Below are 227,425 nucleotides of genomic sequence, written 5' to 3'. Positions count from 1 at the left end.
ATGCCGCGCTCGATCGCCTTGGCGCGCACCCGCGCGCGATCGATGCCGCGACCGTCGTCGCTGACGGTGATGACGATGCGGCCCGAGTGATGCGCCGCCGAGAGGGTGACTACGCCCTCCGCGGGCTTGCCCGCGGCGATCCGCTCCTCGGTCGTCTCCAGTCCGTGGTCGACCGCGTTGCGGATGAGGTGGGTCAGCGGCTCGCCGATCCGCTCGACCACGGTCTTGTCGACCTCGGTCATCTCGCCCTCGATGTCGAGCCGGACGCGCTTGCCTGTCTCACCCTCGAGCTCGCGGATGATGCGCGGCACGCGGCTGAACACCGTCTTCATCGGCTGGGCGCGGATCGCCATGGTCGACTCCTGGAGCTCGCGCGTCAGGTGATCGAGGTCGGTCAGCTCGGAGATCCCCGCCATATTGTTCTCGGACAGGCGCTGCGCCAGCATCGCCTGGGTGATCACCAGCTCGCCGACGAGATTGACGAGGCGGTCGAGCTTGTCGAGGTCGACGCGGATCGTCTGCGCCACCGCGGTGGGCGCGGGCGCGACGACGGAGGCGACCACCGGTGCGGGCGGCGCGGGCTTGGGCGCTGGTGCCGTTGCAGCGGGTGCCGCGCTGGCCGCGGGGGCGGGTGCGGGCGCGACCGTGGCGATCGGCGCCGCGGGAGCCGCGGCGATCGTGGGTGTGGGGCCGACCGGCTCGAGCTCCGGCTCGGCCACCGTGACGGGGGCGGGGGCGCCGCGCGCGAGCGTCACCGCGCAGCCGTCGGTGAACTCGAAGACCGAGCGTATGTCGTCCTCGTCGACGCTCGCCGGCACCGCGATCGTCCAGGCGAGATACGCCACTTCCGGGTCGATCGAGGCGAGCGGCGGCAGCGCCGACGTGTCGCACGACTGCACGCGCCCGCCCATGCGGACCAGCTCGCGCAGCAGCAGGAGCGGCTCACCGCCGTTGTCGAGCGCGTTGGGGGTGGGCTTGAAGGTGACCAGCCAGTCCTGCGGCCCCGCCGCGGCGCCAGCGGCAGCGTCCGCCGTCTCGGCCGCCGGAGCGACGTCGCCCAGCATCGCCATCAGGTCGTCGAAGTCGTCGCCGAGGCTGATCGGGGCGGGGGTGAAAGCGATCTCGTCCGCGCCGGCGGCCGGCGCGGCGGGCGCGGGAGCGGCGGCTTCCTCGCCGCTGGCGGCCGCGATCAGCCGCGCGAGCATCACCGCGTCGTCGGGCGACTCACCCGAGTCACGCGCCGCGGCGACATGGTCGGCGAGCATGTCGAAGGCGGCGACGATCAGGTTCGTCAGCGCGGGGGTGAGCGTCAGCGCACCGCTGCGGAGAAGATCGAGCAGCGTCTCATATTGATGGGTATAGGCCTGCAGCCGCTCATGCCCGAACGCACCCGCGCCGCCCTTGATCGAGTGGACCGCGCGGAAGATGCCGTTGATCGTCTCGGCGTCATACTGTTCGGACCGCAAGGCGGCGAACGCGCCCTCCATGCCGGCCAGGCCTTCCTCGCATTCCTGGAAGAAGATCTGCTGGATTGCGTCGAGATCCAAGACGTCTGCTCCTGTGAACCGGGCGGTGGCGCGCTTATGCGGCGGAGAGGTCGACCGCGGCGAGCGCGGCGGCGTCGGCGAAGGGGATGCTGACCGCGGTCAGCGCGAAAGGCTGCCCCTGCGCGATCGCGGCGGCGCGCGCGGCGATCAGCACCTGAAGGCAGGCCTGGCCGATCTGCTCCACCGCGCTGCCGTCCACCGCGAGCGGCTTGGCCTGCTCGACGAGCTTCTTGAGCGCGAGGCGCAGCGGTGGTGCGGCGGCGGTGTCGAGACGGGGAGGGAGCACGTACGCCATCGCGAGATCCTGATCATTCGAGCGGGCAGGCGATCGGAGCCGGTCGCTCGCCGCGGCGAGGAGCAGCCATCATCCCGTCCCATCCCCCACTATAGGCGCCTCGGACGTCCGGATCGTCCCCCGACGGTTCCGCCGCGCCAACATCCTCTTGGACGTGGCGTCCTAAAATGACGTTAATCACGGATGGGGCGAGAATGATTGCGTCGTTGCCGCAGAGATGGCACGCCGCCGGTCGATCGAGCGAGCGATCGGCGCGGTTAAGTGGATGGAAAGCACTTTCCGCCACTGCGGCCGCCGGCCCGCGGCGCCGTCGCTCCAGTGGATATACTTGCGAGTGTTTGAGAAAGCTCTTGATACCGATGGCGCAACGGGTGAGCTAAGGCGCCAGGCACGGGTGGCGCGCGCGATCGGCTCGCCCTTCGTCGCGGCGGTGCTCGAATCGAGCGCTCGCCAGCTGCAGCGCGCGCCGCTCACCGCGGCGGTGTTCGCGCACTGGGCGGGCGACCGCGCCGCCGCGGCGCTGGCGATGCGCTTCAACGCCGCGATCCACGCGCTCGCCCGGCGCGACACGCCAGCGCGGCTGGGGGCGCTGTATCGTGGCGAGCACGACGACGTCGACGGCGCGATCGCCGCGGCGCTCGCCGGGCATGATCGCTTCATCGCCGACTGGATCCAGCACGTGCCGCAGACCAACGAGGTCGGCCGCGCGGCAGCGATCCTCGCCGCGCTCAAGGTGGTGCGCACCTGCTTCGACCTGCCCGTCGCGCTGCTCGAGATCGGCGCGAGCGCGGGCCTCAACCTGAACCTGCACCGCTATGCCTATGACCTCGGTGGCGTCGCCGCGGGTGACCCGGACTCAGCCGTGCGGATCGCTCCGGACTGGGTCGGCCCCGCGCCACCGGACGCGCCGGTAGAGGTGATCGCCGCGCGCGGTGTCGACCTGGCACCGCTCGATCCGACCGATGCCGCGACGTGCGAGCGACTGATGGCCTTTGTCTTCGCCGACCAGCCGGCACGGTCGCGCCGGCTCGAGAGCGCGCTCGCGCTCGCGCGATGCTCCCCGCCGCTGGTCGACCGCGGCGACGCGGTCGCGTGGCTGCGCGACCGGCTCGCCGAGCCGGCGCCGGCGGGCCGCTGCCGCGCGATCGTCCATTCGATGGTGACGCAATATCTCGACCCGGCGGCGCGCGCGCGGCTCGACGCGACGGTCGCCGCGGCGGGCGCGGTGGCCACGTCGGAGCGGCCGCTGGTGCGAATAGGCTTCGAATGGACCGCGGATCGCGCTGCAGTTCTGCTCAAGATCACGAGCTATCCCGACGGGATCACGCGGGTCCTGGCCGAGTGCCACCCTTACGGCGCGGCGATCAGCTGGCGGGGTTGAAGCGATCGGTTAATCAGTTGCCCGCATGCATATTGCTGGTTTTCTGCGAAGATTATGTCGGGTCGGGCGAAGCGGGTAAGCTAATCTCGCACATGTCAGACGATCACGGCGCTCCTCTCACTATTCTTCTCCTGTCATCGCCGCCGCGCGGCCTCGCGCGGTGGCCTCCTAGGGGGAGAGAAGTTGGTGAACAATCTTCGTTTTCTACTCGTGATCACGGCGGCCTCGACCATGGCCGTGCCGGCGCTCGCCGAACCCGCCGAGCCGGCGACCGCCGAGGCCACGCGGCGCGCGCAGAGCGACAACTCGGTGGGCACGGGCGTGGCGCGCGCGCGCGACCCGCTCGACAGCGCGACGTCGACGAGCGTCCTGCACGACGAGGAGATCGAGCGTCTCGGCGCGCGCTCGTTGGCAGACCTGCTGCGGGTGATCCCCGGCCTGCGGGTCGAAGGCGCGGCGGGCGAGATCAACGCGAGCGTCAGCGTGCGCGGCCTGCCGATACCGGCGACCGGCTCCAAGTACATCCAGTTCCAGGAGGACGGGCTGCCGACGCTCGAGTTCGGCGATATCACGGGAGTGAGCGGCGACGCGCTGGCTCGACCCGACCTCATGCTGTCGCAGATCGAGGTGATCCGCGGTGGATCCGCCTCGACCTTCGCCTCCAACTCGCCCGGCGGCGTGATCAACCTGCGCTCGCGCACGGGCGAGGTCGACGGCGGCGCGGTCGCCCTCAGCAGCGGTCTCGACTATGATAACGCGCGGCTCGACTTCACCGACGGCGGTCATCTGAGCGACAGCGTACGATTCCAGCTCGGCGGGTTCTACCGGCAGGGACACGGCCTGCGCCGGACCGGCTACCAGGCCGCGCGCGGCGGGCAGTTCCGCTTCAATGTCACCAAGGAGTTCAACGGCGGTTATCTGAGACTCTACGGCAAGCACCTCGACGATCGAACGCCTTTCTACGACGCAGTGCCCTTCTTCATCAGCGGTACGGATGACCGCCCGCGGCTCACCCGCCCGCGCGGCTTCGATCCCCTGCACGACGCGACGAACTCGCGTTATCTCCGCAACGTGCTGATGCTCGATCGGACCAACCGGATCATCAGCCCCGATCTGGCCGACGGCCAGCATCTTCGCGAGGATCTCGCGCAACTCGAAGCGCAGCTGGATGTCGCCGGCTGGACCGTGCAGGAGCGCTTCCGCTACGCCCGCGTGAACGGATCACTGACGATCCCGTTCAACACCTTGTTCAGCGAGATCAACGACGCCGCGAGGCAAGTCGCGAGGGACGCGAACGCCACGATCGCGTACGTCGACGGCGACCGCGCCGGCGAGCGGATCCTGTCGAGCCGCGGCAATGCGCTCAACGGCAATGGGCTCACCGCCGCGCTGCCGATCGCGTTCATCCCGCTGCGCGACTATGGCGACGTGACCAACGAGGTGCGCGTCAGCCGCGTGTTCGACGTCGGCGGCGAGCTCACCACTACCGCGGGTCTCTATTCCGCGCGGCAGAAGATCAATCGCGACATCCTATGGACGACGCTCCTCAGCGACATACGCGGCCATGGACGATCGGCGCTGATCGACGTCTTCGGCAGCGACGGCGTGTCCGTGACCGACCATGGTGTCTACCGCTACTCGAACTTCTACTCGCCCAATGGCGGCAACGGCGGACTTCGTCGCTCGCTCGACACCGACAATGCCATCGATGCCCCTTTCGCCTCGCTCAACTACCGCGCCGGTAGGGTCTCGATCGGCGCGAGTGCGCGATATGACAACGGCGCCGTCTCAGGTCGGCTCTGGGGCGTCAGGGCGGGGTCGCAGAGTGGATCAAAAGTGCTAGACATCAACGGTGACGGTGCGATCTCGCGACCGGAGCAGAACGTGGACGTGACCGTCTTCGATCAGTCGCGCCCGGTCGACTATCGTTATCACTACGTCTCTTATTCATCCGGCATCACCTACCGCTTGGCCGAACCGTTGGCGTTGTTCGCGCGCTACAGCCGCGGCGGCCGCACCCCCGCCGACCGGCTCATGTTCCGGACCGAGAATGCGACCAACAAGGTCGCCACCTTGGGCGCCTCACCGGTGAACCCGGTGCGTCAGGCCGAGGCCGGGGTGAAGTACCGATCGGACCAGATCACGCTGAACCTGACGGGTTATTGGGCCACGGTCTACGACGCCAATTACGATCCTATCCGCGCCCGTCCGCTATCGCGCGACTATGAGGCGAAAGGGCTCGAGTTCGAGGGGGGGCTCCGGGCCGGCGTCTTCGATCTTCGGGCGGGAGCGACTTACACCAACGCCAGGATCAAGCACGATTATCTCGACCGCACGAACGAGGGACATCAACCGCGCGCCCAGCCCAAGCTACTGTTTCAAGCGTCGCCGGCGCTGGTGCTGCCGCGCTTCGCGCTGGGCGCGAGCTTTGTCGGGGCAACACGCAGCTACACGCAGGACGAGAATTGGCTGACGATACCGGGCTATGTCACGAGCAACGCCTTCGTCCAGTTCCGCGCGACCGATCGCCTGCGGCTGACCCTCGACGCGAACAACCTCTTCGATACCGTCGCACTGATGGGCATCGACACGCGCAGCCAGCCGCCGCTCGACAGCCAGGGCCCGGATAGTACGCCGCTGATCCGCGGGCGTCCGCTTACCGGACGCACCATCGCCGCGACGCTGAGAGCCGATTTTTAACCAATTTGGGTCATCCCTCGGCGGCGCGCGGGATGACCCATCGTTCACCCGATACAAGAGGGACAGCCGCGTGACGGATCGCCGCCGACGGGACGAAGGGACCGAATTATGATCTCGGGAATGAGCATTCCCCGCAAGCTGGCGATGTCGTTCTTCGTCATCATCGGTTTCGCCGCGGTGATGCTCGCGGTGTTCTTCACCAACGTCTGGATGATCCGCGACGCGACCGAGGGCAACAATCGCGCGCAGACGATCTATGCCAAGGCGCTGACGCTCGAGACCTCGCTGCTGCGCGAGAATAGCCAGCTCCGCGGCTATCTGGTGACCGGCGACAAGAGCTATCTTAAATCCTACGACGAGGCGCGCACCGAGTACGATCGCGCCGCCGCCGAACTCGGCCCGATGCTGACGGATCCGACCGAGCACCGCCTCTTCGAGACGGGGCGCGGCGAGGCGATGAAGTGGCGGCGCGACTGGAGCGACCGACTGGTCGCGATGGTCAAGGCGGGGAAGCGCGAGGCCGCGGAGCAGGTTGTGCGCGACGCCGGCAAGGCGGTGCTGACCAGCGCGGCGATCCTGCCGCTGCGCGACGTGCGCGACCGCGAGACCGAGGCGATGCAGCGCAACGCCGCGCGGCAGGAGAAGGCGCTCACCAGCGCGACCGTCGCGCTGATCGTCGGCGGGCTGCTGCTGATCGCGGTGGCGGCGACGCTGGCGGTGGTGCTGGGTCGCAGCATCGCGCGCCCAATCACCGCGCTGACCCGGCGCATGGCCGATCTCGCCAACGGCAAGCTCGACATCACGGTGCCGGCGGAGCGACGCGACGAGCTCGGCGACATGGCGCGGGCGGTCATCGTCTTCCGCGACGCGGCGCGCGCCAAACTCACCGCGGACACCGAGCGCGAGCAGGCGATGGCGGCGATCGGGGAGGGGCTGCGCCGTCTCGCCGACGCTGACCTGACCGTGCGGCTCACGGACGTGCCGCGCTCGTTCGAGCGGATCGCTCATGATTTCAACGGTGCGGTCGGCAAGCTCTCCGATCTTACCCAGAACGTCCGCGGTAGCGTCCATACGATCAAGCGCAACGCGGACGAGATCAGCCAGTCGGCGCGCGCGCTCTCGGGCCGCAGCGAGCAGCAGGCGGCGAGCCTGCGCGAGACCGCCGCCGCGATGGACGAGATAACCGCCACGGTGCGTACCGGCGCGACCAATGCCGCGAACGCCAACGATGCGATGGCCGACGCGCGGGTCGAGGCCGAGCAGGGCGGCGCCGTGGTGCGCAAATCGGTGCAGGCGATGAACGGTATCGATCAGGCGAGCCGCGAGATCGCCGACATCATCAGCGTGATCGACGGGATCGCCTTCCAGACGAACCTGCTCGCGCTGAACGCTGGGGTCGAGGCGGCGCGCGCGGGTGACGCGGGCAGAGGCTTCGCGGTGGTCGCCTCCGAGGTGCGCGCGCTCGCCCAGCGCTCGGCCGAGGCGGCCTCGGACGTCAAGTCGCGCATCCTCTCGGCGATCGAGCATGTCCAATCCGGGGTGGAGCTGGTCGACGCGACCGGCAAGGCGCTCGATCGGATCATCGACCGCGTCGTCAGCGTCAGCACGATCATGGGCACGATCGCGCGCTCCGCCGACGATCAGGCGCAGAGCCTCGGTCAGGTCAACATCGCGATCGGCGAGATGGACTCGGTGACGCAGCAGAATGCCGCGATGGTGGAGGAGTCGACCGCGGCGTCGCAGATGCTCGCGCACGAGGCCGAGCAATTGGCGAGCGCGGTCGCGATCTTCACGGTCGAGCAGGCCGCGCCCACGCCCGCGCCGCGGACCGGCCGCTCCACCCATGCGCCAGCGCCGGCGTCGCGCCAGCCGACGGTCGCGCGCGCCGCGCGCGGGCCGATCCGGCTGGTCGGCAAAAGCGCGACCGTGTCGAAGGAGGACGATTGGTCGTCGTTCTGACATTGGCCGCTCGTCGGGTAACGATCCGCGTCGCTGCGCTTCAATGACGCCGGTTCATGACCGCTGCCGCAGGACAATGGTCTCGGAGCGGCTGGCTGTAGAACTGGTCCTGCAGCGGGGGCGAGCCGCGTCCCCCGGTCGAAACGGGACGTTGGCCCGGCGGCATGAGTCGCGGGGCGGTCGCGATAGCGACCGCCTATTCGGCTGAAGATCGTGCGGCGGCCATGCACCGTTCGTGCGGCGTCGGTTCGGCACCGCCGATCACTCCCTCGCATCGGCGAGGTGACGCGATCCTCCTTCATGCCTCGCCTCCTCGCGACGCTCGATCGGCCGACGACCGCGGTCGGTAGGATGGGCGGGCGTGGGGAGGGGGAGAGGTAGGTCGAACGGTCTCGTCGAGCGCGCGGACGCCGCCTGGCACGCGCGGCACACGCGAGGTGCGGTTCCGGCGTCTGCCCGCGGCCCTTCGCCTGAACGGAGCATCAGGAGCGCGGCACCGGCTGGTGAGCGGTGAACGGGAGCGCCGCCGCCATCCTCGGGACGGACTGGCGGAGCGAGCGCGGCAGCTATGCCAGCCTTTCCAGTGTCAGATGGACACCAGGCGCGCGAGGCACCTGATGTCCGTGTCCGTGTCCGTTCGGTGCGGGAAGGACGATCGTGCGCCGGATCGGTCGACGCCGGATCAGAACTCCGACCAGTCGTCCTGTGCCACCGCGAGCGCGGTGCCGCTGGTGCCCGTCACGCTCCGCTGACGTGCGCCCCGCGCGATCTCGCGGCCCGCGCTCGCCGCGCGCGCCTGCAGCTCATGCACCGGCGACGGAGCGGGCACGAGCGCGGTGGCGGGAAGCGCGGACGACAGGCGGAAGCGCGCGACCTGCGCGGCGACCTGAGTCGCCTCGTCGGCGAGGCTGCGCGCCGCCGCGGTGGCTTCCTCGACCATCGCGGCGTTCTGCTGGGTCACCCCGTCCATCTCGCTCACCGCGGTGTTGATCTGCTGCAGCCCGGTGGCCTGGTGCTTGGCCGAGTTGGCGATCGTCGCCACCAGCGTGCTGATCTCGCCGATCCGGGCGATGATCCGCTCGAGCGCACTGCCCGTCGCGCTGACGAGGCCGACGCCGGCGTCGACCTGCTCGGTGGACGCCGTGATCTTGGCCTTGACGTCGCGCGCGGCGTCGGCCGAGCGTTGGGCGAGCGCGCGCACCTCGCTGGCCACCACCGCGAAGCCCTTGCCCGCATCACCCGCGCGCGCGGCCTCGACGCCGGCGTTGAGCGCCAGCAGGTTGGTCTGAAACGCGATGCCGTCGATCACGCTGATGATCTCGCTGATCTCGTTGGAGGCACGCTCGATCCCGCCCATCGCGTCGACCGCGCGGCGAACGACGCCGCCGGATTGCTCCGCCTCCTCGCGCGCACCAGTGACCGCGCGGTGGGCGCGGTCGGCCCCCTCGGCGGTCTCGCGTACGGTAGAGGTGATCTGCTCCATCGCCGCGGCGGTTTCCTCCAGGCTGGCAGCCTGCTGCTCGGTACGCTGCGAGAGTTCATCGGACGCGCTGCGGATGTCTGCCGCGCCATTGTCGATCCCCTGGCTGGCGGCGGTCACCGCGCCGAGCACGTCCGACATCGCCTCCACCGCACGGTTGTAGTCGAGGCGGAGCCGGTCGTAGTCGGCGTAGAAGGCGGTCTCGATCCGATAGGTGAGATCGTTTGCGGCGAGCCGCTGCAGGCCGGCGCCGAGCGAGGTGACGACGACGCGCTGCGCCGCGGCGGCTTCCGCCAGCGCTACGCCGTTGCGGCGGAACACGTCCATCGCCTTGGTCATCCGGCCGACGCAGTCGCGGTGTTCGGTGTGGCGGATCGCCGAGGTGAAGTCGCCCTGGGCAAGACCTTCCATGCGCACGACGGTGTCGACATACGGGTCGCATACCAGCTTCCGGGCGCCGAGCGTTACGATCACGACGGCCGCCAGCGCGGCGACCGCGAGGCCGAGACGCAGCGGATCGGTCGTCGACAACACCGTCGTCGCGACCGGCGCTGCGACCAGCGCCGTGTAGACGACCAGCAGCGCGGTGAATTTAGCTCGGATCGGCGCACTCGCCTTGAACCAGTGAAACATAGGACTTCCTTCCCACCTTCTCCGATCAGATCCGCGCAGCGGACCGCCTTAACCTGGCGACCGTATACGAAGAGGCGCTAAACTTGAGTAAATATTCCGGTCAGCTAGCCACGGTTCGATGGGATAACCTACCTAAGTTGTCGAAATCTGACACAATCCTTACCGGTGACCTGAAATGGTGAAGCGCGGCAGGGAAGGTCGCAGCTGCTCGCGCTTGGATGAGAAAGTCAGCGCTAACTTGATTAAAACTAAGAACAGCAGGGATTTAGGATAATTAACGCTGCAGAAGCTGCGCCAAGTCAGGAAGATAGCTTGAGCTGTCGGCAGGTGGCGCGCCCGGAGGGACTCGAACCCCCGACCAAGGAGGTAGAAGCTCCTTGCTCTATCCAGCTGAGCTACGGGCGCCCGCCGATCCGCCTAGCGCGGATTGAAGCGGGAAGGAATGGCCGGCATGATCGCGCGCATGGCCAAGCCTTCGCCTACCCCGCCGCCAACCGATGCCGCGCGCGTCGCCGCGGCGCATTTCCGCTACTATGATCTCGTCATGGCGGCCTTCGTCGCGATCCTGCTGCTGTCGAACGTGCTCGGCGCGGGCAAGGTCGCGCGCGTGGCGCTGCCCGGGATCGGCGACTGGCCGTTCGGCGCGGGCATCCTGTTCTTCCCGGTGAGCTATATCATCGGCGACGTGCTCACCGAGGTATATGGCTACGCGCACGCGCGACGAGTCATCTGGGTCGGCTTCAGCGCCACCGTCTTCATGGCGGTAATGGCCTGGGTAGTGGTGGCGCTGCCGCCGGCGCCCGACTGGGGCAATCAGGCGGCCTATGAGGCGGTGTTCGGCCAGGTGCCGCGGATCGTCTTCGCCAGCATGTGCGCCTTCTGGGCGGGCGAGTTCGTCAACTCCTACGTGCTGGCGCGGATGAAGGTGATGACCGAGGGGCGGCACCTGTGGATGCGTACGATCGGGTCGACGATCGCGGGGCAAGGGGTGGACAGCCTGATTTTCTACCCGCTCGCCTTCCTGGGGGCACCGGGCTGGACCCCGCACCTCGTCGTGGTGGTGCTGTTCACGCAATGGGCGCTCAAGACGGGCTGGGAGGCGGCGCTGACGCCCGTCACGTATCTGGTCGTCAGCTGGCTCAAGCGCGTCGAGGGCGTCGACGTCTACGACCGCGAGACAAACTTCACGCCGTTCCGCGCGCGGGTGTGAGCCCGGTCACGCTCCCGCGAGCGGCGCGGTTCAGGCGCCGACGGTCTCGAGCAGGCCTTCGAACAACCGACGGCCATCGTCGCCGCCGTGCGCCGGCTCGACGCGCCGTTCGGGGTGCGGCATCAGGCCCAGCACATTGCCCCGCGCGCTGAGCACGCCGGCGATGTCGCGCGCGCTGCCGTTGATCGGCTCGGCGTAGCGGAAAGCGACTCGGCCCTCTCCCTCGAGCCGGTCGAGCGTCTCCGCGTCGGCGACGTAATTGCCGTCGTGATGCGCCACGGGGAAGACCACCTGCTCACCCGCGGTATAGCGGCTGGTGAAGGCGCTCTGCGCGTTGTCCACCGTGAGGCTGACGTCGCGGCAGACGAAGTTGAGCCCGGCATTGCGCATCAGCGCGCCCGGCAGCAGCCCCGCCTCGGTCAGCACCTGAAAGCCGTTGCACACCCCCAGCACGGGCAGGCCGCGCTCGGCCCCGCTCGCCACCGCGCGCATGATCGGCGAGCGCGCCGCCATCGCGCCCGAGCGCAGATAATCGCCGTAAGAGAAGCCGCCGGGCACCGCGACCAGGCCCACGTCCTGGGGCAGATCAGTGTCGCGGTGCCACACCATCGCCGGCGCGCGCCCGGTCACCCGCTCGAGCGCGACCGCGATGTCGCGATCGCAGTTGGAGCCCGGGAAGACGATGACCGCGGTCTTCACGCGCGCTCGATCCGATAATTCTCGATCACGGTATTGGCGAGCAGCTGACGGCACATCGCCTCGACGTCCGCGTCGGCGGTACCGTCCGTGACATCCAGCTCGATCAGCTTGCCGACCCGAGCGCCGGCCACGCCCTGGAAGCCGAGCCCCGCGAGCGCGTGCTCGATCGCCTTGCCCTGGGGGTCGAGCACGCCGGGCTTGAGCGTGACATAGATGCGCAGTCTCATGGCTGCGCGCTATGCCGCGGCGCGCCGCGCGGGGCAACCTCCCACCGCGGCGCGGACGCGATCACTTGCCGCGCCGCTTGCGATGGCTCTCCATGTCGAGCACCGCGGTCTCGCCGCCCTCGGGGAACAGGCCGAGCCGGCGCGCCACCTCCTGATAGGCCTCGACCTCGCCGCCGAGATCGCGCCGGAAGCGATCCTTGTCGAGCTTCTCGTTCGACTCCATGTCCCACAGCCGGCAGCCGTCGGGGCTGATCTCGTCCGCCAGGATGATGCGGCTGTAATCATTGTCCCAGATGCGCCCGAACTCGAGCTTGAAGTCGACCAGCCGGATGCCGACCCCCGCGAACAGACCGCTGAGGAAGTCGTTCACGCGGATCGCGAGGTCGGCGATGTCGTGCATCTCGTCCTGGCTGGCCCAGCCGAAGGCGGCGATATGCTCGTCCGAGATCATCGGGTCGCCGAGCGCGTCGTCCTTATAATAATATTCGAGGATCGTGCGCGGCAGCTTGACGCCCTCCTCGATCCCGAGCCGCTTCGACAGCGAGCCCGCGGCGACGTTGCGCACCACCACCTCGATCGGGACGATCTCGACCTGGCGGATCAGCTGCTCGCGCATGTTGAGGCGGCGAATGAAATGCGTCGGCACGCCGATATGGTCGAGCAGCGTGAAGATGTGCTCGCTGATGCGGTTGTTGAGCACGCCCTTGCCGTTGATCGTGCCCTTCTTCTGGGCGTTGAAGGCGGTGGCGTCGTCCTTGAAATATTGGATCAGCGTGCCGGGCTCGGGACCCTCGTAGAGGATCTTCGCCTTGCCCTCGTAGATCTGCCGCCGCCGTGCCATCGCTCACCCTCGGAAAAGGAGCGCCCCGGCGGAGCAGGTCGCGCAGCCGGGGCGGTAATCATGCGGCCTATAGGGGAAGGGCGGGGTGGCTGCAAATCGACTCAGCGGGCGAAGGCGCGCGCGAGCAGCCGCTTGGTCTCGGCCCAGGCGGCGGACTCGGGCGCGACCAGCTCGACGTGTCCCGTCGCGGGCACGGTGTGGAGCGTCACGCGGTCCCCGGCCGCGTCGGCGCGCGCGACATAGTCTGTGGCGAGCCGATAGGGGATGATTCGGTCCTCGCGCCCGTTCACGAGATCCTGCGGCACAGCCAGCGGCAGGAGCCGCGGCACCGACGTGTCGGCATAGGGATCGGCGCGGCCGCCGCCGACCAGTCGCCCCACCACCTCGGTACCGCAGCCATTGTCGGGGCTGGCGGCGGTCGCTTCCAGGTCGGGCAGGCCGCCGAGGCTGATGACGTGCGCGATCGGCAGCGGGTCGGCCCGGCGCAGCGGGCTGGACGCGGGGAGGCGGGGGCGTCCCGCCAGCCACAGAGCGAGATGGCCGCCGGCGGAATGGCCGACCGCGACGATACGGTGCAGGTCGAGCCCCAGGGCCGGTCCCTCGGCGCGCAGCAGGTCGGTCGCCGCGGCGGCGTCGGCGAAGGTACCGGGATAGCCGCCGCCGGCGCGATCCACGCCGCGATAGTCGATGTTCCACACCGCATAGTTGGCGCGGCGCAGGTCGTCGGCGACCCAGTCCATCAGCCGCCGGTCGGCGATCCCGGTCTGCCAGCAGCCGCCGTGCACCATGAGCACGGTGCGATAGGGTCGCGCGCCGCGTGGCAGCCAAACGTCCACTTTCTGCACCGAGTCGCCGCCGTAGGCGAAGGTGTGATCGGGCGACGGGCGAGCGCGCGCGGTCAGGTCGGCCCAGGTCAGCGGTCGGTGCGGGGCGCTCGGTGCGATCATCGGGGGCGAGCATGACGCGAGCAGCAGCGCCGCGGCAAGCGTCGCGCGGGTCACGAGCGTGCCTCGCTCGGCGCGCGCCGGGGCTCCGGGTCGGGACGCCTGCCACGCTCGCGCCACAGTGCCGGCAGCGTGAGCAGTGCCACGCCCGCCACCGCGGCCACCGTTCGCACCCAGGCCGGGAAGGGGCCGTAGCGCTGGTCGACGTAGTAGACGCCGTACACGATCGCGACGTGCCAGACGTAGACGTAGAGCGAGTGGCGGCCGAGCAGGCGGAGGAAGGCGAGCGAGAACAGGCCGCGCACCGCGCCGGACATCTGCCGCACCCAATCGCGCGCATGCTGCGGCCCAGCGATCATCAGCCACGCCAGCCCGATCGCGACCGCCGCGAAGTTGACGAGATAGACCAGGCTGAAGTCGGCGCGCACCTCGAGCAGCTCGATCCGTCTGATCGCCGCGTCGGGCAGGATCCCGCGCGCGGTGAGCAGCCGGACGGGCAGGAAGAACAGACATATCGCCAGCGCGATCTTGGCCGCGCCGCTCCTGTCGGGACGCAACAGCCGATGCCAGTCGATCCGTCCGGAGGCGGTCAGCGCGCCCGCGATCATGCCGGAGAAGAACACGATCTGCCAGCCGAGCAGGTTGAAGCCGGCGCGCAGCCCCTGGCCGTCCGCGGCGGTGAACCAGCGCCCGAGCGGGTCGGTCAGCGCGTGCTGGAAGCCGAGCTGCCCGGCGAGCCAGAGCAGCCCCGAGACGGTCGCCACCAGCGCGACGCGCCCGTCGAGGCACAGCTTCAGCACCGGCGGCGCGACCAGCATGTACAAGACATATTGCGGCAGGATGTCCATCACGGTGGGCTGGAACACGAAGGTGGCGATCGCGAACAGCCGCAGCGGCTCGCCGGTGAGACTGGTGTGGCCGAGCCAATTGCCCCACAGTCGCGCCGCGTCGGGCAGCATCAACCGCGCGAGCAGCACCGCGATGACGATCCCCATCGCGTAGCGGTACAGCTCGAAGGCGCGTGCCCAGACCAGTCGGCTCGCCGCGGGCGCGCCGAGCCTGAGCATCTTGCGGCCGTACACCAGCCCGATCATCAGCCCGGACAGGAAGACGAAGCCCTGCGCGTCCTCGACATAGGCGAACTGATTGTGGTTGATCCGCTGCAACCACAGCTCGCCCTGAAAGACGAGGTGGTTGATCAGCATGAAGACGAGGAAGAAACCGCGCAGGCCGTCGATCATCCCGTAACGTGGCAAACAGCGGCTCCCGACCGTGGCGTATATGCGCGGCGGCTTGAGGCGCACCGGCACACCTCGTGTAGCGCACGCTTCCCGACGATCGATCCCGCCGCGCCTCCGCTCGTCCCGGAAAGCGCGGCGGTGATCGCTCAGCGCCCGCGTCGGGGCGCTGTGCGCCAAGGTGCGGCGAACCGCCGGCGCTGCAGCGCCGCGATTCCCGCCAGCAGTGATTCGATCGCCGTGTGGATACCACCCGACAGTGTCTCATGATGGCGGGCAAAGGCTTCGCTCTCGTAATCCATGTTCATGACCGTCCTCCATCGCTGGAGCCGTGTAGATGCCCCGCACGGTCGCGGCGCGCCAACAAAGAGCTGGCCCGGGCTGATAAGTCACGCTTATGCTCGGCGCATGCGCCAGCTCCCGCCGCTCGCCGCCGTCCGCGTGTTCGAGGCGGCGGCGCGTCACGAGAATTTCACCGTCGCGGCGGGCGAGTTGGGGATGACCCAGGCGGCGGTGAGCTATCAGATCCGCCTGCTCGAGCAGCGGCTCGGCGTACCGTTGTTCCGCCGCGCTCGACGCCGGGTGACGCTCACCGAGGCGGGGCGCCGCGCCGGTGCGCAGCTCGCCGCCGCGTTCGATTCGATCGACGCCGCTTTCGCCGTCCTGCGCGCCGAGGACGAGGCGGTGCTGACCGTCTCGGTCACCAACACCTTCGCCAACACCTGGCTGGCCTGGCGGCTCGGCGGCTTCCACCTCGCACACCCAACGACCGCGGTGCGGCTATGGACGAGCAACGCGCTGACCGACTTCGCCGCCGACGAGGTCGACGTCGCTATCCGCTCGGGACCAGGCGGCTGGCCGGGCCTCGCCCAACACGAACTGCTGCCGCTCGACTTCACGCCGATGTGCTCGCCCGGCTTCCTCGCCGGGCAGGGCGGCCGGCTGGAGCCCGTGGACCTGCTCCAGCTGCCGCTGATCAGCGCGCAGGACCCGTGGTGGGCGCAGTGGCTGCGCGAGGCCGGGCTCGACGTGGTCGAGGCACGGCGGACCGGGATGCGGCTCGACTCGCAGGCGCACGAGGGACACGCCGCGATCGCGGGGCAGGGTGTGGCGATGCTGACGCCCTTCTTCTGGCACAATGACCTCGTCGCCGGGCGACTGGTGCGACCGTTCGCGCAGCTCTCCTCGATGGGCGAGGCCTATTGGCTGGTCTACCCGGAGGCGCGCGCCAGGGTGCCCAAGATCAGGCGGTTCCGCGAGTGGCTGATCGAGGCGCTGGACCGCGACCGCGCCGCCGGTGGCGGCTGATCCGGCGCGGCATGAACGCGGAACGGTTGTGGAACGGGGTCGCGCGCTGCTAGCAGCCTGATCCATGGCGACCGCTCTCCCCCCGGACAACCCGCCCGTCGGCGTGCTCGATGCGCCCTTCGACAGCGCCTTGTCCGAACGCTACCTCGTCTACGCGCTGTCGACGATCACGGCGCGCTCGCTGCCCGACGTGCGCGACGGACTCAAGCCGGTGCACCGCCGGCTGCTCTGGGCGATGCGGCTGCTGCGGCTCGATCCAGCCTCGGGCTACAAGAAATGCGCGCGCGTCGTCGGCGACGTCATCGGTAAATACCACCCGCACGGCGACCAGTCGGTCTATGACGCGATGGTGCGGCTCGCGCAGGATTTCGCGCTGCGCTACCCGCTGGTCGACGGCCAGGGCAATTTCGGCAACATCGACGGCGATAATGCCGCGGCCTATCGCTACACCGAGGCGCGGCTGACCCAGGTCGCGATCGACCTGATGGACGGGCTCGACGAGGACGCCGCCGAGTTCCGCCCCACCTACAACGGGGAGGAGCAGGAGCCCGAGCTCTTCCCCGGGGCTTTCCCCAACCTGCTCGCCAACGGCGCGGCGGGGATCGCGGTCGGCATGGCGACCAGCGTGCCGCCGCACAACGCCGCCGAGCTGCTCGAGGCCGCGATCCTGCTGGTCGACAGGCCCGACGCGGACGATGCCGCGATCCTGCAGCATGTCAGCGGTCCCGACTTCCCGACCGGCGGCCTGCTGGTCGATTCGCCCGCGATCATCGCCGAGGCCTATGCCACCGGGCGCGGTGCCTTCCGCGTGCGCGCGCGCTGGGCGGTCGAGCGCGAGAAGGGCGGCGGCTGGACGATCGTCGTCAGCGAGATCCCGTACGGGGTTCAGAAGGGCAAGCTGATCGAGCAGATCGCCGCGCTGATCAACGATCGCAAGCTGCCGATCCTCGCCGACGTGCGCGACGAGAGCGACGCCGAGATCCGGCTGGTGCTGGAGCCGCGCAGCCGCACCGTCGACCCCCAGGTGCTGATGGACGGACTGTTCCGCCTCTCCGACCTGGAGATACGGATCCCGCTCAACCTCAACGTTCTCGACAAGGACCGCACGCCGCGCGTCATGTCGCTGCGCGAGGCGCTCACCGCCTGGGTCGAGCATCAGTTCGTGGTGCTGCGCCGGCGCACCGACCACCGGCTCGGCAAGATCGCCGATCGGCTCGAGCTGCTGGGCGGGTACATCATCGCCTTCCTCAACCTCGATCGCGTGATCGAGATCATCCGCACCGAGGACGAGCCCAAGGCGGTGATGATGGCGGAGTTCGAGCTCACCGATCGCCAGGCCGAGGCGATCCTCAACATGCGGCTGCGCTCGCTGCGCCGGCTGGAGGAGATGGAGCTGCGCCGCGAGCGCGACGCGCTGGAGAAGGAGCAGGAGTCGCTCAGCCTGCTGCTCGGCTCGGAGGCGCGACAGCGTACCCGGCTCAAGCGCGACTTCGCCAAGGTGCGCGACCGCTACGGCGCCGAGACCAAGCTGGGCGCGCGCCGCACCACGATCGAGGAGCAGGCCGCCGCGCGCGAGATCCCGCTCGAGGCGATGATCGAGCGCGAGCCGATCTCGGTGATCCTGTCCGAGCGCGGCTGGATCCGCGCGCTGAAGGGCCACGTCGATCTCTCCGCACCCGAGACGATGAAGTTCAAGGAAGGCGACGGTCCCGCCTTCGCCTTCCACGCGCATACCACGGACAAATTGCTGCTGGCGGCGGGCAACGGGCGGTTTTTCACGCTCGCGGCGGATAAGCTGCCGGGCGGCCGCGGCTTCGGCGAGCCGGTGCGCGCCTCGATCGATCTCGACGGCAGCGTGCCGATCGTGGCGCTGCTCCGCGCCGCCGCGGCCGAGCGGCTCCTGGTGGCGGCGAGCGACGGGCGCGGTTTCCTCGTGCCGAGCGCCGAGGTGATCGCGGAGACTCGCAAGGGGAAAACGGTCGTGACGCCGCGCCCGGGCGCTCGCCTGGTGGTAGTCTATCCGGTCGCGCCAGCGGACGATTACGTCGCGGTCATCGGTGACAATCGCAAGCTCGCGCTGTTCCCGATGGTCGACCTACCCGAGATGACGCGGGGGCAGGGCGTTCAGCTACAGCGCTACGGCGACGGTGGGCTCGCCGACGCGCGCACCTTGGTGTTCGCCGAGGGGCTCAGTTGGGCGATGGGCGGCGGCAGCGGGCGGGTGCGCACCGAGGTCGACCTATCGGCGTGGCGCACCGCGCGCGGCGCGGCCGGGCGCATGCCCCCGAACGGCTTCCCGCGTGACAATCGCTTCTGATCGCTGACGGCGGCGTGCGGCGGTGCGCTGACGAGCGCGTGATTCGTCCCATTCCGACACGCTGGTCGCCGGCAGCTTGATACAGCCGCCACGCCCGATCTGCTCTCTGTAAGCCGCTCTTAACCGTTGCGATCTACGACAGATCGTGATGGCAACGCGCTCTCCTTTGTTGGTGACGGCATCGACCGACTCGATCTCCGCCGTGCACGGCCGGGCCGCGGTCGCACCCGGGCTCGGGCTGTCCGCGGCGCACGGCTCGCTCGAGCTCGTGCCGATCCCGCTCGTGATCGCGCGACTGCGTGCCGGGCGGGTCGACTATGAGGATAGCAATCCGGCCTTCATGCGCGCGGGTTTGCAGCAGGAACGCGCGATCGACCCGCTGATCGCCTCCTTCCTGCGGACCGGCCACGATCAGGCCGAGATCAACTGGTCGACCGGCGAGACCGTCGAGCGGCGCCACTACCGCCTCAGCTTCGCGCTGATCCCCGACCGGCCCGAGCCCACCGCGGTGGTCTCCTTCGTCGACCAGACCGCCGAGGTACGCACCGAGGAGACGCTGCGCCGCGAGATGGCGACCGACAGTCTCACCGGCCTGCCCAACCGCGGCGGCTTCACCGACTCGCTCGAGGCGATGATCGAGGAGGGCGCCTCGCGCTGGGCGGTGCTGATGATCGACCTGGAGCGGTTCAGCCGCTTCAACGCCTGTCTCGGCTCGCTGACCGGCGACGAGCTGCTGATCACGGTGGCGCGCCGGATCAAGGGCGCGCTGCGCAGCCGCGACGTGCTGGCGCGCACCGGCGGCGACGAGTTCGGTGTGCTGCTCACGATCGACCAGGACGACGCCGAGGCCGACCATGTCGCGCGCCGCATCCGCGAGGCGCTGGCGACCCCGTTCCGGCTGAGCGACTTCGAGCTGCGCGTCTCCTGCGCGATCGGCATCGCCTTCGGCGACTCGGCCACCGACGATGCCGAGGACGTGATCCGCCACGCGCAGGTGGCGATGAAGCGCTCCAAGGCGACCAAGAGCGCCGAGGCCTATCAGACCCGCGCGCTCGACAGTGCGCGCGAGGAGTTCGCGATGGAGACCGCGCTTCGCCGCGCGATCGAGAACGAGCAGCTCCATCTCGTCTACCAGCCGATCCTGGATCTGACCTCGGGCAAGGTCAGCGGCTTCGAGGCACTGGCGCGCTGGACCGACGAGCAGGGCAGCAACGTGCCGCCGGTGCGATTCATCCCCGTGGCGGAGGAATCGGGGCTGATCATCCCGCTCGGCCGCTGGGCGGTCGATACCGCGATGCAGACGCTGGCGGGCTGGGACCGGCGCTGGGGCGGCGAGTGCGGCGCGTCGGTGGCGGTCAACGTCTCGCCGATCCAGCTCCAGCGCGACTCGCTCCCCGGCATGGTCGAGCGCGCGCTCGGCGCCGCGGGGTTGGGTGGCGGGCGGCTCAAGCTGGAGCTGACCGAGAGCGCGATCATCGCCGATCCCGATCGGATCGCGGGCGTGCTGATGGCGCTCAAGGAACTCGGCACCGTGATCGCGATGGACGATTTCGGCACCGGCTTCTCCAACCTGGCGTCGCTGCACACGCTGCCGATCGACCTGCTCAAGATCGATCGCAGCTTCGTCACCGGCATGCTGACCGACCGCGATCAGCTCGCGATCGTGCGCGCGATCCTCGGCCTGTCCAAAGCGCTGGGCATGGACACGGTGGCGGAGGGGATCGAGACGATCGAGCTCGGCCAGACGCTCGGCGCGCTCGGCTGCACCTTCGGCCAGGGCTATGCCTATGCCCGGCCGCTCGACTCCGACGCCGCCTACGATTTCCTGGTCGCGCGCAGCACCTGAGCGACTTCCTCGTCGGCGATCGCCTCCGCGCGCGCCGCGTCGGGGAAGTCCTCGGCGACCCAGCGATCCTCGACTCGCCTGAGCACGCGCGCCACCTCGGGTCCGCGCGTCAGCCCGCGCGTCACCAGCGCGCCGCCGCCGATCGGCAGGGCGGGGGGCGTCCAGTCTCTGAGCGGCGCGGGATCTCTCCCGGCGAGCAGCAGCCGGTCGAGCGCGCTCGCGGTGCCGACGCGGTAGCCGAGCGCGCGCACGCCTTCCTCGCCGACCCCAGCGCTCGCCTGCACCAGCCGCCTGCGATCGGCGTTGGAGAGCTTGAGTCGCGCGCCCACTCCCTCCGCGGCGCCCGGCGGGAGCAGCGCGGCGAGGCGGCGGATGGAGTCGGGTGCCACCGCGGCGGCACGCTCGCGCTCGGCCAGGGCAGCGAGCCGCGCCACGCCGTCGGCGTCGATCTCGGGCAGCACCGGGCGGAAGATGCCGCTATCGTGCATCAGCCGCACCACCGCCACCGCGCCGGGGGCGACGAGCAGCTTGAGCAGCTCGGCGGCGACTCGCTCGCGGCTCAGCGCCATCAGGTCGTTGGCGCGGTCGACACAGGCGGCGAGGCCCTCGGCGTCGATCGTCTCGCCGAAGCGCGCGTGGAAGCGGAAGAAGCGCAGGATACGGAGGTGATCCTCCGCGATGCGGCGGTGCGGGTCACCGATGAAGCGGACGCGCCGCGCCGCGAGATCGTCGAGCCCGCCGAAATAGTCGTGGACCGCGCCGCTGACCGGGTCGGCGTAGAGCGCGTTGATCGTGAAGTCGCGCCGCGCCGCGTCCTCGCGCCAGTCCTCGGCGAAGGCGACCACCGCGTGGCGCCCGTCGGTGGCGACGTCGCGGCGCAGCGTCGTCACCTCGACCACCGTTCCCTCGCTCACCGCGGTGACCGTACCATGCGCGATCCCGGTCGGCACCGCGCGGATACCCGCACCCTCGAGCCGACGCACCACCTCGACCGGCACGAAGGGCGTGGCGAGATCGATGTCGGCGACGTCGAGCCCGAGCAACGTGTCCCGCACCGCACCGCCGACGTAGCGTGCGCGACCGCCCGCGCCGTCGAGCGCGCGCTCCAGCGCGGCGAGGCCGGCGCGCGCGCGCCACGGCGCCTCCGGCAGCGTCACGCCGCCCATCGCAGCCGCCGCGACAGGTTGACGATCATGCCCGCGGTAGCGCCCCAGATGCGGTGCTCGCCCCACAGCAGCTCGACATAGGCGCGCTCGCGACCCTGGAAGGTCGCGGTGCGGGGACGGTGGTTCGCGGTGTCGAGCAGGAAGTCGAGCGGCACCTCGAACACCGCCGCCACCTCGGCCTCGCTCGCCACGAGCGGCAGGTCGGGCGGCACCACGCCGACGACGGGGGTGACGCAATAGCCCGTGCCGGTGCGATAACGGTCCGACGCCCCGATCACCTCGACCGCCTCGCGCGGCAGCGCGATCTCCTCCTCGGCCTCGCGCAGCGCGGCGGTGACGGCGTCCTCGCCGGGATCGAGTCGACCGCCGGGGAATGCCACCTGGCCGGCGTGGCGGCGCAGCGTCTCGGTGCGCTGCGTCAGGATCACGCCGGGGTGCGTGCGGTCGGTCACCGCGACCAGCACCGCCGCCTCGGTCAGCGCGGCACCACCCGAGAGGTCGCCGTCGTCGCCCGCGATGAGCGCGGTTGCCTCATCCGACACCAGAGCGGCGGCGAGTCGCTCGGCCAGCGTCATCGCGGCTCGAGCGGGAAGAAGGCGCCCGCGCTCCACACGCCGGGCGGCGAGTCGTCGCCCGTGAGCGCGCGCTCGGCGAGCTCGTAATAGAGCGGGCGCGCCACCAGCGCCTCCAGCCCGCCACGTACCAGCAGATAGGGGCGGGGGCCGTCGTCGCGCTCGACGAAGCGCAGCGGGTGGTCGGCCGAGGCGGTCACCACGTCGCCGGTGTTGAGTCTGAACGCCAGCACCGAGTCGCGGCCCTCGCCCTCGGCCTTGAGTTCGACCGCGACGAAGGGCGCATCCTCCACCGCGATGTCGAGCTTCTCGACCGGCGTGACGAGAACGTGGGCGCCGTCGGCCTCGCGGCGCAGGATGCGGCTGAACGCGCGCACCATCGCCGCGCGCGTGATCGGGCTGCCCTGGTGGTACCAGGTGCCGTCGCGGGCGATACGCATCTCGCTGTCGCCGCAGTGCGCCGGGTTCCACCGCTCGACCGGGGGCAGCTGATCGCTATCGGCCAGGCGCGCGATGTCGGCGACCGACAATGTGCTGAAATCGGGGGGGGGCGCCATCGGCATGCGCGCCAGTTAGGCCGCGCGGGCGCGGCGGTAAAGCGTCAGGCGGCGGCGGTGACTCGCGGCGCGATCTCGCCAGCCCCGCGCGGCACGCCATCTCCGCGCGCGAGCAGCCGGTGACGCTCCACCGGCCCGGGCAGCCGCCAGTGGGCCGTGGCCGCCGCGCTGAAGCCGAAGAAGCGGCCGTAATATTCCGGGTCGCCGATCAGCATCAGGTCGAGCCCGCGCGACTCGGCCGCGGCGAGCGCTGCCGCGGTGAGGCGGCGGCCGAGCCCACCCTGCTGCCGCTCGGGCGCGACCGCGACCGGGCCGACCAGCACCAGCGGCACCTCGTCGCCGTCGTCACCGATGAAGCGCACCGGCCAGCACTGGATGGTGCCGAGCAGCGTCCCGCTCTCCGTCAGGGCGAAACTCAGCTCGCCGAGCGGCGCGAGGCCGGCGCGCAGACGATAAGCGGTGCGGGCATGACGATCCGGGCCGAAGGCGCGGTCGAGCAGCGCCTCGACTTCCGCCGCCGCCACCGTCTCGATCGCCACCAGTTCGGCCACATCATGCTTCCCACGCGCCCGGCAGCGAGGCGGGGCGCGCGCGCTTTAGCGGGACCGTGCCCGAACGCAACCGCGATCGCCCCCGGATCGCCTCGGCCGCGCGATCGCCGCGCCGCGCTGGACATACTGGACGACCGCGTCCACCTGCGCCCGCTGGCATGAGCGGCCGCGGCGCGGCCGATCGCGGGAGCCCGATAATGGACGACGACACGCTGGAGCTGGAAGTGCACGACCTGGTCGTGCAGGTGCTCACCGGAATCTACTCGGAAGAGACGCACCTGCCGCAGCCGCTGCGGATATCGCTCAATGTGCTGCTCGACGCTCCCGCGCGCTATGCGCCCGACACGCCGCTGAGCGCCTCGAAGAATTACCTCGATCTACGCCACGCCGCCACCGACGCGCTCACCACCGCGGGTCACTTCACCCTGATCGAAGCGGTCGCCGACCATATCGCCGAGACCCTGTTCCTTCAGGACCGGCGGGTGCGCCGCGTCACCGTCAAGATCGTCAAGCTCGCCATCGCCGAGGCGGGCGAATCGATCGGTATCACCCTCGTGCGGCATCGCCGCTGATCGAGGTCGTGTTCGTCCCATTTCGGCACGGACCGAGCTGATCGATGACGTAACGATAGTCGGCCCGGGCCTGAGTCGAATCGTCGGGGCCGAGCGACGCAGTCGCCCGCTCGGGCAGCGTCGCGGGGAGCGCGCAGGCCAGCCGATACCAGAGCAACGTGTCCCGCCGGGGGGCAGCGGCGGCGTCGTCGATGATCTCGGTGAGCGCGACCGACCAGCGCGGCTGCTCCCCGGGGCGGCGCAGGATCGACAGCGCCGCGGGACGGTTGTCCTGCGTGGTCAGGAAGATCTGCGTCTCGCCCTCGCCCGGCAGCGCGCCCGGCACGTGGAACGCACTGCGGATGTCGGTGATGATCGGCGGCGCGTCGGGCGCGCTGGCCTCCCTGGCGATCTGGCGGGCGAGCGAGTCGACCGCCGGGCTCCAGTCGCGCTGTGCCCCGGGCGTGACGAGCTGAACCTGGTCGGGGCGACCCGCCACGGCGCGCGCGAAGGCGAGCACGCGCCGCTTCTTCAGGTTGGGCACGCGCCCACGCCAGTCCGGGCCAGCGTCGACCACCCAGCCGACCCGCTGCGGGATCGCGGCGGTGCCGCGCACCAGGGCGCCGACATCGGCCTCCACGTAGAAGCGCGTGTGCCCGGGCGCCAGACCGGCGGCCTCGTCGCCCTTGATCTTGGCGGCCGACCGGATCGTCGCGTCGATGATCAGCGGGCTCTGCACGACGAGGTCGGCGAGCGGGGCATAGTCGGGCGCCGGTGCGGCGGCGGGGGGCGGGGCGGCCTGGGCGGCGAGCGGCGACGGTGCCAACGATGGACACACGAGCATGATCGCGAGCAGCGCGAAGGGGGCTCGCCTCGGGGATCGAATCTGGCGTAGGATCATGCCCGCTGGGTACGTGAACCTGCCTGAACGATACAGAAATAATTCTGTCGCCGTTCATTTGTACGTTTGTTGCGCCCGACAAAGCGTTTGCGTCCCCAAAACGGGCGCGATAGGACTCGACCGTCTGTGGCCTGCCCGAGGGGAAGCTACGGAACGGTTAACAACCCAGGCCGGATCCGCTCCGGCCACCCAAGGGCCGCAGGATGAGGGAGTTTCGTTGCTGAATGGCCTATTCTGACCAGAAGATGAGCGGAGGTAAGATCGGCGCGCTGGTGATCGTCGCGCTGATCCACGTCGCTCTCGGCTATGCCTTCGTTACCGGCCTCGCGACAAATTTCGTCAAGAAGCAGGTTGAGAAGCTGAACACGTTCGACGTCGAGGAGCCACCGCCCCCGCCGCCGGACGAGCCGCCGCCCCCGCCGCCGGACACGCCGATGACGCCGCCGCCCGTGGTGTCGCCGCCGCCGATCGTGCAGAACCCGAACCCGCCGCCCGTGACGGTCGCGACGGTCCCGACCCCGCCGCCGGTCTATGTGCCGACGCCGACGGTCGCGCCCCCCGCGCCTCCGGCACCGCCTGCGCCGCCGGCGCCGGCGGTGAGCAAGGCAGCCGGTCTGAAGGGCAACCCGGGCCAGTTCTTCGGCGCCGACAATTACCCGCCCTCGGCGATCCGCGCCGGTGAGCAGGGGCGTGTCGTCGCCAAACTGACGGTGGGCACGGACGGTCGGGTGACCGACTGTACGGTGACGACGTCGAGCAATTCCTCGGCGCTCGATCAGGCGACCTGCCGTATTGCCAAGGCCCGCGTGCGTTTCTCGCCCGCGCAAGATGCTGCCGGCAACCCGATCGCGTCCAGCTACACCCTTCCGGTGCGCTGGGTGCTTCCGGAGAATTGATCCGCGTGAAGATGGCGGCGCGGACGCGTCTGCCGACAACATTTTGGCTTAAGGAAGACGAAGAATGATCATCAACATCCTCGCCGCGGGTGGGACCGCGGCAGCCGAGAACCAGTTCGGCCTGCAGCAGGCGCTCAAGGAAGGCGGCATCATCTCGCAGTCGGTGTTCACCATCCTGGTGATCATGTCGGTGGTGTCGTTCTACATCCTGTTCTCCAAGCTGTTCGAGCAGCAGAAGATCATCAACCAGGCCAAGCGCGTGCGCTCGAACTTCTGGACCAGCAACTCGCTGCGCGAGGGTTCGGCCAAGCTCGACAAGAACTCGGCCTACAAGCAGCTGGTCGACGACGGCCTGGCCGCGCAGGAGCAGCACTCGAAGCTGACCGATCCGATCGAGGCGCACGACTGGCTGCACGGTTCGCTGGCGCGCTCGGAAGCCGCGATCAACTCGAAGCTCGGCGGCGGTCTGGCGTTCCTGGCGACCGTGGGCGCGACGTCGCCGTTCATCGGTCTGTTCGGTACCGTGGTCGGCATCTACCGCGCGCTGATCAAGATCGGCGCGTCGGGCGACCCCTCGATCGACAAGGTCGCGGGTCCGGTCGGTGAGGCGCTCATCATGACCGCGCTCGGCCTCGTCGTCGCCGTGCCGGCGGTGCTGGCGTACAACTGGCTGCAGCGCCGCAACAAGTCGATCTCGGAGGACCTGTCGGCCTTCTCGAACGACGTGCTCGGCTTCCTCGCATCGAACGGCGCGGTCCGCCCGTCGATCGGCGCGACGACCGCCACCGCCAAGGCGCCGGTCAAGCCGACCGCGGCGACCACGACCGCCGGGCAGACCGGTGGCGTGCAGACCCGCCCGTAAGGCGAAGGGATAAGCGGGGCCGCCGGCTGCGGCGGCCTCGTCGATCACCTGCCGCCGCATCGACGTCGCGCCGAGCGGCTCGTCGCGGCGGAACGAGAGAATAGGATAGCCTGATGGCGATGAGCGTTGGCGGGGATTCCGCTGAAAAACCGATGTCGGACATCAACACGACGCCCCTCGTGGACGTCATGCTGGTGCTCCTCATCATCTTCCTGATCGCGGTGCCGGTCGCCATCCAGACGGTGAAGGGCATCAAGCTTCCCAACGTCCGGTTCGACCCGACCACGACCAAGCCAGAGAACGTCTCGCTGTCGGTCACCGCGACGGACGGCACCTGCAAGGTCTATTGGGGTGTCACCCCGGTGACCCACCAGGAGCTGCTCGATCGCGCGGTGGCGAAGCTGAAGGCCGAGATCGATCGGCAGGGCGGGCCGGGCAATCCGGACCTGGAGCTGCCCGAGGCGCACGTGCGCGCCGATGTCAACACCGATTGGCGCTGCGTCGCGGGAACGATCTACAACATGCAGATGGCCGGCTTCGCCAAGGTCGGGTTCATCTCGCAGCCGAAGAACGGCGACGCCGGCTGAGGCCAAGGGACAGGAGTAGCTGACATGGCAATGAGCGCAGGCCGCGATGACGGCGAGCCGATGATGGAGATGAACACGACGCCGTTGATCGACGTCATGCTCGTGCTCCTCATCATGTTCATCATCACCCTCCCGGTTCCGACCCACGCGGTGAAGGTCGACCTGCCGGTCAACGATCCGAAGGCGGTCAAGCCCCCGGTCGATCCGGTCAAGAACAAGATCGCGATCGACGCGGCGGGCAACGTGACCTGGAACGGTACCCCGGTCAACTCGACGGTGCTGCGCCAGTACCTCGACCAGTCGGCGGCGATGACCCCGGAGCCCGAGCTGCAGTTCCAGCCCGACCCGGCGACGCGCTACTCGGTGGTCGACCAGACGCTGGCCGACATCAAGCGCTCGAACATCACTAAGCTGGGCTTCGTCGGCAACGAGCAGTTCTACAAGGAATTCTGAGCCCCACGCCGGCTCGGTAGAAGGAGAGGGCGGTCCCGCGGGGCCGCCCTTTCCATTTGGCCTCCGCCCGCGGCCCCTGATCGGCAGCGGCGCGGGATCGTCGCTCGGGCCGAGCGACGCAACGGCACCAGCCCGCGCGTCCGCGCAGGCGCTGGATCGCCCAGGCGGAAGCGTTTCACCTGCTCGGTCATCATGCGCACTAAAGCGTCGAGTCGGCGCAGCGCGGCGGTCGCCTCCTGCACCATCGCGACATTGTCCTGCGCCGTGCCGTCCATCTGCGCGACGGTATCGTTTACCTGCTGCAGCCCGAGCGACTGCTCGCGCGCCGCGTGCGAGATCGACGCGACGAGCGCGGCGGCCTCGACGACGCGCGTCTTGACCCGCCCCAGCGCGCTACCCGCGTCGGTGACGAGCCCGACCCCGGTGTCGACCTGGCGGACGGAGGAGGTGATCCGTGCCTTGACCTCGCGTGCCGCCTCCGCCGAGCGCTGTGCCAGCGCGCGGACATCGCTCGCCACCACCGCGAAGCCGAGGCCCATCTCGCCCGCGCGCGGCTTCGATCCCGGCGTTGAGGGCGAGCAGGCTGGTCTGGAAGGCGAAGAAGTCGATGACGTTGATGATCTCGCCGACCTCGGCGGAGGAGCGCTCCAGCGCGATCATCGCCTCCGTGGCGCGGCGCACCGTCTCGTCCATCTGCTCGGCGTCGGCGCGGGCGTCCGCGACCATCGTGCTGGCGAGACCGGCGATGTCGGCGGTCTCCTGCACCGTCTGCGTGATCTCGTGCATGGCCGCCGCGGTGATGGCGAGCGAGGCGGCCTGTGCTTCGGTGCGGCGTGACAGGTCGTCCGAGGCGGCGCGGAGCGAGTCGGCGCTGGCGGCCATCCCGGCGGTGCTGCTGCGCACCATAGCGAGCGCCGCGCCTACCGCCGATATCGCGGTGTTGAGGTCGGTTCCGAGCTTCGCGAACTCGCCCGCCATGGTCTCGTTGACCCGCGCGCTCGACGCGCACCTCGACGTCTTCCGCATCGCTGCGCAAGGTACCGGTGCGTGCGGTGAGCGATTCGATCTCGGCGTCCGCGACCCTGGAGCCGACGCGCTCGGCGGGCCGGATCTCGCGGTGGAAGCGGCGCAGCGCGCCGGCCCGGTCACCGTACTGCGCCTGGCGTGCCACGCGCCGGAGCGCCTCGAGCACGCGGTCGGAGAGCGTGAAGCGCCTCGCGCGCGACGCGCTCGCCGGCGCGCAGGTCAGCCCGCATCGCGTGCGACCGGGCGGTGAACTTATGCAGGATCGTCGTCCGCTCGGACGCATCATCCTCGGTGATGAGGTTGAGCGCGTCGCGCTGGAGCGAGCGGCTGAGCGAGCGGATCTCGCTGAGCAGGACTACCCGGTCCTGAGTCGCGGCCGCCGCGGCGTTGACCGCGTGGCCCTGGTGCGCGGCGTACCACGTCAGCGCGGCGAGCAGCCACAGCAGCGCGAGCGCGCCGAGAGGCGGCATGAGGAGGCGGGCGGTGACGCTGCGTTTCAGCAGATTGTCTCTGGGTCGGCCAGGCGTCGTCGCGGCGGCGCCGCTCGGGCGGTGTGGGGATGAGCTGGGCGTCACGATCCGTTCCGTTCGACAGGCACATTCTCGCGCGACGGCTAGCTACAGAAGTAACGATGAGCAAATGTTCGTTCAGTACGTCGAGCAACGCGCCGTCACTCGCATTATCGATGGCTGCCAGCATCTTAGCTAATATTGCGCGATTAGCTTGCTGTTCGATGACGGAGCTATGTCGGCACATGGAACCTAGCCCACTGAATACTTGAAAAAACCGGACTCTAATGAGATGCGGTCGCGATGCTTCTCCCGCTTACCCAGATCTGCGATTTGCCGGTGGCGCGCCTGTCGCGGTCAGGCTGGTTGCGCGCCTGTCAGAAAAATGACATCCTACCGTCACAAAAACGTAATCTAGAGATTGCGTTGGGAGAGAGTGGGAGAGAGATCAATGCGCCTCTGTGGATGCGTAGCAGCCGTGCTGGCGACCGCGATCGCCGTCGTGCCAGCCGCGGCGAAGGACCGGGTTGGCTATCAGGCCATCTCTGCGGGAAGCCTGGCGCAGGCGGAGCAGACGATCGCCGCGGAACGGGTGATCTTTCCGGCCCGGCCCGAACTGATGCTGAACCTCGCCGCTGTCTATGCACGCACGGGCAGGCCGGCTCAGGCGCGGGCGCTCTACGGTCAAGTTCTCGACCAGACACCGGTCGCCATGGATCTGCCCGACGGGAACGTGCAATCGTCCCATGTGCTGGCGCAGCGCGGTCTGGCTCGGCTCGGGGCGACGGTCGCGTCGCGGTGAACGAGGGCGGCGAGGGCGTGCTTACCTAGGTCGGGTGAGACGAAGCGGCGGTCAACTCGTGACGTCAAGCCGATCGTCGCGTCTCTGCTCTGGGCGCGTACGAGGGCCGGCCGGCGAGGTTACAGTCGACAGACGAGGGGTGTGGCGAGCGGTCAGCCGTCCGTCGCGGACCCGCCCTCGGCCGTTCATCTACCGCGCATCGCCACGCGTCACAGCGGCACGTCCGTGTCCGCCAGCAACGCCGGGTCCGTCGTCGCTCCCGCGCTGACCAGCGCGCGCCCGCGCACGAAATCACGCGCGGCGTTGACGCAGTCCAGCGCGATCACGCGACCGCTCCGGCGATAGATCACGCTGAATCGCCGGCTCGACGGCACGCCGCGGACGATCGCCTCGTCGTGGCCGGCGGAGAGGCCGACGGTCTGGAGCCGCAGGTCATATTGGTTGGACCAGAACCACGGCACCGCGGCATAGGGCTCGCCGCTGCCGGTGACATGCTTGGCCACCGTCGCCGCCTGATCGGTCGCGTTCTGCACCGACTCGAGCCGCACCAGCGCGCCCCCGGCGTATATGTTGCGGTGCGCGGCGCAGTCGCCGATCGCATAGACGTCGGCCAGGCTGGTACGGCAGAGCGAATCGACCGTCACACCGTCGCCCCCCGCCGCGCCGGTGGCGAGCAGCGGCGCCACCGCCGGCACGAGGCCGATCCCCACGATCACCATCTCCGCGGCGATCTGCTCGCCGTCGGCGAGGCGCACGCCCGACGCGGCGCCCTGGCGCGCCACGATCGAGTCGACCTGCGCGCCGAGCCGCACGTCGACCCCGCGCGCGCGATGCTCGGCGGCGTAGAAGTCCGCCAGCGCCGCGCCGGCGACTCGCGCGAGCAATCTCTCGCGCGCCTCGATGACGGTGACGTGGCGACCGAGGGCGGTCAGTACGGCCGCGGCTTCCAGCCCGACATAGCCGCCGCCGACCACCGCGACGCGCTCGACGCGGGGCAACTCGGTCATCATCCGGTCGACGTCGGCGCGGCAGCGGACGGTGTGGACACCAGCGAGGTCATGGCCCTCGCAGACGAGCCGGCGCGCGCTGCCCCCCGCCGCCCAGATCAGCCGCGCGTAGCCGATCGCGCGTCCATCCGCGAGGGTCACGCGATGCGCCGCGGCGTCGACCGCGGTCACTGTCTGCCCCAGCAGCAAGGTCACGTCGCGCTCGCGCCAGAAGGCGGCGGGGCGGATCAGCATACGCTCGAACGCGCGCTCCCCGGCGAGATAGTCCTTGGAGAGCGGCGGACGCTCATAGGGCAGCTCGGGCTCGGCGCCGATCAGCGCGATGCTGCCGGTCAAACCGCGCTGGCGCAGCGTCGCCGCGACCGCCGCGCCGCCGTGGCCGGCGCCGACGATCACCACGTCATACTGCTCGCCCTCGTTCACGCACCACCTCCTCGATCGTCGCCGGCGTCCGGCATGCGCGATCGCGCGCGCGCGTGGCAAGCGTGCGTTGCGCCTGCGGCCACGCCGGTGCTAGCCGCGGCCGGTGACCTTGACTTCCCCATCGCCCGCGTCGACCCCGACGCGCACCCAGCGTCTCCGCGCCGCCACCGAGGTCGCGCATCGGCGGCTCGACGACGCGGTGATGGCGATCGACCCGTTCGGCGACCGGACGCGCTACGCGCGTCTGCTGGCGATCCATCGCGACTTCCACACGCTGGTCGCGCCGCTCTACGCCGCGCCGAGCCTCGCCGCGCTGATCCCCGATCTGGCCGAGCGGGCGCGACTGTCGGCGGTAGAGCAGGACGCCGCCGACCTTCATGTCACGCTCGCGCCGCCGCCGCCGCCCCGCTTCGCCGCCGACACGGCGCCGGATCGCGGCACCGCGCTCGGCTGGCTCTACGTCGCGGAAGGGTCGAGCCTCGGCGCCGCGATCCTGCTCAAGGCCGCGATGACGCTGGGGCTGGGACCCAGCTATGGGGCGCGCCATCTGGCCGGCCATGCCGAGGGGCGTGCGCGCCATTGGCGAAGCTTCACCGCCGCGGCGGACTCGGTGGCGCTGTCTGCCGACGAGGAGGAGCGCGCGGTGGCGGGCGCGCGCGAGGCCTTCGACACCGTCGCCGCGCTGGTGCGGCGCGACGCGGCGTAACGCACCGTTTCGTTTCGCCGCGCTTGCGAGCGCCCGCCCGCGCCGCCACCTCGGTCCGGTAGCGAGTCGGTGCCGGCGCGGGAGAAGCACATGAAGAAGATCGGTTTCCTGTCCTTCGGCCACTGGTCGCCGTCGGCACAGTCGGCGACGCGCTCGGCGAGCGACGTGCTGCTGCAGTCGATCGAGCTCGCCGAGGCGGCCGAGCAGCTCGGCGTGGACGGCGCTTATTACCGCGTGCACCATTTCGCGCGCCAGCTCGCCTCGCCGTTCCCGTTGCTCGCCGCGGTCGGAGCGCGCACCAAGCGGATCGAGATCGGCACCGGCGTGATCGACATGCGCTATGAGAACCCCTTCTACATGGCGGAGGACTCGAGCGCGGCCGATCTGATCGCGGGCGGCCGGCTCCAGCTCGGCATCAGCCGCGGCTCACCCGAGCAGGTGATCGAGGGCTGGCGCTACTTCGGCTATGCGCCGGGCGAGGGCGAGAGCGACGCCGACATGGGGCGGCGCCACGCCGAGGTCTATCTCGAGTTGCTCAAGGGCGAGGGGTTTGCTCAGCCCAACCCGCGGCCGATGTTCCCCAATCCGCCGGGGCTGCTGCGGCTCGAGCCGCACGCGGCGGGGCTCCGGCGGCGTATCTGGTGGGGCTCGGCCTCTGACTCGACTGCGATATGGGCGGCGCGGCAGGGGATGAACCTGCAGAGTTCGACGCTCAAGAAAGACGAGAGCGGGGAGCCGTTTCATCTCCAGCAGGCACGTCAGATCCGCGCCTATCGCGCGGCCTGGACCGAGGCGGGGCACGACTGGGCGCCGCGCGTCTCGGTGTCGCGCTCCATCTTCGCGCTCGTCGACGAACGTGACCGCGCCTATTTCGGCCAGGCCGGCGGCGACGATCAGGTCGGTGTGATCGACGCCATGCGCGCGGTGTTCGGCCGCTCCTACGCCGCCGAGCCGGACCGCCTGGTCGAGCAGCTGCGTGCCGACGAGGCGATCGCCGAGGCGGACACGCTGCTGCTCACCGTGCCCAACCAGCTCGGTGTAGACTATAACGCGCACGTGCTCGAGGCGATCATGACTCATGTCGCACCGGCGCTCGGCTGGCGCTGACCCGATCCGGCGCTGGGTCAGCGCCGCGGCGGCTTGACCCGCGCGGCGTGCCGGGGGATAGCCCCTGGGCCGACGTGGGAGAGACCGGGGCAGATCCGGCACCGAAGGAGCAACCGCCCCGGAAACTCTCAGGTAGAAGGACCCGCCGGCGCCAACATCTGGAGAGAGGCGCGGTGACGCGTCCGCCGACGGGATAGCGATCTCAGGCACAAGGGACAGAGGGGCATGGGGCCGCGACGAGCGGCCGGGGAGAGCGCGTGCCGACCGATCCCGAGATGGTACCGCTCGACCGCGGCGCGACGCGTCCGATCAGCGTGGCGGAGCTGTTCACGATCGGCGTCGGTCCGTCGAGCTCGCACACGGTCGGGCCGATGCGCGCCGCGCACGACTTCGCCGAGCGCGCGGTCGCGGGCGAGCGCGTCCCGGATCACGTCAGCTGTGCGCTGTACGGCTCGCTCGCGCTGACCGGGCGGGGCCATGCGACCGACACGGCGACGCTGCTCGGACTGGCTGGCTGGCTGCCCGAGCGGCTCGATCCCGACGCTGCCCCGACGATCGTCGCGGCGATACGCGAGACCAAGCAGCTGGCGCTCGGCGGCACCGGCGCGATCGGCTTCGACGTTGACGCCGATCTCGTCTTCCACCCGCGCACCTTCCTGCCGCAGCATCCCAATGGCATGCGCTTCGCCGCGACCTATGAGGACGGCACGGCGCTGGAGGAGACGTACTTCTCGATCGGCGGCGGGGCGATCCTGCGGCTCGGTGCCCCGTCAGCGGCGCACAATGTCGCGGTGGCGCACCCCTTCTCCTCTAGCGCCGAGCTGCTGGCGCGCTGTGAGGAGACCGGCCTCAGCATCGGCGCGCTGGTGCGCGCCAACGAGGAGGCGTGGCGCTCGCCCGCCGAGAGCGACTCCTTCCTCGACTCGGTGCGCGACGCGATGAGCGCCTGCATCGACCGCGGCATCGCGCAGGAGGGCGTGCTGCCCGGCGGCCTTCGCGTGCGGCGCCGCGCGCGCGCGCTACACGAGTCGCTGTCGCGATGCGGCCCCGAGCATCGCCCCGCCGCGGTGTTCGAGTGGGTCAGCCTCTGGGCGATCGCGGTCAACGAGGAGAATGCGGCGGGCGGCCGCGTCGTCACCGCGCCGACCAACGGCGCGGCGGGGGTGCTGCCCGCGGTGCTGCGCTTCTACGAGGTGCTGGTCCCGGGCGCCACGCGGGCGGGGGCACGTCACTTCCTCTACACCGCCGCGGCGATCGGCATGCTGTACAAGAAGCGCGCCTCGATCTCGGCGGCCGAGATGGGCTGCCAGGGTGAGGTCGGTGTGGCCTGCTCGATGGCGGCAGGTGCGCTCGCCGCAGTGCTGGGCGGTACCGACCGGCAAGTGGAGAATGCCGCCGAGATCGGGATGGAGCATAATCTCGGTCTCACCTGCGACCCGATCGCCGGGCTCGTCCAGATCCCCTGCATCGAGCGCAACACGATGGGCGCGGTGAAGGCGATCAACGCCGCCTATCTCGCGCTGCGCGGCGATGGCAGCCATGTCGTCAGTCTCGACGCGGTGATCGAGACGATGCGCCAGACCGGCGAGGACATGCGCAGCCAGTATAAGGAGACAAGCCTCGGCGGCCTCGCGGTCAACGTGGTGGAATGCTGAGTGGCCGGTCTGTCGCCAGCCTGGGGTAAACCAGTGGGTGAACCGTCCGACGGCGCGATCTCGCCGGCGGCGGAGAAGGTGGTCGGGGAGACAGGATTCGAACCTGCGACATCCTGCTCCCAAAGCAGGCGCGCTACCAGACTGCGCCACTCCCCGACGCGGGTGAAGGCCTAGCCGCCGCGGTTCGACGGCGCAAGCTCGGCCAGACAAGCGAAGGGGCACCCGCGGGTGCCCCTGGCCGATCCCGTCGCCGCGCCGGTTCCCGCGCTCAGCGCGTCGCCGGCTCGGCCGCGACGTTGCCGGCCGAGCCAGCGTCGTCGCCGAAGTTCGTCTCAGCGCCGGCCAGCATCGCCGCGGCACTGTCGTTGGCGGCAGCCTCGGCCATCGCCTCGAGATTGTCGGCGCGGCGCTCGAGCGCGTCGGCCATCATCTCGGCATTGTTCCCGATCGAGGCGGGTTCGGGGCTGCGGTCACACGCGGTGGCGCCGAGCGGCGCGACGGCGGCGAGCAGCGGAAGCAGCGAGCGCCTCATTATCCCGAACCCGACCCGGTCGATCACATGTTGTGCGCGGCGTCCTCACCGGCGTCGCGGACATTGTCGGCGGCCGAGTGGATGTTCTCGGCGACCGCCTCGGCATTGTCCTCGGCGAACGGGTTCGCGGTGGTGTTCGACACGTCGGCGACGTTGCTCGCGAGCGCGTCCATGTTGTCCGCCATCATGTCGGCGTTGTTCTCGACCGCGGCGGCCTCCGGCGACTTCGAGCAGGCGGCGACCGACATCAGCGACGCGGCGGCGGCGACGAGCAGGATCTTCTTCATCTGAATGCTCCCAAGCATCATAAACCATTCGCGGCCGACCCCAACGCCGTCGCGAACGCTCGCCATACCCTACCGCCGCGGGGGGTCAATAAGCAAAATTCATCTCTCCGAAAGGTTGCGACGAACGGTGGCGCCCGCCGCCGCCCTTCGCTCACGGCCGTGGTACCGGCCCGATCTCCTCGGGCGCGTCGGCGACGACCGCCAGCATCGTCGTCCAGGCAGCGACATTCTGGCGCAGCTGTTCCGGGTCGACCCGCTCGAGCGTGTCGTCGGGCGTGTGGTGCGTGTCGAAGTAGCGAAGCCCGGACTGGTTGAGGTCTACCCCGGCCACGCCGGTAGCGATCGTCGCGGCAATATCGGTGCCGTCGCCCGCCTTGCCCGCGCCGTGCACGATACCCAGCGGGGCGAGCGCGCTGGCGAGCCGATCGCCGACCGCGGCAGCGCTCTCCGGCAGCATCGTCTCGAAGCGCCACACGCGGTCGGCGCCGAAGTCGCTCTCCGCCGCGATGGCGTGGCGCTCCGTGCCGTGGCGTGCGGCATAAGCGGCGCCGCCGAGTCCGCCGACCTCCTCCGCGCCGAACCAGACGACGCGGATGGTGCGGCGCGGCCTATGGCCGCTGTCGAGGATGCGCTTGGCCGCGGCCGCGGTGATCGCCACCCCGCTGGCATCGTCGATCGCGCCGGTGGCGAGGTCCCAGCTGTCGAGATGACCGCCGACCAGCACCACGCCCGCGCTCGGGTCGGTCCCTGGCACCTCGGCGATGACGTTGCCCGACTGGCTCGGCCCGGGCGAGCGCGGGGTGAGCAGCAGGTGCATCCGGATCGGCTGGCCGCGCTTGGCCATGCGCTCGATCAGCGTGGCGTCGGGCACCGATAGCGCCGCGGCGGGGATCGGCCTCACGCCGTCGGGGAAGTCGGTGGTGCCGGTGTGCGGCAGCCGGTGCGTGTCGGTGCCGATCGAGCGGATCACGATCGCCGCCGCGCCCTTGCTCGCCGCCACGCCGGGGCCGTTGAAGCGCGCGACGCCGTTGGCGCCGTAGCCCGAGCCGTCCTGCGTCGGCTGCATGCTGTTGCCGACATAGGCGATCTTGCCCCTGAGCGAGCCAGCCGGCGCGGCGACCAGGTCGCCGTAGGTCGGGAACACGACCACCTCCGCGGTGATCCCCTTGGGCGGGGTCGCGGCGGAGTGGCCGAGCGCGACCAGCTTGAGCTTCTGCGGGAAAGGCGCGACGATCTCGGCCTCCTCCTCGCCGCGCAGCCACAAAGGCATGGTGAAGGGCTCGGCGCGCACGTTGCTGAAGCCGAGCGCGGTCAGCTTCTTCACCGCCCAGTCGCGCGCGCGCGCCTCGGCGTCGGTCGCCGCGAGCCGCTGGCCGATCTCGGTCGTCAGCCCCTCCACCAGCTGATAGGCGAGCTCGTCCTTCAGCGCGGCGTCGCGCAGCGCCGCCACCTCGGGGGCCACCGCCGCAGGAGCGTTCGGCACGGCATGCTGCGCCGCGGCGGGCGCCGCGAGCGCGAGGAGGGTGACGAGGGCGCTGGCGGCGAGCGCGGCGGGGCGAAGCGGGGAGCGGTTCATTCGAGCCGGCGTAATCAAGCGTTGCCAATTTGCCAACGCACGCCGGCGGGCTTACATGCCCGCCACCGATTTCCCGACGCACCCAGTCCATGGAGCAGCGCGCCAGATGGCCGTCCAGTACACCTATGTCATGAAGGGTCTGACCAAGACCTTCCCGGGCGCGAACAAGCCCGTGCTCAACAACATCCACCTGCAGTTCATCCCCTCGGCGAAGATCGCGATCATCGGCCCCAACGGCGCCGGCAAGTCGACGCTGATGAAGATCATGGCGGGAATGGACCCGGACTTCACCGGCGAGGCCTGGGCCGCCGAGGGCGTGCGCGTCGGCTATCTCGCGCAGGAGCCGCAGCTCGATCCCAGCAAGGACGTGATCGGCAACGTCAAGGACGGCGTCCGCCCCGTCGCGGACCTGGTCGATCGCTTCAACGCGATCTCGGCCGAGATGGGCGATCCCAAGGACGACACCGACTTCGACGCGCTGATGGAGGAGATGGGCGAGCTCCAGGGCAAGATCGACGCGGTCGACGGCTGGACGCTCGACAACCAGCTCGAGGTCGCGATGGAGGCGCTGCGCTGCCCGCCGGGCGACGCCGACGTCACCAAGCTGTCGGGTGGCGAGCGCCGCCGCGTCGCGCTCTGCCGGCTGCTGCTGGAGAAGCCCGACATCCTGCTGCTCGACGAGCCGACCAACCACCTCGACGCCGAGAGCGTGTCGTGGCTCGAGAACTTCCTCAAGGAATATGCGGGCAACGTCATCCTCGTCACCCACGATCGCTACTTCCTCGACAATGTCGTCAACTGGGTGCTCGAGCTCGATCGCGGGCGCTACTACACCTATGAGAGCAACTACTCCGGCTATCTCGAGAAGAAGGCCAAGCGGCTCGAGCAGGAGGAGCGCGAGGAGGCGGGCAAGCAGAAGGCGATCGCCGATGAGCTCGCCTGGATGCGCCAGACCCCCAAGGCGCGCCAGACCAAGAGCAAGGCGCGTATCCGCGCGTTCGACGAGCTGATGGCGAAGCAGGAAAATCGCGTCGCGGGCAAGGCGCAGATCCTGATCCAGCTGCCCGAGCGGCTCGGTGGCAAGGTGATCGAGGCCAAGGGGCTGACGAAGTCCTACGGTGACCGCCTGCTGTTCGAGAACCTCGACTTCATGCTGCCGCCGGGCGGCATCGTCGGCGTCATCGGCCCCAACGGCGCGGGCAAGTCGACCTTGTTCAAGCTGATCACCGGGCAGGAGCAGCCCGACGCCGGCTCGATCGAGGTCGGCTCGACGGTGAAGCTCGGCTATGTCGACCAGAGCCGCGATGATCTCGATCCCAACAAGAACGTCTGGCAGGAGATCTCGGACGAGCTCGAGGTGTTCCGCTTCGGCAAGCAGGAGCTGGGCACGCGCGCCTATGTCGGCGCGTTCAACTTCCGCGGGCCCGACCAGCAGAAGAAGGTCGGCCAGCTCTCGGGCGGTGAGCGCAACCGCGTCCACATGGCCAAGATGCTCAAGGAGGGCGGCAACGTCCTGCTGCTCGACGAGCCGACCAATGACCTCGACGTCGAGACGCTGCGCGCGCTCGAGGAGGCGCTGGAGACCTTCGCTGGCTGCGCGGTGGTGATCAGCCACGATCGCTTCTTCCTCGACCGCCTGTGCACGCACATCCTCGCCTTCGAGGGGAACAGCCACGTCGAGTGGTTCGAGGGCAATTACGAGAGCTACGAGGAGGACAAGCGCCGCCGCATGGGCGACGCCGCAGACCGCCCGACGCGGCTCGCGTACAAGAAGCTCACCCGCTGAGGAGAGGGCGGCGGCGCGGGCGCACGTGATCGTGCCCGCGCCGCCGCCCGTCCGGCGTCGCCGTGGTAATCGCTTCCCCTCGCGGCCCTGGCCGGGGTAGCTGCGCGGATGGATCGACCCAATTACATCACCCCCGCGGGCTATGCCGCGCTGCGCGCCGAGTACGACCAGCTCTTCGCCACCGAGCGCCCCGCGCTGGTCGAGACGATCGCCTGGGCCGCGGGCAACGGCGACCGCTCCGAGAACGGCGACTATATCTACGGCCGTAAGCGGCTGCGCGAGATCGACCGGCGGCTCGGCTGGCTGTCGAAGCGGATGAAGGTCGCCAAGGTGGTCGATCCGGCGCAGCAGCCTGATCGCACGCGCGTCTGGTTCGGCGCTACGGTCACCATCGTCGACGAGGATGGCAGGGAGCGGGTGCTCACGCTCGTCGGCGACGACGAGGCCGAGGCGGGCGCGGGACGGGTCGGCTGGAACGCGCCGCTGGCACGCGCGCTGCGAGGTGCGGGGGTGGGCGACCTGCGCCGCGTCCACCTGCCCGCGGGCGAGCGCGACTATGAGATCGTGGCGGTCTCCTATCCGCCCGGCTGAGGGACGGCGTCGTCAGGTCAAGAGAAAGAGAGTGACGACGGCGAGCGTGAACCCGCGTACCGAGAGCGCGCGACCATGACGACGAAGACGTGATCGAGGGGATGATCCCGGCGGCGTGGCGGAGCCCGGTAGCGGCGGCGGCGCGTTGGCGCGCGAGGTCGGCAGCGAGGCCGATCTCGGCCAGGTCGACGATCCCGACGGCAGCGTGCGACCGACCAAGCAGGACGAGATCGACGCGACCGTGGCCTATCGCAGCGATCACTGTGGTCGGCGAGCGAACTCAACCGGCTAATCGCGATCCGCTCATAACCGTTGACCTGCGTCGTTCCACCGCCGATGCAGCGGCATGCCCGCCGACGACCTCCCCACCCGCAACATCGCGCTGTTGATCGACGCCGACAACGCATCGTGGAACGCGCTCGACGCGGTGCTCACCGCGCTCGCCGAGTTCGGCAGCGTCAACGTCCGCCGTGTCTACGGCAACTGGGTCAAGGAGGCGCTCAAGGGCTGGCGCGACATGACCGTCAAGCACGGCATCGAGCCGCAGCAGCAGTTCGACCTCACGCGCGGCAAGAACGCCACCGACATGAAGATGACGATCGACGCGATGGACCTGCTCCACCGCGGCCGGGTCGACGCCTTCGGGATCATGTCGTCGGACAGTGACTTCATGCCGCTCGCCACGCGCATCCGGCAGGACGGGCTCGACGTCTACGGCTTCGGCAACGCCAACACGCCGGAGGGCTTTCGCAACGCGTGCACGCGCTTCATCGACGTCAACGCGCTGGTCGAGACGACCAAGCCCAAGCGCGCACGTCGGGTCGAGGTGCCGTTCGATCAGTCGGTGCCGCCCGCGATCGGCACGACCGTCGCCGCTCCCGCGCGCGCCGCGGGGACGGTCGATGATCCCGAGTTGCTTCACCTGCTCCACGACGCCTACGACTCGCTTAAGCCCGATAGGGACGGCTTCGTCGGCCTCTCCGCGCTCGGGCAGCGTGCCGCCAACCGCTCGAGCTTCGACGTGCGCAACTATGGCTACAAGCGGCTCTCGGACCTGGTCGACGCGATCCCGTCGATCGACGTCGATCGGCGCGAGAACCACGTCTACGTACGCTGGAAGGACTGAAGTTTTGACCCGACGCCTCGCTCCCCTGACCGCGCTCGCGCTGATCGCGGCGCCCGCGCTCGCGCAGGGGGTGCCCCACGCCGACCCGAAGCGGCTGTCCGACGACGTCCGCACGCTCGCCGCGCCCGACTTCGGCGGCCGCGCACCGGGGACGCCGGGCGAGAAGCGAACGCTCGACTGGCTGGTGGCACGCTTCAAGGCGCTGGGGCTCGCGCCGGCGGGGCCCGACGGCCAGTATCTCCAGCAGGTGCCGCTGATCCACACGCGCGTCGCGCCCGAGGCCACGATGCGCGTCGGCGACGTGACCCTCACGCAGGGCAAGGAGGTGGCGGTGACCAGCGTGCGGCCGGCGGCGGCGATCGCGATCACCGACTCGCCGCTGGTCTTCGTCGGCTATGGCGTGCGCGCGCCCGAGGCGCAGTGGGACGACTTCAAGGGCATGGACCTGCGCGGCAAGACCCTGGTCTTCCTCGTCAACGATCCCGACTTCGAGGCGCAGGCGGGCGACGACGCCAAGGGCCGCTTCGGCGACCGTCGGATGACCTATTACGGGCGCTGGACCTATAAGTTCGAGGAGGCCGCACGGCAGGGCGCCGCCGCCGCGCTGATCATCCATGACACGGCTGGGGCGGGCTACCCCTGGTCGACCGTCAACGCCTCGAACGGCGAGAATTACGACATCGTCCGAGGGGCGGACGACCCGCGCGTGCCGCTCCAGGGCTGGATCGAGCATGACGCCGCCGAGCGGCTGTTTGCCGCCGCCGGTCTCGACCTGGCCGCGCTGCGGGTGAAGGCGCGCTCGGCGTCGTTCCGCCCGGTCGCGATGGGCAAGAGCTTCTCCGTCGCCGCGACGGTGAAGGTGGAGCGCATCACCAGCGCCAACGTGCTCGCCAAGATCCCCGGCCGCACCCGCCCCGATGAGTCGGTGATGGTCGCGGCGCACTGGGACGCTTATGGCGACGGTCCGCCCGACGCGAGCGGGCGCACGCTGCGGCCGGGCGCCAACGACGACGCGCTCGGCACCGCGGGCGTGGTCGAGCTGGCCCGGCTGTTCAAGGCGGGGCCGACGCCCGAGCGCTCGCTCGTCTTCGCGTTATGGACCGGCGAGGAGCGCGGGCTGCTCGGGTCCGAATATTACGCGACGCACCCGACCATGCCGCTCGCCACCACCGCGGCGAACCTGACGCTCGACATCCTCCAGACCGCGGGACCGGCCAAGGACGTCGTGCTGGTCGGCCCCGGCCAATCGACGCTCGACCCGCTGCTCGCCGCGGCGGCGCGCGCGCAGGGGCGGACGATCACGCCCGAGACGTTCAGCGAGCGCGGCCTGTTCTACCGCGCCGACCATTTCTCGACGGTGCGGCGCGGCGTGCCCGCGCTGCTGCTGATGGCGCTCGGCGGGGCGCCCGACCTGGCGCAGGGCGGCCGAGTCGCGGGGCAGAAATGGCTCGACGATTACATGGCCTGCTACCACAAGACCTGCGACAGCTGGGACGCGGGCTGGGACCTGCGCGGCGCGGCGAGGGACGTCGACCTCTTCCACGATGTCGGGGCGCGGCTGGGCCGGTCCAGCGTCTGGCCGAGCTGGACCAGGGGCAGCGAGTTCGCCGCCACCCGTGACCGGAGCGCCGCCGAGCGGAAGTGAGCGGCACGCGCGATCGGACCCGCCGGCGGCGGGCCGGTGGCGCGGTCAGCCGCCGCGCCCGCGTCCCAGGTACCAGCTGAGATTGTTGGGCCCGCGGCTGCGCGCACGGGGCGGGTTCATCAGGTCGTACACCACGGCATTCTCGAGCACGCGCTGCACGTAGTTGCGCGTCTCGGAATAAGGAATGGCCTCGACCCAGTCGACCATGTCGACCGCGCCGGTGCGCGGGTCACCGTTGGCGCGGACCCATTTGTTCACGTTGCCCGGCCCGGCGTTATACGCCGCGATCGCCAGCGGATAGCTCCCGTACAGCCCGAAGATGCGCTGGAAATAGCTCGAGCCGAGCTGGATGTTGTAGCCCGTGTCGTCGACCAGCCGCCCGGCGTCATAGGACAGGCCGAGCTTACCCGCCTGCTCGCGCGCGGTGGCGGGCATCAGCTGCATCAGCCCGGCGGCGCCGACCGGGCTGCGCGCGGTGCGGTCGAACTGACTCTCCTGCCGCGCCACCGCGTGGATCATCGTCCACTGGTCCTCATAGCCGCCCGGCACCGCGACGGTGGGGAAGCCGTTCGCGCTATACTCGGTCAACCCGTTCTGCATCGCGCTGCGTCCCACCAGCACGCCGAGGTCAGGGCGGCGCAGCTGGCGCGACAGCTCGTCGGCGAGATAATGGTCGGTGTCGCCCTTCGCCACCGCCGCGATCTGCTTCACGAAGGCGGTCTGGTCCTGATACTGGCCGGTCTGGCCGAGGAACTGCGCGGCGCGGACGATCTCGCGCGCGTAGAAGGCCTGGCGCGCGGCGGGATCGATCGCTGGCGTGGGCGGCGCGGGCGGGGCGGTCAGACGACGCCCGAGGTGCTCGATCGCGAGCTGGCCGTAATATTGGTCGCGATAGCCAGCGGCGCGCTCGAACAGCGGCCCGGTGTCGGGCTGCTGCGCCTTCTCGGCGGCGCGCGCCGCCCAGTAGAAGCCCTTGGCGCGTGTCTGCGGCGCCTGGCTGGCACGGCCGTAACGCTCGAACATCGCACGAGCGTCGGCCGGGCGGTTGAGCCGGGTCGCGGCCTGGCCGGCGAGCCATGCCAGCGAGGTGTAATCGTCGCGCTCGCCATAGCCCTTGGTCGAGACATCGGTGCCCGGCGGATAGGCGTCGTCGATCTGGCGCGCGATGTCATAGGCGGTCTGCCACTGCCCGTCGGCCGCGGCGGCGCGCGCGTTGACCAGCAGCACCTCGTAGAATTTCTCGACATTGCCCGGCAGCGCCATGCCGCTGCGGGCCCGCGCCAGCCACGAGCGCGCGCTGGGCGAGGCGCCCGCGTTGCGCAGCCAGGTCGCTTTGTCCGCGATATAGCCCGGGTCGCGCGCGCCGATCGCGTCGTCGCTCGCCGCCAACGACGAGGCCTCGGGCGAGTCGCTGCGCAGCGCGAGCCGCGCGGTGAACAGCGGCCGCGCCGACGCGCTGGTGTAGGGCAGCACGCGCGCCGCCGCCGAGATATTTCCTTGCCACAGCAGAGCGTCCAGGCGGCGGTCGTGGTCGGCCGGCGTGAGCGCCGAGCCGAACTGGCCCAGCACCGCCGTCTCGTCCTGTGCCGAGAGCGACCCGAGCCGCCAAGCGGTGCGCGCCGCCTCCTGCGCCTGGGCGCTGGCGCCGGTGGCCATATAGGCGCGCGCGCAGGCCACCCAGCCGCCCGCGGTCAGCGGCGCCCAGCGGCGGCAGTAGGCCGCGACGCTGCCTGGCGCGACGTTCGGATCGGACGCCTTGCGCTCCACCGTGCGGCGCATCGCCGCCTCGCCGGGCCAGCCCGGGTGCGCGGTGAGGAAGCTGACATAGCTGTCGAACGGCAGCGCGTCGGTCTGCTGGAGGACCTTCCACTGTGCCAGCGGCTGCGCCATGCCGGGCATTGGCGCCGCCGGGGTAGGAACCGGGGCTGAGGCGCCCTGCGGCGCCGAGACGCTACCATATTGACCCGCCGCGAGGATCGCGGCGCCTGCTGCTGCTACGACGAAGATCAACGAACCTGCCTTCACTCTCTGACCGACGCGACCGGTGGACAGACTAGCGACCCTAGCCGTATCTGCGCTGAACGGCGCCCCCAATTCGGTCGCAGGAGCAAATTCACCTCATGTTCTCAGGTTCCATCCCCGCCCTGGTGACCCCGTTCGACCCGGCGGGCGGCTTCGACGAACGTGCCTATCGCGAGCTGATCGAGTGGCAGGTCGCCGAGGGCTCGTCCGCGCTCGTCCCCTGCGGCACCACCGGCGAGGCGGCGACGCTGACGCAGCAGGAGCAGTTCGCGATCGTACGCATCTGCGTCGACCAGGCGCGCGGGCGCGTCCCGGTGATCGCGGGCGCGGGCTCGAACGACACCCGGGTCGCCGCCGCCAACCTGCGCGCCGCCAGGGAGGCCGGCGCCGACGCGGCGCTGATGGTCCCTCCATATTACAACAGGCCCTCGCAGGAGGGCATCTTCCGCCATTTCGAGGCACTGGCGCAGGACACGCCGCTGCCGATCGTGCTGTACAACGTGCCCGCGCGCACCGTGACCGACATCCTGCCCGACACGCTGGTGCGGATCGTCACCGCCTTCCCGCGGGTGTTCGTCGCGGTGAAGGACGCCTCGGGCGTGCTCCAGCGCGTGTCGCAGCATCGCGCCGCGCTCGGGGCCGACTTCTGCCAGCTCTCGGGCAACGACGATCTCGCACTCGGCTATAATGCGACGGGTGGGGTGGGGTGTATCTCCGTCACCGCCAATGTCGCGCCGCGGCTCAGCGCCGATTTCCAAAGGGCCTGCGCCGCGCGCGACGCTGCGCGGGCGCTGGCGCTGCACGACCGGCTGTTCCCGCTCCACGTCGCTCTGTTCAGCGACGCGTCGCCGGGACCGGTGAAGTACGCGATGACTCGGGTACGGCCGGATTTCCCCGCCGGGCTGCGGCTGCCGATGACCTGGCCGAGCGAGGCGAGCCGGCAGGCGGTCGACGCCGCGCTGGCGCACGCCGCGCTATAACGCAGCGTGAAACGAGAGGAGCGGCGATGCTGGCATGGTGGCTCCTCCAGGTTGCAGTGGCGGGGCCGCTGTTGGCGCCGCCACCGCGCGCCGCGGCGCCGCGCTGCGCCGAGAACGCCCCCGGCGGCGAGGTGGTGGTCTGCGGACGCGGGCCGGAGCAGGCGGTTCCGCCTGCGCGCGCTCTCTGGGCGGTATGACGCGGACGCCGCCGCTCTGCCGAAAGCGGAGACGAGGGTGCTCGGCGGCCGCGCCAAGCTCGCCGCCGAGGCCGAGCAGGCGGGGGTCGGCGGCTTTGTCAGCAACCGCGGCATGGTGCGGCTCAAGATACCGCTGGGGCGGTGAGGCACGCCGCGGCGGGGGGCGGCGGCGCGCCGTGTATGATCCTCGCACGTCCCCCTTTGCCCTAGCGCGCGGCTGCGCCTACATCGCGCGCATGTCGCGTCCCAAGCCCGCCACCTTCGACAAGAAGAAGATCGTCGCCGAGAACCGCCGTGCGCGCTTCGATTACGCCATCGACACCACCTATGAGGCGGGGATCGTGCTCAGCGGCACCGAGGTGAAGAGCCTGCGCTTCGGCGAGGGATCGATCGCGGAGAGCTACGCCGAGGTGAAGGGCGACGAGGTCTGGCTGGTCAACTCGAACATCCCCGAGTTCAGTCACGGCAACCGTTTCAACCACGAGCCCAAGCGCCCGCGCAAGCTGCTGCTCCACGAGCGCGAGATCAACAAGCTGCACGGCGCCGTCGCGCGCGAGGGCATGACGCTCGTGCCGCTCACCGTCTATTTCAACGGCCAGGGCCGCGCCAAGGTCGAGCTCGCGCTCGCCAAGGGCCGCAAGGCGCACGACAAGCGTGAGCATATCAAAGAGCGCGAGTGGAAGCGCGAGGCCGGACGCGTGCTGCGCGAGCACAGCTGAATGTCGGCACGGCCGATCACCGCCTGGGACCGGATCGCGGCGTGGAGCCGCCGCAACCTGCCGACGCGCGAGTCGATGGAGCGCAGCCGGCTGCTCCGCCCCGTCGCGCACCGCGTGCTCGCGCCCGAGCTGTGGCGCTTCACGCGCCGCTCGGTGCCGCGCGGGGTGGCGCTGGGCATGGTCGCGGGGATCCTCTTCCCGGTGGCGCAGATCGCGATCGCCGCGCTGATCGCGCTGCCGTTCCGCGCCAACGTCCCCGTGGCGGCGCTGGTGACCTTCATCACCAATCCCTTCACCACGCCCTTCATCCTCTTCGCCGCCTATCAGATCGGCGCCTGGCTGCTGCGCTCCAACGCGCCCGCCGTGGCCCAGCCCGTGGCGGAGGCAGCGACGGGCTGGCTGCAATGGCTGTGGGACGCGGGGCCGCCGCTCGTGCTCGGGCTGCTGGTGCTGACCGCGCTCGCCGCGGTGCTCGGTTATGCGCTGGCAGCGCTCGGCTGGCGGCTGTGGATCGCGCGCAAGTGGCGGCATCGGCACGAGCATCGCCGATTTGGCGGCTGCCACTGAGCCCGTCGCGACGCTGGCGCCGCGTGCCGCGCGTAGTTAAGAGAACCCGCATCGCCGGGTGACAGACGAGAGGTGCCAAGTACATGCGTTTGATCCCGCGCGATCGACCCGTCGTGACGGCTGACGGACGACCGACCCGCCTCGTTCGCCTGGCGCGTGCCATGACGCCGCGGGAAGATGCGATGGGTGTGCTTCTCGGGCGAGAGCTCGCTGCGACGTCGGTAGCGATCGGGTGAGCGCGGCGCGATGATCCCGCTCGCCTCGCTCGACTCCCGCGGTTGGTGGCGCGGCCAGCGCGGCGCGCTCGTCATCGCGCTGTTCGCCGGCGCGCTCGCCGCGGTGTTGGTGCTGTGGCTGATCGGCGACATGGCGGTGGCGTGCGGCTTCGTGGCGACCGCCCTCGTCCTCGCCGGTGTCGCCGTGGCGGCGATGCGCCTGCGCGCATCCGAGGTGGCGGGGCCGACGGTCGAGCATGACTGGGAACTCGTTCGCTCGCTCGCCGAGTCGAGCGACGACGCGGTCGCGATCACCGATCGCGGTGGCAAATTGGTCTGCGCCAACGATCGCTACGAGCAGCTCTTCGGCGGTTTCCCGACGCCGCCCGCGCTGCCGCTGGTCGGCGACGGCGCCAGCCAGCTGGCGGTGGCCGGCCGCGCGGCGTGGCGCGACGGCGCCGCGCGCGCCTCGCTCCGCGGCGCGGCGGGGGCGATCGACGCGGTGATCGCGCGCACCGGTCAGCAGCAGGACTTCCTGATCTGGCGCTTCCTCGGTGCGGCGGCGCCGACCGGGCAGGTGGCGCGGCTGCTCGAGTCGATCGACGGTGGGCTCGGGCATCAGCTGGGCGCCGCAGGGGTGATGGCGGCGCTGATCACCGCCAACGGCCATGTCCTCTCCGCCAACGCGGTGCTGCGCACCCGCGCCACCGGCTCGCCCGACGGCACGATCGTCGACGAGGATCTGGCGCGCTTCCTGAGCGAGGACCCGGGCGGCACCGTCCGCTTCCTCGCCGAGGGCGTGAGCGCGACGTCGATGCGGCTGCTTCAGATCCCGCTCGGCGACGACAGCGACGCGCCGATCCTGGTCGCGCTGGTCGACGCGGACAGCGGCATCGCGGGCAGCGGCGCGGCGGAGGACCTCGAGGGCCTGCTGATGCTGATGCCGTTCGGCGTCGCGCTGGTCGATCGCGAGGGCCGGTTCACGCAGATGAACCGTGCCTTCGCGCGAGCCGCCAGCGTCGAGCCGGGCGCGACCCCGACCTACCCGGGCGATCTGGTCGTTCGCGAGGACAAGGCCGCGGTGGCGGACGCGATCCGGCGCGCCAGTGGCGGCGGCCGCCCGATGGATCTCGCGGTGCGTTTGAAGGACCATCCCGACGAGCCCGTGGCGCTCTCGATCGCCGCCGCGCGCGGGCTGGGCGACGCCGCGGTGCTGCTCAGCCTCAAGGACAATGGCGAGGAGAACCGCCTCAAGCGCGAGGTGGCGCAGGCGACCAAGATGCAGGCGGTGGGCCAGCTTGCCGGCGGCGTCGCGCACGACTTCAACAATATTCTCACCGCGATCATCGGCCACTGCGACCTCATGCTGATGCGCCATTCGCCCGGCGACAGCGACTATGACGACATTCAGCAGATCCGCGCCAACTCGAACCGCGCCGCCAGCCTGACGCGCCAGCTGCTCGCCTTCTCGCGCCAGCAGACGCTGCGCCCGCAGGTGCTGCAGCTGCCCGACGTCGTCTCGGAAGTGTCCAACCTGCTGCGCCGATTGATGGGCGAGACCGTGACGCTCGAGGTCAAGCACGGCCGCGATCTCGGCCCGGTGCGCGCCGACCCCGGTCAGCTCGAGCAGGTCGTCGTCAACCTCGCGGTCAACGCGCGCGACGCGATGCTGAGCAAAGGGTCGGGCGGCAAGCTGACGATCCAGACGCGCTCGGTGCCGATCGCCGAGATCCGCCGACGCGGCAGCGATATCGTGCCGATCGGCGACTATACCGCGCTGGACGTGTCCGACACCGGCACCGGCATCCCGCCCGAGGTGCTGCCCAAGATCTTCGAACCCTTCTTCACCACCAAGGACGTTGGCAAGGGCACTGGGCTGGGGCTCTCGACCGTCTACGGCATCGTCAAACAGTCGGGCGGGTTCATCTTCGCCGATTCCAAGCCGGGGCAGGGCGCCACCTTCACCATCTACCTGCCGGTCTACGCTGCCGCTGGGGCAGAGACGTCACCCGCTGCGGCTAGGCCGGCGCCGCGCCAGCGCACCGGCGACCTGTGGGGTAGCGGCACGATCCTGCTGGTCGAGGACGAGGACATGGTCCGCGCGGTGGCCGAGCGCGCGCTGGCGCGCCAGGGCTACACCGTCCTCGCCGCCGAGAACGGCGAGGCGGCGCTGGAGCTGATGCAGGGGGTCGATCGGCCGACGCTGGTGATCTCGGACGTGATGATGCCGGTGATGGACGGACCGACGCTGGCGCGCGAGCTGCGCCGGGCGCACCCGAACATTCCGATCCTGTTCATGTCGGGCTATGCCGAGGAGCAGCTGCGCCGCTCGATCGACCTCGACAATGTCGCATTCCTGCCCAAGCCCTTCTCTGTCCAGCAGCTCGCCGAGGCGACTCGCGACGCGCTGGTGGCGCAGGAGGCCCGCGGCGGATCATAACGGGTCCAACCATCTGTTGCGCCCGCGCGCGAGCACGCTATGGCTCGCGGCATGACGATGCGCGTGCTCCTGGTCGAAGACGAACCCCTCATCGCGATGATGCTCGAGGATTTCCTCGACGCGCTCGACAAGAGCCACGCCGGCACCGCCGACAGCGTGGAGGCCGCGCTGCCGCTGGTGGAGGCGGGCGGCTTCGACGCCGCGATCCTCGACGTCAACCTGCGCGGCGGTGAGAAGAGCTTCGTCATCGCCGACGCGTTGGCGGCGCGGGACATCCCGTTCGTCTTCGCCACCGGTGGCGGGGGCGACGAGATCGCACCCGAGCATCGCGCGCGCCCGCGCCTCGCCAAGCCGTTCACGATGGACAATGTCGAGAAGGCGCTCGCTGAGCTGGGGTGAGGGGTAGGAGGGGCACAAGCGGGGCGCGAGAGTTCATGCCTCTCTAACTTGCTCCCGTCGCTGCAACTTCACTCCCGTCCCCCCCGCGAAGGCGGGGATCCATAAGCGCTGACGTACCGGCTCAAGCGAGGACCTGCACGTCGGGATCCCCGCCTGCGCGGGGATGACGAGAGGAGGGGCATGCTCCGCGCGGTAAGACGGCAAAGAGGCAACCTCGGTAACCTCGCCAGCCACAACATACTTGCGTCAACGGCCTGTCCCGCGACATAGGCGTGCGCAGCATGACCCAGATCTTCGACAAATCCCGTCTGCCGAGCCGCCATGTGTCGGTCGGCCCCGAGCGCGCGCCGCATCGCAGCTATTACTATGCCATGGGCCTCGGCGAGGAGGAGATCGCGCGACCGTTCGTCGCGCTCGCCTCGGCGGGCAACGACAGCGCGCCCTGCAACACCACGCTCGACGCCCAGGCCGACGCGGCGCGGCGCGGCGTCGAGCAGAGCGGCGGCATGCCCCGTCGCTTCAATACGATCACCGTCACCGATGGCATCGCGATGGGGCACCAGGGGATGAAGGCCTCGCTGGTCAGCCGCGAGGTCATCGCCGACTCGGTCGAGCTGAGCGTCCGCGGTCACTGCTACGACGCGCTGGTCGGCTTCGCCGGCTGCGACAAGTCGCTGCCCGGCATGATGATGGCGATGCTGCGGCTCAACATCCCGTCGATCTTCGTCTATGGCGGGTCGATCCTGCCCGGCCGTTTCCACGACCGCGACGTCACGGTGGTCGACGTGTTCGAGGTGGTCGGCAAGTACGCCGCGGGCGCGTGCCCGCTGTCGGAGGTGCACGAGCTCGAGAAGGTCGCCTGCCCAGGGCACGGCGCGTGCGGGGGCCAGTTCACCGCCAACACCATGGCCTGTGTCGGCGAAGCGATCGGGCTCAGCCTGCCCAACAGCAACATGGTGCCCGCTCCCTACACCACGCGCGAGCAGATCGCGGTCGCCGCGGGCGCGCAGGTGATGGAGCTGGTGGCGCGCCAGCTGCGCCCGCGCGACATCTGCACGCGCGCCGCCTTCGTCAACGCCGCGCGGGTCGTCGCGGCGACCGGCGGCTCGACCAACGCCGCGCTCCATCTTCCCGCCATGGCGAACGAGGCGGGCATCGACTTCGACCTGTTCGACGTCGCCGAGGCGTTCAAGACGACGCCGTACATCGCCGACCTCAAGCCGGGCGGCAAATATGTCGCCAAGGACATGTACGAGGCCGGCGGCGTCTACATGCTGATGAAGACGATGCTGGCGGGCGGGCTGCTCGACGGCGACTGTCTCACGGTGACCGGCCGCACCCTGGGCGAGAACATCGACCAGGTGACGTGGAACCCCGAGCAGAAGGTGATCTACGACGTCCGCACCCCGATCACCCCGACCGGCGGCGTCGTCGGCCTGCGCGGCTCGCTCGCGCCCGACGGCGCGATCGTCAAGGTCGCAGGGATGCACCGTCTCCATTTCGAGGGGCCGGCGCGCTGCTTCGACTGCGAGGAGGATGCCTTCGCCGCGGTCGAGGCTCGCCGGATCGAAGAGGGCGAGGTCATCGTGATCCGCTACGAGGGCCCCAAGGGCGGCCCCGGCATGCGCGAGATGCTCTCGACGACCGCGGCGCTCTACGGTCTCGGCATGGGCGAGAAGGTCGCGCTGATCACCGACGGGCGGTTCTCGGGCGGCACGCGGGGCTTCTGCATCGGCCATGTCGGGCCCGAGGCCGCGGACGGCGGTCCGATCGCGCTGGTCGAGGACGGTGACTCGATCCGCATCGACGCCGAGGCGGGGACGATCGACCTGCTCGTCGACGACGCGGTGCTGGCGGAGCGTCGTGCGCGCTGGCAGGGGCGTGAGAACGCTTATGGGGCGGGTGCGCTGTGGCGCTACGCGCGGAACGTCGGTCCGGCATATCGGGGCGCCGTGACGCACCCCGGCGCCACGGCGGAGCGCCACGTATTCGCCGATATCTGAACGGGTTTCAGAGGGATGTTCTCTCCGGATCGATGCAGGCGCGAGGGAGCCGATCGGGCCGGGACCGGTGATCGCGCAGCACCAGCCGGTCCAGCGTAGGCGGGGCGGACGGCCGGACGGTCAGCGGAAGCGACACCACCCCGCTCGGGGCGTCCGCTCCCGAGAGGCGACCCGCCGCACACCCGCTTGCGACCACGCCCCCGTTCGATCTATGTTCCGGTGATGACCGATCTTCTTCCCGTCGTCCTGACCGCGCTCGCGCTCGGCGCGCTCGCCGGCTGGCTGCTGACCCGCGCTTCGGCCGAGCGGATGCGCGTCGAGCGCGACTCGCAGGCCGAGTTGTTCCGCCGCGCCATCGCCGATCTCGCGGCCGCGGAGGAGCGCGCACGCGCCGCCGAGCCGCTCCGCGCGGAGCTCACCCAGGCGCGCGACGAGCGTGAGGCGGCGCGGCTGGAGGTGGCGCGGCTCACCGCCGAGGGGCGCGCCGCCGAGCAGCGCATCGCCGATCTCAGGATCGCCGCCGACGAGCTCAGCGCGCGCTTCCGCGACGCCGCGCAGACCGCGCTGACCGACGCGCAAAAGGCCTTCCTCGAGCGCGCCGAGGCGCGGCTGCGCCAGTCCGAGGAGCAGGCGGGGCAGGGACTCAGGGCGCTGCTGCAGCCGGTCAACGACCGGCTCCAGCGCTACGAGGAGGGCGTCGCCAAGATCGAGGCCGAGCGGCGCGACGCCTTCGGCCAGCTCCACGGCCAGATCGAGGCGATGCGCGCCGGGCAGGAGCGCGTCTCGGGCGAGGCGGCCAAGCTGGTCAACGCTTTGCGCAACGCGCCCAAGGCGCGCGGGCGCTGGGGCGAGCAGCAGCTGCGCAACGTGCTAGAATCGTGCGGGCTGGCCGAGCATACCGACTTCCAGATGGAAGTCAGCGTCACGGGCGAGGACGGCGCGCGGCTGCGGCCTGACGCGATCGTCCGCGTTCCCGGCGGGAAGTCGCTGATCGTGGACGCCAAGGTCTCGCTCAACGCCTATCAGGACGCGTTCGGCGCGGTGGACGAGGCGGAGCGCCAGCTCGGGCTCGCCGCGCACGCCCAGTCGATGCGCGCGCATGTCAGCGCGCTCGGCGCCAAGGCCTATTGGACCCAGTTCGCCGACGCGCCCGAATATGTCGTGATGTTCGTGCCGGGCGAGCATTTTCTCTCCGCCGCGCTGGAGCATGATCCGACGCTGTGGGACTTCGCCTTCGACCGTCGCGTGCTGCTGGCGACGCCGACCAACCTCATCGCGATCGCGCGCACCGTCTCGGCGGTATGGCGGCAGGAGAAACTGGCGCGCGAGGCGCAGGAGATCGGCGCGCTCGGCAAGGAGCTCTACGCGCGCCTGGCGACCATGGGGACTCATGTGGCGCGGCTCGGCAAGAACCTTGACACCGCGATGGGGGCTTATAACAGCTTCGTGGGGAGCCTGGAGAGCCAGGTGCTGACCAGCGCCCGGCGCTTCGAGGCGCTCAACATCGACACGGGCAACAAGACGATCGATCCGCTGCCGGTCGGCGAGCAGGCGGCGCGACCGCTGACCAAGCTGGCGACGGGCGAGCCCGCGGCGCTGGTGAACGAGGCGTTCGAGGACGCGGCGGAATAGCGGCGCCGATGGAGCGTGAGACACCGTGCGCGCCCGCGCTGCTGCCGCCCGCGCTCGCCGAGGCGCTCGCGGGCTATCGCTGGGCGCGCGACACCGTCGGCGAATCGGGCGGGGCGGTCTACCATCTCCGCGGCGCGGCAGGCGCGCCGGACCTGTACCTCAAGCACGGCCGCGGCTCGGTCGCGGAGGATATCACCGACGAGATGACGCGGCTGGTATGGCTGGCGCCGCGCGTCGCGGTGCCGGCGCTGACCCACTTCACCCGCGACACCGACGCGGCCTGGCTCGTCACGCGCGCGCTCGACGGCGAGACCGCGTATCAGCTGCTGGAAACGGAGCCGGAACAGCGCGTCGCCGTGGTCGACGCACTCGCCAATTTCCTCCGTCGGCTACACGCGCTGCCGCCGGCGGATTGTCCCTTTACCGCCGACCATCGCCACCGACTGCGTCGCGCGCGCGCGCGGATCGACGCCGGACTGGTCGAAGGAGACGAGTTCGACGACGCGCGTCGCGGATGGAGCGCCGAGCAGGTCTGGGCGGCGCTGACGGCGTTGACCCCCTTCACCGCCGAGTCGGTGGTGACCCACGGCGATTATTCGCTCGACAACCTCCTGCTGCGCGACGGATCGGTACTGGGCTGCATCGACGTCGGCCGCGCCGGCATCGCCGACCGCTACCAGGACATCGCCATCCTCTGGAACTGCCTCGGTGAGTTCGGCGGCGCGCTGCAGGAACGCTTCCTCGATCGCTATGGCGCACGCCCGCTGGACCGGCGCCGTCTCGACTTCCACCTGATGTTGGACGAATTGTTCTGACGGGGACGCGAAGGCCCGCGACTGGTTGCGCCGAGCCTGTCCTACGGGCACGATCGACGGCTAGCGTGAGGACATGAGCTCGCTCGCGTGCGACCGCCACTTCTCAGGTCCGCCGCTGTCCGCCCCAGGCGGCCCAGCGCTCGCGCCGGGCACGTCCCCCTCCGGCATGCTCTCGACCGCAGCTGCCGCTCTCCGCGCCGCCGACTCAACATTCACCCCCGTCACGGATCGCGCCAGTGACTCAACATTCGCAACGTTCGCGCGCTTGGCCACGCCGTCTCCGTCACTTGCGATGCTGCGCCAGCACCTCATAGGCCATCACCGCGGTCGCCACCGCGGCGTTGAGGCTGTCCGCCTTGCCGAGCATCGGCAGCTTGACCAGGAGATCGCACTCGGCCTCATAGGCCTCAGGCAAACCCTGCGCCTCGTTGCCGGTGAGCAGGAAGGTCGGCGCCGCGTAGGTGGCGTCACGATAGCCGTGCGTGGTCTGCAGGCTCAGCCCGACGAGCTGCCCCGCGCCGCGGCGCAGCCACGCCAGGAACTCGCCCCAGGGCGCGCGCGCGATCGGTACGGTGAACAGCGCCCCCATGCTGGCGCGCACGGCCTCGGTGGAGAAGGGGTCGACGCACTCGTCGATCAGGATCAGACCGCCCGCACCCACCGCGTCGCCCGTGCGCAGGATCGTGCCGAGGTTGCCCGGATCGCGCAGCCGCTCCGCCACCAGCCAGACCGGCGCGGCGTGGCGGTCGAGCGCGGCGAGCGCGGTCTCGAACGTCTCGAACACGCCGACCACCGCCTGCGGATTGTCCTTGCCCGACAGCTTGGAGAGGATGTCGGGGATGGTCTCGATCGCCTCGCCGCCGCGCGCCTCGACCGCCTCGACCAGCGCGAGTACCAGCGGATGGCGCGCACTCGCGGCGGCGTAGAACAGGTACACCGGCACGCGCCCGGTCTCGCGCGCCTCGGTGAGGATGCGCAGCCCCTCGGCGAGGAACAGCCCTTCCTCGCGGCGGTGGCGCTTGTCGCGGAGCCCTTGCACGCGCTTGACGAGCGGGTTGGAATAAGCGGTGACCGTGCGGGGCATGAGCGGATGGCGGCGCGGACCTCAGTCCTCGCCGAACTTGCCCTCGACCAAAGCGCACATCGTCGCGACCACGTCCTCGGCGGCATCGCCCTCGGCGCTGATCGTGATCTGGTCGCCCTTGGCGGCGCCGAGCATCATCAGCCCCATGATCGAGGTGCCGACCACCTCCGAATCGCCCTTGGCGACCTTCACCGGCACGGGCAGGCCCGAGGCGAGCGTGACGAACTTGGCGCTGGCGCGCGCGTGGAGCCCGCGGCGGTTGGTCACCTCCACGGTGCGCGACACCGTCACGCCGCCGCCTCGCCGAGCACTTCCGACGCGACCGAGATGTATTTGCGCCCCGCCTCGCGCGCCGCGGCGACCGCGGCGGTGACGGTCATCGCCTTGCGCGCCGACTCGAGCCGGATCAGCATCGGCAGGTTGATCCCCGCGATCACCTCGATCCGCCCGCGCTCCATCAGCGAGATGGCCAGGTTGGACGGGGTGCCGCCGAACAGGTCGGTCAGCACGATCACGCCGCGCCCCGAGTCGACGTCGGCGATCGCACCGGCGATGTCGGCGCGGCGCGCCTCCATGTCATCGTCGGGCCCGATCGCGACCGTGCGCACCTGGCTCTGCGGTCCGACGACATGTTCCATCGCCGTCACGAACTCGTCCGCGAGGCGGCCGTGGGTGACGAGCACCAGACCGATCACGGGTCCGAGCATGGGCTTCGATACTTCGTTCATTGACGCGATGGTCGTCCTTCGAGCGCATCCTGCGGTGCCGCCGCCAGGTCACGATGCGTGATGGTGGGACAAAAGCCCGCCTCGCGCAACCGACGACCGACCCGCTCGGCGACATGCACCGAGCGGTGCTTGCCGCCGGTGCACCCGAAGGCAACGGTGACGTAGGGCTTACCCTCGGCGTGATAGCGCGGGACGAGCAGCAGGAGCAACTCCTCGATCCGGCCAACTGCCTCATCATAAGCCGGATCCGCCGCGACATAGGCGGCGACCTCCGGGTCCAGCCCGGTGTGCGGTCGCAGTTCGGGTACCCAGTGCGGGTTACGCAGGAAGCGCATGTCGAACACCAGGTCGACCCCCGCTGGCACGCCGCGCGCGAAGCCGAATGACTCGACCGTCAGTGTCGTGCCGACGGTGCCGTCGCGGCGGAAGGTGCGACGGATCTCCTGCGCCAGCTGATTGCTGGTCAGCCGGGTGGTGTCGATCAGCCGATTGGCGCGCGCGCGCAGCGGTTCGAGCAGGCGCCGCTCGAGTGCGATCCCCTCCACCGCCGGGCGGTCGTCGGCGAGCGGGTGGCGGCGTCGCGTCTCGGCGAAGCGGCGCGCCAGCTCGCCCTCCGAACAGTCGAGGAACAGCATGCCGACCTCCACGCCCGGCTCCTCGCGCAGCTGCTCGAAGCGGCGCAGCACCGCGGCGGGGTCGAAGTTGCGCGTGCGCGTGCCGAAGCCGAAGGCGAGCGGGCGCGGCGTCTCGCCGCTGTCGGGCGGCAGCGCGACGACACGGGCGAGCAGCGACAGCGGCACGCTGTCCACCGTCTCCCAGCCGAGGTCTTCCAGGGTCTTGAGCACGGTGGTCACGCCCGCGCCGGCCATGCCGGTGATCAGCAGCACCTCGGTCACGACGGCATCTCCTTCAGTCGTGCCAACGCCCATTCCACCTTGATCGGTGCCGAGGGCCAGCGCGGATCGATCACGATCTCGGGCAAGGCGACGCCGACGAGCTCGATCCAGCGCGGCTCGGGCATGCGCTCACCCTCCTCGCCGAGCGCGACCACCAGCGCGATCGGCGCGACGAGCCGGTACGGCCTGTCGACGATGCCGAGCCCGCGCACCTCCATCCGCCCCGCGATCGTCGCGGGCGATCCCGCCACCAGGTCGGCACCGTCGTGCACCAGCATCGTGTAGTCGTCCGCCACCAGCTCGGCGCCGCGATCGATCAGCCGCAGCGCCAGATCGGACTTGCCCGCGCCCGACGGCCCCGTGAGCAGCACCGCGCGCCCGCCGAGCGCGACCGCGGTGGCGTGGAGTGTCACCGGCGCGGTCACGCCGCCGCTTCCCGCTCGGCGAGCGGCAGCCGCACGACGAAGCGCGCGCCGCTCAGCCGGTCGTCCCGCGACTCGACGCCGATCTCGCCCTGGTGCGCGTCGACGATCGTGCGCGCGATCGCGAGGCCCAGGCCGCTATGCTCGCCGAAGCTCTCCTCCGCCGGACGCACCGAGTGGAAGCGCTGGAAGATCGACTCGCGCGCCGTCTCGGGCACGCCCGGGCCCTCGTCCTCGATCCGCACCTCCAGCATCGAGCGGTCGCGCCGCACCGCGACGCTGACGACGCCGTCATCGGGCGAGAAGGAGATGGCATTGTCGATCAGATTGGCGAAAACTCGCTCCAGCCGCGCGCCTTCGCCGAGCACGTGGAGCTCGCCTTGGTCGCGCGCGTCGAGCCACACGCGCACCCCGCGCGCCACCCCGCGCGCCTCGCGCTGCGCCACCATGGCGGCGAGCATGACCTCGACGTCGACTGGCTCGAAGGTCGCGCGGCTGAGCTGGGCGTCGAGCCGCGACGCGTCCGATATGTCGCCGATCAGCCGGTCGAGCCGGTGGACGTCGTCGCCGACGATGGCGAGCAGTTGCGCCTGCGCGGCGGGGTCGCGGACATGGCCGAGCGCGTCCACCGCGGAGCGGAGCGAGGCTAGGGGGTTCTTGAGCTCATGCGTGACGTCGGCGGCGAAGGCCTCGGTGGCGTCGATCCGCGCGCGCAGCGCGAGGCTCATGTCGCTGAGCGCGCGCGCGAGCATGCCGATCTCGTCGCGGCGTTCGGGCAGGCGCGGCACCACCACCTCGCGCGCGCGGCCGAGCCGCACCCGCACCGCGGCGCGCGCCAGCCGGCGAAGCGGCTCGACGATGGTGCGCGCGAGGAACAGCGACAGGCCGATCGAGATCGCCGCCACCACCAGCAGCACCACGCTGAGTCGGAAGCGCTCGAGCCGCACGCGCTCGGTGATGTCGCGCGCGTTGACCGCGGAGAGCAGCGCTCGGCCGCCGGGCAGCGGCGCGGCGGCGGTGATGACCGGGGTGCGATCGGGCGCACGCCATACCGTCACCGCGCCGGACGCACCGGCGAGCACCGCGCGCACGTCGGGCCAGCGTCGCCCGTCGGCGCGCTCGCGATAGCCCGGGGCGAGCGGGGCGCGCACGACGCGGTCGATCGCCGCGTCGAGGAAGCGCGCGCTGCGCTGGGCGATCGAGTCGTCGTCCGGATCGTCGAGGTGGAAGTTGGCGACGCCGAGCGTGCGCGAGTCGGCGCTCGCGGCGCCCGCGGCGTCATACAGCCGCAGTCGCGTGCCCGTGTCGGTGGCGAGTCGCGCCAGCAGCCAGTCTCGCCGCGTATCGGGGATGGCGGTGAGCGCCTCCGCCATCAGCCGCGCCTCGCGCGAGGCCTGCGCCGCGCGCTCGTCGAGGATGCGCGTGCGGAACGAGTCGAGGTAGAAGAAGCCGCCCGCCAGCAGGAGAAGCGCCAGGATGTTGACCGCGAGGATGCGCGGCGTGAGCGAGACCTTGCCGGACCAGGAGCGTGCCTGCTCGGCGGCGTCACTCCTCCGAAAAGCGGTAGCCGGCGCCATACAATGTCTCGATCGAGTCGAAGCCGGTGTCGACCTCGCGGAACTTGCGGCGGACGCGTTTGATATGGCTGTCGATGGTGCGGTCGTCGACGTAGATGTCGTCCTGATAGGCCGCGTCCATCAGCTGATTGCGCGTTTTCACGATGCCGGGGCGCTGCGCCAGCGTCTCGAGGATCAGGAACTCCGTGACGGTCAGCGTCACGTTCTGACCGTCCCAACTGACGCGGTGGCGTGCCGGGTCCATCACCAGCCGGCCGCGCTCGATCGGGCCCTGCGCGGCGGCATCTTCGCCGCCTGGTGTACCGCTGCCCTCGGTGCGGCGCAGGATGGCACGGATGCGCGCGATCAGCAGCCGCTGGCTGAACGGCTTGGCGATATAATCGTCCGCGCCCATCGCCAGCCCGAGCGCCTCGTCGAGTTCGTCGTCCTTGCTGGTGAGGAAGATGACCGGCACGCGGCTCTTCTCGCGCAGGCGTCGCAGCAGCTCCAGCCCGTCCATCCGCGGCATCTTGATGTCGAAGATCGCGAGATCGGGCGAGTTGTCGGTGAGCGCTTTGAGCGCCGCCTCGCTATCCGAATAGACCCGCGTGAGAAAGCCCTCGGCCTGCAGCGCGATCGACACCGAGGTGAGAATGTTGCGGTCGTCGTCGACCAGCGCGATCGTGGCCGTCATCGAGGGATCCGGGTCATAAGTTCGAGTGGGTAGTCCAAAGCGCGCGCGCGCTCAATGGCACGCGAAAGGCCGAGCCACTGTCATGTTTAACATGTTTGACGCGCGGCCAGCGTACGCGTAAAACATGTTTAGCACAGGCCGCGGCGCGAGGGCGCGGCGGCGAAGCAGAGGATGGACCATTGAGCGATCGCATTCCGGACGCCGGGCTTGAGGCGCAGGGTATCGAGACTCGCGCCACGCTCCACTGGAACCTGGTCACCGCGCGGCTGGTCGAATCCGCGGTGGCGCGCAACGAGGGCAAGCTCTCCGCCGACGGGCCGCTGGTGGTCGAGACCGGACAGCACACCGGCCGCTCGGCGCAGGACAAGTTCATCGTGCGCGACGCCGAGACCGAGGCGAGCGTGTGGTGGGGCAAGTCGAACAAGGCGATGACGCCCGATCAGTTCGCCGCGCTCAAGCAGGATTTCCTCACCGCCCTGCGCGCCAAGAGCGACCTGTTCGTGCAGGACCTGTACGGCGGCTCGCAGCCCGGCCATCGCGTCCGCGTCCGCGTGATCAACGAGCTGGCGTGGCACAACCTCTTCATCCGCACCATGCTGGTCCGCCCCGAGGAGCGTGAGCTCAAGGGCTTCGTGGCGGATTACACGATCATCGACCTGCCGAGCTTCCGCGCCGATCCGGCGCGCCACGGCTGCCGCAGCGAGACCGTGATCGCGGTCAACATGACCGAGAAGCTCGTGCTGATCGGTGGCACGCGCTACGCCGGCGAGATGAAGAAGTCGGTGTTCGGCATCCTCAACTATCTGCTGCCGCCGACCGGGGTGATGCCGATGCACTGCTCGGCGAACATGGGCGCGGACGGGCGCACGGCGGTGTTCTTCGGCCTGTCGGGCACGGGCAAGACGACGCTGTCGGCCGACCCCAAGCGCACGCTGATCGGCGACGACGAGCACGGCTGGTCCGACGACGCGGTCTTCAACTTCGAGGGCGGCTGCTACGCCAAGATGATTCGCCTCTCGCCCGAGGCCGAGCCCGAGATCTTCGCCACCACCAAGCGCTTCGGGACGGTGCTCGAGAATGTCGTGATGGACGAGGTGACGCGCCAGCTCGACCTGGACGACAACTCGCTCGCTGAGAACAGCCGCGGCGCCTATCCGATCGACTTCATCCCCAACACGTCCGAGCGCAACATGGGCGGGACGCCGCGCAGCATCGTGATGCTGACCGCTGACGCCTATGGCATCCTTCCGCCGATCGCCAAGCTGACCGCAGACCAGGCGATGTATCACTTCCTGTCCGGCTATACCGCGCGCGTCGCGGGCACCGAGATGGGCGTGACCGAACCCGACGCGACCTTCTCGACGTGTTTCGGCGCCCCCTTCATGCCGCGCCACCCGTCGGTCTATGGCAATCTGCTCAAGGAGCGGATCGCGCGCGGCGGAGTGGACTGCTGGCTGGTCAACACCGGCTGGACCGGCGGCAAGTACGGCGTCGGCCATCGCATGCCGATCAAGGCGACCCGCGCGCTGCTCGACGCGGCGCTCGACGGCAGCCTCAACCATGTCGAGTTCCGCACCGACCCCAACTTCGGGTTCAAGGTGCCGGTGGCGGTGCCGGGCGTGGACAGCGCGATCCTCGACCCGCGCGCGACCTGGGCGGACAAGGCCGCCTATGACGCCGCGGCGGCGCGGCTGGTCGATCTGTTCAACGACAATTTCGCGCAGTTCGCGGAGCACGTCGATCAGGGCGTGCGCGACGCCGCACCGAGGACGGTCGCGGTGACGTGAGATGGGTAGGAGGGTTTGTTCTCGCAAAGCCGCTAAGACGCGACGAGAAGAAGGCTGATCCGCGCGGAGGCGCGGAGAGCGCGCGCATGCCGCGCCAACGGCTCTCTACCTCGAATGAGGTGTCCACGACGCCGGCACCGAATAGCTTCCTCTCTGCGCCTCCGCGTGAACCAACCTTCTTCGCGCCTCATCGCCTTCGCGTGAACGATATTCCTTCTTAGATCGCCGGCGAGGGCCGGTGCCCGTCTGCAAGGTCGTCAAGGCCGAGCCGGGAGGATCATCCGATCGCACCGCGGGCTTCGCCGGGTAAAAAGCGACTTGGCGCATCATGTCGATCGCCACCAACGAGAAGCGCCGCCCGCGTCCTGTGATGCGGGCGGCACTCCGGTACCAGCCGATTGCCGAGATCAGCGCGGCTTGCGCTTCACCTTGGTCGTCGTCGTGGTCGCGCCCGGCGCAGCGGTCGAGGCGTCCGCGCTGGTACCCGGGGTCGACGCGCTCTCGGTGCCGGTCGCTGCAGTGGTGCCGGCGGCCATGTCGCCCGCGGTAGTCGACGACGAGGTCGTCGACGCCGCTCCCGCACTGCCGCCACCCGCCGCGGTCATCGCGGCCTTGAGCTGGGCCGCGGTCATGCCGAGCATGACGCCCTGCGGGCCGGGGCCGAAACCGCTGGTCGGCAGCACGACCGGACCGTCGGTGGTCGTCAGTGTCACGCCGCTGGCGTCGACCGACTTGATCGTGCCCACCTGCGCGCCGCCGGTGCCGTAGACCGTGGCGCCGGGAACGAGCTTGGACTTGAAGTCGGCCGACGCCTGCGCTTGCTGCTGGCCCGCTGCCGCCTCGAGCTGGGCCTTGGTCATCGCGAGAACCGGTCCCTGCGCGCCCTGGCCGAGCGAGGTCAGCGGGATCGCCGCCTTGACCGTGCCGGTGTTGACCACCGCGTTGCTGCCATCGGTGCTCTCGACGGTGCCGACGACCCCGCCCGAGGTATCATAGACGGTGGCACCGGTGGTGACCGCGGCCGCACCCGTGGCAGGCGCCTGGGCCGGCGCCGCCGCTTGCGCCAGCGCGACCCCGGGTAGGGCAGCGGCGGAAACGAGGGCGAAAACGGCGAAGTGCTTCACGAGAAACTCCTATGGTCGTTTGCGAAGAGGTAACGTCGCTGAAACGATCGCGTCACAACGAGGGTTCCGGTATATGGCCGACACGCCCTGCACCTGAGGTGAACCGCTCGTTCATCGAACAGTCGTTCCCTTCCTGTTCCTCGAATGCTAGGAACGAGCGATGGCGAAGATCAACAAGCGATATGTCTGCCAGGCGTGCGGCGCGGTGACTCACCGCTGGCAGGGGCAGTGCGCCGACTGCTCGGAGTGGAACACGCTGGTGGAAGAGGCACCGCTCTCGGCCACGCCGTTCCAGGCCAAGCATAACCTGCAGGGCGGGGGGCGAACGATCGCGCTGGTCGGGCTCGATGCCGAGGTAGCGCTGCCGCCGCGCACGCCGTTCGGAATCGCCGAACTCGATCGCGCGCTGGGCGGCGGGCTGGTGACGGGCTCGGCGACGCTGATCGGCGGCGACCCCGGCATCGGCAAGTCGACCCTGCTGCTCCAGGCGGCGGCGGCGCTGGCGCGGCGCGGCCACGACGTCGCCTATGTGTCGGGCGAGGAGGCGGCCGATCAGGTGCGCCTACGCGCGCGTCGGCTCGGGCTGGGTGACGCGCCGGTGAAGCTCGCCGCCGCCACCTCGACGCGCGACATTCTCACCACGCTGTCGCACGACCGCCCGCCCGCGCTGCTGGTGATCGACTCGATCCAGACGATGCACTCCGACCTGATCGAGGGTGCGCCCGGCACGGTCAGCCAGGTCCGTGCCAGCGCGCAGGAGTTGATCCGTTTCGCCAAGGAGCGCGGCACGGCGGTGGTGCTGGTCGGTCATGTCACCAAGGACGGCACGATCGCGGGGCCGCGCGTGCTGGAGCATATGGTCGACACGGTGCTGAGCTTCGAGGGCGAGCGGAGCCACCAGTATCGCATCCTGCGCAGCCTGAAGAACCGCTTCGGCGGTACCGACGAGATCGGCGTCTTCGCGATGGTGGCGGAAGGCCTCGAGGAAGTATCGAATCCCTCCGCGCTCTTCCTCACCCAGCGCGACGAGGGCGTGACCGGCGCGACCGTCTTCCCCGCGCTGGAGGGGACGCGACCGGTGCTGGTCGAGATCCAGGCGCTGGTGGTGCGGCTCGCCAGCGGGGCGACGCCGCGGCGCGCGGTGGTCGGCTGGGACTCGGGGCGGCTGGCGATGATCCTGGCGGTGCTGGAGGCGCGCTGCGGGCTCAGCTTCTCGACCTGCGAGGTCTATCTCAACGTCGCGGGTGGCTATCGCGTGCAGGACCCGGCGGCGGATCTCGCGGTCGCGGCCGCGCTGGTCTCGGCACTGAGCGAGCGGCCCGTCCCCGCCGACGCGGTGGCGTTCGGCGAGATCGCGCTATCGGGCGAGTTGCGCCCGGTCGCGCACGCGCCGCTGCGGCTCAAGGAGGCGGCCAAGCTGGGCTTCGAGCGCGCGCTGCTGCCCGACAGCGCGGCGGGGGCGGAGCGCGAGGCGATGCGGCGGTCGAGTTTCCGGACGCTCGGGCAGTTCGTCGATCACCTGTTGGGGAGAGGATGAGTCGCGGAGAGGGTGAGGCGACCAGATCGGAGAACCCAATCCTTCCCGCCGGCGGGGAGGGGACCGCGCCGCGAAGCGGCGCGGTGGAGGGGTTGCTCCACGCAGCGCAGCGCTGATGGACGCCCCCCTTCATTAGCCTGCGGCTGGTCTCCCTCCCGGTGCCGGGGAGGATCTGTGTGTAACGTCTGGTGCTATGTACTCACCGGTCTGGGCCGCCTCGTCGCGTTAGCCCCACGCGCCCTCACCGCAACTCGCGCTGGCCGCCGCCGCCGCCACGCCATATGGAGGCGCACATGGACTTGCAGGGGCTCGACATCGCCGTGCTCGCCGCGGTGGCGCTGACCGCGCTCGGCGGGGTGCGGCGTGGCTTCGTCGGCGAGGTGCTCGCGCTGTTCGCCTGGGTGGCGATGGTGTTCGCGCTCAAGATCTTCCACCTGCCGCTCGCGCGCGCTCTGTCCGGCACCGTCGGCAGCGCCTCGGGCGCGGCGGTGCTGGCCTTCGTGATCCTCACCGCCGGCACCTATTTCCTCAGCAAGATCGTGGTCAACGCGGTGGCGCGGCGCACCCGCACCTCGGTCCTCGGCCCGATCGACCGCGCGCTGGGTTTCGGTTTCGGTGCGCTGAAGGGTTTGATCCTGGCGAGCCTCGCCTATCTCCTGCTGATCCTCGTGCTCGACACGACGGGCGGCGGGCCGTCGCATCGGCCGGCGTGGCTGACGCGGGCGCGCACTTACCCGCTGCTCAGCGCGACGAGCGCGTCGATCGCCGATTTCGTCGACCGTCGCCGGCGCGGCGAGCCCGTCTTCGCGCCGCGCGTGCCCCCGCGCTCGGTCAGAGAGAATAGAGAGTCATGAGCCTCGACCTGTACACCCCCGAGATCAGCGCGCTCGCGATCGGCAACCCCTATCCCGAGCGGCTCGCCGACCCGGCGGGAACGGCCGAGAAGCGCTCGCCGATCTGCGGTAGCCGCGTGACCGTCGACGTCGCTCTCGACCGCGACGGGCGGGTGGCCGCGCTCGGCACCCAGGTACGCGCCTGCCTGCTCGGTCAGGCGTCGTCGACGCTGCTGGCGCGGCACGCCGTCGGCCGCACGCCCGAGGAGCTGGCGGCGGCGCGCGACTCGCTCACCGCCTGGCTCGCCGGCACCGGGAACGTGCCCGACTGGCCCGGCATCGGCATCTTCACGCCGGGGCTCAAGCTCACCGCGCGCCACCCGTCGATCCGGCTCGCCTTCGAGGCCGCGGCGGAGGCGGCCCAGCAGGCGCGCGCCGCGAGCAAGGTCGGCGCCTGATGGAGCATGCCGCCGACGGCTCGCTGGTCCGCGACGGCACGATCCTGCTCGGCGCGGGACTGGCCTTCGTGCTGCTGTTCCGCCGGCTCGGGCTGGGCGCGACGTTGGGCTTCCTCGTCGCCGGCGCGCTGGTCGGGCCGCAGCTGCTCGGTCTCGTCGGCGACGCCGAGACCAAGCTGGGCTTCGCCGAGCTCGGCATCACGCTGCTGCTGTTCATCGTCGGGCTTGAGCTGAGTCCGACGCGGCTGTGGCGGCTCAAGCAGGACATTCTCGGCCTCGGCGCTATCCAGGTCGTCGCCTGCGGCATCGCCATCGCCGCGATCCTCGCGCTCGCGGCCAAATTCTCGCTCGCTGCGGCACTCGCGGTGGGTATGCCGCTGGCGCTGTCGTCGACCGCGCAGGTGCTGCCGATGCTGCAGTCGTCGGGGCGGCTGCGCACGCCGTTCGGCGAGCGCGCTTTCTCGATCCTGCTGTTCCAGGACCTGTCGATCATCCCGATGATCACGATCATCGCCGCGATGAGCCGTAACCCCGAGGCGGCCGCGGGGCCGCCGGGCTGGCTGCTAGTCGTCTATACCGTGCTCGCGATCGCGGGGCTGGTCGCGGTCGGGCGCTTCGTGCTGCGCCCTTTGTTCCGCGGCATCGGCAATCTCGGCGAGCGCGAGATGTTCGTCTTCGCCGCTCTGTTCACCGTGATCGCCGCGGCTGCGCTGATGGAGTGGCTGGGCCTCTCCACCGCGCTCGGCGCCTTCGTGGCGGGCGTGATGCTGGCGGACAGCCCCTATCGCCATGAGCTGGAGACCGACGTCGAGCCGTTCCGCTCGATCCTCCTCGGGCTTTTCTTCCTCGCGGTCGGGATGATGCTCGACCTGCACGCCATCGCCGAGCGCCCCTTCTTCGTGGTCGCGATGGCGGTGGCGCTGATCGTCACCAAAGCGGGGATCATCACCGCGCTAGGGCTCGCCTTCCGCATGAAGTGGCGGCAGGCATTCGCGCTCGGGCTGCTGCTGAGCCAGGGCGGCGAGTTCGGCTTCGTTCTGCTCGCCCAGGCGCAGAACGCCTATCTCATCGCGCCCCAGGCAGCGAGCCTGTTCGGCGCGATCATCACGCTGTCGATGGCGACCACGCCGTTCCTGATGATGTTCACGCGTCGCTTCCGCGAGGAGCCGATCGTCGCCGACGGCGCGCGCGACGGTCCCAAGGCAGACGGCGCCAACGCGATCATCGTCGGCTACGGCCGGTTCGGTCAGACCGTCGGGCAGATGCTGATGATGCAGGACATACCGGTCACGCTGATCGACACCGATATCGAGATGATCGACATCGCGGAGGAGTTCGGCTCGAAGGTGTATTACGGCGACGGCACGCGGCTCGACCTGCTGCGTCAGGCGGGCGCGGCCGAGGCGGAGCTCCTCCTGTTCTGCATGGACGGCGACCAGCTCGACCTCGGCCAGCTCGAGGCGGTGCACGAGGCCTTCCCGAACGCCGCCATCTACGTGCGCACGTTCGACCGGCGCGCGCTGGTGCGGCTCAAGCCGGGGCCGGCGCGCGGGGTGGTGCGCGAGGTACTCGAGTCGGCGATCCGGATGGCGCGACTGGCGATGGAGGGTCTCGGCATCTCGCCTGCCGAGATCGACCGCGCCGAGCAGATGTACCGCGCCCGCGATCGCGAGCGGCTGCGTATCCAGATCGAGGCGGGTGACATCCGTGCGGCGCGCGCGCTGGTCGCGGAGCAGGCACCTTGGGGTGGAGGGCAGCGAGAGTGAACTGGCTGATAGTCCTGACCGCGCTGTCGGGCGCGTTGGCGGTAGGGGCGGGCGCGTTCGGCGCGCATGGCGCCAGTGGCGCGGCGGTGGAGTGGCTCAAGACCGGGAGCCACTATCAGCTGATCCACGCCGTCGCGGCCCTGGTCGCGCTGCGGCTGGAGGCGCGCGGGCCGGCGTGGCTCTTCCTCGCCGGCGGCGCGCTGTTCGCGGGGACCTTGTATCTGATGGCGCTCGGCCTCCCGCGCTGGCTCGGCGCGGTGACCCCGATCGGCGGCACGCTGCTGATCGCGGGGTGGCTGTGGCTCGCGTGGCTCGGAATGCGCGGGTAAGCCCGACCAGTATCGTTGAGCGCGTCGGGCTCCCGCGACCGCACGAGCCTAGCGGCGCGCGACTTCCGCTTGCGACCGCTGAGTTCCTCCGTGCACAGGAACACGAACCGGCGCTTAGCGCACCGGTGCCGCCTGCGCCGCCTCGGTCTCCCCACTCTGTGCGTCGCGCACCGAGGGGCGCAGCCGCGCTAGGCTGCACGCGCCCGCCACCAGCGCCAGCCCGGCCGAGACCAGCGGCGGCACCGCGCCCGCGCCGACCCCGAGCGCCAGCAGCGCCGCGACCAGGGTCGCGCCGGTCGTCTGACCGACCAGTCGTACCGTGCTGACCAACCCCCCCGCGGCGGCGGCGCGCGCTCGCGGGGCCGAGCCGATGATCAGCCGTGCGTTGGGCGGCAGGAAGGTGCCGAAACCCGAGCCGCACAGCGCCATGCGCCACGCCACGTCGAAATAGCTGGGATCAGCCGGCATCAACGCGATCAGCACCAGCGCGACGATCGAGATCGCCATGCCGATCCCGCCGAGCAGCCCCGCGGGCACCCGGTCGGAGAGCCAGCCGGTGAGCGGCGCGACGATCATGTTGGTCAGCGGCCAGGGGGCGATCGCGGCACCCACCTCCGCCGCGGTGAAGCCGAACTCGTGCGTGAGCCGGAACGGCGTCGACAGCAGCAGCGTCATCGAGGCGACGAAGGCGGTGAAGCCGCCGATCGTCGATAGCGCGATCACCGGTCGGCCCAGCAGGTCGACCGGCAGGATCGGGTTGGCGGTGACGCGCTCGCGCCGGACGTAGACGACGCCGATAGCGATCCCGAGCAGCACGATCGCGGCGGACACGACCGGGCTGTCGCCATGGACCGCGCTCTCCGCCCCGCCGATGACGAGGCCGAACATCGCCGCGCACATCGCCGCGCCGGGCCCGTCGAAATGGCGGTCACGCGGCGGCGCATCCGGCAGGGCGCGGCCGAGCAGCAGCGAGGCGAGCGCGAAAGGGATGGCGCTGGCGAACACCCAGGGCCAGGGCGCCACCGCGAGCACCAGCCCACCGATGGTCGGGGCCGCCGCGGCCGAGCTTGACACCACCACCGAGTTGATGCCGAGCCCGCGCCCCAGCTGCGCCGAAGGGTAGGTCTGGCGGATCAGCGCCGAAGCGACCGCCAGCGCGCCGGCCGCGCCGACCGCCTGCACCGCGCGCACCACCAGCAGGAAAGGCAGGCTCTTGGCGAAGAAGCAGAGCAGGGTCGCTCCGGTGAAGACGAGCTGGCCGAGCTGGTACATACGCTTCAGCCCGATGCGCTCGCCCAGCCCCGCGAAGGGGAGCAGCAGCATGACCAGCATCAGCTGGTAGACGGTGACGATGGCGACGACGGCCGAGGAACCCACGCCGAGATCCCGCGCGATCGTCGGCAGCGCGACGTTGGCGACACCGCCGTCGATAATCACCAGCGCGGTGCCGAAGGACAAAGCCGCGACCGCCGCGTAGCGGCGCGGTGCGGGCAGGCCATCGGTGCGGGCGGAGGCGGTTTCACTCGCGGGAAAGCGGCGGATCGGGTCAGCGATGGGCATCGTCGCAGGCGTGACTCGCCAGCGCACGGCTTGTTCCGCCGGGCGCACGGTCGCACAAGGTGCCGGACAAACACGGGCGCGGAGACGAGCATGACGGGAATGAGCCGGATCGGTCTGGGGTTGGCGTTCGCCGCGGCGCTTGCGGGCGCGCCAGCGCTCGCCCAGAGCAAGGCGATGACGGACGATCCCTACATCTGGCTCGAGGACAAGGACGGCGCCAGGGCGCTCGCCTGGGTCGAGGCGGAGAATAAGCGCACGCTGCCGCGGCTCGAGAGCGACCCGCGCTACCAGGCCTTCCACGCCGAGGCGCTGGCGATCGCCGCCGCCAAGGACCGTATCCCGATGCCCGGGCAGCTCATGGGCCGGATCGTCAACTTCTGGCGCGACGGGGATCACCCGCAGGGCATTCTGCGCTGGACCAGCGTCGAGGATTACGCTCGACCCGAGCCAAGCTGGCAGACGCTGCTCGATCTCGACGCGCTGAGCCGCGCCGAGTCGCGCAAATGGGTTTACAAGGGTCTGACCTGCCTGCAGCCCGAGGAGACGCGCTGCCTCGTCGCTCTGTCCGAGGGCGGCGAGGACGCGGTGACCTACCGCGAGTTCGACCTCGCCGCGGGCGGTTTCGTCGCGGGCGGCTTCGTGCTGCCGACCTCGAAACAGGGTGCGACGTGGATCGACCAAGACACGCTGATGGTCAGCCGCGACTGGGGCGCCGGAACGATGACCGCCTCGAGCTACCCCTTCGTGGTCAAGCTGCTCCGGCGCGGTCAGGCGCTCGACCAGGCGCAGGAGGTGTTCCGCGGCGAGCCCGGCGACCAGCTCGGGACCTATGCCAGCACGATCACCGACGGTGCCGGTCACCGCGCGGTGTTCATCGAACGCCGCCGCACCTTCTTCGGCGGTGACAAGGCCTTGTGGACGCCGCAGGGGATCCGCGCGCTCGACCTGCCGGGGCGCGCCTCGCCCGTCGGGATGATCGACGGGCGCGTCATCTTCGAGACCAGCGACCCCTGGGGCAAAGTGCCCGCGGGCGGCGTCGGGGCGGTCGCGCTGAGCGACCTGACGGCAGGGCGCACCACCCCGACTTTGGTGTTCGCGCCGACGGCGCGCCAGGCGGTCACCGGCGTCGACACCACGCGCCACCACCTGCTGCTGCAATATACCGACAACGTCCGCGGCCGGGTCGCGGTCTTCACGCGGGAGGGGGAGGGCTGGACATCTCGCCCGATCGCACTGCCCGACAACGCGAGTTTCGGCGTCGCCGGCACGTCGGATCGCAACGACCTCGCTTATCTCTCCACCACCGGCTTCCTGACCCCGACGACGCTGGCGCGCTTCGACGCGTCGAGCCCGGTGGCGCCGCAGCCGCTCAAGGCGCTGCCCGCCAAGTTCGACGCCGCCGGGCTCGTCGCCGAGCAGTTCGAGGCGACCTCGGGCGACGGCACCAAGGTGCCCTATTTCGTCGTCCATCGCCGCGACGCCAGGCGCGATGGCACCACGCCGACGATCATGACCGCCTACGGCGGGTTCGAGCTGCCGATGCTGCCGAGCTACATCGCCACAATCGGCAAATTGTGGCTCGAGCGTGGGGGCGCGTACGTGCTGGCCAATATTCGCGGCGGCGGCGAGTTCGGGCCGGCGTGGCACGACGCCGGGCGCAAGACGAAGCGACAGGTGATCTACGACGATTTCGCCGCCGTCGCGAAGGACCTGATCGCGCGGCGGCTGACCAGCCCGCGAAAGCTGGGCATCTACGGCGGGTCGAACGGCGGGCTGCTGATGGGGGTCGAGTTCAACCAGCATCCCGAGCTTTGGCAGGCAGTGACGATCCAGGTGCCGCTGCTCGACATGCTGCGCTACGAGCAGATCGCGGCGGGCGCCTCCTGGGTCGACGAATATGGCTCGGTCAGCGTACCCGCGGAGCGCGCCTTTCTCGCCACGATCTCGCCCTACCAGAACATCCGCAAGGGGGTGCGCTACCCTGAGCCGTACATCTGGACGACTACCAAGGATGACCGGGTCGGACCGCAGCACGCGCGCAAGTTCGCCGCGCGTCTCAAGGAATATGGTCTGCCTTACCTCTTCTACGAGGACACCGCGGGGGGGCATTCGGGCGACGCGGACATCGAGCAGGGCGCGCGGCTGCAGGCCTTGCAGATGACCTATTTCGCGCAGAAGCTGATGCCGCGCTGAGCCATTTCTCGTGCTATGGTGGGAACGTAGCCCAGCGCGCGAGGGTTCTTGCTGCAACGCAGCGCGATCGGCTAGGGGCGGCGTGATGAATGCTCAGACGATGAACAAGCCAAGCGCCGTACCCGATACTGTCCCGATCGTCTTCGAGGCGATCGTCAAGCAGCAGGCGATCGCCGCGACCTACAATCGTGGTGAAGTGACGCTGGCGCCGCACATTCTCTACACCAAGCACGGTGAGATCTATCTCGACGCGCTGACGCTCGAGCGCGACGGTCAGCCGCCCAAGGAGCCCAAGATCGGCGCGTTCAAGCTCGCCGGTCTGACCGGGCTGCGGATCACGCCGCGGCGGTTCAAGCCGAGCGAGCTGTTCGTGCCCGGCGAAGACCGATACGAGGGCGTGACGCTCCTCGCCGTGGAGGTCTGACCGGCTTGCCGGTCGATCGCTACGCTTCCTACGGCTTCAAGCGCCAGCGCGAGAGTGTCGCGCGGCGTTGGGGACGATGGGCGCTCGCGCTGTTCTACGCGCTGGGCGGAGTCGCGCATTTTGTCTTCACCGACGCTATGGCCGCCATCGTGCCGCCAGCGATCCCGCTGCCCGTCGCGGTGGTGGCGATCACCGGCGTGATCGAACTCGCCGGCGCGGCGATGCTGCTGCCGCGCGCCACGCGCCGCTTCGCGGGGTGGGGGCTCGCGGCCTATGCGCTCTGCGTCTGGCCGGCCAACATCTACCACGCGATGCTTGACCTCGGCAGCGATACCGGCCTGCCGATCTGGTACCACGCGCCGCGGCTGCTGCTTCAGCCGGTGATCATCTGGTGGGCGCTGTGGGGAAGCGGCGCGGTGGAGTTGCGCGAGTAGTGGCGGCTTCCTGACGTGCTCCGGCGCAGGCGGGGACCTGAGTGGAGAGGCCGTGGTGGTTCTCGCGCAGCATTATTCGACTGCGCTCCCGGCTAGCGCCGGGGTACGTACCTCATGGATGACGTGATCAGGCCTGCGATCTACGGAGCCAGCGCCTTCGCCAGCTCGTCCTTGCTCATCGACGAGCGACCCGGGATGTCGCGCCTCTTCGCCTCGGCGTAGAGGTCCGCCTTGGAGCGGTGGTCGCGATACGGCCGCGTCTTCGCCGCAACATCGTCGGGCTGGGCGGAGAATTGCTTGCCCTTCCGAGTGTCCGCGCGCTTCTTCGCGCTCGTGCGCGCGTAATCCCTGTCGGATAGCGCCTCGCGCGCTTTCTTCGGTAGATAGCGCTCGCCGCTCTCCTCGCTCTTCGCGCCCGACCCGGTGCCCCAATCCTCCTCGCTCCACTGGTGAAGCGAATTGTCCTCGTCCTTGCTGCCCTTATAGCCGCCGCCGCGCTTCTTATACTCGGCCACTGCCATCTGCGCCTTGCGCGCCGACCATTGGCCTTTCCTGCCTCCCTTCGCGCCGGTGGTAATCTCGCCCTTCACCGTCTCCCAGAGATCGGGATCGGTCTTCTCGGCGGTCTCGGACATGGCACACCTCCGCCGCGGACAACCCGGCCGCAACGGGAAAGTCTCAGCTGGCGCTGACGAAACTGTCCATCACGCGCTTGCGACCGGCCTGTTCGAAGTCGATCTCGAGCTTGTTGCCCTCGATCTCGGCGATCGCGCCATAGCCGAACTTCTGGTGGAACACGCGTTGCCCCACCGCCAGGTCGCCGCGGCCCTTGTTGCCGATGCTCACCGCCGAGGCGCGGCTCTCCACCACGCGGACCGGCTCGCGCGAGAAGGTGCGGCTGGTCCACTCGCCACCCGGCTTGCTCCCGCCGGGTGCCCCCGCCTGGGCGCCGAGCGTCCCCGCGGCGCGCTGCCAGCCCGGACCGCGCCCGGTGCCGCGCGCGACGTCGGCGAACGGATCGGCCCGCTCGCTCCAATTGGCGCGCCACAGGCTCTCGCCGCCCGACATGCTGGTCTCGCTCTCGACATGCGCCTCGGGCAGCTCGGCGACGAAGCGCGACGGCAGCGAGCTGGTCCATTGCCCGTAGATGCGGCGGTTGGCGGCGTGGAGGATGGTGGCGCGGCGGCGCGCGCGCGTGATCGCGACATAGGCGAGGCGGCGCTCCTCCTCGAGGCTGCGCGTGCCACCCTCGTCGAGCGCGCGCTGCGAGGGGAACAGCCCTTCCTCCCAGCCGGCGAGGAAGACGGTGTCGAACTCCAGCCCCTTGGCGGCGTGGATCGTCATGATCGTCACCTTGGGGTCCTCGCGCGTCGCGTCATTGTCCATGACGAGGCTGACATGCTCGAGGAAGGCGCCGAGCGTCTCGTACTCCTCCATCGCGCGCACCAGCTCGGTGAGGTTCTCGAGCCGCCCCGCCGCCTCGGCCGACTTCTCCGCCTGCCACATCGCGGTATAGCCGCTCTCGTCGAGGATCTGGCGCGCCAGCTCGGCGTGGGGCAGGTCGTTGGCCATGTCGCGCCAGCGCGAGACGTCGCCGACGAAGCGGCCGAGCGCCTTGCGCGCCTGCGGGGTGAGCTCGTCGCTGTCGAGGATGCGCGCCGCCGCGATCGACAGCGGCAGCCGCTCGACGCGGGCGAGCTGGTGGAGCTTGGCGATCGCCTTGTCGCCGAGGCCGCGCTTCGGCGTGTTGACGATCCGCTCGAAGGCGAGGTCGTCGGCGGGCTGGTGGACGGTGCGAAGATAGGCGAGCGCGTCGCGGATCTCGGCGCGCTCGTAGAAGCGGAAGCCGCCGACGATGCGATAGGGCAGGCCGATCGCGATGAACCGATCCTCGAACTCGCGCGTCTGGTGCTGGGCACGGACCAGGATCGCGACATGGTCGAGGCTGGTGCCGTCGCGCTGCGCCGCCTCGATCTCCTCGCCGACGCGGCGCGCCTCCTCGGGTCCGTCCCACACGCCGAGCACGCGCACCTTCTCGCCCGCGTCGAGCTCGGTCCACAGCTCCTTGCCGAGCCGCCCGCCGTTGTTGGCGATCACGCCCGAGGCGGCGGCGAGGATGTGCGGGGTGGAGCGGTAGTTCTGTTCGAGCCGGATCACCTTGGCGCCAGGGAAGTCCTTCTCGAACTTGAGGATGTTCTCCACCTGCGCGCCGCGCCACGAGTAGATCGACTGGTCGTCGTCGCCGACGCAGCAGATGTTGCGGCGGTCCTGCGCGAGCAGCCGCAGCCAGAGGTACTGGACCGAATTGGTGTCCTGGTACTCGTCCACCATGATGTAGCGGAAGCGCTGTTGATATTGCTCCAGCACCGAGCGCTCGCGCTTCAGGATCGTCAGCACGTGGAGCAGCAGGTCGCCGAAGTCGCAGGCGTTCACCGCCCGCAGCCGGTCCTGGTACTGCTGGTAGAGCTCGCCACCGCGGCCGTTGCCGTAGCGCTCGCTCTCGCCCGCGTCGATCTCGGACGGGGTGAGGCCCTTGTTCTTCCACTCGTCGATCAGCCCGGCGAGGCTGCGCGCCGGGAAGCGCTTCTCGTCGAGGTCGGCCGCGACGATCAGCTGCTTGAGCAGGCGCAGCTGGTCGTCGGTGTCGAGGATCGTGAAATTGCTCTGCAGCCCGACCAGCTCGGCGTGGCGTCGCAGCATCTTGGCGCCGATCGCGTGGAAGGTGCCGAGCCACGGCATGCCTTCCACCGCGTCGCCGACGAGGCGGCCGACGCGCTCGCGCATCTCGCGCGCGGCCTTGTTGGTGAAGGTGACGCTGAGGATCTCGGACGGGTACGCCTTGCGAGTCCACAGCAGGTGCGCCAGCCGCGCGGTGAGCGCCGCGGTCTTGCCCGTGCCGGCGCCCGCGAGCACGAGCACCGGCCCGTCGGTGGTGAGCACCGCATCGCGCTGCGGCGGGTTGAGCCCGGCGAGATAGGGCGGGTCCTGGAGGGCGTTGGCTGTCTCGGTCACCCTCGAACAGGTAGGGAACGTCGCGCGGCGGAGCAAGCTCGCGGCTTGCCAGGCACATGATCTCGTGGGAACATCCTGGCAACATCGAGCGAGTCGGGGAGCGAGGAAGACGGCGGAGCAGGCGACGATCGCGGGGGGATGCCACTGCGGCGCGATCCGCTACGAGGCCGAGGGCGCCCCCGAGCACCACGCTGTATGCCACCGCACCGACTGCCGCGGCTGGTCGGGCGCGCCGGAGACCTTTCAATCGTCCGAGCACGGCGAGCGGCAGTTCTGCGGCACGGGGCTGTTCTATCGCAATGCCGACGCGCTGCCCGGCCTGGTCGATGTCCAGTCCGGAACGCTCGACGACCCCGCGGCGCACGCACCGGGCGCGCAGATCATGGTCAAGGAGCGGCTCCCCTGGACCGCCGCGATGTCGGACCTGCCCGCGTTCGCGACTTTCCCTGGCGTGGACTGAGGCGGGTCGCCGACCGGAACGGAGGCGAGAAGCCGCGAACGAGTCACCGACGGGATACTTCGCCGATAGCCCTGTCACTGCCTCATCATGGGACATTAATCGTCATTAAAGTGTCATGTTCGAGGCGGAAGGCGGTGCCACCATGGCAACCACCGTCCTCGCGGCCAGCGAGTCGCCGCCGTCGCCCGTTCCCGCGCGACGATTCGACGCGCCGGTTCATCCCGGCGCTCGCCTGCTGTTCCTGCTGCTCGCAGTGGCGGGGCTGGCCTATGCCGGGGTCAGCATCGTCGTCGACACGCAGCAGGTCGGCGAGCAGCTCGCCGTCGGAGTCTTCCTGTTCCTCGGCCTGGCGCTGCTGATCGCGCTCGGGTTCGAGTTCGTCAACGGCTTCCACGACACCGCCAACGCGGTGGCCACCGTGATCTACACCAACTCGCTGCCCGCCAACCTGGCGGTGATCTGGTCGGGCTTCTTCAATTTCCTCGGTGTGCTGCTCTCCTCGGGCGCGGTGGCTTACTCGATCATCACGCTCCTGCCGGTCGACCTGATCCTCAACGTCGGCTCGGGCGCCGGCTTCGCGATGATCTTCGCGCTGCTTCTCGCCGCGATAATCTGGAACCTGGCGACCTGGTATGTCGGCCTGCCGAACAGCTCGAGCCACACGCTGATCGGCTCGGTGCTCGGGGTTGGGCTCGCGAACCAGTTGCTCACCTCAGGCGCGGGCGGCACCGCCGGCGTCGACTGGAGTCAGGCCACCAAGGTGTTGACCGGGCTGTGGATGGCACCGTTGATCGGCTTCACCGCCGCCGCGCTGTTGCTGCTGGTGCTGCGCCGTGTCGCGCGCTCGCCCGAGCTGATGCGCGCGCCCGAGGGCGACGCGCCGCCGCCGCTCGGCATCCGCGCGCTGCTGGTGTTCACCTGCACCGCGGTGTCGTTCAGCCACGGCTCGAACGACGGGCAGAAGGGCATGGGGCTGATCATGCTCATTCTGATCGGCTGCGCGCCGACCGCCTACGCGCTCAACCGCACGTTGCCCGCGAGCGAGACGCACGCCTTCCTCGCCAGCGCCACGGGCGCGAACGCGACGCTCACCCGCCATGGCGCCGCCGCGATACCGCTCGAGCGCGCGCGGCCGCTGCTCAAGGACGCGCTGGAGCAGCGCCGCGCGGTGTCGCCACAGGCCTATGGCGCGGTGGTGACGGTGTCGCATGACCTGGCGCAGCGCGTCGCGGGCTATGGCGCGCTCAGCAACGTCCCCGCGCAGGCCGCGCCCAACGTGCGCAACGACATGTACCTGGTGCTCGACGCGACACGGATGATCGTCGCCGACAAGACGTCGCGCCTGAGCGAGCGGGAGAAGGACTCGCTCGCCGATTATCAGAAGCGGCTCGAGCGCGGCACGCGCTTCATCCCCTTGTGGGTCAAGGTGGCGGTGGCGCTGGCGCTCGGGCTCGGCACGATGATCGGCTGGAAGCGGATCGTCGTCACCGTCGGCGAGAAGATCGGCAAGCAGCACATGACCTACGGCATGGGCGCCTCGGCCGAGCTGGTCGCGGCGGGGACGATCCTCGCGGCGGACCGCTTCGGGCTACCCGTATCGACGACGCATATCCTCTCCTCGGGCATCGCCGGCGCCTCGGTGGCGAGCGGGCAGGGATTGCAGCGGCGCACGCTGCTCCAGCTCGCCGCGGCGTGGCTACTGACGCTGCCGGTGGCAATGGCGCTGTCGGGCGCGCTCTTCTGCCTGCTGCGCGCGTTGGTGCGGACGGCGGGGCTATCGTGACGCGGGGGGCGGCGCCGTCGCCCTGACGCTTCCGCCCGAAAAGCCGGGGCGGCCCTCGCGAGCCGCCCCGTAGTCCAGGGAAAGATCGGACGAGGGGGAGTGTCCGACCATCACGGCGCCACACAGGGGGAGCGGCGCCGGCATGCTCGATGTAGCGCCGCAACGTTGCTGCTGTGTGTCGGTCGCAGAGCCTTTCGTGACCGTGCGGCAAACTTTTCTCGTTGACCCGGGGGCGACCCTCGCTCGATGACCGCCGCCATGTCAGCCTCCCCGCCCACGACCGCGTCCCACCGCCGCATCCTGCTCGCCAGCCTGGTCGGTACCTCGGTCGAGTTCTACGACTTCTACATCTACGCCACCGCGGCCTCTCTCGTGTTCGGGCCCTTGTTCTTCCCGACCGGCGATCCCGCGGTGGAGCTGCTCGCGGCCTATGGCAGCCTCGCGGTGGCCTTCTTCGCGCGGCCGATCGGCGCCTGGGCGTTCGGCCATTTCGGCGACCGCGTCGGGCGCAAGTCGACGCTGATCGCCAGCCTGCTGCTGATGGGCGGCTCGACCATGGCGATCGCCTTCCTGCCGACCTTCGCGCAAGCGGGCTATGTCGCGCCGCTGCTGCTGTGCCTGCTGCGTTTCGGCCAGGGCTTCGGGCTGGGCGGCGAGTGGGGCGGGGCGGCGCTGCTCGCGGTGGAGAACGCGCCGCCGCACCGTCGCGGCCGCTACGGCATGGTCCCGCAGCTCGGCGCGCCGGTCGGCTTCATCGCCGCCAACGGATTGTTCCTGCTGCTCGGGGCGACGATGGACCGCGGGGCCTTCATGGCCTGGGGCTGGCGGCTGCCCTTCCTCCTCTCCTCGGTGCTGATCGCCCTGGGGCTGTGGGTGCGGCTGACGATCGCGGAGACGCCCGCCTTCGCGGCGATGATCGAGGAAGGCCCGCCGCCCGCGGTACCGATCGGCGAGCTGCTGCGTCATCATTGGCGCGAAGCACTGGGCGGCACGCTCGGCGCGGTGGCGTGTTTCGCGGTCTATTACGTCGCGACCGCCTTCGCGCTCGGCTATGCGGTGACGCGCGGCTTCGACCGCCAGCTGTTCCTCGCGCTCCAGCTCGGCGCGATCCTGTTCATGGCGCTCGGGATCGCGCTGTCGGGCGAGTGGAGCGACCGGCGCTCGCCCGCGCACGTGCTGCGCTGGGGCTGCGTCGGCGCGGTGGTCGCCGGCTTCGCGCTGGTACCGGGGCTCGGCTCGGGCGCGCCGCTCGCGGTCTTCGCGACGCTCGCCTTCGCCTTGTTCGTCATGGGCTTCGTCTACGGCCCGCTCGGCGCCTGGCTGCCCGGGCTGTTCCCCGCGCGGGTGCGCTATACCGGGGTGAGCCTCGCCTTCAACATGGCAGGCATCATCGGCGGCGGGCTCACCCCGATCGCGGCGCAGACGCTGGCGCAGCGCGGCGGGCTCGCCCCCGTCGGCGTCTACCTCGCCGCCATGTCGCTGCTGAGCCTGGTCGCGCTCCTGGTCATGCGCCCGGCGCGCCACGTCGAGGCGGTGCCGATCGAGGGACCATGACGCGCGCTCAGGCGAGCCGCAGCAGCGTGACCTGGGCGCGGCCGTAGACCCGCTCCACCACCGCTTCGAACCCGGTCGCCGTCACCGGCTCGCCGCGCGCGGTCTCGACCGTGACCCAGGTGGCGGGGCCGATCCAGCCGAGCCGCGCGAGCTTGTCCGCCGCCACCGCGCCCGCGCCCGTGCCATAGGGCGGGTCCATCATCACGAGGTCGAGCGGCGCGGTCGCGGGGCCGAGCGCGAGCACCGAGCCCGCGCGCACGTCGGCGCCGGTCGCGCCCAGCTTGGCCACGTTGGCGCGCAGCGAGTCGAGCGCGGCCTTGTCCTGCTCGACGAACAGGCAGGAGCGCGCGCCGCGCGACAGCGCCTCCAGCCCGAGCGCGCCCGAGCCGGCGAAGAGATCCGCCACCGCGAGTCCCTCGAAGCTGCCGACGCGGCTCAGCAGCATCGAGAACAGCGCCTCGCGCGTGCGGTCGGCGGTGGGTCGCGTCGTCTCGCCCGCGGGGGCGACGAGCGCGCGGCCGCGCCAGCTGCCGGCGACGATCCTCATCGGCGCCCCTTGCGCGGTGGCCCCGAGCGCGGCTTGGGCTTGGCCCAGCCCGGCTGGCGCTTGGGCCGCTCGGGGCGGGTCGGCGGCGGGGTGTCCGCGCCGGCCGACACGCGCGGCGACGACGTGCCGGTACGCGATGGTGAGCGACGGGCGCGCTGATCGTCGTCGGTGCGCGGCGGGGCGCGGCGGGTGCGCGCGTCCTCGCCGGCGCGGGACGGCCGCTCGACCGGTGCGCCGGCGCGCGACGGGGCACGACGGGTTCGCTGGTCCTCGGCGGCGCGGACCGACCGCTCGGCCGGCGCGCCCGCGCGCGATGGAGCGCGGCGCGCGCGCTGGTCATCGTCGGTGCGGGCCGGGCGCTCGGCCGTGACGCCGCCGTCGCGCACGCGCGCGCGCTGGCCCGCGCCGGGGGGCTGCCGTGTCGGGCGCGTCGCGCCGGGCGGCGCCGGCCGTGCGCCCCGCGTGCTATCCGTGCGCTCACCGGGATGCGCGGAAGCTCGCGCCGGCCTCGCAGCAGCGGACCGCTCGCTCGTTCCCGCCATCGGTCGCGCCACCCGCGCGCCACGCGGAGCCTCGCCCGCGGATCCTGCCGCGCGCGTCCCCACTTCGCGCCCGGCGCGCTGGTCCCGCACCGTCACCGGCTCGACCGGCAGCCGCGTCGCCGCGGGCGAGCGCAGCGTCTGGCGGAAGCCCGCGAGATCGGCGGCGCGCACCTCGCCGACGCCGCCCACCGGCAGGTCGCCGAGCACGAACGGGCCGTAACGGGTGCGGATCAGCCGTCCGACGCGCAGTCCCAGATGCTCGAGCACGCGCCGCACCTCGCGGTTCTTGCCCTCGCGCAGCGTCATCTCGATCCACACGTTGGCGCCGGTGCGGCGCTCGAGATTGGCGTCGATCGCGCCGTAGCGCACGCCCTCGACCTCGACGCCGTGGATCAGCTCCTCGAGCTGCGCCTGGGTCACCGGGCCATAAGCGCGCGCCCGATAGCTGCGCTCGACGCCAGTGGCGGGGAGCTCGAGCTCGCGCTTGAACTCGCCGTCGGTCGTGAGCAGCAGCAGCCCCTCGGTGTTGAGGTCGAGCCGCCCCACCGGCACCACGCGCGGCAGGTCCTTGGGCAGGCGGTCGTAGATCGTCGGCCGGCCGCTGAAGTCGCGCTCGGTGGTCAGCACGCCGGCGGGCTTGTGGAACAGGAACAGCCGCGCCGGTGCGGGCGCCGCGACCGGCTCGCCGTCGACGGTGACGCCGTCGAGCGAGGCGAGCAGCGTCGCGGGCGTGTCGAGCACGACGCCGTCGCGCGCGACGCGCCCCTCGGCGATCATCCGCTCGATCTCGCGCCGCGAGGCGACACCGGCGCGCGCGAGCAGCTTGGCGATACGATGCTCGGCGCGTCGCTCCGCGGGCGCTTCGGGATGGGGGTCGACCATCGCGGCCGCTTAGCCGATCATCGCGCACTTAGCGGCATTTATTTGCACCCGCGCGGCCGCCCGCGCGTTGTGCCGGCGTAACGACGGTGAGGGCATATGGTCTTCGGACGCAAACAGCGGGTGTTCGAGCGGCTGCTCCTGGTCGAGGACGAGCCGCTGGTGGCGTTCGACGCCGAGCATCTGCTCACCGACCAGGGCTATAGCATCGTCGCGACGGTCGACCGCGTCGCCGACGCGCTGGCGGTGCTCGCCGCCGAGACGCCGGTCGACCTCGTGCTGGTCGATGTCACGCTCGCCGACGGCAGCGGCGTGGAGGTGGCGAGGGTCGCGCGCGCGCGCGGCGTCGCCGTACTGTTCGTCACCGGCGCCTGCCCCGACGAGGCGGCGACGCTGGCGACCGGCTTCCTCGCCAAGCCCTACGCGCAGCGTGACCTCCTCGGCGCGATCGTCGCGATCGAGCAGAGCGTCGCGGGCAAGCCGCCGCGGCGGCTGCCCGGGGGCTTCCAACTGTTCCATGGCGGCGGTGCCGCGACCGCCTGAGCGCGCGCGAATGTTGCGAATGTTGAGTCGCCGGCGCGGTTCGCGCGCGCGACTCAACATTGGCGTGGAGCGGAGATCCTGCGTGAGATCCCGCTTATAAGATCTTGCTCTGACTGTATTTTGCTGTCGCCCTCGTCTTCCCATTTGAGCTGAGGCGCGGCTGTCGGACGCCGCGAACGTTGAGTCATGTTGGAGTGAGGTCCGGGCGGCCGACGTCGACGCGACCGCATGATCCATGGCGAGAGGCGGCATCCGTCTCCTCTGCCACGAGGGGGCGGGTGTAGGACAGCATGGGCATGGGATTGGCTGCGACTCTGCTCGTCGGAAGGTGACGGCTCCGACTTCATGGCAATCGTTCACGCCAAGACGCGACGACGCGAAGAAGAAGGGTTGTTCGCGCAGAGACGCGGAGGGGTTCTGTCCATTCCGTATGTCGCGCGTCAGAAAAGGGCTCCGAGGATCGGAGCCGCTGCGCGGCGAGCCCGATCTCTCCGCGCCTTCGCGCCTCTGCGCGATGGTCCGTCCCGCCGCTGCGTCTTCGCGTGAACTCAAGCTCATGCGTCGCCTCCGCCCCGTCCACTACCCGCACCGCCCTGCCGCAAGCCCGCACGTACCGCGCCTTCCGCTCGCGGCGGCGATGGTCTAGCTCTCGCTGTCCGGCGCGCGCCGCGGCGGGGCAGAGGACGGAGCGGATCGAGTTGATGGCGACGCGCGCGGACGGCACGACCTGGCGGGACGGGATCAGGCCCTATGTCGAGCGGGGGCCGCTCGCCGCCTTCGCGCTCGGCGTGTCCTCGGGCTTCCCCTATGCCATGATCGCCGCCACGCTGACGACGCGGCTGGCGCAGGACGGAATCGACAAGAAGACCGTCACCGCCTTCAGCCTCGCCTTCCTCGCCTATAATCTCAAGTTCCTGTGGGCCTGGGTGGTCGATGGCGTGCGGCTGCCGGTGATCGGGCGGCTGGGCCAGCGGGTTTCGTGGCTGCTGTTCGCGGGCACGCTGGTGATCGCCGCGGTGGTGCATCTCGCCTTCGCCGACCCGCGGGCGAGCATCGCCGCGACCGCGGTCGCCGCGGTGCTCGTCGGTGTCGCGGGCGCTACCTATGATATCGTCATCGACGCCTATCGCATCGAGATCCTCGAGCCGCGCCAGCTCGGCGTCGGGTCGGGGATGAGCCAATATGGCTGGCGCATCGGCTCGGCCGGCGCGGCCTCGCTCGCGCTGATTATCGCCGCGCGCTACGGCTGGGCCGCGGCCTATTGCGCCTGCGCGACGCTGGCGCTGCCCGCGATGCTGGCGGCGCTGGTGGTGGGCGAGCCGCGACGCCACCGCGACCCCGTCCGCCGGCGCGGCATCGGGGAGGCGCTCGCGGCGACGTGGCAGCCGTTCACCGAATTCTTCCAGCGCCCGGGCGCGGCCGTGATCCTGCTGTTCATCCTGATCCACAAGATCGGCGACACGCTCGGCTCGCTGGTGCTGCGCCTGATGCTCGACTCGCTCGGCTTCAGCAACGACGAGATCGCCTTGTACGACGTGGGGGTCGGCTTCTGGGCCTTTCTCGTCGGCATCTTCATCGGCGGCTGGCTGTACGCGCGGCTCGGCATGAAGCGCTCGGTGCTGCTCAGCCTCGTGCTGATGGCGGTGTCCAACGTCAGCTTCGCGCTGCTCGCCGCGGCGGGGCACAGCAACGTCGGCCTCGCGGGCGCGATCCTGTTCGAGAACGTCGCCTCGGGGATCGGCGGGGTCACCGTGGTGGCCTATTTCTCGGCGTTGTGCGACCTGCGCTTCACCGCCGCGCAATATGCGCTGATCTCCGCCGCCTCGAGCATCGTCGGGCGCGTCGTCACCGGCACCACCGCGGGCGCGCTGGTGGAGCGGTTCGGCTATGTCGGCTTCTACTGGCTGACGGTCGCGGCCGCGCTGCCCGGCGTGCTGCTGTTCTTCTGGATGGGACGCTCGGGGCTGGTCGACCGCTCGGTCGGCAGCGCCGGCACCGAGGGGCCGGGTGACGCACGTGACGGGCGGAGCGGGTAGGGGCAATCGCGCGGACATGGCGCGTCGCTCCCCGTTCTGGCGTCATCCTGAACTCGCTTCAGGATCCACGATGCCGCGCACTCAGGTGCGGAGGCGCTCGCGGGACGGTGGAACCTGAAACGAGTTCCGGATGACGAAAAGGGGCAAGGGCAGTCCACCCTCACCCTCACAGCGACACCGGCCGCCCCTCGTCGGCGAAGGCCGCGGCGACCGCGGCGGCGCTGGCGAGCACGCCGTCGACGTGACGCTGGCCGAGCAGGTCCTGCAGCAGCAGCCGCGCGCTCTCCACCCGCGTCTCGACGCGCGCCAGGATCGACAGCAGCACCTGCTCCGAGGGAGTCATGCGCGCGCAGCAGCATGGCGCGATCGCGATCGGCGCGGCGGCATTGGCCGCCATGTCCGCCATCAGCGCGCGGATCAGCGTGAGCGGGCGCCGGAACGCCTCGCCGAAGGCGGTGAACAGCGCGTGCGCGGCGCGCGCGTCGGCGAGACCGTGCGCGCCCATCCGCCGCATCGCGAACAGGATGACGCGGGCGTTGCCGCACTCGGGCAAGGCATAGGGCAGGGCCTGGAGGGTGGCGGCGGCGGACAGCTCGGACATACGGGCGACTCCTCGATCGGCCCGCAGGGTCGTTCACGCGCTATTGATAGTCAATCGCAAACTTGCGAGTCAGTCGGGCAGCTCGTCGTTCGCGCTCAACACCTCACCGGCGAGATAGAGCGAGCCGAGCACCAGCACCGCGGCGGGCGCAGCGACGGCGTTCGCCACGGCGGCGACCGCCTCGGTGATCGATCCAGCGGTCGCCGCGGCGGGGACGCCCATCTCGCGCGCGAGGGCGGCGAGATCGGCCGGGTCATGGTGCGCGTGGCCCGGCACGGGCAGTGCGACGAACAGCCCGACGCGGTGCGCGATCGGCGCGAGCAGCCCGCGCGGGTCCTTGTTGGCGAGCATGCCGAGCACCACCGCGAGCGAGCGCGCCTCGCCCGCGCCGGCGACCCGGTCGAGCGCGGCGCCGAGCGCGCGCCCCGCCGACTCATTGTGGCCGCCGTCGAGCCACACCGGGGTGGCGCCGAGCGGCGCGGTGAGCCGCCCGGCGGCGAGGCGCTGCAGCCGCGCGGGCCAGCGCGCCCCACGCGCCGCCGCGGCGAGCGCCGCCTCGTCGAGCCCGAGCCGGTCCTGCGCGCGCAGCATCGCCGCGGCTAGCGCGAGATTGTGCGCCTGGTGCGCGCCGGGGAGCGCGGGGAGGGGGAGGGTGACGGTGCCGCGTCGATCGCTGAGCTCGACGGCGGAGTCGGTCACGCGATGCCGCCACGCCTCACCCTCGACGAGCAGGGGCGCCCCCGCGGCGGCGGCGGCGCGCGCCACGGGCGCGGCCGCCTCGGGCGGGTAACGCATCGTCACCAGCGGCGTGCCTGGCTTGGCGATCCCCGCTTTCTCCGCCGCGATCTGCGCGAGCGTGTCCCCGAGGAAGGCCTGGTGGTCGATCCCCAGCGCGGCGATCCCGCAGACGAGCGGCGCGGGGACCACGTTCGTGGCGTCGAGCCGGCCGCCGAGCCCGACCTCGATCACGCAGGCGTCGGCGGGCGTGCGCGCGAAGGCGAGGAAGGCGGCGGCGGTGGTCACCTCGAAGAAGCTCGCGCCGAGGTCGCCCGCCCGGTCGAGCACCTCCGCCAGCAGTGCGGCGAGCGCGTCGTCCGCGATCAGGCGGCCGGCGAGGCGGACGCGCTCGTTGAAGCGGACGAGGTGCGGGCTGGTGTAGGCGTGGACGCGGTGCCCCGCCGCCTCCAGCGCGGCGCGCAGATAGGCGCAGGTCGAGCCCTTGCCGTTCGTGCCCGCGACGTGGAACACCGGCGGCAGGTGACGCTGCGGGTCGCCCAGCCGCGCGAGCAGCCGCGTGATCCGCTCCAGCCCGAGCACGTCGGCGCCCGGCGAGAGCGCCCACAGCCGGTCGAGCTGCGCCTGGACGCGCGGGTCGGCGGAGACGGCGTGGTCGGCCATCGGCGGGGCGCGTCGCCTCAGGCGGCGCGGCGCTCGCCGCAGAGATAGCCGATCACGGTGGCGAGCCGGTCGCGCAGCTCGCGACGGTGAACCACCATGTCGATCAGCCCGTGCTCGAGGTAATATTCGCTGGTCTGGAAATCCTCGGGCAGCTTCTCGCGGATCGTGTTCTCGATCACGCGACGGCCGGTGAAGGCGAGCGTCGCCTTGGGCTCGGCGATCTGGACGTCGCCCAGCATCGCATAGGCCGCCATCACCCCGCCCGAGGTCGGGTCGGTCAGCACGACGATATAGGGCAGGCCGGCGTCGTGGAGCAGCTGGATCGCCACGGTGCTGCGCGGCATCTGCATCAGGCTGAGGATGCCCTCCTGCATGCGCGCGCCGCCGCTCGCGGTGAAGACGATGAACGGCGCGCGGTCCCTGATCGCGGCCTCGACGCCCTGGACGAACGCCTCGCCGACCGCCTGGCCCATCGAGCCGCCCATGAAGGCGAAGTCCTGCACGCCGATCACGACGCGCTGGCCGTGGATCGTGCCGCGCGCGTTGACGAAGGCGTCCTGCTCGCCGGTGCTGACGCGCGCCGCCTTGAGCCGGTCGGCGTAGCGCTTCGAGTCGCGAAACTTGAGCGGGTCCTCGGCGGCGCGCGGCGGCGCCAGCACCTCCGCGCTGCCCTCGTCGAGCAGATAGGCGAAGCGCTGCTTCGGCCCGATGCGCTCGTGGTGGTCGCAGTTCGGGCAGACGAACTGGTTCTCCTCCAGCTCCTTGGTGAACACCATCGTGCCGCAGCCCTTGCACTTGTGCCAGAGCGTGTCGGCGCCCTGCGTCTTGGCGCCGGGGACGAAGCCGCCGATCGCGTTGCGGACGTTGCTGAGCCAGCTCATGCGGTCATCTCTCTTGCCTCGGCGGTGGCCGCCACGGCCGCCGCGAGCGATTGGACATAGGCGGTGACGGGCGCCGCCGCGGCCGCGCCGTGCTGCGCGACGAGCTCGACGATCGCGGAGCCGACCACCACGCCGTCGGCGACGCGCGCGATCGCGCCGGCCTGTTCGGGGGTGCGCACGCCGAAGCCGACCGCGACGGGCAGGTCGGTCGCCGCCTTGAGCCTCGCCACCGCTTCCTCGATCGACGCCTGCACCGCCTGCTGCTTGCCGGTGATGCCCGCGACCGAGACGTAGTAGAGGAAGCCGTCCGCGCCCGCGAGCACCTCGCCGATCCGCTCGCCCACCGTCGTCGGCGTGGCGAGGCGGATCATCGCCACGCCCGCGTCGCGCAGCGCCGGGCCGAGCGCCTCGTCCTCCTCGGCGGGGATGTCGACGCAGATCACGCCGTCCACCCCGGCGTCGCGCGCCGCGGCGGCGAACCACGCGGGGCCGCGGCGCAGCATCGGGTTGGCATAGCCCATCAGTACGAGGGGCACGTGCGGGTGGCGCGCGCGGAAGCCGGTCGCGATCCGCAGGATGTCGGCGGTGCGCGTGCCCGCCGCGAGCGAGCGGATGTTCGCCGCCTGGATCGCGGGCCCGTCCGCCATCGGGTCGGTGAAGGGCATGCCCAGCTCGATCACGTCGGCGCCGCCCGCGACCAAAGCGTCGAGGATCGCGGGAGTAGCGCCCGCGTCGGGGTCACCCGCGGTGACGAAGCACACGAGCGCGGCACGGCCCTTGGCGAAGGCGTCGGACAGCCGCGTCACATGCTCACTCCCAGCGCCTCGGCGACGGTGAAGATGTCCTTGTCGCCGCGCCCGCACAGATTGGCGAGGATGATGCGGTCGGCCGGCATGTGCTTGGCGCGCTGCGCCACCGCGGCGATCGCGTGCGACGGCTCGAGCGCCGGGATGATGCCCTCGGTGCGGCACAGCAGCTGGAAGGCGTCGAGCGCCTCGCGGTCGGTCACCGCGGTATACTCGACGCGGCCGATGTCCTTGAGCCAGGCGTGCTCGGGGCCGATGCCGGGATAGTCGAGGCCGGCCGAGATCGAATGCGCCTCGGCGATCTGGCCGTCCTCGTCCTGGAGCAGATAGGTCTTGTTGCCGTGGAGCACGCCGGGGAAGCCGCCGGCGAGGCTGGCGGCATGCTTGGCCTCAAGCCCTTCGCCCGCCGCCTCGACGCCGAGCATCGCGACGTCATCGTCGAGGAAGGGATGGAACAGGCCGATCGCGTTCGACCCGCCGCCGATCGCGGCGACGAGCAGGTCGGGCAGGCGCCCCGTGCGGTCGAGCAACTGCGCGCGCGCCTCGCGCCCGATCACGCTCTGGAAGTCGCGCACCAGCTCGGGATAGGGGTGCGGGCCGGCGGCGGTGCCGATGATGTAGAAGGTGTCGTGAACGTTGGCGACCCAGTCGCGCAGCGCCTCGTTCATCGCGTCCTTGAGCGTGCGCGCGCCGCTCTCCACCGCGCGCACCTCGGCGCCGAGCAGCTTCATGCGGAAGACGTTGGGCTGCTGCCGCTCGACGTCCTTGGCGCCCATGTAGATCACGCAGGGCAGGCCGAAGCGCGCGCACACCGTGGCGGTGGCGACGCCGTGCTGGCCTGCGCCGGTCTCGGCGATGATCCGGGTCTTGCCCATGCGGATCGCGAGCAGGATCTGGCCGATGCAATTGTTGATCTTGTGCGCGCCGGTGTGATTGAGCTCGTCGCGCTTGAACCACACCTGCGCGCCCATGCCCGGCTCCGCGCTCAGGCGCAGCGTCTCGGTCAGCCGCTCGGCATAATAGAGCGGCGAGGGGCGGCCGACGTAATGTTCGAGCAGATCGTCGAACTGCGCCTTGAACGCCGGGTCCTCCTTGGCCGAGCGATAGGCGCGGTCGAGCTCGAGGATCAGCGGCATCAGCGTCTCGGCGACGTAGCGGCCGCCGTAATCGCCGAAATGGCCGCGCGTGTCGGGCTGCTGGCGCAGGCTGTTGGCGCGCGCCGCGGGATCGGGGGTGAGCGTGTCGGTCATAGTCGGGCGACCCGTTGCAGGAAGGCGGCGATCTTGTCCACGTCCTTGACGCCGGGCGCACGCTCGACGCCGGAGGAGACGTCGACCAGCCGCGCGCCGGTGCGCGCCGCCGCCTCGGCGACATTGTCCGCGTCGAGCCCACCCGACAGCGCCCAGGGCAGAGGGTGCCGCGCGCCGTCGAGCAGCCGCCAGTCGAAGCGCACGCCCATGCCACCGGGCAGCGCGGCGTCGTCGGGGGTCTTGGCGTCGTAGAGCAGCCGGTCGGCGGCGCCGGCATAGGCCGGGGCGGCGGCGAGGTCGGCGGCGGTTTTCACCGCGAGCGCGACCCAGGTCTCCACCGCCGCGGTGCGGCGCAGCGCGGCGGCGCGCGCCGGAGTCACCTTGTGGAGCTGGATCGCGTCGAGCCGCGCCGCCGCGACCGCCTCGGCGACGAGCGAGTCCGCCGGATCGACGAAGACGCCGACGCGGCGCGCGCGGTCCCCGGTGCGCGCGGCGAGCGCGGCGGCCCGGTCGAACGCGAGGTGGCGCGGCGAGGGCGGGAAGAAGACGAAGCCGACATGGCTCGCGCCGCCGGCGAGCGCGGCGTCGAGCGTGTGGGGCGTGGAGAGGCCGCAGATCTTGGCGGTGACGGGCATGGGGGACTCGGGTGGTGGAGGCGGCGACATAGGCGCGGCGAGGCGGGATTGCCACGTGGTGGCGGGAGACGAGACGACCGGGGCACGGTCGGCGAGGTTCTCGCGCCGGCGGCCCCCCGTCCAGGCCGTCGGCGCGGACGTTCCCACCCGTCCTCCCGAACTCGATCAACCGTCATCCCGGACTTGGTCCGGGATCCATGCCTCCGCGAGAGTAACGCCTGCAGAGAATGCGGCATGGTGGATCCCGGACCACGTCCGGGATGACGGCAGGAGTGGGCGAGGGCCGGTCCTACGCCAAGATAGCTGCGAGCCGCGCCACCGCGCCCCGGGAGTCCTACAGAGTCGCGGCGATCGCGCGCGCGGCGGCGTCGGGGTCGTCGGCCTGGGTGATCGGTCGGCCGATCACCAGGATCGAGGCGCCGTCGTCGGCGGCCTCGCGCGGCGTCACGACGCGCTTCTGGTCGCCGGCCGCGCCGTCCGCCGGCCGGACGCCGGGCACCACCAAGAAGCCGTCGGGCCACGCCGCCTTGGCCGCGCGCACCTCGGCGCCCGAGCAGACGATGCCGTCGAGCCCGGCCGCGCGCGCCAGCACGGCGAGGCGCAGCACGTGATCGTGCGCGCTGCCCCCGACGCCGGTGTCGGCGAGGTCGCGCTCGTCCAGGCTGGTCAGCATCGTCACCGCGACCACCTTGGTGTCGGGATGCGCCGCGGCCTTGGCGTCCTCCAGCATCGCGCGCCCGCCGGCCGCGTGCACGGTCAGCACCGCGGGGGCGAGCGGCGCGAGTGACTGCACTGCCTTGGCGACGGTGTTGGGGATGTCGTGGAGCTTGAGGTCGAGGAAGACGGGCAGGCCGACCTCCTCGAGCGCCCGCACCCCGGCGGGACCGTTGGCGCAGAAGAACTCGAGCCCGAGCTTGATCCCGCCGACATGATGGCGGACCTTGGCGGCGAGTGCCTGGGCGCGGGCGAGATCGGGCGTGTCGAGCGCGACATAGACGCGGCTGCTCATCACGCGACTCCCGGCGGCACGGCGGTGGGGATCGCGGCCGGGGGCGGCGGCGTGACCGGGACGACAAGGCCCGGCGCGGCCGGCTCGCCCGCGCGCGCGGCGGCGAGCGCGCGCTCGGTCTCGAGCGACCGTTCCGCGGCGGTGAGCCGCTGGCGCAGGCGAAAACGCAGCCAGCTCTGGTAGACCAGCGTCGGCACGAAGCCGAGCAGGAAGGTGGTGAGCAGCAGCAGCGGCAGGTTTACCTCCGCCACCAGGCCGCCGAACAGCTGGATCGAGACGTTGGTCCAGTTGCCGAAGGTGAACACCGCGGCGAGGAACGCCATCAGGCACCAGAACAGGAGCTTCAGGAACTGCATGGCGGCACGCTAGGCGGCGCGTCCGGAATTTACCAGTGCGCGGTGGCACACCGCGGCGGCGCGGAATGGGACTGATTCGGCTCGGAAGGGGGAGGGGGCATGGAAGGCGACGTGGGTACCCGCCGTATGGATGCCCTGGACGCTTCGGTGAAGCGCGCTTCCGCAAACGTCCAACGTCTCCGGCTCCCCTCGGTCATCCCCCGCGGAGGCGGGGATCCATACACACCGACGCCTCACCTTCTTGCCGCCACGTCGGCGCGTCTGGATCCGCGCCTTCGCGGGGATGACGAGAGAGGGCGGTGAGGACGATGGCGTGAGCAACATTCGGGGGCAGGAAACGCGCCCCTGCTCACCTGATCACCCCACCTCGCGCCGCAGCGCCGCGACCAGCCCGGGCGAGTGCGTCAGCCGCGCCTCCTCCTCGTCGAGGATGGCGCGGAACGCGGCGCGCTTGATCGCGGCGACGCGTCCCGCGCGCAGCCGCGTTGCCTCGGGCAGCGCGGAGACGGTGATGTCGATCATCCGCTCGGCGCCGTGCAGCCGCCCCCAGAGATAGTCGTTCTCCCGATAGGCGCGGCTGAAGAAGGCGCCGAAGCTGTTGAACTGAATGCCTTTCAGCGTCGCCGCCGCGCCACCCGAGCGGATCGAGCGGGCGTCGTCGGGGGAGACTCGATCGACCTTGATCGGGTCGAACTCGTCGAGCCCCTCGCCCTGGAGCAGCGGCAGCGTCGCCACGTCGACGAAGGGGAAGCCGAGATAGATGAGCAGCATCGGCCGCCGTATCTCGCGTGGGACCGCGGCCAGCGCGGCGGCTATGCGCGCGTCGGTGGCGGCGTCGCGTGCGGTGAGGTCGAGCGAGGCGGCGAAGGCGTCGAGTAGCGGCCCCGCGTCGTCGCGCAGCGCGCGCACCTCGCGCCGGAGCGCCGCGTGCGTGTCGGTGCGCTTGGCGGCGAGATAGTCGGTCAGCGAGGCGTAGATCGCGTCGCGCAGTGGCCGGAGCGCCGCGGCGCTCGCCTCAGGCTCCAGCTCGCCGAGCCGGCGCGCGAGCAGCCGCAGCCGCCGCACGCGAAAGTTGAGGTCGAAGGTGCGCAGGAAGGCGACCATCGCCTCGCTCGCGCCGCCGGCATGGACCGCGTCGGCGCCGAGCCCGCGCGCGGCGAGCGCGGCGTCGAGCCGCTGGCGCGTGCGGCTCCACCGCTGCGCTCCGGGCGCGCCGCCGACGGCGTGGAGCAGCGCGGCGATGAACTCGACCACGCCCGCCGCCTTGAGCTGGCCGTAGCCGACATAGCTGAAGCCGGCGCGCTCGCCCGCGGCCTCCTGCGCGCGGCGGCGCCATGCCACCAGCCGCGCGGGGGTCGGTCGGTCGAGGAAGAAGGTGCGCCCGAACAGCTCGTCGATCGCGGCGTCGACCTGCGGCCGGATCGCCTCGGTGATCGCGCGCATCCGCTCGATCCGTCGCGACCGCTCGGCGAGCGCCTCGAGATTGTCGCGGATGGGCTGCTGGCGCGGCAGCTCGCTGATCGCGCCGAGGATCGTCTGGAAGAAGCCGGGCGTCCCGGCGCCGCCCGCGCCGAGCGTCAGCTTGTGGCCGGGCGACGGGTCGACGTAGACGAAGCGACGATCGATCTCGCGCTTCGCCGGCCGCTCGCGCAGCGCGTCGATCGCGGGGCGAAACGGCGCGTTGGCGAGCACCGAGCCGTCGATCAGCACCGCCCGCTCGGCGGCGCGCGCGGCGACGTGGCGCGGCAGCACCCGCTCAAGGAAGTCGCGCCGGCCCGGCCAGCGCCGCCGCCGCGCGCGCAGGACCCGGTCCAGCTCGGCCACGGTGAAGGGCGGGAAGGCACCGGGGAAGCTCGAGGTCGCGCGCGCGGCGAAGGCGAGCTCGGGCACGGCGGCGAGCGTGTCGCGCGCGACGCCGTGATCGCTGAACGGCAGCACCAGCCGGTGCTCGGTCTCCATCACCTCGGGCGGCGAGTGGAGCCGGAGCCGCTCGGGATGGCCGCCGAAGTCGGTGACGGTGACGAACAGGTCGAGCGGCTGGCCCGGCGGCAGCAGCCGCGGCCCGCGCGGCGCCTCGGCCATCGCCTCGAAGGCGTCGACCAGCATATCGGTGAAGCCCTCGCCCGAGAAGGGCGGCTCGAACCAGCGCGAGCGCACGAAATGCGAGAGCTTGGCACGCACCTCGTCGCGGGTCGCCTCGTCGAGCGCCTCGAGCTGGTCGGCGCTGCGCCCCGCCGCCATCCAGGCGAGCGGCAGCGCCCAGACCTTGGAGAAGCGCGAGGCGGGCGCCGCCTCGGCGTCGATCAGCCGCTCGACGTCGGCGCCGTCGAGCCAGAGATCGGTGAGCGGGTCGAGCGACTGGCCGCTCGCGATCGCCTGCGCGAGGAACACGCCGTTGATCCCGCCCGCGCTGGCGCCCGCGACGATGTCGGGCAGCACGCGCACGCGCCATCCCGCGCTCGCCTCGATCTCGTCCAACAGCGCGCGATAGACGTGCGCGCTGGCGCCGTCGCAGGGCGTTCCGTCGTGCGCGGCCCGGCTGGCGCGGGCGAGATGCCACACTTCCTTGACGATGCCGTGCATGTACACCGCCAGGCTGATCCCGCCGTAGCAGACGAGCGCGAGCCGCAGCTCCTTCTCGCGCACGGCCGCCGCGCTCATGCGGCGACGATCTCGGCCCAGATCGGCAGGTGGTCCGACGCGATTCGCGACGCGGGCGACTGGTGGACGCCGCAGGCGGCGACCCGGAGCACGCGCGACACCATGATGCGGTCGAGCCGCGCGATCGGCCGGCGCGCGTGGAAGCTCGGCCCCGTCTCGGCGAAATGGAAGTCGCGCGCGAAGTCGCTGAGGCAGCCCGAGGCGCGGCTCCACTCGTTGAGGTCGCCCATCATCACCGTCGCCGGGCCGGGCGCGCGGTGCGCGGCGTGCTGGAGGATCGCCGCCGCCTGCCGCCGCCGCCAAAGCCCCGAGAGATCGAGGTGCATGCCGATCACGCGCACCGCCGCACCGCCTACGTCGACGTCGACGCTGACCGCGCCGCGCGGCTCGAGCGCGGGCAGGTGGAGCTGCTGGCAGTCGAGGATCGCCGCCGACTTGCGCACCAGCAGCGCGTTGCCGTGCCAGCCCATGCTGGTCGCGCGCATGCCCAGCCCGACCGAGCGCCAGTCGCTGTGCTCCTCGAGCAGGTGCGGGGTGAGCACCGCGGCGCGCTGGCCGAAGCGGCGGTCGGCTTCCTGCAGCGCCACCACGTCGGCGTCGATCTCGCGGAGGACCTGAAGGATCCGCTCGGGGTTGCGACGTCGGTCCGTGCCGATCGCCTTGCGGATGTTGTAGCTGGCGACCTTGAGCTTCATCGCACGCGTAACGAGTCGGCCCACCCCGCGGTTGCAGTCGCGGGTGCTGCTTAGCGGGACGGTAATCACCTGGCGCTACGATGTTCCCTGAGACAGCGGGTGGACGCGGGATGAAGCGAGGGATCAAGCTGGCGCTGGTGCCGGTGGCGGCAGTGCTGGTGATCGGGCTGGGCGCGGCCGGCGGCGTGGTGATGTCGCGTGACGGTGTCGCCGCGGCGGTCGAGTCGGACGTGCGCGCGGACGCGCCGCCGACGGTGCAGCCGGTGCAGTTCTACGCGTTCGATCCGCCGCTGACGGTCAACGTCAAGGATACCGGCGCGGTGGTCCAGGCGGGCGTGTCGGTGAGCACGCGCGACCCGGGCGTGCTCGACTCGCTGCGGCGCGACGATCCCGCGCTGCGCTCGGCGATGATCCTCGCGTTCGGTGAGGCCAGCGAGGCCGCCGACATGACCGACGCGGGCAAGCAGCAGCTGCTCCGCGCGATCACGGGCGCGGTCAACCGCCAGCTCGCCGCGGACGGCTATCACGGGCACGTCGACGCGGCCTATTTCACCGACTTCATCGTGCAGGGCGGTAGCGACGACCAGTGAGCTGGAAGCGACGCGTCGTGGAACGGCTCGGTGCTCCGCCGGTTCGTGACAGTTCGATGGCGCACATGGGTGCGCCGCGGGCGGCGCCGCGCGCCGCGACGAACCGGAGATTGAGGGTGAGCGCCAGAGTCTGCACCAGCGTGCCGCAGGTCGCCGCGCGCGACGGCGTGGTGGTGATCGAGTCGAGCTGCGGCCGCTCGTTCAACGTCAGCGCGGAGGTGGCGATGCAGATGAGCGAGCATCTCATCCGCAGTGCCGCGCGCGCGCGCGGGCAGCATCGCATGGCGGAGGAGCGCCCGGAGAGCGTGTAGCCGGCGCCACGCCGCAGCGCCCGCGCGGCCGCCGCCGCATCATCTCGCAAGCGCAATGTTCTCAATATGTTCTGTCCTACATCCCCGCCGCGCGCTATGTCCGAGCGCGTGGAAGGAGATGCCCGATGATCCTGCTCGACGCCCCGCTGATCACCGCGCTGGCCGCGGTGATCGGCAGCATGGCCGCGCTGGTCTGGTCCTGCCGCCGCCGGCCGTGACAACGATGATCGGCTGAGTCGCCCCGCTGCGCCGGCAGAGGCCGTGATCCTCAGCGTCATGATCGTATGAGACTAAGCTCCTGCGTCCGCGGGAGCACCTTCTCATCCATCATCTTTGCCTCAGCGGTCGTAGGCGCCGCGAATATGGCCGAGCCAGCCCGCATTGCCGAGCGGTTCCTCGCGCGGGCGAGCCGGCGCGCTCGGCTTGGCGACGAAGGTCTTGGAACGCGCCTCGTCAGGATCGATCGGTTGAGCGAAGCGGAGCCCGGCGGCACCCTGGTCGACCCATACCACCGTCGCGCCCACCGCGGCGAGCGAGCCTACCGTCACCAGAACGGTAGCGCCGCGCTGCAATCGCTCGGCCTGGTCGACCCGCACGCCCGTCGTCGAGAGGTCGCGCACGCGGTGGCGACTCGCGCCGCCGTGGCCGAAGCGCTCGATCAGCGCGCCCAGCATGACGCGATGTCGCTCGGCGCGCGGCTGAAGCTCGCGCGCGGGCGAGTCGCTGCTGACCGGGCCGCTCACCTCAGATGTCCTCGTAGCCGTCGTCGGGCGCCCCGCCCGACAGCAGCACGATCACCGCGCGCGGCAGACGCTGCTCGAAGCGGATCCCCGCCTCGCCGTCGTCGCACCATGCCACCGTGCCGACCAGAGTCTCGAGCTCGCCGATGCGCAGCCACACCCGCTGCGCCGCCTTGAGCGCGACACCGCGCAGCCGGCAGCCGCGGTTGGAGACGTCGACGACCTGGACCGACTCGCTCTCGCCCAGGAACAGGCGCAGGCTTCCCGCGAGCGCGGTCGGCACGCGCAGCTCGCGGCGGTTGTCGCTCCACGAGGCCGCCTCCAGCCACACGTCATCGCCGCCTGCGCCCACTTGCTCCACGTCCCGTCCACTTGCCGCACGATGATCCGCTTATCGCTCAATAGGCTTAACAGGCCGTAACACGCGCGGGCGACGGGGCTGGCCTTTTCGGCCCGGCGCAGTAGGAGCGGGGAATGTCCGACATGCGCACTCCCGCCGCCGGCCAGCGGCGCTGGACCGCGCGGCGCTATCGCGCGCTGCTCCGCGCCCAGGGGCCGCGCTCGGTGCGCTTCCGCACGCGGCTGGCGATCCTGACCGGCGCGGTCGCGATCGGCGTCGCCGCCACGCTGTTCGCGCTCGCCGCCGACGCCGCGGGCGGATTGTTCGCGCATTATGCGCATCGCTACCGCTACCTCCCGCTGCTCACCACGCCGCTGCTGTTCGCGATGCTGGTGTGGCTGACGCGGCGCTGGGTGCCGCTCGCGCGCGGGTCGGGCATTCCCCAGGTGATCGTCGCGCAGCAGGACCCGGAGCGCGCCACCGGCTCGCTCGTCTCGCTGCGCACCGTCACCGCCAAGGCGGCGCTGACGCTCGCGGCGGTGCTCGGCGGCGCCTCGGTCGGGCGCGAGGGGCCCACGGTGCAGATCGCCGCGGCGGTGATGGGGCTGAGCCACCGGCTGCTGCGCGTGCCGCTGCGCGGCGCGGTGCTGATCGCGGGCGGCGCGGCGGGCGTGGCGGCGGCCTTCAACACGCCGCTCGCCGGACTGCTGTTCGCGATCGAGGAGCTCGCCTCGGCCTATGAGCAGCGCGTGACGCTGCTGGTGATCGCGGCGATCGTGATCGCTGGCATGGTCGCCCAGTCGGTGCAGGGCGACTACGTCTATTTCGGCGTGATCGGGGCGCATCTCACGCTCGGCCCGGCGCTGCTGGCGGTGCCGGTCGCGGGGATCGCGGGCGGGCTGAGCGGCGGGCTGTTCGCGCGGCTGATGCTCGCGCTCGCCACCGGCCGCAGCCGTCTGACGATCTGGTCGAAGCAGCGCCCGGTCGCCTTCGCGGCGCTCTGCGGCGTGGTGGTCGGCGGCCTCGGTGTGGCCACCGGGCTGACCTGGGGCACCGGCTATGACGCGGCGCGCGCGATGATCGTCGGGGTCGACGCGCCTTTGTGGTTCGGCCCCGCCAAGTTCCTGGCGACGCTGGCGACCGCGGTGGCGGGGCTGCCCGGCGGCATCTTCGCGCCGTCGCTGGCGGTGGGGGCCGGGCTGGGCAACCTGCTGCGCCCGCTCTTCCCGGACGAGCCCGCCTCGGCGATCGTGATCCTCGGCATGGTCGGCTATTTCGCCGGTGTGGTGCGCGCGCCGCTGACCGCGGTGATCATCCTCTCCGAGACGACCGCGAGCCGCGGGCTGATGCTGCCGATGTTCGCCGCCGCCTTCCTCGCCGACGGGGCGAGCAGCCTGGTGTGTCGCGAGAAGCTGTACCACGGGCTGGCGCGCACCTTCGCACGGCCCTGAAGCTCACCTGGTCTCTGCTCAGCCGCCGACAGCGGCGCGCCCGCGCTCGGACAGGCTGCGCAGCGTGATCGACCAGCGCGTCGCCGCCATCGCGGCGATGCTGTGCTCCCACTCGTACCGCGCCTCGCCGGCGAGATGGTAGAGCCCGCGCGACGGCAGCGGCGCGCTGCGGCGCTCGAACCGCTCGCCGACGCGGCGACGGAAGCGCATCGCCGCGGGAGCGCCGAGCGAGACGCCGACGACGTGGTCGAAGTGTGGGCGATCGCGATGCCAGCCGATGCCCGCGCCGGGATCGTAGCGGATCAGCAGCGCCTGCTCGAGCGTGCCCGGCGCGAGGCCGATCGCCGCCTCGGCACGGTCGCGCACCGCCGCGAGCCATGGCGGCAGCGGGTCGGTGCGCGCCAAAGCGGCGCGATCGAAATCATAATGAATGCCGAAGCTGTGCGTCAGCCGCTTGCCGAGCCAGCCCTGGAAGCGGAACGGCGCGAGCGCGAGCGAGTCGATCCGCTCGACCAGGGCGCGCTCCTCGTCCGCGCCGATGAAGGCGGCGACGCTGCGCAGGCCGGGGAGCAGCGGCAGGTCGAAGAGATCGTCCATCGGGCTCTCACATAAGCGAGAGGCCGCCCCTCGCGGGACGGCCTCTCCATTGTCGGCCGGGGCCGGCAATATGTCAGGCGGCGGCATGCCCCGCAGAAGCGATCATGCCCGCGCCCTGTGCCGTAACCGGCTTGTGACAATGAGACATTCGATCACCTCCTTCCCGTTGTTGACGATGACGCGAAGATGGTTGTTTTTCCTAGGCTTTCAAGTGGCGATCGATCACCACTCGATCCCGATCTTGCCGAAATGCCCGGCCGACTGCTGGAAGCGGAAGGCGTCGGGCAGCCGTTCGAGCGGGAAGCGGCGGTCGATCACCGGGCGGATGCCCGTGGCCTCGATCGCGCGGACGAACTCCTGCTGCTGGCGGCGCGAGCCGACGATCAGCCCTTGCAGCCGCGCCTGCTTGCCCATCAGCGCCGCGGTCGGCACGTCGCCGGTCACCCCCGCGACCGTGCCGATCAGCGCGATCTGCCCGCCGACGCGCACCGCCTCGATCGACTGGGTCAGCGTGCCCGCGCCGCCGAGTTCGAGCACGTGGTCGACCCCGCCGCCGCTCCAGTCGCGCACCGCGCGGCCCCAGTCCTGCACCTCGCGATAGTTGACGACATGGTCGGCGCCGAGGTCGCGTGCGCGCTCCAGCTTCTCGCCCGAGGAGGACGTGACGATCGCGGTCGCGCCCATCGCCTTGGCGATCTGAAGCCCCCAGATCGCGACGCCGCCGGTACCGAGCAGCAGCACCGTGTCGCCCGCCCTGAGCGCGCCCTCGCCGACCAAAGCGCGCCAGGCGGTGAGCCCCGCGGTCGTGATCGTCGCCGCTTCGACCGCGTCATAGCCCTTGGGTGCGCGCGTGAAGGCGGTGGCGGGTCGCACGACGGCCTCGGTGGCGTGGCCGTCGATGCCGTCGCCGGGCGTGCGGCGGAAGTCCCCGATGGTCGGCGCGCCGTCCTGCCAGTCGGGGAAGAAACAGGAGACGACCGCGTCGCCCACCTCGAGCTCCGTGACGCCCTCGCCGACCGCCTCGACCGTGCCGGCGCCGTCCGCGAGCGCGACCACCCGGTCGCCCGCGGCCATGCCGCCGGTGACGACGCCGAGGTCGTGATAGTTGAGCGAGCTGCCGTGCAGCGCGACGCGGATCTCGCCGCGGCCGGGCGCGCCGGGGTCGGCGCGCTCGGTGAAGCCGAGCGAGTCGAGGGTGGGCGGGGCGCCGATCGTCATGGCCTTCATGTCAGGTCCTTCATGCTTCGCTTGTCGGATGAGCGGGCGGCGATGTCGTGTCGCCGCGCGCGGGTTCAAGCACCGCCGCGCGTGCCTTCGAGGGTCGTTACGCTGAGGCGGGCACGCCCTGCGCCGCGGGGAGCGCGACGATGTCGGACGATTCCGCCCACAGGTTGAGGCCGCCGTCACGCGCGACCGAGTCGATCCGCGCCAACTCGTCCTCGGCGAAGTCGAGCCGCTTCACCGCGTCGAGCGAGTCGTCGAGCTGCGCGAGGGTGCGCGCCCCGATCAGCGCCGAGCTGACGCGCGGGTCGCGCAGCACCCAGGCGATCGCCATCTGCGCCAGCGTCTGGCCGCGGGCGGAGGCGATCGCGTTCAGGTCGCGGATCGCGGCGAGATTCTGCTCGCTCAGCAGCGACTGGCCGAGCGAGCCGCCGCGCGTGGCGCGCGCGCCCTCGGGCACGCCGTGCAGATATTTGTCGGTGAGCATACCCTGCGCCAGCGGCGAGAAAGCGATGCAGCCGGTGCCGAGCGACTCCAGCGTGTCGAGCAGGCCGCGCTCGATCCAGCGGTTGAGGATCGAGTAGCTCGGCTGGTGGATGAACAGCGGCACCTTCTCCTCGGCCAGGATCGCCGCGGCGCGCGCGGTCAGGCCGGGCTCGTAGGAGGAAATCCCGACGTACAGCGCTTTGCCCTGGCGGTGCAGCTGCACCAGCGCGCCCATCGTCTCCTCCAGCGGCGTGGTCGGGTCGACCCGGTGCGAGTAGAAGATGTCGACATAGTCGAGCCCCATGCGGCGCAGGCTCTGGTCGCAGCTGGCGATGAGATATTTGCGCGACGAGCCGATGTCGCCGTACGGCCCGGGCCACATGTCCCACCCCGCCTTGGTGGAGACGATCAGCTCGTCGCGGTGCGCGGCGAAGTCGGTCGCGAGCACGCGGCCGAACGCCTCCTCCGCGGAGCCGTAGGGCGGCCCGTAATTGTTCGCGAGGTCGAAGTGGGTGACGCCGCGGTCGAAGGCGCGGCGCAGGATCGCGCGGCCGGTCTCGAACACGTCGCTGCCGCCGAAATTCTGCCACAGGCCGAGGCTGACCGCGGGCAGCCGCAGCCCGCTACGGCCGACGCGGCGATACGGCATGCGCCCATCATAGCGTTTCAAATCAGCGGTATAAAGGGCGGGGTAGGGCATGCGGGGCTCCGTGACGACCGGGTAACGGCGCCCCTAACGCCCGTGGCGGCGGGACGGGTTCCGCCGCCCCCCGCTCGTCACAGCCTGCCGCGCACGCCGAAGAAGAAGGCACGGCCGGAATATTCGTAGAAGTTCGGCACGTTGCGCAGGTCGTTGAAGCGCTTGACCGCCTGGCCGAGCAGGTTCGAGCCCTGCGCGTAGACGGTGAGGTGGCTGCTCAGGTCATAGGACAGGGTCGCCGAGACCTCGTGATAGGGATCCTCCTTCACCGGCAGGTAGGCGAGGTTGCCCGACTGCGCGTAGGTGAAGCGCGACTGGAAGCTGTACGACACCTGCGCGCCGATCCCGTGGTTCTCGTAGAACAACTTGCCGTTGGCGGAGAAGGGGATCGCGCCGGGCAGGTCGGTGGTGACGTCGCCCGACGTGGCGCGCGAGCGATTGTAGGTGAGGTTCGCCTGCACGCCGAAGCCGTTGTCGAGGAAATACTGCCCGCCGACCTCGACTCCGTAGACGTCGGCGCTGTCGCCGTTGCGCACCTGATATTCGACGAAGTTGAAATCCTGCTGCTGGTTGCCCGGCTGCGCGGTCGGCGTGACCACCACGTCGACCGGCACGGTCGAGACGAAGTTGGTGATGTGCTTGTAGAAGGCCGCCGCGGTCAGCGCGAGGCGGTTGGACGGGTAATATTCCAGCGACAGGTCGAGCTGGTTGGCCTCGGTCGGCTTCAGGTTCGGATTACCCGCGTCGTAGATGATATAGGTGCCCGACTGCGCCGAGGTGGCGTCCTTGGCGGGCGACAGCTCGGCGAAGGTCGGGCGCGAGATCGCCTGCGACGCCGCGAGCCGAACGCGCAGCCCGTCGGTCAGGTCATAGGCGAAGTTGGCGGCGGGGAGCAGCCGCAGATAGTCGCCGCCGCCCGTGATCGGCTCGACCGGGTTGAACGCCACCGCATTGTCCTGCGTGCCCGCGCGCGGGATGATCGTCGCGATCGAGGCGCCGTAGCCGACCGAGGACACCTTGGTCGCGACCAGCCGCCCGCCCACGTCGGCGCGCCAGCGCTCGCCGGCGAGGTTGAACTGGACATAGCCCGCCCAGGTGCGCTCGCGGATCCGGTAGGAGGCGGGCAGGTCGTCCTGGATGACCTGGGTCGAGTAGCCGGCGGGGTAGGGCGAGAGCGCGCAGCCCGGGATCGTCGCGCCGCTCGGGTCGAGGCAGCTGTTGGGATTGAGCACCGCGGGGTTGTTGTCCGCGCGCGGCAGCGCGGCGAGATAGGTGTCGATGTCGAAGGTCGGGAAGTTGCGCGGGAAGTTGCCGGGCAGCTTGTCGAGGATATTGGCCTGCCCGGGGCGCACCACGTCGGCGCCGATCTGGCCGAAGGTGAACGGATAGCCGCAATAATTGCACGACGTGGTGTATTGGTTGTCGACGGTGGTGACGTTCTTGCGGCGGTCGGTCCAGGCGGCGCCGAAGCTGATCGCCTTGAACGCGCCGTTGTCGACGCGATACTCGCCGTCGACCTTCGCGCTCTTGATCTCGTCCGCGACGTCCTGGCCCTGGATGCCGATGTAATGCGCGCGATAGTCGTCGTTGGTGGCCTGATCGATCGTGCGTCCGCCGGGCAGCGTGATGGCGAGGTCGGGCAGGCCGTTGTCGCGCGTCGCGAAGGTCGCGGCGGCGCCGGGGACGCCCGCGACGACGAAGCGGTTGCGACCGCCGGTCGTGTTGGTCGCCTTGCCGTAATAGCCGTCGAAGGCGAGCTTGAGCTGGTCGACCGGTCGCCAGTCGATGCGGCCGCCGATCTGATAGGTCTGGCTCTGCCGCGGCTCGTCGGTGGTCAGCACCTCGGAGACGAGGTCGTTGATCGCGAAGCCGGTGACCACGTTGTTGCGGTCGACCGAGATCGACGCCGGGTCCCAGCGCGGCGCACCGTCGTCGCCCAGCGGGTTGAGATAGTTGGACGAGCGGTAATTGTGCTGGGTGACGTCGAAATGGCTGTAGACGCCGTCGATGGTCAGCTCGAAGCGGCTCGACGGCTTCCACTGGAAGGCGCCCGCCGCGCCGATCCGCTCGCGCTCGCCGGTGACATAGCCGACGCTGTAGTAATCGGGCCAGATATAGGCCGGGCCGGCGGTGTTCGGATCGACCTTGCCGTCGCGGTTGAAGTCGATGCCATAGCCCGCCTCGGTCCCGTCGGTGATCGAATATTCGCCGAGATTGTCGGTGCGGAACTTGTACTTGTTGTAGCTGGCGCCGACCAGCAGCCCCATCGTGTCGTCGGCGAAGGTGGTGCTGACGACGCCGCTGGCCTTGTAGCCGCCCTTGTCGACCAGGTCGTTATACTGGCCCTCGAGCGCGGCCGAGGCGTGAAAGCCGGGGCGGTCGAGCGGGCGCGCGGTGCGCAGGTCGACGTTGCCGCCGATGCTGCCTTCCAGCTCGGAGGCGCGCACCGCCTTCTTCACCTCGGCGCCCGAGATGATCTCCGAGGGCAGCACGTCGAACTGGAACGAGCGATCCGTGCCATCGGTTGGCAGGATGCGGCCGTTGAGCGTGGTGATCGCGAAGTTCGAGCCGAGCCCGCGTACGGTGATGTCGCGTCCCTCGCCGCGCCCGTCGCGTCCGACCGTCACGCCGGGGATGTTGGCGAGCGCCTCGGCGACGTTGCGGTTGGGAAACTTGCCGAGCTCCTCGGAGGAGATGGCGTCGACGATGGTGTCGGCGTTGCGCTTCGCCTGGATCGAGCGGAGCAGGCTGCCGCGGACGCCGCGCACGACGATGTCGCCGCTCGACGTGGCGGGACCGTCGGGCTGCCCGGTCTCGCCGGGCTGCTGCGACGGGTCGGACAGCACCGCCTGCGGGTCGGGCGAGGCGGTGGAGGACCGTTGCGTGCCGTCGACCGGGGCGGTGGCGTCCTGCGCCGCAGCCTGGCCGCCGATGAGCAGGGCGGCCAGGCTCGCGCCGGCCAGGATCTTGCCGCGCCCGTGCTGCAGCTGCGTCATCGCCACTCTCCCTCTTCCCCGCACCCGGTGCGAAACGTTGCGACTTGCTATCGTGAGCGTAGCAATACTGTCAAATAGAAAAGAAACGAAACCTAGTGGGAGCATTGTAGCCGCCGGTCACGGCTGGTAAGCCGGTACGTGAACGGGAGGATGCGATGTCCACGGTACGGGACACCAGCGGCAGACGGCAGCAGATCAGCGCGATGGTGCGCGAGCGCGGCAGCGTGCAGGTAGCGCCGCTCGCCGAGCGTTTCGGCGTGTCGATGCAGACGATCCGCAAAGACCTGCACTTCCTCGCGAAACGCGGTGTGGCCGAGCGCTCCTACGGCGGCGCGATCGTCGCCGACGCGGTGAACGTGATCGCCGAACCCGCGGTGGAAGCGAAACGCGCGGCGCACGTCGACGAGAAAGCGCGGATCGGCGCGATGGCGGCGGCGATGGTGCGGCCGGGCGAGTCGGTGGTGCTCGATTCGGGCACGACGACGCTGCAGATCGCGCACCATCTGCCCGACGACGAGGAGATCACCGTCCTCACCAACGACCTCGACATCCTGTGCGCGCTGGCGCGCAAGGAGCGGATCCGCGTGGTGATGCTGGGCGGCGCGCTGCGCCGGCGCAACCGCGCCTTCTACGGCGCGCAGACCGAGGCGGCGCTCGACGACCTGCACGTCGACAAGCTCTTCCTCGGCGTCGACGGCTTCGATCTCGAGCGCGGCATCACCACGCATTACGAGCCCGAGGCGATGCTCAACCGCAAGATGGTGCGCGCGGCGCGGCAGGTGATCGCGGTGACCGACCAGTCGAAGTTCGGCCGCGTCTGTCTCCATCGCATCCTCAACATCGCCGAGATCGACGACCTCGTCACCGATGCCAAAGCCCCCGAGGGGCTGCCCGCCGCGGCCGAGCGGCTGGGGTTCCGCCTGCACGTGGCGTGAGAGGCGCCGCCATCGTTCACCATGCCAACCACCCCGGTGGACGCCGGGGTGGAGTCAGGTGAAGGCGGCGGCGCTCACTAGGGCCTTCTCACCTGGGCGCTGGCTTCGCCGGGGTGGCGGGCTGGCAGGAACATTCGTGCCTCTACCCCGCCACCTCATCCCGCCAGATGGAAGAAGCGCCGCGCGTTGCCCCAGTAGATCTTGTCGATCACCGCACGCGGCAGGTTGAGCCCCTTGGCGTCGGCGCGGATCGCCTCGACGCGCTGCGGCAGCGGCGTCGCGAGATAGCGCCAGTCGGCGCGCCAGACGCGATCGGCCTCCTTGGGGAAGTCGCCGGTGGCGGGCGGGTTCTGCGCGCGCGCGGCGGGATCGGGCGGGCTGTCGGTGAGGTCGGTGCCGTAGAGGATGCGGTCCTGGTATTTGATGAAGAAGGCGCGCACCTTGGCCAGGTCAGCGTTCGACTGAACCTGGAGGTTGGACAGGCGCGCGGCGAGGTCGACGACGGTGTTGGGATAGCGGTCGAAGAAGCGCGCCAGCTCGTCGACGCTCCACTCCAGGCTGGCCATGTGCGCACCGTCGAACGCCAGTCTCGGGTGCCGCGCGACGAAGCGGTCGCGCGCCGCCATCAGCGTCTCGTAGCTCGGCTCCTCCGGGTGGAGGTACATGTAATATTCCGGGTGCGCCTTGAAATAGTCGCGGTCGTTGTCGGTCGTCATCTGGTCGAGCGGGAGCCAGCAATTCTTGGGCTCGGCCTGATGCGCGATCAGCGGGATGTGGCGCTGCTCGAGGTGCGCCATCACGCCGTCGAACCGCGGATCGTCGAGGAAGACGCGCTTGCCGCTCGCGTCCTTGGCGACCATCCCGATGTTCTTCCACACCTTCACCGCGATCGCGCCGCGCGCGAACGCCTGGTCGAGCTGCGCGATCGTCCGCTCGGTCCAGCCCGGCGTGCCGAAGCCCATCATCGAGAAGGTGGTGGCGTGGCGGAAGTCCGCCGGATCGGCGGCGCGCATCGCACGCGCGATCCGCGCCTGATCCGCGAGCGCCGGGAAATCGGGATAGTCGACGTTGATCGACAGCACCTGGAACCGGTCGCGCTTCGCCAAGGCGAGGAACCGCGGATCCTCGACATTGGCATGGAAATGCGAGTCGAACTTGGGCACGCGCGCGAAATCGGCCTCGGTATAATGCGCGGCGGACGTCGTCGCGGTCGCCATCAGCAGGGCTGCGAGCAGGCTCATCGTCTCTCTCCCATTCGCGCGTAACGAAAGAAAACGCGCCTTGATGTTGCGATTTTCGTTTGCGCGTCCCCCTAGGTTGGTGCAAGCTCTTTCTCACTGGCCGTCGAGCCGCACAGGAGAGAGTCAGCGATGCCGTTCACCGCCACGCGCCGATCGTTGCTCGGCCGCCTGCTCGTCGGCGGTGCGGCGGTGGCGCTGCCCGATCTCGGCGGCGCGGTCTGGGCGGCCGCACCCGCGGGCGTGCGGCTGAGCGACGGCGCGCTGACGATCGACTACGATCGGGCGATGCGCGCCATGGTCTCCTACCGCGGCCAGGCGATCACGCCGCGCGCGCAGCCCGAGGCGCTGTTCCTCGCCGGCGCGACGCCGCTCGGCAGCTTCCTGTTGCTCGACCATCGCGAGGAGCCCGTCGCGGGCGCGCACGGCAAGGCGCGGCGCCACCTGCTGCGCGCCACCGCGGGCGGGCGGATCGAGCAGCAGATCGCGGTGACCTTCCTCGACGCCTATCCCGGCCTCGCGCTCTACGAGGTGAGCTACCGCAACACCGGCGCGGCGCCGCTCGCGGTCGCCGGCTGGCGAGTCGCGACGCACGATCTCGCCGCGCATGCGGACGGCGCCTGGACCTTCGCGGGTGCGTCCTATCCCGACCGGCGCGACTGGGTGCAGAAGGTCGCGCCCGGGTTCGAGCAGCGCAACTTCATGGGGATGAACGCCTCTGACTATGGCGGCGGCACGCCCGTGGCCGTGGTGTGGCGGCGCGACGTCGGGCTCGCGGTGGGTCATCTCGAGACCAGCCCGCGCCAGGTCGCGCTGCCGGTCGCGGCGCAGCCCGGCGCCACCCGGATCGGGCTGAGCGGCGACCAGCCCGCGCTGCTCGCGCCGGGCGCGACCCTCACGCTGCCGACTGCCTTCCTGATGGCGCATACCGGCGACCATTTCCGCCCGCTCGACGCCTATCGCCGGCTGATGGCCGAGCGCGGCGTGGCGGCGCCCGCGATCCCCGAGTCGAGCTACGGGCCGATCTGGTGCGCCTGGGGCTATGAGCGCGACTTCACGCTCGACCAGGTCTACGGCACGCTGCCCAAGGCCAAGGCGCTCGGCTTCGAATGGGCGGTGCTCGACGACGGCTGGCAGACCGCGGAGGGCGACTGGAAGCTCAACCCCGACAAATTCCCGCGCGGCGACGCCGACATGCGCGCCTTCACCGATCGCATCAAGGCGGACGGCATGCGCCCGCGGCTGTGGCTCGCGCCGCTCGCGGTCGATCCCGGCACCGACCTGCTGCGCGACCATCCCGACATGCTGCTGCTCGACCGTGACGGCTCGGCGCAGAACGTCAGCTTCTGGAACGCCTTCACGCTCTGCCCGGCGTATCAGCCGACGGTCGACTATTTCCGCACTTTGGTGCGCCGGATCATCACCGACTGGGGCTATGACGGGCTCAAGCTCGACGGCCAGCATCTCAACGGCGTCGCGCCCTGCTACAATCCCGCGCATCACCACGCGCGTCCCGAGGAATCGAGCGAGAAGCTGCAGGATTTCTGGAAGGCGATCCACGACGAGGCGGTCGCCGCCAATCCCGACGCCGTGCTCGAACTGTGCCCGTGCGGCGACAGCTTCGCCTTCCACAACCTGCCCGCGACCAACAACACGCCCGCCTCCGACCCGCTGTCGTCCTGGCAGATCCGGCTCAAGGGCAAGACCTTCAAGGCGCTGATGGGTCCGTCCGCACCCTATTCGGGCGACCATGTCGAGCTCAGCGACGGCGGCGACGATTTCGCCTCGGCCTATGGCATCGGCGCGATCCCCTCGACCAAGTTCACCTGGCCGAGGGATACGTCCAAGCCGATGGAGAAACTGCCGCCGGGCGGCTTCGTGCTGACCCCCGCCAAGGAAGCGCTGTGGGGCAAATGGGTCGCATTGTACCGCGAGCATATGCTGCCCAAGGGCCGCTATCTCGGCGGGCTGTACGACATCGGCTTCGACAAGCCCGAGGCGCACGCGATCGAGAAGGACGGCGTGCTCCATTATGCTTTCTACGCCGATCGCTGGTCCGGCCCGATCGCGCTGCGCGGGCTGGGCGAGGGGAGTTACGCGCTCGTCGACGGCTTCACCGGCCGCTCGCTCGGCACCGCCTCGCGCGCGAAGCCGACGCTCGCGGCGACGTTCGAGCGCGCTCTGCTGGTGCGCGCCACCCCGGTCGCGCGGGGCGCGGCATGAGCGGGGGAGCGCCGGCGGGGCGCGGCTGGCTGGTCAACGCGCTCGTCACCGTGGTGCTGTGGGGCGTATGGGGCGCCTTCTCGGGCCTGTCGCCGCAGCGCGGCTTCCCCGAGACGTTGGTCTATGTCGTCTGGGCGCTGACGATGGTGCCGCCGGCTCTGGTGGTGCTGAAGCAGGCGGGCTGGCGGCTCGACCGCTCGCGGCGCGCGATCGGCTACGGGCTGGCGGTCGGGCTGCTCGGCGCGGGCGGGCAGATGCTGCTGTTCTACGCGGTGGCGCGCGGGCCCGCCTATCTGATCTTCCCGATCATCTCGCTGTCGCCGGTGGTGACGATCGCGCTGTCGTTCCTGCTGATGGGCGAGCGCACCGGCAGACTCGGCGCCTTCGGCATCCTGCTCGCGCTGCTGGCGCTGCCCACCTTCGACTTCGCACCGGGTGCGGGCGGGGCGGGGGCGTCGGGGGCGTGGCTGCTGCCCGCGGTGGCGGTGATGCTGTGCTGGGGCGTCCAGGCCTATTTCATGAAGGCGGCGAACCACGTCACCTCGGCCGAGAGCATCTTCGTCTACATGACCCTATCCGGACTCGCGCTCGCGCCGGTGGCCTGGGCGATGACCGATTGGGGAACGGGCGGGGGGCGCCCGATCAACTGGGGGCTCGACGGGCCCGGGCTGGCCGCCGCGATCCAGTTGCTCAACGCGATCGGCGCGCTGACCTTGGTATTCGCCTTCCGCTACGGCAAGGCGATCATCGTCGCGCCGCTCGCCAACGCCGGCGCGCCGCTGGCTACCGCGCTGATCTCGCTCGCGGTGCTTCACGTGGTGCCGGGGCCGCTCAAGACGCTCGGGATCGTGCTCGCGCTCACCGCCTCGCTGCTGCTCGCGATCGAGCCCGACGCCGCCGATCCGGACGCCGAAGGCGAGCCCGCACCCGCCGCTATATAGTTTCGCTAAGTTTCGCTTTCTTGTGTTCTGCTGCGCCTGGCGTTATGCCGGCCGCGTAAAGGGAGACGCACGTGCAGATACTTCTCGACCTGGTGAACCGGCATAAGGCGGGGGAACGCGTCGGCGTCACCTCGGTCTGCTCGGCGCACCCGCTGGTGATCGAGGCCGCGCTGCGCCACGCGCTGGCGCACGGCGCGCCGTTCGCGTTGGTGGAAGCGACCTCCAACCAGGTGAACCAGGACGGCGGCTATACCGGGATGGTCCCGGCCGATTTCCGCGCCTTCGTCGAGCGCATCGCCGGCCGCGTCGCCTATCCGCTCGAGCGGCTGGTGCTCGGCGGCGACCATCTCGGCCCCAACGCCTGGACCGCGCTGCCCGCGGCCGAGGCGATGGACAAGGCCGCGGTGATGGTCGCCGATTACGTCCGCGCCGGTTTCGCCAAGATCCACCTCGACTGTTCGATGAGCTGCGCCGACGACCCCGTGCCGCTGCCCGAGCGGACGATCGCGGAGCGCGCCGCGCGCCTGTGCCGCGCCGCGGAGGACGCTTTCGCCGGCGACCCCGCGACCGCCCCGGTCTATATCATCGGCACCGAGGTGCCTGTGCCCGGCGGCGCCGCCGAGGACCTCGACGAGCTGGCGGTGACCGACCCTGCGGCGGCGATCGCCACCGTCGACATGCACCGCGACCTGTTCCGCGCCGCGGGGCTCGCCGACGCCTGGGAGCGCGTGATCGCCACCGTCGTCCAGCCCGGGGTCGAGTTCGACCATGACAAGGTGGTCGACTATCGCCCCGAGCGCGCGGTGGCGCTGAGCCGCGCGATCGAGCCCGTGCCGCACCTCGTCTACGAGGCGCATTCGACCGATTACCAGACCGCGGCGGCGCTCGCCGCGCTGGTGGAGGACCATTTCGCCATCCTCAAGGTCGGCCCCGGCGTCACCTTCGCGCTGCGCGAGGCGCTATGGGCGCTCGACGCGATCGAGCGCGAGACGGTCGCCGAGGGTGCGCGCGCGAACCTGCGCGCGGTCACGCTCGACCGGCTGCGCGCCGAGCCGAAGAACTGGGCGAGATATTATCACGCCACCGGTGCGGCGCTCGACCTGCAGCTGCAGTACAGCCTGTCGGACCGCATCCGCTATTATTGGCCCGACGCGACGATCGCGGCGGCGCAGGAACGGCTGTTCGCCAACCTGCGCGAGACCCCGCCGCCGCTGCCGCTGCTCAGCCAGTATCTGCCCGCGGCCTATGCCGCGGTGCGCGCCGGCCGCGCCGGCCTCGACCCCGCCGAGCTGGTGATGGCGCAGATCGGCGCCACGCTCGACGCCTATCACGGAGCCTGCTTTCCCCATGACTGACACGCTGATCGCCGCCCCCGCCGCGGAGCCCGGCGGTACCTCCTGGACACGCCGCGAGATCGCGCAACAGCCCGCGACGCTGCGCGCCACCCAGCAGCTGCTGCATGACGCGCGCACCGAGATCGAGGCGTTCCTCGCCCCGCTGCTCGCGCGCCCGGACCTGCGCATCGTGCTGACCGGCGCGGGCACCTCGGCCTTCATCGGCGAGTGCCTCGCGCCCTGGCTGTCGCGCACGCTCGGCCGCTCGGTCGAGGCGATCGCCACGACCGACATCGTCGGCGCGCCCGATCTGCATCTGCGCGCGGACGCGCCGACGCTGCTGGTGTCGTTCGGCCGCTCGGGCAGCAGCCCCGAGAGCGTCGCCGCGGTCGAGCTGGTCGACCGGCGGGTCGTCGAGGCGCACCATCTGATCGTGACGTGCAACGCCGAGGGCGAGCTGGCGCGGCGCGGCGGTTCTCGCGCGCACGTGATCGTGCTGCCCGAGGCGACGCACGACCGCAGCTTCGCGATGACGTCGAGCTTCACCGCGATGACGCTCGCGGCACTGTCCGCGCTCGGCGGCATCGCCGCGTTGGACGCGCGGATCGAGGCGATCGCGGCGGGCGTCGAGGACATGCTGGCGCGCGCCGAGCCGGTCGCCGCGGCGCTGGCGGCGCGCGGGTTCGACCGTGTCGTCTATCTCGGCAGCGGCGTGTTCACCGGGCTGGCGCGCGAGGCCGCGCTCAAGCTGATGGAGCTGAGCGACGGCGCGGTCGTCACCGCCTTCGACAGCGCGCTCGGCTTCCGCCACGGCCCCAAGACGATCATCACCGATCGCACGCTGGCGGTAGTGTTCGTCGCCAACGACCCGCTGACGCGCCGCTACGACCTCGACATCGTCGCCGAGCTGCGTGCCGACGCGCGGGCGGGCGAGGTGGCGGTGATCTCGGCGCGCGCGGAGGAGGTCGCCACGATCGCGCTCGCCGGGATGGAGAACGCGCCCGACGCCGACCTGCTCTTCCCCTATATCGTGCCGGCGCAGTTGTTCGCGCTGCACGTCTCGCTCGCGCTCGGGCTCACGCCCGACCAGCCCAACGCGAGCGGCACCGTCAACCGCGTGGTGCAGGGCGTGCGGATCCACGCCGAGGCATGAGCGCGGGCTTCTACCTCGGCGTCGACGGCGGCGGGACCAAGACCGAGTTCGTCTGCATCGACGCCGCGGGCGCGGTGATCGCGCGCGCGGTGACGGGCACGACCTACCATCTCGAGGTCGGTGAGGGGGAGGCGGTGCGGCGCATCGCCGAGGGGGTGAGTTCGGTCTGCACCCAGATCGGCGCCGCGCCCGCGCACCTCGCCCACGTCTTCCTCGGGCTGCCCGCTTATGGCGAGGACAGCGCGGTCGACCCGCGGCTCGACGCCGCGGTGCGCGACCTGCTCGGCCACGCGCGATACCGATGCGGCAACGACATGGTGTGCGGCTGGGCGGGGTCGCTGGCGTGCGCCGACGGGATCAACGTCGTCGCGGGCACGGGCTCGATCGCCTATGGCGAGCGCGGCGGCCGCGGCGCGCGCGCGGGCGGCTGGGGCGAGGTGTTCGGCGACGAGGGCTCGGCCTATTGGATCGCGCGAGAGGGCCTCGCCGCTTTCTCGCGGATGAGCGACGGCCGCGCCGCGGTCGGCCCGCTGCACGGGCTGCTGCGCGAGGCGCTCGCACTCGACGATGACCTCGCGCTGTGTGAGCGCGTGATGGGGCCGCGCGGCATGGCGCGCGGCGAGCTCGCGGCGCTCGCCACGATCGTGTCCCGCGCCGCCGAGGAGGGGGACGAGGCCGCACGCGCGATCCTGGCCGCCGCCGCCGCCGAGCTGGTGCTGCTCGCGACCGCGTTGCGCGTGCGGCTCGGCTTCGATCCGGCGGAGCGCGTGGCGGTGTCCTGGTCGGGCGGCGTGCTCGCCAACGTGTCCGCGGTGCGTTACGCCTTCGCGACGGGGCTGAAGGCGGCGGGTTGCACGGCGGTCGAGCCGCTCCACGCACCCGGCTACGGCGCGGCGCTGTACGCGCGGCATCTGGCGCAACGGTAGCGCCTCAGTGCTATGCCCCACCTGTCGCGGCGCTCGTGCGCACGTAGGAGCGCGGTGCCAAGGCCCCGGCGTCCCCGGCCCTAGGCTCCGGCGTTCGCCGGAGCACGGCGGAGCCAGCCGCTGTCCTCCCCGGCCTTCTCTCGCGCCGGAGAGACAATCTATGATGTGGCGAACAGCGAGGTCCCGCCCGATGCGCCTGCCGATCCTGTCTCTCGCCGCGCTCGCGCTCGTGCTTGCCGGCCCAGCCGCGGCCGCGCCGGACCCGCTCGCCCCGACCGGGCGCTGGTCGGCGCCCGAGCACGCCGCGGCGCGTACCCCGCCGATGGGGTGGAGCTCGTGGAACGCCTTCCGCACCGAGGTGGACGAGGAGAAAGTGCTCGGCGCGGCGCAGAAGCTGGTCGACAGCGGACTGGCCAAGCTCGGCTATCGCTACGTCAACGTCGACGACGGCTGGTGGCTCAAGCGCCGTACCAGCGACGGGCGGCTGATGATCCGCACGCGCATCTTCCCCTCCGCCGCGGTCGCGGGGGGCGACAGCAGCTTCCGTCCCTTCACCGACCGGCTCCACGCCATGGGTCTCAAGGCGGGGCTGTACAGCGACATCGGCCGCAACGCCTGCTCGCAGGCCTATGACCTGCACTCGCCCAACCTGCCCGAGGGGACGGCGGCGGAGCGCGAGATCGGGCTGTACGGCCATGTCGACGAGGACGTGGCGCTCTACTTCCGCGACTGGGGGTTCGACTATCTGAAGGTCGACGCCTGCGGGATCAACGTCTACGCGCCCGGTGCGCCGGTGGTGGTGCAGAATGGCTATCGCCCCTTCCCGCCGCTGATCGACCAGGCCTCGATCAACCGCACCGACGTGGCGCAGGTGCGCTCGCTCTACGCCGCGGTCGCCGCGGCGATCGCGCGCTACCGGCCGGACGGCGACTCGATCCTCGCGCTGTGCACATGGGGCAGCGCCGACGTGCGCCGCTGGGGCAAGGAGGTCGGCCAGATGTGGCGCACCAGCCAGGACATCACGCCGCACTGGACGCGCATGCTCCACTCCTTCGACAGCGCGTCGACGCGCGCGCTCTATGCCAAGCCGGGGGCCTGGAACGATCCCGACATGCTGTTCATCGGCCAGGGCGATTTCGACGCGCAGCACCTCACCGAGGCGCGCACGCATTTCGCGCTATGGGCGATCATCAACGCGCCTCTGTTCATCGGCTATGACCTGCGCCACGCGCCCGACAGTCTGTTGAAGATCTGGGGCAATGCCGACATCGTGCGAGTCAACCAGGACCCGGGCGGCCACCAGGGCGTGATCGCCTACGCCTCGGACGACGTGCAGACGATCGTGAAGACGCTGAGCAACGGCCACAAGGCAGTCGTGCTGCTCAACCGCGGGATGGCTCCGGCGGAGATGGACCTCACCGCGGCGCAGCTCAAGCTCGCGCCCGACTCGCCGATCACGCTGCGCGACCTGTGGAGCGGTCGAACGCTCGCGCCCTTCACCGGCGAGACGAGGTTCACGCTGGCGCCGCGCGAGAGCCGCGTCTTCGAGGTGAGCGGCACGCGGCGGCTACGCGACGGCCTGTACCTCTCCGAGGTGCCCGGCGACGTCAACGTCGCGGTCGACGGCGTCGTCGCGCCCGAGCCCGACCCGGTGGTGCACCGGATGATGGGACAGTGGAGCGGGACGCGCGACACCGGCGAGCGCCCGGCCTACGCCGGCTGGGGCGGCGCGCGGGCCGATGCCACGCCGTACGACCAGACGCTGCAGGTCGCGGGTCGCAGCTATGACACCGGTATCGGCCTGCTGGCGAACTCGAGGCTCGAGGTGCGCGCGCGCGGCGCCGCGCGGTTCGAGGCGCTGGTCGGGGTCGACGATTCGACCCGTGACACGCGCGACGCCGCCGAGTTCCTGATCTATGGCGACGGCCGGTTGCTCGCGCGGTCGGGCGCGATGCGCTTCGGCGCGGCGGCGCATCGGCTGAGCGCGGACCTGCGCGACGTGCGCGTGATCGAGCTGGTGACTCGCCGGGTCGGGCACGCCACCGACCTGCCGCTGGTCACCACCTGGGCGGAGGCGGCGCTGCGCGGGCGACCGGCCTCGTGACAGCGCCCTCGCGCTGGTCTGGCGGCGAACAGGTTCCCGGCATGATCGCGCTCGCCACGACGCATTCCGCCGCTATGATCCTCTGAAAACGGGGGAGAGGTGGGATGGACCAGCGCGATGCCGCGCTCGAGCTTCTGGCAGAGCATCCGCGCTATCGGCGTCTGGTACGGCGGCGCGGCCGGCTCGCGCTGTCGCTGACCGCGCTCATGCTGGTCGGTTATCTCGGCTACGTCCTGCTGGTGGCGTTCGACAAGCCGCTGCTCGCGCGCTCGCTCGCGGGCGGCGCGACCTCGTGGGGCATACCGATCGGACTCGGCGTGATCCTGCTCGCGATCGCGCTGACCGGCATCTACGTGTACCGCGCCAACCGCGAGTTCGACGCCGAGGTCGCCGCGATCGTCGCCGAGGCGCGGCGATGAGCGCGACGGGCGGCGGCCCGGGCTGGCCCGCGCTGGCGATGTTCGGCTGCTTCGTGCTGCTGACGCTCGCGATCACCCGCTGGGCGGCGCGGCGGACACGCACCGCGGCCGATTTCTACGCCGCCGGCGGGGGCATCACCGGCTTCCAGAACGGTCTGGCGATCGCGGGCGACTTCATGTCGGCGGCGTCGTTCCTCGGCATCTCGGCGCAGATCTTCGCGGACGGTTATGACGGGCTGATCTACTCGATCGGCTTCCTCGTCGGCTGGCCGATCGTGCTGTTTCTGATGGCCGAGCGGCTGCGCAACCTGGGCCGCTTCACCTTCGCCGACGTCGCCTCCTTCCGCTTCGCGCAGGCGCCGGTGCGCACGCTGGCGGCGCTGTCGACGCTGCTGGTCGTGCTGTTCTACCTGATCGCGCAGATGGTCGGGGCAGGGCAGCTGATCCGCCTGCTGTTCGGCCTGCGTTACCCCTATGCGGTCGCGATCGTCGGCGTGATGATGACGCTGTACGTGCTCTTCGGCGGCATGCTCGCGACCACCTGGGTGCAGATCGTCAAGGCGGTGCTGCTGCTCGGAGCGGCGAGCTTCATGGCGGCGGCGGTGCTGTGGCAGTTCGGCTCACCCGAGGCATTGTTCGCGCGTGCGGTGCAGGTCAAGGCCGCCGCCGCCGCGGCCAAGGGCGCCGCGCCAGCCGAGGCGCTCACCGCCGGGCGCGCGATCATGGGGCCGGGAGGCTTCATCAAGGACCCGGTCTCGGCGCTCTCGCTCGGGCTCGCGCTGATGTTCGGAACCGCCGGGCTGCCACACATCCTCATGCGCTTCTTCACGGTGCCCGACGCGCGCGCGGCGCGCACCTCGGTGCTGTGGGCGACGGGGTGGATCGGCTATTTCTACCTGCTGACCTTCGTGATCGGCTTCGGCGCGATCGTGCTTGTCGGCACCGACCCGCGCTACCTCGACTCCGCGGGCGCGCTGCGCGGCGGCGGCAACATGGCGGCGGTCCACCTCGCGCACGCGATCGGCGGCGACCTGTTCCTCGGCTTCGTCTCGGCGGTGGCGTTCGCGACCATCCTCGCGGTCGTCGCGGGGCTGACGCTGTCGGGTGCGTCGGCGGTCAGCCACGACCTCTACGCCAGCGTTTTCCGCCGCGGGCGCGCCGACCCCGCGGCGGAGCTACGCGTCTCGCGCGCGACCGTGGTGCTGCTCGCGCTGGTCGCGATCGCGCTCGGGATCCTGTTCGAGAAGCAGAACGTCGCCTTCATGGTGAGCCTGGCCTTCGCGATGGCGGCCTCGGCCAATTTCCCGGTGCTGCTGCTCTCCTTGCTGTGGCGCGGCTGCACCACGCGCGGCGTGGTCGCGGGCGGGGCGGTGGGGCTGGTGCTCGCGCTGGGGCTGACGATCCTGTCGCCCGCGATCTGGGTGACGGTGCTGGGTCACGACGCCGCGATCTTCCCGTACGGCTCGCCCGCGCTCTTCTCGATGCCCGCGGCCTTCGCGACGATCTGGCTGGTCTCGCGGCTCGATCATAGCGGCCGGGCGGCGGTGGACCGTGCCGGCTATCTCGCCCAGCGGGTCCGGTCCGAGACCGGGATCGGCGCGGCGGGCGCGAGCGGCCACTGATCCGACCCGGAGCGGCGGCAAAGAATCTTTACATAGCGTTAACCACCTCTGGTCAGATCATCGTTTCTGCGGCACGGTCCGTCGCGTGGTGCGCCATGTCGGCGACGCGGGAGACGGAAGATGAAGAGGGAATGGACCCTGGCGTTGGGCGCGCTGGGGCTGATCGCGGCGCAACCGGCGAGCGCCGACCGGAGCACCGCGCAGTTCACGTCGGTGACGGTGTTCGGCGACAGTCTGGTCGACGCCGGCAACCTCTATATCGCCAACGGCGGGACCCGCCCCGACCCGAGCCAGGGCTATTTCCAGAACCGCTTCACCGACGGCTTCGACTATCCCGATCTGATCTCGCTCAAGCTCTTCGGCACGCCGACCAAGCCCTCGCTCGCGGGCGGCAGCAACTACGCCTTCGGCGGCGCGCGCGTGGTCAACACCGGCGACGCCATCCCCGATCTCGGCGCGCAGCTCAGCACCTTCGCCGCCTCGGGCAAGCCGGTCGACCCCAACGGCCTCTACATCCTCAACTTCGGCGGTAACGACGTGTTCGGCGCCGAGGGTGTGTTCGGTCCGGTGGGCGCGATCGGCGACTATCCCGACGTGAGCAGCTACCTCCAGGCGGCGGCCAACCAATATGTCGCCGGGATCAAGGCGCTCAACGATCGCGGCGCGCGCAACATCCTGTTCACCGATTTCCCCAACGCCGTCGACCCACTGACCATCGAGGCCAACGGCTACCTGCGCACCGCGCTGAGCGGCTTGAGCGTCAGCGCCGGGACCGACCTGTATTTCTACAGTCTCAGCGAGTTCAACCTGCGCGTGCTGCAGCACCCCGACCAGTTCGGGCTACCGCCGCTGCGCGCCGACACCAGCTGCATCGCGGCGGGGGCGCAGGCGAGCGGCTGCCAGGGCTTCTTCTCCTTCGACGGCGTCCACGTCACCGGCGCGGTGCAGGCCGCGGGCTTCCGCGACATGGACCAGCGCTTCGGCCTGACCAGCGCGGTGCCGGAGCCGACGACCTGGTCGATGCTGATCCTCGGCTTCGGCCTGATCGGCGCGGCGCTGCGGCTCGGCCGGCGGCGCCGCATCGCCGCGGTGGCCTGACGACCGTTCTCGTGTCGGGTAGCGCCTCGTCACCGCGGCGCGCCCGGCACAGTCCGGCTCACCGGGGAGCGCCCCCCGGGCCGCGCCGCGACGACGCTGGCGTGGCGCGCGAGCCAGTACCAACGACCACGGACCCGCTGGTAGACGTTGGTGTAGTGTCGTCGTAGCGGGACGGTGCCGTAGGTCCGCCCCAGCTCGCTCGCCGCCGACGCTCACGCGCTCGCTCGAACGCCTCCGCGCCGATCCGGCCGTCGCGCATCATCGCGAGGAACTCCTCGCGCGAGAGGACACGCCCGGTCGGGGCGTTGATCGTCAGCTCGGGTGCGGACAGCGCCGCCACCCGCGCGACGTCGGCGCGCGCGACCATGTCCTTCTGCGCCCGGTCGAGCCGAGCGAGCGCCGCCTCCGCGTCGCGCGGGATCGCGGGTGCGACCGCGGCGGCGAGGGAGAGGGGGCCAGCGATGACGGTCGCGGCGACGAAGGACAGGCGCATCGCTGATCTCCGGCAGACGCGGAGAGTATCGGCCCGAGCGCGACGCGACACCATCGGCACCTTGGGTCGCCGTTGGCGCATCGGGATGAGCCGGGCTGATCGCGGCGTCGCCCGCACCGCGCCCGATCGGGCCGGCAGCGAGGGGGGACTCGATGGCGTGGAAAGACGGTTGTCAGCGCGCGTCCTCGCGACCGCTCCGCCCGCGAAAGCTGTACGGCGAGCGCGATACCGCTCCCGGGCAACGCTCAGAAAAGACCGTCGTCCTCGTCATCGGCGACGGGCGCGGCCAGCACCGCGTCCATCCCGGGCAGCTGGTAGGACGCGTGGATCTGCCGCTCGCCCGCCATCGTGTAGAGACGTGCGATCGCTGGCAGTACCTCCCGCAACGATGACTCATCCGCCGCGGTCAGCGCCGCGTCCTCGCCCGCCCGGGCGGTCAGCGCCGCCGCGAGCGCCGCCATCGTGTCGGACAAGGCCAGTTCGGCGGCGAGCTCCGAGGCCGTGGTGCGCACGACCTCGACCAGGCGCGCCGCCTCGTCACCGCCGGCGCGGACGACCTGCTCCGTGCGATGGCACGCCTGGCGGATGACGCCGAGCGCGCCGCCCAGCATCTCGCCGATGTCGCACGTTCCCGCTCCGCGGAGCGAGAGCGTCCCCTCGGCATCGGCGAGCCGCCCGATCGTCCGCGCGACCTGATCCGTCGTGGTGCCGAGGTCGCGTGCATAGGCGTCGACCTCCTGCGCGACGACCGCGACGGCGCGACCGACCGCGCCGTGGCGCCGGCAGAGCAGGCGCGTGTTGGTCGCGATATCCTGCACGTCGGTGCGGATCCTTCGCAGCGACCCGACCCGGTGCGTCAGATCGGAGACGGTCGTGGCGACCAGGGTCGTCATACGCTGCGCCTGATGCTGCGCGGATTGGAGCTGGAAGATGATCCGGTCCATCTCGGAGACGCTGTCGTCGAGGCGCGACAGGAAGCCGCGACCATCATCGCCGGCCTGTTCGCCGATCAGCTCGAGCAGCGCATGCGCGTCGGGCACGAGGGCGACGAGCGAGCCGACCAGCGCGCGTGTCTCCCGCTCGAAGCTCGCGACGATGGCGTCGAGCTGCGCCGCGAGCAGCCGGTCGACATACGCCGCGGCGCCGGCGCCGCAGCCGTGCGACTCGACGATGTGCAGCGACGAGACGACGTGCTCGAGTCGCTGCCGCGTGCTGTCGCCGACCTGCAGCGCGCCGAGCACGACGCCGACTTTCGCCTGGATGCTGCGCGCGATGGCGGCGACGCGGTGCGCCAGTGACGCGACACCGCGCAGATGGTCATCGAGCCGCGCCGCGTCCGCCGCCAATCGCTCCGGCACCGCGGGCACTGCCTTCGCGCACTCGGCCGCGAGCAGCCGGTCGACCTGCTGGACGCGCGACAGACCGGCCTCCAGCTCCTTGAGCGTGGCGATCAACCCCGAGAGCAGCGCCTCGCCCGAGGCGAGCTTGCCGTTCATGCCGTCGACGAAGCCGACGAACTGGGCCTCGCCCGAGGCGGCGATCTTGATGTTCATGCCGTAGATGCCGAGCACGCGCAGCGAGCGGTGCATGTCGAGTACCTGCTGACGCAGCACGGCCGCGATCGCCGCGATCGTTCGTACTTCGGTCGATCGCTCGCCCAGCTCGGTCGGCAGCGCCGTGATGCGCGCCGCGATCGCGGCGAGGTCGCGTGCCGCGGCGCCGGCGCGTTCCTCACCGAGCGCCTCCACCACCGTGTCGAGCCCGGCGATGATCCGGTCGACCAACGCGATCGCGTCGGCAAGGACCGTGCCCGCGCGCAGGAAGCGCGTGTCGAGCTCGGCCGCGAGCCGCGCCAAGTCCCGGCGGATCGGGCATTCCACCGGCTCGATCCCGGCGGTGTCGATCATCTCGTACAGCATCGGCGCCTTGTCCTTATCGTGCCGCAGCGGCGACCATTTCCTGGGGGATCGCGCCGAGCGCGACGACGTGATCGGCGGCGCCGCGCGCGATCGCTTCCTTGGGCATGCCGAAGACGATCGAGGTCGCCTCGTCCTGCGCGATCGTGCGCGCGCCGGCCTGCTTCATCTCGAGCAAACCGCGCGCGCCGTCGTCGCCCATGCCGGTCATGATCACGCCCAACGCATTGGCGCCGGCATGGCGCGCCGCCGATCGGAACAGCACGTCGACCGAGGGACGGTGGCGCGAGACCAAAGGTCCGTCACGCACCGCGACGACGTAGCGCGCTCCCTGCCGTTCCAGCAGCGTGTGGCGCAGCCCGCCGGGAGCGATCAGGACGCGGCCGCGCATCACCGTGTCGCCGTCCTCCGCTTCCTTGACGTCGACTGCGCACAGGCCGTCGAGCCGCTTGGCGAGGCTTCTGGTGAAGCGCTCGGGCATATGCTGGACCACGACGATGCCGGGCGAGTCGGCGGGCAGCGCGGTCAATACCTCGCGCAGCGCCTCGGTGCCGCCGGTGGAGGCGCCGATACAGATCACCATCTCGGTCGTGCGGCTCATCGCGCGGCCGCTGGGCGGCGGCAGCACGGCGTCCGCGGTGAGCCGCCGCTGCGGCGGGGCGGCGCGGTTGGGGCGGCGCCCGAGCCGTGCCTGTGCCGCGCCCTTCACCGTCTCGCAGATGTGCCGATGCGCCTCGGCGAGATGGTCGGCGACGCCGACGCGCGGTTTGAGGATGACGTCGACCGCGCCCGCCTCGAGCGCCTGGAGCAGCGTCTCCGATCCGTCCTCGACCAGCGACGAGCACATGACCACGGGCGTCGGGCATTGCGCCATCATCCGCCGCAGGAAGGTGATACCGTCCATGCGCGGCATCTCGACGTCCAGGGTGATGACGTCGGGCACCTCGGCCTGGATGTAGCGCGCCGCCGCGAACGGGTCGGCGGCGGCGGCGATCACCTCGATCTGCGGATCGGCGGAGAGGATCGCGGTCATCGCCTGGCGCACGCTGGCGCTGTCGTCGATGATGAGCACGCGCACGGGCTTGATCGGCATGTCAGTCGCGCCGGAACACGGTGGTGGCGACCGCGGTGACGGGCAGGTCGAGCCCGGCGATCGACTCGGAATGGCCGAGAAACAGGTGACCGCCCGGCCGCAGGCACGCGATCAACCGCCGCACGACCCGCTCCTGCGTCGGCCGATCGAAGTAGATCAGCACGTTGCGGCAGAAGATGAGATCCATCGGCGCACCCACGTGGTAGCGCTCGTCCATCAGGTTGAGTCGCGCGAAGCCGATCGCCGCGCGGAGCGCGGGCGCCATCCGCACCTCCGCGCGTCCCGCCGCGGCGGCGCGCATGACGTAGCGCTGCTGCAACATGGCGGGCACCGGATCGATCGCCGCCGCCGGGAACACGCCGCGTCGCGCCACCTCGAGCATCTCGGTGTCGAGGTCGGTGGCGAGCAGCTCGTACTCGGGTCCGCCGCGATCGCGCGCGAAGGCGTCGAGCAGCATCGCCAGCGTGTAGGGCTCGGCGCCGCTCGAGCAGGCGGCACTCCAGGCGCGCAGGCGGCGCTGTCCGGTCTCGACCAGCGCGGGCAGGATCGTGTCGGTCAGGTAGGTGAAATGCGCGGCCTCGCGGAAGAAGTCGGTCTTGTTGGTCGTCACCGCGTTGATCAGATGTTCGGCCTCGCCCGCCAGGTTGCCGTCATCGAACAGCCAGTCGCAGTAAGCGGCGAGACGATCATGCCCGGTCGCGCGCACCCGGCGACGCAGCCGCCCGGCGAGCATCACCGCCTTGGTCGACGGCATCTTGATCCCCGACACCTGGGTCACATAGGCGGCGATGCGCGCGAAGTCGCCCGCGCTCAGCCGTTCTTCCGCCTCGAGCTCGAGCGGATAAGGCCCGTTCCCGCACGTTCGGCGGATCGGCCCGGGGCTGGTCGTGGCGGACAGCGCCATCGTCGATGCTCTCTCCTATGCTTGGTGCCGCGCCGATGCGGGCGCGTCGCGGATCGTCGTCAGGCGGCGAGATCGGCGCGCCGCGGCACGCGCGCGTCGAGCGCCTGCTCCATCCCGGCGAGGATGCCGGCGAGATCGAGCAGGCCGACCAACCCCGCGTCGCGGCGCAGCACCCCGACGACGTGGCACGATCGCCACGCCGTGCCGGTATCCGGCACCGGCTCGACCGCCGCGCGCGACCAGCCGCAGACGTCGGCGACCCGATCGACGATCAGTCCGATCGCGAGCGGCCGCGTCGCGCCGGTCTCCGCCTCGACCACGATGACGCGCGTCGCCGGCGTCGGGCCGACCGGGTCGAGCCCGAGGCAGCGGCGGAAATCGACCATCGGCACCGACTCGCCGCGCACGTCGCACAGGCCGATCAGCCAGTCCGGCGCGGCGGGGATGCGAAAGCCGGGGCGATGGTCGAGGATCTCGCGGACGACCCCGACCGGCAGCGCGAAAAGCTCGTCGGCGATGCCGAAGACGATCGTCTGCAGCGGGCCGGAAAGCGTCGCACCCGCGCCGCTCATGCCACGCGGCCGAACTCGACGTCCTCGGCATCTGGACCGCCGCTGGTGAGGTCGAGCGCGAAGCCGCGGACCCGCGCCTTCTGGTCCTGCACCGACCCGGGCTTGGGTCGCGACGGCCTGGCCGACACGGCCGGCTTCGGGCGGTGCGCGGCCGCGGTACCCGTCGACCGGCGCGTCGGTGCGACGGCCCGCTCGTCGTCGATGCGGAAGAAGCCCATGCTCTGCTGCAATTCCTCGGCCTGCTGCGCGAGCGACTCGGACGTCGAGGAGATCTGCTCGGAGGCCGACGCATTCTGCTGCGTCACTTCGTCGAGCTGCTGGATCGCCTGGTTGATCTGCGCGGCGCCGATATCCTGTTCGCGGCAGGCCGCGCTGATCTCGGCGACCAGCTCGGCGGTGCGGCGGATGTCGGGCACCAGCCGCGTGAGCATGTCGCCCGCCTCGGTCGCGGCACCGACGGTATCGGACGACATGCCGCTGATCTCCAGCGCCGCGGCCTGGCTGCGCTCGGCGAGCTTGCGGACCTCGGCGGCGACCACCGCGAAGCCCTTGCCATGATCACCGGCGCGCGCCGCCTCGACCGCCGCGTTGAGCGCGAGCAGGTCGGTCTGGCGCGCGATCTCCTGGACGATGCCGATCTTCTCGGCGATCGTGCGCATCGCCGCGACCGCCTTCAGCACGGCGGCACCGCTGCGCTCGGCCTCGGTCGACGACTGGCGCGCGATCTTCTCGGTCTGCGCGGCATTGTCGGCGTTCTGTTTGATGTTGGCGGCCATCTGCTCCATCGAGGCGGAGGCTTCCTCGGCCGCGGCGGCCTGCTCGGTCGCGCCCTGGCTGACCTGATCGGCCGCCGACGACAATTGCTGGCTGCCCGAGGAGACGCTCGCCGCCGCGGCGGTGGCGTCGCCGACCACGGCGCGCAGGCGAGTCACCATCGCGAGCTGGGCCTGGCCGAGCTTGTCCTTGTCCGAAAGCGGCGCGTGCTCGACGGTGAGGTCGCCCTTCGCGATCGTGTCGGCCAATGCCGCCATCGCGTTGAGGTTGCGCATCATCACCGTCAGCACGCGGCCGACGTCGCTGCTCAGCCCGCCGTAGTCGCGCTCCAGCGTCTTGCTCAGGTCACCGATCGAGACCGCTGACACGACGGTCGAGACGTCCTGGAACGCCGCCTCCACCGCCTGCGCGCTGCCCATCATGCGCCCGACCTCGTCCTTGCGCTCGGTGACCAGCGGCGTGGCGAGTCTGGCGAGCAGCTCGGCGACACGGTCGATCGGCCGCGCGATCGTGGCGGTCATGCCGAAGCCGACGGCGAGGACGACGAGCACCACCAGGCCCATGCCGATGAAGATCGCCTGGTCGATCGTCGCGAACGCTTCCGCCTGCGCCGCCTGGCGCTGCGTCATCAGCCGGTTCTCCTCGTCGGTCACCGCGAGGATCTGCGCCCGCAACGCGTCGAACAGCTCCTTGCCCGCGCCGCTGGTCTCGATCTGCCGCGCCGCCGCGACGGTGCGCGGATCGGCCATCAGGCCGATCGCCCGCTCGGCCACCCGGCCGCGCCACTCGTCCATCGACGCCTTGATCTTCTGCAGCCGCTCCTGCTGCGCGGGATTGTCGGCGGTGAGCCGGCGCGCCGTCTCCCACGCGGTGGCGAAGTCGCTCGCGCCCTTGCGATAGGGATCGAGGAACTTGCCGTCGCCGGACAACAGGAAGCCGCGGTAGCCGGTCTCCTGATTGACGGCATTCTCCTTGATGCCGCTGGCCGCGTCGAGCACCGCGAAGGTGTGCACGTTCATCGCGGTCGCGGCCTTGAGGCCCTGCGCCCTGCTATAGATGATGGTGTTGGCGCCGATCGCGCAGATCAGCAGGATCGAGAAGCAGATGATCAGCTTCTTGGGTATCGACAGGTTGGTAAACGCGTTCATGGCAGCCCCCCTTCGGGACGTGATGACAGTGGCGGTAGACGCTCAGCGGAGCGGGGCGAAGATCGCCGCGAGATCGGGCAGCACGACGATCTGATCGCGATGCTGGACCAGGCCGCTGACGTGCTCGCGGCGCCAGCGCAGGCCGATCACCGGAGGCGGCTCGCGGCTGGCGGCGGACAGGATCGTGACCTCGTTGACCGTGTCGGCGCGCAGCCCGATCAGCTCGGTGGCATCGTCGCCGAGCGCCTGCTCGATGACGATGATGCGGCTGTCGCGCGTCGGCGGTGCGGGCGCCATGCCGAAGGCGGTGCGCAGATCGGCGAGCGGGATGACGCGGCCGCGGTAATTGATGACGTGGCCGACCAGCGGGTCGGCGCCCGGCACCGCCGTCTCGGGCAGCAGGTCGATGATCTCCTGCACCATCGCGGCGGGGATGGCGAGAGTCTCGCCGCCGAGCCCGAACGACAGGACCTCGAGGTCGCCGGCAACATTCCCGGTTAGAGAAGCGGAGTCGGTCATGATCTATCCGGCGGCGCGCAGCCGCTCCTCCCGTGGCCGAGCGGCATCGACGAGATCGCCGATGTCGAGGATGAGCGCGACGTTGCCGTCGCCGAGGATCGTCGCGCCAGAGAAGGAGCCGATATCGCGGTGCAGCATCGACATCGACTTGATGACGGTCTGGTGATTGCCGATGATCTGGTCGACGACGAGGCCGACGCGCTCGGTGCCGATGGAGACGACGACGATCTTCTGAAAGGGATCGGGCCGCGTGCCGGTCGCGAACAGCTCCCGCAGCCGCAGGAACGGCACCAGTCGGTCGCGCAGCGTGATCAGGCTGCGGCCCTCGGATTGGCGGTCCTGCTCCGGACTGAGTTCCACGCACTCCTCGATCGCGGCGAGCGGCAGGACGTAGCGACTGTCGCCGACGCGGACGAGCAGCCCATCGATGATCGCCAGTGTCAGCGGGATGCGCAGCGTGATCTCCGAACCCTCGCCGTCGACCGAGGCGACGTCGATCGTCCCGCGCAGCGTCTCGATCGTGCGCTTGACCACGTCCATGCCGACGCCGCGCCCCGAGAGATTGGTGACCTGCGCCGCGGTGGAGAAGCCCGGCGCGAAGATCAGCGCGAGCAATTCGGCGTCGCTCAGCACCTGCCCCGGCTGAACCAGGCCGTTGGCCTCCGCCTTGGCGCGGACGCGCGCGCGGTCGATGCCGCGGCCGTCGTCGCGGATCGTGATCACGACCTGGCCGCCGGCCTGGTGCGCCGAGAGACGAACCATCCCCGTCTCGTTCTTGCCGGCGGCACGGCGGTCCGCGGCGCCCTCCAGTCCATGGTCGCAGCTGTTGCGAATGATGTGGACAAGCGGGTCGAACAGCCGCTCGATCACAGACTTGTCGATCTCGGTCGACTCGCCCTCTGTGACCAGGTCGATCGCCTTGCCGGTGTCGCGTGCGAGATCGTGGACGAGGCGGCGGAAGCGGCCGAACAGACTCGCCACCGGGACCATGCGGAGCCCCATCATCGTGTCGCGCAGCTCGCCCGAGAGCCGTTCGACCTCCTCCGCCACGGAGCGCAGCGCGACGCCGCCGTCCTGATGCGCCAGCTGTGACAGGCGACTCTGCGCGATGACGAGCTCGCCGACCCGGTCCATGAGGACGTCGAGCCGCTCGGCGGGGACGCGGACGCTCTCCCCGACGGCGCGCGCGGCCGGCGGCGCCTCGGCGAGGCCCTGATCCGCGACCGCGGCGTCGGTCGCGGCCGCGGGCGGCGACGAGACGGGCTGGACGAGCGGCGAGTCCGCCGCGGCGATCGGATCGAGCCGCAGTTCCATGTCGTCCATGACGAAGAGGAAGACGTCCTCGATCGCCTCGCGGCTGATATCGCCGCGCAGCGTGACGTCCCAGCTGATATGGCAGTCGAGCGGGTCGAGTTCGCTGAGCGGCGGCACGCCGTCGGCACGCGCGATCACCGTGCAGTCGCCGAGCGCGCGCAGCTCGTCGAGCAGAGTCAGCGGATTGGTGCCGTTGCGCATGGCATCGACGGGTAGGCGAAGGAACAGCTGCCATCCCGCCAGCGCCGAGGCCGGCGCGGTCGCTGCGGGCGAGATCCCGTCGCGAGTGGCGCTGGCCAGTGCCCCGGCGAGCCGCTGCAGGATCGCCTCGCCGTCCGCGCTCGGGGCGGTGCCGTCGACCAGCGCGCGCATATGGTCGCGCGCCGACAGGATCACCGCGACGAGTTCGGCGGTCGCGGGGACGTCGCCCTTGCGCACGCGGTCGAACGCGCTCTCGCAGTGGTGGGTGAAGGCGGCGAGCGCGTCGAAGCCGAACATCGCGCCCGAGCCCTTGAGCGTGTGCAGCCCGCGGAACACCGCGTCGACGAGCGCCATGTCGTCCAGTCGATCGCCGAGGTCGAGCAGACCCTGCTCGACCTGGTCGAGCAGGTCGGCCGCCTCGACGCGAAAGACCGATGCCGGATCCTCGCTCACCGGCCCAGGACCTTGCGCGCCACCTTGACGAGCTGATCGGGATTGAACGGCTTGACCAGCCAGCCGGTGGCGCCGGCTGCCTTGGCCTGCGCCTTCACGTCGGCGTCGGATTCGGTGCTGAGGAAGATGATCGGCACGCCCGCCTGCGCGGGCTGCGCGCGCAGCGCGCGGATCATGCTCAGCCCGTCCATGTTGGGCATGTTGAGATCGGTGACGATCAGGTCGAAGCGCGACGCCTCCGCCATGGCCAGCCCGTCCGCGCCGTCGCATGCCTCGGTCACCGCATAGCCCGCGCCGGTCAGTGCGATACGGATCGCCATGCGCAGGCTGGCGCTATCGTCGACGGTGAGAATGGACGCGCTCATCGCGGTAATGCTCCATGAGACCAGAATTCGATGTCGGCAGGTGTCGCCGCGGTCATGAAGCCCGCCCGATCTAGCAACGCCGCGATCGCGGGCGCAGCGGACGTGGCAAGCGAGAGTAAGCGACCGCCGCGCGCCGCCTCTCGGCGGGCTGACTCAAGTAATTGAAGAAGACTCAGATCGGCACTTGTCACGGCGGCGAGGTCGATCGTCACGGCGGCATGCTCCGCGATGGCAGTTGTGAGAACGTCGAGGATCGCGGCGATGTCGGAGATAGAAGCGTCCCGGCCTATCATTATCGGTAACGGTGACATCGACAGGTGCCTCGGACTGAGCGCTCGTGTAATTCAGCTGACCCGGCGTGCATCTTGCTTCGGCAGGATGCCCAGGTGACGACGATTGTTATCACCCTGAACGCTTTCTAAGATCCTAATTTATGTTGTGTTAAGCACCTTTTCGGATACCGTCTCCGATTTCAGCGCCGCTGAAAGTAATATAGGGCAACTATCGAGCCTCGACGCCTGCTGACCGTGCGACCATCCGGCCCGACTGCCGAGTCCACGTCGATCCAGAAGATGCGTGATGATCGAGTCGGCGGCGGTCGCTCTCTCCTGCGGCTCGTCCGGGAGGACGCTTATGGTGCATGGTGGTCGGCGGTTACCGGCCAGACCCGCCACTCGCGAGGAGCGAAGGTGTCCGGCGGCATCGCCGCGTCACACGATCAGGTATCGGAGGCCGGCGCCGGCAGCACCCATCGTGAGGATCGCGCCGGCACGCTCGCGACGACCGGCTCGTTCCGTCATGATCGGCTTCGTCGCCGGGACGGTCTAGCGCCGCCTCTCAACCGGGCAGGGGGGAACCCTTTTCGTCGCTCGCCCGGGTCACGTAGAAGATCAGGCGCGGTGAGGCCGTATCCGCGCGGACCGACGCGGTGGCAGGATTGTAGGAGAGCCGCGCCGGCCAATCGCGCGTGATCGCCATGGCCTGTTCGTCGGGGGTACGCGCCCCCGTGCGATCCGGCGCGAGGGTCTCCACCCGGCACAGGAACGCCGCGCAGGTGGCGCTGCCGCCCGGCCCGAGGCGCGAGCGCAGCTCCGCCTCCGCGCCTGGTGCCCAGGCCGGATCTCGCGCCTGCCCGGCGAGAAGGTCGGCGAGCGCGGCACGGTCGCGTGGCGACGCGCCGGTCTCGTCCGTGGCGGCGGCGGGCCGGGTCGGCAGCGTGGGAGCGGAGGCGGGCGGCGCGACCAGCCGGGCGGTGCCCACCGGCCCGGCGGCGCCGACCACGCGCACCCCATCGCTCGGCGGCGGGGAGGCGGGAGCGCGAGTGAGCGCGACATAGCTGAGAGCGAGCAGCGCAGTACCCACCGCGCCCAGCCCGGCGAGCCGTCTCATAGGCGATCCTTCGACCGTGAGGGGGGCCGCCGCGGACGCGCCGGCCCCGCGCTGTCACTTGTAATAGGCCTTCTTGAGATTGGCCGAGAAGTTCGCGTCCTTGAACGGCACGTCCGCCTTACCGAAATCGGTGTCGTTGAGAGCCTTGCGCGCGGCGTCGGTGAGATCGCTCCAGGTCACCGCGGGCTGGGTGCCGCCCTTGGTCGAGGTGTCGGTGACCGAGTGATCGAGCGGGGCCGGATCCTGCTGGTAGGCCACCAGCGGGTGGTCGCCGTCGAGATGCGGATCGGTCTTTTTCTCATACTTGCCATGCGCCGAGTAGCTGACGGCCAGGATCTTGGCGTCGTTCGAGCAGCTCGACAGCCACACGACGACGTCCTCCCAATCGTGGCGGTGGCCGTTGTTGGCCGGACCGTCGGCGTTCTGATCCTTGGGGAAGTACCAGGAATACATCACCGCGCAGTCGTGGTTGTATCGATCGGCACGGATGTAGACCTGGCCGCTGCTCTTGCTGCAGCTGCCGCTCTCCGTGCCCTCCGGCTTCAGCCCGCCGCTGGTGTTACCGGCTGAGTCAACCGCGGGGAATGGGACGCAGCCCGTGAAGACCTTGAGATAGGGTTGGAAGGTCTTGTAATAACCCTTGGCGGAGTCGGGGAAGCCGACGACCTTGTCGTGGTCGATCGTGGCCGCGTGGGCCGTCATCGACAGGCCGGCGAGCGCGAGGATCGCGCCGCGCGAGGCCGTTCTCAGGGTGGCGAATGTCATGATGGTGTCCTTCTCGTCAGGGTGGAAGAGGGCGGCGGTGCGTAGGGCACCGGCGCGGGCCGTCGCGGCGTCGACACCGCTACCGAGGCCGCCGCTCGCTCGGTCGGTGGTGATCGACGGACGTGTCCTCGCCGCCGCGGCCACGGTCGCACCGAACACGCCTGTTCCGGCGGGTCGATCTAAGAGGGGCGGCGAGCGTCAGCGCGTGCCGGTGCGCTCGGCGGTCTGGCAGCACCGGACGCCGTGGCACGGTCGGGCGAAAGAGCTAGGCCATGGTCCGCCTCATCCGGTGAGATCATGTTCGCGTTCGGCAAGGAAGAGCGGCGACATCATCCGGTGGGGACAGGTTTTCTTCTTAGGATTGCGTGATGGGAGCGGGTCAACTTCATGACATTCCCTGGCGTATCGCGCGCTACCGCTGATCCGGCGGCGCAGAGACTGTCGTCGCGCCCACGCGCCGGGCGCGTGGATCGAGCCACAATGCTCCGTCACGCGCCACCGGCGTCAGGTCGAACAGCTCGCCGATCTGCGCGGCGCTGCGTTCCGGTGCGTCGAGCCGGAAGCGTCCGCCCACGAATGCACCAGCCAGGCGAGGATCGCCGAGCCGGATCGGTCGCGACGAATAGCGGCTGAGTCGGGCCAGCGCGACGTCGAGCCGCAGCGCCCCGGCCTCGAGCCAGTCGCTCTCCCAGTCGGCGCCGTGCGGCACGTCGCCGCGGCCGAGCGACACGCCGCCGGCGCGGACGGTCGCGCGCTCCCCGGCGGCCAGCGCGACGGCTGTCCTGCCCGGCACCGTCAGTCGCACCTGGCCGCCGAAGATCTGCACGCTCGTGCTCTCCGCGGCGCGATCGATCGAGAAATCCGTGCCAAGCGCGGTCACGCTGGCATCGGGGGTCGCCACGGTGAACGGGCGCGAGACGTCATGCCGTACCTGGAAACGCGCCGCGCCGCGCGTGAGATCGAGCGCGCGCCCAGCCGCGACGAGCGCGACTGTCACGCGCGAGTTGGCGTCGAGGGTCATCATCGACCCGTCGGGCAGGCGGATGCGACGCCGTTCGCCGACGCCGCTCTTGTAGACCTGGCGCTCGACCGTCGATGTCGGCCCGGCGACGAATCGCCACCCGAGCGGCAGGGCGATGGCGAGCGCCGCCGTCGCGGCGCGGCGCGCGCGACCGTATGCGCGCGTCGCCACGGCCGCGGTGCGCGCGGGAGCGAGGCGCCTGGCGGCTCGGGTGGCCGCGCGGCCACTTCGGCGAGGGCGACGTCGTCGAGGAGGCGCCGCATCGCGCCGAACGCGGCGGCATGCGCGGCATTCTCGGCCAGCCACGCGGCGAGCGCGGTGCGCTCGGCCGGGGTCAGCTCGCCGAGCCGGTCCGCCCAGCCGGCGGCGACAGCGAGGAGGTGCGCACGCGCGTCAGTCACGCGCCCCATCCCCCGGCACGACGCGCTGACCGGCCGTCATCGTCGACGCAGCCGGCCAGGTCGACCATCGCCCGCACCAGATGCTTCTTGACCGCCTCCAGGCTGAGGCCCAGGTCGCCGGCGATCTCGCTGCGTGACAGTCCATCGATGTGGCGCTTCACGAAAACGGCGCGGCGCAGCGGCGGGAGCGCGGCGAGCGCGCGTTCGAACCGGGCGAAGCGCTGGCGGTAATCGAGCAGCTCGTCCGGCAGCGGCAGGTCGCAGGCGAGTTCGGCGTCGACCGGCTCGTGGACGGTGTGCGCGCGCTGCGCCTGACCGTAGATGACCGAATCGGCCACGCGGAAGGCATAGGCGACCGGTTGCTCGATCCGCTGCCGGCCTTCCTGTTCGATCACGCGCACCACCGTTTCCTGCACCACGTCGCGGGCCTGATCGGGGTCGCGCAAGCGCCGCCGGACGTAGGCCAGGAGGCGCGGCTGCGCGGCGGCCAGGACGGTGCCGACGTCGCTCATCGCGGCGCGGGATCGGCGGAGCGGCCGGTCATCCCAGCGAGGTAGAGCGAGCGCCGCGGCGCGCGGGGACCCATCGCCGCTCGCTCGGCCTCACAGCGTCACGCGGACGCCGGCGAGCAGTGTCGTGCCCGAACGGGTGACCACGTACAGCCGCTTGGTGCTGTTGGAATATTGCTTCTCGCGCTGGTCGGTCAGGTTGACGCCGTTGACGGTCAGCTGGAGGTGCCGGGTGAGCGTGACATGCGCCGAGGCGTCGAGGTAGATCGTCCCCTCGAAGCCGGTCACGTCCTGATCGGGGCCGAGCGGGGTCAGCACCGGCGACGCGCTGAAGATGTAGCCGCTGCGGTAGTTGGCGGAGACGCGCGCGTCGAACGCTCCCCCCTGGTAATAGAGGGTGGCGTTGGCGTTGTACTTGCTCAGCCCTTCCAGGGTCGTGGTGATGCCGCCGGGATAGATCCGGGCGTAATCCAGCCTCGAGGCGACGTAGGCGAGGTTGAGCGCGGTGCCGAGCCGGTCGAGCGGGGCGGGGAGGAAGCTGAGATCGGCCTGCCCCGAGAGTTCGAGACCCGCCAGGTTGGTGCTGGCGAGATTGACCGGTCGCGAGAAGCTGCTGATCACGGTGGTGCCGGTCACGCCGGGGTACAGGGTGTCGGGCAGGCCGGTCCGGCCGTAGGGCACGTTGCTGACGGTCTGCGTAGAGAGGAAGCCATCGAGCGACTTGTAGAAAGCCGCGGCGGCGACATAGCCGAACGGCCCGAAATAATATTCGGCGGAGAGGTCGATGCCGTTCGACCGATACGGTCGCAGCCCCGGGTTGCCGATCGCGACGGTGATGTCGCCGTTGTCGGCGCTGACCGTGCCGTTGACCGCCAGCGCGCCGAGCGCGGGCCGGTTGATGGTGCGCGCGGCCGAGAAGCGGAGCAGCGCGCCGCGATCGAGCTCGAGGATCAGATTGGCCGCCGGCAGGACGCCCTGGTCTTGACCGCGCACCGTCACCGGGCCGACGTTCGCCTCGCCGCGTGAGGTGACGTCGGTGTGATAGTAGCGCAGGCCGAGATTGCCGCGGAACGGCAGCGCACCGATCAGGTGGCTCCAGTCATATTGCGCGAAGCCCGCTCCGGTGCGCTCCTCGACCGAGAAGACGCCGCGTGGGACGGTCAGATACTGGCGACGATCGATGCCGAGCTGGGCGAGCATCTTGGGAAAGTCGACGATCGACCAGCGCTGGCCGGGATAGCCGCCGTAGACCGTCGCATAACCCTCGACCCTGGCGCTCCGCTTGCCCGAGCGGAAGGCGCCGGTGAGGATGTCGTCCTGTTCGGCGTAGCGCCCGCCGTTGGCGAAGCGGCGCCACTCGCCGCCGAGGCTGACCGTGTCCTCGGGCGAGAGCGTGTACTCCAGCCGACCCTTGGCATCGTCGAGCCCGGTATGCTGGAAGGTCTCGTTCACGTAGAGGCGCTTGGCATGCCAGAAGCCGGCGTCCGCCGGATCGAACCGGTACGTGTTGGTCAGCGAGTAGGGGCCGCCGCGATAGTCCGAGATGACTCCCCCGAACCCCTCCAGCGTGAACTTGTCGTTGGTCGGCATGTCGTAGCGCGAGCGCTCGACGCCGCCGGTCCAGCAGAGCGTCAGCCCGTCCGCGACCGACGCGTCGCCGCTCAGCACCAGCTGCGTGAAGACGTTCGCGGTGGTCTGCAGCCGGGTCTCGGTCGCTGCCTTGCCGCCGCTGACGTCGAGATAGACCACCTCGTCGCGCGCGTTCCACCGCAGCGCGTTGACGCGCGCGTTGGGGTAGGTGACGCCGGCGAAGGTCTCGCCGCCGCCGAGCCAGGTCGAACTGCCCCCACCGCGCGAGGCCAGATGGGTCTCGAACCGGTCGCCCGTGAAGCGGCCGTAGAGCGCATCGAGCGTCACATGCGCGCTCGTCGCCGGATCCCACTGCATTGAAGCGGTGAGGCCGAGCCGCTCCTGCGTGCTGTCCCACACCGACAAGCGGTTCCCGCGCGCGAACAGCAGGTTGCCCGAGTTGACCTTGGCCTGTTCGATCGCGGTCAGCGCGGAGAGGTCACTGCCATTCGCCTTGTTATGGCGCCAGCGGTAGGTGTCGAGGCCCTGCTCGCGCGTCTGGCGGCGGCTGTACGCGCCGGACACGAGCAGCCCGACATCCCCCCAGCGCCGCGAGACCAACCCGGTCAGCCGCGGCTGGAGATCGCGCGTCAGCGTGTTCGTGCCCGCCTGGGCGGACAGCGCGACCTTGTTCTCCTTGTAGTCGAACGGCCGCGCGGTGAAGAGCTCGACGGTGCCTGCGATGCCGCCCTCCGACTGCTGCGCCTGGTAGGACTTCTCGACATCGACATGCTCGAAGAGCTCGGCCGCGAAGAGGTTGAAGTCGAACGCGCGATCGCGTGTCGCCTGGCCGCGGCTGTCCTGCGGAGAATCGACGTTGCCGAGCACTTCCATGCCGTTGAGCTGGACTCGGGTAAGGTCGGGGCCGAGCCCGCGCAGGCTGATGCGGCGGCCCTCGCCGGCCTCGCGGTTGATCGCGACGCCGGGCAGGCGTTGCAGCGCCTCGGCGAGGTTGAGGTCGGGGAAAGCGGCGATGTCGGAGGCGGCGATCGTCTCCTTGATGATTGTCGCGGCGCGCTTGGCGTCACGGGCGGTGGCGAGGCTGGAGCGATAGCCGGTGACGACGATGTCCCCGGCCGCGTCGGCCCTGCCGCCCTCGGATGGCGCCTGCTGCGCGACCGCCGGTTGCGCGAGAAGCGCGAGCGCGGTGGTGGCAAGCCAGCTGTGGCGTGCGATCGTCATGGTTCGTCCCCCTTCGTCGACAGTCGTGCGGGGGGAGGGCGATCCCCTAGGGGCGGGGACAAAGATTTTCATGAAGATTTTGCGACAGGATGGAAGAAGAACCGGCGCCCAGAAGATGTATCGGGCGCAAGTGCTATGATGAAGGGGTTGAACGGGCCGCGGATGCGTCGCGGATCGTCCTGCCATCATCTTGAATTCGCTTGAGGTAGTCATGCGAACGATAATATACGCTGCCACCGTTGTGGCGCTGATCGTCCCCGCCTCGGCTCAGGTCCCGACGGCGGGCTATCTCGACGCCGACGCGCGGCCCGACCTCACCGTGATCCTGCCGGGGCCGCCTGCCGCCGGATCGCCGCGGGCGCGCGCCGACGCCGCGGTGTTCCGCGAGAGTCGGGCGCTGGCGGGTGGCGCACGCTGGCGGACGGCGAGCGAGGACGTGTCGTCGGACCTGCCGCAGCGCTTCGCCGCGGCGCTCGGCGGCCGGCTCGACCTCTCCGCGCTGCCCGCGACGCGGCGGCTGCTCGACCGGCTGGGGGCGGATCGGTCGGCGCTGATCGGCGCGGCCAAGGCGCATTGGCGATCGCCGCGCCCCTTCGTCGGCAGCGCCGCGCCGATCTGCGAGCCGCGCCGGGCCGATCTCGTCAGCAACGGCGACTATCCCTCGGGCCATGCCGCACACGGCTGGAGCTTCGCGCTGGTGATGGCGGAACTGCTACCCGACCGCGCCGGCGCGATCCTGGCGCGCGGGCGCGCCTATGGCGACAGCCGCTGGATCTGCGGCTCGCACTCGACCAGCGCGGTGGAGGGCGGCTTTCTCGCGGCGGCCGCGATCGTGGCGGCGGAACATGGCGCGCCCGCCTTCCGCGCCGACCTGGAGTCGGCGCGCGCTGAGCTCGCACGCTGGCGCACCTCGCTCAGAAGCGCCAGCTGAGCCCGCCCTCGACGATCCTGCCCTGTTGCGCGCGCACGACCACGATCGACGACGCCGCGGCCTGGATCTCGCCGCCGACCGCGTCGCCCTGCATCACCGCGATCGCGTCGAACAGGTTGGTGGCGCGCAGCCGCAGCGTCACCCCGTCGCGCAGCGTCCGGGCCGCGCCGAGATCGACGATGGCGGCGCCGGGGAGCGTCCAGCTGATTGGCATCGTCGGCGTATCGCCGCCCCATCAGCATGACGTCGGCGTCGAGACGGACCGGGGTCGCCGGCAGCGCGGCCGCCGCGCTCGCCTGCGCCATGACCTGCGGCACGCGGCGTGGCCGTCGTCCGCTCAGGTCAGGCAGGCGCGATCGACCCGACACGGCCGTCGCCGGCGGATAGTCGACCAACCGCGGATCCTGCGCCGTGACGGTGGTCCGCAGCGTGACGTCGCGCGCGAGTTCGAGCTGGCCGGCGAGCTCCACGCCCAGCGTGCGCGCCGCGGCGTCGTGATGGCCGACGCGAAGCCCGCCGGTGGTGGGATCTAGCGACAGATCCTCCAGCGCGATCTGGCGGAAGCGACTGGCGAACACCGTCGCGTCCAGCGCCACGCCGCGCGCGCGCGCCACCATGCCAAGCTCGCCCTGGTCGGCGCGGAGTGTCCGCGTCTCGGCGTCACCGGCGAGACGGAACACGCCCGGATCAGGCAGCCGGATCGCGCGGGTGGCGCGCGCGAACAGGTCGACTCGCGCGGCGGCCCGCCACCGCAGTGCCAAGGTCGCCGGCACCCCGCCGCGGCCCAGACGGTGCCGTTCGCGCCGGCCCGAGGGAAGGACAAGCGCGTCGTCCGCGAGCGTCGCCGCGTCGCCCGCGTCGGCGGTGAGCGGCCGCTCGCTGCGCCCCGCGATGCTGGCCCGCTCGCGCCGGATGCCCCAGTCGATCCGCCAGCCCGACGCGACCGCCCATTCGTCGGCGAGGTAGAGCGCGCCCATCCGCTGATCGGCCGCGATCTGCTCGAAGGTGGTGCCGCGGCTGACAAAGCCTTCGTCGGTCAGTGCGCCCCTCACGCGCCCGGCGCGGTCGAGCGCGACGAGGTCGAGCGGCCCGCCGCGGCCCCGCGCCTCGACCAGCGCGCGCGTCACCGCTTGGCGGAAGTCCCAATGGTAGCGCGTGGCATAGAGGCCGATGGTGAGGTCGTGGCGGCCGGCCAGCGCGAGGGGGGCGTCATAGACCCCCTCGGCGATCGTCTCGCGCAGGCGCGTGTCCGCCGCTACCGGGTTGAGCGTCTCCACCAGCGTGGCGGGCGCGACGTCGCCGCCGCCGTTCGTCCGGCAAACCGCCGCGTCGCTGACGTTTGCGGAGGCGCGTGCGAGGCGCGGCAGCGCGGCAGCGGCCGCGGCGCGCGCGGTCACCGGCGGCCCCGAGGAGGACAAAGCGTAGCGCGCGGTCACCGAACGGCGGTGGCGCGCGCGCAGCGTCAGCGTGGCGGCGGCGAGCGGCAGCGTCAGGATCGTCGTCGCCGCGGCGAGCCGGTTATGGTCGTTGCGCGCCATGGGCCGCGCGCCGAGCGCGGCGAGGCGCACCGAGCGCAGGTCCGGTCCGAACCAGCTGTCGCGGCGCGGATCGAACCCCGGCAGCGCGGCGAGCCGGCCACCAACGGTCGCGATCATCGGCGAGGAGGAGATGTTGAGCGTGTCGTCGTCGAGCCGACGCACTCCCAGCATCCACTGCCCGTGCGAGCCGATAAGGTGGTCCGCTCGTATCCGCGCCTGGCAGCCGCCGAGCGTCGCGGCGATGCGGCGCACGCTCGGGTCGCGCACCGCCATGCCGCTGGCCAGCACGCGCCAGCCGCCGATCGCGCGCCCCGCGTAGGCGTCGAGCCGCGCGCGGCCGCGATCGTCCGCGGTGGCGCGCAGCGCGGCGGTGGCGCGGGCGGCGGCGGCACGGGTACGCAGGTTGAGGACCCCGCCCGGCGCGTTGCTGGCGAAGATAGCGGCCGGCCCGCCGCGGACATAATCGACGCGATCGTATGACAGGTCGGGGCGGACGAACTGGTCGACGTCGGTCCACGGCAGGGTGTCGTGCTGCACCGGCAGCCCGTCTTCCTGCACCGCGATCGCCTGATAGCCGTCGAGCGGGATGCCGCGGACGCGGATCGTGTTGGCGGCGGTCCCGGCCGACCGGTCCGCCCAGACGCCCGGCAGCGTCGCGAGCACGTCGCGCGATCCCACTTCCGCGTCCCGTGACGATGATGTCCGGGGGAAGGACGATGGCCGGCGCGATCGGTCCGTCCGCGCCAGCGGGCTGCTCCGGCTGGTCGCGGACGACGATGCCGCGCTCGACCAGCCGACAGGAAAGATGGGCCGGCGCGCACCAGCGCGCGAGCGCATGCGAGAGCCGCATCCTGCCCCGCAGCGCGCCCCGCCGCGGCCGACCGAGATCGTCGGATCTGCCGGCCAGCGCGCGCTCCGTCTGCCGCGCGAGCTGGTCGAGACCGAGGCCGACACCCGCGCCGCGCAGATCGATCGAGATCAGCGGGTCGTCTCCCGCGAGCAGCAGGAGGGTCAGCGCGGCGGCGATCACCGCGACCGCCGCGCCGCGGCGTCACCCGTCCGCTCTGCCGTGCGCACCGCGATCGATCCCGACGAGCGGAGGAATGTACCGCCGCGCTCATCATAGGCGACGTCTGTCGCGCCGGGACGGATCGTCGAGCGCGCGGCGGATGACGACGACCCGGAACGGCGTCCCCTCTCAGTGGGGCGAGGCGCGCCGCCTCGCGGTCCAGCCCAAGGTAGGCGGCGGGGGTGGGCGGAGGCAGCGCGGCACGGCGCGCGACGACGCGTCCGTCACCGGTGGCGTCGAATCAGCCTGCCCGTTCGAGGTCAACACATCGACGCCTGGACGCCGTTCACGGGATTGACGCCGGGGTCGGACGTGTCGCGGTTATCGCGCACCATCATCGCCGCGATCTCGTGGATCGTGTCGGCAGGGGCGAAATGCGCCGAGATCAGGGGCTGGTAGCGGTAGGCGATCTCGACGAACATGGCCGGGTTGCCCGGCGCCGCGACGATACGCGCGTTCCCCGGCCCCATGCCGTTGACGTCGTTGTTGCCCTTTCCGGCGCCCTGGCGGCCGTAGCTCGACTGGTAATGCAGGGCGCCATAGCAGCGCTGCCAGTGCAGATATTGACCGTGTGGCGGGTCTGCGTCGACCTCGAGACTGGTCAGCATCACGCGCCCGTTCTGCGCCAGCGCCAACGCCCCGCTCTGTAGGCCCGCTCCTTGGAAGAGGTCGTTGATCTGTTTCTCGTCGATCTGCGTCTGGATCGAATTCTGCGTGCCGATCCGGGCCGCGTTGTCCGATACCTGCAGCGCCAGCTGGCTGACCTGCTGCGCGACGATGCAGTAATTGACGTACTCGAACATCCACAACGTGACGATGAGCAGCAGCGGCAGGCATAGCGCGAACTCGAGGAGGGCGATGCCGCGGACATCGCGCCTCAGCTTGTTCGCGAGGATGGCAGCGATCATCATGGGCATGTCCCCGTCGGCGGATCGGCCTGTTGGTCGTTCGGCTGATTGCGGATCAGCGTCTTTGCCGTGAGGAGCGTCCGCGGTGTGGCGGCGAGCAAGGTGGTCAGACCGAGCCGTTTGTAGCTGACCGTCGCGATGAGAAGAACGACGTCGCGGGCGTTTCCTCGGCCATAGACCGAGCCGTCGAGATCCCATTTGCCGTTGCGGTTGCTGTCGACGAAGGCTTCGCCATTGTCGCAGCGGCCGTCATGATTGGCGTCGTTATATTCCTCGGCCGGATCAGCCACGTTCCGGTAATCGTGGTAGCTCTTCGAGGCCAGCGTCACATCGGCGCCGGGAATGATCTGGTGAACCGCGTCCGTGACGCTGGCGGAGATCGCGTCCTGACGGGCCGCGGCGCTCGCGCCTTCGAGGCTGATGTCGCGGGCGGCTTTCTGAAGCGCTCCGGTCAGCGCCGATCGCACGTACATCGTGTGGCCGATCTCGAGGCCGCCGAGGAGCAGCAGGATCAGCAGCGGCGCGACCAGGGCGAACTCGATCATCGCCGAGCCGCGCGTCGAACCCAGGAGTCGGACGGACAGCGGCGCTCTCATCGCGTGAGCCTCAGCTGCGCGATCTTGGACGCGATCTCGGCGAAGGTCTCGTTGAGCTGCTGGCTGTTGTTCGCCTGGAAGGCGCGCCCCTGCGAGGCACAGTCGCGCAGCAGCGGGGTCAAGGTCGTGCCGAAGGCGATGACCCACACGGTGATCCCCTTCTGGTTCTTCGCGACCGAGCAGTAGCGCTGCAGCCGGTCCTCGACGATCGTGTCCTGCTGGGCGTTGGTGGGGAGCGAGCCCGTGTCGGTGCGGCGACGATCCAGCGCGGAGAGGCCGTAGGCGTCATAGTCCTGGATGCGCGTCTCGGTGTCGCCGTCGGTCATGAAGATGATGTTGCGCGCGATCGAGCTGCCGTCGGGCGCCGAGCTGTTCTCGCCCGCGAACAGCCCTTCCTTCGAGATGAGGCGCAGGCCCCAGAGGAAGCCGATGTCATGATAGGTCTGCCCGCGCGTGACGAGTGCATCGAGGTAGGTCTTCACGGCTGCCGCCGTGAGGCCGGCCTCCTTGCTCTGCAGCTTGCGGGCGGCACTTGGGCATGCGGCTCGGTTGTTGATGTAGCTGGAGCCGGAGAGCTGTGGATAGCCGCTGGTCGTGTTGACGGCCGCGGTGTTCCAGCCGGATGGTGCACTTGCGTTAAGGTTCGAGACCTGCCTGGCGAACACGAGCGCCGGCAGCACCGGACGCCATTGCGTGTCCGGGTTCCCGGGGGTCGGCACCGCGTCGACGTCCATGTCCCAGGCCGTACCCGCCTCGTTGGCGCGCAGTGTCTTGCGCTCCTCGATGCAGGCGTTCGACGCCGTCCAGGAGACCTTCTGGTCGCTCCCCGTGGTATTCGAGCCCGACGGCGCATTGACGTTGGCCATGGCGACGTTGTTGGCCCCGGCCATGAGGCCGCTGGCCGCCGTGCCTTTGAACGCGGCGACGGAGTAGCTGACTGGCCGGTACCAGAAATAATTCCTGGTCGAGTAGATCGGCTGCCCCTTGTTCGGATTGTCGCTGACCGTCTCTGTGTATTTCTGGTCGGTAGTGTCATAGTGCCGTTTCGTGATCACGCACTCGCCGTTACTATTGGTGGTCGCGGAGTAAGTGTCGCCGCCATAGGTCCGATAACTGGTGAGCGAGCGCGGCACGGCATTGGCATCGGGCGTCCAGCCATCATTGCGCGTGTTCGTCGACTTGTCAGTATTTGCCGGCGCGAGGCAATTCTCCGGGTCGCCATAGCTCGTCGTCGTCGTCAATGGAGCGGCAGGCAACCAGCCCGTATTACTGCTGGTGGTCGCGCCCTGCTTGCCCGTTTCCACCTGCTCCTGACGGTCGAACTGCCGCGACTGGTAGGTCCAGTCGTCCACCATCCAGTCGCGCTTCAGCAGCATGCCGACGTTGACGGTGTTCGAATAGGGCACGAAGCCATAGCGCACCTGCGTGCCCGCGATCTTCGCCTGTTCCAGCGTGTTGTAGAAGTTGAGCACGGCGCTGCGCAGGGCGATGATGCGGTTGGTGGAGTCGCCCGAATTCGTCAGGGTCATCGACCCGGTCGTGTCCAGCACGAACATGACGTCGGTGTTCGGCAGCTGGAGCTGCGCGTCGCACTTGGCGCTGAGCGCGATCTGGCGGAAGCCGAAGATCCGCATCAGCGACATCGGCACCGAGGTCGACGCCGTCCCGTGGACCACGACGTTGCTGTCGACGGTCGGCGCCGGGAAAAGGGTGTTCTCCGAACCATAGCGGCCCGGCGAGAAGTTCGCGTTGAAATAGGCGAGGGCGGTCGAGTAGGTCGTCGGCGTGACGTTGGTGCCCTGCATCGACTTTCGGAACGCGAGAACGCCCGCGTCGCACCCTTGCTGCATCCTGGTCTTGACCAGGTAGATCCGGCTGAGATCCAGCGCACCGCCACCCATGCCTAGCAGCAGCATGATGCTGAGCGCCGACAGGATCATCACGTTCCCGCGTTGGCTGCGGGCGAGACGACTCGTCAATTCAATCAGAAACCGCGGCATATGCCCCCCGAACCGCCAAGATCCCTGTCCTGGGTTCATGGGGCCGGGTAACCCAAATCATTTAAGCGAGTCTGACTTCCACGGATGTTCCTACAACTTTGGTCGAAGCGATCGTCGATGCGGGCTGCTCTCCCTCGCTGCCCACATGCCACAGGCGCTCGCCGGGCAGCCTTGTCCCGTGCCTCGCTCGTCGTCTGCCGCGCGTGGCGGCGCTCTTCACCATCGCCGCCCAGGCGGAACGGCCGGCGCTGATGGATATGCTGGCGACGACGGGGTCGCGCCTCGGCGATCCAGCAGTTGGCGCGCCTGCGGCTCGATCGACACGCGCGGCTCAGGCCGCTCAGTCTGGCCGAGGACGACAATATCGAGCGCCCGCTCAGTTTGGAGATCATCGGCGATCTCGGCAGCAGGTAGAGATAGAGGCCGAGGGCGTCGCTGAGCTTGTACGCCGTCGCGCGGCGCCGCTCGGCGGCACGCGAGATCCGTCATTGTCGGGTACCCCCGGGCCGTCGCGGACTGAACCCCCAACCACCGCCTCGAGCATCGCTGTCGATGGCGTGGGGACGCGCGCGGCTAGGACCGCGAACTCGCGGTCAGCTCCCGGACTTGTGACCCCGAACAGCGTCACGACGGATACGAGGGGAAAGAGGCGTGGTGCCGGTTGCAGGGATCGAACCCGCGACCTTCGGTTTACAAAACCGCTGCTCTACCAGCTGAGCTAAACCGGCGCGGCGCCCCTCATGCTTCAGTCGACGCCGAAGGTCCAGCCCTCCGTCCGCGCCACCGCCGCGGTGAGCGCCCGCGGACGCCACAGCGCGACGTCGTCGACCCGCGCGCGCAACCAGGCGGCGGCGAGGATCGCGTCGGTGGCATGGTCGTCGTAGCGCTTCAGCGGCGCGTGCGCGGCGCTGCCGAGCACCGCCAGCGCGGCGTCGAGCGCGGCCGCGTCGCGCAGCTTGCTTCGGCCCTTGCGCAGCCCCGCGGCGCGCGCGGCGATCGCGGTGTAGATCTCCACCACCAACGCGCCCGCCGGCGGAACGGCGTCGAACGGCCATATCGCGACACGGCCGTCGAGGTGGTGCAGCAGCCGCATGCCGGCGAAGCTCGCCTTGGCGACCTGGGCCGCCCCGATGGCGTCATAGACGGTGGACGGCTTGGTGCTGCCGTCATGCGCCATCTCACAGGCGCGCCAGTGGAGGAAGTCGCGCTTGGGGCCATCGGCAGCGCCGAGATAGAAATGGCGCCCCCGTCGCGCCTCGAGGAAGGAGGCGGCGCCGAGGTCCTCGTCCGCGCTGGCGGCGTCGACGTAGCGCCACAGCGCGCGCGCGTCGCGCGTCTCGGTCTCGCCGGGCAGATGCGCGCCGCGCGCGACGAAAGGCGCGGAGAAGCTGAAGTCGAAGCCCACCAGCATGGCGCGGTCGCGGCGCGCGACGAGCCAGTCGAGCACCTCCTCGCGCGACCAGTCGCGACCCGAGGGCGCGACGAGCACGGGCGCGTCGCCGCCGGGGCCGCAGCGCGCCACCGCGATGCCGCGATGGCGGCGCCCGCGCGCGCCCGACCAGTCGATCGCGGTGAACTCGGTGAAGCGGCCGGGCGGCGGCGCGCTCACCGCGCCGCGATCACGTCCGCGGTGAAGCGCGCGACGTCGAAGCGCGCGCCGGTCGGGTCCTCGCCGCGGCGGACCACCACCAGTCGCTCGGACGGCACCACCATGACATATTGACCGCGATTGCCCTGCGCCGAGTAACTGCCCGTGGGCAGCCCCTGACGCGGGCCGAACAGCCAGATCGAGGCGCCATAGCCCTCGTCGCGCTCGGGCTGGGGCAGGCGCGGTGTCGTCATGTAGCGCATCCAGCCGGCGGGCAGCAGGCGCCGCCCCTGCCACACGCCGTCCTGCAGCCAGAACTGGCCGAGCCGGGCGAGGTCGCGCGCGGTGGTCCACACCGCACTGGAGAGCAGGTAATTGCCCTGCCAGTCGCTCTCGACCACCGTGTGTCGCATGCCGAGCGGCCCGAGCAGCCGCCCCGGCAGCGCGCGATAGCGTGCCTCGCCGAGCGACGCGCGCAGCGCCCGCACCGCGAGCAGGATATCGTTGTTGGCGTAGCGGAAATGCGTGCCCGGGCGCGAGGACAGCGGCCAGCCGGTGGCCTGCTCGGTCACCGCGGTGCCGCCGAAATAGAGCGCGTCGGTGCGGTTGCCGGCGGTGTCGCTGTGCAGCCCCGAGCTCATCCGCAGCAGCTGGTCGAGCGTGATCCGCGCGCGCGGGTCGCCGGCGCGGCGCCACTCCGGCACGGTCGCGGGGCGCCGCGGGTCGATGCCGCTCATCCCGACCAACGTACCCGTGATGCTCTTCGCCACCGACCAGGTACGATTGGGGACATAGGGGCCGAAGCCGTCGCGGTAGCGCTCGGCGATGACCTGGCCGTCGCGCAGCACGACGACGCCCAGCGTCTCGGTGCCGCGCCCGTAGGCGCCGTCGAACGCGCGCGCCACCGCGCCGGCCAGCGCGGGGGCGGGGCGGGGGGCGATGCCGGCGTCGCCGAGCGGCCAGCGCCGCGGGTCGGGACCGGGCGCAGGCGACCGGCCGGCGGCGGGTGCGCGCGCGATCGCCTCGGCAGCGATCGGCGCGAGCGTGCAGCCAGCGCCCGCCGCCCAGCTGACGTGGCGCGGCGGCTGGGCGGGATCGAAGGCGACGCTCACCGTCCGCCCGGGTCGGTCGACCCGCGCCGCCAGCGTTGGCACGATCGCATCATATTCCGGATAGATGCCGCGCAGCTCCAGCGCCTCGACCTGGCGCTCGCTGCGTCCCGCGGTGAACAGCCCGTCGCACAGGTTATAGGCCTTGTACCCCGCCGCGATCGCGCGCGCGTAGCGCTGATGGTCGTCGTAGCGCACCGACTGCGGCGACTGCGCCGTGGCAGGGAGGGCGAGCAGGGCGAAGGGGAGGAGCTTAGTCGCGGTGCGCATGCCGCCGCTCATCCCACCAGGCGAGCCGCTCGGCAACGCGCTTCTCATAGCCGCGGTCGGTCGGCGCGTAGAAGCGCTGCGGCGGCAGCTCGTCGGGCCAGTAGTTCGCGCCCGAGAACCCGCCCTCGCTGTCGTGGTCATATTCGTAGTTCGCGCCATAGCCGATCTGCTTCATCAGCTTGGTCGGCGCGTTGAGGATGTTGGCGGGGGGCATCAGCGAGCCGGTCTCGCGCGCCGTCTTCCACGCCGCCTTCTGCGCGGCATAGACCGCGTTCGATTTCGGCGCGGTGGCGAGATAGACGCAGGCCTGCGCGATCGCCAGTTCGCCCTCGGGTGACCCGAGAAAGTCATAGGCCTCCTTGGCGGCGAGGCATTGCGCCAGCGCCTGCGGGTCGGCCAGCCCGATATCCTCGACAGCAGCGCGGGTCAGCCGGCGCAGCAGGTAGAGCGGCTCCTCGCCCGCGGTGAGCATCCGCGCGAGGTAGTAGAGCGCGGCCTGCGGGTCCGAGCCGCGAATCGCCTTATGCAGCGCGCTGATGAGGTTGTAATGCCCCTCCCGGTCCTTGTCGTAGACCGCCACGCGGCGCTGGAGGAAGCTCGACAGGCCGGCGGGGTCGAGCGGGGTGGGCAGGGCGACCGAGAAGAGCGTCTCCACCTGGTTGAGCAGGAAGCGCCCGTCGCCGTCGGCGCTCGCCACCAGCGCGTCGCGCGCGGCCCCGTCGAGCGGGAGGGGGCGGCCGACCTCGGTCTCGGCGCGCGCGATCAGTTGCTCGAGCGCGGCGCGGTCCAGCCGGTGGAGGATCAGCACCTGCGCGCGGCTGAGCAGCGCGGCGTTGAGCTCGAACGACGGGTTCTCGGTGGTGGCGCCGACCAGCGTCACGGTGCCGTCCTCGACATAGGGCAGGAAGCCGTCCTGCTGCGCGCGGTTGAAGCGGTGGATCTCGTCGACGAAGAGCAAGGTGCGCTTGCCCAGCCGGGCATGGTCGCGCGCCTCGGCGAAGGCCTTCTTGAGGTCGGCGACGCCGGAGAAGACCGCCGAGATCGCGACGAAGCGCAGCCCCACTGCCTGGGCGAGCAGCCGCGCGATCGTGGTCTTGCCGGTGCCGGGCGGCCCCCACAGGATCATCGACGAGAGCCGTCCCGCCGCGACCATCCGCCCGATCGCGCCCTCGGCACCGGTGAGATGGTCCTGCCCGACGACCTCGGCGAGCGCGCGCGGGCGCAGCCGGTCGGCGAGCGGCGCGTCGGCGGTCGCGGGTGGTTCGGGAGGAGCGGCCGGGTCGAGCCCGGCGAACAGGTCGGCCATCGCGCCGATGTAGGCATATGCGGCAAGAACGCCATCTCGCCTTCTTACGATATATCGCAGGACATCTTGACGGGAGTGGCGAACGATATATCTTGAGCGCATCGTAGAAAGGAGTCGATGATGTTCGGACATATGGATGGACACGGCCGCCACGGCGGCATGGGGCGCGGCTGCGGGCCGCGCGGCGGTCGCGGCGGCGGCTGGGAGCGGGTCGCGGCGGAGTTCGCGACGCGCTGGGACGAGGCGGCACGCGGGGGCGGCGGGCGTCGGCGGATGTTCGACGGCGCCGAGCTGCGGCTGGTGCTGCTCAAGCTGATCGCGGACGAGCCGCGCCACGGCTACGAGCTGATCAAGGCGATCGAGGACCTCACCGGCGGCGCCTATGCGCCCAGCCCGGGCGTGGTCTATCCCGCGCTGTCGATGCTGGCCGAGATGGAGCAGATCGAGGAGCAGGCGAGCGAGGGCGCGCGCAAGCGCTTCGCCGCGACCGACGGGGGGCGTGCCCATCTCGCCGAGAAGGCGGCGGAGGTGGCGACGCTGCTCGAGCGGCTCGCCGGGCTCGGCGCCGAGCGCTCCCGTGGCGACCACGCCCCGGTGCGGCGCGCGCTCCACAACCTGCGCCACGCGGTGCAGAACCGGCTGCACGGCGCGGCCGACGAGGAGGAGATGTTCCAGGTCGCCGCGCTGATCGACGCGCTGGCGCAGACGATCGAGCGGCGGAAATGAGCGTCTCGGTCGCGCGCGTGCCGACGCACTCGGCCAGCCGCTATCTCCAGCAGCTCGCCAAACACTGGAGCCACAAGATGACGGTGCGATACTCCGAGGAGGAGGGCGAGATCGACTTTCCCAGCGGCGCGCGCCTGGCGATGCGCGCCGACAGCGAGACGCTCGACGTGCTGCTCACCGTGCCCGAGGGCGAGGACGTGGCGCGGATGCGCGAGGTGGTGTCGAGCCATCTCGACCGTTTCGCCTTCCGCGAGGCGCCGCTCACTTTCGACTGGCGCGAGGGGTGAGGCGGGGGCGACAGCCAGCTTAGTCACGGGACACTGACGGTTCTTATCACCGATATGGCCTTGTACCCCGGCAAAGGCCGGGGCCCAGTCGGGGGACGCTGGTGGCTCTCACTCCGGCCTTCCCAGCTGGGCCCCGGCCTTCGCCGGGGCGCAGTCAGCTTGGAGGGCGTCGCGCGAAGATAGTCGACCACCCGGGACCGCCTCACCGCCTCGCGAGCAGCTCGCGGTATACGTCGAGCACCGCCTCGTTGGCGGTGTCCCAGCGGAAGCTCTTGGCGCGCTCGTGCGCGGCCGCGCCCATCGCGTGGCGGCGTGCCGGATCGCGCGCCAGTGTCGCGATCGCGGCGGCATAGCCCTCGACGTCCTGCGGCGTCACCAGCAGCCCGGTGACGCCGTCATCGAGCAGGTCGACCGCGCCGGTCGCGCGCGCGGCCACCACCGGCACGCCCGCGGCCATCGCCTCCGACGTCACCTGGCCCCAGGTCTCGGTCACGCTCGGGTTGAACAGCAGGTCCATCGACGCGACCGCGCGGCCGAGGTCGTCGCCGCTCTGGAAGCCGGCGAAGGCGGCCTGGGGCACGCGCTCGGCGAACCAGTCGCGCGCGGGGCCCTTGCCGACGATCAGCACGCGGTGCCGGATCCCCATGACATCGAGCCGCGCGAGCACGTCGGCGAAGACGCCGAGCCCCTTCTCCAGCACCAGCCGCCCGAGGAAGCCGATCGCCAGCTCGTCGTCGGCGATGCCCAGCGCGCGCCGCCACGCCAGGTCGCGCGCGGACGGGTGAAAACGGCGATGGTTGACGCCGCGCCCCCAGAGCGAGACCGGCGTGGTCACGCCGAGCCCGCGGATCACCTCCGCCATCGACGGCGTCGGCACCAGCACGCGATCGGCGCGGTCGTAGAAGCGGCGCAGGATCCATTTGATCGCGGGCTGCACCGCGGCGAGCCCGTAATATTCGAAATAGGTCTCGAAGCGCGTGTGCACCGCCGACACCACCGGGATGCGGTGCCGCCGCGCCCAGGTCACCGCGGCATGGCCGAGGAACTCGGGCGAGGAGACATGGACGATATTGGGCGCGAACGCCTCCAGGTCGCGGCGCGGGCGCGCGGGCAGGCCGCGCCCGAGCTTATACTCGCCGCGGCCGCCCGGCATCGGGATCGCGGGCACGTCGACCACGGTGCCGCGCGCCTCGAACGCCGGGGTGGGCGTGGTCGGCGAGTAGACGCGCACCGCCGCGCCGCGGTCGAGCAGGTGGCCGACCAGCAGGTTCTGCGCCTGGTTGGCACCGTCGCGGACGTAATTGTAGTTGCCGCTGAAGAAGGCGACGCGCGGCGACGGCGTGCTGCCCTGGACGGAAGGGGTGGCGGGAGACGGGCTCATCGCGCGCCCGCTAGCCCGTTTCTGCGGCGAAATCGCGGCTGATCGTCATCGCGGGTCAGGCCGGATCGATCTCGTCGCTGCGCCGCAGCCGACGGATGCGCGGCTCGCGGTCGAGCATCGCGACCCGGCGGATCGTCTGACGCAGCTCGTCGCGCTTGTCATGGATCGAGGCGATCACCGGGCCCATGGCGACTCCGAGGTCGACCAGCACCGCCTCCGACAGTTGGAGCGAGCTCTCCAGCGTCTCGGGCACCGCGTCGGTGACGCCGGCCTTGTACAGCTCGGCGGCGTGGACCGTGTCGCGCGCGCGCGCGATGATCGGCAGCGCGGGGTAGCTCTCGCGCAGCCGGCGCGCGAGGCGGACGGTGAGCACGGGATCGTCCATCGTCAGGATCAGCGCGCGTGCGTTGGCGAGGTCGAGCCGGTCGAGCAGCTCGGCGCGCGACACGTCGCCGAACACCACCGGGTAACCGGCGGCGCGCGCCTCCGCGACTGAGTCGATGTCGGCCTCGACCGCGACATAGGCCTGCTGGTGGCGCGCCAGCATGTCGGCGACGAGCTGGCCGACGCGACCGAAGCCGAACACCACCGCGCGCGTGCCCTGCTCGGCCGACACCACCTCGGGCAGCGGATCGCGTCGCTCGATGCGGCGCGACACGGTGCGGCCCAGCTTGGCGAGGAGCGGCGTGATCGTCAGCCCGATCGCGGTGACCGTCTGCCAGAAGGCCGCGGTGGAGCCGAGGATCAGTTGTGCCTGCGCCGCGGTGGCGAGCACGATCAGCGTCGTCTCGGACGGGCTGCCCATCAGCAGGCCCGTCTCGGCCGCGATCCCGCGGCGCGCGTTGGCGACGCGGAGCAGCAGATAGGTCACCACCGACTTGGCGGCCACCACCCCGACCACCGCGGCGAGCAGCGATGCCCAATTGGCCAGGATCAGCTTGAGATCGAGGCTCATCCCCACCGTGATCAGGAACACGCCCAGGGCGAGCCCCTTGAACGGCGCGGTCATCACCTCGACCTCGCTGTGGTATTCGGTCTCCGCGATCAGCAGCCCGGCGAGCAGCGCGCCGACGATCGGCGACAGCCCCGCCGCGGTGGTGGCGACGCTGGCGACGATCACCACCAGCAGCGAGGCGGCGAGGAACAGCTCGGGGCTCTTGGTGCGCGCCGCCTGCGCGAACAGCCGCGGCAGCACCAGCCGGCCCCCGACATACATCGCCACCACGGTGAGCGCGCCGCGCAGCGCCACGCCCGCGATGCCGACCCAGCCGGCCGCCCCCGCGGTCGGCGCCATCGCGCCGAGCGCGAAGATGATCGGCACCAGCGCCAGGTCCTGGAACAGCAGGATGGCGAAGGCGCCGCGCCCGACCGGGCTCGAGGTGCCGACCAGTGGCAGCACCAGCGCGGTGCTCGACAGCGCGAGTGCCAGCCCGAGCCCCGCCGAGCCGCTCCAGTCCTGGCCCAGATAGTGAAGCGTCACCCCGATCAGCAGCGACGAGCCGAGAAGCTGCATCGACCCCGTGCCGAAGACGAGCTGGCGCATCGCCCAGAGGCGTCGGAAGGAGAGCTCGAGCCCGATCGAGAAGAGCAGCAGCACGATGCCGAACTCGGCGAAGGGCTCGATCGCGTCGGGGTCGGAGATGGTGACATAATAGAGCCAGGTCGCGCGCGGCACGAGCGCGCCGAGCCCGGCGGGGCCGACGAGCAGGCCGACGAGGATGAACCCGATCACGGGGCTGATGCGGAAGCGAGCGAACGCCGGGATGACGAGCCCCGCCGCGCCGAGGATCACGAGCGCGTCGCTGAAGCCTTCATTCTGAAGTCCGATTGCCATCATGGGGTTGTAGGCGGGATCGGTCGCGCTTGTCGCGCGGCGAGGGGAGAAAAAGTCGTTCGGGGCGCGTCATCATTGGTTCGCGAGCCCTGATCAAGCGTCCGATGACGCCTGTGAACGGGCGGGACGCTTCATCCCGGCCCTACGTCGTCCCCGCAGAGGCGGGGATCCACACGCGTTGACGATGCGGCTCCATCGACGACCTGCGCGTCTGGAGTCCCGCCGTCGCGTGAATGACGGAGGAAGGGGGTGTCCGCGCTTCACAGCAGGCGCGTGGCTCCGCCACCTTCTCGCGTCGATCACACCCCGATCCGCGCCCGCGCCGCGTCATATTCGCGCGCGATCCGCTCGACCCGCTCCGCCACCGGCTCGACCCGGTCGACCGCGCCGATACCCTGGCCCGAGCCCCAGATGTCGCGCCACGCCTTGGCCTTGGCACCACCCTCGTTACCCGCGGCCGACCCGAAGTCCATCGTGCGATAGTCGCCCCTCGGCAGGTCGTCGGGGTCGAGCCCGGCCGCGGTGATCGAGCCGCGCAGGTAATTGCCGTGCACTCCCGTGAACAGGTCGGTGTAGACGATGTCGGCCGCGGCGCCGGCTACGATGCCCTGCTTGTAGCGCGCGTCGGCGCGCGCCTCCTCGGTGGCGATGAAGGCCGAGCCGATATAAGCGAGGTCCGCGCCCATCGCCTGCGCCGCCAGCACCGCGTCGCCGGTCGCGATCGCGCCCGACAGCGCCAGCGGACCGTCGAACCAGGCGCGGATCTCCTGCACCAGCGCGAAGGGCGAGAGCGTTCCCGCGTGACCGCCCGCGCCAGCGGCGACCGCGATCAGCCCGTCCGCGCCTTTCTCGATCGCCTTGCGCGCGTAGCGGTCGTCGATCACGTCGTGCAGCGTGATGCCGCCCCAGGCATGGACCGCGCGGTTGAGGTCCTCGCGCGCGCCGAGCGAGGTGATCGTGATCGGCACCTGCCACTTGGCGCACATTTCTAGGTCGCGCTCGAGCCGGTCGTTCGAGCGATGGACGATCTGGTTGACCGCGAACGGCCCCGCCGGCCGGTCGGGATGCGCGCGATTATGCGCCGCCAGCTCCTCGGTGACCTGGTGAAGCCACTCGTCGAGCAGCGACTCGGGACGCGCGTTGAGCGCGGGGAAGGACCCGACGATCCCCGCCTTGCACTGCGCGATGACCAGCTCCGGCCCCGATATAATGAACATCGGCGAGCCGATGATCGGCAGCCGGAGGCGGGACAGGAGCGGCGGGATCGACATGATCGGGCTTATGTGGAGGCGCCCCGGCGCTGGCAAGGCTGACGCCACGTCAATCGATCGACGGCGCGCCGATCCGCTCCAGCGTCGCCGCGGCAGTGTGCGCGTTCTCGACGTAATGCGCCGCGGAGAGGCGCAGTGCCGCCACCGCGGCGTCGTCGAGCTCGCGCACCGCGCGCGCGGGGCTGCCGATGATCAGGCTCCGCGGCGGGAAGACCTTGCCCTCGGTCACCAGCGCGCCCGCGCCGACGAGGCAGTCGTCGCCGATCACGGCGCGGTTGAGCACGATCGCGCCCATGCCGATCAGCACGCGCTCGCCGAGCGTGCAGCCGTGCAGGATCGCGCGATGGCCGATCGTGCAGTCGGCACCGATCGTCAGCGGCACGCCGGGATCGGAGTGGAGCGTGCAGCCCTCCTGCACGTTGCTGCGCGGGCCGATCGCGATCTCCGTGTTGTCGCCGCGGATCGTCGCGCCGAACCACACCCCGACGTCTTCGCCCAGTCGCACCGCGCCGATCACGTCGGCGCTGGGCGCGACCCAGGCCCGCGCGGCGAGCGTCGGCTGCTGTCCCTTGAAGGCATAGAGCGGCATCGTTCGTGTCTCCTGTCGCTGCTGTCCCGCGGCGGGAAGCCCGCGCGGCACGGGGAACATGGCCTCAAAAGTAAATATCGCGTTAAAGCATAGTCATGGATCGCAGACTCGTCCTCACCAATGAAGGTGCCCGCCACCCTTTCCGTCGGTCGCTGCCGCCGCCCCCGCGGCTCGTCGCTGCGTCGCGGTCGCGCACGTATGAGGACGCGAAGCTGTTCATGCTGAGCTTCTCGGCCTTCTTCACCTGCTTCTATACGCTGATCGCCTAGGCGCGGGGCGCGAACGCCGCCTCGCGGCGCGGCGTGGCGCGCGCTCTCGCCCGCTCGCTTCAGCACTCGCGCTGCCTCGGCCTACACTGCCGTCATCCTGAACTCGTTCCAGGATCCACCGTCCCGCGAGCGCCGCACCTGCCGGGTCATCGGCACGGTGGGTCCTGCGACCAGCTCAGGATTGTCTCTCGGGATAGCGAGGATGGGCGGGTAGATGCCTAACGAAGCGCCTGTGCCGGAGCGTGACTCTCATACAGGCGGTGCGACCGCGGCGGCCCGCGCCAGCCGCGCCTCCACCAGCGCGATCGCCTTGGCGACCGCCGCCTCGACCGAGAGGAAGCTGGTGTCGAGTTGCGCCGCGTCGATCGCGGGCACCAGCGGGGCCGTCGCGCGCGCGCTGTCGCGATCGTCGCGCGAGCGGATATCGGCGAGCACCTGATCGTAACTGGTGTCGTCGCCGCGCCCGCGCAGCTCGGCATGGCGGCGCTGCGCTCGGATCGTCGGCGTGGCGCGGATGAAGAGCTTCGCTTCGGCGTCGGGGGCGATCACCGTGCCGATGTCGCGCCCGTCGAGCACCGCGCCGCCGGGCTGGTGCGCGAACCTCTTCTGCCGCTGCAGCAGCGCCGCGCGCACCAGCGGATGCGCCGAGGCGATCGAGGCGATCTGGCCGGTCGAGTCGTCGCGCAGCGCCGGGTCGGCGAGCAATGTCTCGTCGAAGCCGCAGGCGGCGACCGCGTCGGCCTCGATCGCGGGATCCAGCTCGAGCCGGATCGCGGTCAGCGCCACCGCGCGGTACAGCAGCCCGGTGTCGAGATGGGGAAGGTGATAGTGGCGCGCCAGCGCGCGCGCGATCGTGCCCTTGCCCGAGGCCGCGGGACCGTCCACCGCGATGATCAAACCGTCTCTCCGGAAAGCTCTGCGAGCTGCTGATAGAAGGCGGGATAGCTCGTCGCCACGGGGCTTGCATCGTCGAGCGTGATCGCGGTCCGCGCGTGCAGCGCGGCGACCGTCATGCTCATCGCGATGCGATGGTCGAGCTGGGTCGCCACGGTAGCGCCCCCGGCGATCGGCTCGCCGCCGCTGCCGTGGACGGTGAGGCCGTCCTCGTGTTCCTCGGTCGTCACGCCGTTGGCCTCGAGCGCGGCGCGCATCGCGGCGATCCGGTCGCTCTCCTTGACGCGCAACTCCTCGGCGCCGCGCGCGACGGTGGCACCCGACGCGAAGGCGGCGGCGACGAACAGCGCCGGATACTCGTCGATCATCGACGGGGCGAGATCGGGGGGCACCTCGATCCCGCGCAGCGCTGCGTGGCGCACGCGCAGGTCGGCGACGGGCTCGCCGCCGACAGTGCGCGCGTCGAGCTCCTCGATGTCGGCGCCCATCATGCGCAGCGCGGTGACCAGCCCGGCGCGGGTGGGATTGAGCCCGACATTCTCGATCACCACCTCGCTGCCCGGCACCACCGAGGCGGCGACCATCCAGAAGGCCGCGGACGAGGGGTCCCCGGGCACGACGATCGACTGCGGGCGCAGCTCGGCCTCGCCTTCGAGTGCGATGACGCGGCCGCGCGGACCCTGCTCGACCGTCAGCCGCGCGCCGAAGCCGGCGAGCATGCGCTCGCTGTGGTCGCGCGTCGGCACCGGCTCGATCACGCGCGTGATGCCCGGCGTGTTGAGCGCGGCGAGCAGCACCGCCGACTTCACCTGTGCCGAGGCGACCGGCAGCTCATAGTCGATCGGCACCGCGGCGACGAGGCCGCGTACGGTCAGCGGCAGCCGCCCGCCGGGCGCCGCGGTGATATCGGCGCCCATCTGCGCGAGTGGCGTGATCACGCGTCCCATCGGTCGCCCCGACAGTGAGGCATCGCCCACGAAGGTGGCGCTGATCGCGTGGCTCGCTACCAGCCCCATCAGCAGCCGCGTCGACGTGCCCGAATTGCCCATGTCGAGCGCCTGCGCGGGCTGGAGCAGTCCGCCGACACCGACGCCGTGTACGCGCCACACCGCATCGTCGCCGCGCGTGATCGTCGCCCCCATCGCGCGCATCGCCGCGGCGGTGGCGAGCACGTCCTCGCCCTCGAGCAGCCCCTCGATCCGGCTCTCGCCGACCGCCAGCGCCGACAGCATCAGCGAGCGGTGGCTGATCGACTTGTCGCCGGGCACGCGGATACGGCCGGAGAGCCGCGCAGGCGCGCGGATCACGCGCGGTTCGGGGGAGGTGTGGAAAGAATGCGCCATCGTGGGCGGTGCTTGCCAGCCGGCTTGTGCTATGGCAAGGCGCGCCCCACTTCGACGGCTACCCATCGTCGATCCACCCATCCGAAAGGCTTTGCACGGCATGATCAAGCCGGAATGGGGCACGAAGCGTACGTGCCCGAAATGCGCGACGCGTTTCTACGACCTCGAGAAGGACGACCCCGTCACCTGCATCAACTGCGGTCACGCGTGGGAGCCCGAGCCGATCCTCAAGTCCAAGCAGCCGATGCCGTTCGAGCAGGCCAAGCCGGACAAGCAGGAGCCCGACCGCGATCTCGCCGGTGACGACGAGGATCTGGAGACGAACGAGGACGAGGAGCCCTCGCCCGACGACGAGGTCGATCTCGGCGGCGACGACGATCTCGGCGTCGAGACCAGCAGCGACGAGGACGAGAACAACTAAGTTCGAAAAAAATGCGAGGCAGGCGGCGCAGGCCGCTTGCCAAGCCAGCAGCCCCCGGCTAGGAGGCTGCCTCCCGGGACGGAATGGGGCCGTAGCTCAGCTGGGAGAGCGTCGCAATGGCATTGCGAAGGTCAGGGGTTCGATCCCCCTCGGCTCCACCATTCCCTCGTCCCGCCGCCCGTGCGATCGCCGTCGGGCATCACCCCCGCTATGATCCTTGCGCCGCGCCACTGCGCCGACCGCTTACCAGTCGAGCCTACTAGGCCGCTGGTACTTCAAGCTCATTTCGGTCTCCCTCAGTGCCACCTAGGTGGGTGGTCCGGCTCTTTTCGGCCGTGCTGAAGGATGAGGCGAGCGTGGCGGCCAAGAAGATCGACCGGGCATATCTCCTGCGCCGCTCTGAGGAGCATCTGGTCCGTGCCGCTCGCGCGAGCGACGATTCCGCGCGCGTGCTGCACCAGCGCTTCGCCGACCTGTATCGCGCGCGTGCCAACGGGGAACGGCTGGTACAACAGGACTAGTCGTCCAGCGCAAAGTTACCAGGAACGCCCTAATCTGCGATAGGTTTAGCTTCCGAACCGGATGCATGTCGTGTCCGGGGGGGAGGGTCGCTCGTGCGCCACGTCGTCGATCGGAACAGCGTCACCCCATTGCCATGTCCGTCGTCGCGTGCCTGGTCTCTCCCGCTCAGCACGGTCGCGGCAGCGTATCGCCGCGGCGGCTGCGATCCCGCCCGCCGCACTGCCGTTGAGCCGCTTCCCCGCGATCGGCGTCGTGCGGGCGGGATCGATCATGTGACGGTCGTCCGCTGGGGCGAGCGCCGGCGCCCGTCGCGGCGCCTGGCAGCGACCCGCGCCGGCATCTGAAAGGAGAATGAAGATGAACAAGCATGAGCTTCACGGCGGTGCGCGCTACGTCGGCGGCAAGGTGGAGAAGGCGATCGGCGACACGGTCGACAGCCGCGACTGGCAGGTCAGCGGCGTCAAGGATCAGTTTGCCGGCGGAGCCGAGAATCTGTTCGGTCGCGCCCAGTCGATCGCCGAGGACGTCGCCGACGCCACGCCCGGCCTGATCGAGGAGGCCCGCGAGAAGGCCGGCGACGTCGCCGCGAGCGCTGCCGACGCCGCCAGGCGCGGTGCGCACGAGGCACGCGTCGCGGTGCGCGGCGGCGACGAGCGCCTGCTGTGGGCAGCGGTCGCAGCGCTCGGCGGCTTCGCGCTCGGTTGGCTCGCCAACGACCAGCGCGGCTGACGCGGGAGGGCGCGTGTCACCGCCGCTGACATCGCTGCGTGAGACCGCCGATCTGCGCCACCTGCGGCAGATCATCGCCGGGCTCGACGAGGGCGTGATCCTGATCGATCCCGACGAGACCCTGTTGTGGGCCAACGCCGCGGCGCTGGCGATGCACGGGGTCGAGCGGCTCGAGGAGCTCGGCGACACGGTGGACGCCTATCGGGCGCGCTTCCAATTGCGCTACCGCAACAACCACCGGCTCGAGGCGGACGATTACCCCGTCGAGCGCGTGGTGGCGGGCGACTCCTTCTCCGAGGTGGTCGTTGAGGTCACCGTCGCGGGCGAGAAGGAGCCGCGCTGGGTTCACCAGGTACGAAGCCTCGTGCTCAACGACGGCGACGACGACGCGCCAGCGTGCGTGGTGCTGGTGATCCAGGATGTCACCGCGCGCTACGAGGCGGAGGATCGGTTCGAGCAGTCGTTCAACGCCAACCCCGCGCCGGCGGTGATCTGCCGGCTCGCCGACCTGCGCTTCGTCAAGGTCAACCAGGGCTTCATCGAGATGACCGGCCACGCGCGCGACCAGGTGCTGTGCAAGACCGTCTACGACATCGACGTGCTGCGCGGCGCGGACCGCCGCGACCTCGCCAAGGAGCGGCTCGCCGAGGGGCGCACGATCCCGCAGATGGAGGCCGAGCTCGATCTGCCGGGCGGTGGCACCAAGCTGGTGATCGTCGCCGGCCAGCCGATCGACATGGGCGACCAGCCCTGCATGCTGTTCACCTTCGCCGACCTCGAGCCGCGGCGGAAGGCGGAGTCGCAGCTGCGCCACAGCGAGGAGCGCTTCACCCGCACTTTCCAGATGGCGCCGGTGCCGATGGCGATCGGGGCGCGCGACGGCCATCTGCTATGCGAGGTCAACGCCAGCTTCACCGCGCTGACCGGCTATGCCGCGACCGAGATCATCGGCCGCTCGCTCGCCGAGGCGGGCCTATGGTCGAGCGACGCGGTGCGCGCCGACATCGAGGCCGCGATCGAGGACGGGCGCGACCTGCGCGCGCACGAGGCGCGCATCACCGCCAAGGACGGCGGCGCGATCGACTGCCTCGTCTCCACCGAGGCGATCACGCTCGGTGACGACGCCTGCCTGCTCTGGGCCTTCCAGGACATCACGCAGCGCAAGGCGACCGAGCTCGAGCTGGTCGAGGCGATCGAGGCGGTGATGAAGGACACCAGCTGGTTCAGCCGCTCGATCATGGACAAACTGGCGCGGCTGCGCGCGCCCCAGCCCGACATGGGCGGGGCGGGGATCGACGATCTTACCGCGCGCGAGCGCGAGGTGCTGGCGCTGATCTGCCGCGGGCTCGACGACAAGTCGATCGCGCGCGCGCTGGGTGTCTCGGGCAACACCGTGCGCAACCATGTCGCGCGGATCTACGCCAAGATCGGCGTCAACCGCCGTACCGCCGCGGCCGCCTGGGCGCGCGCGCGCGGTTTCGAGAGCGAGGCGGTCGCGGTCGGACCGCGGGAGGTGCCAGCATGACGAAGGATCCCGACCGGCGCGCGGCGGCGGACCGTCGCCGCGCCAAGGGAGCGGCGCGGACGGCGATCGGCAAGTTGATCGGCGACGATGCCGCGGTGCGCGAGGGCCGCGCGCAGCAGGAAGAGGCGGGGCGCACGCCCGACCCCGCCCGGATATCGAAAGAACAGGAGTGACTATGGCGACGAATGTGACGGGCGGCTACGCGCCGCTGGACGAGGTGGCGTTCGCGCGCGCGGGCAAGCGCGTGTCGTGGGGCGCGATCTTCGCGGGTGTGGTGCTGGCGGTGGCGGTGCAGCTGCTGCTCGGCATCCTCGGCACCGGCATCGGCCTGTCGATGGTTGATCCGGTCGCGGGCACGACCCCGGGCGCGACCGGCTTCGGCATCGGCGCCGGGCTGTACTGGCTGATCACCACCGTCGTCGCGCTCGGCGCGGGCGGCTATGCCGCGGCGCGGCTGTCGGGCGTGACCGACCGGTTCGACGCGCTCGTCCACGGGCTGGTGGTCTGGAGCGTGACGCTGATCCTGACGCTGTATCTGCTCACCTCGGCGGTGGGCGGCATCATCGGCGGCGCGTTCCGCACCGTCGGCACGGTCGCCGGCGCTGCAGGCTCGACCGTCGGGGCGGCGGCACCGCGCGCGGCGCAGATCGCGGGCTTCGACCAGGATGACGCGCGTGACGAGGCCTCGGCCTATCTCGCCGACGCGCCGAGCGACCCGGCGCAGATGACGCCGGAGCAGGCGCAGAAGGAGATCGCCAAGCAGCTTCCCGCGCTGGCACGTGGCGGCACCGATGGCGCACGCGCCGAGGGCCGCATCATCGACATCGTCGCGGCGCAGCGCAAGGTCAGCCGCGTCGAGGCGCAGGCGCAGGTGACCCGCGCCAAGCAGGATTTCGTCAAGGCGAAGAACGACGCGGTGCAGACCGCCAAGTCCGCCACCGACGCCGCCGCAGGTGCCGCCGCGAGCACCTCGTTCATCCTCGTGCTCGCGCTGCTCGCCGGCGCCGGCGCGGCCGCGTTCGGCGCGACGGCGGCGACCCGCCGCCGCCTGCGCTGATCACCGGCGGCGGGCCATCGTATCGGGGCCGTCGCCACCATTCACTGGAAGGAGCCTCACATGACCAGGAAGATTGGCCTAGGCATCGGCCTCGGCGCGCTGCTCGCGCTCACCGCCTGCAATACCGTCCACGGGGCGGGCAAGGACCTTGAGTCGGCGGGCAACGCCGTGTCCGACGCGTCGGGGACCAGCAAGAAGAAGTGATCGCCGCTCCCCTGCGCGGCGGGGCCGGCCGGATCGGGTCGTCAGGCGCGATCCGGCCGCTTTCGTCTTACCTGGGGTGACACAGTCGCTTCCCGCCGCGGCATCGCTGAGCCAAAGACGGCGCGGCGACTCGTGGCGTCTGGAGGAGCGGGCGGTTGATCAACGAACATACGATCCGCGACGTCGTCATCCTCGGCGGCGGCACCGCGGGCTGGATGGCGGCGGCGGCCTTGTCGCGCTTCCTCGACAACGGCGTCACGCGAGTCACGCTGATCGAGTCTGAGGAGATCGGCACCGTCGGCGTCGGCGAGGCGACGATCCCGCCGCTAGTAACCTTCAACCAGATGCTCGGGATCGACGAGGACGCGTTCCTACGCGCCACCGGCGGCACGTTCAAGCTCGGCATCGAGTTCGTCGACTGGGGCGCGCTGGGGGAGCGTTATCTTCACCCGTTCGGCGCGCACGGCCGCGACCTCCAGGGCGTCCACTTCCACCAGCTCTGGCTCCGCGCGGCGCGGCGCGCGCGTGATGCCGGCGGCACCGTGCCGGATATCACCGACTGGGCGGTCAGCGGCGTCGCCGCCCGCGCCGGTCGCTTCGCTCGCCCGCCGATCGACGCGCCCGCACCGCTGCGCGATCTACGCTACGCTTTCCACTTCGACGCGGCCCGCTACGCCGCCTTCCTGCGTCGCTACGCGGAGGCGGCAGGCGCGACTCGGATCGAGGGGCGCGTCGTCTCGGTCCGACGCGATCCGGCGAGCGGGCGGGTGGCCGCGCTCCGCCTCGCCGATGGGCGCGAGGTGGCGGGCGAGCTGTTCGTCGACTGTTCGGGCTTTCGCGGGCTGCTGATCGAGGAGACGCTCGCCACCGGCTACGAGGATTGGCGCCACTGGCTGCCGTGCGACCGCGCCGTGGCCGTGCCCTGCGCGCTGCCGGGCGATCCGGAGCCGTACACGCGTGCCACCGCGCGTCCGTTCGGCTGGCAGTGGCGCATCCCGCTGCAGCACCGGCTCGGTAACGGCTATGTTTACGCGAGCCGCTACCTCGACGACGACGATGCGCAGGCGGCGCTGCTCGGCGCGATCGAGGGCGAGCCGCAGGCGGCGCCGCGTCGTCTCTCCTTCGTCGCCGGGCGGCGGACCTTGGCGTGGAACGCCAATGTCGTGTCGCTCGGTCTCGCGAGCGGCTTCGTCGAGCCGCTCGAATCGACCTCGATCCACCTCGTCCAGGCCGGGATCGCCAAGCTGATCGCGCTCTTCCCCGACCGTCGCTTCGATCCCGACGAGCGCGACGAGTATAACCGCCACATGCGCGACCTGTACGAGGACGTGCGTGACTTCATCATCCTCCACTACAAGGCGACGCGGCGCGACGACACGCCGTTCTGGGACGCGGTGCGGACGATGGACGTGCCCGAGACGCTGCGGCGCCGGATGGCCTTGTTCGCGGGCAAGGGGCGGATCTTCCGCGACACCGCCGAGCTGTTCACCACCGCGAGCTGGGTCGCGGTCGGGCTCGGCCAGGGATCGATGCCGGCCGACTACGAACCCGCGGTCGATGCGCTCGACGAGACCAAGGTCGCGACGGCGCTGCGTCAGATGCACGCCGCGTGCGCCGCGGCGGTAGCGACGCTGCCGACCCACGCGGACTATCTGCGCCGGTCGGGGCTCATCGCGGGGGCGGAGTGAGGCTGGCGGCGCCTCCATCGTCTTCGTGGCTACGCGCGGGTTGTGAGGACACAAAGGGCTTCTACAATGGATGACGCTCGCAGAAGGTTCATGGGCCCGTCACCCATCAACCGCCTCATCCCCTCACTCCAGCAGTGTCAGCGGCAGGCGCGGCGCGACCACCTCGCGCAGCACGAAGCCGGACTCCATCTGCGTCACGCCCGGTAGCCGCGACAGCTCCTCGCGGTGGATCCGTGCGAAGTCGCCGAGGTCGCGCGCGCGCACCGTCACCAGATAGTCGTAGCTGCCCGACATCAGGTCGCAGCGTACCACCGACGGGCTCGCCGCGATCGCCTGTTCGAACGAGTCGAGCACGTCCTTGCGCTGGCTCTCCAGAGTCACCTTGATATGGACGATCGTCGCGCAGCCCAGCTTGGCGAGGTTGAGCCGCGCGGCGTAGCCGGTGATCACGCCGGCCTCCTCGAGCGCGCGCTGGCGCCGCGCCACGGCCGTGGCGGAGCGGCCGATCGCCTCGGCGAGCGTGAAGGCGGTCGCGCGCGCGTTGCCCAGCAGCAGCGCGATCAGGCGACGGTCGATTCGGTCGAGAGCGGTGAATTCCTGCGCCATATTCCCGCTTAGCGCATGAACCCGGTGGAAAGTCACGCGTCGGCCCGCCGGTTCGCGCGGACTCGGCGCCGTGTCGGCGCTATCCTGCGCGCAGGATAGAGGAGCCCGGAACATGCGCGTCGGCGTACCCAAGGAGATCAAGAACCACGAGTATCGCGTCGGCCTCACGCCTGGCGCGGTGCGCGAATATGTCGCGCGCGGCCATGAGGTGATGGTGCAGGCCGGTGCCGGCGCGGGCATCGCCGCCGACGACCAGGCGTATCGCGCCGCCGGCGCCGCGATCGTCGACACCGCCGAGGAGGTGTTCGCCACCGCGCAGATGATCGTCAAGGTCAAGGAGCCGCAGCCGAGCGAGTGGGTGCAACTGCGCGACGATCAGATCCTCTTCACCTATCTCCACCTCGCGCCCGATCCCGAGCAGACCAGGGGGCTGATGGCCTCGGGCGTCACCGCGGTGGCCTATGAGACGGTGACCGATCAGCGCGGCCACCTGCCGTTGCTCGCGCCGATGAGCGAGGTCGCGGGCCGGCTGTCGATCGAGGCGGCGGGCACCGCGCTCAAGGCGGTCAACGGCGGGCGCGGCGTGCTGATCGGCGGCGTACCGGGCGTGCAGCCGGCGCGGATCGTCGTGCTCGGCGGCGGCGTGGTGGGCACCCATGCCGCGCGCATGGCGGTCGGCCTCGGCGCCGAGGTCACCGTGATCGACCGCTCGATCCCGCGGCTGCGCGAGCTCGACGAATTGTTCGGCGGCCGCGTGCGCACGCGCGTGTCCACGCTGGAGGCGATCGAGCACGAGGTCGCCGAGGCCGACGCGGTGATCGGCGCGGTGCTGATCCCGGGCGCGTCGGCGCCCAAGCTGGTGACCCGCCCGATGCTCGCGCTGATGAGACCGCGCGCGGTGCTGGTCGACGTGGCGATCGACCAGGGCGGGTGTTTCGAGACCAGCCACCCGACCACCCACGCCGAGCCGACCTATGAGGTCGACGGTGTGATCCATTATTGCGTCGCCAACATGCCGGGCGCGGTGCCGCTCACCTCGAGCCACGCGCTCAACAACGCGACGCTGCCCTATGGCCTGGCGCTGGCCGACAGCGGCTATGCCGCGGCCGAGGCCGATGCCGGGCTGATGGAGGGTGTCAACGTGCGCGGCGGGCGGATCGTCAACCGTGTCGTGGCGGAGGCGCTCGGCCAGGTGTGACTGGAGGCGCCGCGCCCTCGCGCCCCGAAGGCGCGGTGCTCCGCTCATCACCTTACCGGGTCGACACATCGCTGCGGCGTTGCAACAAAGGCCGAGGTCGCCTGTTTCGCTACGCATGCGAAACCTCTCCCGACGCGACCTGATCAGCACGGCCGGCGGTGCTTCGTTGCTCTCCAGCCTGAGCTGGGCGGTGCCCGGCCTCACCCAGAGCGGGGGAGGGGAGACACCCTTCTCTTGGCCATGGCTCCAGCAGCGCGCCGCCGCGCTGGCGAAGCGCCCGTATCAGCCGCCGCGCGAGAGCGCCGCGGCCAAGGCGCTCGACTTCGACGCGGTCGGCACCATCCGCTTCAAGCCCGACCGCACCCTCGCCGGCGGAATCCGGCTGTTCCCACTCGGCAACGGCGCGGTCACCCCGGTCGCGATCAACCTCGTCGAGAACGGTCGCGCGCGCCCGATCGTGTTCTCGCCGGACCTGTTCGAGGGCGGGAAGGTCTCGCCGCCGCCGGGCTTCGCGGGCTTCCGCGCGATGGAGACAGGGCGCGAGAGCGACTGGCTCGCCTTCCTCGGCGCGTCCTATTTCCGCAGCGCCGGTTCACAGGACCAATATGGCCTTTCGGCGCGCGGCATCGCGGTCGACACCGGTCTGGCGCGCGAGCAATTCCCCAATTTCACCGAGTTCTGGATCGAGCGCGCTGGCGACCAGAGCTTCACCATCTACGCGCTGATGGACGGCGAGAGCCTGACCGGGGCCTATCGCTTCGTCAGCCGCCATCCCCGGGCGGTGGTGCAGGACGTCTCATCGGTGCTGTTCCTGCGCCGCGCGGTCGAGCGGCTCGGCATCGCGCCAGTGACGAGCATGTTCTGGTATGACGACCGCACTCGCCGAGGCGCGACCGACTGGCGCCCCGAGATCCACGACTCGGACGGGCTCGCGCTGATCAGCCGCGAGGGCGAGCGCATATGGCGTCCGCTGCGCAACCCGCCGCAGCCTGCCACCGACAGTTTCGCCGCCGACGACGTGCGCGGCTTCGGGCTGCTCCAGCGCGACCGCACCTTCGACCATTATCAGGACGACGGTGCCTTCTACGACAAGCGACCCAATCTCTGGGTCGAGCCGCGTGGATCGTGGGGGCAGGGGCGGGTGATGCTCTACGCCTTCCCCACCGACAGCGAGACGGTCGACAATGTCGTCGCCTTCTGGACACCGTCGTCGCCGGTGCGCGGCGGTCAGCGGCTCCAGTTCGACTATCGCCTGACCTGGACCTCGGACGACCCTAGCCTGGACCGCGCCGCGCACGCCATCGACGTCTGGGTCGGGGCCGCGGGTCGGCCCGGCCTCCCGGCACTGGCGGGGGCGAGCAAGCTCGTGGCCGACTTCACCGGGGACTCGCTCGCCGGCCTCGACCGCGACAGCAAGGTCACCGCCGAGATCGGCGTCGCCCGCGGCACCTTGCTGAGCAGCGCGGTCTATCCCGTGGTCGGCCAGCGCAACCGCTGGCGAGTCACCGCCGACATCCGCCCCGCCGCGACGGGCGGCAACGCCGGTCCGGTCGATGTGCGGCTGTATCTCAAGCGCGGCGAGGCGGCGCTGAGCGAGACGTTGCTCGTGCCGATCTACCCGGCGTGAGCGACTTGCCCTCGCGGCTGCCCCCCGAGGCTCCGCTCGCGATGCCCGAGCAGCGCTTCGACGGGCCGCCGCCCGTGCCCTCCGCGCCCCCGCCGATCGTGGGCGCGATCGGCTCGACGACCGACGTGTTCGCGCGCCGCGCCATCCTGGTGCTGCTGACGCTGGTGCTGGCGCTGTTCGCGTCCACCTCGCTCAAGGAATCAGTGTTGAGCGACGGCATCGGCGTGACCGACGCGATGCTGCTCGTGATCTTCTTCCCGCTGTTCGCGCTGCTCGCGTTCGGCTTCATCAACGCGACGGTCGGCTATGTCGTCCTGACGACCGGGCTTCATCCCGGCTTTCGCCCGGTGCCGCGCTGGTCCGAGCCCTTGCAGGGGCGCACCGCGGTGCTGATGCCCGTCCACAACGAGGATGTCGCCGACGTGTTCGGCCGGCTCGCGCATATGGCGGACGCGCTCGAACGCGCCGGCGCGGCGGGATCGTTCGATTTCTTCGTGCTGAGCGACTCCGCGGCGGCCAATGAGGCGGAGGAACTCGCCGCCTGGGAGATCCTGGCGCACCGCAGCGCCAGCGCGATCTACTATCGTCGGCGCACCGAGAACGTCGGGCGCAAGCCCGGCAACATCGCCGAGTGGCTGCGGCGATTCGGTGCCAGCTACGATTATATGCTGATGCTCGACGCCGACAGTCTGATGGGCGGCGAGACGATCCTCGGCATGGCGCAGATCATGGACCGTCGCCCGTCGGTCGGGCTGCTCCAGACCGTGCCCCAGGTGATCGGCGCGCGGACGTTGTTCCAGCGCTGGATGCAGTTCGCCAGCCGTATCTACGGCCCGATCGCGACCGCGGGTTTAGTGTGGTGGTCCGGTCCCGAGGCGACCTTCTGGGGCCATAATGCGCTCATCCGGGTGCGCGCCTTCGCCGAGAGCTGCGGCCTGCCGGTGCTGCGCGGTCAGCCGCCGTTCGGCGGCACGATCATGAGCCACGACGTCGTCGAGGCGGCGCTGCTGCGGCGGCACGGCTGGCGCGTCCACATGGTGATGACCGAGGACACGTTCGAGGAATATCCACCGACGATGATCGACGCCGCGGTACGCGACCGGCGCTGGGCGCAGGGCAACCTCCAGCATCTCGCGCTGCTCCATGCCTCCGGCTTCCACTGGATCAACCGCCTGCAACTGCTGCTCGGCGCGGCGGGCTATCTCGCCTCGCCGCTGTGGCTGCTGCTGATCACGGTGAGTGTGGTGCAGGCGGTGCGCGGTGAGCGGGGGCTGATGTCGGGCGACTCGACCGGCACGGTGCTGTTCGTCACGCTCGCTCTGCTGTTCGGGCCCAAGCTGCTCGGCGTGCTCCACGCGGTCGCTGACGTGCGGCTGCGACGATCGATGGGCGGGACCGGCGCGATCCTGCGCTCGGTCGCGCTCGACGTGCCCCTCTCGACGCTTGCCGCGCCTACGATCGCACTGACACAGACGATCGACTTGATCGGCATCGCGCGTCAGCGTCGCGCCGAGTGGCAGCCGCAGAACCGCCACGGCCACTCGCTCGCCATGGCGGCGATCCTGCCGCGCTATCGCTGGCACCTCGGGCTGGGTCTGCTGCTGCTCGCACTGACGCCGCTGATGCCGCTCACCGCGCTGTGGCTGGCGCCGGTCACCCTCGGGCTGCTGCTATCGCCGCTGATCGTGCAATGGACCGCGAGCGAGCGCTGGGGTCGGCGCGCCGCGGCCGGGCGGCTGTTCCTCACGGACGTCGGCGTGCCCGAACCGCATCCGCTGCCGATCGTCGAGGGAGCGGCCGGTCGGGGCGCCTGAGCGGGCCACGAAAAAGGGGAGCGCCCGAACCGGGCACTCCCCTTCCTCGTCACGACGAATGGGCTAGCTCAGTTGCTATCCGAATCGTCGTTGCCGTTGTCGGCGATGATGATGATGCCCGCCACGACCGCCGCGGCAGCCACGGCCGCCACGATCAGCCCGCCACCCGCGATCGCCTTGCTGTCCTTCGACGTCGCCGCACCCGCGCGCGCCGACTTAGCGACCGAGAGGCTGGCGGCGGGGTTCGCCGGCGCCGCGACCGCGGGAGCGACCGCGAGAGAGGCGGCAGCGGCCGCGACCAAATACTTACCAAGCTTCATTATAAATCTCCCCGGAAAGAGTGGATCGTTTTCCACGCCGCAGGTCGGATGGCAATTCAGAACTGACCCAAAAAGCGACCGGTCGATAGCGATCAGGTGCGGCGTCCTGAAGCAAGCATGGGCGCGCGATGCAGATCACTCCTTGGCGGTGCCGGGCTCGGCCATGTTGCGGTGCATGTGCGCGGTTATCTCAGCGGGAAGGACATGGGCCGCGGCCGCCTGAAGCTTGTTTTTCCAGCCAGACACGATCGAGTGCTTGCCCGCCATCAGCGCGTCCCAACCGTCACGCGCTACCTTGGCCGGATCGGACTTGCTGCCCGAGGTGCCGACGTCAGTGTCCATCATGTCGGCGCGGTCGAAGAATTCGGTGTCGACCGGTCCGGGCATGAGTGTGGTGAGAGTCACACCCTCGTGATCCTTGAGCTCGTCGCGCAGCGCGTCGGTGAAATGGTCCACGAACGCCTTGGTGCCGTTGTACACCGCCTGGAAGCTGCCGGGGATGAAACCGGCGATCGATCCGGTCACCAGCACCTTGCCGTCACCCCGTGCGACCATCTGCTGCAGCACCTTCTGAAGCAGATAAGTGGTACCGGTGATGTTGGTGTCGACGACCCGCTTCCAGTCGGCGACGTCCTGATCGAGGAAGGCGCGGCCGAGCCCCACGCCCGCGTTGGCGCAGAGCAGGTCGACCGGCCGCCCGCCCGCGGCGGCGAGCAGCTGCTCGACGCCGTCGATCGTGGCGAGGTCGGCCTCGATCGAGCTGACCCGCGTGCCGAACTGCTCGAAGTCGGCCGCGGCGGCGTCGATCAGCGGCTCGTCGGCGACGACCAGGATGTCATAACCGTTCTGTGCTGCCAGCGTGGCGAGCTCGAAGCCGATGCCCGTGGAGGCGCCCGTGATGATCGCGAATTTGTCCGCCATGCGTCTCTCTCCTCAGTCCAGACCGGGCTTGAGCACGATCTTGGTGACCTCATTCTGTTGGTCGTGGAACATCTTGTAGCCCTCGGGCCCGTCGCTCAGCGGCATCCGGTGCGAGATCAGGAACTCGGTGTCGATCTTGTCCTCCAGGATCGCCTGGAGCAGCGCGGGCATGTAATGCTGGACGTGGGTCTGGCCGGTCTTGAGCGTCAGCCCTTTCTCCATGAAGGCGCCGAGCGGCCATTTGTCGACGAAGCCGCCGTACACCGCCGGCATCGACACCCGACCGCCCTTCCGACAGGCGATGATCGCCTGGCGGTTGGCATGGGCGCGATCGGTGCCGAGGAAGGTCGACGCCTTGATCTGATCGAGCACGTTGTCGACGAAGAAGCCGTGCGCCTCGAGCCCGACCGAGTCGATCACCGCGTCGGGGCCGATCCCGCCGGTCATCACCATCAATGCCTCGTAGACCGCGCTCTCCTCGAAGTTGATCGTCTCCGCGCCGAACCGCTTGGCGAGCGCGAGACGGTTCGGGAAGTGATCGATCGCGATCACGCGCTCGGCGCCCATCAGGAAGGCCGATTGTACCGCGAACAGGCCGACCGGGCCGCAGCCCCAGACCGCGACGGTGTCGCCCGGCTCGATGTCGGCATTCTCGGCGGCCATCCAGCCGGTGGGGAGGATGTCCGAGAGGAACAGCACCTTGTCATCCTCGACGCCGTCGGGGATGACGATCGGGCCGACGTCGCTGAACGGCACGCGGACATATTCGGCCTGGCCGCCGGCATAGCCGCCGGTCATGTGGCTGTAGCCGAACAGCCCCGCCATCGGCTGGCCGTACAACTCCTGGGCGATATCCTGGTTGTCGGCGGGCAGGCCGTTGTCGCAGGCCGAGTACTGATGCTTCGAGCAATGGTAGCAGCTGCCGCACGAGATGGTGAAGGGCACCACCACGCGCTGTCCCTTCTTGAGCGTCGACTTGGGGCCGACTTCGACCACCTCGCCCATGAACTCGTGGCCGAGTATGTCGCCCGACTGCATCGTCGGGATATAGCCGTCGTAGAGGTGGAGGTCCGAGCCGCAGATCGCGGTGGAAGTCACCTTGATGACGCAGTCGCGCGGGTTCACGATACCGGGATCGTCGACCGTGTCGACGCGGACGTCATGCTTGCCATGCCAGGCGATCGCCTTCACAGCCCCATCTCCTCATATTGCCGACGGTTCATCGCGGGGGTTGCGATCTCCCCGGTCTCGAGCAACTGCTTGAGCCGGCGCAGGTCGCGGCGCGCCTGGATCGCGGGTTCGCGCTGGAACATCTTGGCGATCACCTTGCCGATCACGCCGCCCGGCGGGTCGTAGAGGATCGTTGCGACGATCACGGTACCGCGCGCACCGGCGTCGTGGAACTCGACTTGACCCGAGTTGGGCACGTCCGCGCCATCCCCGCTGGTCCAGGCAAGGAGGCGGTTCTCCTCCTCCGCCGTGAGCCGCGCGTCCCACTCGACGGTGCCGCCCGCGGGCGCCTTCACGACCCAGTGCGAGCGCTGCCGGTCGAAAACGTCGACCCGCTCGACGTTCTCCATGAAGCTGGGGAAGTTGGCGAAGTCGCGGAAGTAGGCGAACACCTCCGCGACGGGGCGGTTGATCGTCACCGCGCGCGCGGTGATCTGCGTGCCGCTCGCCTCGGGGATCGACGACTTGGCACGCTCGACCGCGTCGCGCTGCTTCGAGGTGGCGAGGGGGGCATCGTCGGTCTGCTGGTGCAGCAGCTGGTCGGCCATCACGCGCTCCTTCGTGTCTGCTGCCCCATCAAGCGCGCGCTATCGCGATACGTTCCTCATCGAAATCAACAGCTTGATTCAGCTTAACAAGCTTGTCTCACGGATTACCCTTGCCGCCATGCGCCCCCACGGCGGTGCCGGTGGAGAAGCTGGTACCGTCCTCCGCGAGCGCGACGTAGAGCGGCGCGAGCTCGGCGGGCTGGCCGGCGCGGCCCATCGGCGTGTCCTGGCCGAACTTGCCCATCGTGCCGGGCAGCTGGCCGCCGGCGACCTGGAGCGGGGTCCAGATCGGGCCGGGCGCCACCATGTTGACGCGAATGCCCTTCTTGGCGAGCTGCTTGGCCAGACCCTTCGTGAAGATGAGGATCGCGCCCTTGGTCGAGGCATAGTCCAGCAGCTCCTCGCCGGGATCGTAGCTGTTGACCGAGCCGGTGTTGATGATCACCGAGCCCGGCGGCATCGACGGGATCGCGGCGCGGGCGATGCGGAACATCGCGAAGATGTTGGTCTCGAACGTGCGCACCATCTGCTCGTCGCTGATCTCGGCGATGTCCGGCTTGCTCTGCTGATAGGCGGCGTTGTTGACGAGCAGGTCGAGCCCGCCGAGCCCGCGCACCGCGTCGGCGACCAGCTTGGTGCAGGCGCGCTCGGTCCGGATGTCGGCGGGGAGCAGCACCGCCTTGCGTCCGGCCTGCTCGATCAGCGTCTTGACCTCCTGCGCGTCGGGCTCCTCGCTGGGATAATAGTTGATCGCGACGTCGGCGCCTTCGCGCGCGAACGCGATCGCGGCGGCGCGGCCGATCCCGCTGTCGCCGCCGGTGAGCAAGGCCTTGCGCCCGGCGAGCCGGCCCGAGCCGCGATAGCTGGTCTCGCCGCTGTCGGGACGCGGGTTCATCCTGGACTGGAGCGCGGGCCAGGGCTGGCGCTGCTCGGGGAAGGGCTGGCTGGTGTATCTGCTGCGCGGGTCGCTCAGCTTGGCCGGGCCGGACGGCTGCGCCGACCCGTCCTGTGCGGCCGCGCCGGTGGCGGTGAAGGCGAGGCCGGCGGCGGCGCCGCCCAGGATGGTGCGGCGCGTCGTGCCCTGATCGTCCATGTCGCTGGTCTCCGAGAGGTCTCCGTGGCGAACGGGTGAGCAGCGCGGAGGTTCAGTGCGTCGGGTCGTAGGGACGCGTGGGTGGTGCGAATGTCGAGTCACGGGCGAGATCGGTGGGGCGAACGTTGAGAGGCCGGTGACAAGGGATCAGTGACTTGGCCGGCGCGGCCGCGGCGAATGTTGCGAATGTTGAGCCGCTGGCGCGTGTCGGTGCGGGTCGCCTCTCTGCGTGGCGATATCGACCATGTCAAAGCGCGCGCCGGGATGGCGCTCGCCCAGCCAAGTAGCACAGCCGTAAGATCCTCCCCGCATGGCGGGGAGGGAACCGGCCGCAGGCTGGTGGAGGGGGGCTTCCTCAGGCGCGGTGCTTCGCGGCGAGCCCCCTCCACCACGCCCTTCGAGCGCGGTCTCCCCCCGCCACGCGGAGAGGATCTAGGCCCTCCTCACGGTCCGTTCGCCGCCAGTTCCGCCAGCCACGCCTTGGCGGTGCCATCCGACGGCGCGCGCCAGTCGCCGCGAGGCGACAAAGCGCCGCCCGCCGACACTTTCGGCCCGTTAGGGATCGCCGAACGCTTGAACTGGCTCGTCTGGAAGAAGCGCACGAGGAAGCGCTCGAGCCACAGCCGCACCGTGTCGAGGTCATATGCGGTGCGCGCCGCCTCGGGATAGCCGATCGGCCAGCGCCCCTGCTCCAGGTCGCGCCAGGCGTGCCACGCGAGGAACGCGATCTTCGACGGCGCCAGCCCGTGGCGGATCACGTAATGCGCGAAGAAGTCGTTGAGCGCATAGGGGCCGATCTTGCTCTCGGTGCTCTGCAGCGCCTCGCCCGGCACCAGTTCGGGCGAGATCTCCTGCGACAGGATGGCGTCGAGCACCGCGTTGGTCGGTGCGTCATATTGCCCGGTCGCGATCGCCCAGCGGATCAGGAACTGGATCAGCGTCTTGGGTACACCGGCGTTGACCGCATAATGGCTCATCTGGTCGCCGACACCGTACGTGCACCAGCCCAGCGCCAGCTCGCTGAGGTCGCCGGTGCCGACCACCAGGCCGTCGCGCTGATTGGCGATGCGGAAAAGGTAATCAGTGCGCAGCCCCGCCTGGACGTTCTCGAAGGTGACGTCATATACCGGCTCGCCGCGGCCGAAGGGATGGCCCATGTCCGCGAGCATGCGCGTCGCGGCGGGGCGGATGTCGATCTCCTCGGCGGTGATGCCGAGCGCGTCCATCAGTTTCCAGGCGTTGCTTTTGGTGCCCTCGCTGGTAGCGAAGCCGGGCAGGGTGATGCCGAGGATGTCGGTGCGCGGCCGTCCGAGCCGCTCGAGCGCCTTGGCCGCGACGATCAGCGCGTGCGTGCTGTCGAGCCCGCCAGACACGCCGATCACCAGCCGGCTGGCATTGGCCGCGACGAGCCGCTTGGCGACGCCCTCGACCTGGATGTTGAACGCCTCGTAGCAATCCTCGTCGAGCTTGGCGGGATCGTTGGGCGCGAAGGGAAAGCGGCGCAGATCGCGCTCCAGCCCGACGTCGGCGAAGTCGGGTCGGTGCGCGAAGCCGATCCGGCGGAAGCGCGTCTCGGGATGGCCGAGCAAAGCGGCGCTGTCGTTGAACGTGCCGTAGCGCAGCCGCTCCTGCGCGAGCCGCTCGAGGTCGACGTCGGCGACCACCAGCTCGGGCTCGTGCGCGAAGCGGGTCGACTCCGCGAGCAGCTCGCCGAGCTCGTGCACCGTGCCCTGTCCGTCCCAGGCGAGGTCGGTGGTGCTCTCGCCCGGTCCCGCGGCGGAATAGACATAGGCGCAGATCGCGCGCGCCGACTGCGACGCCGAGAGCATCATCCGCTCGCGCGACTTGCCGATCACCACGTTCGAGGCGGAGAGATTGGCGCACACCAGCGCGCCGGCCAGCGCCCCCAGCGTCGAGGGCGGGGTGGGGGACCAGTAATCCTCGCAGATCTCGGCGTGGAACACGAAGCGCCGCAGGTCGTCCGCGGCGAAGATGAGGTCGCTGCCGAACGGTACGTCCTCGTCGCCGAGGCGGATCGTCAGCCCGGTCAGCCCAGCGCCGCTGGCGAACCAGCGCTTCTCGTAATATTCGCGGTAATTGGGGAGGAAGGTCTTGGGCACGACCCCGAGCATCCGGCCGCGCGCGATCGCCAGCGCACAATTGTAGAGCCGGCCCTCCCGCTCGAGCGCGGCGCCGACGAGCAGCACGGGGCGCAGCTCGGCCGAGGCTGCCACCACCGACGTGACCGCCGCGCGGGTCGCGCGCTGCGACGCCGACTGGAGATGCAGGTCGTCGATCGCGTAGCTGCTGAGGTTGAGCTCGGGGAAGACGACGAGGTCGACCGCCCCCGCGTCCGCGCGTCGCGCCAGCGCGATCGTCGCCTCGGCGTTGAAGGCGGGGTCGCCGACGCTGGCAGGCGGGGTGGCCGCGGCGACGCGCAGCAGGCCGTGGTGGTGGATCGAGCGGAAGGCCGGGTTCATGCCCATGGCCTAGCCGCCCGCGCGCGACGCCACCACCCGGCGCATCTTAACTTCTCTCAGTCGCCGCACCGCGCTAGGCTGATGGACGCGATGAACCAACCGCTAACCTCGGCGAGCGATCCGACCTTGTTGTTCGCGCACGGCGGCGAGATGGGCCAGCGGATCCTGGCGCATGATTGGTCGGCCTCGCCGCTCGGCCCGATCGCCGGCTGGCCCGCCGAGCTGCGCAACGCGCTGGCGCTGGCGCTGCCCGCGCGAGTCGAGATCGTGCTGTTCTGGGGCCCCGACCATGTCGCGCTCTACAACGACGCCTATGCTCCGACGATCGGCGCCAAACACCCGCACGCGCTGGGCCAGCCCGGCCGCCTGGCGTGGAGCGAGCTGTGGGACGATCTCGAGCCGCTGCTCGCGCACGTGCGAAGCACCGGCGAGACCTTCGCCGCCAAGGACCGCCCCTTCTACATCGAGCGCGGCGCGCAGGGCGAGACGGTCTATTTCGACGTGAGCTACTCCCCGGTGCCGCTGGCGGACGGCAGCGTCGGCGGTGTGCTGTGCATCGTCTCGGAGACCACGGCGCGGGTGCGTGCCGCGCGCGCGATGGCGGAGGACCGCGAGCGGCTGCGCGAGATGTTCGACCAGGCGCCCGGCTTCATCGCGGTGCTCCGCCAGCCCGGGCATGTCATCGAGCTCGCCAACGCGTCGTACCGGCGGCTGTTCGGCGGGCGCGACGTGGTCGGGCGCCCACTCGCCGAGGCGGTCCCCGAGGTGACCCAGCAGGGGCTGCTCGAGAGACTCGACGAAGTGGTGGCGACGGGCGCGCCCTATCGCGGCAGCGACGTGGCGCTGCTGCTGCCGCGTGACGGCGGCAAGGCGGAGGAACGGCGGCTCGACTTCATACTCCAGCCGATCACCGACTCGAGCGGCGCGGTGACCGCGGTGTTCGTCGAGGGGATCGACGTCACCGGACGGCACCGCGCCGAGCGCGCGCTGGCGCTGAGCCGCGATTCGCTCGAGCTCGCCACTGAGGCGGGCGAGATCGGCACCTGGAACTATGATCTCGCGACCGACCGGTTCACCTGCTCGCCGCGGACCTGGGCCATGTTCGGCATCAGCCCCGGCCCGGCGCAGGCGCTCGCCGAGTTCGGCGAGCTGCTTCATCCCGAGGACCGGCCGCAAACGCGCGAGGCCTTCCTCGCCGCGATCGATCCGGCGCGGCGCGAGCGCTACGACATAGAGTATCGCACGCGCCCCGCCGCGGACGGCTCGTTCCGCTGGCTCGCGGTGCGCGGGCGCGGGCTGTTCGAGGGCGACCGTTGCGTGCGCGCGATCGGCACCGTGATCGACATCACCGCGCGCAAGCGTGAGGCCGACGCGCTGCGCGAGAGCGAGGCGCGCTTCCGCATGCTCGCGGACAGCTTGCCCGCGCTGGTGTGGCTGACCGACGCCGAGCTCAACCTCACCTTCGCCAGCGAGGGCTTCCGCACGATCCTCGGCGTCGCGCCCGAGGCAGTGGTGACAGGCGGCTGGCTCTCGCTGCTGCCGAGCGAGCTGCGCGCGGCGGCGGCGCGGCGGCTGGTCGAGCGGCAGCGCGCGCGCGACCCGCTGAGCGGCGACTATCGCCTGCTCACCCGCGCGGGCGGCGAGCGTTGGGTCCATGCCGAGGCGCGCCCGCGCTTTCTCGAGGGCACCTTCCTCGGCTATGTCGGCTGCGCGATCGACGTCACCGAGGCGCATCTCGCCGGCGAGCGACTCGAGGCGCGGGTCGAGGAGCGCACCGCCGAGCTCACCCGCCAGATCGCCGAGCGCGAGAGGGTGGAGGAGACGCTCCACCAGCTCCAGCGGCTCGAGGCGATCGGCCAACTCACCTCGGGCGTGGCGCATGACTTCAACAACCTGCTCACCGTGGTGCTCGGCAACGTCGAGATGGTATCGCGCGCCGCGGCGCGCGGGCCGCTGACGCCGCGCGCGCTCGAGCAGCTCGACCATGTCCGCGCCGCGGCCGAGCGCGGCGCGACGCTGACTGCGCAGCTGCTCGCCTTCTCGCGCCGGCAGCGGCTCGAGGCCAAGGTGGTCGACCTCAACGCCGCGGTGACGGGGCTGGTGCCGCTGCTCGAGAGTACGCTGGGGCGGTCGATCGCGATCGAGGCGGCGGTGTGCGGCCAGCCCTGGCCGGCGATGGTCGACCCGACCCAGCTCGAGCTGATCCTGCTCAACCTCGCGATCAACGCGCGCGACGCCATGCCGGGGGGCGGGACGCTGCGGGTGAGCACCGCCAACGTCGCGCTCGGCGCGCCGGTGCGGCCGGAGGAGCCGTCCGCGGGCGATTACGTCCGGGTCGCGGTGAGCGACACCGGGACTGGCATGACGCCCGACGTGCTGGCACGCGCGTTCGAGCCCTTCTTCACTACCAAGGAGGTGGGCAAGGGCTCGGGGCTGGGGCTGGCGCAGGTGTTCGGCTTCGCCAAGCAATCGGGCGGCGGGGTGCGGATCGACACGCGGCCGGGCGAGGGCACGCGCGTCTCGGTCTACCTGCCGCGCGCCGCTGTGGCACCGAGCGAGGCGCCGGTAGGCGAGCCGCGCGACGGTGGCGGCTCGGTGGCAGGACGGCGCGTGCTGGTGCTCGACGACGAGGATCGCGTGCGCGAGATCACCGCCGACGCGCTGCGCGACGCCGGCTGCGGCGTGGTCGAGGCGGCGGACGGCGCCGCCGCGCTCGAAGCGCTCGACGCCGATCCCGCGATCGAGGCGGTGGTGGCCGACGTGGCGATGCCGCTGATGACGGGGGTCGAGTTCGCGCGCCGCGCGCGCCAGCGCCGTCCGGGGCTGCCGGTGCTGTTCGTCACCGGCTATGCCGACGCCGACGACCTCGCCGACGTGCCCGCGCCGCAGGTGATCCGCAAACCGCACACGCGCGCCCAGCTCGTCGAGCGCCTCGCCGCGCTGCTCGCGCCCGCCGAGCTGTCCCAAGGCTGACTGGCCGGTTCAGCGATGGTTCTATCATGCCGCGCTAGACCATGCGCATGATGGGGCCGGCTGGTGCGCCGGTGAGTGAGAGTGAAGGCCATGATCAAGGCGTTGGTGATGGGACTGCTGGCGAGCGCCGGGCTGGTGCCGGCGGCGTCGGCGCAGCAGGGCACGCTGCGCGACGCGATGCGCGCGCGGATGCAGACGCGGGTCGAGGCGCGCGGTGAGGCGCCGCGCGGCCCCGGGCCCCAGGCACCCGCGCCGCGCGCCGAGTGGAACCGGCCCGACCGTCCCGAGCATGTCGACACCGGCGGCTGGGCGCGACGCGAGCCCGGCACCGGCGGCCGCGGCGGCGACCGCGCCGGCTGGGCCGCGCCGGCCGCGCCCGTTCCGGCACCGGCGCCGCGTCCCGACGCGCGGCCGGGCGGCTGGGGCTATGGCGCTGCGCCAGCGGTGCGCGGTGACGCCGACCGTTCGCGGGCCGAGTGGCGCAGCGGGCGCGACCGCTCGCCCGGCTGGGACCGCCGCGACGACGCGCGCACCCGCGCCGACGGCGACTGGCGCAGCGCGCGCCGCGACGGCGGCTGGGAGCGGCGCGACCGCGACGACGGCGCCTGGCAGCGGCGCGATCCTGGCCACTACGCCTGGGGCAATGGCTCTAACGGGGGCTACAACGGAGGCTCAAACGGGGGCTGGGGCGGCCGCGACGACCGCGCGCGCTGGGACCGCGACTGGCGGCGCGACCAGCGCTACGACTGGAGCGGCTATCGCAGCAGCAACCGCTATGCCTATCGCCTGCCGCGCTATTACGCGCCTTATGGCTGGGGCGGGGGCTACACGCGCTTCGGCATCGGCGTGCGGATCGCGCCGACCTTGTTCGCGCGCAGCTACTGGATCGACGATCCCTACGCCTATCGTCTCCCCGACGCCTACGGGCCTTACCGCTGGGTGCGCTATTACGACGACGCGCTACTGGTCGAACTCGACAGCGGGCGGGTGGTAGACGTTATCTACGACATCTTCTGGTGAGCCCGGCGAGGGGGCGGGGTGGCTTGCGCGCCGCCCCGCGCCGCGCGATGGAGCCGGCATGGCCCTGACGACCCTCCCCCCGGGCGGCCCCTCGGTAGCGCGCGCCGCGATCGGCGCGGCGGTGGCCGCCAAGCTCGACGCCGATCCCAGGATGCAGCGCCTGCCGAGCGACCGCGTCGCAGCGTGGCGCTGTCTCGATTTCCTCGACCAGGCCTGGTGCGACTGGCTGATCCAGGTCATCGACTCGAACCGCCGCCCGTCCTCGCTGCTGAGCGACCGCGGTGACCCCAACAACCGCACCAGCGAGAGCTGCGACATGGACCGGTTCGCCGACGGCATCCGCCAGGTGGACGGGTCGATCGCCGCGCTGCTCGGCATCGCTGCGGAATATGGCGAGACGATGCAGGGGCAGCGCTACGCGCCCGGCCAGCTGTTTCGCACGCATCACGACTATTTTCACGAGGGCGAGAGCTACTGGCCGCGCATGCGCGAGAATGGCGGGCAGCGCACCTTCACCGCGATGATCTATCTGAACGAGGTGGAGGAGGGCGGGGCGACCTGGTTTCCGCAGGGCGGGCTGCGCGTGGCACCGCGACGCGGCATGCTGCTCGCCTGGGACAATATGAATCCCGACGGCAGCCCGAATACCGCCACGCTGCACGAGGGCATGGCCGTCGTCGAGGGCACCAAATATGTCGTCACCAAGTGGTTCCGCGAGGAGCCCTGGGGACGCGCCGCGCGCGCCGCGGCAGCGTCGACGGGCGCGCCCGCCTCTGCTAAAGGGTGACATGCTCCAGGCCAGCCCCGGTTTCTCGCTCACCACCCGCCCGCGCGCGATCGCGCGCTGGCTCTACTGTGTCGCCGCGCTGATCGTCGCGATGGTGGTGGTCGGCGGCATCACGCGGCTGACCGAATCGGGGCTGTCGATCACCGAGTGGAAGCCGATCTCGGGCGTGATCCCGCCGCTCACCACCGCGCAGTGGCAGGCCGAGTTCGCCGATTACCAGCGCATCCCCGAATATCAGCAGCTCAACCGCGGCATGACGCTCGACGGCTTCAAGGCGATCTTCTTCTGGGAATATGCCCACCGGCTGCTCGGTCGCGTGATCGGGCTGGCCTTCGCGCTGCCGTTGCTGTGGTTCGCGGTGAGGCGACAGGTGCCGCGCGGTCACGGCTGGCGGCTGGGCGCGCTGCTCGCGCTCGGCGGGCTGCAGGGCGCGATCGGCTGGTGGATGGTCGCCTCGGGCCTGTCGGTCCGCACCGACGTCAGCCACGTGCGACTCGCGGTGCATCTCGGCACCGCTCTGTTCATCCTCGCAGGGATCGTGTGGACCGCGCGCGACCTCGCCGCGCTCGCCGGCAACCCGCTGGCGCATCCGGCGCCGCTGCGCGCGCTGCCCGCGCTGACGCTCGCGCTGCTCGCGGTCCAGATCGTCTTCGGTGCGTTCACCGCGGGGCTCGACGCCGGCTATGCCTTCGCGAGCTGGCCGCTGATGGGCGACTCGCTCTTCCCCGCGGGCACGCCGATGGTCACGCCGGCGTGGCGCAACGCGGTCGACAACCCGATCGTGGTGCAGTTCATCCATCGCTGGTTCGCCTTCGTCGCGGCGGCGGGGCTGCTGCTGCTGGCGCACCGGGCGCGACAGGCACGCGCTTACCGCGCCGCGGCGGCGGTGGCGGTGCTGGTGGCGACGCAGGTCGCGCTCGGCATCGCGACGTTGCTCAGCGGCGTGGACCTGCCGATCGCGGTGGCGCATCAGGCCAACGCCGCGCTGCTGCTGATCAGCGCGGTCGTGGCGGCGCACGCGGTGGGCCGCAATCGCGCCTGATCGAGCTCCGGGTATTCTGTTACCCGTCGACAAATCCGCGGAAACCTTGACTTCGTGAGCTCATGGCGGCAATGCACCGCCATCGACGCGCAGGCCCGGCGGGGCGGCGCGTCTTTTCTATTCGAACGCGAACAGAGGTCACAGGCACCATGAAGGCGCTGATGAAGACCACCAAGGCGGCCAAGCCGCATGAGGTGGAGAAGAAGTGGCACATCGTCGACGCCGAGGGCCTGGTGGTCGGTCGTGCCGCGGTGGTGATCGCCAACGTGCTGCGCGGCAAGCACAAGACCAGCTTCACCCCGCACGTGGACTGCGGTGACAACGTCATCGTGATCAACGCCGACAAGGTGCGCTTCACCGGCAACAAGCTGACCGACAAGGTCTATTACAAGCACACCGGCTATGCCGGCGGGATCAAGGGCATCACGCCCGCCAAGGTGCTCGAGGGCCGCTTCCCCGAGCGCGTGCTCGAGAAGGCCGTCGAGCGGATGATCCCGCGCGGGCCGCTGGGCCGCCAGCAGATGCGCAACCTGCGCATCTACAAGGGCACCGAGCACCCGCACGAGGCGCAGAGCCCCGCGGTGCTCGACATCGCCGGCATGAACCGCAAGAACAAGGTGGGCGCATAATGACCGACAACCGCCAGTCCCTCTCCGACCTCGGCGCCGCACTCCAGGAGCAGCGCGAGACCCAGCAGGAGGGCGCCGACGCCTCCGCCGAAGCCTATCTCGCCGGCAACATCGAGGAGCCGGTACAGCGCGCCCCGCTGCGTGCGCAGGAGATCGACAAGCAGGGCCGTGCCTATGCCACCGGTCGCCGTAAGGACGCGGTCGCGCGCGTGTGGCTCAAGCCGGGTTCGGGCAAGATCACGATCAACGGTCGTGACCAGGAGATCTATTTCGCGCGCCCGACGCTGCGTCTCGTCATCAACCAGGTGTTCGGCATCACCGAGCGCGAGGGTCAGTATGACGTGGTCTGCACCGTCAAGGGCGGCGGGCTCTCGGGCCAGGCCGGTGCCGTGAAGCACGGCATCAGCCAGGCGATCACCAAGTATGAGCCAGTGCTGCGCGCGCCGGTGAAGGCGGCGGGCTTCCTCACCCGCGACAGCCGCGTCGTCGAGCGCAAGAAGTACGGCCGCGCGAAGGCGCGTCGCAGCTTCCAGTTCTCGAAGCGCTAAGCGGCGGCGTGGTGTGGTGCTCCTGCGCACGCAGGAGCCCAGAGCCACGAGCACCGGCCTTCGTCGCCCTGGGTTCCTGCGTGCGCAGGAACACGGAGCGACAGAGGGGACCCAGAAAGGGCGGTCCGGCGACGGGCCGCCCTTTCCTCATCGGGCGCATGTCATATCCATAACAGCCGCGTGACAGAACGCGTCACCGATCCGTCGTCAAGCTGACACGCAACAAGTGGAGAGAGGTCAGACATCACCGTCGCCCGATTGCGGGTCAAACGAAGGTAATGCGCTGACATGACAGCAGTGATGACGACGGCCGGGGTCGCCCAGGCCTATGATCGCTGGGCCCCGATCTACGATCTCGTGTTCGGGCCCGTCTTCCGCCAGGGCCGCGCCAGCGCGATCCGCGCCGCCGACCGGATCGGCGGCCGCATCCTCGAGGTGGGGGTCGGGACCGGCATCTCGCTGCCGGGCTATGCGCGCACCAGCCGGGTGACCGGCATCGACATCTCCGAGGACATGCTCGACAAGGCGCGCGCGCGCGTCCGCCGGCAGAACCTCCGCAACGTCGACGCGATCCGCGTCGGCGACGCCGAGGCGCTCGACTTCGAGGATCAGTCCTTCGACGTGGTGGTGGCGCAATATGTGGTCAGCGCGGTGGCCAACCCGGGGCGCGCGCTCGACGAGTTCGCACGCGTCTGCCGTCCGGGCGGCGAGATCATCATCACCACGCGCGTCGGCGCCGAGAAGGGCGTGCGCGGCACGATCGAGAAGACACTGATGCCGGTGACCAGCCGGCTCGGCTTCCGCACCGACTTCCCCTTCGCGCTCTATGCCGACTGGATCGCGGGGCGCGACGACGTCGCGCTGATCGAACGCCGCGAGATCCCGCCGCTCGGGCACTTCTCGCTGGTGCGCATCGCCAAGCTCGACCGGGAGGACCAGTGATGCCGACGATCCGCAAGCTCCGCTTCGAGGACGATCAGGGCAATCCCGGCTTCCGTGCGCAGCTCAAGGAGCAGCGCTGGGACGATCATCGCTTCTACCATCACAATCTGGTCAACCAGAGCCTGCACTTCGTCAGCGCGTGCACCTTCCTGGTGGCCTATGCTCTGTTGTTCGTCGACGCGGCCCTCGCGAGTCTGCTCGCCTGGGGCGTCGCGATGACGAGCCGCCAGGCCGGGCATTTCTTCTTCGAGCCCAAGGACTATGACCACGAGAACGGGGTCAGCCACGCGTACAAGGAAGAGGTCAAGGTCGGCTATAATCTCACGCGCAAGTACGTGCTGATGGGGTTATGGCTCGCGATCCCGCTGGTGCTCGCGCTCGAGCCGACCTTGTTCGGGCTGTTTGAGCGGCCCGGGGGACTGCTCGACTTCTTGCGCCACGTCGGTTTCGGCTGGCTATGCTTCGGCGTGGCCGCGATCCTGTTCCGCGTGACCCAGCTGTGGATCGAGCGCGACCTCGAGACCGGTATCGTCTGGGCGACCAAGATCGTCACCGATCCGTTCAGCGACTTCCGCCTCTACCGCACCGCGCCCGCGCGGCTGCTCAAGGGCGAGCGCAGCGAGGATCATCACGCCGCGGCGTGAGGCGAGAACGGAGGCGCCTTCCTCGCCTCCAGCATGATCCCCGGCGAAAGCCGGGGTCCAGTCGGGACGGTCGTCGTGAGGATCACTGCCGTCTCCCACCTGGGCCCCGGCTCTCGCCGGGGAACAAGTGAGGTAAGCGATCTACCCGCGCATCCTCGCCCGCAGCGACTCAGCGAGCGCCATCCGCCGCAGCTGCTTGTCGCTGACCGCGGGGCCGCTCCACCAGCCGTCCGCCTGCATCGCGCGCGCGGCGGCGACGAAGCGGCGGACGATCTCGTCGAACAGCGCCTCGTCCATGTCGAGGCTGAAGATCAGCCGCCCGGTGCCGACCCAGCTCAGCGCCAGCCCCTCGGCGCGGAGGTAATATTGCAGCATCCAATTGTAGCGCGACGCCCGCGTGTAGAGCACGGTCCAGATCGTCGAGAGGTTGGCAACCGCGACCGGCAGGTCCTCGGCGGCCAGGGCGGCGTTGAGCTGCGCCGCGCGCGCGTCCCATCGCGCGTCGAGCCCGTCGTACAGCGCCTGCACCGGGCGGGTCTCGAGCCGGCGCAGGAACGAGTCCATCGCCGCCATCACATAGGGATGCGCGTTGAAGGTGCCGCGCGCGAAGCAGATGTCGACCGGCCGGTCGTCGCGCCAGCGCTTCATCAGCGCGGCGCGTCCGGTGAGCACGCCGACCGGCAGCCCGCCGCCCAGCGTCTTGCCCCAGGTGATCAGGTCGGGCTCGACCCCGACGCGGCGCAGCAGGCTGCCCGGCGCGAGCCGGAATCCGACGAATACCTCGTCCGCGATCAGTACGATGCCGTTGGCGCGGCAGGTCTCGGCGAGGCGGTGGAGCCAGCGCGCATAGCCGTCGAGGTCGGCCCCGCCGCGGCGCGCGCTGTCGACCAGCTGGCTGTCCGACGGCGCGCCCGCGTTGGGATGGAGCGCCTGGAGCGGATTAACCAGCACGCAGGCAATGTCCTTGCGCGTGGCGAGCACGCGCAGCGTCTCGCCGCTCATCTCGGCGAGCGTCAGCGTGTGGTCGGCCGGGACGGGGTTGCCGATACCGGGCTGCACGTCGCCCCACCAGCCGTGATAGGCGCCGGCGAAGCGCACCAGCCGGCGCTTGCCGGTGTGATAGCGCGCCAGCCGCACCGCCTGCATCACCGCCTCGGTGCCCGACATATGGAACGACACCTCGTCGTGCCCCGACAGGGCGCGCAGCCGGCGAACATTGTCGGCCACGACCGGGTGATAGGCGCCGAGCAGCGCGCCGAGCGGCTCGGCGGCGGCGACCGCCTCGCGCAGCGTCTCCTTGTAGAAGTCGTTGCCGAACAGGTTGACGCCGTAGGAGCCGGCGCAGTCGATGAGCCGGTTGCCGTCGAGGTCGATCAGCCATGCGCCTTCCGTTCGCTCGACGAAGGCGCCGGTCGGCAGCTTGGCGCGTACCACCTCGGCGAAAGGGAAGGGAACGCGGTAGCGGCCCGTGAACCGCAGGTCGGACAGGCCGTTGCGGGTCTCGGCGGTGAGCGCGAGCGTCTTGGGGAAGCGCGCGGCATAGAGCTCGCTCAGCCGGCGGAAGCCGTCGCGGCGCCGCGCCGCGACCGCGTCGTCGCAGCGGTCGGCGCGGAAGAAACGCTCCTCCGGGTGGCTGTAATAAGGGATCTGTGCCGCCACGCGCTTGGCCATGCGGACGTGCCCGCCGAGCGAGGGATGTTTGGCGCGCGACAGGCGCAGCCGCTCGCGCCCCTTGCTGACCGCGAACAGGGTGGTGGCGACCGCGCCGGCCACCGCGACGAACGTCTTCTTCTCCATGCCTCCCCACAGACCCTCACGATGACGCAGGTGTGACAATGCGCTCGGCTTTCCTCCGCCTGCTGCTGCAGGAGGACCTCAACTTCCTGCTGACCAACCGCATCCCGCGACGCTGGGCGACCGGGCTGGTCGGGCGCATCGCCGCGGCGGAGCACCCGCTGGTGGCGCGGCCCGCGCTCGCGGCGTGGCGCTTCTTCTCCGACGTCGACCTCTCCGACGCCGCCACCACCGAGTTCCGCTCGCTGCGCGACGGCTTCGTCCGCCGGCTGCGACCCGGCGCGCGCGCCTATGACCGCGATCCCGCGACGCTGGCGAGCCCGTGCGACGCGATCCTCGGCGCGCACGGCCGGATCGAGGGGGACCGGGTCTATCAGGTGAAGGGCTTTCCCTACCGGCTGGGCGAGCTGGTCCCCGATCCCGCGCTGGTCGAGCGCTTTCGCGACGGCTGGTATCTGACGCTGCGGCTCACCGCGGCGATGTACCACCGCTTCCACGCGCCCGCCGACCTGACGGTGGAAGGGGTCACGTATCTCTCGGGCGACTGCTGGAACGTCAACCCGATCGCGCTCAAGCGGGTGGAGCAGCTGTTCTGCCGCAACGAGCGCGCGGTGATCGAGGCGAGCGCGGGCGGGCGGCCGCTGCTGCTCGTGCCCGTCGCGGCGATCCTGGTGGCGAGCATCCGGCTCGGCTTCCTCGACGTCGAGACGGTGCTGCGCGAGCAGGGCAGCGCACGCGCGGCCTGCGACGCGCGCCTCGGGAAGGGCGAGGAGATGGGATGGTTCGAGCATGGCTCGACGATCCTGCTGTTCCTTCCGCCCGCGGCGCGGCTGCGCGACGGGCTGCGGCTCGGCGACACGATCCGCGCGGGGCAGGTGCTGGCGGATTGGTGAGGAGAAAGGGGAGAAGTTGCGCCTTCGGTCTTTCCTCCTGGCGTCATCCTTAGCTCGTCTCAGGGTCCACGGTGCCGCGCACTCAGAGGCCGACGCGTGCGCGGCCCGTTGGACCCTGAAACGAGTTCAGGATGACGGCCAGAGGGGCAAGCGGGAGAAGGAGAAGAGCCGCGCTCGTCCGCCCTCGCACCGCTCACCCCACCCGATCCGCCACCAGCGCGTCGACCACCGACGGGTCCGCCAGCGTCGAGGTGTCGCCCAGCGCGCCGAGGTCGTTCTCCGCGATCTTGCGGAGGATGCGGCGCATGATCTTGCCCGAGCGCGTCTTGGGTAGCCCCGGTGCGAACTGGAGCGCGTCGGGGGTCGCGATCGGCCCGATCTCGTCGCGGACCCACTGCCGCAGCGCCGCGCGCAGCTCGTCGGAGGGCTGCTCGCCCGCGTTGAGCGTGACGAAGGCGTAGATGCCCTGGCCCTTCACCTCGTGCGGCATGCCCACCACCGCCGCCTCGGCGACGCTGGCATGCGCCACCAGCGCGCTCTCCACCTCGGCGGTGCCCATGCGATGGCCGCTGACGTTGATGACGTCGTCAACGCGGCCCGTGATCCAGTAATAATCGTCCGCGTCGCGGCGGCAGCCGTCGCCGGTGAAATACTTGCCGGGATAGGTCGTGAAATAAGTCTGGAAGAAGCGCTCATGGTCGTTCCACACCGTGCGCATCTGCCCCGGCCAGCTGTCGACCAGGCAGAGGTTCCCCTCGGTCGCGCCCTCGAGCACTTTGCCCTCGGCGTCGACGATCTGCGGCTGGACGCCGGGCAGCGGCGTGGTCGCCGATCCGGGCTTCAGGTCGGTGGCGTAGGGCAGCGGCGAGATCAGGATGCCGCCGGTCTCGGTCTGCCACCACGTGTCCACCACCGGGCAGCGCGAGTCGCCGACGACGCGATAGTACCAGTTCCACGCCTCGGGGTTGATCGGCTCGCCGACACTGCCGAGCAGCCGCAGCGAGGCGCGGCTGTGGCGAGTCACCCACTGGTCGCCCTCGCGCATCAGCGCGCGGATCGCGGTCGGCGCGGTGTAGAGGATGTTGACCCCGAGCCGGTCGACCGTCTCCCATAGCCGGCCGTGGTCGGGGTAGTTGGGTACGCCGTCGAACATCACCGTCGTGGCGCCGTTGGCGAGCGGGCCGTAGACGACATAGCTGTGGCCGGTGACCCAGCCGATGTCGGCGGTGCACCAGAATATCTCGCCGTCGCGATAATCGAAGACCTCCCTGAAGGTCTTGGCGACCCAGACGAGATAGCCGCCGGTGGTGTGGAGCACACCCTTGGGCTTGCCGGTCGAGCCCGAGGTATAGAGGATGAAGAGCGGGTCCTCGGCGCCCATCGGCTCGGGCGCGCACTCGGCGTCGACTCCCTCCAGCGCGTCGTGGAGCCAGACGTCGCGGTCCGCGGTCATCGCCACGTCCGCGCCGGTGCGGCGGATCACCAGCACCTTCTCGACGCCGGGGCAGTGCGCCACCGCCTTGTCGACGTTCGCCTTGAGCGGGATGCGCTTGCCGCCGCGGCAGCCCTCGTCGGCGGTGATGACGATCCGGGAGTCGCAGTCCTGAATGCGGTTGGCGAGGCTGTCGGGCGAGAAGCCGCCGAACACGATCGAGTGGATCGCGCCGACCCGCGTGCAGGCCAGCATCGCCGCGGCCGCCTCGGCAATCATCGGCAGGTAGAGCGTCACGCGGTCGCCGCGACGCACGCCGAGCGACTTGAGCACGTTGGCGAAGCGGCACATGTCGCGGTGCAACTCGCGATAGGTCAGCGTGCGGGTCTCGCCGGGCTCGTCGCCCTCCCACACGATCGCGACCTGATCGCCGCGGGTGGCGAGGTGGCGGTCGACGCAATTGACCGAGACGTTGAGCTCGCCGTCGGCGTACCAGCGGATGCGGAAGTCGGCCTCGTCGAACGACGTGTCCTTTACCTGGGTGAAGGGTGTGATCCAGTCGACCCGCCGCGCCTCGTCGCGCCAATAGCCTTCGGGATCGGCGACCGAGCGGCGATAGGCCTCCTCATAGCCGGCGCGGTCGATGCTGTCGGGCAGGCCCGCCGGCGCGGGGTGACACGTCTCGCTCATCGCTCCTACTCTCTCCTCGATCCTTGTCGTCGCCGCGCTGGCCTCAGCCCTCGGGCGGCACCGGCGGTGCCTCGTCGCCCAGGTTGAGCCCGTGGCGCATCAGCATCGGCACGTTGGCGACCGCGAACAGCATCGTCACCGGGATGACCACCCAGACCTTGTAGATCGCCCACAGGTCCCAGCCGCGCTGCGCGCCGTACAGCGACGCGGCGCCGCGCCACACCGCCTCGTTGGCGAACGCCATGGCGAAGAAGAACCACACCCAGTTGAGCGTCAGCCGGTGCCAGCCGCGCTCGCTCAGCCCGGGGTAGCTCGACCCCATCAGCTGCTGGAGCAGCGGGCGCCCGGTCGCCGCGCCGAAGCCCAGGGTCGCGGCGAGCAACGCGTAGACGATCGTCGGCTTGGTCTGGATGAAGCGTGGGTCGCGGAAGTACATCGTCAGCCCGCCGAACACGATCACCAGCCCGGCCGAGATCAGCAGCATCGGCGGCACGCGCCCGAGCTTCGCCTTGGCGATCACCAGCGCGACCACGCTCGCCAGCACGAAGGCGGCGGTCGCCACGATCACGCGCGCGAGCAGCAGCGCCTCGACCCGCCCGAGGTCCGACAAGGCCGGCGTGGCCGCCGCGACGAGCCGCCGCGCGCTCTCGCCGGGCAGCAGGAAGTTGACCGCGAAGAACACCGCCAGCGGCCCGTAATCGACCAGCGCGCGCGCGCCCGCGGACTCCTTCGGCGTCGCGCTCACTTGCGCGGCCCCGTGTCGACCCCAGCGATGATGCGGCTGAGCTCGCGCGCGTCGAACGGGCGGAGATCGTCCATCTGCTCGCCGACGCCGATGGCGTGGATCGGCAGGCCGTAGCGCTCCGCCGCCGCCACCAGCACGCCGCCGCGCGCGGTGCCGTCGAGCTTGGTCATGACGAGCCCGGTGACCCCCGCCACCTCCTTGAACACCTCGATCTGGTTGAGGGCGTTCTGCCCGGTGGTGGCGTCGAGCACCAGCAGCACGTCGTGCGGCGCGGCGGGGTTGAGCCGGCCGAGCACGCGACGGATCTTGGCGAGCTCGTCCATCAGCTCGCGCTTGTTCTGGAGCCGGCCGGCGGTGTCGACGATCAGCACGTCGGTGCCGATCTCGGTGGCCTTCTTCACCGCGTCCCACACGATCCCGGCGGCGTCGCCGCCCTCGGGACCGGTGACGATCGGCACGCCGATCCGCTCGGCCCAGGTGCGCAGCTGGCCAATCGCGGCGGCGCGGAACGTGTCGCCCGCGGCGAGCATCACGTGATAGTCCTGCTCGAGGAACAGATGCGCCAGCTTGGCGATCGTGGTGGTCTTGCCCGAGCCGTTGACGCCGATCACCAGCACCACCTGCGGGCGCGGGAAGGCGTCGATGCCGAGCGGCCTGGCGACCTGCGCCAGCACCTTCTCGACCTCCTCGGCGACGACGAGGCGGATGCCGAGCTCCTCCATGTTGCGCTCGAACGTGCCCTCGGCGAGGCGCGCGCGGACCCGCCCCGCGGTCTCCGGGCCGAGGTCTGAGCCGATCAGCGCTTCCTCGACCTCGTCGAGCGTCTGCTCCTCGAGGCGCGCGCCGCCGAGGCCGGCGAGGTTGCCGACCAGCCGGTCGGAGGTGCGGCGGAAGCCGCCCAGCAGCTTGTCATGCCAGCTCGTGCTCATGCGATGGTTCCGGTGAGATGGTCGGGCGCGGCGGCGACGATCGTGACGTCGCGCACGCTGCCGATGGGGAGGGGGGAGGCGAGGCGGACCTCGCTGAAATCGGGGGCATGGCCGCGGTCGCCGGGGCGCTCGACCAACACGCGCTGCACCGTGCCGACCTGGCGCGCGAGGCGGCACGCGAGCCGCGCCGCCGAGGCGGCGCGCAGCGTCGCGGCACGGGCGCGCGCGACCTCGGGCTCGACCTGCGGCATGCGGGCGGCGGGCGTCCCCGCGCGCGGCGAATAGGGAAAGACGTGCGCGTGGGTGATGTCGGCCTGCTCGACCAGCGCGAGCGTGTTGGCGAACATCGCCTCGTCCTCGGTCGGGAAGCCCGCGATCAGGTCCGCGCCGATCGCCAGTTCGGGGCGCGCCGCGCGCAGCCGCTCGATCACCGCGAGCGCCTCGGCGCGGCGGTGGCGCCGGCGCATGCGCCTGAGGATCAGGTCATCGCCCGCCTGGAGCGAGAGGTGGACGTGCGGCATCACGCGCGGCTCCTGGGTGAGCAGCGCGAACAGCGGGTCGTCGATCACGTGCGGGTCGAGCGAGGAGAGGCGAACCCGCTCCAGCCCGGGCACGCCGGCGAGCAGCCGCTTGACCAGCGCGGCGAGGCCGGCGCCGCGGTCGTCGTAGCTCGCGAGGTCGACGCCGCTCAGCACCACCTCGCGCTGCCCCGCCTCGACCAGCGCCGCGACGCGCGGGACGATCTCGGCGATCGCGTCGCTGCGGCTCGCGCCGCGACCCTGCGGGATCGCGCAGAAGGTGCAGGCATGGTCGCAGCCGTTCTGCACGCCGACGAAGGCGCGGGTCTGCGCGCGCGGCCGCGGCGCGTTGCCGCGCGGGCTCCCCCAGCTGGCGGGCAGCAGCTTGGCGGCGTTCGGGACGAGGCGGTCGACCTCGGGCATCGCGGCGAAGCCGGCGCGGTCCATCTCGGCGGCGCAGCCGGTGACCACCAGCTCGGTGTGCGGCAGGCGGCGCCGCAGCCGGCGCACCGCAACGCGCGTGTCGCGCATCGCCTGGTTGGTCACACCGCAGCCGTTCACCACCGCCACGCCCGCGCCGGCGAGCTGGCGGATCGCCTCGCTCTCGGCGATATTGAGGCGGCAGCCGAGCGTCACGACCTCGGGCTGGGGAACGACGGACATGGCGCGCGATCTAGGGGGCGGCGCGGGGGAAGTCGACCCTGTGAAAAGGGGCATGCAGCAACGGAGCGCGGCTGACCTTCTCACGCGCGTGATCCCGAACCCGTCGGATGAGAGGAGGGCGCGTTTCACGATGACGCGGCGCGCGCCGTCGCCCTGCGGTCACCCGCCGCGGCGGAGCTTGTCCAACTTCTTCAGCAACATGCCTCGCTTCAGCCGCGAGATATGGTCGATGAACAGCACGCCGTTGAGATGGTCGATCTCGTGCTGCATGCAGGTCGACATCAGCCCCTCGAACTCGGCCTCGTGGCGCTCGCCCGCGGTGTCACGCCAGGTGACGCGGCAGCGCTCCGGGCGGGTCACCTCGGCATATTGCTCGGGGATCGACAGGCAGCCCTCGTTGTAGCTCGACTGCTCCTCGCTGATCCAGCTGATCTCGGGGTTGATGAAGGCCTGGGGCGCGCGCGCGGCCTCGGGCGGCTCGCCCTCCTCGAGCTCGCGCTCCTGCAGGTCGATCACGACGATCCGCTGCAGGATGCCGACCTGGATCGCGGCCAGTCCGATGCCGCGCGCGTCGTACATCGTGTCGAACATGTCGGCGACGATGCCCCGCACCTCGTCGTTGACCTCGGCGACGGGCACGCAGGTCTCGCGCAGCCGCGCGTCGGGTACCTCTACGATCGGAAGAATGGCCATGCGCGCGAGCTAGGGGCACGCCGGAGAGGCGTCAAGCGAGCGCGGTCACGCCACCGGGCGGCGCGCGCGCAGCGCCTGCGCCAGCGTACCCTCGTCGAGATAGTCGAGCTCGCCGCCGACCGGCAGGCCGTGCGCCAGCTGGGTGAGCCGTACCGGGAAGCGCTCCAGCCGCTCGGCGAGATAGTGCGCGGTGGTCTGGCCTTCCAGCGTCGCGTTCATCGCCAGCACCACCTCGTCCACCCCGCCACCCGCGACACGCGCGAGCAGCGGCTCGACCGCGAGATCCTCGGGTCGCACCCCCTCCAGCGCGGAGAGCCGGCCGCCGAGCACGTGGAAGCGCCCCGGGAACAGCCGCGAGCGCTCCAGCGCCCAGAGATCGGCGACGTCCTCGACGACGCAGAGCGAGCGGTCGTCGCGGCGCGGGTCGGCGCAGATCGCGCACGGGTCGGTGGTGTCGACGTTGCCGCAAATCGAGCAGGTCGACAGCCGCTCCTCCACCGCGACCAGCGCCGAGCGCAGCGGCACCAGCGCGCCCTCGCGCTTCTTGACGAGGTGCAGCACCGCGCGCCGCGCCGAGCGCGGGCCGAAACCGGGGAGCCGCGCCAGCGCGTTGGTCAGCGCCTCGATCTCGGGGGATGCCATGCGGAACAGATAGGGGGTTGCGTCGCGCCGCGCCAGCGTGTCGAGAGCTGGCGCCATGCGGATCATCTTCATGGGAACCCCCGAGTTCGCGGCGCCGACGCTCGACGCGCTGGTGGCCGCGGGGCACGACGTCGCCGCGGTCTACTGCCAGCCGCCGCGCCCCGGCGGTCGGCGCGGGCGCGAGCTGGTGCCGACACCGGTGCAGCGCCGCGCCGAGGCGCTCGGGCTGGAGGTCCACACGCCGGTGACGCTGCGCGACGCGGGCGCACAGGCGGCCTTCGCGGCACGGGACGTCGACGTCGCGGTGGTCGCGGCGTACGGCCTCATACTGCCGCGCGCGGTGCTCGACGCGCCGCGGTTCGGCTGCCTCAACGTCCACGGCTCGCTGCTGCCGCGCTGGCGCGGCGCCGCGCCGGTGCAGCGCGCCATCCTCGCCGGCGACGCCGAGACGGGCGTCGGCATCATGCAGATGGAGGCGGGGCTCGATACTGGCCCGGTGCGGCTGGAGGGGCGGACGTCGTGCGCGGGCAAGAGCGCGGGGCAGCTCACCGCCGAGCTCGCCGGGATGGGCGCGCGGCTGATGGTGCAGGTGCTGGCCGATCCCGATGGCTATCCGCCGCGCGCGCAGCCCGAGGACGGCGTCACCTACGCGGCCAAGATCAGCAAGGAGGAGGCGCGGCTCGACTTCACCGCCGCGGCCGCACAGGTCGAACGCCAGGTCCTCGCCTTCGACCCAGCGCCGGGCGCCTTCGTCGAGCATGCCGGCGAGCGGATCAAGGTGCGCGCGGCGCGCGCGGAAGCCGGTTCGGGCGCACCCGGCGAGGTGCTCGACGACGCGCTGCTGGTGGCGTGCGGCAGCGGCGCGATCCGGCTGCTGCGGGTGCAGCGCGCCGGGCGCGGCGAGATGGACGCGGGCGAGCTGTTGCGCGGCTTCGCGCTGCCGCCGGGCACGATCCTGTGACCCGCTTCGCGCTGACCGTCGAGTTCGACGGGCGGCCGTTCATGGGCTGGCAGCGTCAGGCACACGGGCCGAGCGTGCAGCAGGCGATCGAGGAGGCGGCGCACGCGGTCACGGGCGAGACGGTGGTCGCGCACGCCGCCGGCCGCACCGACGCGGGCGTCCACGCCACCGCGATGCGCGCTCACCTCGACGTCGCCAAGCCGCTCGCCGCTTTCCGACTCGGCGAGGCGCTCAACGCGCGGCTGCGACCCGCGCCCGTGGCGATCACCGCGTGCGAGGTCGTCGCGGACGACTGGCACGCGCGCTTCTCCTGTCTCGGTCGCGCTTATACCTACCGGATCGTCAACCGCCGCGCGCCGCTGACGCTGGAGCGCGGCCTCGCCTGGCAGGTGACACAGCCGCTCGACGCGACGGCGATGCACGCGGCGGCGCAGCAGCTCGTCGGCCAGCACGATTTCACCACCTTCCGCTCGGCGCACTGCCAGTCGGCCAGCCCGATCAAGACGCTCGACTCGATCGCGGTGACGCGCGACGGCGACCGGCTCGCGGTCGAGGTCGCGGCGCGCTCGTTCCTCCACCACCAGGTGCGCTCGATGGTCGGCTGCCTCGCGCTGGTCGGGCTCGGGCGGTGGCGCGCGGACGACCTGGGCGACGCGCTGCGCGCCGCCGATCGCGCGCGGCTCGGGCTCAACGCGCCGCCGGACGGGCTATACTTCGTGGACGCGCGCTACCCGGCGTGAGGCGCCGAGCCCGTGGACCCGGCTAGCCGGAGACATACGCTATCTGCCTGCCGCCCGCCGTCATCCCTGCGAAGGCGGGGTCCAAACACTCTGACGTCAGCGATCAGCCGACAGCATCCGTCTCGATCCCCGCCTCCGCGGGGGGATGACGGGGGGCTTCACGGTCACGCCGCGGTTCACCCCCCGCGCGACAGTCGCGCCGCGAGCTCGACATGCGTCGACCAGCGGAACTGCCCCACAGGCTGAACCCAGTCGAGCCGGTATCCTGCCTCCACCATCTCCTTAGCATCACGAGCCAAGCTGCTAGGATTGCACGAGATATACGCCACTACTGGCACCTTGCTCGCGGCCAGCTGCGCGGCCTGCTCGCGCGCGCCGGCGCGGGGCGGGTCGAGCACCACCGCGTCGAAGCGGTCGAGCTCGGTCGCGGTGAGCGGGCGCCGGTACAGGTCGCGGTGCTCGGTGAAGACCGGTCGCCCGGCGCGACCCGCCGCCGCCTTCAGCGCCAGCAGCGCGTCACGAACGCCCTCGGCCGCGTAGACGCGCGCGGGCAGCGCCAGCGCGAAGGTGCCGAGCCCGGCGAACAGGTCCGCCAGCGTCCGCGGCACACCCACTGCCTCGCGCATGGCCGCGACCAGCGCCGCCTCGCCCTCGCGCGTCGCCTGGAGGAAGGCGCCGGGCGGCAGCGGCACCGCGACCGCGCCGAGCGTCACCGTGACCGGCTCCGGTTCCCAACGCGTCTCCGCGCCGAGACCGTCGTCGAAGGCGACACGCGCGACGCCATGCGCCTGGGCGAAGGCGGTGATCGAGTCGTGATGCTGCAGTCCCTCGGGCGCGACACCGGTGACGAGCACGTCGGGGCCTTGGTCCGCGAGCGCGAGATGGACGTCGAGGCGTCGCTTCGCCCTGAACGAGACCAGCAGCTTCTTCAGCGGCTTGACCAGGGCGAACAGCTCCGGCGCGAGCACGTGGCATTCCTGCAGGTCGACGAGCTGGTGGCTCTTCTCCGCGCTGAAGCCGAGTCGCCCGGCGGGCTCGAAGTGGAGCGTCGCGCGGCGGCGGGTGCGCGGCGGCGAGAGCAGCGGCGCGCGGATCGGCGCGACGAGCCCCTGCGCCGCCAGCGCCGACTCGACCCGCTCGGTGATGAAGCCGGCCCAGCTCGGGTCGTCGAGATGCTGGAGCTGGCAGCCACCGCAGGTCGGGAAGTGACGGCAGGGCGGCACCTGATGGTGCGGACCGGGAAGGACGCTGCCGTCCTCCGCGAGCGTGTCACCGGGCGCGGCGAAGGCGGCATAGCGGCCATCGGCGGTGACGCCGTCGCCGCGACCGGCGACCTTGACGATGAGGCTCACGCGCGTGTCTCCCGGATCACCGCCGCGAGCGCCGGGGCGAGCGCCTCGGCGAGGTCGTCGGCCACGAAGCCGGCGCCGAGCCGTCGCGCCGCGGCGGTGTGCAGCCAGACGCCCGCGGCGGCCGCGTCGAGCGGGTCGCCGCCCGCGGCCAGCCGCGCCGCGATCGCGCCCGCCAGCACGTCGCCGCTGCCCGCTGTGGAGAGCCAGCTGCTCGCCTCGCCGGCGAGCCATGCGCGACCACTGGGCGCGGCGATCACCGTGTCGGGCCCCTTGTAGACCAGGATCGCACCGGCGCGCTCCGCCGCGGCGCGTGCGGCGGTGAGCTTGGAGCCGCGCGCCGTGCCGAACAGGGCGGCGAACTCGCCCGCGTGCGGCGTGAGCACGATCGTGCCGCCGCGCGCGCGCAGCCGCTCGGGTGTCAGCAGGTGGAGCGCGTCGCCGTCGATCAGCAGCGCGCGGTCGCTCGCCAGCGCGCGCTCGAGCAGCGCGCGCGCGTGATCGTCGCGGCCGAGTCCGGGGCCGACCACGAGCGCGCCGACGCGCGGGTCGGCGAGCGGGTCGTCGCGCTCGAGCGAGCGGCGCACCAGCGCGTGCGGCGACTGCGGGATGGTGGCCCCGAGCAGCGCGACATAGCCCGCGCCCGCACGCATCGCCGCGCGCGCGGCGAGCTCGCCCGCGCCCGCCATCCGCCCCTTCACCACCGCGACCATGCCGCGGCTGAACTTATGGCTATCGACGCGAGGAGCGGCGAGGTTCTGCGCGGCCAGCGCGCGCGCGTCGCCGCTCAGCGCGAGGTCGAGCCGCAGCACGCGCACCGCGCCGCAGTGCGCGGCTGCGGGCTGGAGCAGGTGCGCCGGCTTGGCCGCGCCGAGCGCGAGCGTGACATGGTAGCGTGGCACCGCGCCGAGCAGCGCGCCGTCGTCGCTCGCCACACCGCTGGGCAGATCGACCGCGATCGCCAGTGTCGCCGCGCCAGCGAGCTTGGCCAGCGCCGCTGCCTCCGCGGCCGCGAGCGCGCGGCTGAGCCCGGTACCGTAGAGCGAATCGACCAGCACGGGCGCCGGCTTGGCCGCGGCGAGCGGCTCGACCGCGCCGCCCCAGGCGCCGCGCGCGGCGATCGCGGCGGCGCCACGCGGCTCGCCCGCGGCGGCGACGCGGACGGTGCGGCCGAGCGCACGCAGACGCGCCGCGGCGAGATAGCCGTCACCGCCGTTGTTGCCCGGCCCGCAGACCACCAGCACCGCGTGCGCGCCGGCGAGCCGGTGGACCGCGTCACCGACGGCGCGGCCGGCGCGCTGCATCAGTGCCTCGACGCTGTCCCCGGCGGCGATCGCCGCCTGCTCGGCGGCGCGCATCGCCGCCGCGTCGAGCACGATCGTGCCGTCCAGCGGCGTCATGGTGTCAGGTTCCTCATCTCACGGCGCCGGCGCGACCGGCGCGGGCGCGAGCGGCACGTCTGAGCCGCATGGCGGCGCCCCTGTCAATGCGAGCTCGCCGGCCGGGATGGATAATGTGCACGGTTGACGACGAACGGGTGAGGCGCGATGCCAGGGAAAGCGCCTCCTCTGCCCACGTTCGCCGATGTGAGCTCGGCCGGTCATCGTGGGTGAGGTAAGGGGTAGCTCCGCTCGGTGTCGACCGTGCGATAGATCTACCGCTCCCGCTCGGGCGGGCGCGCCGGCACCTGCGACAATCGTGTCAGCAGCAGCGGTATATCCTGGGTGATATAGGTATCAGTTGGCACGGTCACGCTGGACCGAAGCGCCTTGCCGAGGGCGCTGAGCCGCTCTCTCCTGTCTCGATCCGTCGCCTGCACGACCCATTCCCTTACGCTTGTACATGAGCACCGCCGCGTCCGACGGGACGCGCGGTGTTTACCTGGAACCTCAACCCTGCCGTGCTGCGCCCGTTCCGCGGCGCGCGCCGGTCCGTCGCATCCTGACACGGTTCATCGCTCGCTTTTCGTTCAGGCCCTCGCAACCTTTCATGATCGGCGCGCATTCTCAGCGGCAATTCACCACTACGAGTCGCGCCATGAGCAAGATTATGCCGCTATTGCTAGCACTTGTCCCGCTCGCCGCGGTCGTCGGCGCGGTTGTGACGGTGCCCTGACCTCCCCGGGGCGTCGTTACCCCCCGCGGCGCCCAAACGGAAAGGCCCGCCCGGATCGCTCCGGGCGGGCCTTTCTGTTATGCTGCGGACAACGGCGCGGGGCTCAGCCCTGCGCCGGCTCGTCCTGCGTCTCGGCGGTCGCGCCCGGCTCGGCGTTGGGATCATAGTCCTCGGTGAAGCCGCCCTGGTCACGGCCTTCCTCGAACACCTGCGCCATGACATCGACGCCCTTCGCCTGCATGTCGGCCTCCTCCGGCGAGCGGGCGACGTTGACCTTGACGGTCACCGCCACCTCCGGGTGAAGCTGCACGCGCACGTCATACACGCCGATCGCCTTGATCGGGCGGTCGAGCACGATCTGGCTCTTGGTCACCTTGTGACCGTCGGCCTCGAGCGCCTCGACCAGATCGCGCACCGCGACCGAGCCGTACAGCTGGCCGGTATTCGACGACTGACGGATCAGCGTGACCTGCGCGTCCTTGAACGAGCCGGCCTCCTTCTCCGCGTCCGAGCGACGCGACGCGTTGTCGGCCTCGATGCGCGCGCGATTGGCCTCGAACACCTTGCGGTTGGCCTCGTTGGCGCGGAGCGCCTTCTTGTTCGGCAGCAGGTAGTTACGGGCGAACCCGTCCTTCACCTTCACCACGTCGCCGATGCCGCCGAGCTTCTCGACGCGCTCAAGCAGGATGATATCCATCTGCTCTTCTCCTTATTTCACGACGTAGGGCAGCAGGCCCAGATGGCGCGCGCGCTTGATCGCCTGCGCCAGCTCGCGCTGCTTCTTCGCGCTCACCGAGGTGATGCGCGACGGGACGATCTTGCCGCGCTCGGACACGAAGCCCTGCAGCAGGCGGACGTCCTTATAGTCGATCCGCGGCGCGTCCTTGGCGCTGAACGGGCAGGACTTGCGGCGGCGGAAAAACGGGCGCGCCATTATGCCATCTCCTCTTCGCGGTCACGACGCGGACGGTCGCCGCGATCACCGCGGTCCCCCCGGTCGCCGCGCTCACCACGCTCGCCGCGGCGCTCGCGGTCGCGCTCCTGCTTGCGCATCATCACGGTCGGACCCTGCTCGTGCTCGTCGACGCGCACGGTCATGTAGCGGATCACGTCCTCGTTGATGCTGGTCTGACGCTCCAGCTCGGCGACGGTGTCGCCCGGCGCGTCGATCTCGAGCATCACGTAATGCGCCTTGCGGTTCTTCGCGATGCGATAGGCGAGGCTGCGCAGCCCCCAGGTCTCGGTCTTGACGACCGTGCCGCCGTGGTCGGTGACCACCTTGGTCGCGGCTTCCGCCAGCGCGTCCACTTGCGCCTGTGCCAGATCCTGGCGCGCAAGGAACACGTGCTCGTACAGAGCCATGCATGTACCTCTATGTTGGCCGATCGCTGACGGGCACCCCATGTGCCACGCCCCTCCGGCTGTCGTGCAACAACAAGGGGCGGAAGAAGCCGTAGCCTCCCGCCCCGAGTGGGCGCGCTATGGCGCAAAGCCGCCGCGCGCGCAAGTCCTCAGGCCCCCCACGCGGCCGCGCCGGTTGACCGCTCCCGGGTGCCGCCCTAGCAGCGCAGCCTTTCCAAGGAGAGGCACGATGCGCGCGTTCATCTTCCCCGGCCAGGGCAGCCAGGCAGTCGGCATGGGCGCCGCGCTGGCAGATGCCTCGGCGGTCGCGCGCGAGGTGTTCGGCGAGGTCGACGAGGCGCTCGGCCAGAACCTGCGCCGGCTGATGGCGGAGGGGCCGGCGGACGAACTCACGCTGACCGAGAACGCCCAGCCCGCGATCATGGCCAACGCGATCGCGACGCTTCGCGTGCTGACGCGCGAGGGCGGCGTCGTGCTCGCCGACAAGGCCGATTATGTCGCGGGCCACTCGCTCGGCGAATATACCGCTCTGTGCGCGGCCGAGACCTTCGACCTCGCCACGGCGGCGCGGCTGCTGAGACTGCGCGGTCGCGCGATGCAGGCGGCGGTGCCGGTGGGCGAGGGGGCGATGGCGGCGTTGCTCGGCGCCGACGTCGCCAAGGCCGAGACGATCGCGGGTGCGGCGGTCGACTCGATCCTCGCGGAGGGCGGCGAGCCGCTGGTCTGCACCGTCGCCAACGACAATGACCCGTCGCAGGTGGTGATCTCGGGACACCGCGTCGCGGTGGAGCGCGCGGTCGCGCTGGCCAGGGAGCTCGGCGCCAAGCGCGCGGTGCTGCTGCCGGTCTCGGCGCCTTTCCACTGTTCGCTGATGGAGGATGCCGCGCGCGCGATGGAGGCGGCGCTGGCCGAGGCCGAGCTGCGCGCGCCTCTCGTGCCGGTCTTCGCCAACGTCGACGCCGTCGCGGTGGCCGATCCGGGCGCGATCCGGCGGCTGCTGGTCGAGCAGGTGACCGGCCGCGTGCGCTGGCGCGAGTCGGTGCTGGCGATGGCGGACGCGGGCGTCACCGAGTTCGTGGAGTTCGGCGGCAAGGTGCTCGCCCCGATGGTCAAGCGCATCGCGCCCGACGTCGAGGCGGTGAGCGTGGTGTCGATGGACGACGTCGAGGCGCTGATGAAGCGTCTATGAGTTCGCGCAGAGACGCGGAGGCGCAGCGGTGTCGTGGAACCGGATGTCGATCGCGTCTCGGGCAGAGTTATCGATGCCGCGATCCGGATCCATCGCGAGCTCGGCCCCGGCCTCCTCGAGAGCGTCTACGGGACGGCGCTCGCGGCCAAGCTCCCACGATCGGCGTATCAGGTGGAGACTGAGGTGCCGGTCTCGCTCCGGTTCGAGGACATGCGCTTCGATCATGCCTTTCGCATCGACCTGCTGGTTGAAGACCGGCTCGTCGTCGAGATCAAGTCGGTCGGGCGGCCTACAGCCGCTCACGCCAAGCAGTTGCTGACGTATCTGCGCCTCACGGACAGGCGCGTAGGCTTGCTCATCAACTTCGGCGGTGCGACCCTCGGAGAAGGAATACGGCGACTGTCAACGATCACCGCCCTCTCTGCGCCTCTGCGCGAACAATCATCTGAGTGACAGGAGTTAGCATGTTCGATCTCACAGGCATGACCGCGCTGGTCACCGGCGCCTCCGGCGGGATCGGCTCCGCCATCGCGCGCGGCCTCGCGGCGCAGGGGGCGCGGCTCGCGCTGTCGGGCTCCAACGCGGACAAGCTCGCACGCTTCCGCGACGAGCTCGGCGGTGAGCATGTCGCGCTCGCCTGCGACCTGTCCGACGCCGCCGCGGTGGACGCGCTGGTGCCGCGCGCGGTGGAGGCGCTGGGCAAGCTGGACGTCCTGGTCAACAACGCCGGTGTCACGCGCGACAATCTCGCGATGCGGATGAAGGACGAGGAGTGGGACCAGGTGATCCGGGTCAACCTCGAGGCCGCCTTCCGGCTGATCCGCGCCGCCGCCAAGCCGATGATGAAGGCGCGTTTCGGCCGCGTCGTCTCGATCACCTCGGTGGTGGGGCAGACCGGCAACCCGGGCCAGGCCAATTACGCCGCCTCCAAGGCCGGCCTGGTCGGCATGTCCAAGGCGCTGGCGCAGGAGCTCGCCAGCCGCAGCATCACGGTCAACTGCGTCGCGCCGGGCTTCATCCGCTCGGCGATGACCGATGGGCTGCCGGAGGCGCAGAAGAGCGCGCTACTCGGGCGCATCCCGGCGGGCGACCTCGGCAGCGGCGAGGACATCGCCGCCGCGGTGGTGTACCTGGCGTCACGCGAGGCCGCTTACGTCACCGGCCAGACGCTGCACGTCAACGGCGGCATGGCGATGGTCTGAGCCGCCGGGGCGGCGAATAGCAGGGTGAGGGGGGGTGTCGCGAGCCATTCGCACCCTTGCCACGGGAGCGAGCCCGTTCTACCTGCGTTCAGCAATTCGAAACCTACCCCCCAATTGAAAGAGGGAAAGCTATGAGCGAGACCGCCGACCGCGTGAAGAAGATCGTCGTCGAGCATCTCGGCGTCGAGGCCGACAAGGTCACCGAGGACGCCAGCTTCATCGACGATCTGGGCGCGGACAGCCTCGACATCGTCGAGCTGGTGATGGCGTTCGAGGAAGAGTTCGGCGTCGAGATCCCCGACGATGCGGCCGAGAAGATCTCGACCGTCAAGGACGCGATCACCTATATCGACGAGCACAAGGGCTGAGGAACGGGGGGAGACCTCCCGCTCTAGCGAGCTGATCTGAGCGGCTCCCTGTCCTCGACCAGAGGGTGGGGAGCCGTTTCGTTTGCGAGAGCCGGCAGCGCGACGCGTGGCGCAGCGCCGGTGAAGAAGGAAAGTCTATGCGCCGTGTCGTCGTCACCGGTCTCGGCCTCGTCACCCCGCTCGGGGCGGACGTGGAGACCTGCTGGGCCAATCTGATCGCGGGCCGTTCGGGCGCCGGCCCGATCACGCGCTTCGACGCGTCGGACCAGAAGTGCACGATCGCGTGCGAGGTGAAGGCCCCTGACCATCCCTGGGGCTTCGATCCCGACAAGCGCGTCGATCACAAGGTCCAGCGCCAGGTCGATCCCTTCATCGTCTACGGGATCGACGCGGCGGGGCAGGCGCTCGAGGACGCGGGTCTCACCGAGATGAGCGAGGCGGAGCGCTTCCGCGCCGGCTGCTCGATCGGTTCGGGCATCGGCGGGTTGCCGGGGATCGAGAGCGAGTCGCTCGTGCTCGCCGAGAAGGGACCGAAGCGGGTCAGCCCGCACTTCGTCCACGGCCGGCTGATCAACCTGATCTCGGGGCAGGTCTCGATCAAATACGGCCTTATGGGGCCGAATCACGCGGTCGTCACCGCCTGCTCGACCGGTGCGCACTCGATCGGCGATGCCGCGCGGATGATCGCGCTGGACGACGCCGACGTGATGCTCGCGGGCGGGTCGGAGAGCACGGTCTGCCCGATCGGCATCGCCGGCTTCGCCGCGGCGCGCGCGCTCAACACCAGCTTCAACGACCGGCCCGAGCAGGCCAGCCGCCCCTATGATCGCGATCGCGACGGCTTCGTCATGGGCGAGGGGGCGGGCGTCGTGGTGCTCGAGGAATATGAGCGGGCCAAGGCGCGCGGCGCGAAGATCTACGCCGAGGTGATCGGCTACGGTCTGTCGGGCGACGCCTTCCACGTCACCGCGCCGGAGCCGGAAGGGTCGGGCGCGTATCGCGCGATGGAGATGGCGATGCGCAAGTCGGGCCTCGCGCTGTCGGACATCGACTATATCAACGCGCACGGCACCTCGACCATGGCCGACATGATCGAGCTGGGCGCGGTCAAGCGGTTGTTCGGGGATGCCGTTGGTGGGCTGTCGATGAGCTCGACCAAGTCGGCGATCGGGCACCTGCTCGGCGGTGCGGGCGCGGTGGAGAGCATCTTCTGCATTTTGGCGATGCGCGACCAGATCGTGCCGCCGACGCTCAACCTCGACAATCCGTCGGAAGGGGCCGAGGGCGTCGACCTCGTGCCGCATGTCGCGCGCAAGCGTGAGGTGCGCGCGGTGCTCAACAACAGCTTCGGCTTCGGCGGTACCAACGCCTCGCTGGTGATGAAGACGATCTGAGGACCGTCATGCGCCGGCTCGGCTGTCTCGGACTGATCGTCGCGCTGCTGCTGTTCGGCGCGGGCGTGTGGGTGGCGCAGGGCTGGAAGGGCGCCGGCCCGCTCCCGCGCGAGGCCAACGTCACCGTCGCCGCGGGCAGCTCGCTCGCCGGCGCTGCCACCGCGCTCGAGCGAGCGGGGGTGATCGCCTCGGCGCACCGCTTCCGCCTCCAGGCGCGGCTGTTCGGCAGCGCGACGCCGATCCGCGCGGGCGAATATGCCATCCCCGCGCACGCCAGCGCGTCGCAGGTGCTCGCGCTGCTCCAGAGCGGCAAGGTGGTGCAGCGGCTGGTGGTGATCCCCGAGGGGCTGCCCGCGGTGATGGTGCGCGACGTGCTGCTGCGCGCCGAGGCACTGAGCGGGGACGTCGCGGTTCCGGCGGAAGGCTCGGTGCTGCCCGACGGCTATGCGTTCGAGCGCGGCGAGCCGCGCGCCGCGGTGTTGGCGCGGATGCAGCGCGCGATGAGCGACTATCTCGCCGCCGCATGGAAGCGACGCAGGCCGACGTCGGCGGTGACGACGCCGCAGCAGGCGCTGGTGCTCGCCTCGATCGTCGAGAAAGAGACCGGCAAGCCCGCCGAGCGGCGGACGGTGGCGGCGGTCTACTCGAATCGGTTGCGGCTGGGCATGCCGCTCCAGGCCGACCCGACCGTGATCTATCCGATCACCAGGGGCCGCCCGCTCGGTCGCCGCATCCGCCAGAGCGAACTTCACGCCCGGAACGGCTACAACACCTACGCCTCGGCCGGCCTGCCGGTCGGGCCGATCGCCAACCCGGGGCGACTGTCGATCGACGCGGTGCTCGATCCGGCGCCGTCGCGCGCGCTCTATTTCGTCGCGGACGGCAGCGGCGGGCACGTCTTCGCCGACACGCTCGAGCAGCATAATGCCAACGTCAAGCGCTGGTTCGCGATCCGGCGCGCGCGCGGGGAGATGTGAGAGCGGGCTGCTCCGCCGGTGAAGGGAGAGGATGGAGGCGCGCTGCGTGACGCTGCGGGCCTCGTCCCTCCTCGCCCCTTCGTCATCCCCGCGAAGGCGGGGATCCAGACGCGCTGACGTCGCGTTCCCCCCGCACGCTCAGCGCGTCCGGGTTCCTGCCTTCGCAGGGATGACGGAAGGGGGCGGTGTGGCCGCCGTTCCGAACCGGGTCGCCCCCTGCCCACCCGTTACACCGCCGCCGGGAACACCCGCTGGCGCGTCGCATAAGCGGCGAACAGCTTGGGCCAGACCGACGCCGGCGCGCTGTCGGGCAGGCGCGTGCCGAAGCCGTGGCCGCCCTGGTCGAAGGCGTGCAGCTCGGCCGGCCGCTTCGCCGCCAGCAGCGCCTGGTACAGCGCCAGGCTGTTCGCGATCGGCACCGTCTCGTCGTCGCTCGCATGGACGAGGAAGACCGGCGGCGTGTCCGCGGCGACGCGGCGCTCGACCGACGCGTCGCGGCGCTGCGCGTCGCTCGACGGCGTGCCCAGCAGATTGTCGCGCGAGCCCTCGTGCGTGAACGACTCCGCCAGCGTCACCACCGGGTAGATCAGACCGGCGAGGTCGGGCCGCGCCGACTGTTCGTCGGCGGCGTCGACCGGCGCATAGACGGGCTCGGCGTGGCGCGTGGCGAGGCTGCCGGCGAGATGTCCACCCGCCGAGAAGCCCAGCACCGCGACTCTTTTGGGATCGAGCCCGAACTCGCTCGCGCGCGCGCGGATCACTCGCACCGCGCGCTGCGCGTCCTGCAGCGGCACCAGCGCGCGGTTGCTCCATCCCTCCGCGGGCAGCCGGTAGGAGAGGATGAAGCAGGTGACGCCGAGCTTGGTGAGCCAGCGCGCCTGCTCCTCGCCCTCATTGTCCCAGGCGATGAAGCCGTAGCCGCCACCGGGGATCAGCAGTACCGCCGCGCCGTTGGCCCGGGCGGGGCGCCGCACCGTCAAACCCGGCCGCGCCACGCCGGTGACCCAGCGATCGTTGAAGCCCGCGTCCGTCGAGCGCTGCTCGATCTTGAGCGTCGGCAGCGCGGCCGGGGCGCCGGGCGCGGCGTCGGGCCAGAGCAGGATCGTCGCGCCCGGGACGTCGTCGGGCGCCGCCGGCGCGGCCCGCGCGGCGGAGGCGGCGAGAGGTGCGGCGGCGAGCGCGGTGACCACCGCGCGGCGGCTGGGTAGATCCATCGTCATGCGCCCGGACATACCGCACCCGCGGGGTCGGTGGCGAGACGGATATCCGAGATCGCGACCGTGAATGGCGCGGTCGCGGTCAGCGCCATCGGCGTGTCGACCGACTCCATCTTCGCGCCGGCGGCGCGGAAGCATTTCAGCGGCACGCGCAGCACGTGCCAGCCGGCGCTCGAGCCCAGCGCGCGCGCGACATCGACCTTGCCGCCGCCCAGCGCCAGCGACACCGGCCCGGTCGCGGCGCGGTCGACGCGGTAGCTGACCTGGAGGTTGAGGTCCGCGTTGGTCTCGCGCACCAGCGACAGCGCCGGGCCGGTGATCCGCGCGCTACCCGCGCCGCGCCAGCTCAGCTGCACCGCGCCTTCCTGCGCGGTGGCGCTGTCCACCGCGGTTCGCGTCACCGTCGGGTCCAGCGCGAGCTGGAACGGCGCCGGCACGCGCCCGCGCGCGAAGAACAGGCTGGTGTTGGCGAGGCTGGCGTCGACCCCGGCCTCCTCGCTCAGCATTGGCACGCTGCCGCGGCTGGCGTAGCTCAGCCCGTAGCCGAACGGGAACAAGGGGTCGTAGCCAGGGGCGCCCTTGTTGAGCGTGAACTGACCGGCGTTCTTGGGCCAGCTGAAGGAGAGCTTGCCGGTGAAGTCGCGCTTGCCGCCGACCAGCACGTCGGCGACGCCCGCGCCCTCGGAGCCGGGGAACCAGGCCGCGACGAAGGCGTCGGACTGGTTGAGCTCGGGGTTGACCCACAGCGGCCGGCCCGAGAGGAATACCGAGACGGTCGGCACACCCGCCGCCTTCAGCTTCCTGAGCAGCGCGAGCGACTCCTTGTCGCCCGCCTCGAACTCGAGCGTGCGGACGTCGCCGCGCATCTCGGCATAGGGCTGCTCACCGAAGACGACGATCGCGACGTCGGGCTTGGCGGTGAAGCTGCCGTCGCGCGACAAGGTCGCGGTGCCGCCGCCCGCCTTTGCCGCGGCCGCGATCCCGGCGTAGATCGAGGTGGCGCCGGGGAAGTCGGCGTTGGTGTTGCCGTCGCCCTGCCACGATAGCGTCCAGCCGCCCGCCTGGCGGCCGATGTCGTCCGCGGCGTCACCCACCACCAGGATGTTGGCGCTCGCCCTGACCGGCAGCACGCCGTTGTTCTTGAGCAGCACGAGGCTCTCGGCCACCGCCTCGCGTGCCACCGCGCGGTGCTCGGCGGAGCCGACGGTGGCACCGCGCGCCTCCCACGGCCGCGCCGGGTCGAACAGGCCGAGCTTCATCTTGACGCGCAGGATGCGGCGCACCGCGTCGTCGACGCGCGCCATCGGCAGCTTGCCCGCCTTCACCGCGGCGAGCGTGGTGTCGAACATGCCCTTCCAGCTGTCCGGCGCCATCGCCATGTCGAGCCCGGCGGCGAAGGTGGCGGGGCAGTCGTTGTTGGTGCAGCCCGGCACCTGCCCGTGGCCGTTCCAGTCGCCGACGACGAAGCCCTCGAACCCCATGCGGCCCTTGAGCACGTCGGTCAGCAGCGTGCGGTTGCCGTGCATCTTCTGGCCGTTCCAGCTCGAGAAGCTGGCCATCACCGTCATCGCGCCCGCCCTGATCGCGGGCGGGTAGCCGGCGCCGTGGACCTTGATCAGCGTCTCCTCGTCGACCTGGGTGTCACCCTGGTCGACGCCGTCCCTGGTGCCGCCGTCGCCGAGGAAATGCTTGGGGCTGGCGGCGACATGGCCGCGCTGGATGCCCTGCTGGCCGGGCACGCCCTGCAGCCCCTCGATCATCGCACCGGCGTAGGAGGCGACCACCGCCGGATCTTCCGAATAGCCCTCATAGGCGCGGCCCCAGCGATCGTCCTGCGGCACCGCCAGCGTCGGACCGAAGGCCCAGTCGATCCCCGCCGCCGCCGTCTCCTCCGCGGTGACCGCGCCGATGCGGCGCATCAGCGCGGGGTCGCGCATCGCGCCGAGCGCGCTGTTGTGCGGGAAGAGCGTCGCACCGACGACGTTATTGTCGCCGTGCACGGCGTCGACGCCGAACATCAGCGGGATGGCGACGTGGCCGGCGCGCTGCTCCAGCGCCACCGCGTTGAACGCGCGCGAGGTGGCGACCCAGGCGGCGGCGGGCGAACGGTCCGGGCTGCCCAGCGGCGGCGAGCTGCCACCGGCGAGGATCGAGCCGAGCGGGTAGCGGCGCAGGTCCTCGGGCTTGATCGCGCCGATGTCGGCCTGGATCATCTGCCCGATCTTCTCCTCCAGCGTCATCCGCTTCATCAGCGCGGTGACCTTGGCCTCGGTCGCGGCGTCGACCAGGCCGACGCTCTTGGCCACGGGCCAGCGCTCCGGATGCGCCACCTGCGCGACACCGGCGCTGGCGCTGCCGGCGAGCAGCAGCGCCAGCGAGAACTGCGAGAAACGCCCCATTCTTCCCCTCCCAGCGACGGGTCGCCGGCCCTTTAGGGTGCGATCCCGTGGATGAAGCGAACATAGAAGCCGGTGGCTGAGAACGCTATCAGCATTTTCACCGCGGCCACTAGGCGCGGCGCCTTTTACTGGTACGTATCGCAGCCATGAGTGGGGACATCCGCAGGATCCGCGGCACCGGATCGCGCCAGACCGGCGCGCCGACGATCGCCGACGTGGCACAGCTCGCCGGCGTCTCGACGATGACGGTGTCGCGCGTGATCAACGGCGAGAACAACGTGCGCGAGGCGACGCGCGCGGCGGTGCGCGAGGCGATCCAGCGGCTCGACTATGCGCCCAACCGCGCCGCGCGCAGCCTGGCGGGGGCGTCGCAGGTGCGGCTGGGGCTGCTCTACAGCAACCCGAGCGAGGCCTATCTCAGCGCCTTCCTGCTCGGCAGCCTCGACGAGGCGGGGCGGGGCGACATCCAGCTGGTGGTGCAGAAATGCGACCCCGGCGAGCATGAGGCCGAGGTCGCCGAGCGGCTGGTCGCCTCGGGCCTCGACGGCATCATCCTGCCGCCGCCGCTGTGCGATTCACCGCTGGTGCTCGACGTGCTGCTCGCCGCGCGCGTCCCGACGGTGGTGGTGGCGACGAGCAGCGCGCCCGCGGGGATCGGTCGCGTCTCGATCGACGACCGCGCCGCGGCGCGGGCGATGACCGAGCATCTTCTCGCGCTGGGGCACCAGCGCGTCGGCTTCATCACCGGCAACCCCAATCTGACCGCGAGCGAGGAGCGGCTGGCGGGCTATCGCGACGCGCTCACGGGGGCGGGTCTGACAATCGACGAGGCGCTGATCGCGCGCGGGCTATTCAGCTATCGCTCCGGACTAGACGCCACCGAGGAGCTGCTCGACATCGCGCAGCCGCCCAGCGCGATCTTCGCCAGCAACGATGACATGGCCGCCGCCAGCGTGGCGGTGGCGCACCGGCGCGGTCTCGACGTGCCGGGCGATCTCACCGTGGTCGGGTTCGACGACAGCACGCTGGCGACGACGATCTGGCCCGAGCTCACCACGATCCACCAGCCGATCGCGGACATGAGCCGAGCCGCGGTGCAGATGCTGACTCAGATGCTGCGCGCGCGCCGCGACGACCCGACGGCGAGCGCCCCCGGCCTCGTGCTCGACCATACGCTGGTGCGCCGCCAGTCGGACGCGGCGCCGCGGCGCCGGCCGGGCGCGCGGGGGCGGTAGCGGTGTAGGGATGGCTGCTCTTCTGCCGTCATCCTGAACTTGTTTCAGGATCCACCGTCCCGCGAGTGCCACCATCGCTGGTTCTGCCGCACCGTGCATCCTGAGACGAGTTCGTGATGACGGCGACGGGTGGGTTCCGTCAGAAGCCATTGTGGTAGCGGTATACTCCGTGTCATAGCCTTGAAGCGAGAGTGATCTGATAAATCGCGCGAGAGGGAGAAGGGTGAGGATCCGGTCGGTTGCCATGCTCCTCGCCCTCGGCACGGCGCCCGCCGTGAACGTTCTCGCGGCGCCGGCTCTCCCCTATGTCTGGCGCAACGTGACCGTGGGCGGCGGCGGGTTCGCGCCCGGCATCGTCTTCAGCCGCGCCGAGCGCGGGCTGGCCTATCTCCGGACCGACATGGGGGGCGCCTATCGCTGGGACGCCGCCGCGCGCCGCTGGGTGCCGCTGCAGGACGCCGTCGCCGAGCCGAGCTACATGGGCGTCGAGAGCGTCGCGCCCGATCCGAGCGACCCGACCATCGTCTATCTCGCGGTCGGGATGAGCGCGCGCGGCCCCGCCGCGATCCTGCGCTCGACCGACCGCGGCGCGCACTGGCGCACCACGCCGGTGCCCTTCGCGATGGGCGGCAACGAGGACGGGCGCGGGCTGGGCGAGCGGCTCGCGATCGACCCGCACGCGCGCGACACGCTGTACTTCGGGTCGCGCCACGACGGGCTGTGGCGCAGCGACGATGCCGCGGCGACCTGGCGCAAGGTGGCGAGCTTCCCGCTCGCCGGGCTCGGCCGCCCCGACCGGCCGCGCACCACGCACGGCGGGCTGTCGTTCGTGCTGTTCGACCCGGCGCGCCGGGGCCGGATCCTCGCCGGCAGCGCCGATCCGGGCGAGCATCACCTGTTCCGCTCGGACGACGGCGGCGCGACGTGGCGCGCGGTGGAGGGCGGCCCGCGCGCCGCGCTGCTCCCGGTCAAGGCCGCGGTCGGCGGCGACGGCGTCGTCACGCTCAGCTACAGCGACTCTATCGGCCCCAACGGCGTCACCGACGGCGCGGTCTGGCGGTATGACCCCGCCGGCGGTTCCTGGCGCGACGTCACCCCGAACCGCGCCGCCGGCGAGGTGCCCGGCGGCTTCTTCGGCGTCGCCGTCTCGGCGCAGGACCCGCGCGTCCTCGCGGTGAGCACCGTCGACCGCTACCAGCCGGTCGACACGGTGTGGCGCTCCACCGACGCGGGCACGCATTGGGACGAGCTGTGGCGCCGCAGCACGCGCGACGTGAGCGCCACGCCCTTCCTCGACTTCGACGGGAAGGCCAATTTCGGCCATTGGATCGCGGGGCTCGCGATCGACCCGTTCGATCCCGCGCATGCCGCCTATGTCACCGGCGCGACGGTCTACGCCACCGACGCGTTCGCGCGGCCGGGCACGATGCGCTGGGCGCCCTGGACGCGCGGGATCGAGCAGACCGCGATCATCACGCTGGTGAGCCCGACCGCCGGCGCGCCGCTAGTCTCGGGCTTCGGCGACCTCGGCGGCTTCCGCCACGCCGACCCGACGCGCTCGCCCGCGCACGTCCACCGCGCGCCGTTCCTGACCAACACCAACTCGCTCGATTACGCCGGCGCGGCGCCGCTGGTGCTGGTCCGCAGCGGCAACACGCACAAGCCGGTGGTGCCCGATACGTCGCTCGCCTGGTCGCAGGACGGGGGCGAGGATTGGATGCCGCTGCGCCTGCCCGCGAGCGAGACCAGGCCGCGGCCGGACGGCGCGCCCGCGCGCGCGCAGACCGGCAGCGCCGCGATCACCGTCTCGGCCGACGGCGCCACCTTCCTGGTCGAGAGCGACCGGCCGCTGCTGACACGCGACCGCGGCGCGACCTGGCGCGCGGTCGCCGGCCTGCCGGGCGGCGCGCGGGTCACCGCCGACAAGGTCGACCCGCGCCGCTTCTACGCGGTGGACGCGGAGCGCGGGCGCGTGCTGCGCAGCGACGACGGCGGCGCCAGCTTCGCGCCCGCCGCCGCGCAGGGACTTCCCGCCGACCTGTCGGGGGCGCGCGCGATCGGCCGGGAGGCGGCGAACCCGCTGGTTGCGGTACCCGGGCGCGCCGGCGCTTCGTGGCTGCTCGTGGCTGGCACGCTCTATCACTCGGAAGATGCCGGCGAGCATTGGGCGCGGGCGACCGGCGCGGCGCGGATCGATCGCTACGGGCTCGGCAAGGCGGCGCCGGGCAGCGGCTGGCCGGCGCTCTACGCGATCGCCACATTGGACCAAGAGCGCGGCATCTACCGCTCGACCGACGGCGGCGCGCGCTGGGTCCAGATCAACGACGCGGCGCATCGCTGGGGACTGCGGCTGCGCGTGATCAGCGGCGACCCGCGGCGCTACGGCCGGGTCTATGTCGGCAGCGACGGCCGCGGCATCCTGTACGGCGATCCGAAGGGGGAGGGTGAATGACGAAGAGGTGGGGACGCGCCGCGCTGGCCGCCGCGGCGGGGATGGCCGCGCTGGGCGCGTCTAACGCGCGCGCGCAGGCAGCCGCGCCGCCGCCGCGGCTGGTGAGCCAGGACGGCCGCCACGCGCTGCTGGTCGACGGCGCGCCCTTCCTGATGCTCGGCGCGCAGGTCAACAACTCGAGCAACTATGCCGCGGCGCTCCCCGAGGTCTGGCCGATGCTGGACCGGATCCACGCCAACACGGTCGAGATCCCGATTGCCTGGCAGCAGGTCGAGCCGCGCGAGGGGGAGTTCGACCTGTCCTTCCTCCAGATCCTGCTCGACCAGGCGCGCGCGCACGACAAGCGCGTTGTGCTGCTCTGGTTCGGCACATGGAAGAACACGAGTGCCGGTTACACGCCCGACTGGGTCAAGCTCGACAACCGCCGCTTCCCGCGGATGAAGACGCGCGACGGCAAGGATCACGGCGTGCTCACCCCGCTGTCGCAGGCGACGCTGGCGGCCGACCGTCGCGCCTTCGTCAAGGTGATGGACTATCTCCGCGACCACGACCCGCAGCACACCGTCGTGATGGTCCAGCCCGAGAATGAGACGGGCAGCTATCGCAACCCGCGCGACTATGGCGCGGAAGGCGAGCGGCTGTTCGCGCAGCCGATCCCCCCTGCGCTGGCGCGGCGTACCGGCAGGCGCGGCACCTGGGCGCAGGCGTTCGGCGCACAGGCCGATCGCGCCTTCAACACCTGGTATGTCGCCACCTACGTCAACGCGATCGCGGCGGCGGGGAAGAAGGCCAAGCCGCTGCCGATGTATGTCAACGCCGCGCTCGCCGGGCCATCGAACGTGCCCGATCCGGACGGCGTCGCCAGCGGCGGGCCGCAGCAGGACGTGCTCGACATCTGGAAGGCGGCGGCGCCCGCGATCGACTTCGCCGCGCCCGACATCTACGATCGCAAGAGCGCCAACGTCGTCCAATATCTCGACAAATACGCGCGCCCCGACAATGCGCTGATGGTCCCCGAGATCGGCAACGCGCGCGAGTTCGCGCGCTTCTTCTACGCCGCGCTGGGCCGCGGCGCGATCGGTTACGCACCCTTCGGCATGGACGCGACCGGCTATGTCAACTTCCCGCTCGGCGCCAAGGCGCTGGACGCGGCGACGCTCGACGCGATCGCGCTGCCCTATGCCACGCTGGCCCCGATCGCGCGCGACTGGGCGCGGATCGCGGCGTCGCGTCCGACCTGGGGAGCGGCCAAGCCCGACGACGGCGCCCCGCTCTCCACCACGCTCGGCGCATGGAAGATCGCGGTGACCTGGGGCGAGTGGCAGTTCGGCCTGCGCGAGTGGACCTGGCTCAAGGCCGATCCCACGCCCTGGGCGGACGAGCCGGTCGGCGGCGTCGCGGTCGCGCAATTGTCAGACGACGAGTTCCTGCTCGTCGGCGACCACGCCCGTGTCACCTTCTCGGCCGCGGGCGGGGAGGGCATGGTGGTGCGAGTCGAGGAGGGCGCCTTCCGCGACGGCAAGTGGGTGATGGCGCGCGTGTGGAACGGCGACCAGACCGACTACGGCATCAACCTCGTCGATCGCCCCCAGGTGCTCAAGGTGACGATGGGACGGTATCGCTGAGAAGATAACCGGCGAACGTGGACACCGACCCTCGCTCGGCGGACGCCGCGACCTCGCCGCGACGCCGCTGGTCACGGTCACCCTCGTGCGCGTCACGACGGGACGAGCCGAGCCGCGCCGACCTAGACGCGGCGTTGCAGGCACATTACATACCGGCCGTTATGGAATCCACTGCCACCGCCTGCTCCGCCGTCAAGGGGCGTCCGCGCGAGTTCTGCACCGAGCAGGCGCTAGCGGCCGCGCTCGGCGTCTTCTGGACCAAGGGCTATGAGGCCGCGTCCATGGCCGACCTCACCTCGGCTATGGGGATCACCAAGCCAAGCCTCTACGCCGCCTTCGGCAACAAGGAAGCGCTGTTCCACAAGGCGCTCGACCTCTACGAGGCGGAGAAGCTCGCCTACACGCGCGAGGCGCTCAACCAGCCGACCGCGCGCGCCGTCGCGGAATATTTCATGCGCGGCGCCATCAACGCGCAGTGCAACAGCGGCGGCCCGAAGGGATGCCTCGGCGTGATCAGCGCCACCGCCTGCGGGTCGGAGGGACAGTCGATCAAGGACGACGTGATCGCGCGCCGTGCCTCGTCGCAGGCGGCGTTGGTCGAGCGCTTCGACCAGGCGCAGCGCGCCGGCGAGTTCCCCGCCAACATCACGCCGCAGGCGCTATGCCAATATCTTTACGCGATCCTGCAGGGCATGGCGGTCCAGGCAGGGTCCGGCGCGACGCGCGCCGAGCTCGAGCAGGTAGTCGACACCAGCCTCGCGATGTGGCCGACGCGCTGAGCCGCTCGTAAGAAAAAACGCTACCGAGCGGTACATAAAGCGTTGACGCCGCCGGTACGGCTTTCTATACCGCATAGTATAGAAACGGCGGTGACGCTCCGGCGGCACCTTCACCGGAGGGACGCCGCGATGGCACGACCGCTCACCCACGATCCAGCGACCTGATCGCCGGCGCGGTGGCGCGTCAGCCGCGCGGCACCCTCGCTCTAGAATGACACGGCGCTCTCGCCCCGGTTCTCCGGCGGATGGCGTGCGCCCCGCAGACTCCGAAGGGGAGAGACGACATGGCCTTCATCGATTTCGCGTCCGCCATCGGCGGCGCCGCCGCGCTCACCGCCGAGCGCCGGCTCGCGCCGGCGGCCGCCGAGCCGACCGCCGAACCCGAGGTCACCGCCGACCGCGCCGCGCTGAGCGCGCTCGAGTGGCTGGTGGTCTCGCTCGCGCGCCGCGACCGGCTCTCGTCGCTGCGCGAGCCGGGCCGGATCTCGGTGGCGATGGGTGTGCTGTTCGGCAAGCAGCCCAACCCGAGGCTCGCCGATCCGAAGCTGGAGGCGCTGCGCCGGCTCGCGGTGCACGCCTGGCACCAGGGCTTCGCGGTGCCGGTGAGCGCGGTGAAGAACTTTCTCGCCGCGGGCTACACCAACGATCACTATGAGCTGCTGCTCGCCAGCATCAGCAGCGCGCGGCTGCGCCGGTCCGAGCGCCGCTGATCAGGGCTCAGGCGGCGGCGAGCGGCGCCATCGCCTGCGCGGCGGGCATCGCGCGGCCGGACAGATAGCCCTGCGCGTCGGCACAGTCGCCGGCGAGCAGATACTCAGCCTGAGCGGCGGTCTCGACCCCCTCGGCGAGGACCGCGATGTCGAGTTGGCGTGCCAGCCCGAGGATCGCCTGTTCCGCGCGCTTGCGATCGTCGATGTCGTCGAGCGTGCCATACCAGCGAGTCACCGCGCCGCTCGCGTCGCGCCGCGGCTTGGCATAGGCGCGTAACCAGCGGTCACCGTAGGGCGTGCGCAGCCGGTAATCGGACTCGACCGCCGCGCCGGTGTCGAGCGCGTGCTGCCGGGCGAGCAGGGTGGGCGGCACGTCGAGCGGGTTGAGCGCCTCGATCCAGCCGCGGTCGAGCGCGCGCGCGGCTGATCCCGGTGATCTCTTCCCAGCGCGCGCTGACGGTGAGGATCGCGCCGCTCGCGTCGGCGGTCCAGCTGATATGGCGCGCCATCTCGACGCTGGTGCGGTAATGGTCCTCGCGCTCGCGCAAGGCGAGCAACAGGTCACCGACGAGCGCCTGCTCGCCGCCACCCGCCACCCTCGCCTGATCCTTGCCCTGCGTCTGCCCGAACCGCCGCACTCTCACTCTCCGCCCGCCGTGCGCGCGCGCACTCGATCAGAGAATATCTTCACGCCTCAGCGGTTTACTTCTGGTAGCCGAGCATCTCAGCGGGTCATGGAGAAGGGCCGGGCGGCGCGTCCGGCGCCCCACGCCCTGTTGGGCCGCGCCGTCATGGTGAAGCGCAGCTCACCGCCCACGCGCAGTTCCGCGTCCGCGATCCAGCTGCGCGTCAGCGGCCTGCCGTTGAGCGTCACCGTGCCGACGTAGCGGTTGGCGTCCGACAATCCGTCCGCGACCACCACGAAGCGCTTGCCGTCGGGCAGCCGCAGCGTCGCGCGCGACACGAACGGGCGGCCGATCACATATTGGTTGCTGCCCGGCGCGACCGGGTAGAAGCCGAGCGCGGTGAACACCAGCCAGGCCGACATCTGGCCGAGATCGTCGTTGCCGCTCAGCCCCTCGGGCGTGGCATGATATTGCGTCTCGACGATCTGCTTGAGCCGCTCCTGCGTGCGCCACGGCGCGCCCGCGAAGTTGTACAGATAGGCGACATGGTGGCTCGGCTCGTTGCCGTGGATGTACTGGCCGATCAGCCCGGCGATATCCTCGGCATGGCTGTAGTCGACCTTGGAATTGTCATAGTCGAACATCGCGTCGAGCTTCGCCACCGCCTCGCGGTCGCCGCCGAGCAGCCGGAACAGCCCGGCCTGATCCTGCGGCATGAACCAGCTGTACTGCCACGCATTGCCCTCGGTATAGTCGGAGCCGTAGTTGATCGCGGTCGGGTCGAAGGGCGTGCGATAGCTGCCGTCGCTCTTCCGCGCGCGCAGCCAGCCCGTCTTGACGTCGAAACTGTTGCGCCAGTTCGCCGCGCGCCGCTCGAAGCGCTGCGCCACGTCGGTGCGGCCCAGCGCGCGCGCCATCCGCGCGATCGTCCAGTCGTCATAGGCATATTCGACCGTCTTGGACGCCGCCTCGGGCTCGCGGTCGATCGGCACATAGCCGAGCTTCATGTAATCGCCGAGCCCGTCATATGGGGCATAGTCCGCGCTGGCGACCATCGCGTCGAGCGCCGCGTCGGCGTCGAAGCCTCGGAAGCCCTTGAGATAGGCGTCGGCGATCACCGGCACGGCGTGATAGCCGATCATCGTCCAGGTCTCGCGCCCGGCGAACTGCCACACCGGCAGGATGCCGTGCGGGCTGTTGCGCTGGCTGTCGACCAGCGAGCGCACGACGTCTTTGGTGGTCTGCGCCGGCTGCACCAGCGTCAGCAGCGGGTGCTCGGCGCGGAACGTATCCCACAGCGAGAAGGTCGAGCGGAAGGTGTAGCCCTCGGCGCGATGCACCTGGTCGTCGGGGCCGCGATAGCGGCCGTCGGCGTCGCTCCAGACGCTCGGCGCGATCAGGCTGTGGTAGAGCGCGGTGGCGACGATCGTCCGGGTGGGCGCGGGCGCCTCGAGCTCGACCGCGCCGAGCGCGGCGTCCCAGGCGGCGCGGGTGCGCGCCAGCGTGGCGTCGAAGTCGCCCGGCTCGGCGTCGAGGTTGGCGACCGCGCCCGCCTCGTCCACCCCGGAGAGCGCGACGCGGAGCTCGAGCGGGCGGTCGAGCGCGCCGAAGTCGAGCCGCGCCTCGAGCTGTCTGCCGAGCTTCTCGGCGAGCGCGTCGCTGCCGCGGCCGGGTGCCTGGAAGCCCTTGTAAGTGATGTCGGCGTCGCGATCGACCAGGGCGTGGCCGGTGAGCGGCGCGGAGAAGCGCATCGCGAAGAACAGCTTGCGCCCAGGCGCCCAGCCGCGGGTCTCACGGAAGCCGGTCAGCGTGCCGTCGGCGCGCAGGTGGAGCCCCGACCACAGCACCTTGCCTGGGTAATTATAGAGCGAGCGGCGCAGGTCGAGCACCAGATGCGCCGCCTTGCCCGCCGGGAAGGTGTAGCGGTGGACGCCGACGCGCGTGCCGGCGGTCATCTCGGCGCGCACCTGCGGCGCCGCGAGCGTCACCGCATAATAGCCCGGCCGCGCCACCTCGCTGGCATGGTCGAAGCGCGAGCGATACCCCGGGGCTGCGGGAGTGCCCGGGTCCATCGCCACCGCGTCGCCGCTGACCGGCATCACCAGCACGTCGCCCAGGTCCGAGTGGCCCGCGCCCGAGAAATGCGTGTGGCTGAAACCCTCGATCGTCGGGTCGTCGTGGCGATAGCCCGCGGCATGCGCGTAACATTCGCGAATGACGCAGCCTGTGTCGGTGTCGGGCGACAGCTGGACCATGCCGAACGGCGCGACCGCGCCGGGGAAGGTGTGGCCCTCGCCGCCGGTGCCGATGAACGGGTCGACCGCGTCGATCGTGCGCGCCGTCGCCACCGCGCCGTCAGGTGAGGGCGCCTGCTGCCCCAGCGCGGGGGCGCCGAGCAGCGCGAGCGCGGCGCTGCCCCCGGCGAGACGGCGGCGGAGGGCGGGGCGGGCGAACGCGGCGCGGCTCACAGCATCGCCTCCGCCGCGATCCGCGCGGCGACATCGGCTTCTTCGTCCAGCGCGTCGGCCGCGAGCGCGATCGCGCCGAGCGGACCGGCCCGATCCCCGAGAGCGGGCGGGACGATATAGTCGCCCTCGGGCAGCTCCATATAGCCCGCCAGACTGGCCTCGAGACGCGCCGCGATGCGCGGCAGCAGGTGCGGCTGCTTGACCGGCATGCCGCCGCCGATCGCGATCCGCAGCGGCCCCGTGCTTCCCACCAGCGCGTGGCACATCGCCGCGAGCACGTCGACGATCGGCTCCCATACCGGGTCGTCGGGGCCGACGGTCGCGACGTCGCGGTCGCCGAGCCGCAGCCGCAGCGCGCTGCCCGAGGCGAGCCCCTCGACGCAATCGTCGTGGTAGCGGCACGCGCTCGGCGCGTCGTCGCCGCGCGCGCGCGGCACGCGGATATGGCCGATCTCGCTGTGGCCGAGTCCGCGTGTCGGGCGTCCGTGCACCACGAGCCCGACCCCGACGCCCGTGCCGACCGTGACATAGGCGAAGTCGTCGAGTCCGCGGCCCGCGCCCCAGCGCATCTCCGCGAGCGCCGCGCCGTTGACGTCGGTGTCGAACCCGGTGGGCAGACCGAGTGGGGCCGCGATCGTGCCGAGAACGTCGGCGTCGCGCCAGCCCGGCTTGTTCGTGGCGAGCACGTGGCCGTACCGAGGGGAGGCGCGATCCAGGCAGACCGGCCCGAACGAGGCGATGCCGACCGCGGCGAGCCCGTGACGCTCGTGCCATTCCGCCAGCACCGCGGCGAGCGCGGGCAGCGTCTCGTCGGGGGCCAGCGTCGGCAGTGTCACCTGGTCGAGCACCGCCTCGGGCGAATGCGCCAGCGTCGCCACGCATTTGGTGCCGCCCAGCTCGACCCCGGCGAGCGGCGCGCGCGCCGCCGGCCCGTCCGCCTGATATCGCATCGCCCTCTCCCCCGTCCCTTGCACCGTCGCGCGTGAAGGCCGCGCGTTCATCCCTGAACCCGGGTGTTTAGAACACCAAATTGCATAATTCAAATTCGGCGTGCCGGTTGTTCTTGCTTGCGGTGCCCGGCGAAAGACGCTGGAACGGGAGCGATAACAATGCAGGGGATGACAGGCATGCGACGATCCGCGACGAGGTGGGCGGCGGGAGGGCGGGCAGCGTGAGCGGGGAACCGCCACGCCTGTCGGGCACCAACCTCGAGCGCGCCGCCGATCACAACCAGCGGGTGACGCTCCACGCGATCCGAGTCGGCGGCTCACTGACCCGGGTCGAGCTGGCGCAGATCACCGGGCTGACCGGGCCAGCGATCGCCAACATCACCCGGCGCCTGCTCCAGGACGGGCTGATCCAGGAAGCCGGGCAGCGCCGCGGCGGCCGCGGCCAGCCGCCGACCAAGCTCGTGGTCAAACGCGACGCCTGCTATTCGATCGGCGTCAACGTCGACCGCGACCATATCACGCTGGTGCTGGTCGACTTCGCCGGCGAGACCTTGGCGCGCCGGTCGGAAGAGGTCGACTTCGCGCTGCCCGACGACGTGCGCGCTTTCTACCGACGCTCGATCAAGCCGATGCTGCGCGCCGCCGGGGTCGACGCGACCAAGCTGGTCGGGCTCGGGGTGGCGGTACCCGACGATCTCGGCTCGGTCGACCTGCCGGGGCGGCCCGCCGCCTATGACGCCTGGGAGCGGGTTGACATGGCGGCGCTGTTCGCCGAGCCGCTCGCGCTGCCCGTCTTCGTCGAGAACGACGCCGCCGCGGCGGCGACCGGCGAGATGCAGCTCGGGCGCGGGCAGCGGCTGAGCAACTTCTTCTACATCCTGATCTCCTCCGGCCTGGGCGGCGGCGTGGTGAGCGACGGCGTCTACGCGCGCGGCGCGCACGGGCGCAGCGGCGAGCTCGGCTTCATGCTCGCGCCCGGCGAGAACGGCGCGCGCGAGCAGGTGCAGAAGCTGGTGTCGCGCTCGGGGCTGCAGGAGCATCTCGCGCGCGATGGCTTCGCCATCGCCGCCGCCCTCGGCGCGGACGCGAGCGACGCCGCACGCGCCAGCGTCGACGCCTGGCTCGACCGCGCGGCGCGGCAGCTGTGCACCCCGCTCGACGCGATCAGCTGCCTGATCGACCCCGCCGCGGTGCTGATCGGCGGCCGGCTGCCGGCCGCTCTGGTCGAGTCGCTGGCGGAGCGGGTCAACGCGCTGCTCGGCGAGGTCACGGACGCGCCCGCGGTGGCGCCGGTCGAGCGCGCCGCGCTGTCCGAGGACGCACCGGCGGTAGGCGCCGCGATCCTGCCGTTCAGCCACTTTCTCCTGCCCAAGCCCGGCGCTTTGTGGAAAGCGGTCGAATAAGGCCACCTCGGCTATAAAGTGTCTCTTCGCAAAGGTTTGCGCGAACGTTCTCAATTCTTCCATTTGACAATTTGCTTTTGCTATTGTCTGATTAACCTCGTGATCGCCGCTCGGCATGAGGGGTGCAGCGTGCCGCTGGCGCGCTCGCGGCGGTTCGGTCGAGGGACGCGGCGGGGCAACGAATCCCGCCGCGAAGAGGAGGGATGGACTTATGCGAGGTTTCACTGCCCAAGCCCCGTCGCGCGCGTCGCTGCGCCGTCGGATGCCGCTGCTGCTGGCTGGGGTGAGTCTGGCCGCGGGGATCGTCGGCAGCGCGCAGGCGCAGCAGACCAGCCCCTCGACCGCCGCCGGCGCGCAGGCCGAGCAGGCCGACAAGGCGCCCGACCAGACGGTCGTGCCGGCGCCGTCGAGCAACACCGGCGAGGTCTCCGCGCCCGCTGCCAACAGCACGCTCGACAGCCCCGGCCAGCTCCAGGCCGACGCCGCCGACTCCGCCGCGGACGGCGGTGACATCGTCGTCACCGGCTATCGCCGCTCGATCGAGCAGAGCCTCAACCGCAAGCGCGAGGCCAACGCCTTCGTCGACGTGATCACCGCCGAGGACGTCGGCAAGTTCCCCGACAAGAACGTCGCCGACTCGCTCCAGCGCGTCCCCGGCGTGATCATCGACCGCGACGGCGGCGAGGGCAGCCGCGTCAGTATCCGCGGCCTCAGCTCGGACCTGACGCTGACCGAACTCAACGGCAATTTCATCGCCTCCGCGGACAGCGGCGAGCCCTCGCGCTCGTTCAATTACCTGCTGCTGCCCTCGACGCTGATCGGCAGCGTCGAGGTGTTCAAGTCACCCGAGGCGCGGCTCGACGAGGGTGGCGTCGGCGGCGTCATCATCAACCACACGCGCGTGCCCTTCGACCTCGAGCCCTGGTCGGGCACGGTCTCCGCCGAGGGCACCTACGCCGACGTCAGCGACAAGGTGGAGCCCAACGTCTCGGGCCTGCTGTCGTGGCACAACGAGGAGAAGACGCTCGGATTCCTCGTCGGCGCGACCTATCAAGTGCGCACCAACCGCTCGCTGAGCGCCTCGGGCGACAGCTGGCAGTGGTGGACCGACGACAAGGGCACCCATCCCGCCACCGACGTCAACGGCAATACCTTCGCCAACGACTCGGCGATCAACTACTGGAACGACGGCACGGACGGCGGCACCACGACGCAGAGCGGTACCCACTATGGCAACGGCTATTGGGCGCCCCAGTCGGTCAGCGAGACGATCCTCAACCAGAAGCGCAAGCGGCTCGGCATCCAGGCGACGATGCAGGCCAAGCCGTTCGACAATCTCGAGATCACGGCCAATTATTTCCGCTTCCAGCTGGACGGCAACTATACCAGCAGCACGATCAAGATCCCCGAATGGGGCTATGGCAACTTCTTCACCGACGCGACCTTCGACAAGAGCGGCACGGTCCTGACCGGCGCGACCTTCCAGGTCCCGCCCGAGGGAACGGCGTGCCGCGCCCGGGCCAATCCCTGCACGATGGAGACGCCGGCGCCGCAGGACACGCTCGCGCGCGAGAAGAGCGTGTCCAACACCTACGACGTCCACGCCAAGTGGAACGTCGATCACCTCAGCGTCGACGTCGTCTTCGGCAAGACGCGGGCGACCGGCGGCCCCTCGTTCCAATTCTACGCCCAGGCCAAGCCGCGCAACGGTTCGGTCAACGGGAACATGCTGAGCGCGTGGAACTTCACGGATCAGTCGATCGCGATGAACTTCTCGCCCGACGTGATCCAGAACATGCTCAACGGCGTGGCACAGATCGACCTCGGCTCGACCGGCTCGGGCTTCAACAACAGCTCGATCTCGCAGCGCTACGCGCAGGTCGACGTGACGCGCAGCTTCGACTCGCCGTTCCTCGCCTCGATCCAGGTCGGCGCCAAGTGGCGTGACGGGCGCATCCACCGCGAGACCGGCCGGTTCGAATGGTATTCGGACGCGGCCAACACGCTGCGCTTCCAGGACACCGCCGGCGGTGCGCTGGCGTTGCCGGAGATCTTCTATCCCAACTCGCTCGGCAACATCGCCGGCGGCTTCGAGGCGAGCGCCTTCCCGGCGATCAACATCAACAACTACGTCGACTATCTCAATCGCACCTACAATGGCCCGGTGCGCGTGCCCGAGCCGCAGAACGTCTACAACATCCAGGAGAAGATCTGGGCCGGTTACGCCCAGGCCAACTTCAAGATGGACAACATCCGCGGTAACCTGGGCCTGCGCGTCGTCAACACGAAGCAGGACGGCACGTCGACCGACGTTCTCTATTATGAGAACGACTATTGCGTGAACGGCCCGGGCGGCGCGTTCGACCCGAACAAGCCGGTCGGCGCCGACGGCAATTGCTCGGTCATCCCGCAGAGCCAGCGCGAGGTGCGGGTGTTCAGCCCGAACCAGGAGAACAAGAGCTACACCGACTTCCTGCCGAGCTTCAACATCTCGTGGGAGGCCATGCCGAACCTGCTGATCCGCGCCGCGGCGTCGAAGGTGATCAGCCGGCCCGGTTACGGCGACCTCGCCGGCGCGCGCGGGCTCACCTTCAACTCCGACGCGTTCGTCTTCGACCGCGCCGAGTTCGGCGCACTGCCGGGCTGGTTCGGCAACGGCGGCAACTTCAACCTCAAGCCGTTCAACGCCTGGCAGTATGACGCGGGCGCGGAATGGTATTTCCACCCCGGCTCGGTCGTCGGCTTCACCTTGTTCCGTAAGGACGTGAAGGACTTCATCGTGCCGGTCGTGGTCGACTTCCCGCAGGAGGTCGCGGGCGAGACGGTGACGGTGCAGCAATATTCGACGCAGGCGAACGGCTCCAAGGCGGTGTCGCAGGGCGTCGAGGTCTACGCGCAGCACACGCTCGACTTCGGCCTCGGCGCACAGGTCAACTTCACCTACAACGACACGTCGCAGGCCGACGTGGCGCTCAACGGGACGAAGCTGGGTACCTCGCCGCTGGTCGGCAGCGCGAAGACGCAGGTGAACGCCTCGCTCTTCTACGAGCACGGGCCGGTGCTGGCACGAGTCTCGTACAACCGCCGCGGCGAGGTCGTGCGCGGGCTGTCCTCGGGTCTCAACGTCTACGACGATCCGTACGAGCAGTTCGACCTCAACGGTGCGATCGACGTGATGAAGAACGTCCAGATCACCGCCTCGGTGATCAACCTCACCAAGTCCGAGCAGCGCCAGCATCTCGGCAACGACACCAAGGACCGCTTCATCTCGAACGTCTACTCCGGCCGCCGCTTCTATCTCGGCGCGGCCTTCAAGTTCTGATCATCGATACGTCTCAGGGAGAGTGAACATGGCAAGCGCGCGGCGCCGGGGCATCATCGCGGCGCTGTGCGCCTCCGCCACGATGCTCTCCCCCGCGGCGACGGTGGCGCAGGACGCGCCGCCGGCGTCGGTCGACCTCGTCAACCCGCTGATGGGGACGGACAGCAGCTATGAGCTGTCCTACGGCAACACCTATCCCGCGATCGCGGTGCCGTTCGGGATGAACGCCTGGACGCCGGTCACCGGCAAGATGGGCGACGGCTGGGGCTACACGTACAGCGCGCACAAGATCAACGGGTTCAAGCAGACGCACCAGCCGAGCCCGTGGATGAACGATTATGCCGCCTTCGCGCTGCTGCCGATGACCGGCGCGGTCAAGGCGAAGGAGGAGGAGCGCGCCTCCTGGTACAGCCACAAGGCGGAGGAGAGCCGCGCCTGGGGCTATAAGGTCTATCTCGCCGACTATGACGTCACCACCGAGATCGTGCCGACCGAGCGCGCCGCGCAGTTCCGCTTCACCTTCCCGGAGACCAAGGAGGCGCACGTCCTGCTCGACGGCTATGCCGGCGGCTCGATGGTGTCGGTCGACCCGGCGCGGCGCCGCATCACCGGCTATGTCAGCAACAATCACGGCGGCGTGCCGGCGAACTTCCGCAACTGGTTCGTGGTCGAGTTCGACAAGCCCTTCACCGTCAGCCAGACCTTCGACGGCAAGGGCACGCTGACCGCGGGGCGTCGCGCCGAGGGCGACCACGTCGGCGCGGTGATCAGCTTCGCGACGAAGAAAGGCGAGCAGGTCGGCGCGCGCGTCGCCTCATCCTTCATCAGCGCCGAGCAGGCGCAGCGCAATCTCGACGGCGAGATCGGGCGCGACACGTTCGACCAGACCAGGGCCAAGGCGCGCGCCGCCTGGTCGGCCGAGCTCGACCGCATCAAGGTCGACGACCCCGATCTCGACAATCGCCGCACTTTCTACTCGGCGCTGTGGCGCATGCTGCAGTTCCCGCGCGAGTTCCACGAGCGCGGTGCGAACGGCAAGCTGATCCACTACAGCCCGTATGACGGCAAGGTCCACGACGGCCCGCTCTACACCGACAACGGTTTCTGGGACACGTGGCGCGCGGTCTTCCCCTTCTTCGCGCTGATGTATCCCGAGCGCGACGGCGAGATCATGCAGGGGCTGGTCAACACCTACAAGGAGTCGGGCTGGCTGCCGGAATGGGCCAGCCCGGGGCACCGCAGCGTGATGATCGGGTCGAACTCGGCCAATCTGATCGCCGACGCCTATCTCAACGGCGTGCGCGGCTTCGACGCGAACACGCTCTACGAGGCGATGGTCAAGAACGCGACCACCTCCGAGGGACGGCCGCGCGACAAGAGCGGCAAGGTGCTCAGCGCGGTCGGGCGCGAGGGCGTCGAGCTGTACAACCAGCTCGGCTACGTCCCCTACGACGTCGGCATCAACGAGAATGCCGCGCGCACGCTCGAATATGCCACCGCCGACTTCTCGCTGTCGCGCATGGCCGCCGCGCTCGGCAAGACCGGCGACGCGAAGAAATATGCCGAGCACGCGCAGAACTATCGCAAGCTGTTCGACCCGCAGAGCGGCTGGATGCGCGGCCGCAACAAGGACGGCAGCTGGTCGGCCGCGTTCAGCCCGTACAAATGGGGCGACGCCTTCACCGAGGGCAATTCGGTCCATTACAGCTGGTCGGTGATGCAGGACGTGCAGGGCCTGATCGGGCTGATGGGCGGCGACGACAAGTTCGTCGCGCGGCTCGACTCGGTGTTCTCGACCCCGCCGATCTTCGACGACAGCTATTACGGCCAGGTGATCCACGAGATCCGTGAGATGCAGATCGTCGACATGGGCCAATATGCGCACGGCAACCAGCCGATCCAGCACATGATCTACCTGTACGACTGGGCCGGCGCGCCGTGGAAGGCGCAGTATCACGCGCGCGAGGTGATGCGGAAACTCTACTCCGCCGCGCCCGACGGCTATCCCGGCGACGAGGACAACGGCCAGACCTCCGCCTGGTACGTCTTCTCCGCGCTCGGCTTCTATCCCGTCACGCCGACGGTGGGCCAATATGCCATCGGCAGCCCGCTGTTCCGCCGCACCAGCGTCACCATGCCGGGCGGCAAGGTGCTGACGATCGAGGCCGAGAACAACAGCCGCGACAATGTCTACATCCAGTCGGCGACGCTCAACGGCGCGCCCTATGCCAAGCCGTGGCTGTCGCGCGAGGCGCTCCAGGCGGGCGGCACGCTGCGCTTCGTGATGGGGCCGACGCCGAACAAGCAATGGGGCACCGCCAAGGCGGACCGACCCTTCTCGATGAGCGCGCCCGGGGCCGTGAAGTGATCGCGCGGCGCGAGCTGATGGCGGGCGCGGGGGCGGCGGCGGTCGCGGCCGCGGTGCCGCGCGCCGCGGCGGCGCAGGCGTTCGCGAGCAAGCGCCCGCCCAGGGCGCAGCGCAGGTTCACCAGCGCCGCGGTCGAGTCCGAGATCGCGCGGGTGAAGCGTCGCATCGCCGACCCCGATCTCGCCTGGCTGTTCGAGAATTGCTACCCGAGCACGCTCGATACCACGGTCACCAAGGTCGGCACGGTCGACGGAAAGCCCGACGCCTTCGTCATCACCGGCGACATCGAGGCGCTGTGGCTGCGCGACAGCTCGGCGCAGTTGCAGACCTATGTGCACCTCACGCCGAAGGACGCGCCGCTCCGCCGACTCTTCCACGGGCTGATCCAGCGCCAGGCACGCTGCATCCTGATCGACCCCTACGCCAACGCCTTCATGGAGGACCCGCACGCGCGCTCCAACCTGGGCGCGCGCGACGACAGGACCGAGATGAAGCCCGGCGTCGCCGAGCGGAAGTGGGAGATCGACTCGCTGTGCTACCCGATGCGGCTGGCACACGGCTACTGGACCGCGACGCGCGACAAGGCGCCGTTCGACGCCACCTGGCAGCGCGCGACGGCGCTGGCGGTGGCGACGCTGCGCCAGCAGCAGCGCAAGCGCGACGACGGCCCATACCGCTTCCAGCGGCTCAACGTCTCGCCGACCGAAACGCTGATGTTCGAGGGGCGCGGCGCGCCGACGCGGAAGGTCGGGCTGATCCACTCGATGTTCCGCCCGTCCGACGACGCCTGCCTCTACCCCTTCCTGATCCCGTCCAACCTGTTCGCGGTGAGCGCGCTGCGCATGCTCGCCGCCGTGCAGCGCGAGGCCGCGGGTGACGCCACCAGCGCCGCCGACGCCGAGGCGCTGGCGAGCGAGGTCGAGGCCGCGCTCGCGGCGCACGGCCGGATGCCGGACGGGCAGGGCGGCGAGGTCTGGGCCTATGAGGTCGACGGCTACGGCAACGCGATCTTCATGGATGACGCCAACGTGCCGAGCCTCTCGGCGCTGCCGCTGCTCGGCGCGGCGACGCGCGACGACCCGCTCTATCGCCGCACCCAGGCGCTGGCGTGGAGCGAGCGCAACCCCTATTTCTTCAAGGGCAGCGCAGCCGAGGGGATCGGCGGCCCGCACGTGGGCATGGACATGATCTGGCCGATGTCGATCGTCAGCCGCGCGCTCCACAGCGACGACGACGCGCAGATCCTCCAATGCCTGCGCTGGCTCAAGGCGACCCATGCCGGCACCGGCTTCATGCACGAGAGCTTCCACAAGGACGATCCGGCCAAGTTCACGCGGCCCTGGTTCGCCTGGGCCAACGGGCTGTTCGGCGACCTCATCCTCGATCTCGAGCGGCGCCGACCCGCGCTGCTCGCCACCCCGCTCTGACCGTGCCGCTCTGACCGCCCCCGAAGGACCCGAGATGACCACCACCCGCCGCGAGGCGCTCGCCTCCGCCGCCGCGCTCGGCATGGCCGGCGCGCTCCCCGCCGTCGCGCGCGCGCAGGGCGGCGCGGCGCCCGCCGCCGCGACGCCCGACCTGTTCATCGGCACCGGCGGCCACGGCCACACCTTTCCCGGCCCGACGATGCCGCACGGCATGGTCCAGCTCGGCCCCGACACCGACAACACGCGCTGGGATTCCTGCTCGGGCTATCACCGCACCGACACGTCGATCATGGGCTTCAGCCACACGCATCTGTCGGGGACGGGCATCGGCGATATGCTCGACGTGCTGGTGGTGCCGACGCGCGGGCCCGTCCAGCTCCAGCCCGGCCCGCTCAGCGACCCCGACCAGGGCTATCGCCAGCGCTTCTCCGACGAACACGCCGAGCCCGGTTACTATCGCGTCCGGCTCGAGAGCGGCGTGCTGTCGGAACTGACCGTGACCGACCGCACCGGCTGGCACCGCCACAGCTTCCCCGACGGCCCCGCGCACATCCTCGTCGACTTCGCGCACATGGTGCTCGACGTCTGGGACAAGGGCGTGCTGGTCGACGAGGCCTCGCTCCAGCTCGACGCCGACGGGCTGCTCACCGGCAGCCGCCGCGTCCATCGCTGGGCCAAGGGGCGGCGGATCCACTTCGCGATGCGGCTCTCGCGCCAGCCCGACCGCGTGCAATTCTACGGCGACGATGACCGCCCGCTGCCCGCCGGCGCGCGCGCGGCCAAGGGCGCCAGGCTCAAGGTCGCGTTGTTCTACGACCAGGCCGGCGGTGCGCCGATCCTGATCAAGACCGGCATCTCCGCGGTCGACGTCGCCGGCGCCAAGCAGGCGCTGGCGGAGGAGGCGCCCGGCTGGGACTTCGACGCCACCGCCACCGCGGCGCGGCGGCGCTGGGCGCGCGAGCTCGACTCGATCAAGGTGGCGGGTGCCACCCCCGCCGAGCGCACGATCATGGCGAGCGGGCTCTATCATTGCCTCGTCGGGCCGACGCTCTTCACCGATCGCGACGGCCGCTATGTCGGGCTCGACCGCGAGGTCCATCGCGTCCCCGCCGGCGAGGCGGCGTACAGCGCCTATTCGCTGTGGGACACCTATCGCGCGCTCCACCCTTTGCTCACGCTGGTGAAGTCCGAGCAGGCGGGGCTGCTCGTGCGCGACCTCGTGCGCCAGACGGTCGAGAGTCCCTACGGGCCGCCGGTCTGGCCGCTTCAGGGGGTCGAGACGGGCACGATGATCGGCTGGCACGCGGTGTCGGTGATGGCGGAGGCCTGCGCCAAGGGCATCAAGGCCGATTACGCCGCCGCCTGGCCCAACCTGCGGCGCCGCGCCTTCGACCGCGACTTCAAGGATTCGGACAGCTCGCTCGGTCGCGGCTGGTATATGGACCTGGGCTTCGTGCCCGCGGACAAGACCTGGGAGTCGGTCAGCCGCACGCAGGAATATGCCTATGACGACTGGGCCGCGGCGGTGATCGCCGAGGCGGCGGGCGCGACCGCCGACGCCGCCGCGCTGCGCCGGCGCGCGCGCAACTGGCGCAACGTGATCGACCCGTCGATCGGCTTCGCGCGCCCGCGCTTCGCCGACGGCAGCTGGTGGAAGGACTATGATCCGATCCAGCTCGGCCATGATCCGGAAAAGCAGCGCGATTATACCGAGGCCAATGGCTGGCAGGCGACCTTCCTCAACCAGCACGACAGCTACGGCATGATCGAGCATTTCGGCGGCGACGCCCAGTTCGTCGCCAAGCTCGACGCCTTGTTCAGCGCGCCCTCGACGCTGCCCAAGAACGCGCCGCCCGACATCTCCGGGTTGGTCGGCCAGTACGCGCACGGCAACGAGCCCGACCAGCACGTCGCCTACCTCTACGCCTTCGCGGGTGCGCCGTGGAAGACGCAGGCGATGGTGCGGCGGCTGTGCGACGAGATGTACAAGGCCGACCCGGACGGCGTGATCGGCAACGACGATTGCGGCCAGACCAGCGCCTGGTTCGTGCTGAGCGCGCTCGGCTTCTATCCCGTCGATCCGGTCAGCGCGGTATACGTGTTCGGCTCGCCGCTGTTCGACGCCGCCGAGCTGGACCTCGGCGGTGGTCGCCGTCTGCGCGTGCGCGCGATCGGCAACGCGCCCGACCGCCCCTATGTCCAGTCGGTGCGTTGGAACGGGAAGCCGTGGACGCGCAACTGGATCGCGCACCGCGACCTGGTGAAGGGCGGGACGCTCGAGTTCACCATGGGCGCGTCGCCGTCGCGCTTCGGGACCGCACCGGCCGACCGGCCGCCGTCGTTCGGGCGCATGGCGCGGGGGTGAGAGTCAGGCCCTCTCGCTGACGGTGTGCCCCGGCGCAGGCCGGGGCCCAGGTGGGAAGGTCGTCGTGAGAGTCACGGCCGTCGCGCAACTGGGCCCCGGCCTGCGCCGGGGAACAGGTTGGTGGCGGTCGACCATCCCGATCATGGCCGTGCCGTGCTCCTGCGCACGCAGGAGCCCGGAGCGGCCGGTGTTACCCGTCGTGGCCCTGGGTTCCTGCGTGCGCAGGAACACGGGAGTGCCCCCAACGTATCGCCTCGGCGGACGCCGGGGCTCAGGTGGGAAGGCCCTTGTGAGCGCCACGTGCGTCCCCCGACCGGACCCCGGCGTGCACCGGGGTGACGGCAGGGAGGGGGCGGCGTTCTGACTGCTACCGCCGCTAACCTCCCCGAGACGACCGCCGCGCCTCCCCGTACCTACCGCGGCATCGGCGTGAGCGTCGGCGGCGCGTCCGCCGGCGCGCTGCCCCACGCCTTGTTGGGAGTCGGCCCCATCACCAGCTCCAATCGCGCGCCGTCCTTGACGTCGTCGTGGCGGAACCACGCCTTGGTCCAGGGCCGCCCGTTGAGCGTCGCCGACTGGATGTACGGATTCGCCGCGCCGTTACCCCTGGCGACGATCTCCAGTACCTTGCCGTTCCCGAGCGTCACCGCGGCGCGGTCGAACAGCGGGCTCGCCAGCATGTACACGTCGCTCGACGGGTCGACCGGGTAGAAGCCCAGCGCCGCCAGCGCGTACCACGACGAGGTCGCACCCTGGTCGTCCATGCCGGGATAGCCGAAGCCCGAGGCGTCGCTGCCGTACAGCGTGTCGAGGATGCGGCGGGTCAGCGCCTGCGTCTTCCACGGCTGCCCGCCCCAGGCGTAGAGGAAGGGCGCGTGCTGGTCGGGCTGGTTGCCCTGGACATACTGGCCG

General features: G+C 70.7%; 203 protein-coding genes, 4 tRNA genes, 3 pseudogenes and 1 riboswitch (2 of these 211 only partly in view). Of the genes and pseudogenes, 102 read left to right on the top strand and 108 right to left on the bottom strand.

Annotation, left to right across the window (positions count from 1 at the left end):
• Together K7957_RS04315 and K7957_RS04310 are read right to left on the bottom strand one after the other, a co-directional pair.
• Positions 1-1,547 carry the 5' portion of a chemotaxis protein CheA gene (locus tag K7957_RS04315; protein WP_223010700.1) on the bottom strand. It extends 658 nt beyond the left edge of the window, so the window shows 1,547 of its 2,205 coding nt (coding positions 1-1,547); it begins with the start codon at positions 1,545-1,547; its stop codon lies beyond the left edge, outside the window.
• A 34-nt stretch (positions 1,548-1,581) separates the two neighbouring features.
• Positions 1,582-1,842: an STAS domain-containing protein gene (locus tag K7957_RS04310; protein ID WP_223010699.1), complete on the bottom strand. Its 261-nt coding sequence runs from the start codon at positions 1,840-1,842 to the stop codon at positions 1,582-1,584.
• A 334-nt stretch (positions 1,843-2,176) separates the two neighbouring features.
• Here K7957_RS04310 and K7957_RS04305 point away from each other — a divergent pair, with 334 nt between their 5' ends.
• The 3 genes from K7957_RS04305 to K7957_RS04295 all read left to right on the top strand — a co-directional run bounded on the left by K7957_RS04305 (position 2,177) and on the right by K7957_RS04295 (position 7,882).
• Positions 2,177-3,223 (top strand): DUF2332 domain-containing protein, encoded by a 1,047-nt coding sequence (locus K7957_RS04305; RefSeq protein ID WP_343228294.1) that lies wholly within the window; start codon positions 2,177-2,179, stop codon positions 3,221-3,223.
• A 186-nt stretch (positions 3,224-3,409) separates the two neighbouring features.
• Positions 3,410-5,923 (top strand): TonB-dependent receptor, encoded by a 2,514-nt coding sequence (locus K7957_RS04300; protein WP_223010697.1) that lies wholly within the window; start codon positions 3,410-3,412, stop codon positions 5,921-5,923.
• Positions 5,924-6,043: 120 nt separating this feature from the next.
• Entirely contained in the window at positions 6,044-7,882 is a 1,839-nt protein-coding gene (locus K7957_RS04295; RefSeq protein ID WP_223010696.1) for a methyl-accepting chemotaxis protein, read from the top strand.
• A 682-nt stretch (positions 7,883-8,564) separates the two neighbouring features.
• Here the strand turns inward: K7957_RS04295 and K7957_RS04290 are convergent.
• Together K7957_RS04290 and K7957_RS04285 are read right to left on the bottom strand one after the other, a co-directional pair.
• The gene (locus tag K7957_RS04290) at positions 8,565-9,995 is read right to left on the bottom strand and encodes a methyl-accepting chemotaxis protein (RefSeq protein WP_223010695.1); all 1,431 of its coding nucleotides are present in this window, start codon (positions 9,993-9,995) and stop codon (positions 8,565-8,567) included.
• 328 nt (positions 9,996-10,323) lie between these two features.
• Positions 10,324-10,400, bottom strand: a tRNA-Arg gene (locus K7957_RS04285).
• 58 nt (positions 10,401-10,458) lie between these two features.
• Between K7957_RS04285 and K7957_RS04280 the strand changes: the two genes are divergently transcribed.
• Positions 10,459-11,205, top strand: coding sequence for a queuosine precursor transporter (locus tag K7957_RS04280; protein ID WP_223011118.1), 747 nt, complete (start codon positions 10,459-10,461; stop codon positions 11,203-11,205).
• Between the two features lie 30 nt (positions 11,206-11,235).
• On the opposite strand, the gene purQ is transcribed toward K7957_RS04280, so the two are convergent.
• From purQ to K7957_RS04250, 6 genes are all read right to left on the bottom strand, one after another.
• Positions 11,236-11,904, bottom strand: coding sequence for a phosphoribosylformylglycinamidine synthase subunit PurQ (gene purQ, locus K7957_RS04275; protein WP_223010694.1), 669 nt, complete (start codon positions 11,902-11,904; stop codon positions 11,236-11,238).
• Positions 11,901-12,131 carry a phosphoribosylformylglycinamidine synthase subunit PurS gene (purS, locus tag K7957_RS04270; protein WP_223010693.1) on the bottom strand — a complete coding sequence of 77 codons (231 nt, stop codon included), beginning with the start codon at positions 12,129-12,131 and terminating at the stop codon, positions 11,901-11,903. Before purS ends, purQ begins: the two co-directional genes overlap by 4 nt.
• 61 nt (positions 12,132-12,192) lie before the next feature.
• A complete protein-coding gene (gene purC, locus K7957_RS04265) occupies positions 12,193-12,972 on the bottom strand; it encodes a phosphoribosylaminoimidazolesuccinocarboxamide synthase (RefSeq protein ID WP_132907417.1) in 780 nt (259 codons plus the stop codon).
• A 101-nt stretch (positions 12,973-13,073) separates the two neighbouring features.
• Entirely contained in the window at positions 13,074-13,973 is a 900-nt protein-coding gene (locus K7957_RS04260; RefSeq protein ID WP_343228293.1) for an alpha/beta hydrolase, read from the bottom strand.
• Complete coding sequence (locus tag K7957_RS04255) at positions 13,970-15,172, bottom strand: OpgC family protein (RefSeq protein WP_223010692.1); 1,203 nt, start codon at positions 15,170-15,172, stop codon at positions 13,970-13,972. The genes K7957_RS04260 and K7957_RS04255 overlap by 4 nt, the downstream gene beginning before the upstream one ends.
• A gap of 131 nt (positions 15,173-15,303) precedes the next feature.
• A complete protein-coding gene (locus K7957_RS04250; protein WP_223010691.1) occupies positions 15,304-15,462 on the bottom strand; it encodes a hypothetical protein in 159 nt (52 codons plus the stop codon).
• A gap of 100 nt (positions 15,463-15,562) precedes the next feature.
• On the opposite strand from K7957_RS04250, the gene gcvA reads away from it, so the two are divergent.
• The 3 genes from gcvA to K7957_RS04235 all read left to right on the top strand — a co-directional run bounded on the left by gcvA (position 15,563) and on the right by K7957_RS04235 (position 20,625).
• The gene (gene gcvA, locus K7957_RS04245; RefSeq protein WP_223010690.1) at positions 15,563-16,462 is read left to right on the top strand and encodes a transcriptional regulator GcvA; all 900 of its coding nucleotides are present in this window, start codon (positions 15,563-15,565) and stop codon (positions 16,460-16,462) included.
• Positions 16,463-16,526: 64 nt separating this feature from the next.
• Positions 16,527-18,779, top strand: a complete 2,253-nt coding sequence (gene parC / locus K7957_RS04240) for a DNA topoisomerase IV subunit A (protein ID WP_223010689.1) — start codon at positions 16,527-16,529, stop codon at positions 18,777-18,779.
• Between the two features lie 148 nt (positions 18,780-18,927).
• Positions 18,928-20,625: a putative bifunctional diguanylate cyclase/phosphodiesterase gene (locus tag K7957_RS04235; protein ID WP_246616639.1), complete on the top strand. Its 1,698-nt coding sequence runs from the start codon at positions 18,928-18,930 to the stop codon at positions 20,623-20,625.
• On the opposite strand, the gene K7957_RS04230 is transcribed toward K7957_RS04235, so the two are convergent.
• The 4 genes from K7957_RS04230 to K7957_RS04215 are packed head-to-tail and all read right to left on the bottom strand — an operon-like array spanning position 20,595 to position 23,471.
• On the bottom strand, positions 20,595-21,791 hold the full coding sequence (locus K7957_RS04230) for a CCA tRNA nucleotidyltransferase (RefSeq protein WP_223010688.1): 1,197 nt from the start codon (positions 21,789-21,791) through the stop codon (positions 20,595-20,597). The genes K7957_RS04235 and K7957_RS04230 overlap by 31 nt on opposite strands.
• On the bottom strand, positions 21,779-22,366 hold the full coding sequence (locus K7957_RS04225; protein ID WP_223010687.1) for a CoA pyrophosphatase: 588 nt from the start codon (positions 22,364-22,366) through the stop codon (positions 21,779-21,781). The genes K7957_RS04230 and K7957_RS04225 overlap by 13 nt, the downstream gene beginning before the upstream one ends.
• Positions 22,363-22,926 (bottom strand): DUF1285 domain-containing protein, encoded by a 564-nt coding sequence (locus K7957_RS04220; protein WP_223010686.1) that lies wholly within the window; start codon positions 22,924-22,926, stop codon positions 22,363-22,365. Before K7957_RS04220 ends, K7957_RS04225 begins: the two co-directional genes overlap by 4 nt.
• 38 nt (positions 22,927-22,964) lie before the next feature.
• Positions 22,965-23,471 carry a GNAT family N-acetyltransferase gene (locus K7957_RS04215; RefSeq protein ID WP_223010685.1) on the bottom strand — a complete coding sequence of 169 codons (507 nt, stop codon included), beginning with the start codon at positions 23,469-23,471 and terminating at the stop codon, positions 22,965-22,967.
• Positions 23,472-23,668: 197 nt separating this feature from the next.
• Here K7957_RS04215 and K7957_RS04210 point away from each other — a divergent pair, with 197 nt between their 5' ends.
• Positions 23,669-24,043, top strand: a complete 375-nt coding sequence (locus tag K7957_RS04210; protein WP_246616638.1) for a dihydroneopterin aldolase — start codon at positions 23,669-23,671, stop codon at positions 24,041-24,043.
• On the opposite strand, the gene K7957_RS04205 is transcribed toward K7957_RS04210, so the two are convergent.
• Complete coding sequence (locus tag K7957_RS04205) at positions 24,018-24,848, bottom strand: hypothetical protein (RefSeq protein WP_246616637.1); 831 nt, start codon at positions 24,846-24,848, stop codon at positions 24,018-24,020. The genes K7957_RS04210 and K7957_RS04205 overlap by 26 nt on opposite strands.
• A 299-nt stretch (positions 24,849-25,147) precedes the next feature.
• Between K7957_RS04205 and K7957_RS04200 the strand changes: the two genes are divergently transcribed.
• The 4 genes from K7957_RS04200 to K7957_RS04185 all read left to right on the top strand — a co-directional run bounded on the left by K7957_RS04200 (position 25,148) and on the right by K7957_RS04185 (position 27,721).
• On the top strand, positions 25,148-25,819 hold the full coding sequence (locus K7957_RS04200) for an energy transducer TonB (RefSeq protein ID WP_223010682.1): 672 nt from the start codon (positions 25,148-25,150) through the stop codon (positions 25,817-25,819).
• A gap of 64 nt (positions 25,820-25,883) precedes the next feature.
• Positions 25,884-26,681 carry a MotA/TolQ/ExbB proton channel family protein gene (locus K7957_RS04195; RefSeq protein ID WP_219753636.1) on the top strand — a complete coding sequence of 266 codons (798 nt, stop codon included), beginning with the start codon at positions 25,884-25,886 and terminating at the stop codon, positions 26,679-26,681.
• A 113-nt stretch (positions 26,682-26,794) separates the two neighbouring features.
• Positions 26,795-27,268: an ExbD/TolR family protein gene (locus tag K7957_RS04190; protein ID WP_223010681.1), complete on the top strand. Its 474-nt coding sequence runs from the start codon at positions 26,795-26,797 to the stop codon at positions 27,266-27,268.
• A 24-nt stretch (positions 27,269-27,292) separates the two neighbouring features.
• Positions 27,293-27,721 carry an ExbD/TolR family protein gene (locus K7957_RS04185; protein WP_223010680.1) on the top strand — a complete coding sequence of 143 codons (429 nt, stop codon included), beginning with the start codon at positions 27,293-27,295 and terminating at the stop codon, positions 27,719-27,721.
• Here the strand turns inward: K7957_RS04185 and K7957_RS04180 are convergent.
• Positions 27,706-28,414 (bottom strand): annotated as a pseudogene (locus K7957_RS04180) (methyl-accepting chemotaxis protein). The gene K7957_RS04185 and the pseudogene K7957_RS04180 sit on opposite strands and share 16 nt — an antisense overlap.
• Between K7957_RS04180 and K7957_RS20265 the strand changes: the two are divergent.
• The 3 genes from K7957_RS20265 to K7957_RS04170 all read left to right on the top strand — a co-directional run bounded on the left by K7957_RS20265 (position 28,389) and on the right by K7957_RS04170 (position 30,058).
• Positions 28,389-28,997, top strand: coding sequence for a hypothetical protein (locus K7957_RS20265; protein ID WP_246616812.1), 609 nt, complete (start codon positions 28,389-28,391; stop codon positions 28,995-28,997). The pseudogene K7957_RS04180 and the gene K7957_RS20265 sit on opposite strands and share 26 nt — an antisense overlap.
• A complete protein-coding gene (locus K7957_RS04175; protein WP_223011151.1) occupies positions 28,927-29,310 on the top strand; it encodes a hypothetical protein in 384 nt (127 codons plus the stop codon). The genes K7957_RS20265 and K7957_RS04175 overlap by 71 nt, the downstream gene beginning before the upstream one ends.
• A gap of 424 nt (positions 29,311-29,734) precedes the next feature.
• Complete coding sequence (locus K7957_RS04170) at positions 29,735-30,058, top strand: tetratricopeptide repeat protein (protein ID WP_343228292.1); 324 nt, start codon at positions 29,735-29,737, stop codon at positions 30,056-30,058.
• 209 nt (positions 30,059-30,267) lie between these two features.
• Here K7957_RS04170 and K7957_RS04165 read toward each other — a convergent pair whose 3' ends face one another.
• Complete coding sequence (locus tag K7957_RS04165) at positions 30,268-31,488, bottom strand: NAD(P)/FAD-dependent oxidoreductase (RefSeq protein ID WP_223010678.1); 1,221 nt, start codon at positions 31,486-31,488, stop codon at positions 30,268-30,270.
• A 103-nt stretch (positions 31,489-31,591) separates the two neighbouring features.
• On the opposite strand from K7957_RS04165, the gene K7957_RS04160 reads away from it, so the two are divergent.
• The 3 genes from K7957_RS04160 to K7957_RS04150 all read left to right on the top strand — a co-directional run bounded on the left by K7957_RS04160 (position 31,592) and on the right by K7957_RS04150 (position 34,956).
• Positions 31,592-32,194, top strand: coding sequence for a biliverdin-producing heme oxygenase (locus tag K7957_RS04160; protein ID WP_223010677.1), 603 nt, complete (start codon positions 31,592-31,594; stop codon positions 32,192-32,194).
• Positions 32,195-32,284: 90 nt separating this feature from the next.
• On the top strand, positions 32,285-33,301 hold the full coding sequence (locus tag K7957_RS04155; RefSeq protein ID WP_223010676.1) for an LLM class flavin-dependent oxidoreductase: 1,017 nt from the start codon (positions 32,285-32,287) through the stop codon (positions 33,299-33,301).
• A 65-nt stretch (positions 33,302-33,366) separates the two neighbouring features.
• A riboswitch (glycine riboswitch) is annotated at positions 33,367-33,454 on the top strand.
• Between the two features lie 122 nt (positions 33,455-33,576).
• Complete coding sequence (locus K7957_RS04150; RefSeq protein WP_223011115.1) at positions 33,577-34,956, top strand: L-serine ammonia-lyase; 1,380 nt, start codon at positions 33,577-33,579, stop codon at positions 34,954-34,956.
• Between the two features lie 79 nt (positions 34,957-35,035).
• Here the strand turns inward: K7957_RS04150 and K7957_RS04145 are convergent.
• The 4 genes from K7957_RS04145 to K7957_RS04130 all read right to left on the bottom strand — a co-directional run bounded on the left by K7957_RS04145 (position 35,036) and on the right by K7957_RS04130 (position 37,351).
• Positions 35,036-35,112, bottom strand: a tRNA-Pro gene (locus K7957_RS04145).
• 112 nt (positions 35,113-35,224) lie between these two features.
• Positions 35,225-35,488 (bottom strand): hypothetical protein, encoded by a 264-nt coding sequence (locus tag K7957_RS04140; RefSeq protein WP_223010675.1) that lies wholly within the window; start codon positions 35,486-35,488, stop codon positions 35,225-35,227.
• 23 nt (positions 35,489-35,511) lie between these two features.
• Positions 35,512-35,775 (bottom strand): hypothetical protein, encoded by a 264-nt coding sequence (locus K7957_RS04135; protein WP_223010674.1) that lies wholly within the window; start codon positions 35,773-35,775, stop codon positions 35,512-35,514.
• A 151-nt stretch (positions 35,776-35,926) separates the two neighbouring features.
• Positions 35,927-37,351, bottom strand: a complete 1,425-nt coding sequence (locus K7957_RS04130) for a M20/M25/M40 family metallo-hydrolase (protein ID WP_223010673.1) — start codon at positions 37,349-37,351, stop codon at positions 35,927-35,929.
• Between the two features lie 106 nt (positions 37,352-37,457).
• Here K7957_RS04130 and ettA point away from each other — a divergent pair, with 106 nt between their 5' ends.
• The 5 genes from ettA to K7957_RS04105 all read left to right on the top strand — a co-directional run bounded on the left by ettA (position 37,458) and on the right by K7957_RS04105 (position 42,499).
• Complete coding sequence (gene ettA / locus K7957_RS04125; RefSeq protein WP_223010672.1) at positions 37,458-39,137, top strand: energy-dependent translational throttle protein EttA; 1,680 nt, start codon at positions 37,458-37,460, stop codon at positions 39,135-39,137.
• A gap of 108 nt (positions 39,138-39,245) precedes the next feature.
• Positions 39,246-39,728, top strand: a complete 483-nt coding sequence (gene greB / locus K7957_RS04120; RefSeq protein WP_223010671.1) for a transcription elongation factor GreB — start codon at positions 39,246-39,248, stop codon at positions 39,726-39,728.
• 115 nt (positions 39,729-39,843) lie between these two features.
• Positions 39,844-40,020, top strand: a complete 177-nt coding sequence (locus tag K7957_RS04115; RefSeq protein WP_246616636.1) for a hypothetical protein — start codon at positions 39,844-39,846, stop codon at positions 40,018-40,020.
• Positions 40,021-40,074: 54 nt separating this feature from the next.
• Positions 40,075-40,854 carry an NYN domain-containing protein gene (locus K7957_RS04110; RefSeq protein WP_223010670.1) on the top strand — a complete coding sequence of 260 codons (780 nt, stop codon included), beginning with the start codon at positions 40,075-40,077 and terminating at the stop codon, positions 40,852-40,854.
• A gap of 4 nt (positions 40,855-40,858) precedes the next feature.
• Positions 40,859-42,499: a M28 family peptidase gene (locus K7957_RS04105; protein ID WP_246616635.1), complete on the top strand. Its 1,641-nt coding sequence runs from the start codon at positions 40,859-40,861 to the stop codon at positions 42,497-42,499.
• A gap of 45 nt (positions 42,500-42,544) precedes the next feature.
• Here the strand turns inward: K7957_RS04105 and K7957_RS04100 are convergent, their stop codons facing one another.
• Entirely contained in the window at positions 42,545-44,398 is a 1,854-nt protein-coding gene (locus tag K7957_RS04100) for a lytic transglycosylase domain-containing protein (protein ID WP_223011114.1), read from the bottom strand.
• A gap of 221 nt (positions 44,399-44,619) precedes the next feature.
• On the opposite strand from K7957_RS04100, the gene dapA reads away from it, so the two are divergent.
• From dapA to K7957_RS04060, 8 genes are all read left to right on the top strand, one after another.
• Positions 44,620-45,501, top strand: a complete 882-nt coding sequence (gene dapA, locus K7957_RS04095) for a 4-hydroxy-tetrahydrodipicolinate synthase (protein WP_223010668.1) — start codon at positions 44,620-44,622, stop codon at positions 45,499-45,501.
• Positions 45,502-45,934: 433 nt separating this feature from the next.
• Positions 45,935-46,417, top strand: coding sequence for an SsrA-binding protein SmpB (gene smpB / locus K7957_RS04090; RefSeq protein ID WP_223010667.1), 483 nt, complete (start codon positions 45,935-45,937; stop codon positions 46,415-46,417).
• Positions 46,418-46,984 carry a DUF2062 domain-containing protein gene (locus K7957_RS04085; RefSeq protein ID WP_223010666.1) on the top strand — a complete coding sequence of 189 codons (567 nt, stop codon included), beginning with the start codon at positions 46,418-46,420 and terminating at the stop codon, positions 46,982-46,984.
• A 246-nt stretch (positions 46,985-47,230) separates the two neighbouring features.
• The gene (locus K7957_RS04080; RefSeq protein ID WP_223010665.1) at positions 47,231-49,639 is read left to right on the top strand and encodes an ATP-binding protein; all 2,409 of its coding nucleotides are present in this window, start codon (positions 47,231-47,233) and stop codon (positions 49,637-49,639) included.
• Between the two features lie 51 nt (positions 49,640-49,690).
• On the top strand, positions 49,691-50,038 hold the full coding sequence (locus tag K7957_RS04075; RefSeq protein ID WP_223010664.1) for a response regulator: 348 nt from the start codon (positions 49,691-49,693) through the stop codon (positions 50,036-50,038).
• Between the two features lie 281 nt (positions 50,039-50,319).
• Positions 50,320-52,041, top strand: a complete 1,722-nt coding sequence (ilvD, locus tag K7957_RS04070) for a dihydroxy-acid dehydratase (protein WP_223010663.1) — start codon at positions 50,320-50,322, stop codon at positions 52,039-52,041.
• 222 nt (positions 52,042-52,263) lie between these two features.
• Positions 52,264-53,673: a DNA recombination protein RmuC gene (locus K7957_RS04065; protein ID WP_223010662.1), complete on the top strand. Its 1,410-nt coding sequence runs from the start codon at positions 52,264-52,266 to the stop codon at positions 53,671-53,673.
• Positions 53,674-53,681: 8 nt separating this feature from the next.
• The gene (locus K7957_RS04060) at positions 53,682-54,488 is read left to right on the top strand and encodes an APH(3')-I family aminoglycoside O-phosphotransferase (protein ID WP_223010661.1); all 807 of its coding nucleotides are present in this window, start codon (positions 53,682-53,684) and stop codon (positions 54,486-54,488) included.
• 283 nt (positions 54,489-54,771) lie between these two features.
• On the opposite strand, the gene K7957_RS04055 is transcribed toward K7957_RS04060, so the two are convergent.
• The 7 genes from K7957_RS04055 to K7957_RS04025 are packed head-to-tail and all read right to left on the bottom strand — an operon-like array spanning position 54,772 to position 59,868.
• Complete coding sequence (locus tag K7957_RS04055; protein ID WP_223010660.1) at positions 54,772-55,572, bottom strand: TrmH family RNA methyltransferase; 801 nt, start codon at positions 55,570-55,572, stop codon at positions 54,772-54,774.
• Positions 55,573-55,593: 21 nt separating this feature from the next.
• Entirely contained in the window at positions 55,594-55,863 is a 270-nt protein-coding gene (locus K7957_RS04050; protein WP_223010659.1) for an HPr family phosphocarrier protein, read from the bottom strand.
• Positions 55,860-56,267, bottom strand: a complete 408-nt coding sequence (locus tag K7957_RS04045; protein WP_223011113.1) for a PTS sugar transporter subunit IIA — start codon at positions 56,265-56,267, stop codon at positions 55,860-55,862. The genes K7957_RS04050 and K7957_RS04045 overlap by 4 nt, the downstream gene beginning before the upstream one ends.
• Before the next feature lie 29 nt (positions 56,268-56,296).
• Positions 56,297-57,229, bottom strand: a complete 933-nt coding sequence (gene rapZ / locus K7957_RS04040) for an RNase adapter RapZ (protein WP_223010658.1) — start codon at positions 57,227-57,229, stop codon at positions 56,297-56,299.
• Positions 57,193-57,621: an HPr kinase/phosphorylase gene (locus tag K7957_RS04035; RefSeq protein WP_223010657.1), complete on the bottom strand. Its 429-nt coding sequence runs from the start codon at positions 57,619-57,621 to the stop codon at positions 57,193-57,195. The genes rapZ and K7957_RS04035 overlap by 37 nt, the downstream gene beginning before the upstream one ends.
• Complete coding sequence (locus K7957_RS04030) at positions 57,618-59,195, bottom strand: sensor histidine kinase (RefSeq protein ID WP_223010656.1); 1,578 nt, start codon at positions 59,193-59,195, stop codon at positions 57,618-57,620. Before K7957_RS04030 ends, K7957_RS04035 begins: the two co-directional genes overlap by 4 nt.
• Positions 59,164-59,868: a response regulator transcription factor gene (locus K7957_RS04025; protein WP_223010655.1), complete on the bottom strand. Its 705-nt coding sequence runs from the start codon at positions 59,866-59,868 to the stop codon at positions 59,164-59,166. Before K7957_RS04025 ends, K7957_RS04030 begins: the two co-directional genes overlap by 32 nt.
• Before the next feature lie 179 nt (positions 59,869-60,047).
• On the opposite strand from K7957_RS04025, the gene K7957_RS04020 reads away from it, so the two are divergent.
• Positions 60,048-61,655, top strand: coding sequence for a phosphoenolpyruvate carboxykinase (locus tag K7957_RS04020; protein ID WP_223010654.1), 1,608 nt, complete (start codon positions 60,048-60,050; stop codon positions 61,653-61,655).
• A gap of 407 nt (positions 61,656-62,062) precedes the next feature.
• Here the strand turns inward: K7957_RS04020 and K7957_RS04015 are convergent, their stop codons facing one another.
• Positions 62,063-62,779 carry a hypothetical protein gene (locus K7957_RS04015; protein ID WP_223010653.1) on the bottom strand — a complete coding sequence of 239 codons (717 nt, stop codon included), beginning with the start codon at positions 62,777-62,779 and terminating at the stop codon, positions 62,063-62,065.
• Between the two features lie 160 nt (positions 62,780-62,939).
• On the opposite strand from K7957_RS04015, the gene radA reads away from it, so the two are divergent.
• The 5 genes from radA (at position 62,940) to K7957_RS03990 (ending at position 67,702) form a co-directional block, all read left to right on the top strand.
• A complete protein-coding gene (radA, locus tag K7957_RS04010; RefSeq protein WP_223010652.1) occupies positions 62,940-64,316 on the top strand; it encodes a DNA repair protein RadA in 1,377 nt (458 codons plus the stop codon).
• Between the two features lie 293 nt (positions 64,317-64,609).
• The gene (locus K7957_RS04005) at positions 64,610-65,170 is read left to right on the top strand and encodes a CvpA family protein (RefSeq protein ID WP_223010651.1); all 561 of its coding nucleotides are present in this window, start codon (positions 64,610-64,612) and stop codon (positions 65,168-65,170) included.
• Positions 65,167-65,607: an iron-sulfur cluster assembly scaffold protein gene (locus tag K7957_RS04000; RefSeq protein ID WP_223010650.1), complete on the top strand. Its 441-nt coding sequence runs from the start codon at positions 65,167-65,169 to the stop codon at positions 65,605-65,607. The genes K7957_RS04005 and K7957_RS04000 overlap by 4 nt, the downstream gene beginning before the upstream one ends.
• Positions 65,607-67,373, top strand: a complete 1,767-nt coding sequence (locus K7957_RS03995; protein ID WP_223010649.1) for a cation:proton antiporter domain-containing protein — start codon at positions 65,607-65,609, stop codon at positions 67,371-67,373. Before K7957_RS04000 ends, K7957_RS03995 begins: the two co-directional genes overlap by 1 nt.
• The gene (locus tag K7957_RS03990; protein ID WP_223010648.1) at positions 67,370-67,702 is read left to right on the top strand and encodes a DUF423 domain-containing protein; all 333 of its coding nucleotides are present in this window, start codon (positions 67,370-67,372) and stop codon (positions 67,700-67,702) included. The genes K7957_RS03995 and K7957_RS03990 overlap by 4 nt, the downstream gene beginning before the upstream one ends.
• Before the next feature lie 114 nt (positions 67,703-67,816).
• On the opposite strand, the gene K7957_RS03985 is transcribed toward K7957_RS03990, so the two are convergent.
• Positions 67,817-69,262 carry an MFS transporter gene (locus tag K7957_RS03985; protein ID WP_223010647.1) on the bottom strand — a complete coding sequence of 482 codons (1,446 nt, stop codon included), beginning with the start codon at positions 69,260-69,262 and terminating at the stop codon, positions 67,817-67,819.
• 99 nt (positions 69,263-69,361) lie between these two features.
• Between K7957_RS03985 and K7957_RS03980 the strand changes: the two genes are divergently transcribed.
• From K7957_RS03980 to K7957_RS03970, 3 genes are all read left to right on the top strand, one after another.
• Positions 69,362-71,455, top strand: a complete 2,094-nt coding sequence (locus K7957_RS03980) for a prolyl oligopeptidase family serine peptidase (protein WP_223011112.1) — start codon at positions 69,362-69,364, stop codon at positions 71,453-71,455.
• Between the two features lie 100 nt (positions 71,456-71,555).
• A complete protein-coding gene (locus K7957_RS03975; RefSeq protein ID WP_223010646.1) occupies positions 71,556-71,879 on the top strand; it encodes a WYL domain-containing protein in 324 nt (107 codons plus the stop codon).
• Between the two features lie 5 nt (positions 71,880-71,884).
• Entirely contained in the window at positions 71,885-72,313 is a 429-nt protein-coding gene (locus tag K7957_RS03970) for a DoxX family protein (protein ID WP_246616632.1), read from the top strand.
• Between the two features lie 140 nt (positions 72,314-72,453).
• Here K7957_RS03970 and K7957_RS03965 read toward each other — a convergent pair whose 3' ends face one another.
• Together K7957_RS03965 and K7957_RS03960 are read right to left on the bottom strand one after the other, a co-directional pair.
• Positions 72,454-72,948, bottom strand: a complete 495-nt coding sequence (locus tag K7957_RS03965) for a DUF5872 domain-containing protein (RefSeq protein ID WP_223010645.1) — start codon at positions 72,946-72,948, stop codon at positions 72,454-72,456.
• Between the two features lie 43 nt (positions 72,949-72,991).
• On the bottom strand, positions 72,992-75,325 hold the full coding sequence (locus K7957_RS03960; protein ID WP_223010644.1) for an ATP-dependent helicase: 2,334 nt from the start codon (positions 75,323-75,325) through the stop codon (positions 72,992-72,994).
• On the opposite strand from K7957_RS03960, the gene K7957_RS03955 reads away from it, so the two are divergent.
• From K7957_RS03955 to K7957_RS03945, 3 genes are all read left to right on the top strand, one after another.
• Complete coding sequence (locus tag K7957_RS03955; protein WP_343228291.1) at positions 75,309-75,785, top strand: GFA family protein; 477 nt, start codon at positions 75,309-75,311, stop codon at positions 75,783-75,785. The two genes, K7957_RS03960 and K7957_RS03955, sit on opposite strands and share 17 nt — an antisense overlap.
• Before the next feature lie 142 nt (positions 75,786-75,927).
• On the top strand, positions 75,928-77,568 hold the full coding sequence (locus K7957_RS03950) for an inorganic phosphate transporter (protein WP_223010643.1): 1,641 nt from the start codon (positions 75,928-75,930) through the stop codon (positions 77,566-77,568).
• A 258-nt stretch (positions 77,569-77,826) separates the two neighbouring features.
• Positions 77,827-79,122, top strand: a complete 1,296-nt coding sequence (locus K7957_RS03945) for an MFS transporter (protein WP_223010642.1) — start codon at positions 77,827-77,829, stop codon at positions 79,120-79,122.
• A gap of 7 nt (positions 79,123-79,129) precedes the next feature.
• On the opposite strand, the gene rsmD is transcribed toward K7957_RS03945, so the two are convergent.
• A complete protein-coding gene (gene rsmD / locus K7957_RS03940) occupies positions 79,130-79,669 on the bottom strand; it encodes a 16S rRNA (guanine(966)-N(2))-methyltransferase RsmD (protein ID WP_223010641.1) in 540 nt (179 codons plus the stop codon).
• The gene (locus K7957_RS03935) at positions 79,666-81,093 is read right to left on the bottom strand and encodes a pseudouridine synthase (protein ID WP_223010640.1); all 1,428 of its coding nucleotides are present in this window, start codon (positions 81,091-81,093) and stop codon (positions 79,666-79,668) included. Before K7957_RS03935 ends, rsmD begins: the two co-directional genes overlap by 4 nt.
• A 96-nt stretch (positions 81,094-81,189) precedes the next feature.
• Here K7957_RS03935 and K7957_RS03930 point away from each other — a divergent pair, with 96 nt between their 5' ends.
• Both K7957_RS03930 and K7957_RS03925 read left to right on the top strand, forming a co-directional pair.
• Positions 81,190-81,633, top strand: coding sequence for a response regulator (locus K7957_RS03930; protein ID WP_223010639.1), 444 nt, complete (start codon positions 81,190-81,192; stop codon positions 81,631-81,633).
• Positions 81,634-82,334: 701 nt separating this feature from the next.
• Complete coding sequence (locus K7957_RS03925) at positions 82,335-83,669, top strand: AmpG family muropeptide MFS transporter (RefSeq protein WP_223010638.1); 1,335 nt, start codon at positions 82,335-82,337, stop codon at positions 83,667-83,669.
• A gap of 166 nt (positions 83,670-83,835) precedes the next feature.
• Here the strand turns inward: K7957_RS03925 and K7957_RS03920 are convergent, their stop codons facing one another.
• The 10 genes from K7957_RS03920 to K7957_RS03875 all read right to left on the bottom strand — a co-directional run bounded on the left by K7957_RS03920 (position 83,836) and on the right by K7957_RS03875 (position 93,961).
• Complete coding sequence (locus K7957_RS03920) at positions 83,836-84,270, bottom strand: DUF6628 family protein (protein WP_223010637.1); 435 nt, start codon at positions 84,268-84,270, stop codon at positions 83,836-83,838.
• Between the two features lie 69 nt (positions 84,271-84,339).
• Complete coding sequence (locus K7957_RS03915; protein ID WP_223010636.1) at positions 84,340-85,668, bottom strand: bifunctional folylpolyglutamate synthase/dihydrofolate synthase; 1,329 nt, start codon at positions 85,666-85,668, stop codon at positions 84,340-84,342.
• A 17-nt stretch (positions 85,669-85,685) separates the two neighbouring features.
• A complete protein-coding gene (gene accD, locus K7957_RS03910; RefSeq protein ID WP_223010635.1) occupies positions 85,686-86,549 on the bottom strand; it encodes an acetyl-CoA carboxylase, carboxyltransferase subunit beta in 864 nt (287 codons plus the stop codon).
• Positions 86,546-87,355 (bottom strand): tryptophan synthase subunit alpha, encoded by an 810-nt coding sequence (trpA, locus tag K7957_RS03905; protein WP_223010634.1) that lies wholly within the window; start codon positions 87,353-87,355, stop codon positions 86,546-86,548. The genes accD and trpA overlap by 4 nt, the downstream gene beginning before the upstream one ends.
• A complete protein-coding gene (gene trpB / locus K7957_RS03900; RefSeq protein ID WP_223010633.1) occupies positions 87,352-88,605 on the bottom strand; it encodes a tryptophan synthase subunit beta in 1,254 nt (417 codons plus the stop codon). The genes trpA and trpB overlap by 4 nt, the downstream gene beginning before the upstream one ends.
• Positions 88,602-89,240 (bottom strand): phosphoribosylanthranilate isomerase, encoded by a 639-nt coding sequence (locus tag K7957_RS03895; protein WP_223010632.1) that lies wholly within the window; start codon positions 89,238-89,240, stop codon positions 88,602-88,604. Before K7957_RS03895 ends, trpB begins: the two co-directional genes overlap by 4 nt.
• A gap of 334 nt (positions 89,241-89,574) precedes the next feature.
• Positions 89,575-90,249: an orotidine-5'-phosphate decarboxylase gene (gene pyrF / locus K7957_RS03890; RefSeq protein ID WP_223010631.1), complete on the bottom strand. Its 675-nt coding sequence runs from the start codon at positions 90,247-90,249 to the stop codon at positions 89,575-89,577.
• Positions 90,249-90,605: a hypothetical protein gene (locus tag K7957_RS03885; protein WP_246616630.1), complete on the bottom strand. Its 357-nt coding sequence runs from the start codon at positions 90,603-90,605 to the stop codon at positions 90,249-90,251. The genes pyrF and K7957_RS03885 overlap by 1 nt, the downstream gene beginning before the upstream one ends.
• Before the next feature lie 357 nt (positions 90,606-90,962).
• Positions 90,963-93,266 carry a patatin-like protein gene (locus K7957_RS03880; protein ID WP_246616629.1) on the bottom strand — a complete coding sequence of 768 codons (2,304 nt, stop codon included), beginning with the start codon at positions 93,264-93,266 and terminating at the stop codon, positions 90,963-90,965.
• Entirely contained in the window at positions 93,263-93,961 is a 699-nt protein-coding gene (locus tag K7957_RS03875; protein ID WP_223010630.1) for an endonuclease/exonuclease/phosphatase family protein, read from the bottom strand. The genes K7957_RS03880 and K7957_RS03875 overlap by 4 nt, the downstream gene beginning before the upstream one ends.
• 110 nt (positions 93,962-94,071) lie before the next feature.
• Between K7957_RS03875 and K7957_RS03870 the strand changes: the two genes are divergently transcribed.
• Positions 94,072-94,551 carry a flagellar basal body-associated FliL family protein gene (locus tag K7957_RS03870; RefSeq protein ID WP_223010629.1) on the top strand — a complete coding sequence of 160 codons (480 nt, stop codon included), beginning with the start codon at positions 94,072-94,074 and terminating at the stop codon, positions 94,549-94,551.
• A gap of 116 nt (positions 94,552-94,667) precedes the next feature.
• A complete protein-coding gene (locus K7957_RS03865) occupies positions 94,668-94,862 on the top strand; it encodes a hypothetical protein (protein WP_223010628.1) in 195 nt (64 codons plus the stop codon).
• Between the two features lie 338 nt (positions 94,863-95,200).
• Here the strand turns inward: K7957_RS03865 and K7957_RS03860 are convergent, their stop codons facing one another.
• Entirely contained in the window at positions 95,201-95,605 is a 405-nt protein-coding gene (locus K7957_RS03860; RefSeq protein ID WP_223010627.1) for a PilZ domain-containing protein, read from the bottom strand.
• 1 nt (position 95,606) lies between these two features.
• Complete coding sequence (locus K7957_RS03855) at positions 95,607-95,963, bottom strand: PilZ domain-containing protein (protein WP_223010626.1); 357 nt, start codon at positions 95,961-95,963, stop codon at positions 95,607-95,609.
• A gap of 113 nt (positions 95,964-96,076) precedes the next feature.
• On the opposite strand from K7957_RS03855, the gene K7957_RS03850 reads away from it, so the two are divergent.
• Positions 96,077-97,393 carry a chloride channel protein gene (locus tag K7957_RS03850; RefSeq protein ID WP_223010625.1) on the top strand — a complete coding sequence of 439 codons (1,317 nt, stop codon included), beginning with the start codon at positions 96,077-96,079 and terminating at the stop codon, positions 97,391-97,393.
• 18 nt (positions 97,394-97,411) lie between these two features.
• Here K7957_RS03850 and K7957_RS03845 read toward each other — a convergent pair whose 3' ends face one another.
• From K7957_RS03845 to K7957_RS03830, 4 genes are all read right to left on the bottom strand, one after another.
• Positions 97,412-97,990 (bottom strand): alpha-ketoglutarate-dependent dioxygenase AlkB, encoded by a 579-nt coding sequence (locus K7957_RS03845; protein WP_223010624.1) that lies wholly within the window; start codon positions 97,988-97,990, stop codon positions 97,412-97,414.
• A 222-nt stretch (positions 97,991-98,212) separates the two neighbouring features.
• Positions 98,213-99,217, bottom strand: coding sequence for a zinc-dependent alcohol dehydrogenase family protein (locus K7957_RS03840; protein ID WP_223010623.1), 1,005 nt, complete (start codon positions 99,215-99,217; stop codon positions 98,213-98,215).
• A gap of 97 nt (positions 99,218-99,314) precedes the next feature.
• Positions 99,315-100,397, bottom strand: coding sequence for an L-glyceraldehyde 3-phosphate reductase (gene mgrA, locus K7957_RS03835; RefSeq protein ID WP_223010622.1), 1,083 nt, complete (start codon positions 100,395-100,397; stop codon positions 99,315-99,317).
• A 77-nt stretch (positions 100,398-100,474) separates the two neighbouring features.
• Positions 100,475-103,393: a TonB-dependent receptor gene (locus tag K7957_RS03830; protein WP_223010621.1), complete on the bottom strand. Its 2,919-nt coding sequence runs from the start codon at positions 103,391-103,393 to the stop codon at positions 100,475-100,477.
• Between the two features lie 155 nt (positions 103,394-103,548).
• On the opposite strand from K7957_RS03830, the gene agaR reads away from it, so the two are divergent.
• On the top strand, positions 103,549-104,328 hold the full coding sequence (agaR, locus tag K7957_RS03825; RefSeq protein WP_223010620.1) for a transcriptional repressor AgaR: 780 nt from the start codon (positions 103,549-103,551) through the stop codon (positions 104,326-104,328).
• Between the two features lie 155 nt (positions 104,329-104,483).
• Here the strand turns inward: agaR and K7957_RS03820 are convergent, their stop codons facing one another.
• Positions 104,484-105,569: an amidohydrolase family protein gene (locus K7957_RS03820; RefSeq protein ID WP_223010619.1), complete on the bottom strand. Its 1,086-nt coding sequence runs from the start codon at positions 105,567-105,569 to the stop codon at positions 104,484-104,486.
• Positions 105,570-105,698: 129 nt separating this feature from the next.
• On the opposite strand from K7957_RS03820, the gene K7957_RS03815 reads away from it, so the two are divergent.
• The 9 genes from K7957_RS03815 to K7957_RS03775 all read left to right on the top strand — a co-directional run bounded on the left by K7957_RS03815 (position 105,699) and on the right by K7957_RS03775 (position 117,386).
• Positions 105,699-107,789 (top strand): glycoside hydrolase family 36 protein, encoded by a 2,091-nt coding sequence (locus K7957_RS03815; protein WP_223010618.1) that lies wholly within the window; start codon positions 105,699-105,701, stop codon positions 107,787-107,789.
• Positions 107,786-108,730, top strand: coding sequence for a DMT family transporter (locus K7957_RS03810; protein ID WP_223010617.1), 945 nt, complete (start codon positions 107,786-107,788; stop codon positions 108,728-108,730). Before K7957_RS03815 ends, K7957_RS03810 begins: the two co-directional genes overlap by 4 nt.
• Positions 108,731-108,801: 71 nt before the next feature.
• Entirely contained in the window at positions 108,802-110,085 is a 1,284-nt protein-coding gene (locus K7957_RS03805) for a D-tagatose-bisphosphate aldolase, class II, non-catalytic subunit (protein WP_223010616.1), read from the top strand.
• Entirely contained in the window at positions 110,078-111,217 is a 1,140-nt protein-coding gene (locus K7957_RS03800) for an SIS domain-containing protein (protein ID WP_223010615.1), read from the top strand. The genes K7957_RS03805 and K7957_RS03800 overlap by 8 nt, the downstream gene beginning before the upstream one ends.
• Positions 111,214-112,143: an N-acetylglucosamine kinase gene (locus K7957_RS03795; protein WP_223010614.1), complete on the top strand. Its 930-nt coding sequence runs from the start codon at positions 111,214-111,216 to the stop codon at positions 112,141-112,143. Before K7957_RS03800 ends, K7957_RS03795 begins: the two co-directional genes overlap by 4 nt.
• 190 nt (positions 112,144-112,333) lie before the next feature.
• Positions 112,334-114,247: an NPCBM/NEW2 domain-containing protein gene (locus K7957_RS03790; protein ID WP_223010613.1), complete on the top strand. Its 1,914-nt coding sequence runs from the start codon at positions 112,334-112,336 to the stop codon at positions 114,245-114,247.
• Positions 114,248-114,351: 104 nt separating this feature from the next.
• Positions 114,352-114,666 (top strand): DUF485 domain-containing protein, encoded by a 315-nt coding sequence (locus tag K7957_RS03785; RefSeq protein ID WP_223010612.1) that lies wholly within the window; start codon positions 114,352-114,354, stop codon positions 114,664-114,666.
• On the top strand, positions 114,663-116,288 hold the full coding sequence (locus K7957_RS03780; RefSeq protein ID WP_223010611.1) for a cation acetate symporter: 1,626 nt from the start codon (positions 114,663-114,665) through the stop codon (positions 116,286-116,288). The genes K7957_RS03785 and K7957_RS03780 overlap by 4 nt, the downstream gene beginning before the upstream one ends.
• A gap of 120 nt (positions 116,289-116,408) precedes the next feature.
• On the top strand, positions 116,409-117,386 hold the full coding sequence (locus K7957_RS03775) for a PEPxxWA-CTERM sorting domain-containing protein (RefSeq protein ID WP_223010610.1): 978 nt from the start codon (positions 116,409-116,411) through the stop codon (positions 117,384-117,386).
• Between the two features lie 58 nt (positions 117,387-117,444).
• Here K7957_RS03775 and K7957_RS03770 read toward each other — a convergent pair whose 3' ends face one another.
• The 16 genes and pseudogenes from K7957_RS03770 to K7957_RS03700 all read right to left on the bottom strand — a co-directional run bounded on the left by K7957_RS03770 (position 117,445) and on the right by K7957_RS03700 (position 134,034).
• Positions 117,445-117,879, bottom strand: coding sequence for a DUF4440 domain-containing protein (locus K7957_RS03770; protein ID WP_223010609.1), 435 nt, complete (start codon positions 117,877-117,879; stop codon positions 117,445-117,447).
• Positions 117,880-118,124: 245 nt separating this feature from the next.
• Positions 118,125-119,798, bottom strand: coding sequence for a hypothetical protein (locus K7957_RS03765; protein ID WP_223010608.1), 1,674 nt, complete (start codon positions 119,796-119,798; stop codon positions 118,125-118,127).
• A 13-nt stretch (positions 119,799-119,811) separates the two neighbouring features.
• Entirely contained in the window at positions 119,812-120,888 is a 1,077-nt protein-coding gene (locus K7957_RS03760) for a protein-glutamate methylesterase/protein-glutamine glutaminase (RefSeq protein ID WP_246616628.1), read from the bottom strand.
• Position 120,889: 1 nt separating this feature from the next.
• Positions 120,890-121,702, bottom strand: coding sequence for a CheR family methyltransferase (locus K7957_RS03755; protein WP_246616760.1), 813 nt, complete (start codon positions 121,700-121,702; stop codon positions 120,890-120,892).
• 149 nt (positions 121,703-121,851) lie between these two features.
• Entirely contained in the window at positions 121,852-122,364 is a 513-nt protein-coding gene (locus tag K7957_RS03750; RefSeq protein WP_223010606.1) for a chemotaxis protein CheW, read from the bottom strand.
• The gene (locus K7957_RS03745) at positions 122,361-124,286 is read right to left on the bottom strand and encodes a methyl-accepting chemotaxis protein (RefSeq protein ID WP_223010605.1); all 1,926 of its coding nucleotides are present in this window, start codon (positions 124,284-124,286) and stop codon (positions 122,361-122,363) included. Before K7957_RS03745 ends, K7957_RS03750 begins: the two co-directional genes overlap by 4 nt.
• A gap of 42 nt (positions 124,287-124,328) precedes the next feature.
• Positions 124,329-124,805, bottom strand: coding sequence for a chemotaxis protein CheW (locus K7957_RS03740; RefSeq protein ID WP_223010604.1), 477 nt, complete (start codon positions 124,803-124,805; stop codon positions 124,329-124,331).
• Positions 124,806-124,808: 3 nt separating this feature from the next.
• Positions 124,809-126,773, bottom strand: a complete 1,965-nt coding sequence (locus K7957_RS03735; RefSeq protein ID WP_223010603.1) for a chemotaxis protein CheA — start codon at positions 126,771-126,773, stop codon at positions 124,809-124,811.
• Entirely contained in the window at positions 126,770-127,138 is a 369-nt protein-coding gene (locus tag K7957_RS03730) for a response regulator (protein ID WP_223010602.1), read from the bottom strand. Before K7957_RS03730 ends, K7957_RS03735 begins: the two co-directional genes overlap by 4 nt.
• On the bottom strand, positions 127,135-127,431 hold the full coding sequence (locus tag K7957_RS03725) for an STAS domain-containing protein (RefSeq protein ID WP_223010601.1): 297 nt from the start codon (positions 127,429-127,431) through the stop codon (positions 127,135-127,137). Before K7957_RS03725 ends, K7957_RS03730 begins: the two co-directional genes overlap by 4 nt.
• A gap of 544 nt (positions 127,432-127,975) precedes the next feature.
• Positions 127,976-128,527: a hypothetical protein gene (locus tag K7957_RS03720; protein WP_223010600.1), complete on the bottom strand. Its 552-nt coding sequence runs from the start codon at positions 128,525-128,527 to the stop codon at positions 127,976-127,978.
• 54 nt (positions 128,528-128,581) lie between these two features.
• Positions 128,582-129,292 (bottom strand): NPP1 family protein, encoded by a 711-nt coding sequence (locus K7957_RS03715; protein WP_223010599.1) that lies wholly within the window; start codon positions 129,290-129,292, stop codon positions 128,582-128,584.
• Positions 129,293-129,704: 412 nt separating this feature from the next.
• A complete protein-coding gene (locus tag K7957_RS03710) occupies positions 129,705-130,484 on the bottom strand; it encodes a FecR family protein (RefSeq protein ID WP_223010598.1) in 780 nt (259 codons plus the stop codon).
• A gap of 92 nt (positions 130,485-130,576) precedes the next feature.
• Positions 130,577-130,723 (bottom strand): annotated as a pseudogene (locus K7957_RS20740) (DUF4880 domain-containing protein); the annotation flags it as partial.
• Positions 130,711-131,226, bottom strand: a complete 516-nt coding sequence (locus K7957_RS03705) for an RNA polymerase sigma factor (protein ID WP_223010597.1) — start codon at positions 131,224-131,226, stop codon at positions 130,711-130,713. The pseudogene K7957_RS20740 and the gene K7957_RS03705, both read right to left, overlap by 13 nt.
• A 90-nt stretch (positions 131,227-131,316) precedes the next feature.
• On the bottom strand, positions 131,317-134,034 hold the full coding sequence (locus tag K7957_RS03700) for a TonB-dependent receptor (RefSeq protein WP_246616627.1): 2,718 nt from the start codon (positions 134,032-134,034) through the stop codon (positions 131,317-131,319).
• Between the two features lie 211 nt (positions 134,035-134,245).
• On the opposite strand from K7957_RS03700, the gene K7957_RS20260 reads away from it, so the two are divergent.
• Positions 134,246-134,965, top strand: a complete 720-nt coding sequence (locus K7957_RS20260; RefSeq protein WP_246616626.1) for an acid phosphatase — start codon at positions 134,246-134,248, stop codon at positions 134,963-134,965.
• A 218-nt stretch (positions 134,966-135,183) separates the two neighbouring features.
• On the opposite strand, the pseudogene K7957_RS03695 reads toward K7957_RS20260, so the two are convergent.
• Positions 135,184-137,340: pseudogene (locus tag K7957_RS03695) on the bottom strand (TonB-dependent receptor domain-containing protein); the annotation flags it as partial.
• On the opposite strand from K7957_RS03695, the gene K7957_RS03690 reads away from it, so the two are divergent.
• Complete coding sequence (locus tag K7957_RS03690) at positions 137,339-137,629, top strand: hypothetical protein (protein WP_223010594.1); 291 nt, start codon at positions 137,339-137,341, stop codon at positions 137,627-137,629. The pseudogene K7957_RS03695 and the gene K7957_RS03690 sit on opposite strands and share 2 nt — an antisense overlap.
• Before the next feature lie 203 nt (positions 137,630-137,832).
• Here the strand turns inward: K7957_RS03690 and K7957_RS03685 are convergent, their stop codons facing one another.
• From K7957_RS03685 to K7957_RS03655, 7 genes are all read right to left on the bottom strand, one after another.
• Positions 137,833-138,483 carry a TadE/TadG family type IV pilus assembly protein gene (locus K7957_RS03685; protein WP_223010593.1) on the bottom strand — a complete coding sequence of 217 codons (651 nt, stop codon included), beginning with the start codon at positions 138,481-138,483 and terminating at the stop codon, positions 137,833-137,835.
• Positions 138,480-139,025: a TadE/TadG family type IV pilus assembly protein gene (locus K7957_RS03680; RefSeq protein ID WP_223010592.1), complete on the bottom strand. Its 546-nt coding sequence runs from the start codon at positions 139,023-139,025 to the stop codon at positions 138,480-138,482. Before K7957_RS03680 ends, K7957_RS03685 begins: the two co-directional genes overlap by 4 nt.
• Positions 139,026-139,072: 47 nt before the next feature.
• Positions 139,073-141,076 (bottom strand): pilus assembly protein TadG-related protein, encoded by a 2,004-nt coding sequence (locus K7957_RS03675; RefSeq protein WP_223010591.1) that lies wholly within the window; start codon positions 141,074-141,076, stop codon positions 139,073-139,075.
• A 652-nt stretch (positions 141,077-141,728) separates the two neighbouring features.
• Positions 141,729-141,804 (bottom strand) — tRNA-Thr (locus K7957_RS03670).
• Between the two features lie 17 nt (positions 141,805-141,821).
• Positions 141,822-142,685 (bottom strand): hypothetical protein, encoded by an 864-nt coding sequence (locus K7957_RS03665; protein WP_223010590.1) that lies wholly within the window; start codon positions 142,683-142,685, stop codon positions 141,822-141,824.
• Positions 142,682-144,043: a serine hydrolase domain-containing protein gene (locus K7957_RS03660; RefSeq protein WP_223010589.1), complete on the bottom strand. Its 1,362-nt coding sequence runs from the start codon at positions 144,041-144,043 to the stop codon at positions 142,682-142,684. Before K7957_RS03660 ends, K7957_RS03665 begins: the two co-directional genes overlap by 4 nt.
• A complete protein-coding gene (locus K7957_RS03655; RefSeq protein WP_223010588.1) occupies positions 144,027-145,349 on the bottom strand; it encodes a replication-associated recombination protein A in 1,323 nt (440 codons plus the stop codon). The genes K7957_RS03660 and K7957_RS03655 overlap by 17 nt, the downstream gene beginning before the upstream one ends.
• A 120-nt stretch (positions 145,350-145,469) precedes the next feature.
• Here K7957_RS03655 and K7957_RS03650 point away from each other — a divergent pair, with 120 nt between their 5' ends.
• Positions 145,470-146,075, top strand: coding sequence for a PadR family transcriptional regulator (locus K7957_RS03650; RefSeq protein ID WP_223010587.1), 606 nt, complete (start codon positions 145,470-145,472; stop codon positions 146,073-146,075).
• Complete coding sequence (locus K7957_RS03645; protein WP_223010586.1) at positions 146,072-146,362, top strand: DUF2218 domain-containing protein; 291 nt, start codon at positions 146,072-146,074, stop codon at positions 146,360-146,362. The genes K7957_RS03650 and K7957_RS03645 overlap by 4 nt, the downstream gene beginning before the upstream one ends.
• Positions 146,363-146,564: 202 nt before the next feature.
• On the opposite strand, the gene K7957_RS03640 is transcribed toward K7957_RS03645, so the two are convergent.
• The 4 genes from K7957_RS03640 to K7957_RS03625 all read right to left on the bottom strand — a co-directional run bounded on the left by K7957_RS03640 (position 146,565) and on the right by K7957_RS03625 (position 151,437).
• Entirely contained in the window at positions 146,565-147,743 is a 1,179-nt protein-coding gene (locus K7957_RS03640; RefSeq protein ID WP_223010585.1) for a glycosyltransferase family 4 protein, read from the bottom strand.
• Between the two features lie 55 nt (positions 147,744-147,798).
• Positions 147,799-149,577, bottom strand: a complete 1,779-nt coding sequence (locus K7957_RS03635; RefSeq protein ID WP_223010584.1) for a cation:proton antiporter domain-containing protein — start codon at positions 149,575-149,577, stop codon at positions 147,799-147,801.
• A 299-nt stretch (positions 149,578-149,876) separates the two neighbouring features.
• Positions 149,877-150,848: an NAD(P)H-dependent flavin oxidoreductase gene (locus tag K7957_RS03630; RefSeq protein WP_223010583.1), complete on the bottom strand. Its 972-nt coding sequence runs from the start codon at positions 150,846-150,848 to the stop codon at positions 149,877-149,879.
• Positions 150,849-150,897: 49 nt separating this feature from the next.
• A complete protein-coding gene (locus K7957_RS03625; protein ID WP_223010582.1) occupies positions 150,898-151,437 on the bottom strand; it encodes a gamma carbonic anhydrase family protein in 540 nt (179 codons plus the stop codon).
• 95 nt (positions 151,438-151,532) lie between these two features.
• Between K7957_RS03625 and K7957_RS03620 the strand changes: the two genes are divergently transcribed.
• A complete protein-coding gene (locus K7957_RS03620) occupies positions 151,533-151,706 on the top strand; it encodes a hypothetical protein (RefSeq protein WP_223010581.1) in 174 nt (57 codons plus the stop codon).
• Between the two features lie 249 nt (positions 151,707-151,955).
• Here K7957_RS03620 and K7957_RS03615 read toward each other — a convergent pair whose 3' ends face one another.
• Positions 151,956-152,603, bottom strand: a complete 648-nt coding sequence (locus tag K7957_RS03615) for a (d)CMP kinase (protein WP_223010580.1) — start codon at positions 152,601-152,603, stop codon at positions 151,956-151,958.
• Complete coding sequence (aroA, locus tag K7957_RS03610; RefSeq protein ID WP_223010579.1) at positions 152,600-153,943, bottom strand: 3-phosphoshikimate 1-carboxyvinyltransferase; 1,344 nt, start codon at positions 153,941-153,943, stop codon at positions 152,600-152,602. The genes K7957_RS03615 and aroA overlap by 4 nt, the downstream gene beginning before the upstream one ends.
• A 100-nt stretch (positions 153,944-154,043) precedes the next feature.
• On the opposite strand from aroA, the gene K7957_RS03605 reads away from it, so the two are divergent.
• The 9 genes from K7957_RS03605 to K7957_RS03565 all read left to right on the top strand — a co-directional run bounded on the left by K7957_RS03605 (position 154,044) and on the right by K7957_RS03565 (position 160,089).
• Positions 154,044-154,364 carry a TIGR02300 family protein gene (locus tag K7957_RS03605; protein ID WP_223010578.1) on the top strand — a complete coding sequence of 107 codons (321 nt, stop codon included), beginning with the start codon at positions 154,044-154,046 and terminating at the stop codon, positions 154,362-154,364.
• 85 nt (positions 154,365-154,449) lie between these two features.
• A tRNA-Ala gene (locus K7957_RS03600) sits at positions 154,450-154,525 on the top strand.
• 195 nt (positions 154,526-154,720) lie between these two features.
• A complete protein-coding gene (locus K7957_RS03595) occupies positions 154,721-154,885 on the top strand; it encodes a hypothetical protein (protein ID WP_223010577.1) in 165 nt (54 codons plus the stop codon).
• Positions 154,886-155,243: 358 nt separating this feature from the next.
• Positions 155,244-155,615 (top strand): CsbD family protein, encoded by a 372-nt coding sequence (locus K7957_RS03590; RefSeq protein WP_223010576.1) that lies wholly within the window; start codon positions 155,244-155,246, stop codon positions 155,613-155,615.
• Positions 155,616-155,628: 13 nt separating this feature from the next.
• Positions 155,629-157,140, top strand: a complete 1,512-nt coding sequence (locus tag K7957_RS03585) for a PAS domain S-box protein (RefSeq protein ID WP_343228290.1) — start codon at positions 155,629-155,631, stop codon at positions 157,138-157,140.
• Complete coding sequence (locus K7957_RS03580) at positions 157,137-157,313, top strand: hypothetical protein (protein WP_223010575.1); 177 nt, start codon at positions 157,137-157,139, stop codon at positions 157,311-157,313. Before K7957_RS03585 ends, K7957_RS03580 begins: the two co-directional genes overlap by 4 nt.
• A 2-nt stretch (positions 157,314-157,315) precedes the next feature.
• Positions 157,316-158,197 carry a hypothetical protein gene (locus tag K7957_RS03575; RefSeq protein ID WP_223010574.1) on the top strand — a complete coding sequence of 294 codons (882 nt, stop codon included), beginning with the start codon at positions 157,316-157,318 and terminating at the stop codon, positions 158,195-158,197.
• Positions 158,198-158,257: 60 nt separating this feature from the next.
• Complete coding sequence (locus tag K7957_RS03570) at positions 158,258-158,401, top strand: entericidin A/B family lipoprotein (RefSeq protein ID WP_223010573.1); 144 nt, start codon at positions 158,258-158,260, stop codon at positions 158,399-158,401.
• Between the two features lie 158 nt (positions 158,402-158,559).
• On the top strand, positions 158,560-160,089 hold the full coding sequence (locus K7957_RS03565) for a tryptophan halogenase family protein (RefSeq protein WP_223011106.1): 1,530 nt from the start codon (positions 158,560-158,562) through the stop codon (positions 160,087-160,089).
• Positions 160,090-160,212: 123 nt separating this feature from the next.
• Here the strand turns inward: K7957_RS03565 and K7957_RS03560 are convergent, their stop codons facing one another.
• A complete protein-coding gene (locus tag K7957_RS03560) occupies positions 160,213-160,695 on the bottom strand; it encodes an Lrp/AsnC family transcriptional regulator (RefSeq protein ID WP_223010572.1) in 483 nt (160 codons plus the stop codon).
• A gap of 112 nt (positions 160,696-160,807) precedes the next feature.
• On the opposite strand from K7957_RS03560, the gene ald reads away from it, so the two are divergent.
• The 3 genes from ald (at position 160,808) to mdoH (ending at position 165,334) form a co-directional block, all read left to right on the top strand.
• Positions 160,808-161,893 (top strand): alanine dehydrogenase, encoded by a 1,086-nt coding sequence (ald, locus tag K7957_RS03555; protein ID WP_223010571.1) that lies wholly within the window; start codon positions 160,808-160,810, stop codon positions 161,891-161,893.
• A gap of 115 nt (positions 161,894-162,008) precedes the next feature.
• Positions 162,009-163,520, top strand: a complete 1,512-nt coding sequence (locus tag K7957_RS03550) for an OpgD/OpgG family glucan biosynthesis protein (RefSeq protein WP_223010570.1) — start codon at positions 162,009-162,011, stop codon at positions 163,518-163,520.
• The gene (mdoH, locus tag K7957_RS03545; protein WP_343228289.1) at positions 163,517-165,334 is read left to right on the top strand and encodes a glucans biosynthesis glucosyltransferase MdoH; all 1,818 of its coding nucleotides are present in this window, start codon (positions 163,517-163,519) and stop codon (positions 165,332-165,334) included. Before K7957_RS03550 ends, mdoH begins: the two co-directional genes overlap by 4 nt.
• Positions 165,335-165,402: 68 nt before the next feature.
• Here mdoH and K7957_RS03540 read toward each other — a convergent pair whose 3' ends face one another.
• The 6 genes from K7957_RS03540 to K7957_RS03515 form a co-directional block, all read right to left on the bottom strand.
• Positions 165,403-165,654, bottom strand: a complete 252-nt coding sequence (locus K7957_RS03540; protein WP_223010569.1) for a hypothetical protein — start codon at positions 165,652-165,654, stop codon at positions 165,403-165,405.
• A 135-nt stretch (positions 165,655-165,789) separates the two neighbouring features.
• Entirely contained in the window at positions 165,790-166,575 is a 786-nt protein-coding gene (locus K7957_RS03535; RefSeq protein ID WP_223010568.1) for an SDR family NAD(P)-dependent oxidoreductase, read from the bottom strand.
• Between the two features lie 12 nt (positions 166,576-166,587).
• Complete coding sequence (locus K7957_RS03530; protein ID WP_223010567.1) at positions 166,588-167,766, bottom strand: zinc-dependent alcohol dehydrogenase; 1,179 nt, start codon at positions 167,764-167,766, stop codon at positions 166,588-166,590.
• Positions 167,763-168,353, bottom strand: coding sequence for an SRPBCC family protein (locus K7957_RS03525; RefSeq protein WP_223010566.1), 591 nt, complete (start codon positions 168,351-168,353; stop codon positions 167,763-167,765). The genes K7957_RS03530 and K7957_RS03525 overlap by 4 nt, the downstream gene beginning before the upstream one ends.
• A 97-nt stretch (positions 168,354-168,450) precedes the next feature.
• A complete protein-coding gene (locus K7957_RS03520) occupies positions 168,451-169,446 on the bottom strand; it encodes an SDR family oxidoreductase (RefSeq protein WP_223010565.1) in 996 nt (331 codons plus the stop codon).
• A 443-nt stretch (positions 169,447-169,889) separates the two neighbouring features.
• Positions 169,890-171,926 (bottom strand): NAD(+) synthase, encoded by a 2,037-nt coding sequence (locus K7957_RS03515; protein ID WP_223010564.1) that lies wholly within the window; start codon positions 171,924-171,926, stop codon positions 169,890-169,892.
• A 90-nt stretch (positions 171,927-172,016) separates the two neighbouring features.
• Between K7957_RS03515 and K7957_RS03510 the strand changes: the two genes are divergently transcribed.
• From K7957_RS03510 to K7957_RS03475, 8 genes are all read left to right on the top strand, one after another.
• Positions 172,017-174,899 carry a PAS domain S-box protein gene (locus K7957_RS03510; protein WP_223010563.1) on the top strand — a complete coding sequence of 961 codons (2,883 nt, stop codon included), beginning with the start codon at positions 172,017-172,019 and terminating at the stop codon, positions 174,897-174,899.
• 90 nt (positions 174,900-174,989) lie between these two features.
• The gene (locus K7957_RS03505) at positions 174,990-175,919 is read left to right on the top strand and encodes an RcnB family protein (RefSeq protein WP_223010562.1); all 930 of its coding nucleotides are present in this window, start codon (positions 174,990-174,992) and stop codon (positions 175,917-175,919) included.
• Positions 175,920-175,977: 58 nt separating this feature from the next.
• Positions 175,978-176,706 carry a prolyl hydroxylase family protein gene (locus K7957_RS03500; RefSeq protein ID WP_223010561.1) on the top strand — a complete coding sequence of 243 codons (729 nt, stop codon included), beginning with the start codon at positions 175,978-175,980 and terminating at the stop codon, positions 176,704-176,706.
• Position 176,707: 1 nt separating this feature from the next.
• On the top strand, positions 176,708-177,748 hold the full coding sequence (locus K7957_RS03495) for a COX15/CtaA family protein (RefSeq protein WP_223010560.1): 1,041 nt from the start codon (positions 176,708-176,710) through the stop codon (positions 177,746-177,748).
• A gap of 149 nt (positions 177,749-177,897) precedes the next feature.
• Positions 177,898-178,377: a 50S ribosomal protein L13 gene (gene rplM, locus K7957_RS03490; protein WP_223010559.1), complete on the top strand. Its 480-nt coding sequence runs from the start codon at positions 177,898-177,900 to the stop codon at positions 178,375-178,377.
• Entirely contained in the window at positions 178,377-178,925 is a 549-nt protein-coding gene (rpsI, locus tag K7957_RS03485) for a 30S ribosomal protein S9 (RefSeq protein WP_223010558.1), read from the top strand. Before rplM ends, rpsI begins: the two co-directional genes overlap by 1 nt.
• 300 nt (positions 178,926-179,225) lie before the next feature.
• Positions 179,226-179,867: a class I SAM-dependent methyltransferase gene (locus tag K7957_RS03480; protein WP_246616625.1), complete on the top strand. Its 642-nt coding sequence runs from the start codon at positions 179,226-179,228 to the stop codon at positions 179,865-179,867.
• Positions 179,867-180,511, top strand: a complete 645-nt coding sequence (locus K7957_RS03475) for a DUF962 domain-containing protein (protein WP_223010556.1) — start codon at positions 179,867-179,869, stop codon at positions 180,509-180,511. The genes K7957_RS03480 and K7957_RS03475 overlap by 1 nt, the downstream gene beginning before the upstream one ends.
• A gap of 141 nt (positions 180,512-180,652) precedes the next feature.
• Here K7957_RS03475 and K7957_RS03470 read toward each other — a convergent pair whose 3' ends face one another.
• Positions 180,653-182,308 (bottom strand): aminotransferase class III-fold pyridoxal phosphate-dependent enzyme, encoded by a 1,656-nt coding sequence (locus K7957_RS03470; RefSeq protein ID WP_223010555.1) that lies wholly within the window; start codon positions 182,306-182,308, stop codon positions 180,653-180,655.
• Between the two features lie 38 nt (positions 182,309-182,346).
• Here K7957_RS03470 and asd point away from each other — a divergent pair, with 38 nt between their 5' ends.
• The gene (asd, locus tag K7957_RS03465; protein ID WP_223010554.1) at positions 182,347-183,198 is read left to right on the top strand and encodes an archaetidylserine decarboxylase; all 852 of its coding nucleotides are present in this window, start codon (positions 182,347-182,349) and stop codon (positions 183,196-183,198) included.
• A gap of 193 nt (positions 183,199-183,391) precedes the next feature.
• Here asd and acs read toward each other — a convergent pair whose 3' ends face one another.
• The 6 genes from acs to recR form a co-directional block, all read right to left on the bottom strand.
• Positions 183,392-185,320, bottom strand: coding sequence for an acetate--CoA ligase (gene acs / locus K7957_RS03460; RefSeq protein ID WP_223010553.1), 1,929 nt, complete (start codon positions 185,318-185,320; stop codon positions 183,392-183,394).
• A 43-nt stretch (positions 185,321-185,363) separates the two neighbouring features.
• Positions 185,364-186,065 carry an inner membrane-spanning protein YciB gene (locus K7957_RS03455; protein ID WP_223010552.1) on the bottom strand — a complete coding sequence of 234 codons (702 nt, stop codon included), beginning with the start codon at positions 186,063-186,065 and terminating at the stop codon, positions 185,364-185,366.
• The gene (gene ftsY / locus K7957_RS03450; RefSeq protein WP_223010551.1) at positions 186,062-186,994 is read right to left on the bottom strand and encodes a signal recognition particle-docking protein FtsY; all 933 of its coding nucleotides are present in this window, start codon (positions 186,992-186,994) and stop codon (positions 186,062-186,064) included. The genes K7957_RS03455 and ftsY overlap by 4 nt, the downstream gene beginning before the upstream one ends.
• The gene (locus K7957_RS03445; protein WP_223010550.1) at positions 186,991-188,175 is read right to left on the bottom strand and encodes a MiaB/RimO family radical SAM methylthiotransferase; all 1,185 of its coding nucleotides are present in this window, start codon (positions 188,173-188,175) and stop codon (positions 186,991-186,993) included. The genes ftsY and K7957_RS03445 overlap by 4 nt, the downstream gene beginning before the upstream one ends.
• Positions 188,176-188,334: 159 nt before the next feature.
• The gene (gene def, locus K7957_RS03440; RefSeq protein ID WP_223010549.1) at positions 188,335-188,868 is read right to left on the bottom strand and encodes a peptide deformylase; all 534 of its coding nucleotides are present in this window, start codon (positions 188,866-188,868) and stop codon (positions 188,335-188,337) included.
• 45 nt (positions 188,869-188,913) lie between these two features.
• Entirely contained in the window at positions 188,914-189,510 is a 597-nt protein-coding gene (gene recR, locus K7957_RS03435; RefSeq protein ID WP_223011104.1) for a recombination mediator RecR, read from the bottom strand.
• A gap of 55 nt (positions 189,511-189,565) precedes the next feature.
• Between recR and fmt the strand changes: the two genes are divergently transcribed.
• The gene (gene fmt, locus K7957_RS03430) at positions 189,566-190,471 is read left to right on the top strand and encodes a methionyl-tRNA formyltransferase (RefSeq protein ID WP_223010548.1); all 906 of its coding nucleotides are present in this window, start codon (positions 189,566-189,568) and stop codon (positions 190,469-190,471) included.
• Positions 190,468-191,211, top strand: a complete 744-nt coding sequence (gene truA, locus K7957_RS03425) for a tRNA pseudouridine(38-40) synthase TruA (RefSeq protein WP_223010547.1) — start codon at positions 190,468-190,470, stop codon at positions 191,209-191,211. Before fmt ends, truA begins: the two co-directional genes overlap by 4 nt.
• Positions 191,212-191,387: 176 nt before the next feature.
• Here the strand turns inward: truA and K7957_RS03420 are convergent, their stop codons facing one another.
• The 5 genes from K7957_RS03420 to rpsF all read right to left on the bottom strand — a co-directional run bounded on the left by K7957_RS03420 (position 191,388) and on the right by rpsF (position 196,037).
• On the bottom strand, positions 191,388-192,563 hold the full coding sequence (locus K7957_RS03420; RefSeq protein ID WP_223010546.1) for a class I SAM-dependent RNA methyltransferase: 1,176 nt from the start codon (positions 192,561-192,563) through the stop codon (positions 191,388-191,390).
• Positions 192,560-193,960, bottom strand: coding sequence for an NAD(P)H-hydrate dehydratase (locus K7957_RS03415; protein ID WP_223010545.1), 1,401 nt, complete (start codon positions 193,958-193,960; stop codon positions 192,560-192,562). Before K7957_RS03415 ends, K7957_RS03420 begins: the two co-directional genes overlap by 4 nt.
• Positions 193,961-194,778: 818 nt before the next feature.
• Positions 194,779-195,372 carry a 50S ribosomal protein L9 gene (gene rplI / locus K7957_RS03410; RefSeq protein ID WP_223010544.1) on the bottom strand — a complete coding sequence of 198 codons (594 nt, stop codon included), beginning with the start codon at positions 195,370-195,372 and terminating at the stop codon, positions 194,779-194,781.
• A 12-nt stretch (positions 195,373-195,384) separates the two neighbouring features.
• The gene (gene rpsR / locus K7957_RS03405) at positions 195,385-195,609 is read right to left on the bottom strand and encodes a 30S ribosomal protein S18 (RefSeq protein WP_007403456.1); all 225 of its coding nucleotides are present in this window, start codon (positions 195,607-195,609) and stop codon (positions 195,385-195,387) included.
• A complete protein-coding gene (rpsF, locus tag K7957_RS03400; protein ID WP_223010543.1) occupies positions 195,609-196,037 on the bottom strand; it encodes a 30S ribosomal protein S6 in 429 nt (142 codons plus the stop codon). Before rpsF ends, rpsR begins: the two co-directional genes overlap by 1 nt.
• A gap of 229 nt (positions 196,038-196,266) precedes the next feature.
• Between rpsF and fabD the strand changes: the two genes are divergently transcribed.
• The 6 genes from fabD to mltG all read left to right on the top strand — a co-directional run bounded on the left by fabD (position 196,267) and on the right by mltG (position 201,167).
• Positions 196,267-197,226, top strand: a complete 960-nt coding sequence (fabD, locus tag K7957_RS03395; RefSeq protein ID WP_223010542.1) for an ACP S-malonyltransferase — start codon at positions 196,267-196,269, stop codon at positions 197,224-197,226.
• A gap of 33 nt (positions 197,227-197,259) precedes the next feature.
• Entirely contained in the window at positions 197,260-197,679 is a 420-nt protein-coding gene (locus tag K7957_RS03390; protein ID WP_223010541.1) for a GxxExxY protein, read from the top strand.
• Positions 197,680-197,690: 11 nt separating this feature from the next.
• The gene (gene fabG / locus K7957_RS03385) at positions 197,691-198,428 is read left to right on the top strand and encodes a 3-oxoacyl-[acyl-carrier-protein] reductase (protein WP_223010540.1); all 738 of its coding nucleotides are present in this window, start codon (positions 197,691-197,693) and stop codon (positions 198,426-198,428) included.
• A 131-nt stretch (positions 198,429-198,559) separates the two neighbouring features.
• On the top strand, positions 198,560-198,796 hold the full coding sequence (locus K7957_RS03380) for an acyl carrier protein (RefSeq protein WP_028056834.1): 237 nt from the start codon (positions 198,560-198,562) through the stop codon (positions 198,794-198,796).
• A 137-nt stretch (positions 198,797-198,933) separates the two neighbouring features.
• Positions 198,934-200,190 (top strand): beta-ketoacyl-ACP synthase II, encoded by a 1,257-nt coding sequence (gene fabF / locus K7957_RS03375; RefSeq protein ID WP_223010539.1) that lies wholly within the window; start codon positions 198,934-198,936, stop codon positions 200,188-200,190.
• A gap of 8 nt (positions 200,191-200,198) precedes the next feature.
• Positions 200,199-201,167, top strand: a complete 969-nt coding sequence (gene mltG, locus K7957_RS03370) for an endolytic transglycosylase MltG (protein ID WP_223010538.1) — start codon at positions 200,199-200,201, stop codon at positions 201,165-201,167.
• A gap of 227 nt (positions 201,168-201,394) precedes the next feature.
• Here the strand turns inward: mltG and K7957_RS03365 are convergent, their stop codons facing one another.
• Entirely contained in the window at positions 201,395-202,381 is a 987-nt protein-coding gene (locus K7957_RS03365; protein ID WP_223011103.1) for an alpha/beta hydrolase, read from the bottom strand.
• A gap of 2 nt (positions 202,382-202,383) precedes the next feature.
• Positions 202,384-204,783, bottom strand: a complete 2,400-nt coding sequence (locus K7957_RS03360) for a glycoside hydrolase family 3 protein (protein ID WP_223010537.1) — start codon at positions 204,781-204,783, stop codon at positions 202,384-202,386.
• A 146-nt stretch (positions 204,784-204,929) separates the two neighbouring features.
• Here K7957_RS03360 and K7957_RS03355 point away from each other — a divergent pair, with 146 nt between their 5' ends.
• From K7957_RS03355 to K7957_RS03335, 5 genes are all read left to right on the top strand, one after another.
• Positions 204,930-206,018 (top strand): LacI family DNA-binding transcriptional regulator, encoded by a 1,089-nt coding sequence (locus tag K7957_RS03355; protein WP_223010536.1) that lies wholly within the window; start codon positions 204,930-204,932, stop codon positions 206,016-206,018.
• 274 nt (positions 206,019-206,292) lie between these two features.
• Positions 206,293-208,470, top strand: a complete 2,178-nt coding sequence (locus K7957_RS03350) for a WD40/YVTN/BNR-like repeat-containing protein (protein WP_343228288.1) — start codon at positions 206,293-206,295, stop codon at positions 208,468-208,470.
• Positions 208,467-210,095: a DUF5597 domain-containing protein gene (locus K7957_RS03345; protein WP_223010534.1), complete on the top strand. Its 1,629-nt coding sequence runs from the start codon at positions 208,467-208,469 to the stop codon at positions 210,093-210,095. The genes K7957_RS03350 and K7957_RS03345 overlap by 4 nt, the downstream gene beginning before the upstream one ends.
• A 161-nt stretch (positions 210,096-210,256) precedes the next feature.
• Positions 210,257-210,874 carry a TetR/AcrR family transcriptional regulator gene (locus K7957_RS03340; protein ID WP_223010533.1) on the top strand — a complete coding sequence of 206 codons (618 nt, stop codon included), beginning with the start codon at positions 210,257-210,259 and terminating at the stop codon, positions 210,872-210,874.
• Between the two features lie 284 nt (positions 210,875-211,158).
• Positions 211,159-211,584, top strand: coding sequence for a hypothetical protein (locus K7957_RS03335; protein ID WP_223010532.1), 426 nt, complete (start codon positions 211,159-211,161; stop codon positions 211,582-211,584).
• A gap of 7 nt (positions 211,585-211,591) precedes the next feature.
• Here the strand turns inward: K7957_RS03335 and K7957_RS03330 are convergent, their stop codons facing one another.
• From K7957_RS03330 to K7957_RS03315, 4 genes are all read right to left on the bottom strand, one after another.
• Positions 211,592-211,981: a PAS domain-containing protein gene (locus tag K7957_RS03330; RefSeq protein WP_425517163.1), complete on the bottom strand. Its 390-nt coding sequence runs from the start codon at positions 211,979-211,981 to the stop codon at positions 211,592-211,594.
• On the bottom strand, positions 211,869-212,180 hold the full coding sequence (locus K7957_RS20735) for a PAS domain S-box protein (RefSeq protein ID WP_425517162.1): 312 nt from the start codon (positions 212,178-212,180) through the stop codon (positions 211,869-211,871). Before K7957_RS20735 ends, K7957_RS03330 begins: the two co-directional genes overlap by 113 nt.
• Positions 212,181-212,308: 128 nt before the next feature.
• Positions 212,309-214,678 carry a GH92 family glycosyl hydrolase gene (locus K7957_RS03320; protein WP_425517149.1) on the bottom strand — a complete coding sequence of 790 codons (2,370 nt, stop codon included), beginning with the start codon at positions 214,676-214,678 and terminating at the stop codon, positions 212,309-212,311.
• Positions 214,675-215,628, bottom strand: a complete 954-nt coding sequence (locus K7957_RS03315; RefSeq protein ID WP_223010530.1) for an ROK family protein — start codon at positions 215,626-215,628, stop codon at positions 214,675-214,677. Before K7957_RS03315 ends, K7957_RS03320 begins: the two co-directional genes overlap by 4 nt.
• A 221-nt stretch (positions 215,629-215,849) precedes the next feature.
• Between K7957_RS03315 and K7957_RS03310 the strand changes: the two genes are divergently transcribed.
• The 5 genes from K7957_RS03310 (at position 215,850) to K7957_RS03290 (ending at position 226,513) form a co-directional block, all read left to right on the top strand.
• A complete protein-coding gene (locus K7957_RS03310; protein ID WP_223010529.1) occupies positions 215,850-217,031 on the top strand; it encodes an ROK family transcriptional regulator in 1,182 nt (393 codons plus the stop codon).
• Between the two features lie 211 nt (positions 217,032-217,242).
• A complete protein-coding gene (locus K7957_RS03305) occupies positions 217,243-220,353 on the top strand; it encodes a TonB-dependent receptor (RefSeq protein WP_223010528.1) in 3,111 nt (1,036 codons plus the stop codon).
• 28 nt (positions 220,354-220,381) lie between these two features.
• Complete coding sequence (locus K7957_RS03300) at positions 220,382-222,721, top strand: GH92 family glycosyl hydrolase (protein ID WP_223010527.1); 2,340 nt, start codon at positions 220,382-220,384, stop codon at positions 222,719-222,721.
• Positions 222,718-224,148 carry a glycoside hydrolase family 125 protein gene (locus K7957_RS03295; RefSeq protein WP_425517148.1) on the top strand — a complete coding sequence of 477 codons (1,431 nt, stop codon included), beginning with the start codon at positions 222,718-222,720 and terminating at the stop codon, positions 224,146-224,148. The genes K7957_RS03300 and K7957_RS03295 overlap by 4 nt, the downstream gene beginning before the upstream one ends.
• Before the next feature lie 34 nt (positions 224,149-224,182).
• Positions 224,183-226,513 (top strand): GH92 family glycosyl hydrolase, encoded by a 2,331-nt coding sequence (locus tag K7957_RS03290; protein ID WP_223010525.1) that lies wholly within the window; start codon positions 224,183-224,185, stop codon positions 226,511-226,513.
• A gap of 413 nt (positions 226,514-226,926) precedes the next feature.
• On the opposite strand, the gene K7957_RS03285 is transcribed toward K7957_RS03290, so the two are convergent.
• Positions 226,927-227,425, bottom strand: the 3' portion of a protein-coding gene (locus K7957_RS03285) for a GH92 family glycosyl hydrolase (protein WP_223010524.1). 1,841 nt of this gene lie beyond the right edge of the window; the window shows 499 of its 2,340 coding nt (coding positions 1,842-2,340); its start codon lies off the right edge, out of view — the gene reads right to left on this strand; it ends in the stop codon at positions 226,927-226,929.

Source organism: Sphingomonas yunnanensis (assembly GCF_019898765.1).
GTDB lineage: Bacteria > Pseudomonadota > Alphaproteobacteria > Sphingomonadales > Sphingomonadaceae > Sphingomonas > Sphingomonas yunnanensis.
The sequence above is the reverse complement of the archived record's forward strand: the minus strand, read 5'-3'. Positions and strand labels throughout refer to the sequence as shown.

Coding starts and splice junctions, on each gene's coding strand:
- K7957_RS04310 (WP_223010699.1), bottom strand. CDS start 1,842: ATGGCGTACGTGCTCCCTCCCCGTCTCGACACCGCCGCCGCACCACCG.
- K7957_RS04295 (WP_223010696.1), top strand. CDS start 6,044: ATGAGCATTCCCCGCAAGCTGGCGATGTCGTTCTTCGTCATCATCGGT.
- K7957_RS04290 (WP_223010695.1), bottom strand. CDS start 9,995: ATGTTTCACTGGTTCAAGGCGAGTGCGCCGATCCGAGCTAAATTCACC.
- K7957_RS04280 (WP_223011118.1), top strand. CDS start 10,459: ATGGCCAAGCCTTCGCCTACCCCGCCGCCAACCGATGCCGCGCGCGTC.
- purS (WP_223010693.1), bottom strand. CDS start 12,131: ATGAGACTGCGCATCTATGTCACGCTCAAGCCCGGCGTGCTCGACCCC.
- purC (WP_132907417.1), bottom strand. CDS start 12,972: ATGGCACGGCGGCGGCAGATCTACGAGGGCAAGGCGAAGATCCTCTAC.
- K7957_RS04250 (WP_223010691.1), bottom strand. CDS start 15,462: ATGAACATGGATTACGAGAGCGAAGCCTTTGCCCGCCATCATGAGACA.
- gcvA (WP_223010690.1), top strand. CDS start 15,563: ATGCGCCAGCTCCCGCCGCTCGCCGCCGTCCGCGTGTTCGAGGCGGCG.
- parC (WP_223010689.1), top strand. CDS start 16,527: ATGGCGACCGCTCTCCCCCCGGACAACCCGCCCGTCGGCGTGCTCGAT.
- K7957_RS04235 (WP_246616639.1), top strand. CDS start 18,928: ATGGCAACGCGCTCTCCTTTGTTGGTGACGGCATCGACCGACTCGATC.
- K7957_RS04230 (WP_223010688.1), bottom strand. CDS start 21,791: ATGGGCGGCGTGACGCTGCCGGAGGCGCCGTGGCGCGCGCGCGCCGGC.
- K7957_RS04225 (WP_223010687.1), bottom strand. CDS start 22,366: ATGACGCTGGCCGAGCGACTCGCCGCCGCTCTGGTGTCGGATGAGGCA.
- K7957_RS04220 (WP_223010686.1), bottom strand. CDS start 22,926: ATGCCGATGGCGCCCCCCCCCGATTTCAGCACATTGTCGGTCGCCGAC.
- K7957_RS04210 (WP_246616638.1), top strand. CDS start 23,669: ATGGACGACGACACGCTGGAGCTGGAAGTGCACGACCTGGTCGTGCAG.
- K7957_RS04200 (WP_223010682.1), top strand. CDS start 25,148: ATGGCCTATTCTGACCAGAAGATGAGCGGAGGTAAGATCGGCGCGCTG.
- K7957_RS04195 (WP_219753636.1), top strand. CDS start 25,884: ATGATCATCAACATCCTCGCCGCGGGTGGGACCGCGGCAGCCGAGAAC.
- K7957_RS04190 (WP_223010681.1), top strand. CDS start 26,795: ATGGCGATGAGCGTTGGCGGGGATTCCGCTGAAAAACCGATGTCGGAC.
- K7957_RS04185 (WP_223010680.1), top strand. CDS start 27,293: ATGGCAATGAGCGCAGGCCGCGATGACGGCGAGCCGATGATGGAGATG.
- K7957_RS04155 (WP_223010676.1), top strand. CDS start 32,285: ATGAAGAAGATCGGTTTCCTGTCCTTCGGCCACTGGTCGCCGTCGGCA.
- K7957_RS04150 (WP_223011115.1), top strand. CDS start 33,577: ATGGTACCGCTCGACCGCGGCGCGACGCGTCCGATCAGCGTGGCGGAG.
- K7957_RS04140 (WP_223010675.1), bottom strand. CDS start 35,488: ATGAGGCGCTCGCTGCTTCCGCTGCTCGCCGCCGTCGCGCCGCTCGGC.
- K7957_RS04135 (WP_223010674.1), bottom strand. CDS start 35,775: ATGAAGAAGATCCTGCTCGTCGCCGCCGCCGCGTCGCTGATGTCGGTC.
- K7957_RS04130 (WP_223010673.1), bottom strand. CDS start 37,351: ATGAACCGCTCCCCGCTTCGCCCCGCCGCGCTCGCCGCCAGCGCCCTC.
- ettA (WP_223010672.1), top strand. CDS start 37,458: ATGGCCGTCCAGTACACCTATGTCATGAAGGGTCTGACCAAGACCTTC.
- greB (WP_223010671.1), top strand. CDS start 39,246: ATGGATCGACCCAATTACATCACCCCCGCGGGCTATGCCGCGCTGCGC.
- K7957_RS04110 (WP_223010670.1), top strand. CDS start 40,075: ATGCCCGCCGACGACCTCCCCACCCGCAACATCGCGCTGTTGATCGAC.
- K7957_RS04100 (WP_223011114.1), bottom strand. CDS start 44,398: ATGCCCGGCATGGCGCAGCCGCTGGCACAGTGGAAGGTCCTCCAGCAG.
- dapA (WP_223010668.1), top strand. CDS start 44,620: ATGTTCTCAGGTTCCATCCCCGCCCTGGTGACCCCGTTCGACCCGGCG.
- smpB (WP_223010667.1), top strand. CDS start 45,935: ATGTCGCGTCCCAAGCCCGCCACCTTCGACAAGAAGAAGATCGTCGCC.
- K7957_RS04085 (WP_223010666.1), top strand. CDS start 46,418: ATGTCGGCACGGCCGATCACCGCCTGGGACCGGATCGCGGCGTGGAGC.
- K7957_RS04080 (WP_223010665.1), top strand. CDS start 47,231: ATGATCCCGCTCGCCTCGCTCGACTCCCGCGGTTGGTGGCGCGGCCAG.
- K7957_RS04075 (WP_223010664.1), top strand. CDS start 49,691: ATGACGATGCGCGTGCTCCTGGTCGAAGACGAACCCCTCATCGCGATG.
- ilvD (WP_223010663.1), top strand. CDS start 50,320: ATGACCCAGATCTTCGACAAATCCCGTCTGCCGAGCCGCCATGTGTCG.
- K7957_RS04065 (WP_223010662.1), top strand. CDS start 52,264: ATGACCGATCTTCTTCCCGTCGTCCTGACCGCGCTCGCGCTCGGCGCG.
- K7957_RS04060 (WP_223010661.1), top strand. CDS start 53,682: ATGGAGCGTGAGACACCGTGCGCGCCCGCGCTGCTGCCGCCCGCGCTC.
- K7957_RS04055 (WP_223010660.1), bottom strand. CDS start 55,572: ATGCCCCGCACGGTCACCGCTTATTCCAACCCGCTCGTCAAGCGCGTG.
- rapZ (WP_223010658.1), bottom strand. CDS start 57,229: ATGGGCGTTGGCACGACTGAAGGAGATGCCGTCGTGACCGAGGTGCTG.
- K7957_RS04030 (WP_223010656.1), bottom strand. CDS start 59,195: ATGGCGCCGGCTACCGCTTTTCGGAGGAGTGACGCCGCCGAGCAGGCA.
- K7957_RS04025 (WP_223010655.1), bottom strand. CDS start 59,868: ATGACGGCCACGATCGCGCTGGTCGACGACGACCGCAACATTCTCACC.
- radA (WP_223010652.1), top strand. CDS start 62,940: ATGGCGAAGATCAACAAGCGATATGTCTGCCAGGCGTGCGGCGCGGTG.
- K7957_RS04005 (WP_223010651.1), top strand. CDS start 64,610: ATGGACTTGCAGGGGCTCGACATCGCCGTGCTCGCCGCGGTGGCGCTG.
- K7957_RS04000 (WP_223010650.1), top strand. CDS start 65,167: ATGAGCCTCGACCTGTACACCCCCGAGATCAGCGCGCTCGCGATCGGC.
- K7957_RS03995 (WP_223010649.1), top strand. CDS start 65,607: ATGGAGCATGCCGCCGACGGCTCGCTGGTCCGCGACGGCACGATCCTG.
- K7957_RS03985 (WP_223010647.1), bottom strand. CDS start 69,262: ATGCCCATCGCTGACCCGATCCGCCGCTTTCCCGCGAGTGAAACCGCC.
- K7957_RS03980 (WP_223011112.1), top strand. CDS start 69,362: ATGAGCCGGATCGGTCTGGGGTTGGCGTTCGCCGCGGCGCTTGCGGGC.
- K7957_RS03975 (WP_223010646.1), top strand. CDS start 71,556: ATGAACAAGCCAAGCGCCGTACCCGATACTGTCCCGATCGTCTTCGAG.
- K7957_RS03965 (WP_223010645.1), bottom strand. CDS start 72,948: ATGTCCGAGACCGCCGAGAAGACCGATCCCGATCTCTGGGAGACGGTG.
- K7957_RS03950 (WP_223010643.1), top strand. CDS start 75,928: ATGGCAACCACCGTCCTCGCGGCCAGCGAGTCGCCGCCGTCGCCCGTT.
- K7957_RS03945 (WP_223010642.1), top strand. CDS start 77,827: ATGTCAGCCTCCCCGCCCACGACCGCGTCCCACCGCCGCATCCTGCTC.
- rsmD (WP_223010641.1), bottom strand. CDS start 79,669: ATGAGGATCGTCGCCGGCAGCTGGCGCGGCCGCGCGCTCGTCGCCCCC.
- K7957_RS03935 (WP_223010640.1), bottom strand. CDS start 81,093: ATGGTCGACCCCCATCCCGAAGCGCCCGCGGAGCGACGCGCCGAGCAT.
- K7957_RS03930 (WP_223010639.1), top strand. CDS start 81,190: ATGGTCTTCGGACGCAAACAGCGGGTGTTCGAGCGGCTGCTCCTGGTC.
- K7957_RS03925 (WP_223010638.1), top strand. CDS start 82,335: ATGGCGACGCGCGCGGACGGCACGACCTGGCGGGACGGGATCAGGCCC.
- K7957_RS03920 (WP_223010637.1), bottom strand. CDS start 84,270: ATGTCCGAGCTGTCCGCCGCCGCCACCCTCCAGGCCCTGCCCTATGCC.
- K7957_RS03915 (WP_223010636.1), bottom strand. CDS start 85,668: ATGGCCGACCACGCCGTCTCCGCCGACCCGCGCGTCCAGGCGCAGCTC.
- accD (WP_223010635.1), bottom strand. CDS start 86,549: ATGAGCTGGCTCAGCAACGTCCGCAACGCGATCGGCGGCTTCGTCCCC.
- trpB (WP_223010633.1), bottom strand. CDS start 88,605: ATGACCGACACGCTCACCCCCGATCCCGCGGCGCGCGCCAACAGCCTG.
- K7957_RS03895 (WP_223010632.1), bottom strand. CDS start 89,240: ATGCCCGTCACCGCCAAGATCTGCGGCCTCTCCACGCCCCACACGCTC.
- pyrF (WP_223010631.1), bottom strand. CDS start 90,249: ATGAGCAGCCGCGTCTATGTCGCGCTCGACACGCCCGATCTCGCCCGC.
- K7957_RS03885 (WP_246616630.1), bottom strand. CDS start 90,605: ATGCAGTTCCTGAAGCTCCTGTTCTGGTGCCTGATGGCGTTCCTCGCC.
- K7957_RS03880 (WP_246616629.1), bottom strand. CDS start 93,266: ATGAGCGCGGCGGCCGTGCGCGAGAAGGAGCTGCGGCTCGCGCTCGTC.
- K7957_RS03875 (WP_223010630.1), bottom strand. CDS start 93,961: ATGAAGCTCAAGGTCGCCAGCTACAACATCCGCAAGGCGATCGGCACG.
- K7957_RS03870 (WP_223010629.1), top strand. CDS start 94,072: ATGAAGCGAGGGATCAAGCTGGCGCTGGTGCCGGTGGCGGCAGTGCTG.
- K7957_RS03850 (WP_223010625.1), top strand. CDS start 96,077: ATGTCCGACATGCGCACTCCCGCCGCCGGCCAGCGGCGCTGGACCGCG.
- K7957_RS03845 (WP_223010624.1), bottom strand. CDS start 97,990: ATGGACGATCTCTTCGACCTGCCGCTGCTCCCCGGCCTGCGCAGCGTC.
- K7957_RS03840 (WP_223010623.1), bottom strand. CDS start 99,217: ATGAAGGCCATGACGATCGGCGCCCCGCCCACCCTCGACTCGCTCGGC.
- mgrA (WP_223010622.1), bottom strand. CDS start 100,397: ATGCCCTACCCCGCCCTTTATACCGCTGATTTGAAACGCTATGATGGG.
- K7957_RS03830 (WP_223010621.1), bottom strand. CDS start 103,393: ATGACGCAGCTGCAGCACGGGCGCGGCAAGATCCTGGCCGGCGCGAGC.
- agaR (WP_223010620.1), top strand. CDS start 103,549: ATGTCCACGGTACGGGACACCAGCGGCAGACGGCAGCAGATCAGCGCG.
- K7957_RS03820 (WP_223010619.1), bottom strand. CDS start 105,569: ATGAGCCTGCTCGCAGCCCTGCTGATGGCGACCGCGACGACGTCCGCC.
- K7957_RS03815 (WP_223010618.1), top strand. CDS start 105,699: ATGCCGTTCACCGCCACGCGCCGATCGTTGCTCGGCCGCCTGCTCGTC.
- K7957_RS03810 (WP_223010617.1), top strand. CDS start 107,786: ATGAGCGGGGGAGCGCCGGCGGGGCGCGGCTGGCTGGTCAACGCGCTC.
- K7957_RS03800 (WP_223010615.1), top strand. CDS start 110,078: ATGACTGACACGCTGATCGCCGCCCCCGCCGCGGAGCCCGGCGGTACC.
- K7957_RS03795 (WP_223010614.1), top strand. CDS start 111,214: ATGAGCGCGGGCTTCTACCTCGGCGTCGACGGCGGCGGGACCAAGACC.
- K7957_RS03790 (WP_223010613.1), top strand. CDS start 112,334: ATGCGCCTGCCGATCCTGTCTCTCGCCGCGCTCGCGCTCGTGCTTGCC.
- K7957_RS03785 (WP_223010612.1), top strand. CDS start 114,352: ATGGACCAGCGCGATGCCGCGCTCGAGCTTCTGGCAGAGCATCCGCGC.
- K7957_RS03780 (WP_223010611.1), top strand. CDS start 114,663: ATGAGCGCGACGGGCGGCGGCCCGGGCTGGCCCGCGCTGGCGATGTTC.
- K7957_RS03775 (WP_223010610.1), top strand. CDS start 116,409: ATGAAGAGGGAATGGACCCTGGCGTTGGGCGCGCTGGGGCTGATCGCG.
- K7957_RS03770 (WP_223010609.1), bottom strand. CDS start 117,879: ATGCGCCTGTCCTTCGTCGCCGCGACCGTCATCGCTGGCCCCCTCTCC.
- K7957_RS03765 (WP_223010608.1), bottom strand. CDS start 119,798: ATGCTGTACGAGATGATCGACACCGCCGGGATCGAGCCGGTGGAATGC.
- K7957_RS03760 (WP_246616628.1), bottom strand. CDS start 120,888: ATGCCGATCAAGCCCGTGCGCGTGCTCATCATCGACGACAGCGCCAGC.
- K7957_RS03750 (WP_223010606.1), bottom strand. CDS start 122,364: ATGAGCGGCGCGGGTGCGACGCTTTCCGGCCCGCTGCAGACGATCGTC.
- K7957_RS03745 (WP_223010605.1), bottom strand. CDS start 124,286: ATGAACGCGTTTACCAACCTGTCGATACCCAAGAAGCTGATCATCTGC.
- K7957_RS03740 (WP_223010604.1), bottom strand. CDS start 124,805: ATGACCGACTCCGCTTCTCTAACCGGGAATGTTGCCGGCGACCTCGAG.
- K7957_RS03730 (WP_223010602.1), bottom strand. CDS start 127,138: ATGAGCGCGTCCATTCTCACCGTCGACGATAGCGCCAGCCTGCGCATG.
- K7957_RS03725 (WP_223010601.1), bottom strand. CDS start 127,431: ATGATAGGCCGGGACGCTTCTATCTCCGACATCGCCGCGATCCTCGAC.
- K7957_RS03720 (WP_223010600.1), bottom strand. CDS start 128,527: ATGAGACGGCTCGCCGGGCTGGGCGCGGTGGGTACTGCGCTGCTCGCT.
- K7957_RS03715 (WP_223010599.1), bottom strand. CDS start 129,292: ATGACATTCGCCACCCTGAGAACGGCCTCGCGCGGCGCGATCCTCGCG.
- K7957_RS03705 (WP_223010597.1), bottom strand. CDS start 131,226: ATGAGCGACGTCGGCACCGTCCTGGCCGCCGCGCAGCCGCGCCTCCTG.
- K7957_RS03700 (WP_246616627.1), bottom strand. CDS start 134,034: ATGACGATCGCACGCCACAGCTGGCTTGCCACCACCGCGCTCGCGCTT.
- K7957_RS20260 (WP_246616626.1), top strand. CDS start 134,246: ATGCGAACGATAATATACGCTGCCACCGTTGTGGCGCTGATCGTCCCC.
- K7957_RS03690 (WP_223010594.1), top strand. CDS start 137,339: ATGCGAGAGCCGCATCCTGCCCCGCAGCGCGCCCCGCCGCGGCCGACC.
- K7957_RS03685 (WP_223010593.1), bottom strand. CDS start 138,483: ATGATGATCGCTGCCATCCTCGCGAACAAGCTGAGGCGCGATGTCCGC.
- K7957_RS03680 (WP_223010592.1), bottom strand. CDS start 139,025: ATGATCGAGTTCGCCCTGGTCGCGCCGCTGCTGATCCTGCTGCTCCTC.
- K7957_RS03675 (WP_223010591.1), bottom strand. CDS start 141,076: ATGCCGCGGTTTCTGATTGAATTGACGAGTCGTCTCGCCCGCAGCCAA.
- K7957_RS03660 (WP_223010589.1), bottom strand. CDS start 144,043: ATGCGCACCGCGACTAAGCTCCTCCCCTTCGCCCTGCTCGCCCTCCCT.
- K7957_RS03655 (WP_223010588.1), bottom strand. CDS start 145,349: ATGGCCGACCTGTTCGCCGGGCTCGACCCGGCCGCTCCTCCCGAACCA.
- K7957_RS03650 (WP_223010587.1), top strand. CDS start 145,470: ATGTTCGGACATATGGATGGACACGGCCGCCACGGCGGCATGGGGCGC.
- K7957_RS03645 (WP_223010586.1), top strand. CDS start 146,072: ATGAGCGTCTCGGTCGCGCGCGTGCCGACGCACTCGGCCAGCCGCTAT.
- K7957_RS03640 (WP_223010585.1), bottom strand. CDS start 147,743: ATGAGCCCGTCTCCCGCCACCCCTTCCGTCCAGGGCAGCACGCCGTCG.
- K7957_RS03635 (WP_223010584.1), bottom strand. CDS start 149,577: ATGGCAATCGGACTTCAGAATGAAGGCTTCAGCGACGCGCTCGTGATC.
- K7957_RS03630 (WP_223010583.1), bottom strand. CDS start 150,848: ATGTCGATCCCGCCGCTCCTGTCCCGCCTCCGGCTGCCGATCATCGGC.
- K7957_RS03625 (WP_223010582.1), bottom strand. CDS start 151,437: ATGCCGCTCTATGCCTTCAAGGGACAGCAGCCGACGCTCGCCGCGCGG.
- K7957_RS03620 (WP_223010581.1), top strand. CDS start 151,533: ATGGATCGCAGACTCGTCCTCACCAATGAAGGTGCCCGCCACCCTTTC.
- aroA (WP_223010579.1), bottom strand. CDS start 153,943: ATGGCGCATTCTTTCCACACCTCCCCCGAACCGCGCGTGATCCGCGCG.
- K7957_RS03605 (WP_223010578.1), top strand. CDS start 154,044: ATGATCAAGCCGGAATGGGGCACGAAGCGTACGTGCCCGAAATGCGCG.
- K7957_RS03590 (WP_223010576.1), top strand. CDS start 155,244: ATGAACAAGCATGAGCTTCACGGCGGTGCGCGCTACGTCGGCGGCAAG.
- K7957_RS03580 (WP_223010575.1), top strand. CDS start 157,137: ATGACGAAGGATCCCGACCGGCGCGCGGCGGCGGACCGTCGCCGCGCC.
- K7957_RS03575 (WP_223010574.1), top strand. CDS start 157,316: ATGGCGACGAATGTGACGGGCGGCTACGCGCCGCTGGACGAGGTGGCG.
- K7957_RS03570 (WP_223010573.1), top strand. CDS start 158,258: ATGACCAGGAAGATTGGCCTAGGCATCGGCCTCGGCGCGCTGCTCGCG.
- K7957_RS03560 (WP_223010572.1), bottom strand. CDS start 160,695: ATGGCGCAGGAATTCACCGCTCTCGACCGAATCGACCGTCGCCTGATC.
- ald (WP_223010571.1), top strand. CDS start 160,808: ATGCGCGTCGGCGTACCCAAGGAGATCAAGAACCACGAGTATCGCGTC.
- K7957_RS03550 (WP_223010570.1), top strand. CDS start 162,009: ATGCGAAACCTCTCCCGACGCGACCTGATCAGCACGGCCGGCGGTGCT.
- K7957_RS03540 (WP_223010569.1), bottom strand. CDS start 165,654: ATGAAGCTTGGTAAGTATTTGGTCGCGGCCGCTGCCGCCTCTCTCGCG.
- K7957_RS03535 (WP_223010568.1), bottom strand. CDS start 166,575: ATGGCGGACAAATTCGCGATCATCACGGGCGCCTCCACGGGCATCGGC.
- K7957_RS03525 (WP_223010566.1), bottom strand. CDS start 168,353: ATGGCCGACCAGCTGCTGCACCAGCAGACCGACGATGCCCCCCTCGCC.
- K7957_RS03520 (WP_223010565.1), bottom strand. CDS start 169,446: ATGGACGATCAGGGCACGACGCGCCGCACCATCCTGGGCGGCGCCGCC.
- K7957_RS03515 (WP_223010564.1), bottom strand. CDS start 171,926: ATGAACCCGGCCTTCCGCTCGATCCACCACCACGGCCTGCTGCGCGTC.
- K7957_RS03510 (WP_223010563.1), top strand. CDS start 172,017: ATGAACCAACCGCTAACCTCGGCGAGCGATCCGACCTTGTTGTTCGCG.
- K7957_RS03505 (WP_223010562.1), top strand. CDS start 174,990: ATGATCAAGGCGTTGGTGATGGGACTGCTGGCGAGCGCCGGGCTGGTG.
- K7957_RS03500 (WP_223010561.1), top strand. CDS start 175,978: ATGGCCCTGACGACCCTCCCCCCGGGCGGCCCCTCGGTAGCGCGCGCC.
- K7957_RS03495 (WP_223010560.1), top strand. CDS start 176,708: ATGCTCCAGGCCAGCCCCGGTTTCTCGCTCACCACCCGCCCGCGCGCG.
- rplM (WP_223010559.1), top strand. CDS start 177,898: ATGAAGGCGCTGATGAAGACCACCAAGGCGGCCAAGCCGCATGAGGTG.
- rpsI (WP_223010558.1), top strand. CDS start 178,377: ATGACCGACAACCGCCAGTCCCTCTCCGACCTCGGCGCCGCACTCCAG.
- K7957_RS03480 (WP_246616625.1), top strand. CDS start 179,226: ATGACGACGGCCGGGGTCGCCCAGGCCTATGATCGCTGGGCCCCGATC.
- K7957_RS03475 (WP_223010556.1), top strand. CDS start 179,867: ATGCCGACGATCCGCAAGCTCCGCTTCGAGGACGATCAGGGCAATCCC.
- K7957_RS03470 (WP_223010555.1), bottom strand. CDS start 182,308: ATGGAGAAGAAGACGTTCGTCGCGGTGGCCGGCGCGGTCGCCACCACC.
- asd (WP_223010554.1), top strand. CDS start 182,347: ATGCGCTCGGCTTTCCTCCGCCTGCTGCTGCAGGAGGACCTCAACTTC.
- acs (WP_223010553.1), bottom strand. CDS start 185,320: ATGAGCGAGACGTGTCACCCCGCGCCGGCGGGCCTGCCCGACAGCATC.
- ftsY (WP_223010551.1), bottom strand. CDS start 186,994: ATGAGCACGAGCTGGCATGACAAGCTGCTGGGCGGCTTCCGCCGCACC.
- K7957_RS03445 (WP_223010550.1), bottom strand. CDS start 188,175: ATGTCCGTCGTTCCCCAGCCCGAGGTCGTGACGCTCGGCTGCCGCCTC.
- def (WP_223010549.1), bottom strand. CDS start 188,868: ATGGCCATTCTTCCGATCGTAGAGGTACCCGACGCGCGGCTGCGCGAG.
- recR (WP_223011104.1), bottom strand. CDS start 189,510: ATGGCATCCCCCGAGATCGAGGCGCTGACCAACGCGCTGGCGCGGCTC.
- fmt (WP_223010548.1), top strand. CDS start 189,566: ATGCGGATCATCTTCATGGGAACCCCCGAGTTCGCGGCGCCGACGCTC.
- K7957_RS03415 (WP_223010545.1), bottom strand. CDS start 193,960: ATGACGCCGCTGGACGGCACGATCGTGCTCGACGCGGCGGCGATGCGC.
- rplI (WP_223010544.1), bottom strand. CDS start 195,372: ATGGATATCATCCTGCTTGAGCGCGTCGAGAAGCTCGGCGGCATCGGC.
- rpsR (WP_007403456.1), bottom strand. CDS start 195,609: ATGGCGCGCCCGTTTTTCCGCCGCCGCAAGTCCTGCCCGTTCAGCGCC.
- rpsF (WP_223010543.1), bottom strand. CDS start 196,037: ATGGCTCTGTACGAGCACGTGTTCCTTGCGCGCCAGGATCTGGCACAG.
- fabD (WP_223010542.1), top strand. CDS start 196,267: ATGCGCGCGTTCATCTTCCCCGGCCAGGGCAGCCAGGCAGTCGGCATG.
- fabG (WP_223010540.1), top strand. CDS start 197,691: ATGTTCGATCTCACAGGCATGACCGCGCTGGTCACCGGCGCCTCCGGC.
- K7957_RS03380 (WP_028056834.1), top strand. CDS start 198,560: ATGAGCGAGACCGCCGACCGCGTGAAGAAGATCGTCGTCGAGCATCTC.
- fabF (WP_223010539.1), top strand. CDS start 198,934: ATGCGCCGTGTCGTCGTCACCGGTCTCGGCCTCGTCACCCCGCTCGGG.
- mltG (WP_223010538.1), top strand. CDS start 200,199: ATGCGCCGGCTCGGCTGTCTCGGACTGATCGTCGCGCTGCTGCTGTTC.
- K7957_RS03365 (WP_223011103.1), bottom strand. CDS start 202,381: ATGGATCTACCCAGCCGCCGCGCGGTGGTCACCGCGCTCGCCGCCGCA.
- K7957_RS03360 (WP_223010537.1), bottom strand. CDS start 204,783: ATGGGGCGTTTCTCGCAGTTCTCGCTGGCGCTGCTGCTCGCCGGCAGC.
- K7957_RS03355 (WP_223010536.1), top strand. CDS start 204,930: ATGAGTGGGGACATCCGCAGGATCCGCGGCACCGGATCGCGCCAGACC.
- K7957_RS03345 (WP_223010534.1), top strand. CDS start 208,467: ATGACGAAGAGGTGGGGACGCGCCGCGCTGGCCGCCGCGGCGGGGATG.
- K7957_RS03340 (WP_223010533.1), top strand. CDS start 210,257: ATGGAATCCACTGCCACCGCCTGCTCCGCCGTCAAGGGGCGTCCGCGC.
- K7957_RS03335 (WP_223010532.1), top strand. CDS start 211,159: ATGGCCTTCATCGATTTCGCGTCCGCCATCGGCGGCGCCGCCGCGCTC.
- K7957_RS03315 (WP_223010530.1), bottom strand. CDS start 215,628: ATGCGATATCAGGCGGACGGGCCGGCGGCGCGCGCGCCGCTCGCCGGG.
- K7957_RS03305 (WP_223010528.1), top strand. CDS start 217,243: ATGCGAGGTTTCACTGCCCAAGCCCCGTCGCGCGCGTCGCTGCGCCGT.
- K7957_RS03300 (WP_223010527.1), top strand. CDS start 220,382: ATGGCAAGCGCGCGGCGCCGGGGCATCATCGCGGCGCTGTGCGCCTCC.
- K7957_RS03290 (WP_223010525.1), top strand. CDS start 224,183: ATGACCACCACCCGCCGCGAGGCGCTCGCCTCCGCCGCCGCGCTCGGC.